Source organism: Novosphingobium sp. RL4 (genome assembly GCF_035658495.1).
Lineage (GTDB): Bacteria > Pseudomonadota > Alphaproteobacteria > Sphingomonadales > Sphingomonadaceae > Novosphingobium.
Genome location: NZ_CP141945.1, coordinates 765172 through 995857, shown reverse-complemented (window position 1 = coordinate 995857; position 230686 = coordinate 765172). Strand labels below are relative to the sequence as shown.

The window sequence follows — 230686 nt, the reverse complement described above, 5'->3', positions numbered from 1 at the left end:
CGCGGCGAACACGCGCTTCCAGCGCCGGGCCGCTTCCGGCTCGCCCAGCGTCCGGGCCAGGGTCAGCAGGGGCACGTCCATGGCCCACATGATCTGTGCGGTGGAGGCGGCCGTGCTGCCGCAACCGGGCGGACGGCGATCGCAGACGGCGACTTTCCGGCCGCTTGCGCTCAGGCGTTCGGCCAGGATCGCACCCATTATGCCGCCGCCCAGGATCGCAATGTCCACTTCGGCGGAAGGGAATTCCGAGGTCTTGGGGCAGTGCCATTCGCTTTCCCGCCAGGGCACGCTGCCGGTGCGCAAGTCGCGGGATTCCGTGAGAACCATCGATTGCTCGTTCATCGCCATTGCCGTCCTTCGCCTTTGCCGAACCAGACTGGAACGTGCGAGGCGGGCGTTCGGGGGCAGCGCGATCTTCATCTCTTTCGGCGCTCGCCCGAATGGCCACGGGAACCACGACAGGCCCTCGCGGCTTCCTTCTTCCTGCGAGGAAGGAACAGGCCATGGCCGCACGCGCATACTGGCAGGGACAGATCAGGCTGGCGCTCGTCTCGATCCCGATCGAGGTCTATCCGGCCACGAAGTCCGGCGCCGCGATCTCCTTTCACCAGATCCACGAACCCACCGGAAAGCGCATCCGCTACGAAAAGGTGGCCGCCGGCGTGGGCCCGGTGGACCGTGATGAGATCATCAAGGGCTACGAGGTGTCCAAGGGCAACTACGTCCTCCTCGATGAGGAGGAGATCGAGGCGGTGAAGATCGAAAGCCGCAAGACCCTGGAGCTTGTCCAGTTCGTGGATGCCGACGAGATCGACGTGCTCTATTACGAGAAGCCCTACTTCGTGGTGCCGGCCGACGATCTCGCCGAGGAAGCCTATATCGTGCTCCGCGAGGCGCTGCGGAAAAGCCGCAAGGTCGGGCTAGGCCAGTTGGCGGTGCGGGGGCGCGAGCAACTCGTGTCGATCAAGCCCTGCGGACGGGGCCTCGTCATGGAAGTTCTGCGCTATGCAGACGAGGTGAACAAGGCGCAGGGCTATTTCCGCGAGATCGGCGACGACAGCCCCGATGCCGACCTGCTCGACCTGGCGACCACGCTGATCGACAAGAAGACCGCGCCTTTCCGCCCGGCCGAGTTTCATGACCGCTACATCGACGCGCTTCACCGCCTGATCGACAAGAAGGTCAAGTCCAAGAGCAACAAGCGGGTGCTGGAGGACGTCGAGGAACCCGCCGGGAACCGCAAGGGCAACGTGATCGACCTGATGGCGGCGCTCAGGAAATCGGTAGGCGAAGGGGGAGCAGCGAAGAAAGCCGCGCCCGCGAAAAAGGCGCCTGCCAAACGCGCGGCGCCTTCCGGCAAGACCGCGGCGACACGCGGCAGCAAGCGGGCCTGAGCCATGGCGCGAGGCGTGAGGAAACCCGATCCCCTTGCCGAATACAACCGCAAGCGCGACTTCGCGAGGACGGCGGAACCGTCAGGCAAACAGGGGGTGAGCGCCGGCGGCGATCTCTTCATCGTCCAGAAACATGCCGCGCGGCGGTTGCACTGGGATTTCCGGCTCGAAGTGGACGGCGTGCTCAAGTCCTGGGCGGTGACCAGGGGGCCGAGCGCCGATCCCGAGGACAAGCGCCTTGCGGTGCGCACCGAGGACCATCCGCTCTCCTACGCCGAATTCGAGGGAAGCATTCCGCACGGCGAATACGGCGGCGGCACGGTGATGCTGTGGGACGAGGGGACATGGGCGCCGGTCGCGGGCAAGAGCGCGAAGGATATCGAGCAGGGCCATCTGCATTTCGCCCTCCACGGGGAACGGATGAAGGGCGAATGGCTGCTGGTGCGCATGAAGGGCCGCCCCGGCGAGAAGCGCGAGAACTGGCTGCTGCGCAAGGTCGCAGACGGTGAGGCGCTTTCGGGCGACAGGTTAGTGGACGAGGGGCTTACCAGCGTTCTCACCGGCCGGACCATGGCCGAGATCGAGGCCGATCGGCAGGGCACTCAGTCGCTAAGGGGCAAGAAAGGCAAGGCTTTCGCGCAGGCCATGGGCGCTGCGGCCGAGCATAATGCAAAGGCTGCGAAACCGAGGGCGCGCAAGGCGCGAACCGGCACGCCGCCGAAATTCCGCGCCTTGCAGCTCGCGACTTTGGTGGACGCGGTGCCGGACGGCAACCTGTGGATGCACGAGATCAAGTTCGACGGTTATCGTGCGCTGGTTGCGGCGGCGGGAAGCACGGTCCGCGTCTTTACCCGCAACGGCCACGACTGGACCGACAAGTTCGCGCCGCTGGCCGGGATCATCGCCGGGCTGGACCTGCCGCCCTGCCTGGTCGACGGAGAGATCATCGCGCGGGGCGCGGATGGGAATCCGAGCTTCTCCAGCCTGCAGGCCGTGCTCAAGCGCGGCCATGGCAGCCAGAAGGACAGCGATGCTCTGGAGTTCCACGCATTCGACCTGCTGGAACTTGACGGTCGCGATCTGGCCCCGCTTCCCAATATCGAGCGGAAAGAGCGGCTGGAGGCGCTCCTTTCGGAAGCGCTGCCGCCCGTTTTCGTGGCCGACCATGTGATCGGCGCGGGCGAAAAGCTATACGATGCCATGTGCCGGGCCGGGCAGGAAGGCGTGATCGCCAAGCGCATCGATGCGGCTTACGCGGGGCGGCGCACGCGAAGCTGGGTCAAGATCAAGTGCACCCGGCGGCAGGAGTTCGTGGTGATCGGCTGGAGCCGCTCCACTGCGCGCGGACGGCCGTTTTCCTCGCTTCTGCTGGGCCAGTACGAAGACGGCAGGCTGGTCTATCGCGGCAAGGTCGGCACCGGTTTCGACGCCGATGGGCTGAACGACATCGCCGCCAGACTGGCCCCTCTGGCACGCAAGACCGCGCCCGCCGAAGTGGCAGGCGCGGAGGCGCGGGGGGCGAGCTGGGTCACGCCGAAACTGGTCGCCGAAGTGGCCTTCGCGGAATTCACGGCCGAAGGCCGGGTTCGCCATGCCAGCTTCCTGGGGCTGCGCGGGGACAAGGAAGCAAGGGAAGTTGCGCCGGAAATGCCAAAACCCGCCCCACGCGCCGTGATCGACGTGAAAGTGACCAGCCGCGACCGCGTGATATTTCCCGAAAGCGGCCAGACCAAGGGCGAGCTTGCCGATTACTACGCCGAGATCGCGCCGCTCATGCTGCCCTTTGCCGCCAACCGGCCTATCAGCCTCGTGCGGTGTCCTCAGGGCCGCGCGAAGAAATGTTTCTTCCAGAAGCATGACAGTGGCTCGTTCGGCGAACATGTGCATCATGTCCCGATCCGCGAGAAGGATGGCGGCAGCGAGGACTATCTGTACCTTGGCGACGCGGACGGTCTGGTTGCCTGCGTGCAGATGGGCACGATCGAATTCCACGGCTGGGGCGCCCGCGCCGATGCGGTGGAGAAGCCTGATCGCATGGTCTTCGACCTCGACCCCGACGAAGGGCTGCCATTCGCGGAATGCCGCCGCGCCGCGCAGGACTTGCGCCGCCACCTTGCGGATATCGGCCTCGTCAGCTTTGCCATGCTTTCGGGAGGCAAGGGGGTGCATGTCATCGTGCCGCTTACGCCCGGTCACGACTGGGAAGCGCACAAGGATTTCTCGCGCCGGTTCGCCGAAGCGCTGAGCCAGGCGGAACCCGATCGCTACGTCGCCACGATGAGCAAGGCCAGACGCAAGGGCAGGATATTCATCGACTGGCTGCGCAACCAGCGCGGTAGCACAGCGGTCCTGCCTTATTCCGCCCGTGCCCGTGTGGGAGCGCTGGTAGCGGTGCCGATCGCCTGGGACGAGTTGGATGAGATGAGCGATGCGCATCCCTTCGCGATCGGCGATGGCCACCGCCTGATCGAACGGGCCGCCCAACTGCGGGGGTGGGGTTTCGCCGAACAGAGCTTACCCGACTTGTGATCTGCAGCATGTTCATAATGTTCATTTGTGAACACTGCAAAAAAATCTGTATCGTTGCTGAACATCGGCATTCCCAATCTTGAGAATTACTTAAGGAGCGAGTAACCTTCGGGACCTAGGGGCGGGCGGGTTTTTATGACATCAGAAGACCGTCGACTTGATGGGTGGAAAGCGATAGCGGCTCACTTCGGCCGCGACCGCACAACCGTTGCCCGCTGGGCGCGCGAAAGGGGGCTGCCGATCCATCAGCTCCCCGGCGGCAAGCAGAAGACGGTATTCGCCTTCGAGCGGGAACTGGTCGAATGGGCGCAGCGGAATTCCACTGCCGAACTGTTCGACATACCACTGCCGCAATCGCCGCAGGGTTCATTCGATGCGGAGCCGGACGGAGCGGTTACGGGGAAATATCGTAGCCCCGCCCTCTATGCAGGCCTTGCCGCGCTGGCGCTTGCAGGACTGTTCGCATGGGGCTTGTGGCATGACCGTTCGCAGAGCGAGGCCCTGCCCGAAGACCCCGTCGTGGCACGCGATTTCGTGGCCGCGCGCGATGCATGGGGGCACCGGACACCCAAGGATCTCGCCGCTTCGATCCGGCTCTACACGTCCGTGATCGAGCGTGACCCGAACTACGCGCCGGCCCGCGCGGGACTGGCGGAAAGCTGGCTGATCTACCGGGAATATGGCGAGGTGAACGACGCGGAGGCCTTCGGCAAGGCGCGGAGCGCGGCTCAGAAAGCGCTCGATCTCGATCCCGATCTGGCCAGCGCTCACCGTGCGCAGGGCTTCATCGAATACTGGTGGGACAACGATCCCGAAGCCGCGCTCAAATCCTTCCGCGAGGCGCTGCGGCTCGATGGAGAAGACGGGCAGACATATTTCTGGCTGGCCAACATCCTTTCGGATCTTGGCGAAGACGCGATGGCCGAACGGTATTATACCAAGGCCATGCTGCTGATGCCCGGTTCCCAGCCGATCGCGGTGGAACATGCCTGGTCGCGGTGGCAGGCCGGGAATGACCGGGAAGCGCTGGCGCTCCTGCTCGACCTCAAGCGAACCTATCCGCAGGACGCGACCATCAGCAGTTGTCTCTCCTGGGTCTATCTCGGCATGGGCGATATTCGCGGCTTCACTCGTGAACTCGGCGATTTCGCCCGGTTGCGCTCGGATCCGGGCGCGGCCGCGCTGGCGGAAAAGATGACGGGGGCGCTGAACAACGATCCTGCCCGCGCGCCCGACATCCTGATTGCGGATGCTCGCGGCGAACTTGCCGAGGGTGGGCGGCGCATCCGCCAGACACCGGCATTCTACGCCTCGGCCACCGGGCGGCGGAACGAACTGGTCTCGCTCATGAAAGAGGCGGTGGTGTTGGGGGAGCGCTGGAACTCCCGGCCCGTCACCCGGCGAATCGAATCGGCGTGGAAGAACGACCCGGAAGTGACCGGCCTGCTCGGGCAGTTGGTGTTCCCGCCGCCGAGGGTAGCGCTACCCTGATCGGGTATGAGCGAATAGCCCCTCTCCCATCGCCGCGGCGCTGATAAGAAAATGATTTTTGGCGGATTTCTGCAATTTGCAGCAATTTGCATCACCGTAGAATCACCTGCGTGGGCGTAGAATAATTCTTGTGGGCGTCGGGGGCATTGATCTGCTGGAGCAGGTCGCAGGATCGGGGGATCTGGACCAGGCCGGCGCTATATTCGGAGCGACCCAACCTAGGCCCCGCGCGGGAATGGTTTCCGCGGGGCCTATTTTTTGCGCATTCGCCAAAGAGCAGTTCGCCTTGCGCCGGAGCCGAGGGTTACGACCTAATGCGCTTCACCAATTCTCAGAGCGGCGAGCGCGGCGATCAGCAGGGTGGCGGCGGCAAAGGCCATGGTCCATATCGGCTGACCGGGGAAGAAGGCTTTCATGATCGAGCCCATGACGGTGGCCACCAGCAATTGCGGCAGCACCACGAAGACGTTGAACAGGCCCATGAACACGCCCAGCTTCGCCTGCGGCAGGCTGCTGGCGAGAATGGCGTAGGGCATCGCCAGGATCGAGGCCCAGGCGATTCCGATTGCGATTTCGCACAGCACCAGCGCATCCGGGTCGCGAATGGCCATGAAGCCCGCGAAACCGAGGGCTCCGAACATGAGGCACAGCGCGTGCGTGCGGGCCTTGCCCAGCCGCCCTGACAGCCACGGAAGCAAGGCCAGCGCCGCCACGGCCGCCACGCCGTTGTAGACGGAGAACAGCACGCCGACCCAGTTTCCGGCCTCCTGATAGGCGGGGCTGGAGGGATCTGCCGATCCGAAATGATACTGCGCGACGACCGGCGTGGTATTGATCCACATGATGAAAAGCGCCGACCAGCTGAAGAACTGCACGAAGGCGAGCCGCTTCATGATGGGCGGCATCCCGGAGAAATCGCCGACGATCCCAGCCAGCATCGAGGCGCTGCGCCCCGATCGGGCCAAGGCGATCGCGGCGATCACCGCCATCCCGTATGCCGCGAGCAGGCCGGCGAGCAGATAGACTTCCTTTTCCAGACCCCAGAACCGCACGGCCAGCGCGATGAGCACGCCTGCCGCGATCCACGGCGCCCCGCCCAGCAGGTTGCGGTCTGCCAGGCTGTCGGCCGCCGGTGCGGAAGGCGATTGCTCCGGCTCCTCTAAGGCGGCCTGCTCCTGCGGTGAATATTCGCGCGTGGTCAGGACCGTCCACAGCACAGCCGCCAGCAGGGCGAGGCCGCCCGCCAGGAAGCTGTAGCGCACGGTATCGGGTATCCCGCCCGGCACCGCGCTGTTGCTGATGCCGAAGTGGTCGAGAACGTAGGGAAACAGCGACCCCACCACCGCGCCGGCGCCGATGAAGGCGGTCTGCACCGCGTAGCCTGCGGTGTGCTGGTCCTTGCGCAGCATGTCGCCGACGAAGGCGCGGAACGGCTCCATCGAGATGTTAAGGCTGGCGTCGAGCATCCACAGCAGCATGGCTGCCATCAGCAGGCCGCCGCTTTCCGGCATCGCCAGCAGTGCGACCGCGGCCAGCACGGCGCCGCCGAGGAAATAGGGGCGCCTGCGGCCGAAGCGGCCAAGCCAGGTGCGGTCCGACATATGCCCGACGATCGGCTGTACCAGCAGCCCGGTGAGGGGCGCGGCGATCCACAGGGCGGGCAGGTCGTCGATCGAGGAACCGAGCGACTGGAAGACCCGGCTCATATTGGCGTTCTGAAGCGCGAAGCCGATCTGGATGCCGAAGAAGCCGAAGCTGATGTTCCATAGCCCGGCCCATCCCTGCCGCGGTTTTTCGAGCATTTCCGCGCCTTTCCCGGCCCCCGTCATCGGCATTCCTTCCCTTTGCCGCGCGCATCCATGGTCGCATCGGTCATGGCCCGGAGACCTTGCATGGCGGCTCGGCGACGGCAACATGCATACGAATACCTTCGAATTCCGGGCGCGACAGAACGACACCTAAGGGGCACAGAACCCCGCCTAGAGCGGGCCCAGCGTGCTGCGCCGCGCGATCAGTCTGGCGCCCAGCGTCGCTTCCGGCACGGGCCGGTCCTCGATCAGGGCGACCAGCGTTTCGACCAGGCTTTCGCCCGCGCCTTTCAGGTCCTGCATGACCGTGGTGAGCGGCGGATTGGTCATGCTGGCGGCGGGCAGGTCGTCGAAGCCCATGACCGCCACATCGCCGGGGATCGTCCGCCCGGCGGCGGCGAGCGCGCGCATCGCGCCGATGGCGATGAGGTCGCTGGCGGCGAACACGGCGTCGAATTCCACGCCGTCCTCGATCAGTGCCCGCATCGCGCTTTCGCCGAGGTCCTCGTGGCTGATCGCATCGTGCTGGAGCGCGGGGTCGCAGGCGATCCCGGCCTCCGCCATCGCGGTGCAGAGGCCGCGGTAGCGTTCGGCGAATTCGGGGTAGTGCTCGTCCGCCTGGCCGAGGAAGGCGATCCGCTTGCGGCCGAGGGCGATCAGGTGCTCTCCCGCCAGCCTGCCCGCGCCGAAATTGTCCGAGCCTACCGTTGCGCCGATATTGTCCTCGCTCACCGAGCCCCAGCGCACGAACTGGGTGCCCTGCCCGACAAGCTGCTCAAGCCGGCTTTCGTAGAGGGTGTAGTCACCGTAGCCGAGCAGGATCAGCCCGTCGGCGCGGTGGCTGTCCTGATAGCGGACGTGCCAGTCGTCCTCCATCTTCTGGAACGAGATGAGCAGGTCCATCCCGCGATTGGCGCATTGCCGGGTGATCGCGCCCAGCATGGCGAGGAAGAAGGGGTTGATCTTGGAATCGTCGGGCGTCTGCTCCTCGAAGAACAACAGCGCGATCGTGTTCGACCGCTGGGAGCGCAGCGAGGAAGCGTTCTTGTCGACCGAGTAGTTCAGCTCCCGCGCGATGGCCTCGATCCGGGCCCGCGTGGCCGCGCTCACCGCCTTGCTGCCGCGCAGCGCGCGACTGACGGTGGGTTGGGACACCCCGGCCCGATAGGCGATGTCGAAACTGGTCGGCCTGTTGCTCGGTTTGCGTCCCATCGTCCCGCTTCCCTGTCTCGCCCGCTAAAGTCCTGTTTTTCCGCCGTCTCGCCCATGTCCGCCGCGTTGCATTCGCGCAACGCGACGTGGCCTCGCGGCACTTGCGTATACGTATGCCATATTATGCATTCGCCTGTCCCGCCCTAAGCGAGAGGGAACGGAAAGAGTCGCGGTGCAAAAAATCGCCGGGCCTTCCACGGCCGACCCCGAGACATCGAAGGGGCGGACGGTCACTTGAGGAGGAGGACAGGATGTCGCTTCATAAGCAGTTTTCGCGCCGGAATTCGTCTTCGCTGGCGCTTGCGGCCGCCCTGGCCGCCGTGCCGTCTTTCGCCTTCGCGCAGGACGCCGCCCCGGTGGACGATCCCAAGCAGGATCAGGCGATCATCGTCACCGGATTTCGCGCCAGCCTTGAATCGGCGGTCAACAAGAAGAAGCGCGCCGAGCAGATCGTGGAATCGGTTTCCGCCGAGGATATCGGCAAGCTGCCCGACGCTTCCATCGCCGAGTCCATCGCCCGCCTGCCGGGCCTGACCTCGCAGCGCGTCAACGGCCGCTCCAACGCGATCTCGATCCGCGGTTTCGCGCCCGATTTCTCGACCACGCTGCTGAACGGCCGCGAGCAGACCTCCACTGGCGACAACCGCGCCGTCGAGTACGACCAGTACCCTTCCGAAGTCATCAACGCGGTCAATGTCTACAAGACGCCGATGGCCAGCCTTGTCGGGCAGGGGCTGTCGGGCACGGTGGACATGCGCACGATCCGGCCGCTCGATACCGGCAAGCGCATCGTCACCGTGGGCGCGCGCGGTGTCTATGCGGATCTCGGCAAACTGAACAAGGGCTCGGACGACAAGGGCTTCCGCGTCAACGGCATGTACGTGGACCAGTTCGCGAACGACACGCTCGGCATTGCGCTCGGCGCCAGCTACAACGACGAACCCTATCAGGTGCAGGAGTTCAACTCCTGGGGCTATGCCGATGCGGCAGACGGCAACAAGGTTATCGGCGGTTCGAAGTCGTACAACACGTCCAGCAAGCTGAAGCGGCTCGGGCTCAACGGCACGCTGCAATGGCGGCCGAGCGCGAACTTCACCTCGACGATCGACGCCTTCTATTCGAACTTCAAGGACGACCAGATCAAGCGCGGCATCGAACTGCCGCTCTACTGGTCCTCGGCCACGCTGGACCCGGGCTACACCGTGGAAGACGGCCTGATCAATTCGGGCAGCTTCTCGAACGTGAAGGGCGTGCTGCGCAACGACGTGTTCCAGCGCCATGCCAAGCTCTATTCCTTCGGCTGGAACAACGAATGGAAGGGTGATGACGGCTGGACGGCGATGTTCGACGCCAGCTATTCGAAGACCGACCGCAACGAACTGACCATCGAGAGCTATTCGGGCACCGGCCGCGCCGGAGAGGGCGCCACCGATACGATCGGCTTCACCAGCGCCGCCAGGGGCACCACTTTCACCCACGATCTCGACTATGGAGACTGGAGCCAGATCCTGCTGACCAGCCCGCAGGGCTGGGGCGGCACCCAGATCGGCACTGACGGCACCGCGATCTACGGCGGGCAGGACGGCTACTACAACAACCGCAAGATCAAGGACGAGCTCTGGCAGTTCCGCACCGAGGTGAAGAAGGAGCTGGATTCCTCCTTCCTCAGTTCGATCCAGGCGGGCATGAACTATACCAGCCACTCCAAGACGCTGGTTCCCGAGGAATATTTCCTGGGCCTTGCCGCCAATACCGACGGCACCGTCAGTGTGGAAGTGCCCGAGCAGTACCGCCTCGGCACCACCAATCTGAAGTACCTCGGGCTGGGCAACGTCATCAGCTACAACCCGCTCGACCTGATCCGGGACGGCATCTACAATCTGGTGCCCAACCCCACCGGAGACGTGGTTTCCAAGGGCTATGCGATCCGCGAAAAGCTGATGACCGGCTATCTCCAGGCCAACATCAAGTCGCAGATCGGTGCCGCCGAACTGACCGGCAACGTGGGCGTCCAGGCGATCTGGACCGACCAGAACTCCAGCGGCGGCAGCGCCGCGCCCAACCTCGATCCGGTGACGGGCGAACAGATCCTCAACCCCAACGGCTCGCCGAGCTATTTCTACGCCACCCGCCGGTCCAGCACCGACTATCTCGACGTGCTGCCCAGCCTCAATCTCTCGCTGCGTTTCCCCAGCGACTTCGTGGTCCGCTTCGCCGCAGCGCGCGAGATCATCCGCCCGCGCCTCGACGACATGCGCGCCTCGCTGGAATACGGCTATACCTTCACTGACGGCGTGGCGGTGGTGACGGGTTCGTCGGGCAACCCGGACCTGCGCCCGTGGCGCGCCAATGCGCTTGACCTCACGTTCGAGAAATACTTCGCGGCCAAGGGCTATATCGCCGCGCAGTTCTTCTGGAAGGAGCTGAAGAGCTACATCTACAACCAGGACGTGGTGATCGACAGTTCGACGCTGGCCCTGCCCGATCCGGGCAATGGCTACACGATCTCGCCGATCGCGGTCATCAACGTGCCGGTCAACGGGCAGGGCGGCAAGCTCTACGGCGTGGAAGTGGCGGGAACGCTTCCCTTCGATGCCTTCACCTCGGCGCTGTCGGGCTTCGGCGTCACCGGCTCGGTCGCCTATACGCAGTCGAAGATCCATCCGATGCCGGGAGAAGCGGCTTCCGCGCTGCCGGGCTATTCGAAGTGGGTGGCCAACGGCACCGCCTTCTTCGAGAAGTGGGGCTTCAACCTGCGCGGCTCGGTTCGCTATCGTTCGACCTTCATCGGCGAAGTCTCGGGCTTCGCGGCCAACCGCCAGCGGCGCCGCGCGCAGCCGGAAACGATCGTCGATGCGCAGATCGGCTATGACTTCCAGCCGGGGAGCGCGCTGGAAGGGCTCTCGCTCTATATCCAGGGCCAGAACCTCACCAATGCGCCCTTCGTGACGACCAATCCGGGCGATAGCCGCCAGATCATCGACTATCAGCGCTACGGCGCGCGCTATCTGGCGGGCTTCACGTATAAGTTCTGAGGCCGGTTATCGGTGCCGTGCGGGGAACCTCCTCCTCTCCGGCGGCATCGCAATGGGCGGAACCGGGAAGTTCCTCTCCCTCCCTTCCCGGTTCCGCTTCCCCCGAACGGGTTTCGGGGCGACGTTGAAGCAAAACATCGGAGAGTTCCCGAGATGCACCGCCTGCTATCTTCCCTCATTGCGCTGGCCGGATCGCTTGCCGCGCCAGTCGCGCTGGCGGGTCCGCTGGAAGACCTGCGCGCGCGAACGCCCGAGCAGGAGGTGATCTACTTCGTCCTGCCCGACCGGTTCGAGAACGGCGATCGTTCGAACGATGCGGGCGGGCTCAAGGGCGGCAAGCTGGCCACCGGCTTCGATCCCACCGACAAGGCCTTCTATCACGGCGGCGACCTCAAGGGGCTGGCCGCGCGGCTGGGCTATATCCAGAACCTCGGCGCGACGGCAATCTGGGTGGGGCCGATCTTCAGGAACAAGCCGGTGCAGGGGCCGAAGGGGGGCGAGAGCGCAGGCTATCACGGCTACTGGATCACCGACTTCACCCATGTCGATCCGCATTTCGGAACGGACGCGGATTTCAAGGCACTGGTCGATGCCGCCCATGTGCGGGGGATGAAGGTCTACATGGACATCATCGTCAACCACACGGCAGACGTGATCCAGTACCGGGAGGGGGCTGCCGAGGGCTATCCGTACCGTTCGAAGGCGGACTATCCGGCCTCAGCCTATACCCCCTTCGTTCCCAGGGGCGAGGAGCGCGTGAAAGCGCCCGCATGGCTCAACGATCCGGCTTACTACCACAATCGCGGCAATACCGACTGGAAGGGCGAAAGCGCGCAGCTTGGCGATTTCGTCGGGCTGGATGACCTTGCGACCGAGAACCCGCGCGTGCTGGAAGGCATGATCGCGATCTACGGCGACTGGATCGACAAGTACGGCATCGACGGTTTCCGCATCGATACGGCCAAGCATGTGAACCCGGAATTCTGGCGCGCGTTCGTTCCCGCCATGAAGGCGCGCGCGGCGGCGAAGGGCATCCCGAACTTCCACATCTTCGGCGAAGTGATGACGGGCGATTACGACCCGGCGCTGCTGGCCAGCTGGACGCGCAATGCCGGGCTGCCCGGCGTGCTGGACTTCGCCTTCATGCATGCGGTGCTGAAGGCGGCGGGCGGTGGCAGCAGCGAGGAACTGGCGCGCCTGCCCGATGATGACGGTCTTTACGAGGGCGGCGCCAAGGCGGCGCTGCAATTGCCAACGTTCCTCGGCAACCACGACGCCGGGCGCGCGGCGATGTTCCTCAAGGCCGCGAACCCGGCGATGAGCGCGGATGAACTGCTGAAGCGGGGTGAACTGGCCCATGCCATGCTGCTCACCCTGCGCGGCGTGCCGACGATCTATTACGGCGACGAACAGGGCTTTACAGGGGCCGGCGGCGACCAGCTTTCGCGGCAGGACATGTTCGCCAGCAAAGTGGCGATCTACAACGGCGAGGCGCTGGTCGGTTCGGCGAAGACCACGGCTACCGAAAGCTTCGATCCCGCCCATCCGCTCTACCGCCTGATCGCGCAGCTTTCCGTCTTGCGCGTGAAGACGCCGGCGCTGACCGATGGCCGTTCGGTCACCCGCGCGGCATCGGAGAAGCCCGGCCTCGTCGCCGTCTCCCGCTTCGATCCCAAGACCGGGCGCGAGGTGCTGCTGGCTTTCAATACCTCGACCGCGCCGGTCTCTGCAGCTGTTGTCGTCGATCCGGCATCGCTCTCGTTTGCAACGCTGGCGGGCACGGCCTGCGCCGCCAAAGCCAGCGCGCCCGGTTCGGTGCGCGTAGACCTGCCGCCGCTCGGCTTTGCGGTCTGCGCGGCGAAACCCTGATCCTCCCCTGCGGAAAAGACCATGACCTTACCTGCCGAATGGTGGCGCGGTGCCGCCATCTACCAGATCTATCCCCGCAGCTTCGCGGACGCCAATGGCGACGGCATCGGCGACTTGCCCGGCATCGCCGCGCGGCTCGATCATGTCGCCAGCCTCGGCGTGGAGGCGGTGTGGATTTCGCCCTTCTACGCCTCGCCCATGGCCGATTTCGGCTATGACATTGCGGATTACTGCGCCGTCGATCCGATCTTCGGCACTCTGGAAGACTTCGACGCGGTGATCGCGCGGGCCCGCGATCTGGGGCTCAAGATCATCGTCGATCAGGTCTACGCCCATACTTCGGACCGGCACGCGTGGTTCGTGGAAAGCCGCCAGAGCCGCGATAACCGCCACGCGGACTGGTACGTCTGGGCCGATCCCAAGGAGGACGGCACCCCGCCCAACAACTGGCAGTCGATCTTCGGCGGCCCCGCATGGCGCTGGGACGCGCGGCGCGGGCAGTATTACATGCACAACTTCCTGGCCGAGCAGCCGCAGCTCAATTGCCACAACCCGCAAGTGCAGGACGCGCTGCTGGGCGTGGCGAAGTTCTGGCTGGACCGGGGCGTCTCGGGCTTCCGCATCGATGCGCTCAACCATTCGATGCATGACCCGCTGCTGCGCGACAATCCGCCCGCGCCGAATGATGGCAAAGTCCGCACGCGGCCCTACGACTTCCAGATCCAGCGATACAACCAGTCGCACCCGGATATTCTGGCCTTCATCGAGCGGTTGCAGGCCCTGATCGCCTCCTATCCCGATACCTACTCGCTGGCCGAGGTCGGCGGGCTCAATGCCGGGGTGGAGATGAAGGCCTTCACGCAAGGGTCCGCGCGGCTGAACAGCGCCTATGGCTTCGACTTCCTCTATGCCGAGAGCCTGACCCCCACGCGCGTCGCGGCGGCGCAGGAATTCTGGCCGGACGAGCCCGGAATGGGTTGGCCGAGCTGGGCTTTCGAGAACCACGACGCGCCGCGCGCCGTCTCGCGCTGGTGCGCTCCTGAGCACCGGGACGCCTTCGCGCGGATGAAGGCGATGCTGCTCCTTTCGCTGCGGGGCAATCCGATCGTGTTTCAGGGCGAGGAACTCGGGCTGGAGCAGGACGAGGTGCCGTTCGAACTGCTTCAGGACCCCGAGGCCATCGCCAACTGGCCGCTCACCCTCTCGCGCGATGGCGTGCGCACGCCGCTGCCGTGGAAGGCGCAGGGCGAGCACGGCGGTTTCACCAGCGGCCGCCCGTGGCTGCCGCTTTCCGAAGCGAACCTTGCCCGCGCCGTGGACCGGCAGGAGGCCGATCCCGCCTCGCTGCTGCACCTGACGCGCTGCCTCATCCACGTGCGCCGCGACGATGCGGCGCTGCGCCGGGGCACTTGCGAGGTGCTGCTGGCGGACGAGACGCGGCTCGTGCTGCGCCGCGAGGCGGAGGGGCGCTCCGTGCTGGCAGTGTTCAACATTGGTGAGCGCGATGCGGCCTGGCCGCAGGAGGTGCCGACAACGGGCAAAGTCCTCGCTGCCGTCAATGACGCTACCCCCGGCTCGCTCCCGGCATGGAGCGCGATCTGGATTGAGCAATGACCAAAAAATTTCGTCCCCCTCGCCTTCGCGGGGATGACGAGGAACGTGGAGGGCCGGGTCGGGGACGATGCATCCCATCAATGGCCGCCGCACCAGTGCAAGTTTCAAAAGGAGATCGGGCATGAAGCCTTTCCGCCTGCTGGCAAAAGCCAGCATCCTCGCCGCTACTCTGGCACCGCTTGCCGTGCATGCGCAGGACGCGCACCCCAGCGTCACCGCCGCCTCGCCCGATGGCTCGATCGTGCTCACCGTCGGCACCGACAACGACAGCCGCCCCACATGGTCACTGTCGCGCAAGGGCAAGCTGCTGATCGCGCCGAGCAAGCTGGGCTTCGTGCTGACCGACGGCGTCAACATGGTGCGCGGCTTCGCGATTTCCGGCAGCGAAAAGGGCACGCATGACGATACGTGGCAGCAGCCCTGGGGTGAGCGCACCAATGTGCGCGATCATTATAACGAGGTGACCGTCCACTTCCGCCAGTCCGCCGCGCAGGGCAGCCGGTTGATGGACGTGCATTTTCGCCTGTTCGATAACGGCGTGGGCTTCCGCTACGAACTGCCCGAGCAGCCGGCGATGAAGACGATGAAGATCGCCGACGAAACCACCGAGTTCGACATCGTGCCCAAGGGTGAGGCATGGTGGATCCCCGGCGGCGAATGGAACCGCTACGAGCAGGTCTACCAGAAGACCGCGATCGACGCGGTTTCCACCGCGCATACGCCGATCACCATGAAGCTGGAGGACGGCACCCACCTGTCTTTCCACGAAGCGGCGCTGGTCGACTATGCGGGCTACTGGTTCAAGCGGGCGGATGGGCAGACTTTCCGCACCACGCTTTCGCCTTCGTCACGCGGAGCGCGGGTGGTGCGCGATCTGCCGTTCAACACGCCCTGGCGCACGATCCGCATCGCGGACAATGCGGCGGGCCTTGTGGAGAACGATCTGGAACTGAACCTCAACGAACCCAACAAGCTGGGCGATGTAAGCTGGGTGAAGCCGATGCGCTATATCGGCATCTGGTGGGGCATGATCCGCGGCGACTGGACATGGGCGACCGGGCCGAAGCACGGCGCCACCACCGCGCGCGCCAAGCAGTACATCGACTATGCCGCCCGCCACAATTTCGGCGGCGTGCTGATCGAAGGCTGGAACAAGGGCTGGGATGGCGACTGGTTCGGACACGGCGACTTCAGCTTCACCGAGGCGACACCGGACTTCGATATCAAGGCAGTGACTGACTATGCCCGCAAGAAGGGCGTGGTGCTGATCGGCCACCACGAGACCGGCGGAAATATCGCCATCTACGAAAAGCAGATGGACGCAGGCTTCGCGCTCTATGAGAAGCTGGGCGTCACTTCGGTGAAGACCGGCTACGTCGCCGATGGCGGCGGCATCATTGCCGACACCTGGCATTACGGCGAAAAGCCGGGCGAAACGCATATGGAATGGCATGACGGCCAGCGTCAGGTGAACCATCATCTGGATGTGGTGAAGCTGGCCGCGCAGCATCACATTTCCATCGATGCGCACGAACCGGTCAAGGACACCGGCCTGCGCCGCACTTATCCGAACTGGGTCAGCCGCGAAGGCGCGCGGGGCATGGAATACAACGCCTGGGGTGCCTTCGCCAACGGGCCGGACCATGAGCCGACGCTGGTCTATACCCGCATGCTCTCCGGCCCGATGGACTTCACGCCGGGCGTGCTGAGCCTTGAAGGCGCACACCACGATCCGCTGGCCTCCACGCTGGCCAAGCAGCTTGGGCTCTACCTTGCGATCTATTCGCCGATCCAGATGGCGGCGGACTTCGTGGAAAACCTCGACAAGCACCCGCGCGAGATGGAATTCATCAGCCACGTCCCCACCGACTGGGCCGAAAGCCACCTGATCGCCGGCGAAGTGGGCGATTACGCCGTGTTCGCGCGCAAGGACCGGAAGAGCCCGGAATGGTTCGTCGGCGGCGTGAACGACGCGACGGCGCGAAACGTCACGCTCTCGTTCGACTTCCTCGAACCCGGCAAGACCTACAAGGCGACGATCTGGAAGGACGGGGAGGGCGCCACCTACCTCACCGATGCCCGCCACAGGATCGCCTATGACACGCGCACCGTGAAGAAGGGCGACACTTACGATCTTTGGCTCGCACCGGGCGGCGGCGCGGCGATGCGGCTCGTTCCCGTGAAGTAGACCCGCAAGCCCTGTTGCAACAGGCCAGCGGCGCGGCCCCGGCGAGAAATCGCTCCGGGGCCGCACTGCGTTTGCGGGCATCTGCAGGGAGATGACGAAGGGCTGCTCGCCCGATCTTGACAATTGTGTGAAATTGTCGTTGGTAGCGCTACCAATTTGATAACCGTGGTTGGGGGAGTCATTTCTATATGCCGCTGATGCCGTCTGACTGGGCGCAGGGAACGTTCGTGGGCCGCGCGGACTTTGGGGAGGGGCCTAGCCCGATCCTGGTGCTGCGCGGCGAACTGATCGACATGTCGGGCGTGGTGCCCACGGTTTCGGCGCTGGTCGAGGCGGGCGATTTCTCGGGCGCGGGCGGGGTGCGGCTGGGCGCCTTCGATGCGGCGGCGGTGAACCTGCTCAGCCCGGTCGATCTCCAGTGCGTCAAGGCCTGCGGCGTGACTTTCGCCACTTCCGCGATCGAGCGGGTGATCGAGGAGCGCGCGCGGGGTGACTGGAGCGCGGCGGCCGCCATTCGCGAGCGGCTGGAAGCGCGTATCGGCGGGCAGATCCGCTCGGTGGTGCCCGGTTCCGACAGCGCCGCCCAGCTCAAGGCCGCGCTGATCGAGGACGGGCTGTGGTCGCAGTATCTCGAAGTCGCCATCGGGCCGGACGCGGAAGTGTTCACCAAGTCGCCGGTGCTTTCCACCATGGGCGTGGGCGCCGAGATCGGCGTGCGCTCGGATTCGAGCTGGAACAACCCCGAGCCCGAGATCGCCCTGCTGGTCGGCAGCGACGGCAAGGCCGTGGGCGCGACGCTCGGCAACGACGTGAACCTGCGCGATTTCGAGGGGCGCTCGGCGCTGCTGCTGGGCAAGGCCAAGGACAACAACGCCTCCTGCGCGCTCGGTCCGCTGGTGCGCCTGTTCGACGAGAGCTTCACCATCGACCATGTGCGCGATGCCGAAGTGCGGCTCTCGATCACCGGCGAGGACGGCTTCGTGCTGAGCGGCAAGAGCAACATGGCCGAGATCAGCCGCGATCCGCTCGACCTCGTGCGCCAGACGCTGAGCGAGCACCAGTATCCCGACGGCTTCGTGCTGTTCCTGGGCACACTGTTCGCGCCGGTGCAGGACCGCGACGAGGAAGGCCGCGGCTTCACGCACAAGGTCGGCGACGTGGTGACGATCGAGAGCGACCGGCTGGGCCAGCTCACCAACCGCGTCGTCACCTCGCGCGATGCGGCGCCGTGGAGCACCGGAATCGGGGCGTTTTACGCCAACCTGCTGTCGCGCGGACTGCTCAAGGCATGAAGATCACATCCATGACGAACCATTCGGCCATCTATCCCAGCCTCAAGGGCAAGCGGGTGCTCATCACCGGCGGCGGCACCGGCATCGGCGCGGGCCTTGTCGAGGCGTTTGCCGGGCAGGGCGCCCATGTCGGCTTCCTCGACATCAATGCCCCTGCCGGAGAGGCGCTGTCCGCGGCGCTGCCGGGCACGCATTTCCGCGCCTGCGATCTGCGCGATCTCGATGCGACGGCCGCGGTCCTGGCCGAGCTGGCCGAGGCGATCGGCGGTGTCGACGTGCTGCTCAACAATGCCGCGAGCGATGACCGGCACGGCATCGACGAAGTGACGCCGGCCTACTGGGACGAGCGCATGGCGACGAACCTGCGCCACCAGTTCTTCGCGGCGCAGGCGGTGGTGCCGGGCATGAAGGCGCAGGGCGGGGGCGTGATCCTGAACTTCGGTTCGATCAGCTGGCACCTCGGCCTGCCCGATCTCGTGCTCTACCAGACCGCCAAGGCGGCGGTGGAAGGCATGACCCGGGCCATGGCGCGCGACCTTGGCGCCGACAACATCCGCGTCAACACGATCGTGCCGGGCAATGTCGACACCCCGCGCCAGAAACAGTGGTACACCCCCGAGGGCGAGGCCGAGATCATGGCCGCACAGTGCCTCAAGGCCCGCATCCAGCCCGCCGACGTCGCCGCCCTCTGCCTCTTCCTCGCCTCAGACGACGGCGCCATGTGCACCGGGCACGACTACTTCGTCGATGCAGGTTGGAGGTAGCGGTATTCAGGAAGGATGCCGGGCTGTTCCGGCATCCTTCAGCACGTTCAGGCGCGCGGCGCTGCGTCGGAATCGCGGCGGATCAGCTTGAATTCCGCCACCACGTGCGGATGGTCGCCCGCAGCGGCGCCGCCATTGCGCGAACGGATCTCGCCGATCAGCAGACGCACCGCGCGGCGCGCCATTTCGGCGGTGGGCTGGCGGATCGTGGTCAGTTCGGGCCAGACCGAGACGGCCAGCGCGGTATCGTCGAAGCCGCAGACGGTCAGCGCGCCCGGCACGTCCAGCCCGCGCCGGTGCGCCACGGTGATCGCGGCGGCGGCCATGTCGTCGTTCGAGGCGAAGATCGCGGTCGGCGGCGCCTGCAGGTCGAGCAATTGCGCGGCAGCCTCCAGCCCCGAGCGATAGGTGAAGTAGCCCTGCGCCACCAGCGAGGGATCGAACGGCAGGCTGAGCGCGGAAAGCGCCTCGCGGTAGCCGTCGAGCCGCTCGGCGCTTGCGGTCTGGTTGGGATGGCCGGTGATGAAGCCGATCCGCCTATGCCCCAGCGCGGCGAGGTGGTGCGTCATCGTGAAGGCGGCTTCGCGGTCGTCGATGCTCACCGAGAGCGCCCATTCCGGCGCGCGGCCCGTGGCGACCGCCACTACCGGCACGTCGGCATGCCGGAGCGCCTCGAGAACCGCCGGGGAATCGCTGAGCGGCGGCGGCAGGATCACCCCGTCGATACGGGTGCGCAGCAGCTGCGCCACGGCCTTCGCCTCGGCGCCTTCCTCGTTGCAGGGCTTGACCAGAAGCTGGGCATTGGCCGTGCTGGTTTCCTCCAGCGCGCCGACGAGGAATTCGCTGAGATAGGCAAAGCTCGGGTTGGAATGGAGCAGGCCGATCCTGAGATCCTCTCCGCCCGCCAGCACGCGCGCGGCGGTGCTGGGGGCGTAGTTCAGTTCGGCGATGGCGGCCTCGACCTTGCGGCGGGTTTCCTCGCGGACGTTGGCGCCCTTGTTGATGACGCGGCTGACCGTCATCGGCGAAACCCCCGCGAGGCGGGCGACATCGTCGATCTTGGCGCTGGAGCGCTGCTTGCGCGGACCTCTGGTATTGGTGCTCATCTGGTTCCCTGGCGGAGCCCCGGCGCTCATGGAGAGCACCGGGGAATGTTCGCTAACACCACAAATCCGGGTGATAGCGCAACCATCGAACGGCGATCAGTGCGGATGGTCAGTGCGGGTGTCCGGGTGCGAGAGGGAAATCCTGCGCCTTGTACCAGGCCAGATCGTGCTCCGGCGCGGCCACGCCGGCGGGCAGGGGCAGGCCGTTGACCGACATCCAGTAAGCCAGGCTGGCATCGCGCCACCACTTGGCCTCGTTGTGCTGGATCTGCAGATAACTGGCGGTTTTCTGCCAGCGTTCGGGGTCCACCTTGTCCTTCACGCCCTGCCAGTCCGCCTGCATCTGCGCGACCGTGGCCACGCCGCGATCGTAATGGCCGACCATCGCCTGCCAGAGCGTGTGGCCGGATTTCATCTTCCAGTCCCACGGCAGGTGGTGGAACCACAGCAGTTCGCTTTCCGGCGTGGTGCGCGGATCGGCGAGAAGTTTCGCCACGGCGGGTTCGTACTGGGCCACGGCATTGCTGCCGGTTTTCGTGCGGTCGAAGCCGATGCCGTTGCGGTCGGCCTTGTGATAATAGACCGGGTTCCACTCGGGCCGGGCAAGATCGCTGATCCATGGCCCCGGACCATAGTGATGGCCCGTGCCCATGAGGTGGGCGAGGCCGAACGGCCCGGTATAGTCCACCACCGCCTCGCGCGAGGCCATCATCATCTTCACCGCCGTATCGACCACGCGCGGGTCGTTGCCGAAGGTCTGCTGCGCCCATTCGCGGGCGATGGCGTCGGCGGAAAGCGTCGGGTCCCAGGCGAGGCGGCCGAAGGCGTACCAGTTGGCCTGGTTGAACGTGGAGCCCGACCAGTCCCGGTCGCGCCCGACATTGGCAACCCCGGCAATGCCGCTGAGCTTGTGGCCGTAGAGCGAACCGTCCACCACCCTGGCCACGGTCGATCCCTTGCCCCTGGCGCGGGTGTCTGCCTCCAGCACTTCCTCGAACATCGTTCCAAGGTAGGCGAGGTGCGTGGCGAAGCCGAGGTATTCCTTGGTGATCTGGAGTTCGAGCATCATCGGCGTCTTCGGCATGGCGCCGAACAGCGGATGGAACGGTTCGCGCGGCTGGAAGTCGATGGCGCCGTTCTTGACCTGCACCAGCACGTTGTCGGCGAACTTGCCGTCCAGCGGCTTGAACTCGGTATAGGCCTGCTTGGCGCGGTCGTCCGGGTCGGTCTCGGCATAGACGAAGGCCCGCCACATCACGATGCCGCCGTGCGGCGCGACGGCGGCGGCGAGCATGTTGGCGCCTTCCGCATGGCTGCGGTGATAGTCGCGCGGGCCGGGCTGGCCTTCGCTGTTGGCCTTGACGAGGAAGCCGCCGAAATCGGGGATCGCGGCGTAGATCTCGTCGGACTTCGCCTTCCACCAGGCCGCTACCTCGGGATCGAGGGGATCGGCGCTCTTGAGATGGCCGATCTCGATCGGTGCGGAGAACCGCGCCGAAAGGTAGACCTTGATGCCCCAGGGGCGGAACACTTCGGCCAGCGCCCGGGCCTTGGCGATATAAGGCGCGGTCAGGCTCTCGGGCTTGGCGTTGACGTTGTTGAGCACGATGCCGTTGATGCCCAGCGCGGCATTGGCGCGGGCATAGTCGGTGTAGCGGGGGTCCTTGAAGTCCGGCAGGGTCCACCAGTCCCACAGCGATTGCCCGGCGTAGCCGCGCTCCACCGAACCATCGAGGTTGTCCCAGTGGTTGAGCACGCGCAGGCCGATCTTCGGGGCGGAGCGGAGATCGATTCCGGCAAGGTCGGCGCCGGTCTTCTGCGCGCGGATCAGCGCGAAGGCACCGTAGAGCACGGCGCGGTCGGTCTTGCCGGTGACGAGCAGCACCTTGCGGCCATCGAGCGTGGCGGCGCGCACCAGATAGCCTTCCTCGCCCAGCGATGCCGCGGGCAGGCGCAGCGCGGCAAGGGCTGGATCGTCGGCCTTGCCGAGCACCACGGGAAGCGGCGACGCGGCAAGGTCGCGGCGCAGTTCGCCGGCGGCGCGGTCCAGCGTTTCGGACTGGCCGATCACGCGGATTTCGGTGGTGGCGGGGGCGCTTGCAGGCGCGAGCCAGAGGTCGTAGCCATCGTTTGCAAGGGCAGGCGCGCTCGCGAAGCCAAGGGCCGTCACGCATACGCCGATCGTCAGAAGCCGCTTCTTCATCATCCTCCCCTGTGTCCCAGATCGTGGCCCGGTGGCCGAAATTTAATTAGCGCGGCGATGCCATTGACAAGCTTGTTCGTTGTCGCGCATGATAGCGCTACCACATAAAGTTCCGGGCAGGCAACACACTTTGCCGCCCGATTGGGAAATGGGCCGAAAGGGTCCGGGGATGCAGGGGAGGAAGATGATTTTTCCGGTTTGTCTGACGCTTGCGGGATCGCGCCTTTCGTCCGTAGCGGTGCGCGCATGATCGCCGCCCCCGTGAAACGCCGCGAACTGCTGCGCTGGGGCGCGGGCGCCTCGATGCTGGCCTTCCTTCCGGTTTCCGCGCGCGCCGCCGCGCCGCTCTACAAGGACCCCAAGGTTCCCGTAGACCTGCGCGTGAAGGACCTGATGGCCCGCATGACGCTGGACGAGAAGGTGGCCCAGCTCGTCACGCTTTCCACCCGCAAGCGCGAGATCATGGACGAATCGCGCGCTTTCGATCCGGTTCGCGCCAGCAAGGCCCATCCCGACGGCATCGGCCAGATCGCCCGCCCGTCCGACCGGGGCGGCGCGGCCACGGCCAACAACACCGGCACCGAAGTGACCGGGCGCTGGCGCAAGCCTGCCGATACCATCGCCTTCGTCAACGCCGCCCAGAAATGGGCGCGCGAGCAGACCCGGCTCGGCATTCCGGTGCTGTTCCATGAGGAATCGCTCCACGGCTACATGGCGCCCGAAGCGACCAGCTTCCCGCAGGCCATCGCCATGGCGGGCAGCTTCGACACCGATCTGGTGAAGCGCGTGCAGTCGGTGATCGGCCGCGAAGTGCGCGCCCACGGTTCCACCCTGGCGCTTTCGCCGGTGGTGGACATCGCCCGCGACCCGCGCTGGGGCCGGATCGAGGAAACCTTCGGCGAAGACCCCTATCTTTGCGGAGAAATGGGCGTTGCCGCCGTGCGCGGCCTGCAGGGGCCGGGCAAGGAACTGGGCGAGGGCAAGGTCTTCGCCACGCTCAAGCACATGACCGGGCACGGCCAGCCCGAGGCGGGCAACAATGTAGCCCCGGCCCCGCTCGGCAAGCGCGAGCTTTACGATTCGTTCTTCCCGCCGTTCCGCGAAGTGGTGCGCCGCACCGGCATCGCCGCCGTCATGCCGTCGTACAACGAGATCGACGGCATCCCCAGCCACGCCAATCGCTGGCTGCTGGAAGACGTGCTGCGCGGCGAATGGGGCTTCGACGGCGCCGTGGTCAGCGACTATGCGGCGATCGGCGAACTCGCCTCGTTCCACCACCTCGCCAGCGATATCGAGGGCGCGGCGCGCCTTGCCCTCCATGCGGGCGTCGATTGCGACCTGCCGGACGGCGAGGCCTATCGCACGCTGGCCGATCAGGTGCGCAAGGGTCTGGTGCCGCTTGCCGCCGTCGATGCCGCCTGCCGCCACATGCTGACGCTGAAGTTCCGCGGCGGCATGTTCGAGGCGGGGCCGGTCGATCCCAAGGCTTCCGCGAAACTCACCGCCAATGCCGAAGCCCGCGCGCTGGCGCTGGAAGCGGCGCGCAAGTCGATCTGCCTGCTCAGGAATACCGGTGTCCTGCCGCTGACGGCGGGCGCGCAGAAGCGCATCGCGGTGATCGGGCCGAACGCCAATGTCACCCGCCTTGGCGGCTATTCGTCAGAACCGCGTTCGAGCGTGAACCTTGTCGAAGGCATCAAGGCACGCGTCGCGGGCAAGGCCGAAGTCGTCTTCGCGCAGGGCGTGTTCATTACGCAGAGCGAGGATCGTTCGGCCAACGAAGTGCTGCTGGCGGACCCGGCAAAGAACCGCGCGCTGATCGCCGAGGCCGCGGAAGTGGCCAAGGGCTGCGACGTGGTGGTGCTGGCCATTGGCGATACCGAACAGACCAGCCGCGAAGGCTATGCCAGGAACCACCTCGGCGACCGCACCGAGCTTGACCTCGTGGGCGAGCAGAACGACCTGTTCCGCGCGCTCAAGGCCACCGGCAAGCCGGTGATCGTCGTCGCGCTCAACGGTCGCCCGCCTTCCTGGCCCACCGTGGCCGAGCAGGCCGATGCGATCCTCGAATGCTGGTATCTCGGGCAGGAAGGCGGCACCGCCATGGCTGAGGCATTGTTCGGAGACGTCAATCCCGGCGCCAAGCTGCCGGTCACCGTTGTCAGGGACGTGGGGCAGGTGCCCTTCTTCTACAACCACAAGCCGTCCGCCAAGCGCGGCTATCTCTTCACCGAGACCGCGCCGCTCTATCCCTTCGGTTTCGGGCTCAGCTACACCACGTTCAGCGTGGGCGCGCCCAGCCTTTCGGCACCGCGCATCGGCACGGCGGGCAATGTCACCGTCTCTGTCGACGTGACCAACACCGGCCAGCGCGCGGGCGACGAAGTGGTGCAGCTCTATGTCCACGACCAGGCCGCCAGCGTCACCCGCCCGGTCATGGAACTGCGCGGTTTCCGCCGTGTCACGCTGAAGCCCGGCGAAACGCGCCGGATCGAGTTTACCCTCGGCCCCGACGATTTCAGCCTCTGGAACGAGGCCATGCGCGAAGTCGTCGAACCGGGCCTGTTCGATATCATGGTCGGCGCCAGCAGCGCCGATCTCAAGACCACAACCCTCGAAATCGCCTGAGGATTCCCGCAATGCCCAAGATCGTCGATGCCAAAGTCATCATCACCTGTCCGGGACGCAACTTCGTCACGCTCAAGATCACCTGTGACGACGGCACCACCGGCGTCGGTGACGCCACGCTCAACGGCCGGGAGCTGTCGGTCGCCAGCTACCTGACCGACCATGTGATCCCCTGCCTGATCGGCCGCGACGCGCACCGCATCGAGGACGTCTGGCAGTACCTTTACAAGGGGGCCTACTGGCGCCGCGGCCCGGTGACGATGACCGCCATCGCCGCCGTCGACATGGCGCTGTGGGATATCAAGGGCAAGATCGCGGGCCTTCCGGTCTACCAGCTGCTCGGCGGCGCGAGCCGCGAAGGCGTGATGGTCTACGGCCACGCCAACGGTACGACGATCGAGGACACCATCGAGGTCGCGCTCGATTACAAGAAGCAGGGCTACAAGGCGATCCGCCTCCAGTGCGGCGTGCCGGGCATGGCCTCCACTTACGGCGTCTCCAAGGACAAGTACTTCTACGAGCCCGCCGACGCCGACCTGCCGACCGAAAACGTCTGGAACACCGCGAAGTACCTGCGCGTCGTGCCGGAACTGTTCAAGGCCGCGCGCGAGGCGCTGGGCTGGGACGTGCACCTGCTGCACGATATCCACCACCGCCTCACCCCGATCGAGGCGGGCCGTCTGGGCAAGGACCTGGAGCCCTATCGCCCGTTCTGGCTGGAAGACGCGACCCCTGCCGAAAACCAGGAAGCGTTCAAGCTGATCCGCCAGCACACCACTGCGCCGCTGGCCGTGGGCGAGATCTTCAACTCGATCTGGGACTGCAAGGACCTGATCCAGAACCAGTTGATCGACTATATCCGCGCCACCGTGGTTCACGCAGGCGGCATCACCCATCTGCGCCGCATCGCCGCGCTGGCCGATCTCTACCAGATCCGCACCGGCTGCCACGGCGCCACCGACCTGTCGCCGGTCTGCATGGCCGCTGCCCTGCACTTCGACCTTTCGGTGCCGAACTTCGGCGTGCAGGAATACATGCGCCACACGCCGGAAACCGACGCGGTCTTCCCCCATGCCTATACCTTCGAGAACGGCATGATGCACCCGGGCGAAGCGCCGGGGCTGGGCGTGGACATCGATGAGGAACTGGCCGCCGGCTACGAATACAGCCGCGCCTTCCTGCCGGTGAACCGCCTCGAAGACGGCACGATGTACAACTGGTGAGCGTGGTGAACGGCGTGACGCCATCCATGGAAACCGCGAACGGCCCGGGGAAACCCTCGGGCCGGATCCGCTGGATCGTCTGCGCGCTGCTCTTTGCGGCGGTGGTCCTGAGCTATGTGGACCGGCTGGTCCTGCCCACGCTCAAGCCGGAACTGCAGGCGCGCTACGGCTGGAGCGAGAGCGGCTATGCCGATCTCGCGATCTGGTTCCAGGCGGGCTACGGCATTGCCTATGTCGTGTTCGGCCGCCTGATCGACCGGCTCGGCGCCCGCGCGGGCTATGCGCTGGCGGTGACGCTCTGGACCGTGGGCCACATGGCGCATGCGCTGTTCACTTCCACCAGCGGCATGCTGATCGCCCGCATTCCGCTGGCCATCGGCGAGGCGGGGACATTCCCCGCCGCCATCGCCGCCACCAACGAATGGTTCCCCAAGCGCGAGCGCGCCTTCGCCATCGGCATCTTCAACGCCGGCTCCAACGTCGGCGCGATCCTGACGCCGCTGGTGGTGCCGGTGATCGCGCTGACGCTGGGCTGGCGCTGGGCCTTCATCCTCACCGGCCTGCTCACGGTGCTGTGGCTGGCGGCATGGCTGGGCTTCTACCGCCGCCCGCGCGACAAGAAGAACCTCAGCGCCGAGGAACTGGCCTGGATCGAGGCCGATCCGGTGGAAAAGCCCCGCCCGGTCAAGTGGCGCGCGCTGTTCGGCTATCGCCAGACCTGGGCCTATATGCTGGGCCGCTTCCTGATCGACCCGGTATGGTGGACCTTCCTGTTCTGGCTGCCGGACTTCTTCAACAAGCAGTTCGGTGTGAAGATGCTGGATTTCGGCCCGCCGCTGATCGCGGTCTATATCCTGGCCGACGTCGGCTCGGTGCTGGGCGGCTGGGCTTCCTCGCGCTTCATCGGCCGGGGCTGGAGCGTCAACCGCTCGCGCAAGACCGCCATGTTCTTCGCCGCGCTTTGCGCCGTGCCGATCGCCATGGCCCCGAACGCGCCGGGCCTGTGGACGGCGGTGGCGCTGGTGGGCCTTGCTTGCGCCGGCCATCAGGGCTTCTCGGCCAATCTCTACGCTCTGCCGGGTGACACGATGCCGCGCTGGATGACCGGATCGGTCGTCGGCCTCGGCGGCCTTTCGGGCGCCGTGGGCGGCATGCTCATGGCCAAGTTCGCCGGAGCCATCCTCGAAAGCGTGGGCAGCTACGAGCCGATCTTCGTGGTCGCCTCCTGCGCCTATCTCGTGGCGCTTGCCGTCATTCACCTGATCCTTCCCCGCTACCAGGTCGCCGATCCCGACGGCGAGAAAGCTACAGCATGACGCGTCCTCTCGTTCTCCATCCCGATCGCCTGTTCCCGGCCGACCCCGGCACCCGCGCCATCGCGCGCGCGCTTTACGAGGGCGTGAAGGCCCTGCCGATCGTCAGCCCGCACGGCCATACCGATCCGGCATGGTTCGCTTATGACGAGCCGTTCACGGACCCGGCCTCGCTGCTGATCGTGCCGGACCACTATGTGTTCCGCATGCTCTATTCGCAGGGCGTCGCGCTGGAATCGCTGGGCGTGCCCAGCGTAGACGGCAGCCCGGTGGAGCAGGACCCGCGCAAGATCTGGAGCATCTTCGCGAAGCACTACCACCTGTTCCGGGGCACGCCTTCGCGCATGTGGCTGGACTGGGTCTTTGCCGAAGTCTTCGGGCTGGACGTGCTGCTGGATGAGACGACGGCGGACCACTATTACGAAGTGATCGACGCCGCGCTGAAGACCGAGGCGTTCCGCCCCCGCGCGCTGTTCGAAAAGTTCAACATCGAACTGATCGCCACCACCGAAGGCCCGCTGGACCCGCTGGCCCATCACCGCGCGATCCGGGAAAGCGGCTGGAACGGCCGCGTCGTCACCGCCTATCGCCCCGATCCGGTGGTCGATCCCGAAACGCCGGGCTTCGCCGAAAAGGTCGCGAAGTTCGGCGAGATGGCGGGTGAGGACGTCTCGACTTACGCGGGCTATCTTGCCGCGCACCGCTTCCACCGCGCCCGCTTCCGCGAGGCGGGGGCCACCTCGACCGATCACGGCCACCCCAGCGCCCTGACCGCCGACCTTTCGCCCGAAGACTGCGAGGCGCTCTACCAGCGCGTGCTGGCAGGGGCGAGCAAGCAGGATGCCGAACTGTTCCGCGCCCAGATCCTCACCGAAATGGCGGGGATGAGCGTGGAGGACGGCATGGTCATGCAGCTTCACCCCGCCGTCCATCGCAGCCACAACAAGGCCGTGCTCGACCGTTTCGGGCGGGACAAGGGCGGCGACATTCCGATGCCGGGCGAATTCGTGGAGGCGCTCAAGCCCCTGCTCGACCGTTACGGCAACGATCCGCGCCTGACCCTGATCCTCTTCACGCTCGATGAGGACGTCTACTCGCGCGAACTGGCGCCGCTGGCCGGGCACTATCCCTCGCTGCGGCTCGGCCCGCCGTGGTGGTTCCACGATTCCCCCGAAGGCATGCGCCGTTTCCGCGAACGTGCGACCGAAACCGGCGGCTTCTACAACACCGTCGGCTTCAATGACGATACCCGCGCCTTCCTCTCGATCCCGGCCCGGCACGACGTGGCCCGGCGGATGGACTGTGCCTGGCTGGCGCAGCTGGTCGCCGAACATCGCCTGCCCGAGGACGAGGCCCACGAAGTGGCGCGCGCGCTCGCCTACGATCTCGTCAAGGCGGCGTACAAGCTGTGAGGCTGTGCGCTGAAACGCTCGGCCAGGTTCCGGCCTCCGTCGCGCGCCCTGCCTATGACCGCGCGGCGGTTTCGGCGGGGGTCGTCCACCTCGGCATCGGTGCCTTCCACCGCGCGCATCAGGCCGCCGTGTTCGAGGCGGCGCTCGCCTCGGGCGACCTGCGCTGGGGCGTGATCGGCGTTTCGCTGCGCTCGGCCTCAGTGCGGGAGCAGATGGCGCCGCAGGACGGGCTCTACACCCTGCTCGTGCGCGAGGGAGAGGTGCAGACCCCGCAGATCATGGGCGCGGTGCAGCGCGTGCTGGTCGCGCCGGAAGACCCGGAGGCGGTGGTGGCCGCGCTGGCTTCGCCCGATACGCATCTCGTCACCCTGACGGTGACCGAGAAGGGCTATTGCCTCAACCGCAAGACCGGCAAGCTCATGGCCGAAGACGCGGATATTGCCGCCGATCTCGCCGGGCTGGAGCGTCCGCGCACGGCGGCGGGCTTCCTTGTCGCGGCGCTGGCGCGGCGGCGCGCGCAGGGGCTGGCCCCGCTCTCGATCCTCTCTTGCGACAACCTGCCCCACAACGGCGCGTTGCTGAAAGGCGCCGTGCTTGCCATGGCAGAGGCGCACGATCCGGCGCTCGCCGCGTGGATTTCGGAAAGCTGCAGCTTCCCCGCCACCATGGTGGACCGCATCGTGCCCGCCACCACGGACGAGGACATTGCCGGTCTCGCCGCGCTGATCGGGGTGGAAGACCGCGCCATGGTCAAGGCCGAACCCTTCCTGCAATGGGTGATCGAGGACAGCTTCGCGGGCGAGCGGCCGGACTTTGCCGCGCTCGGCGTGCAGCTTGCCGATGCCGTCGCCCCGTGGGAGGAAGCCAAGCTGCGCCTGCTCAACGGCGCGCATTCGGCCATCGCCTATCTCGGCGGGCTTGCCGGTGACCGGTTCGTGCATGAATTCGTCGGCAGCGCGGCGGGCCTGCTCTTCGTGGAGCGGCTCTGGGACGAAGTCACGCCCACGCTCTATCCGCCGGCCGGGCTCGATGTGATCGCCTACCGCAAGGAACTGATGGCGCGCTTTGCCAACAGCGCGCTCCAGCACCGCACCCGGCAGATCGCCATGGACGGTTCGCAGAAGCTGCCGCAACGCCTGCTCGCGCCGCTGGGCGCGGTGCGGGAGCAGGGCGGTTCCTTCGCCGCCATCGCGCTGGCCATTGCGGCCTGGGTGCGCTGGCAGGCAGGCACGACCGACGCGGGCGAAAGCTTCGCCATCGACGATCCCGCCGCGCAGGCCCTTGCCGATGCCCTGCGCGATGCAGCCACCCCGCGCGCGCGCGCGGCGGCCGCGCTTGCCGTGCTCGGCCCCGTCCCCGATGAGGCTGCGCTTGACGCCGTGGCCGCGCATCTGGGCCATCTCGAAACATCCGGCGCCCGCGCCGTGCTTACCGCATTCCTCGGAGAGAACGCATGACCTTGCGCACTGCCTTCATGGCGGTCTCGGCCCTCACCGCGAGCCTTTGCCTCACCGCGCCCGCTTTCGCCGATGCCCCGCGCCTGGAGGCGAAGGGCGATACGCAGCAGCTTATCGTCAATGGCAAGCCGCTGCTGATGATCGCGGGCGAACTCAGCAATTCCGCCTCTTCCAGCGCCGCCTACATGGAACCGCACTGGAAGCGGCTGAAGGACATGAACCTCAACACCGTGCTGACGCCGGTGTCGTGGGAACTGATCGAACCTGTGGAAGGCACGTTCGACTGGTCCTCGGTCGATTTCCAGATCAAGGCGGCGCGGGCGAACAACCTCAAGCTGGTGATCCTGTGGTTCGGCGCGTGGAAGAACTCCATGTCCACCTATGTCCCGGCCTGGGTCAAGCGCGACCAGCGGCGCTTCCCGCGCGCAGAGCTTCCCAACGGACAGGGGGTGGAGATCCTCTCGACCTTCGGCGCCGAGACCCTCAAGGCGGACGAACGCGCCTATGCCGCGCTCATGGCGCATCTCAAGGCGGTGGATGCGAAGGACAACACCGTCGTCATGGTGCAGGTGGAGAACGAGATCGGCATGCTGCCGGTCGCGCGGGACTACAGCGCCGCCGCCAATGCCGCCTACCGCGAGCCCGTTCCGGCCGAGCTGGTGAACTATCTCGTCGCGCACAAGGACACGCTCGTCCCGGGCATGCGCCAGATGTGGCTCGATCGCGGCGCGCGCACCAGCGGTTCGTGGGACGACCTGTTCGGCGGCGGCGACGGTGCGGCGGAAGTCTTCGCGGCCTGGCACTACGCCCGCTTCGCCGACCGCCTCGCGGAGGCGGGCAAGGCGGCCTATCCGATCCCGATGTACGTCAATGTCGCGCTCAACCGTCCGGGCCGCATCCCCGGCGAATACCCCAGCGGCGGCCCGCTGCCGCACCTGCTCGACGTCTGGAAGGCCGGCGGCCCGCACCTCGATTTCCTGGCGCCCGACATCTATTTCCCGAACTTCGTGGACATCGTGAACCGCTACAAGCGGCCGGACAACGTGCTGTTCATTCCCGAGGCGCACAATTCCAGCAATCCGGTGGCCCCGGCGAACGCGTTCTATGCCATCGGCCAACTCGACGCGATCGGCTTCGGCCCGTTCTCGATCGATTCGGTGGACGAGAATCCGGGGCCGCTCAAGGACGCCTACGGCGTGCTCCAGCAGCTTCAGTCCTATATCCTCGACGCGCAGGGCACCGACCGCATGGCCGGTTTCAAGCCGCGCCAGCTCTATGACGAGACGCTGGTCTACGAGCCGGAAACCCGCGATATCGGCTCCTATCGCTTCACCATCGCCTATGCCGATATCCAGAAGCCGGTGGCGAACCCCGGCGCCGATGCCACGCAGCCCGGCACGACCGCGGCGATCGCCGCCGCCGGCGGGATGATCGTCCAGATCGGCCCGGAGGAGTACCTGATCGCCGGTCAGGGCATTACCGTGACGTTCAAGCCCAGGGCCGATGCCGCCGCGCTTGCCGGAATCGATTCGGCGTTCGAGGGCAAATTCGACGCCTCGGGCAAGTGGGTGCCGCTTCGCCTGCTGAACGGAGACCAGACGCATCAGGGCCGCCATATCCGCCTGGAAGCCGGAAAATGGCAGATTCAGCGCGTAAAGCTCTACACCTACAGATAAAAGATACCGCTAACATAACTGTTGACGCGCTCCGGCGCCGGGCATATGTAAGTATTAATGATAGCGCTACCAGCAGTGGCGCAACCCGCGATCCGCCACGAGGCGGACGCTTGTTACATGGGAGGGGATATCCAATGCGATCCAACCTGATTTCCGTTCGTGCCGTTCTTCTGAGTGCTGCCGCGCTCCAGGGCTTCGTCGTTCCGTCCGCCTATGCGCAGGACACGGCCGCCGCCCCGGCGACGACCACCGCAACCGATCCGGCCGCCCCCGCGCCCGCACCGCAGGACGAGCCGACGACCGAGGACATCATCGTCACCGGCATCCGCGCCTCGCTGGCCAGCGCCACCAATGCCAAGCGGGAAGCCGTGACCTTCGGCGATTCCATCTTCGCCGAGGACATCGGCAAGCTGCCCGCCACCAACCTTGCCGAAACGCTGAACCGCATGCCCGGCGTGCGCCTCAACCGCGATATAAACGGCGAAGGCACGCAGGTTGCCATTCGCGGTCTCGGCCCGAGCTTCACCCGCGTCCTGCTGAACGGTTCGCAGCTCCAGGTGGCGTCGGACGGCGGCACCAACGGCGGCAGCGCCAACCGTGAAGTCGACCTCGACTTCTTCCCCTCGGAACTCTTCACCCGCCTCGACCTTGCCAAGAGCCCGACGCCCTCGACCCTCGAAGGCGGCATCGCCGGCACCGTCAACCTGCGCAACGCCCGTCCCTTCGACAAGGAAGGCACCCACATCACCGCCGTGGCGCAGGGCCAGTACACCGACAGCAACGGCAAGATCAGCCCGCGCGGCGCGCTCGTCGCCAGCCACACCACGGATACCTTCGGCATCCTCGTCGGCGTGGCCGGCGTGAAGACCAAGACCCGGGTCGACGGTTTCGAGACCGTGGGCTGGGGCGACGGCAACCTGCCCTGCGGTACGGACTGCACCGATGCCGGCAACAACAACTGGAACTGGGCCTCGGTCGTCCCGGCCAATGCCGGTCACGGCCTCGTCGCCGGCCAGCCGGTCGATGTCGTCGAGACTTCGGGCCTCACCGCCAGCCAGCTCAGCACCGCGCTGCTACCGCGCCTCGGCCGCAACAGCCTGACCACCGGCAACCGCTCGCGCATCTCGGCGCTGGCCTCGCTCGAATGGCGCCCCAGCGACGAGCTGCACTTCGCGCTCGACGGCATCTGGGCCAGGTCCAAGCGTGACTACACCAAGGTCAACATGAACTGGCAGGTCCGCAACTCGGGCCCGGGCACCGGCGCGCAGGCGACCGGCGGCATGATCCCGATCGACCTTACGGTGGACGAAAACAACGTCGTCACCAGCGGCACTTTCGCGAACTCGTCGTTCTTCCTCGAAGCCAGCCTGTTCAAGCAGACCACCAAGTTCTGGAACATCAACCCGAGCGTGACCTGGCAGCCTTCCGACACCGTGAAGGTGGAGGCGAGCGCCAACTGGTCGAAGAGCTCGTTCTTCCGCGAACAGCCGACCTTCGCCTTCCAGACCGCGCCGAATTCGGGCGTGGACGTCTACTATGACAACACCGGCGCCTCGAACCGCCCGCTCATCACCACCAATGTCGATCTCAACGACCCGAACCTCGGCTGGCAGTGGTATCGCCAGAACATCCAGCTCGTGCGTCGCAGCACCGACACCAAGGGCGCGCACCTCGACACCACGATCGGCGACGATCAGTTCAGCGTGAAGTTCGGCGGCGCCTATGACCGCGCCGAGCGTTCGATCCGCGCTTACGACAACAGCAGCGCCTACCAGCTTTCGGTCTGCGGCACGGGCTGCACCGGCGCCACCGGCTCGGTTCCCACCTCGTCGATCGCGCAGTACCTGAAGCAGTTCCCGGTCAGCAACTTCGGCCACCTCGCCAGCGGCAGCGTAGGCTACAACGCCTTCGTCGTGCCGGACTTCGACGCCCTGAAGGCCGCCACCAACTATGCCAGCTACCGCGACAGCGCGCCCGAAGCACGCGGCGCGGTGACCGGCGGCGCGACCGGCGACATGGACGAGGAAGTGTTCGGCGCCTACTTCGAGCTGAACGGCGTGACCCAGCTGTTCGGCCGCGACCTGCACGCCAATGCGGGCATGCGCTATGCCCACACCCGCCAGGTCGTCGTCGGGCCGAGCCAGGTCGGCACCACCATCGTCGATATCACGGCGAAGTCGAACTACGACAACTTCCTGCCCTCGATCAACCTGACCTACGACCTGATGGACAACGTCAAGCTGCGCGCGTCCGCCTCGCGCACCATGACCCGTCCGGACGCGGGCCAGATCCTGCCGGGCATCACCTTCTCCGACCCTTCGGCGCTGGTGGCGACCGCGGGCAACCCGGACCTGACGCCCTACACCTCGGACAACTACGATCTCGGCGGTGAAATCTACACCGGCGGCATCGGTTATGTCGGTCTTTCGGCCTTCATGAAGAACATCAAGGGCTTCACCGAGACGCAGGTGACGAGCGCCACCTTCGGTTCGCTCAACATTCCGTTCGACAGCCTGCTGTCCACCCAGCAGGATGCGCTGCGCAACCGCGCCGCCGCCTCGGGCGTGGCGATCAACAACCTGCCGATCACCGTGAACCGTCCGGTCAACCTGTCGGACCTGCGGATCAAGGGCATCGAGGCGACCTGGGTGCAGCCGCTGGACTTCCTCTTCCAGGGCCTGGGCTTCTCGGCCAACGGCACCTACCTCGACCAGTCCTCCTCCTCGGGCCTCGTCGCCACCGGCGTTTCGAAGTATTCGTACAACCTCCAGGGCTTCTACGAGAACCACGGCCTGTCGGTCAGCCTGAACTACGTCTGGAACGACAAGTCGATCGCCGTGAACGGCCCGCAGAACAACATCCAGGGCGCAGCGCTGCGTTCGGATGCGCGCGGCCAGCTCGACCTTTCGGCCGGCTATCAGCTGCCCTTCCTGAACGATGCCATGCGCCTGACGCTCGACGTGCTGAACATCACCAACGAGCCGATCCGCACGACCTTCGAATACACGAACGCGGCCTATTCGGTCTACTATCCGGGCCGTCAGGTCCTGGTGGGTATCCGCGCCAACTTCTGATTGTTCTTGCAGGGAACTCCTCCTCCCTGAAAACTGCGAGCCGGCGTCCCCAATCCCTGGGCGCCGGCTCATTTCTTTTGAGGGTCACGCGATGTTGACGACGTACCGCCGCCTTGTCCTGACTGCCGCGCTGCTCGGAGCGGGGATCGCCTCGCCCGCCGTGGCGGCGCCGTGCCCATGGGTCGCCGCGTGGGGTTCCTCGCAGATGGAGCCGGGCGCCGACAATGCGCTGCCGGCAGAAGCCCTGCGCAACGTGACGCTGCGCCAGACCGTGCGCCCCTCTATCGGCGGCAGCGCGGTACGGGTGCGCTTCTCCAACGCCTTCGGCGACCGGCCGCTGACGATCGAGGCGGCAACGCTGGCCCGCGCGGTGCAATCCGGCAAGGCAGCCGTCAATGCGCGCACGGTCACCGCGCTGCGCTTTTCCGGCAAGCCCCGCGTGGTGATCCCGCCGGGGGCGGACTGGCTATCCGATCCGGTGGACATGCCGGTCAGCGCGTTCGAGGATCTTGCCGTCTCGATCCACCTGGCAGAGGTGCCCGGACGGCAGACCTCGCATCCGGGTTCGCGCACGACATCCTATTGGCTGGCGGGCGATCACGTTGCCGAAACGGACCTGCCCTCGGCCCATCCCGTCGATCACTGGTTCATGCTGTCCGGCCTTGAGGCGCGCGCCTGCAAGGCCGGGGCGGTGGTGGCGCTGGGCGATTCCATCACGGACGGGCGCGGTACCACGACCAACGGCAACGACCGCTGGACCGACGTGCTGGCGCGCCGTCTTCGCGGCGGGAAGGCGGTCATCAACCAGGGTATCGGCGGCAACCGTGTGCTGCTGGACGGGCTGGGGCCCAATGCCATGGCCCGGCTCGACCGCGACGTGCTGGCGCTGCCCGGGGTCACGCATCTGATCCTGCTGGAAGGCATCAACGACCTTGGCAACCTCACCCGGCTCAAGCCGGTGAGCGCCGAAGAACATGCCGCCATGGTCGAGCAGGTTACCGGCGCCTATGCCCAGATCGTCGCCCGCGCTCGCGCGCACGGCATCAAGGTCTACGGGGCGACGCTGCTTCCCGACATGGGGACCGAGTTCTACCATCCCGATGCCGCCAACGAAGCGGACCGGCAGGCGCTCAATGCGTGGATACGCGCGCCCGGAAACTTCGATGGCGTGATCGATTTCGACAAGGTCATGCGTGACCCTGCGCGGCCGGACCGGCTCAATCCCGCTTACGATGTGGGCGATGCGCTTCACCCGAACCCTGCGGGCTACAAGGCCATGGGCGATGCTATTGCGCTGGAACTGCTGCGTTAAGGGAGGCGGGGCAGACCTCGTCGCCCGGACGTTCGAGCGGCGCAGCCCTCAGCAAGGCGGGCGTCGGGCCGGGTATGGCCGGATCGGTGGCGGCATAGAAACCGTCGCGCTGCGCGTGCTCGAGCGTGACGAACCGGAAGCCCATGTCCCGGTAGAGCGACAGCAGCCGCGGCATCATCCGCGCATCGAAGGCGCCGACGTGAAGCAGCAGGACATAAGGCACGTCGCGTCCGAACCGGCTTTTTGAGGCAGCCCGCGCCGCTTGCGCATCGCGGCGGGCGGCGGCGAGATAGCGGGTTTCGAGATCGGCGACCGCTGCTGCGTTCCCCTGCGCGATGCAGCGGGCGTAAGGCGCGTTCCACGCCCAGTCGTCAAAGGAAAGGCTGACCCCGGCGATGCGATAGTGCCGCTGCGCCAGTGCCTGGCGCACGGCGTCTCGCTCGGCCGGGTCCTGGCCTTCGGCGAGATATGGATAGCGCAGCCAGCGCTTCATGCCGAGCGGCGCCAGAACGGCTTCGTTGCGGTCGATCTCGGCCACGAACTGCGCCGCGCCGACCTTGTCGAGATTGCTGTGAGCGTAGCCGTGATTGCCGAAAGGCAGGCCCGCCGCGCGCCAGCGGGCCAGTACGGCATCAAGCTCGCCCGGCGCGCCCTTGCCCGCATTCACGAAGCCGAATGCAGGCGCGCGGGCCTGCTTCAGCGCCGCCACGATCGCATCGACGACCGAGACCGGCGTTTCGCCCGAAGGGTAGGGCGTATGCAGCGGCAGGTCGTCGAACGTCAGCGCGATCTGCGGCGGCGGCGGTGCCGGTGCCGCCTGTGCGGAAAGGGGGACGGCGGCCAGCAACGCCGCCACCAGCAGGCGCGCAGGCTTCACGGCCGTCCCCACCGAACCCGGCCTTAGCGAACGAACGGATCGATCGTCCTGATCGTGCCGTCTTCGTTGTAGTGCAGTTCGGTCACCTTCACGTTGCGCAGGCGCGTCTGGCCGGAAAGCTGGCTGTCGGCGTAGAACAGCCACCACTTGCCGTCCTTCTCGACGATCGAGTGGTGCGTGGTCCAGCCTTCCACCGGCTCCAGGATGCGGCCCTTGTAAGTGAAGGGACCGTAAGGGGAATCGCCGATGCCATAGGCAAGGTAATGGGTGTCGCCGGTCGAGTAGCTGAAGTAGTACTTGCCCTTGTACTTGTGCATCCACGCGGCTTCGAAGAAGCGCCGGTCATGGTCGCCGCCGAGCAGGAGCTTGCCCTTCTCGTCCACGATCTTCACTTCGCGCGGGGCTTCGGCGAACTCCAGCATATCGCCGCTCATGCGCGCCACGCGCGGGAGCAGGGCGGGCTTGTCGTCCGCCTGGAGATCGGTCTTCGAGCCATCGGGATCGTACTTGCCGCCCTGGTTGCGCTGAAGCTGCCCGCCCCAGATGCCGCCGAAGTACATGTAGCTCTGGCCGTCCGTGTCCGTGAAGACCGCGGGGTCGATCGAATAGCTGCCCTTGATCGGCAGGGGCTGCGGCTTGAACGGGCCCATCGGGTCCGTGGAAGTGGCCACGCCGATGCGGAAGGCGCCCTGCTTGTCCTTGGCCGGGAAGTAGAGGTAGTAAGTGCCATTCTTGAAGGCGGCATCGGGCGCCCACATCTGCTTGTCGGCCCAGGGTACCTGCTTCACGTCCAGCGCGACGGGGCCGATGGTGACCTTGCCGCCCACGTTGTCCATCGACAGCACGTGATAGTCGCGCATTTCGAAATGGCTGCCAAGGTCGTCCTCGGGCGTGGGGCCGTCGATGTCATGGCTGGGATAGATGTAGAACTTGTCGTTCCACACGTGGGCCGAGGGGTCGGCTGTGTAGATTTCGCTGACGAGCGGCTGCGAAAGGTACTTCTTGCCCGAAGCGGCGTCCGCTTCGGTGGCGTCGGCGGAAGCCGTGGCTTCGGGGGCGCCGCCGGTGCCGTTGCAGGCTGCCATCAGGCCGCAGAAAGCGGTTGCCGCAAGGGCTGCGTAAATTCGCCTCGACACATCAATCTCCCGGTCGGTATGAACCTTATCCGGGAAAGATAGCGCTAACAATCGGTGGGCACAACTGCCATTCTGCGGGTCGGTGCAGACCGCAGGATCAGCGCCTTTCGTCGCTCCAGCCGAGGCCGAGCGCCTTCTGCACCGCGATATAGTCGATGGTCAGTTGCGCGCGTGCCTGCGCGGTGGAGGTTGCCGCGCTCAGTTCCTGCCGTTCGATGTCGAGCTGGTCGATCAGGCTGCTGGTTCCGGCGCGGAAGCGCTGGCGATTGAGATCGGCGGCGGTTGCCGCGCTGCGCTGGGCCATCGTGAGCTGGGCAAGCTGGCGCCGTGTCGCGCCGAAACGGGCAAGGCTGTCCTCGGCATCCTGCAAGGCTTCTAGCACGGCCTGGCGATATTGCGCCTGCGCGCCGTCGCGCTGGGCTTCCGCTTCCCGCACGGCGCTGCCGCTCTTGCCGAAGTCCAGCACGGGCCAGCTCAGCTGCGGCATCAGCAGGGCGGCGAAATTGCCGGGGTCGAACACGTCGCCCGGTTCGGTGCCGCCAAGGCCGAGGATGCCGGAGAACTTGAGGCCCGGCAGCGTCTGCGCCTTCTTGACGCCGATCTGGGCGGTGCCGGCCGCCAGCGCCCGTTCGGCGGAACGCACGTCGGGGCGGTGGGCGATCAGGGCGGCGGGATCGCCGATCGGAACCGAGGCGGGCGGCAACGGCACCGGGGCCCCGGCCGCCAGTGCGCCGTCCAGTTCGCCCGGCGCCCGGCCGGTCAGCACGGCAAGCGCGTCCTTGTAGATCGCGATCTGCGCGGTGAGCGGCACGTTCTGCGCATCGGTGGCGGAAAGCTGGTTCTGCAGCCGCTCGACCTGAAGCCTGGATGCGGTGCCGGCCGCGTAGCGCTGACGGGTGAGTTCCACGGCGCGGCGCTGGAGTTCGCTCGACCGGGCGTTGAGCCGGGCGCGTTCCTGCACATCGCGCAAGTTGACGTAGGACTGGGCGACTTGCGCGCTCAGCGAGACTTGCGCATCGGCAAGGTCGGCGTAGCGCTGGTCGAGCGTCGCGCGGGCTGCCTCGACGCCGCGGTGCTTGCCGCCGAACAGGTCGGGCTCCCACGAGACATTGGCGCCGACATTGTAGAAGTTGAGTGCGGATGAGCCCGAACTCTCGCCGTCCGCTCCGTCGGAAGACGAACTGCCGCCGATCCCGGAACCGGGCAGGGTGGCGTGGACGTACATCGCATTGGCGGCGACCGAGGGATAGAGCCCGGCGCGGCTCTGCTCCAGCTTGGCGCGGGCTTCCCGGATGCGGGCCTGCGCGGCCTCGATGCTGGGGCTGTTGCTCAGGGCATCGTCGACGAGGCCGGTCAGCGCCGGGTCGCCAAGGCTTTCCCACCAGCGGGCGAGGCCGGGGCCCGCGGCCAGCGAAGGATCGTCGGCGCGCACGAAACCGCCGCGCGCGGCGGCGGCGCTGGCGACTGCCGGGGGGCCGTCATAATCGGGGCCCATGGTGCAGGCACCGGCCAGGATCGAGAGCGAGACCGCGAGGAGCAGGGGCGCGGCGCGCATCAGTGCATGGCCCCCAGCGCGGCGTTGCGCGGCAGCGGGCGCAGGAACAGCACCAGCGGCAATACCGCGAGCGTCACGATGCTCATGGCGAAGAAGATGTCGTTGTAGGTCATGACGAGGGCTTGTCCCTGAATCTGCTGTCCCAGCATGCGGATGCCGGCTTGCGGGCTGCCGATCATCTGGCCGAGGCCGTTCACATAGTCCTGCACGGCGGGGGAATTGGCGTTGAGCGTTTCCTCGATCCGGCGGGAGTGCAGCCAGAGGCGGTTCTGCTGGAGGATCGAGATCCCGGCGAGCGCGAAGCTGCCGCCGAGGTTGCGCATGGAGTTGAACAGGCCGGAGGCATCGCCCGCGTCCTCCGGCGGGACCGACTGCACCACGGCCTGGCTGAGGAAGAGCATGCCCATGATCTGGCCGACCCCCCGCATGAGCTGGGATTCGGTAAAGTCTCCGCCGGTGGAGCCGAGCGTCAGGCTGGTCTCCATGAATGCGGAAAGGCCCATGATGCCCATGCCGAAAGCCACCGCGATGCGGATGTCCACGCGCTTCAGCAGGAAGGGCACGAAGGGCATCAGCAGGATGGAGGGAATGCCGGAGAGCAGCACGACCTTGCCCGATTGCAGCGCGTTATAGTCCGCGATGGAGGCGAGGAACTGGGGGATGGCGTAGGAAGTGCCGTAAAGCACCACGCCCAGCGCCATGCCCATGATCGCCACCGATCCGAACTGCCGGTCAAGCAGGAGTGCCAGCTTGATGACCGGGCGGCGCGCGGTGAACTGGCCGTAGAGCAGGAGGATGAAGCCGATCGCGCTGATGAAGGCCATCTTCTGGATCAGCGGCGAGGCGAACCATTCTTCCCGCGATCCTTCCTCCAGGAACACCGTCAGCCCGCCCATGCCCAGCGCCAGCCCGGCGATGCCGATCCAGTCCGCCTCTCGCAGCAGGTTCAGCCGGGAAGGCTGGTGCTTCAGGCCCACCAGCAGCAGGGTGATGAGGATGAAGGAAATCGGCACGTTGAGGAAGAAGGCGTAGTGCCAGCTCAGGTTCTCCGCGAGCCAGCCGCCGACCAGCGGGCCGATCAGCGGCCCCAGGATCGCGACGACGCCGAAGGCGGCCGTGCCGATGGACTGCTGGTGGCGCGGCAGGCGCTGGGCGATGATGGTCTGGGCGGTGGGGATCATCGCGCCGCCGGTGAAGCCCTGTCCCACCCGGCCGACGATCATCATCACCAGCGAGTTGGCGAACCCGCAGACGATGGAGAACCCGGTGAACAGCGTAACCGCGATCAGCAGGAACGTGCGCAGGCCGAGCACGCGTTCGAGCCAGGCCGAAAGCGGGATGATGATGATCTCTGCCACCAGATAGGCCGTCGCCACCCAGGCGCCTTCGGTGCCGGTGGCGCCGATCTCGCCCTGGATCGTGGGGAGGGCGGAATTGACGATCGAGATGTCGAGCGTCGCCATGAGCGCACCCAGCGTGCCTGCCGCCACTGCCAGCCAGGCGCCCAGGTCGGCGTTGGCCGGTCTGGCGGGAGCGGTGCCTTTACCGGAGGGCAGGGCGGTGCTCGCCACTTCAGCGGCCCTTCGCTTCGAGCCGCTCCTGGTCCTTCTCGATGCGGCCGAGTTCGTCCTTTGCGCTGCGGGTATCGACCGTCACCGAAACGGACAGGCCGGGCAGCAGCACCTTGCGTGCCGAGGCGGGGGCTTCGATCTCCAGCCGCACGGGAACGCGCTGGACGATCTTGGTGAAGTTGCCGGTGGCGTTTTCCGGGGGGAGGATCGAGAACTGCGCGCCGGTGCCCGGCGATACGCTGGAGACGCGGCCGACGACCTCGACCCCGCTGAGGGCATCGACCGAAATCCGGGCGGGCTGGCCCGGACGCATCAGCGCAAGCTGCGTCTCCTTGAAGTTGGCGACGACGTAGAGCTTGTCGAGCGGGACCACCGACATCAGCCGGGTGCCTGCCTGCACGTACTGGCCCACCCGCACGGTGCGGTCGCCCACGCGGCCCGCGATAGGCGAGGAGAGGTGCGTGGAGGAGAGGTCCACCCCGGCGGCTTCGAACTGGGCGCGGGCGCCCTGGCCCTGCGCCTCGGCCTGACGGATCTGTGCCTCCATTCCGGCGACGCGGCGCTTCTGCATCTCCAGCCCGGCGGCCTGCTCGCGCACCTGCTGCGCGGACTGGGCGGCGGTGAGGCGGAGCTGGGCAAGCTGTTCGCGGGTTTCCGCGCCGCTGGCGGCAAGCGGTGCATAGCGGGCGACTTCGGCGGCATCGTGCGCGGCCTTGGTCTTCGCGGCGGCAAGCTGGGCCTCGGCCTGCGCGATCGCGGCCTGCTGCTCGGCGATGGAGGCGCGGGCGTTCTCCGCTCCGGCTGCGGCCTCGGCGATCTGCGCGCGGGCCTGCGCCACCTTGGCGTCGTAGTCCCGCGGATCGATACGGACGAGCTGCTGGCCCTGCGTCACGTCCTGGTTATCGCCCACGAGCACCGCGGCGACATAGCCGCCGACCTTGGGCGCGATCGCCACAGCGTCGGCGCGGATCTGCGCGTCGTCGGTTTCCTCGAAGTACTGGCCGTACGTCTTGTGGCGCCAGTACCAGAGCCCCGCCGCCAGCAGTGCGGCGATCGCCACCCCGATCAGGATGGCCCGGGTGCGCGGATTGATCCCGCGTCGGGGGGCATCGCCCCCGGCATCGGCCGCGTTGCGGTTTTCGGTGTCCTGCGGGCCCTGTTGGGAGGTGTCTTCAGCCATCGCGGCGGGAAATAGCGCCGAGTTCGCGGTCGGTCGAGACTATTGATGCAGCCTCCTTTTTTCCCTGCCGCCGGTTTCAGCGGCGGAACATGGCCGGAAATGCGCGAAGATGACCGGCGCGATATCGTCATGGCGACTTGCCGGGGCACAGGGATCGGCGTAATCTGGAGAAAACATAAAAGACGGAGAAGGTTGTATGGAAAGGTACGACCCTGCGATACAGAGTTGTCCGTTCGGATTGCTCTGCGGCATGAGTCTTACGGCTCTTGCCCTGTTCGTGATGGCCCTGCTTCTGTTCGGTTGAAATCTGCAATCGATTGAGGTTTTATGCAGGCGGGATCTTTATCCTGTTTCTGCATATGCTTGCTGTTGGCCTTTCCGGCATCGGTTTTTCCCGGCCACTTCCCGTCTCGCGGGCTTCTTCCATGGCAGCCCGGCCGCTGATCGTGCGTTTCCAGCGTGAAAGGAAGTATCACGATGGGCAGGTTGCAGGACGAAGTGCTGGATTTCTGGTTTCGCCAACTGACACCGCAGGACTGGTTCGTCGGCGGCGAGAGACTCGATTCGGTGGTGCGCGCGCGGTTTGGAGCCTTGCACCGGGATGCGTCCGGCGGCGCGCTTGACAGATGGGCCGACGATGCGCGCGGCCGCCTTGCGCTCATTCTCGTGCTCGACCAGTTCTCCCGCCATATCCATCGCGGTACCGCGCAGGCTTTTGCAAGCGACGACAAGGCCCTGTCCCTTGCATTGGACGGAATCGCGGCGGGCATGGACGAGCGTCTCTCGCCCGGGCAGCGCCAGTTCTTCTACATGCCGCTGATGCATTCCGAGGATCCGGCGATACAGGCCCGGAGCATCGAGCGCTTCACGGCGCTGCGCGACTTTGCCGACCGCAATCTTGCCTTTGCGCGCAGCCATGCCGCCGAGATCGCGCGGTTTGGCCGGTTTCCGGGGCGCAACGCGGCACTGGGGCGGGAGCCCCACACGGATGAGGACGCTTTCCTGAGCGAGGCGGCCCTGTCGCCGCAGGAGGGTGCCGGCTGAACGGCCGGGTCAGGCTGCCGGGAAAGTCATGGTGACGCGCAGGCCCGGCGCGGCGTCGGCCAGTTCCAGACCGGCGCCAAGTCTTTCCGCTGCCGCCTTGACGATCGCCAGCCCCAGCCCGCTGCCGGTCGGTCCTTGCTCGCCGTGGAGGCGGGCGAAGCGCGACATGGCCTGTTCGCGCAGTTCGGCGGGAATGCCGGGGCCGGTATCGCTGACGATCAGCCGGACTTTGCCGAGACCCTGTTCGAGCCCGAGCGTGACCGTGCCGCCCCGCCGGTTGTAGCGGATGGCGTTGTCCACGAGGTTGGAGAGCATCTCGTAGACCAGGGCGCGGTGGCCCAGCGCCGTGAAAGGCGTGTCCTCGCCGCCGTCCAGACGAAGTTCCACTTCGGCCTCGATGGCCTGCCGGATGCGGCGGGAGATCACCCGCTGGCTCACTTCCACCAGATCCACCCGTTCCAGCGGCGGCAGGGTGCCCGCCTCGTCCGCGCGGGCAAGGGCGAGGAGCTGGGTGAGCAGGCGCTCCAGCCGGTCGCTCGCCTCGTCGATTTCCTGAAGCGCTTCGCGTGAGCCGCGCCGCGCCAGCGCAACCTGGACCTTGAGCACGGAAAGCGGCGTGCGCATCTGGTGCGATGCATCGGCGGTGAAGCGGCGCATGGCGCTGGTGGCATCGTCAAGCCGGGCGAGCAGGCGGTCGAAAGAACGCGCCAGCGGCCGAAGTTCGGCGGGCAGCGGCCCGGTCTGAAGGGGGGAAAGGTCCGGCGCGGCGCGGGTGTCGCGCGCCTCGATCACGGTGCGCAATTCGGCCAGCGGGCGCAGGCTCCAGCCGAGCGCCGGGCGAATCAGGGCCAGCGCGATCCCGACCAGCGCGCATTCGCCGAACAGCAGCGCGGTCATCAGCCGCTTGCGCAGGGCGTTGCGATTGTCCAGCGTCTCGGCCACCTGAACGACCACCGGCGCATCGATCCGGGGCAGCGCGCGCTTGATCTCGCCGATGCGGATGGGCTGGCCGCGATAGTCGGCATTGCGGAAACGGGCCTCGTCCACCGGCAGGGATGCAAGGTCGGGCGCGGGCAGGTCGGCATAGCCGGTGAGCAGGCGGTTCCCCACGGCAATGCGATAGTAGACATTGTCGCGCTCGGAATTCTCAAGCATCCCGAAGGCGGCGGGCGGCAGGTCCAGCGTGACTTCGCCGCGCTCCACCTGCACCGTTTCGGCAATGGCGCCGAGCGCGCCGCCCAGCACCCGGTCGTTGGTGCGGCGCACGACATCGGAAATCATCGCCGAACCGACAAGGCCGAGCACCAGCGCCACGATCATCAGCGGCCCCAGCATGGCGATGCCAAGGCGAAGGCGAAGCGATACCGCGCGCGGCTGGGCGGCAGGCGCTGTCACGAACGGTCGAGCATGTAGCCCACGCCGCGCACCGTGCGGATGGCCGGGCCGTCCGGCGCAAGCTTGCTGCGCAGCCGCGTGACGTTCACTTCGAGCGCATTGGAACCGACCGGATCGTCGAAGCCGAACACTTCGGCCTGCAAGGTCTCGCGGGAGACGATCTGCCCGGCGCGTGCTGCCAGTGCATCCAGCACCGCCCATTCGCGGCGGCGCAATTCGACCAGCCGCTCTCCCACTTCCACGCGCCCGGTAGAACGGTTGATCGTCATCGCCCCGATCCGCACTTCCGGCGCCGCATCGCCGCCGCGCCTGCGGCCAAGCGCGCGAACGCGGGCTTCGAGTTCCTCCACTTCGAAAGGCTTGCGCAAGTAATCGTCCGCGCCGAGATCCAGCCCGCGCACCCGGTCGTCCAGCCCGTCGCGGGCGGTGAGCATCAGCACCTGCACCTGCTCGCCCCGCGCGCGCAGCCGGGCGAGCACTTCGAATCCATCGATATCGGGCAGGCCCACGTCAAGGATGACCAGCGAGTAGGGCTCGGTCGCCGCCACCGAGAGCGCGTCCTCGCCGCTGGCGACATGGTCGATCGCATGGCCCGCCGCCCGCAGCAGCGAGACCACCCCGCGTGCGAGCTGGGCGTCATCCTCGACGATCAGGATGCGCATGGGAGCGGCCCGGCGGACAATTTTTGGTGAAAGGTGGATGACAGCTTCGGATCGTAGGGCATGTCCATCAGCTTATCCGACATGAGACCCGGAAAGCGAGAGGATACAGGAATGCGCAGCTTCATCACGGTTCTGGCACTTGCAGCGATGGTCGCGTTTCCCGCGATGACCGCGCCTGCCGAGGCCCGGCGCCCGGCCGAGCGCCCGGCCGGCTATCCGCGTTCCTACGACAGCGTCATCGCCGATGCCCAGGCCGAAGGCACCGTGCGAATCTACGCCAATGCCGACAAGGCGGAGATGGTCCCGGTCGTTGCCGCGTTCCGGCGGCTCTATCCGGGCATCCAGGTGCTTTATGCCGATCTCGGTTCGGCCGAACTCTATCGCCGCTACACCGCCGAAACGCGGGCGAAGCAATATTCGGCGGACATCGTCTGGTCCTCGGCGATGGACCAGCAGGTCAAGCTCATCAACGACGGGTACGCGCAGCAATATGCCAGCCCGGAGAAGCCGGCGCTGCCCGCTGCCGCGGTGTGGAAGAACATGGGATTCGGCGTCACCGCCGAGCCGATCGGCGTGGTCTACAACAAGAAGCTCGTGCCGGCCGCGCTCGTGCCGCAAAGCCACCAGCAGCTGGAGCAGCTTCTTCGCAAGCGCCGCACGGCCTTCATGGGCAAGATCGCCACTTTCGACCCGGCGCGTTCGAACGTCGGGTATCTCTACCTTTCGCAGGATTTCCAGATCACCCGCGATACCCGCAGCCTCGTGGAAGCGATGGCGGCGACGCGCCCGGTGCTCATGAAGCATACCGAGGAAATGCTCCAGGGCGTTGCCTCGGGCAAACTGGCGATGGCCTACAACGTGATCGGCTCTTACGCGCTCGAACGGGCGCGGCGCGATCCGAACATCGGCGTGGTCTTCCCGCGCGACTATACCATCGTCACCTCGCGCATCGCCTTCATCTCGCGCGAGGCGCGCCATCCGGCCGCCGCGCGGCTGTTCCTCGATTTCCTTCTTTCCCGCGCCGGTCAGGCCCAGCTTGCCCGGCACAGCCTCTGGCCCGTGCGTACGGACGTTCCCGCTTCGCACCGCCTTCCTGCCGGTCAGGCCCGCCCCGTGCGCGTTGGCCCGCAGCTTCTCGTCAACCTCGATCGCCTGACCCGTGAGCGCTTCCTGCGCGACTGGAACGCGATCCTCGCCTCCGGACAAAAGACCAGATGAAAGTCATTGCAGCGGGCACAGCCCTCGCCGCCCTGATCGCGGCGACCCCGGCGCTGGCCCAGGAACCCAGCAGGGAAGATCTTGCCGAACTCGTGCGGGCGCAGGCCGCCGAAATCGCCTCCCTGCGCCAACGCGTGGAGAAGCTGGAAGCCGGTTCGCCGGTTCAGGGTTCGGGTGCCCCGGTAGCGGCCGCCCCGGTCGTGGCCGCAGCACCGCAATCGCCTGTCGCCGCTCCAGAAGCCGCGCCCCAAGTGGCGGTGACGCAGCCTTATGCGCCGCAGCTCCTTCCTCCCGGCCCGGCCGAACGCGATATCGAGCGCGTGCGCGCCGCCGCCGTCTCGGCCTCGGGCGTGAGCACCGAATGGGGCGCGGGCCTGCCGGTATTCCACTCGGCAGACGGCATGTTCAGCTTCAAGCCGCGCGGGCGCATCATCACCGATGTCAGCACATCCACCGGCTCGAAATATGCGGGGCGCAACCTCACTACCACGGGCATGCGCGCGCTGCGCATGGGTCTTGAAGGTACCGTGGGCACGCACTTCTTCTATCAGTTCGAGACCGATTTTTCGGAAAACGAAGTGGACGTCGTCACCGCCTTCATGGGCTGGCGCAACCGCATCGCGCCGGGCATGGACTATGACGTGCGCGTCGGCCACTTGTTCAACGACCGCAGCTTCGAAGGCTCGACCGGCTCGGATTCGACGCCGTTCACCGAACGCTCGGTGGTTGCCACCGCGATCATCCCGCAGCGCGCCTTCTACGGCCTCGGCATCATGCCGCGCCTGTTCTGGAAGACCGGCCACGCCTCGCTGACCGTCACCGGAGACCGTATCGACGGCGACCAGAGCACTTCCGACAACCGCACCGTGCTCGCCCGCGCGCACTGGAACCCGGTGAAGTCCGACCGCCAGGTGCTGCACCTCGGGATCTGGGGCTTCGACGAGATGCTCCACCCCGGCAAGAACACCCTGACGCGCAACACCGTGATCGGCGGGCGTTTCAACGGCGGCCTGCGGCTTTCCACCGGCACGCTGACCGGCGGCACCGGCACCACCGGCTACGGCGTGGAACTGGGCGGCTATTCCGGCCCGCTGTGGGTCATGGGCGAGGCGGGCGAGCGCCATGCCCGGCTCGACAACGGCCGCCCCGATTTCGTGACCCGCGCGTGGAGCGTCTCGGGCGGCTGGTTCCTGACCGGAGACCTGCCTCCCTATAATCCGCGCCTCGGCAGCTTCGGCCAGCCCAAGGTGCTGCGCCCGGTCTTCGAAGGCGGCCCCGGCGCGATCGAGCTGACGGCCCGCTACGAGAACCTCGAGTTCGACGATATCGTCACCCCTGCACAGGGCTGGGCGGCGACGCTGGGCGTGAACTGGTATCTCAACAGCTTCACCCGTTTCCAGGTCAACGCCATCCACTGGAACACGCAGAATACCGCCGGTGCCTATACCGGGAAAGACGATGGACAGACTTTGACCGCCCGCGTCGGCGTCACGTTCTGATCCGTCCCATCCATCCATGACAGACATTCGGGGACAATCATGAGTCTCGCCCTTATCGGCTTCCTGATGGTGGCCACTTTCATGACGCTCATCATGACCAAGCGGATGACCCCGCTGGTCGCGCTGGTCGTCGTGCCCACGCTGTTCGCTCTGCTCGCCGGTTTCCATGCCGGGCTTGGCGACATGATGATCGAGGGCCTGACCAAGCTGGCGCCCACCGGCGTCATGCTGCTCTTCGCGATCCTGTTCTTCAGCACGATGACCGACACCGGGCTGTTCGATCCGCTGGTGGGCCGCCTGATCCGGCTGGTCCACGGCGATCCGATGCTGATCCTGATCGGTTCGGTGGTGCTCTGCGCGCTCGTCAGCCTCGATGGCGACGGATCGACGACTTACATCATCACGATGGCCGCCATGCTGCCGCTCTACAAGCGCTACGACATGAACCGGCTCTATCTCGTCTGCCTGCTGATGGTGACGAGCGGGGTGATGAACCTCACCCCCTGGGGCGGGCCGACCGCCCGCGCCGCCAGCGCGCTCAAGCTCGATCCTTCGACGCTGTTCGTGCCGCTGATTCCGGGCATGATCGCGGGCCTTGCTTTCCTGGTGGTGCTGGCGATCCACTTCGGCCGCAAGGAACGCCGCCGCATCGGCCGCGTCGAAGCCGCGACGCCCAAGGAGCTGGCCGACTTCGCCGTCTCGCAGTGGCCCGAAGCGCGCCGTCCCAAGATGATCTGGTTCAACGCCGCGCTGGTCGCCGCGCTGCTGGTGCTGCTGGTCTGGGGCGTGCTGCCCTTGCCGATCCTGATGATGCTGGCATTCGCGATCTCGATGATCGCCAACTACCCGCATGTTAAGGAGCAGAAGGAGCGCATCGCCGCCCATGCGGGCAATGTGCTGGCCGTGGTCTCGCTGATCTTCGCGGCGGGCATCTTCACCGGTATCCTGTCGGGCACCGGCATGGTCGAGGCGATGAGCCGCGAGGTGGTGAACTTCATCCCGCCGTTCCTCGGCCCCTACATGGCGCCGATCACCGCGCTCATCAGCCTGCCGGGCACGTTCTTCATCTCCAACGATGCCTTCTACTTCGGGATGCTGCCGATCCTTGCCGAGGCAGGCGCGCATTACGGCGTGGAGCCGATGGCCATCGCCCGTGCCTCGTTGATGGGCCAGCCGGTTCACCTGCTCAGCCCCTTGGTACCCTCGACCTACCTGCTGGTGAGCCTTGCGGGCGTGGACCTTGCCGATCACCAGCGCTTCACGCTGGTCCCGGCGGCGCTGTGCTGCCTGGTGATGACCTTGGTGGGGATGATGGTGCTGGCCTTCCCGTTCGTGGGGTAATTCGGTGTTGCGCCAGCTCCCGCTCCGGATTGCCGCGCCCCTGCGGGGCTCGCAATGACGAAGGCAGCGATGATCCTGCGCTTCCTTGCCGCGCTTGCCCTTGGCGCGGCGGGGGGCGCTGTGTTCTGGTCGATCGGCGCGCCGCTGCCCTGGGTGCTGGGCGCGATGACCGCCTGCGCGGCGGGGAGCATCGCCGGTCTGCCCATCGCCGCCTCCTCCGCCACCCGCCGCCCGATGTCGGCGGTGATCGGCGTCGTGCTCGGCAGCGCCTTCCATCCCGGCCTCATGAAACAGGCGTCCGAATGGATCGTGCCCATCGCGCTGCTGCCGCTGTTCCTTGCCAGCGCGGCGTTTCTCTGCGTGATCTACTTTCGCCGTGTCGCCCGCTTCGACCCGCCGACCGCCTACTTCGCCGGAATGCCCGGCGGCATTGCCGAAATGGTGCTGATGGGCTCCGAGCGCGGCGCGGACGAGCGGATGATCGGCCTGATCCACGGCGCGCGCATTTTCCTCGTCGTGTTCATCCTGCCTTTCCTGATCCGCGCGTTCGAGGCGGACGTCCACGCCCCGCCGCTTGCCGCGCCGCTGGTTACCGAGGCGACCGGCTGGCCGCTGCTGCTCTGGGGGCTCGGCTGCGTGATCGCCGGCAGCGTGATCGGCCGCGCCTTGCGCCTGCCCGCGTGGCACCTGATGGGGCCGCTCTTCGTCAGCGCGCTGGTTCATCTGACCGGCCTTTCCGATTTCCATATTCCGGCATGGGCCATCGCCGCCGCCCAGGTGGGGCTTGGCGCCACCATCGGCTGCCGCTTTGTCGGGCTCGACTTGCGAACGCTCGCGCGGACGCTGCTGCTGGCGGCGGGATCGACGGCGATCCTGCTGGTGATAACCTTCGTCTGGGCCTTTGCGATCGGCTGGGCTACGGGGCTCAATCCGGCGCTCGTCGCGCTGTCCTATTCGCCCGGCGGGGTGGCGGAAATGAGCATGGTCGCGTTGAGCCTCTCGCTGGAGGCGGGCTTCGTGATCGTGCACCACCTTGTGCGGGTGGTGCTGGTCATTGTCGGCGCGCCGCTGTCCTTCCGCATCATGGGAGCCACCAATGACCGCGCCTGACGTTGGCGAACAGACACCGGGCGAACAGACCATCGCCATCCTCTATCAGGCGCTCGAACCGCCGGTGATCGGCGGCGCGCGCAAGGAGGCCAAGCCCGGCGGCTATTCCGACAGCGGCGCGGATATCGGCGTGGCTCTGCTAGCGGCCGGCTGCACGCTGGCGACGCCGGTGGCCGATCCCGATCCCGCGCGGGTCTTCGATTGGGTCTGGCCCGATACCGAGGCGGGCATCGCCGCTGCTTTGGATGCGGGCGCGACATTGCTCTGGGCCAATACCGTGGTCTTCGCAGGGCATCCCGTCGAGGACGCAAGCCGCAAGGCCTGGATCGTCGGCCCCGATCCCAAGGCGATGCAGGCGATAGACGACAAGGCGGCCACCAATGCGCGGCTGCTGGCGGCCGGCCTGCCGGTCGCCCGTTCGTGGCTGATCGATGGCGACGGCGATCTGGACGCCCAGCTTGCCCCTTTCGCTGACCGGGTGCCGATCGTGGTGAAGCCTCTGCGGGGGCGCGGCAGCCAGGGCGTGGGCGTGGCCCGCACCCGCGCGCAATTGGCCGCGCAGGTCCGCGATCTGGCGCAAAGCCGCCGGTTCGGCGCGTCGATCATGCTGGAGCAGTTCCTGCCGGGTCAGGAGATCACCATCACCGTGATGCCTGCCGCCTGCCGTTCGGGCGAGACCGCGCCTTTCGCCCTGCCGCCGGTGCGGCGCTTCGACCAGTTCGACGATGTCGCCCCCTATAACGGCGATGTTCCGGTCAGCCGCAACAGTGCGGCGTTGACCCTGGGGGAATGCGCGGATCCTGCCATCGCCGCGGCTATCGCCGCCTGCGAACAGGCCGCCGCGCTTCTCGAAATCCGCGCGACCATGCGGATCGACTGCCGCGCCGACGGCGATGGCACTTATTTCCTTTTCGACGTCAACGCCAAGCCCAACCTCACCGGCTCCGGCCGGCCGGGCCGCGAGGACGAAGACAGCCTCTCCACAATGGCTGCCGCCGCTTGCGGCTGGAGCTATCCGGACTTCCTCCTCGCCGCCGCGCGCGGCGCCTGGAGGAATACCCAAGACCAACAGGGATAACACCACATGACCGACTTGTGGCAGCACATCGTTGCCGATTTCTCCAACCTCGGCTCGCCCGCCGCGCTGGCCGCCTTCGGGCAGGTCGTGCTGATCGACGTGATGCTGGCGGCAGACAATGCGATCGTCGTCGGCGCGCTGGCGGCCGGACTTCCCGCCGCGATGCGCCGCAAGGTCATCCTGATCGGCGTGCTGGCCGCGCTGGTCCTGCGCATCGGCTTCGCGCTCGTGGTGACGCAGCTCATGCAGGTTGTCGGCCTCGTCTTCGCGGGCGGGTTGCTGCTGGTGTGGGTGGCATGGAAGATGTGGCGCGAACTGCGCGAGGATGTCGGCGGCGAGGATGATCCCGTCGCCAAGGCCGCGCCGCGCAGCTTTGCCGCCGCCGCCTGGGCGGTGGCCGTAGCCGACATCAGCATGAGCCTCGACAACGTGCTGGCCGTGGCCGGCGCCGCGCGCGACCATCCCGGCATTCTGGCGATCGGCCTGATCCTCTCGGTCGCGCTGATGGGTCTTGCCGCGAACCTGCTGGCCCGCGTGATCGAACGCTATCGCTGGATCGCCTATGTCGGCCTGCTCGTGATCCTCTATGTCGCGGGCAAGATGATCTGGGAGGGCCTCGTAGACCCCTCGCGCGGTCTGCTCGTGCTGTTCTGACACGGCACGCCGGGCGCCTGCCATCGGCGCCCGGCGTTTCGCTTCGATCCGGGGCATTTTCAACTCCGGGTTGAAAGATATTACCCAAATCAAGGGATTATCCCGATGGGGGAGCGGCGGCATAGCCACGGCCAAGATCGGCCGGGGCCATTCCCGCCGCGCCCATCCATTGGAGCTCCCATGAAGACCGTCTCGTTCACCGCCCTTCTGCTGGCCGCTGCCGCGCCCGCGCTCGCCGTGGCGCCCTCTCTCGTCACGGCGCAGGCATCGGCTGCGCCCGAAGCCGTCCAGGCCGGAACCTACAAGGTCGAAAGCAACCACACCCTTGCCCAGTTCGCGGTGAACCACTTCGGTTTCAACGATTTCTTCGGCACGATCCCCGGCGCCACCGGTTCGCTCTCGCTCGATCCCAAGGCGCTCGCGGCCACCACGCTCGACGTGTCTCTGCCGGTCGCCCGCATCGCGACCACCAATGACACGCTCGACGAGGAACTGCGCAGCGCCGACTGGTTCGACGCGGCGACGTATCCGACGATCCGGTTCGTGTCCCGCAAGGTCGAGCAGACCGGCCCGCGCACCGCGCGCATTTCCGGCACTGTCACCCTGCATGGCGTCACGAAGCCCATGGTCCTCGACGCGACGTTCGGCGGCGCCGGCGTGAACCCGATGAACAAGGCCTACACGATCGGCTTCAGCGCGACCGGCACGCTCAAGCGCTCGGAATTCGGCGTCTCGAAGTATGTGCCCGCTGTCAGCGACGACGTGCAGGTCCGCATCACCGCCGCTTTCGAAAAGACCAGTTGAGTTCGCGCTCCCGCGCGCAAGCTGACGGGCGGAGCTGACCGAACAGCTTCGCCGATCGGGGAGGCGGCCGGACAGCAAGGTTGCGTGAAGCGGCCTTGCCTGCCAAAGGCCTCGGCCGTCCCCCGATCAAGGAATCAGCACCATGTCCGATGGCATGACCGCCGCGCGTACTGTCGGCATCGACTTCGGCACGACCAATTCGGTCATGGCCCTTTCCGATGGAGAAGGCGGTGCCGGACTGGTCGATTTCGCCGCGCCCGACGGCACCGGCTCGGTGTTCCGCTCGGCGCTGTGCTTCTGGCAGGACGACGATGTGCGGGGCGGCCTGGCGCATGAGGCGGGGCCATGGGCCATCGCCGAATTCCTGGATTTTCCGCAAGGCAGCAGGTTCCTGCAATCGTTCAAGTCGGTTGCCGCCAATCCCGGCTTCGACAGCGCCAACCTGTTCGAGAAGCGCCTGCGCTTCGAGGAACTGGGCCGCGTGTTCCTGGAACATCTCATCGCGCATGGCGGCGAGGCGGCAAGGAACCTGCCCGGCCGGGTCATCGTCGGCCGTCCGGTGCGCTATGTCGGCGCACGGCCCGACGCGGCGCTGGCGCGGACACGCTATGACGCGATGTTCTCGATGCTCGGCAGCGAGATCCACTATGTCTACGAACCGCTGGGCGCGGCCTACAGCTTTGCCTCGCGCCTGTCCGATCCGGCCACGCTGCTGGTGGCGGACTTCGGCGGCGGCACCAGCGACTTCTCGATCGTGCGGGTGGAGGCGCCGGGAACGGCCAAGCGCTGCACGCCGCTCGGGTCGGCGGGTGTCGGCATCGCCGGGGACAGGTTCGACTACCGCATCATGGACCGTCTCGTGCTGCCGATGCTGGGCAAGGGCGGCACCTATCGCTCGTTCGACAAGGTGCTGCAGATTCCGGACGGACACTTCGTCGATTTCGGCGACTGGTCCCGCCTTGCGCTGATGCGCAACCGGCGCACGCTGGAGGAACTGGCGCGGCTCAAGCGCAGCGCCACCGATGGCGCGGCCATCGGGCGCATGATCGCGGTGGTGGAGAACGAACTGGGCTATCCGCTCTACGATGCGGTGGGCAAGCTGAAGCGCAGCCTGTCGGGCGACGATCGCGCGCACTTCCATTTCGAAAGCCCGGAACTCTCGATCGAGGCCGACGTGACCCGTGCGGAGTTCGAGGAGTGGATCGCCCCAGACCTCCAGCGCATCGCCGAGACCGTCGATCTTGCGCTCCAGCGGGCGGGCATGGCGGCCGACCAGATCGACCACGTGTTCCTGACGGGCGGCTCCTCGCTGATCCCGGCGGTGCGCCGCATGTTCGAGGCCCGCTTCGGCGAAAGCCGCATCGACAGCGGCGAGGAACTCACCTCGATCGCGCACGGGCTCGCGCTGATCGGGAGTGAACCCGATCTGCGCGAGTGGACCGTTCAGGACGATACTGCCGACTGATCAGAAGGCCGTTCTCACGCCGAACACGAAGTTCCGCCCGCGCAGCGGCGAGGCGTCCTTCACGAAGGAGGCGTGGTTGAGCGCGAACGAATTCGTCAGGTTGGTGCCGCGCGCGAAGAGTTCGGCCCAGCGGTCGGTGCCGAGGTCGAGCTTGTAGGACAGCGTCAGGTTGAGCATGTCGTAGCCCGGTGTCGCGGTTTCGAAGTCGGCGATGCGGTCCTGCTTGAAGGTGCGGTAATATTCCGCCTCCGCCGTGAACGGGCCGGTTGCCGCATCGACGCGCGTGCCGAGGCGGCCGGGCGGGATACGGGGAAGGTTCCCCAGATCGTCCTTCAGCTTGGCGCGGACGTAATCGCCGAAGAGCGAGACGCCCAGTTCCGGCATGATCTGGTGGCGCAACTCGCCGTCCACGCCGGTGAAGGTCGCATCCGCCGCCACGTAGTGGATCAGGCGAAACTCCTCGTACTGGTCCAGCGTCTGGCCATAGATGTAGTTGTCCACGCGCTGGTGATAGGCCCCGAGTGTGAAGGTGGTGGCGCCGCTGGTCTTGCGGAACGTCAGGTTGATCGACTTGCCGGTTTCCAGACGGTTTTCGGTCGATGCCATGCCGTTGAAGGTACGGCCCGTCACCATGCCGATCTCGTAAGTGTTCGAGGCGAAGTGCGGGCCGAAGGCGTAGAGCTCCTGCACGTTGGGCGCGCGCTGCGACCGGGCGAGCGAGAGCGCCAGCGAGTAGCCATCCGCCACCTTCCACAGCGCCGAGGCCGAGACCGAGAAGGGATCGTGCGCGCTGGAGGGCATGAACGCGGCCAGCGAGGTTTGCGGGCGGATGCGCTGCCATTCCTGGCGCACGGCGGCCTCGATGCGGACCGGGCCGAAGTCGCGGCTTTCGTGCAGGAACAGGGCGGTATTGCTGATGTCGAACGGCGTGTAACGGGTCACGTCGTCCTCGACCACGGCGTGGATGCCGCTGAAAGTGCTGTCGGAGTGCTGGACGCCGAAGACTCCGCGGAAGCCCGCCACGGCCTTGTGCGTCAGTTCGAAGCGGACGTCGAAGGCCTTGTTGAGATAAGCGGTGGCGATCTCGTCGTGCTCGATCTCGTCATGGCGGTAGTTGGTGTGCGCCATGCGGAAGCGGACCCGTTCGAAGCCGGGCAGGGGGTCGCGATATTCGCCGCGAATGTCGAACCGCTCGCTGCGCATCTTCACGAAGATGCTTTCCTCCTCGTGCTCATGGTCGTGGTCATCCTCGCCATGATCGTGGTCGTCGTCGTGATCGTCGTGAGACCCGCAGTGAAGGCTGGCGCCGTGCGTGTGGCAGTCCTCGTATTCGTGGCTGTGGCCGGGGAGCCCGTACTTGCCGGTCACGCGGGTATAGGCGACGCCGAGATAACCGTCCGGGCCGACCCACGATCCACCGGCGGTGAAGGTGGAGCTTTCGTTCCACGATCCGGCAACGCGGCGCTCGCCGAAGGCGCCGGGCACGCGGTAGTCGTCCGCCTCGCGGTGCGCGCCCTCAAGCCGCAGCGCCAGAGCGCCCGAACCTACGGTGACGCCGCCCACGACCGAGCGCTCGTCATCCCCGGTGCCGAGCCGGGCCTCGCCCGCGCCGGAAATGCCGCTAGCCGGGATGGCGGTGGGGATCTTGGTGTCGAGCAGGTTCACCGCGCCGCCGATCGCGCCGCCGCCGTAAAGCAGGGCGGCCGGGCCGCGCAGGACTTCGATGCCGCGCAGTAGCAGCGGCTCGCCGGTGATGGCATGGTCTGCCGAAATGCCCGAGGCATCCTGCACATTGGCGCTGTCTGACAGGACCTGCACGCGCGGCGAGGTCTGGCCACGGATCACCGGCCGGCTGGCACCGCCGCCGAAGTTGTCGAAATGGATGCCGGGCTGGCCGGCGAGGGTCTCTCCCAGGGTGCCCTGCCGGCGATGAGCGAGTTCGTCACCGACCAGCGTGATGACCGGCGTGGCGGTTTCGTCCGCGGTCTCTTCCAGCGGCGCGGAGGTGACGAGAATTTCGCGCGATTCCGGCGCGGGAGCCTCGGCGAAAGCGGCGGCCGGGATCAGCGCGATGAGGGATACGGCGGATCGGTGCAGGATACGGACGGACAAGGAAACAACCCCCTGGGATCGGAAAGGAGGCTTCCTCTAATGTGATGTGATAACATTACTCAACAGGGCGATTGTCCTGTTATCAATATGTTACAATCGGGAAATATCCGCTGCCTGCTCAGCCGGCCTTGCCGGGGGCGTCGTCATCCTTCGCGGTGGCCAGTTCGGTGCCGTCTGCCGCGCTGGACCCGTAGATGAAGCCGTAAGTCGGATTTTCGCGCGAACCCAGCGAATGGCTCGGCCCGTACCAGACGCGCACGTTGCTCCAGTCGCCCGCTTCGGACACGTCTTCGGCAAGGGCGCTGCGTTCGATCAGGCCGGGGCCGGACCAGTTGGCGTGGTCGAGCATGACGTGGCGGGCATCCACCACTTCGCGGATCGTCGCGACATGGCCGTAAGGCATGGCCGAGGTGGACTTGAAGACGAGGACCGATCCCGCTTTGGGCAGATGACCGCGCTTGTAGGTGCCTTCGGCCTGGCCCCACCATGTCGCCGCGTTGCCGTGAATGCCGATCCCCGACTGCGCGCGGGCATAGGGCACGCATTGCAGATGCTGCGCGAACGCCGGCGCGGCGAACATCTGGGCAGCGAGGGAAAGGATGGCGGCGGCGACCACGGGAACCATTTTCATGGAGAGACGTTATATCGTCTCAGAACTTTCGAGGTAGCCCCGTCCCGGCGAGATGATCGCACGGGACACACCGTTCGTCGCGCCTGCGGGAACCGGACGGTGAAGGCGGCCTAGCGCGCTTCCATCGAGTCGATAACCAGCACCAGACGGGATTCTCCCGATTCTGCGATGGGCGGTGAGCGATGCAGGATGGATGGTTCCGGTTGAAGCAGACGGCCTTTGAACATTGCCACCGTCCCGGCCGATAGTTCGCGGATCATCTCGGGCTGCCAGTCCGAACCGGGGGCCTGCGTCCACTGCGTGCCGCGCCCGAGATAAGTCGTGATCGTGCGGACCGTTACGAAATCGGCGTGGAACCGCCGGCAGGCGTCGGTCTCGATCACTTCCAGCCGCAACCGGATCCGCTCCGCAGCCAGTACCTCGGCATGGCAGCGTGCGAGCATGGCGATGTCGCGGCGCAGCACCCGACAGTGCGGATAGCCGGCATCATCCAGGGCCTGCGCAATGCCCGCGGCAAGATCGGGGATGGTGCATTCGAAGGTCAGGTCGTCAAGCTCGGCAAGTTTCAGGGCTGCCAGTTCCTGTTCCAGCGCCGCATCGAGATGCCGTTCCCACAGCGTAACGTCGGTACCCGGCCGGGCTATCCGCGCGAGTGCCCCGTGCGGACGGATTTCAGGAGGACAGAGATCATTTTCCACGGGAGAGGCCTTTTCATTTGCGAAGGAGGCCCCATCTAGCACAAGCAATGTAATGTTGTAACATACCTTAATTGAGCAGGAGCCGGGTTGATGAGCGAGCAGTGTGGAGTCCGGCAGGTCCGGAGACAGAGGCTGCTTGCCGATTTCGTGGAATCCACCGCGATCTCGGCCTCGGCGCTCTGCATGGTCCACTGCCTTGCGCTGCCGCTGCTGCTCTTCCTCCTGCCCGGCCTGCTCGGCTCATTCTTCCAGTCGGAGGCGTTTCATGTGGTCGTGCTCGGCCTGGTCGCACCTGCGGCGCTGGCGGCGTTCCTGATGGGCTATCGGCGGCACGGCGCGATCGGGCCGGGCATTGTCGGCGGGGCTGGCATCGTCTGCCTCGTTCTTGCGGTATGGCCCGCCGGCCTGCCGCTGGGCGAGACGGGCCTGACCGTGGCCGGCAGCGCGATGCTGGTGCTCGGCCACGGCTGGAACTGGCAGAAGCGGCTGCCTTGCAACGAGTGCGAGTCAGCCGGCCCTTCGCGCTAGAAGCGCTTCTTCTCCGTGACGTCGATCTGGACGACGCGGCCGTCATGGATGGTCAGCGAGACATTGCCGTAGCGCAGGTTCTTCAGAGCATCGCGCACGCTGGCGATGCTCTCTTCAAGCTGCTTGTCCGAGGGGGAGCCGGGCGCGGGGCTGGTCATGCGAGGTTTCCTTCAGCCGAATAGGTTCGCGAACGGCGCGCCTCGATCAGGACGGTGCTCCCGATTTCCGGCGGAGTGGTGTTCGCCGCGACATCGATTTCGATCATGGTGTCGCCGCCGCCGAGGCGGCCTTCCACGCGCCATGCACTGCCCTTGCGGAAGACGTTGTCGACATGAACCGCCTCGCCGCCGGTGGGCACGATCGCGAGGTCGTGCGGGCGGACATGCCGGCCGTCCGGGAAACGGTTGGTCTCGCCCACGAAGTGCGAGACGAAGGCGGTCGCGGGCTCCATGTAGACTTGTTCGGGCGTGCCGATCTGGTCGATCCGGCCATGGTCCATCACCACCACGCGATCGGCAAGTTCAAGCGCTTCTTCCTGGTCGTGCGTCACGAAGATCGAGGTCAGGCCCATCTGCTTGTGCAGGTCGCGCAGCCAGCGGCGCAGGTCCTTGCGGACCTTGGCGTCGAGCGCGCCGAACGGCTCGTCGAGCAGCAGCAGGCTGGGCTCGATGGCCAGTGCGCGGGCGAGCGCCACGCGCTGGCGCTGTCCGCCCGAAAGCTGGCCGGGATAGCGCCCGCCGAGGTCTTCGAGCTGGACCACGCGCAGCAGTTCCTGCGCCCGTGCCTTGATTTCGGCCTTGGATGGGCGCCGCTTCGCCTTGCGCACGCTGAGGCCGAAAGCGATGTTGTCGGCCACGGTCATGTGGCGGAACAGGGCGTATTGCTGGAAGACGAAGCCGACGTTGCGCTTGCCCACCGGGATTTCGGACACGTCCTCACCGTTGAAGTAGACGTGGCCCTCGTCCTGGAATTCGAGGCCGGCGATGATGCGCAGCAGCGTCGTCTTGCCCGAGCCGGAGGGGCCGAGCAGGGCGATGAATTCGCCGGGCTGGATTTCGAGGTCGATGCCGTGAAGCGCGGGATAATTGCCGAAGCGCTTGGTGATGTTCTGGACGCGGATCAATGCCTTGCTCCCGAGTGAAGGTCGAAGCGCCATTCGAGCACGGTCTTGAGGACCAGCGTGACGAGCGCGAGCGCAGCCAGCAGCGAGGCCACGGCGAAGGCTCCGACGAAGTCGTATTCGTTGTAGAGTATCTCGACATGCAGCGGCATGGTGTTGGTCTCGCCCCGGATGTGCCCCGAGACGACCGAGACGGCGCCGAATTCGCCCATGGCGCGCGCGTTGCACAGCAGTACGCCGTAGAGCAGGCCCCAGCGGATGTTCGGCAGGGTGACGTGCCAGAAGGTCTGCCAGCCATTGGCGCCCAGCGAAAGCGCGGCTTCCTCGTCATCCTTGCCCTGTTCCATCATCAGCGGGATCAGTTCGCGGGCGACGAAGGGGAAAGTGATGAAGACGGTGGCTAGGATGATGCCGGGCACCGCGAAGATGATCTTCAGGCCGTGGGCGGAAAGCCATGGTCCCAGCAGGCCCTGCGCTCCGAACAAAAGCACGAAGATCAGGCCCGAAACCACCGGGGAGACGGAAAACGGCAGGTCGATCAGGGTGAGCAGCAGATTCTTGCCGGGGAAGCTGAACTTGGTGATGGCCCAGCTTGCGGCGAGGCCGAAGACCATGTTGAGCGGCACGCTGATCGCGGCGATGATCAGCGTGAGCTTGATCGCGGACAGCGCGTCGGGGTTGGACACGGCGTCCAGGAAGGGCGCGATCCCCTGCTTCAGGGCTTCGCTGAAAACCGCGACCAGCGGCAGCATCAGGAAGAACGCCAGAAAGGCGAGCGCGATGAGGATCAGCAGTACTTGCGCGGTCCTGCTTTCGGTTCCGGGGGTGATCCGGCGCGTTTTCCGGGTCATGCGCCAAGCCTCCTGCGGCGGATGGACTGGAGGGCGTTGAGCGTAAACAGCACCGCGAAGGACACCAGCATCATGACCATCGCGATGGCGGTGGCGCCGTCGTAATTGTATTGTTCGAGCTGGGTGACGATCAGCAGCGGCGCGATCTCCGTGCGGCCGGGCATGTTGCCCGAGATGAAGATCACCGAGCCGTATTCGCCCACGCCGCGTGCGAAGGACAGCGCGAAGCCGGTGAACAGCGCGGGCAGGATCGCCGGGAAGATGACCCGTGCGAACGTCTGCGCACGGTTGGCGCCAAGCGTTGCGGCGGCTTCCTCCACGTCCTTGCCGAGATCGGCAAGGACCGGTTCGACCGAGCGCACCACGAAGGGCAGGCCGATGAAGACCAGCGCCACGGTGATGCCGATCGGCGTGAAGGCAACCTTGATTCCAAGGGGATCGAGATATTGCCCGACCCAGCCGCTCGGCGCGTAAAGCGCGGTGAGGGCGATGCCGGCAACGGCGGTGGGAAGCGCGAAGGGCAGGTCAACCAGCGCGGAAATCACGCGCTTTCCGGGAAATTCGTAGCGCACGAGAACCCAGGCGACGAGCAGGCCGAACACCGCGTTGACCAGCGCGGCGGCGATGGCGGTGCCGAAGCTCAGGCGATAGGCGGTGAGGGCGCGTTCGGAAAAGCCCACGTCCACAAAAGCCTGCCAGCCCATGCCGGCAGACTTGAGGAACAGGGTGGACAGCGGGATCAGCACGATCAGGGACAGCCAGGCCAGGCTGAACCCGAAGGTCAGCCCGAAGCCCGGCAGAACGGAGGGCGCACGCCATCGGGGCTTGCGCGTCGTCATGGATGGCATCTGCAGTGGCCTGCTCGATTCTGGCGCCGGAAAGCGCGGTTTACTTCTTGGAGTAGATGCGGTCGAACACGCCGCCGTCAGCGAAGAAGGTCTTCTGCGCCTTGCCCCAGCCGCCGAAATCCTCGTCGATGGTGGTGAGGTTCAGCTTGGGGAACTGGTTGGCGAACTGTTCGGCGATCTTGGGATCGCTGGGCCTGTAGAAATTGCGCGCGATCGCGACTTGCGCCTCCGGTGTGTAGAGATATTCGAGATAGGCCTTGGAAACTTCCTCGGTGCCATGCTTCTTCGCGTTCGCCGCGATCACGGCGACCGGCGGTTCCGCGAGGATCGAGATGGAAGGCACCACGATCTCGAACTTTCCGGCGCCCAGCTTCTTCTCGGCCAGCAGGGCTTCGTTCTCCCAGGCGAGCAGCACGTCGCCGATGCCGCGTTCGACGAAAGTGGTCGTCGCGCCGCGCGCGCCGCTGTCGAGCACGGGAACCTGCGCGAAGAGGCGCTTCACGTAAGTTTCGGCGGCAGCGTCCGATCCGCCGGCCTTGCGGCCATAGGCCCAGGCAGCGAGGAAGTTCCAGCGGGCGCCGCCGCTGGTCTTCGGGTTGGGGGTGATGACCTGCACGCCGGGCTTCACCAGGTCGTTCCAGTCATGAATGCCCTTGGGATTGCCCTTGCGCACGAGGAAGACGATGGTCGAGGTGTAAGGCGAACTGTTGTCCGGGAGTGCCTTTTGCCAGTCGGCCGGGAGCAGCTTGGCCTTCTCGGCGATCACGTCGATATCGTAGGCCAGCGCCAGCGTGGCGACATCGGCTTCGAGGCCGTCGATGATCGCGCGGCTCTGCTTGCCCGATCCGCCATGGCTCATGCGGAAGGTCACGTCCTGTCCGGTCTTCTTCTTCCAGTAAGCCGCGAAGGCCGGGTTCACGGCCTGGTAGAGTTCGCGGGTCGGATCGTAGGAGACATTGGTGATCTCGACCGAATTGCCCGATTTCCCGCCCGAGCAGCCGGCAAGGGAGGCGGCCAGCACCGTCACCGCGGCGACGGTAACAAACAGGCGGCGATTGAGGGTTCCGGCATTCATCTATGGTGTCTCCCGTCAGGTGGCCTACGCCTAAACTCAATCGAATTGGTTGACATTAAATATGTAGTTGCAGGGTGGCAAGCATACCTTTTGGCCAAGCCTGCCTGCTCCACCGGACATACCGGCCAAGCGGCCCATTCGCGCCGGACCCCGCGCTTGATGCGGCGTGCCAGGAATTTCAATGACATATGATTCATCGCCGGCACAGGGTCCACTCCCTCAAAGGGAGCAGCAACCTATTGTCACGCAAACAGGCGGCCGACTCAAGCGGCTCTGCGATCCGGGGCACTGCGCCGGGCCGGCGGCGCACGGAACCGGACGGGAAAGCGGTACCGTGCGCGCGTGAGGGGCAGCCTAGGCGGCTGTTACCGGCGCGTTGGAAAGGGCGGCAAGGATCGGGGCGCTGTCGGTACGGTCCAGCCAGTCGGGGCTGGCTTCGAAGAACAGGACTCTGGCGTCCTGTCCCAGGACCAGTACGGCGGGCTGGTCGATCTCGTAGCTCAGCGTTCCCAGAGTGGCGCCGATCCAGCTCTCGCCCGGGGCGACTTCGGGCTGCTCCTCGGGGAAGAAGGTCACGCCAAGCCTGCGGCCGAGTGCGTAGCCGGGGTCGCTGGCGACGGTGAAGCCCAGGCCGTGGCGTTCGATCACCGCCCGGTCCACGGGAATCTGGGCGCTGACCGCGACAAGCGGAATGCCCCGCGCGCGAAGTTCGGGCCAGAGCGTCTCGTTGTAATAGGGCAGGGCGATGTTGCAGGCCGGGCACCCGCCGAAGCGGAAGAACACCAGCACGGCGGGACCATTGGCCAGCAGCGAGTCGCGGGTCAGTTCGTGCCCGTCCTGATCTATCAGGGTGAAAGGTGTGATTTCGTCGCCCGTCCTGGGCAGTTTCGCGGGATCGTGGCGCTCCGAAAGCAGGCTGCGCTGCAAGGCGTTGCGGGCCAGTTGCTCGGCGCTCCACGTCCGGTCCCGTTCCGCCTGAAGCTCGGCGAATCGCTCCTTGAGGCTCTTGCTCATCCTGTTTCCTCCTGATGGGTGTCCATCGGGAAGCTAGGGCGCGGGGCGGGGCAGGAATAACGAGAAGCGCCCCGCCGTTATTGAAAGTTTCCAATAAGCGCCCGTGGCTTCAGAGTGCCGCCACGACCTCGCGCGCCAGTTTGGCGAGCTGGCTGGTCGGCCCGTCAAGCCCGGGCGCGGTCTGGAGGATGCACGAGACGTTGGGCAGTTCGGGCAGGTCCGAATCCTCCAGCGGAGCCTCGCGCAGGAACAGGTGCGTTCGGCAGGTCACGCCCAATCCGGCATCGACGGCAGCGCGCAGCGCGGTGAGATTGGGTGTCTCGACCGAGATCCGGTAAGGCCGCCCGGCATCTTCCAGCGCCCGGATCGCCGCTTCGCGAAAGCGGCACGGCGGTTCGAGCACGGCGAGCTGCACGGTTTCCTGCAACGCCAGTTCGGGCTTTCCGTACCAGGCCATCGGCGCGCTGGCGATCGCGCTGGGATCGTTGTTGGCCGCGAAGCCGAGCACGATGTCCAGCTGCCGGCGTTCGAGCTGGCCGAGCAGTTCGGCAGTGCCCGCGACGCGCGAATAAAGCTGTGCTTCGGGGTGGAGCTCCGCGAAACGGGCCAGCAGGCCGGACAGCAGCATTTCGGCGAAGTCCTGCACCATGCCGATGCGTGCCGGCCCGGTAAAGTGCCCGGCAGTGACGGCGGCTACGGCCTCGTCATGGAGATTCAGCACCTTGCGCGCGTAATCCAGCATCAGGTCGCCGGACTGGGTGAGCGTCAGCCTGCGGCCCTCGCGGTGGAAGAGGGGCTGCTGGAGCAGTTCCTCCAGGCGCTTGATCTGGAGGCTCAGGGCGGACTGGCTCACGAAGACCCGCTCGGAGGCATGAAGCATGGAGCCGGTATCAACGATCGCCACGAAACTGCGCAGGAGGTTGGTGGGAAGATTGACGGGCATGTTCGAATCACTCTCGAATGGGTGGGCTGCTGCGGCGGGGTAACCTGCTTCATATTCTCAACCAAATTAGTAGAGTTTGTGACGCTGATTGCAAACCTTGTCTGCTCCATCAGTGCGGCCGGCGGGGCGTTCGCCCCGAATCCGGCACGGCCCGGCGATGCAAACTCCAGCTTTTCCCGGCGTTATGAGCGGTGCTGATAGGCCGGCACACAAAACTCAATTGAATTGGTTGAGAATGCCGTGTCTCTTCCCGGCCTGCTCCATGGAAGAGAAAGACAATGGCCATTTCCGGCAGGATTCCATTTTCGCTGAAACGCTCGCTGTCAGGCGCACGCTGGCTTTCGCCGGTGCTGTTCCTGCTGGCCTGGGAGGCGGGATCGCGTTCCGGCCTCATTCCCGAGCGCACGCTGGCGGCGCCCTCGAAAGTGCTCTCCACCTTGCTTGGCATGGCGGTTTCGGGTGAACTTGCGGCAAATCTCTGGGTCTCGTTCCTGCGCATCGCCATCGGCCTTGCCATCGGCGTGACCATCGGCGTGGTGCTGGCGCTGGTCGCCGGGCTTTCGCGGCAGGGCGAAGTGGCGGTCGATCCGCTCATGCAGATCAAGCGCACGATCCCGACGCTGGCGCTGACTCCGCTGTTCATCGTGTGGTTCGGCATCGGCGAAACGCCGAAAATCGCGCTGATCGCCTTCGCCTCGATCTTTCCTGTCTACCTCAACCTCTACAGCGGCATTCGCGGGGTAGACCTGCGCCTGCTGGAAGGCGCGCGCAGCTTCGGGCTCAGCCGCCCCGAACTGGTCTGGCATGTCATCCTGCCCGGAGCCTTGCCTTCGCTGCTGGTGGGGCTGCGCTATTCGCTGTCGGTCGCGATCCTCGTGCTGGTCGTGGCGGAGCAGATCAACGCCTCGGCCGGGCTCGGCTATCTCATCAACAATGCCCGCGACTTCATGAGGACCGACATCATCGTCGTGTGCCTGATGATCTATGCGGTGCTGGGCCTCGCCGCCGATGCGCTGGTGCGGGCGGTGGAGAGCCGGGCACTCGTCTGGCGCCCGAGCATCGTTTCGCAATGACCCCCGCCTACCGATCCCCCACGCAACTTGCACCGGAGAACCGTGCCATGGATGCTCGACCGAACGGCTATTCCCGCGTCGCGCCGCCGCAATTCCCCGCCCCGCCGGTTGGTCCTGCGCCGGTTGTCCGCCTGCGCGATTTCACGCGCCGCTTCGGCGACAACACGATCATCTCCGGCCTCGACCTCGACATCGCGCCGGGCGAGTTCGTGACGCTGCTGGGCCGGTCGGGTTCGGGAAAGACCACGCTGCTGCGCACGCTTGCCGGGCTCGACCCGACGCCGGGCCAGGACGTGATCGTCCCGGATTCCCGCGCCGTCGTGTTCCAGGATGCCCGTCTGCTGCCGTGGAAGAAGGTCTGGCGCAATGTCGCGCTGGGGCTCCGGCAGGGCGACGTGCGGCAGCAAGCAGAGGACGCGCTGCGCGAAGTCGGTCTCGGGCACCGGCTGGACGCATGGCCGCTGACGCTATCCGGCGGCGAGGCGCAGCGGGTGGCGCTGGCCCGCGCGCTGGTGCGCGAACCGAGCCTGCTGTTGCTGGACGAACCCTTCGCCGCGCTCGACGCCCTGACGCGCCTGCGGATGCACGAACTCGTGCTCTCGCTCTGGACCCGGCACCGGCCGGCGGTGATGATGGTCACCCATGACGTGGACGAGGCGATCGCGCTGGCCGATCGCATCGTCCTGCTGGATCGGGGGCGCATCGCCGCGCAGGAGCGCATCGAGGCGCCGCGCGGCGAACGCGGGCAGGTCGCGCGGGGGCTGCGCAGCCGCCTGCTGAGCGCGCTGGGCGGACAGGTATCGGAAGGTCCTTTACCCGCCGAGATCATCGCGCTCCACGCCGGAGGCCTCGCATGAACGCGCCGGTTTCCCTCGTCGTTCCGGGGCAGGATATCAGGCCGCTACGCCGTTTCGTGACCGGGCTTGCCGCGATCATCGACAGCGGGGCCGGGCAGGCGGCGATCCTGGAACATGGCGGCGCCCTGTTGGGCCGTCTCGTCTCGCAAGGCGGCTGGCTGCCCGAGGAATTCGCGCGGCCGCATCCCGAGCGTTACCAGCAATACCTGCTCCATTGCGACAGTGCGGAGCGCTTCAGCGTGGTCTCCTTCGTATGGGGGCCGGGACAGGCGACGCCGATCCACGACCACCGCGTCTGGGGGCTCGTGGGCGTGCTGCGCGGCGCGGAGAACGTGCAGAACTTCCGCCGCCGGCCGGACGGCTCGCTCGTCCAGCAGGGTGAGACCGGCCAGCTTCGCGAAGGCGAGGTGGAGGCGATCGATCCGCAGGTGGGCGATATCCACCGCGTCGCCAATGCCTTCGCGGACCGCATTTCGATCTCGATCCATGTTTACGGCGCCAACATTGGCGCAGTCGAACGCGCGACCTACCGCGACAGCGGCGAGGAGCGCCCCTTCATCTCGGGCTATGCGAACGAGGTCCTGCCCAACCTCTGGAATGGAGTGATCCGGGCATGAGCGTGTACCCCGCCGAAGTTCGAAGTGCCCTGCTGGCCCGCCGTGAAATCGCGCTGATAGACGTGCGGCAGGAAGCGCTTTTCGCGCTCGGCCATCCGCTGTTCGCGGCGCAGATCCCGCTTCAGCGCATCGCACTGGAAGCGCCCTGGCGCATCCCGCGCAAGGATACGCAGATCGTGGTCTACGATGACGGCGAGGGGCTGGCCGAACCGGCGCTGCACCAGTTCCGCGCGCTTGGCTTTACGCATGTCGATGTGCTGGAAGGCGGCCTCGCGGGGTGGCGGGCCGCAGGGTACGAGCTGTTCGAGGACGTGAACAGCTACTCCAAGGCTTTCGGCGAACTGGTCGAGCATCGCCGCCACACGCCCTCGCTGCCGGCGCCCGATGTGCTGGCGCTGATCGAGGAAAAGGCGGATATCGCCATTCTCGACGCCCGCCGTTTCGACGAATATGCCACGATGAGCATCCCCGGCGGGCGTAGCGTTCCGGGAGCCGAACTCGTGCTGCGCGCGCCCGTCGCCGCGCCCGATCCCGATACGACGATCATCGTAAACTGCGCCGGCCGCACCCGCAGCATCATCGGCACCCAGTCGCTCATCAACGCGGGGCTGCCGAACAGGATTTTCGCGCTGCGCAACGGCACGATCGGCTGGACGCTCGCCGGGCAGAAGCTGGAGACAGGGCGTCAGGAAAGCGTCGACAAGGGCGCCGATGGCGAAATCGACGTGGCCCGCGAGCGCGCCCGCGATGTCGCCTATCGCGCCGGAGTGCGCCGGATCGACAGCGCGGATCTCAGGGCCTTGCTCGCCGAGAACGACCGCACGCTCTACCGCTTCGACGTGCGTCAGCCCGCCGATTTCGCGGCCGGGCACCCGGCGGGCTTCCGCAATGCGCCGGGCGGCCAGCTCGTGCAGGAAACCGATCATTTCGCACCGGTGCGCGGTGCCCGCATCGTATTGGCCGACGACCTCGGCTCCCGCGCGGACATGACCGCCTCCTGGCTCGCCCAGCTCGGGTGGGACGTGTCGGTCCTGGCGGATGCCTTCGACGGGCCGCTGGAGACGGGCGAGGACGGCGCTCCCGCGCCGCGCGGACCGCATGGCCGGTACAAGCGTCCTTACGAGGGCACCGACAATCGCGAGGCCGCCATGCAGGCCTACCTCGACTGGGAATATGGCCTCGTCGCCCAGTTGGAGCGCGACGGCACGCACGGCTTCTTCGTCATCTGATCCAGCGCCCTTCAGGGAGAATTGCATCATGACCGTCAAGTTCATCGGCTATATCGGCTTCAACGACACCTCCGAAATCCACGCCGGATCGCGTTCTCGCGTGCTTGACCGCGACTATGTGGATGCCGCTGCCCGCGCGCAGGAAGCGGGCGGGTTCGACCGGGTGCTGATCCCGTTCGGCTCCAGTTCGCCGGAAAGCCAGATCGTTGCCGCCCATGCCGCCGCGATCACCACGCGCCTCGGTTTCCTCGTCGCGCACCGCCCCGGTTTCACGCAGCCGACGCTGGCGGCGCGCCAGCTTGCGACGCTGGACCAGCTTTCGGGCGGCCGCGTCGCCGTGCACATCATCACCGGCGGCGCCGATGACGAGATGGCGCGCGACGGCGACGTTCACACCCTCAAGGCCGAACGCTACTTGCGCAGCGACGAGTATCTCGGCGTGCTCAAGCGCGAATGGGCGGAAACCGCGCCCTTCGATCATTCCGGGCGTTTCTACGAAGTGCGCGGCGGCTTCAGCGCCGTGAAGCCGGACAACCTGCCGGTGTTCTTCGGCGGCTCCTCGCCCGAGGCGATCGAGGTGGCGGGCCGCCATGCCGATGTCTACGCGCTCTGGGGCGAGACGCTGGAGCAAGTGGGTGAGGCTGTTCGCACCGTCCGCCACGCGGCCGCCCGGCATGGCCGCAGTCCCGGTTTCTCGCTCTCGCTGCGGCCGGTCATTGCCGATACCGAGGAAGCGGCGTGGAAGAAGGCTGACGAGATCACCGAAAAGGTCCGCGCCAACCGCGAGGCGGCAGGTCTTCCCACCAGCGGCCATCGTCCGCCCAATGCCGGATCGCTGCGCCTGCTGGAAACGGCGCAGACCCAGCGCCGCGATACCCGCCTGTGGACCGGCGTGGCCGCGCTTACCGGGGCGGCGGGCAACAGCACCGGCCTTGTCGGCACGCCCGAACAGGTCGCCGATGCGCTGCTCGAATATTACGACATCGGCATCGATCACTTCCTGATCCGGGGATTCGAACCGCTGGCCGACGCCATCGATTATGGCCGCGACCTGATCCCGCTGGTCCGCGCCAAAGTCGCCGCCCGCGAAGGCACGGACAAAGTGGCGCTGGCAAGCTGAAGCGGCGGCCCGCGCATTGGAAAAACTCACGTTCCTATCAGCCATCCGCGTTGGTTCACGGCCCCCGCACCCCATAGCCTGAACCCACGCAGAAGGAGGAATGACATGAGCAAACGCCAACTAAAACTCGGTTTCATCCTGCACGGCGTCGGCCCCGGCTGGGACGACTGGCGCCACCCGGACGCCCAGGTCGATGCCAGCACCAGCCTTTCGTTCTACACCCGGCAGGCGCAGGTCGCCGAGCGCGGCAAGTTCGATTACCTGTTCGTGGCCGACAGCGTTTCGATCAATGCGCGCTCCTCGCCGCACTATCTCAACCGCTTCGAGCCGCTGACGATCCTCTCCGCCGTCGCCGCCGTGACCGAGCATATCGGCCTCGTCGGCACGGCGACGGTCAGCTATACCGAAGCCTACAACCTTGCCCGCCAGTTCGCCTCGCTCGATCATATCAGCGGCGGCCGGGCCGGGTGGAACGTCGTTACCTCGTGGCTGGAAGGCAGCGCCGCCAACTTTGGCCGGGACAAGCACCTCGACCATGACGTGCGCTACCGGCTGGCCGAGGAATACCTCGATGTCGTGAAAGGGCTCTGGGATAGCTGGGAGGACGGCGCCCTTGTCCGCGACAAGGCCAGCGGGCAGTTCCTCGATCCCGGCAAGCTGCACGAACTGGGCCACAAGGGCGAATTCCTGTCGGTCAAGGGCCCGCTCAACATCTCGCGTTCGCCGCAGGGGCAGCCGGTGATCTTCCAGGCGGGGTCCTCGGAAGACGGCCGCAACTTCGCCGCGCGCCATGCCGAGGCGATCTTCACCCATCAGGAAGACCTTGCCGAGGGGCAGGCCTTCTATGCCGACGTCAAGGCGCGGGCGCGCGGTTTCGGGCGCGATCCCGACCAGCTTCTGGTGCTTCCCGGCGGGCGCCCGATCGTGGGTTCGACCGAGGAGGAAGCCGAGCGTCTTCACCGCGAACTGGCCGATCTCGTCAGTCTGGAGAACGCATTGCGGGCGCTTGGCCGTTCGTTCAACGATCACAATTTCAGCCTCTACGATCCCGATGGCCCGTTCCCGCAGCACGTCGCCGAAGAGGGGCGCCGCAGCAACCAGAGCGCGTCCGAGAAGGTACTGAAAGAGGCAGAGCGCGGGTTGACCCTTGGCGAGATCGCCCTGCGCGTGGCCACGCCGCGCAGCCACTTCACAGGTACGCCCGAACAGGTCGCCGACCGCTTCCAGCTCTGGCTGGAGCAGCGCGGATCGGATGGTTTCAACCTGTTCGAATCCCTGCCCGGGCAGCTTGAGGTCTTTGTCGACCATGTCGTGCCGATCCTTCAGGCGCGCGGGATCTACAAGCAGGACTACCCCGGCAACACCCTTCGCGAAACGCTGGGGGTGGACGTTCCCGTCAATCGCAACACCGCCGCGCGGCTGCGCCGTACGGCGGCCTGACAGACAGCACGGAAAGGAGAAAACCCATGGCCAGTACCGCTTCCACTTTCGACGTTTCGAACGCCGGCCTTGTGATCCGCCCGGTCCAGCCGACCATCGGGGCCGAAGTCGAGGGCGTGGACCTTTCGAAGCCCCTCACCAACGAGCAGCGCGGCGCGATCCGCGCCGCGCTGCTCAAGTGGAAGGTGCTGTTCTTTCGCGACCAGTCGATCGACGACGCCCAGCAGGCGGCCTTCGCCGCGAACTTCGGGCCGCTCTATACCCATCCCACCACGCGCCACGATGCGGCCAACAAGGAAGTCCACGCCATCGCTGCGCGGGAGGACCGGGAATATGAAAGGAAGCTCGGCTACAAGCTGCGTCCGGGCGAGGCCTATCACACCGACACGAGCTGGCGGCTCGTTCCCACCTGGGGTGCGGTGCTGCGCGATGTGAACCTGCCCGAAGTGGGCGGGGACACGATCTGGGTCGATGCCCATCTCGCCTATGAAACGCTGCCGGCGGAGATCAAGGCGCGCCTCGAAGGCAGGCATGTCACGCACAACTTCGTGCCCGCGCTGGAGCTTTCGGGGCACGATTACCCCATCGTCGCACACAGGATCGTGCGGACCCACCGCGAGACCGGGCAGAAGATCCTCTGGGTCAACTTCTCGCAGCAGCCGCAGATCCTCGGGCTGGAACTGTCCGAAAGCCGCGAACTGCTGGACGAGGTGCTGCTCCAGTACAAGCGGCCCGACCTCCAGGCGCGTTTCTCGTGGCGGCCGGGGACGGTGGCGTTCTGGGACAACCGCGCCACGGTACACTTCGCGGTGCGCAACTACGGCGATTTCCCACGCGAACTGCACCGCATCCTCATCGCTGACGAACCGCTCTGGACGGACCTCTGATCGATGCTGGACAGACGCAACCTGCTTGCAGGACTTGCCACGACCTTCGCCCTGGCCGCTTGCGGCCGGGGCGCGGGCGCAAATGCCGGGGTGCTGCGCGTCGGTAGCCAGAAGGGCGGCACCAAGTCGCTGATGCTGGCTTCCGGTGCGCTCGACGGCGCGTCCTACAAGGTCGAGTGGTCGGAATTTCCGGCGGCGCAGAACCTGCTCGAAGCGCTGGGCAGCAGCGCCGTCGATCTCGGGCTGGTGGGAGATGCGCCGTTCCAGTTCGCCTATCAGGCGGGCAGCCCGATCAAGGCCGTTGGCGCCCAGCGCACGCAGGCCCGGCTGGACGGCGCGCTTTCCATCCTCGTGCCCGCGGGATCGCCGGTGCGCGACGGCAAGGACCTGCAGGGCAAGCGTATTGCCACCACGCGCGGCAGCGTGGGCCACTATCTCGTGCTCCGTTCGATGATCGCTTCCGGGCTCCGGCCCGAGGACGTGAAGATCGTGTTCCTTTCGCCCAGCGATTCCCGCGCGGCGCTGCAGAGCGGCGCGGTGGACGCCTGGTCCACCTGGATGCCCTATATCGCCGCGGCGCAGGCCGAGGGGGACAGGATCGTCGTGGATGGCCGGGATTTCGTGCAGGGTTATGGCTTCGAAGTGGCGCCGGAAAGCGCCATCGCCGCAAAGCGCGAACAATTGTCCGATTTCCTCCGGCGGGAAGCCAGGGCGCTCGAGTGGGCCAGCGGCCATGTCGATGACTATGGCGCCGTGCTGGCAAAGGAAACCGGACTGCCGCCCGAGATTGCCCGCGCCACGGCAGAGAAGAATATCCGCCTGCGCGTGCCGATTGATAATAAGGTCATATCCGATCAGCAGGTCGTCCTCGATACATTTCGCAGGTTTGGCGAAGTACGGTCGTCGCGTCCGCTCGGCGGCGCATTCCTGTTGAATGCCTGAATCAAGAAAAACTTGGGTTCAGATAAGGCAATTCAATTTCAACTAATTTAGTTGAGATGGCACGAAGCTCTCGTGTTTCTGACTTCGGGGGCTGATGTGAACAAGTTCTTTGTATCGAGTTTTCTTGCCGGTGTTTCTTTCCTCGCCATTTCTCCCGCGCGGGCCGAAGAGGCGGCGGATGCCGCCGCCGAAGTCGCCGCTGCGGAGGCGGACGGTTCCGCCATCGTCGTCACCGGTGCGCGCGGGCGCATCCAGCGCTCGGTGGCGGACAGCCCGGTGCCGATCGACGTCATCGGTCCGCAGGAACTGAAGAACACCGGCCGCACCGGCCTCAAGGAAATCCTCGGCAATATCATCCCCTCGCTGAGCATGCCCGCGCTGGGCGGCGGCGGCACCTCGGCCAGCGTCCGGCCGATCTCGATCCGCGGCCTTTCGGGTGACTACGTGCTGGTCCTCGTCAACGGCAAGCGCCGCCACACGACCTCGCTCATCAACAACCTCTCGCGCATTTCCGGCGGCTCCACCCCGGTGGATATCGACCTGATCCCGACCAGCGGCGTCGGCCGGATCGAGGTCCTGCGCGATGGGGCGGCGGCGCAGTACGGATCGGACGCGATCTCGGGCGTCATCAACATCATCCTCGACAATACGGCGCGCGGCGGCGAACTGTCGGTGACGGGCGGCCAGCTCTACGAAAAGGGCGGCGCGCTGGCGCAAGTTTCAGGGTCTTACGGCGTGGGCCTCGGCGACGGCGGCTTCGCACGGTTCGCGGTGGAGGCGAAGTATCACGACCGCGCCGATTCCTCGGCGGAGCCGGTGCCCTATGTCTATCCCCTGGTGGACGGCCAGCCCGACCCGCGCGAGGCAGATGCAAACCACCTGATCGCCGGCGGTTACGGCCGCTCCAACCGCGACAAGATCGTCAACACCAGCTACAACGCCGAACTGCCGCTGGGTGACGACACCACGCTCTATTCGTTCTCCACGCTCAGCTACCGGAACATCAAGGACGCGCGCGGTGCGTACTTCGCTTCCGCGACAGGCTACGGCGGGCTGGCCAACAGCTCCGGCGCCTCGGTACTGCCGCAGCTCTATCCGGCGGGCTTCCAGGCCTATCGCCGCATCTGGGAATGGGATTTCCAGGCCGCGCTCGGCCTTCGCAGCGAATTCGCGGGCTGGTCGCTCGATGTTTCCAGCAGCTTCGGGCGGGACAACGTCAAGCTCGGCGCGGAAAACACGCTCAACCCCTCGCTCGGCCCGGACAGCAAGAGCAGCTTCTTCATGGGGCGCCAGAAGCAGGACCTCTGGGTCAACAACCTCGATATCAGCCGCGATCTGGATCTTGGGCTGGCAAGGCCGGTCAGCCTGTCGCTGGGGGTGGAGCATCGCTGGGAGCGGTTCCGCAACATTGCCGGCGAACCGGATTCCTACCGTGACGGCGGCTATGTGATCCCGCTGGACGATACCCCGTTCGGCCAGCTCTATGGTGGCCGTTCGCCTTCGCCGGGCCTGGTGTCCTTCACCGGCACCTCGCCCGCCGACGCATCGAGCATCAGCCGCAACAACGTGGCCGCCTATGTCGACGTTTCCGCCGATCTCACGCCGGGCTGGTTCCTCGGCCTCGCGGGGCGGTTCGAGCATTATTCCGACAGCGCGGGCAACACCTTCAGCGCCAAGGCCTCGACCCGCGTGGAACTGGCGAAGGGGCTGGCCCTGCGCGGCGGCGTCAATACCGGCTTCCGCGCACCCTCGCTGGCGCAGACCGCGTTCTCGACCACGCAGAACACCGTCACCGTGATAGGCGACGAGCGCGTCTCCACGGTCTCCAAGTTCCTGCCGGTCAACAGCGCGGCGGCCATCGCGCTGGGCGCGAAGCCGCTGAAGCCGGAGAAGTCTCTCAACTTCACGGCGGGCGTCACTTATGAAACCGGTCCGTTCCGGCTGACCGTGGATGCCTACCAGATCCGCATCGACGACCGCATCGTGAAGACCGAATTCCTGGGGACCGCATCGAACGGCGGGGCGGCGATCAAGGATATCCTCGTCGCCAACGGGATCGACGACGTGGACAGCGCCCAGTTCTTCACCAACGCCATCGACACCCGCACGCGCGGCGTGGACGTGGTGGGAGAATATACGCTGGATACCGCGTCAGTGGGCACCTTCCGCCTCAATGCGGCCTATAGCTACAACCGTACGAAGATCCTTCACGTCATCGACAATCCCGATGAACTCAGCACCCTCAACGTCACCCTGTTCGGCCGTCAGGCCCAGCGCGACCTCGTGGCGGCGCTGCCGCGCAGCAAGGTGGTGCTGTCCAGCAACTGGTCGCTCGACAAGCTGCGCGCGCTGGTGCGGGTGACGCGCTATGGCCAATATACCGAATCCAGCAATGTCGCCGCTTCCGACCGCACGTTCGGCGCGAAATGGGTGACCGATGCCGAGATCGGCTACCAGCTTACGGACAACTTCGACATCGCCGTGGGCGCCAACAACCTCTTCGACCTCTACCCCGACAGGAACGGCGCGGTCGCGGCCGATGGTTCGGGGCTCTACGGCAATTTCGCGCCGTTCGGCCTCAGCGGCGGCTTCTATTATGCACGGCTGGGCGTGAAGTTCTGAAGATCGGCGCCGGGGTCAGGCGGCGGGCATCGACCGGATGCGGCCGTGCATGGTGCCCCGGTCGCCCCCGCGCAGCATTCTCGCCGCCGTCACCACGCCTTCGGCCGACCATGTGCGCCGGGTGATCTCAAGGCAGGGGACATGCGGCGCGATCGCCATCAGCCGCTGTTCCTCGGGCGTGGGCAGGACCGCGCGGACTTCCTCGCTGCCTTCGCGGTAAGGACGCATCAGCATCAGGCGCGAGAACAGCGTCTGGCTTCCCAGGTCCACGGCCATGCAGGCCGGCAGGGCTTCGGGGGCGATCAGGCGATCTTCAAGTTCCAGCGGGACGTCATCCTCGAAATGGAGGATCACGGCGTGGAACAGCATGTCCCCCTCGCCGCGTTCGAACGCGCGGGCCTGCTCGGCGCCGGCCGGCGCAAGCTCCCGCTTCAGCACTTGCGCGCGGTGGCGGGCGCCGCGCACCGCGATTTCCTCGATGATGTCGAGATGGGCGTACTCCGCGACATAGGGTCGCGGCGGGGCAACGAAAGTGCCGGAGCCCGCGTGCCGTACGAGAAAGCCGCGCGCGGTGAGATCGCGCAGGGCGTGATGCACGGTCATCCGGCTGGCGCCGAACATTTCCATGAACCCGCTTTCCGAAGGGATGCGATCCCCGGCGCTCCATTCGCCCGAAGTGATGCGGGCGATGATGTGGCGGTCGATGCTCTCGCGCAGGCCGGGGGCGGCGGGTCTGGTCGTCATGCCCCGCGCCTTAGCACAGGCGCGGCTGCCTAGACAGCAGGCCATTATCTGTATATACAGATTGGGCCATGGAGACGCTGATGCCTGCCGACACCCTTCGATCCCGCGATATTCTCGCCGATTGCGAGACGCCTTGCCTGATCCTCGACGAAACGAGGATGCAGCAGAACATCGACCGCCTTCGGCGCCATCTGGCTCCGCTTGGCGTGATGCTGCGTCCGCACATGAAGACCGCCAAGTCCATCGACGTTGCCCGGCGCCAGCTTGACGGCGGCTGCGGTCCGGCCACGGTTTCCACCCTGAAGGAAGCGTCGGAACTGTTCGCGGCGGGGGTTGGCGATATCCTCTACGCGGTGGGGATCGCGCCGCAGCGGCTGGAGAGGGTGCAGGCCCTGCGCGCGGCGGGGTGCGACCTGACCGTCGTCCTCGATTCCGTGGAACAGGCGCGCGCGGTGGTCGCCGCTGGCGCCGACGCGCCGATCCCCGTCCTGCTCGAGATCGACTGCGACGGGCACCGCTCCGGCCTGGTCCCGGATGACGAACGCATCGCGGCGATCGGGCGCATCCTGGTGGACGGGGGCGCGGTGCTGCGCGGCGTGATGACCCATGCAGGCGAAAGCTACGGTGCCAGCGGCGGACCGGCGCTGGAGGCTTTCGCGGAACGGGAACGTGCCGCCGCGGTCGAAGCGGCGGAGAATCTCAGGCATGCGGGCCTGCCGTGTCCCGTGGTCAGCGTCGGCTCGACACCGACGGCACATTTCGCGCGCGACCTTGCTGGCGTTACCGAAGTACGGGCCGGGGTCTATGTCTTCTTCGATCTGGTGATGGCAGGGATCGGCGTCTGCTCGGTGCAGGACATCGCGCTTTCGGTGCTCACCACCGTAATCGGACATCAGCGGGACAAGGGCTGGATCATCGTGGACGCCGGATGGATGGCGCTTTCACGCGATCGCGGCACGCTGGGGCAGGCCGTGGATCAGGGCTACGGGCTGGTCTGCGATGCCGAAGGCACGCCGCTGGCGGACCTGATCGTCATTCAGGCCAACCAGGAACACGGGATCATCGCCCCGAGGCCGGGCAGCGGCGGTGTCCTGCCGGAATGTCCCGTGGGCACGCGGCTGCGCATATTGCCCAATCACGCTTGCTCCACGGCGGCCCAGTTCGACGCCTATACCGTCATCCCGTGCGGCGCTGCCGGTCTTCGGACCTGGCCGCGTTTTCGCGGCTGGTAACGAGGTCTGCATGAAGTTCATCTCCGAAGAACAATCCGCCGCGCTGGTCACGCCCGAAATGGCGCGGGCGGCGGCGCGGGAGGCTCTGGTCCTTGCGGCGAGCCCGCAAGGCATCGTTTTCCCCGCCGTGCTGGCGCATGGCACCGTGCCTGCCGACAGGTTTTCGATAAAGGCGGGGGTTGCGGGGGATCTGGCAGGGCTCAAGGTCGGTTCGTTCTGGCCGGGCAACGCCGCGCGCGGGCTGCCGCGCCATAATTCGGCGATCCTGCTGATCGACCAGAGCCTTGGCCGTGTCGAATGGGTGATCGAGGCGGGGCAGGTCAATGCCTGGCGGACCGCCGCCGTGAACGCCGTTGCCGCCGAAGCGCTGGCACGAGAGGATGCCGGGGTGCTCGCCCTGTTCGGGGCCGGGCATCAGGCACTGCATGAATGCCTTGCGCTTGCGGGCGTGCGGCCGATCCGCAAGATCCTCGTGGTCGCGCGCGACGATGCCAAGGGGGCCGCATTTGCCGCCCGGCTTGGCGAACACGGGCTTCGGGCCGAGCTTTCCGGCGCGCGCGAGGCCTGCGAAGCGGCCGATATCGTGGTCACCGCCACGCCGGCGCGTGCGCCGCTGTTCGATGCCGAATGGATCGGGCCGGGCACGCATGTCGTCAGCATGGGGTCCGATGCGGCGGGCAAGCAGGAACTGCCGCCGTCCCTGTTCGCGCGGGCGCGCCTGTTCTGCGACCTGCCCGCGCAGGCCGTGACCATCGGCGAGTTCCAGCATTACCGCGGCGACCGGGCGCGCATCGCGGCAATCGGGGATGTCCTTTCGGGCCGCGCTCCGGGGCGCCGGTCGGCGGAAGAGATAACCGTCTTCGACAGTTCCGGCATCTCGCTGCAGGACCTTGTCATCGCGCGGCACCTCGTGGCTGCTTTCGAAAACCGGAACCCGGGGGACCAGCATGCCTGAACGCGCCATCTCCATCGCAGACGTCATCGACGCGGCAGACCGGATTCGCGGCGCGGCGGTGCGCACGCCGCTGCTGGAATTCGCGCCGCTGAACGAACGCCTCGGCCACCGCGCGCTGGTGAAGTTCGAAGGTGCGCAGCACACCGGTTCCTTCAAGTTTCGCGGAGCCTACAACCGGCTGTCCCGTATCGCTGCCGAGCGCAGGGCCGCAGGGGTCGTCGCGTGGTCTTCCGGCAACCATGCCCAGGGCGTGGCGGCGGCGGCGCGCCTGCTTGGCATCCCGGCAACGATCGTCATGCCCGCCGATGCCCCGGCCATCAAGGTCGCCAACACGCGGGCGCTGGGCGCGCAGATCGTTCCCAATGACCGCTACACCCAGTCGCGGGAAGAGATCGCCACGGCTCTGGCGAATGCGCGGGGCGCGGTTCTCGTGCCGTCGTTCGACGATCCCTTCGTGATCGCCGGGCAGGGAACCGCCGGGCTGGAGATCCTTGAACAGGCGGGGGAAGCGGGGGCCGAGATCGGCCGGGTGCTCGTCTGCTGCGGCGGGGGCGGGCTGGTCGCCGGGATCGCCACGGCAATCAAGGCCTCGGCTCCGCAGGTCGAAATCTACAGCGTGGAGCCCGAGGGGTTCGACGATACGGCCCGATCGCTGGCCAGTGGCCACCGCGAATCCGTTCCTTCGGGCGCCCGCTCGATCTGCGATGCATTGCTGGCGCCGAGCCCGGGCGAAATGACCTTCCCGATCAACCGCGCGCTGCTTTCCGGCGGCCTTGCGGTGAGCGACGGGGAAGTGCGCGAGGCGATGCGCTTCGCGTTCGAGAAGATGAAGCTCGTCGTCGAACCGGGCGGCGCCGTGGCAATGGCTGCGGCCCTTTCAGGCCGCGCGCCGCCCGCGCCGGGCGCCACGGTCATCGTCCTGTCCGGCTCTAACGTCGATCCCGGGCTCTTCCGCTCGATTCTGGAAGACGCTTGAATCCGCGACGCCTAGTTCATCCGGAAGGCGATGTTCTGCGCGGCGCCCGCGCAGGCCGTGTCGCCGCCGGGGCGGTAGCTGCTTTCGTAGACGAAGTCCTTGGCCATGGCCGATGCCGCATCGGAAAAGACGAACGGAGGGTAGGAGATCAGCGCCCGCTGCTGGCGGGTGCGACCGGCGGAATCGACATCGAACTCCACGCGGGTCCAGCCTTCGAAGCCCATGCGCGCGGCTTCCATCGGATAGTCGGTGGAGCTTACGCCGGTCCTGCGAATGGCGGGCGCGGCGCCGATGAAGGCGCATTGCTCGGTGCTGAGGCCGGTCTGCTGGAAGATCTGCTGGGCCTGCGAGAAGTCCCTGTTCTGCGCGGCCCATGATGCGCTTTGCAGGAGCGCGTTGATCTTGAGCGGATGGTCGCGAGGCAGGGCGGGATCGGCGATCACCGCTTCGCGCAGGGTGGGCGCGTCCACGGGGGCGCTCAGGCGGTAGCCGGGCGAAGCGATCTGCAGCCGCACGGTGTCGGTCGCCAGGGCATCGCCGGTTGCCGTCACCACCGGAAGCAGTTCCCTTAGCGCGGCGCGCGTTGCCGCCGGTTTATCGGAATTGCGCTGCGCGGCGATGGCGAAGCGCAGCCAGTTCGAAGTCTCCACCGGCATGTTCCGCCTGAGTGCAAGGCCGAGGCCTTCCTGCAGGTAGGTGTTGGCCGAAGCCGTGTCCGTCACCGGATTGAGGCCCAGCATGCCCAGCAGCGCGACGGTCAACTGGTCCGTCCCTTCCTTGCGGGACTGATCGAGCAGCGCGCTGGCCCGGGCGGCGACCGCGCCGTCGGTTCCGCCCTGGATCCTGCCGGCCAGCAGTGGCGAAGCCCACTGCATGAAGCGCGAGGTCAGCGGTTCGTTGATCTGGGGGCGGGCTCCGGCGACCGTGCAGCGCATCTCGACCCGCATGGCGTAGCGCAGGAACGGCTTGATTTCCTGCACCTTCGCGGGCGCCCAGGACCAGCGGGACGCTGCGCGCGCGAACGCCAGCGCAATTTCGCGGCCCCCGGTGGAATAGATCGGCTGAACCCCGAAGGCCGAACCGTCGTCGGCGATGCTGAATTCGACCACGGCGTAGTCTGCCGGGGTCAGGCCGCTGGTGGAGCCGCAAAGGGGGACATCCATGTTCTCGGCACGGGAGAATGGCGCCTGATCCATGCGCCCGGCGCCGGTATAGACAAGATAGTTCCGGGCATCGTCCCGCTTGTTCAGCAGCATGGCGGCGATCGCGAGGTCCGAGCGGGTGGCGACATCGCTGAGCGAAACCTTGAGCGACAGCCCACCCTGAAGCTTCAGCGCGTCCTTGAGCAAGGCGTAGCCTTCCGCCTTTTCCCCGCGATTGAGCAGTATCCGGGCCTTGAGCGTCAGCAGTTGCGCGTGGAAATCCTTGCTGATCGAAGGCGTTGCGTCAGCGATCCGGCTCGCCTCGTCGATATAGGCGAGCGGTTCGGGGCCGGGATCGAAAATGGAAACCTGTGACAGCGCCAGCAACGGCCTGAAGCGCCCCTGCGGCCCGCCCGCCGCCAGCGCCAGACGGAATTCGTCCCCCGCGCGGGCGTAGTCGAACCGGTCGCGGGCGGCGGTGCCCAGCCCCATGTGGGCGTTCACGACATCGCCGACAAAGGCTTCCCCTGCGGCGACCATTGCCGGCAGTCCCGAACGGATCGCGGCTTCGCCCTCGTCGGTCCGGTGCAGTTTCACCAGGCAGTTGCCCTTGCGCACGCCGATCGCGCCGCGCACGACCGGGGACTTCATGGCGGCGGGATTGTGTTCCAGCGCTTCGAATGCGGTAATCGCGTCGCTGCATTTGCCATCCTGTGCCGCGTCGCTGGCGGCATCGAACTGCTGCTGGAGCGTGGCGGGCGCCGAAGCGGGAGCCGCTGCGGCGGGAGCCGCGGCCTGCGCTGTTGCCAAAAGCAGGGATTGGCCAATAATACCGAACATAGGGAGCCTCGGAGAAGTGTTCAGGTGCGTAGTGGGCTATCCAATATGGCTTCGCAAGTTAAGCGATTGATATCAATTGTCGTATTTCCATCAGTATTGTCCCTTATAGGCACGCCCGCGCCCGCCCTTGCGGCAGGGCTGGTACCCGCGGCCTCGCTTGTTGCGGCGCCGGGCGAACCGCCTCGCGATAGCGTGCTGATGTTCGTCGCTTCGTGGTGCGCCCCCTGCCTTGCCGAGCTTGCCCGGTTCGAGGCGCTGGAGGCTGCGGCGCGCCCCCGGCGCCTGCTGATCGTCGCGCTGGACGAGGGCGCGCGCAGCACGGAAATGACGCGCCGCTTCGATGGTCGCCAGAAACTGGCGATCTCGCCGCGAGAGGGTTGGGAACTCCTGCGCCGCGCTTCCGCCGGGCGGGCGGCCGGGTTGCCCTATGCCGTGATGACGGACGAGACGGGCAGGCCCTGCGCCCTGCGCGACCGCGGCCTGAGTGAGGCGGAACTGCGCACGATGGCGGCGACCTGCAAGGGATAGGTCGGCATCAGGTTCGGCGGGGGGAGGCGGCCATGCCCTTCAATTCTGCTGGAGTGCCTCGAAATAGGCATCGAGCTTGAGGCGGGTATCCTTGCTCAGGTGAATATAGATTCGCCGCCCGTCGGCCGGGTCCTTCGAACGCGTGAGCAGGCCCTTTTCGGTCATCCGGTCGATCCAGCGCGTTGCCGTGGTCGCAGGAGCCGATGCCGCGATGCACAGGCTCGAGATCGAGACCGGTTCGCCTTCGTAATGGGCGGCGTAAAGGTCCAGCATGATGTCCCAGCACGGGTCCGAGAAGAATTCGGCGCCGAAGCAGTTCTCGCGCGCGCGGCGTTGCCTTATGCGGTCCCGGGCAAGCGCGGCGCGGGCCTCTTCCGGCGGAGAAAGGGGCGGGGTTGAGGCTGGCGGCAGGGCGGTTTCCGACGAATGCCGTAGTTGGCGCCGTGCACGCCATTGCTCTATCGCGATGTTTTCCAGCATCGCGATGAGATTTTCCACTCGCCCCACCAGCGTGTCGAGCTGCGCTTCTTCCGGTGCGACTGGTAAGTGGCCGCGCGCATGTTCGCTCATGCGTGTCCCCTTTGCCTGATTTCCCGCAGGACCAGCGCCGGAGCGCGCGCGATGGTTCCCGCCCTCGTCGCAATCGAGGCTCGCCCTGCCGAATTTGCCCGCCCTGCCTAACCCGTTCAAAAGGCGACATCTATGCGGATCGTGTCGCTGTAGTCCCCGGCGGCAGGCGTGATCTGGCCGGGCAGAACGGCCGCCCTGTAGGTATAGCTCTGGGTCGTGACGGAATCGTAGATGCCCTGGTTGGTGTCGGCAGTGGCACTGCTGCGCCGGGTGCTGTCCACCGATCCCCAGCGCTCGGTGGAGGAGGCCGACTTGTATATCTCGTAGCGCAGGTAGTTGCTGGAATTGTCGATCTTGCGCATCCGGCGGACGGTGCCGTCGGCATTGTTGCCGTCGTTGAGGCCCACCGTATAGCTCGCTCCCGCGCTGCACCGGATCAGGATGGTCCGGGTGATGGGGTTGAAGCTGCCGACCAGCGGCGCCGAGCCGAAGCTGGCGGCCGGAGCGGTGATGATGCAATCGTTCAGGACGGTGAGTTCCACGTTGACGCGAACCGTGCTGCCCGCTCCCCAGTTGAGCGCGACACCGAGCCCCGGACGGACGAAGCCCGGACTGGACGAGTAGCTGAGGCATACGGCGGCCCCGAGCGAGCATACCGAGTAGAACCAGCGCAAGTCGAGGAAGCCGGTGTAGCGTCCTGCCCGGAGGCCGGAGGTCGCGGTCGTGCGGAAATAGAGGGGGATGGAGTTGTTCGTGCCCGCAAAAAGGCTGACGATGCTGAGCGAGGACAGGTTCTGGAAGCTGCCGATAGCAAGGGCGGCTCCGTTCGCGCTCAGTGAAGCGGTGAAGGGGATGGTCTGTCCGCTCGGACCGGTGAGCCGGAAGGTCGAGGCATCCACCTGAAGGCCGACATAATGCGTGGTCAGCGCCGCGAGGAGAATGTCGCACTGCAGCCCGGCCGATCCGCTCCCCGCCTGCGCGGTATTGGCGACGGTGTAGGAACTCAGGCTGCCGAGGTTGGTGCTCGTTGCCGAAAGCGTGCAGGCTCCGGCGGTGCCCGGCATCATCGACCAGGCGGCCAGCGTGGCGGCGATGCCGCAAGGCAGGCGCTTCAGGAACGGCATGTCAGCGTTCCCGCATCGATGATCTCTTCGGCTTCGGCAGGCACGGAAAACGCTGCATGGCAGCGTGTGCCGTCAGGCAGGATCGCTTCCAGGACGGTCTCGGGGGAGGCGTCGTCGATGAACAGCATTCCGTCCCAGCCGACATAGGTCCTGTCCTTGCGGTTGACCGTAATCGGGGTTCCGGCGGGCAGCGGCTCGCCCCGCGTGTCAGCGATCGTCGCGCGGACGGCGATCGCCCTCTCGATCGGAAAACGGATGACGTGGCCGCTGCCGGCGGCGATGGCCACGCGGCGGCTCACGGTATCGGCCTTCACGTTGGGCGACAGCGACAGGGTGTCGATGTCGTAATGCGCGGGGTAATAGGCACTGGCCGAGGGGACCAGCAGCTTGCCGCCGGAACCGGTCCTGCCGATGAGCTGGTTTTCGTAGCGCACCGGGATGCCCGCCTCGCCATCTGTACTGACGACCGCGAAGGCATCGGACACCCGGTTCGCCGCGAAGAGCGAGCCGTCCATGAAGACCAGCGAGCCGCTGGCGCCGAACCATCCGGTCACCTCGTCCCGTCCATAGGCGCCCGCACGAAGCTGGACGGGCTGGGCCCGCCAGAGCACGTCGCCCCTGAGGTAGGGTCTTCCGCCGCCCTCGCTGAAGGCGCTGGCGCTCCAGCCCAGGCCGCCGTCGGACGGCACGGCGCGCGAATAGTCCGCCCGCAATCCGCTGCGCCCGGCATTGTCCCGCGAGACGCCGGTGCCGAGGTTGCCGCCACCCAGCGGGATGGTGAGCGTAATCGCGCCCGACCATCCGCGTTCCGCGAAATCGCGGGAGATCGAGGCATTGATCCGGCTTTCTCCCACCAGCGGCAGCGCCCAGCTCAGGTTCGCCAGCCGGGCATCGGCGGTGCCGGATCGCTGGAGGTCGAAGTAGCCGATGCCCAAGGTGCTGGCGCTGCCGATGGCGATGCTGGCGGTGGCGGCGGTCGATCGCTCCCGGTTGCCCGCGCAGCTTTCGGCAGGAGGTTCGGAAAGACATTCCGGACGGTTCTGCCGGCCGTTCCTGTCCAGCACTCCGAGATCGGCGTAGTGGCGGTCCTGTCGGCTGTGGCGCAGGCCGAGGGAGAAGGTCCTGGCCTGATACTCGTAGCCGAGAGTCAGTTGCCCACCCTGGCGCCCCTTGTGAAAGCTGCGGGCATAGGCGGTGCTGACGATGCCGAGATTGCCCAGCCGGAAAACGGCGCCGGCCCCCAGCAGGCGCATAGTTCCCGTGGCTTCCGCGCGTGCCTCAAGCGTGAGGCCGGAGGTCATCCCCCGGCGCAGGGAGGCGCTTGCGGCAAGCCGGCCATAATCGAAGTTCGCGGTGCCGTAGTTGCGGCGAAAGGCCCCTGCCGCCACGGAATAGTCGGCAAGGCCGGGGCGCAGCAGGATGCTGCTGACATAGAACGGCAGCGCCGTTGCCACGCTGCGCCCATGCATGTCGGTAACGATGAGATTGGCCTCGCCGTAGCCGCTGATCGGCGGCAGCGTGTCGAGCGCGAAAGGACCGGGGCGAACCTGGCTCCCCGCGATCCGCTGGCCGTTGACGACCAGTTCCACCGTGGAAGGCAGCGCCGCGCCCCCGGCAAATTCGGGCAGCGGATAGGTGACGATATCCGGCCGCACCGAGAAATCGCGCGAGACCTGCGCGCCGCCCAGCCGGATCGCGGGCGCCCAGGGCAGGGTCCGGGTGATGATGTCGCCGGCTTCCACGGTCGTCATGCTGCGCTCGTCCGACCAGCGCCATGTCGTATCGAAGCGGACGTAGGCCCGCCCTGCATTCGAGCGCAGCGCGCCGGTGGTGGAAAACAGGCCGAAGGGGCCGAACAGCCGGGCTTCGTGCCAGAGCGAAGCCTGAAACGCCGCCCTTTCGCCGCCGCTGACGTAGAGGTCGTAATTGAGCAGTGCGCCGGTATCCTGCTGCGCCGGGGCGAATGCCTCCGCGCTGCTGCCCAGATGCTGGGCGGGGAGGCGCTCAGGGGAGACGGTGAGGTGCAACTGCTGGCGCGGGGCGTCGTAATCGGCGCTCACGCCTTCCAGACTGTCGATAAACAGGCTGTCCTCGGCCGTGTCCACCAGCAGGCCCGCTTGCCGCAGATCCTGCGCGCGAAGCTGGAACCGTCCGCCCTGCCGGGTCACCGGGGCGATCACGCCGCTTGCCAGTCCATTGACGACGAGTTCCAGTTCGAGCCGCTGCTCGGCGTCCGGGTCGGTGTGCCGGGGCGGTGGTGGCAGCTCGGTAAAGACATCATACCGGGCATCGGCCGCTTGCGCGGGCGCTGCTTGCAGGACGGTCGCCGCCAGCGCGGCCAGCCACGGGAGGCGCGCCGGAGAATGGGTGGCGGCGATCATGCGCCGTCATTCCGGCAGCCGCTCGATACGGGCCTGCGCCCGTCCGTTGACGGCGGCAACGAGATCGCCCGATCCGTCCACCCCCGATGGCAATGGCCAGCGCATCATGGCGCCGGGCAGGACATAGCCGAACAGGCCTTCACCCAGCACCGACGCTGACCGCCCGCCCGTGAAGGCGACGTCGCTCAGCCTGGCATGGCCGGAGCCGCTGTTGCGGATTTCAAGGAAACGGCCGTCCCGGTCCGTGCCCGTGCGCCAGGCGATGGCGGCTGCGGGCGGCGTCGGCCTTTTCGCGCCGCCTTCCTGCTTCGCCTCGGAAAACAGTGGAAGCGAGTAGCGCATGCGAAAGGTCACGGATGCGCCGGCGGTGCCCGGGCCTTCCTTCACCGGGACTTCATCGACGATGATGCGATAGGGCTGCTCTCCCGACGGCGGCGGGGCGACAAGCCGCGTGATCCGCACCAGTTGCCGGGCCCCCGGCTCGATGGTCACGATCGGCGGCGAGCCTATGACCTCGCGCGTCTCGGCATAGAGGTTCTGGTTTTCGCGCTGCGTCCAGGCATAGATGCGGACCTGCAGCGTAATCGGCGACTTGCCTGGATTTTCGAGCCAGAGCGCGGTGGCCCGGGCCTGCCCCTCTATGACCGGGTTGACCGGCCAGATCAGGATCGAGCTGGGTGACTGCGCGGCGGCGGGCAGGCCATGCACCGCAAGGAACGCGGCTTGCGCAAGCAGGAGGAGCCTCGCCAGTCTGCCGGGGGGAATCATGCTCTTCATCGGCTTATCCTCGGCTGGGAGCTGTCACCAGCTCAGGGTGACGATCAGGCTATCGGTGTAAGTGCCGGGCGGCAGGGTTCCCGAAAGCGTCAGCGATCCGTAGATCGGCAGGCGCACGTCCTCGCTGTTAGTGCCGGTTACGGGAACGGCGGGGGCTCCGCCGATGGCGATGGGCTGGGTGCAGCCTGCGTCCCTGCACAAGGCATAGGAAATCCGCGCCGATGCATCGGTCCCCCTCTGGAGGTTGCGCATGCCGGATGCCGCGTGGTTGCCGCCGTTTACCGTCATCGTCAGATTGACGCCGGGCGTGCAGCGCAGGCGGATCGCCTGGGTCGCCGTAGAGGTTGCCGTGCGGGTCGCCCTGGAGAACGTCGAATCCACGCCGAAGTCCAGCCTGCCGACGAGCCCCGCGTTTCCGCTGCTCCCCAGCCCGTCCACAAGACAGCCTGCCGTGATGTTCGCGGTGACGGCGAACTGCGCGGTCGTATCTGCTCTTGCGGCGGCGGGAAGCATGGCTGCCGCGACGCACGGGGCGACAAGGATCGCGAGCGCCGGCGCCGGGAGCGCCTTCGCGTCAATTCCAGTTCTCATGAGCCTGGTCCGGGCGGCGTGCCGCTAGAGTTCGAGGACCACGGTGACGACGTCCGAATATGTGCCCGTGGTCAGGCCCGCCTCGCCGAAAGCGCGGCCATAGACGTTGACGGTCTGCTGCGTGCCGTCGGCGGGCAGGGTGATGTCGCCGTCTACGGGAATGATGACCGAACGGTTGGTGTCGGAATAGAGGTTGTAGGTGACGAACTGGCCCGCTGCGGTCTGATTGGCCATGGCATGGACGCCCACCCCGGCGCCCGATCCATCGTTTTGCCCGGCATTGAACGACAAGGTGGGCGCGATCCCGTTGCTGCACTGGACCGTGAAAGCCGCGCCGCCGTTGAGGACCTGGGCATCGGCCTGCGTGAACAGCGTGTTTTGCGTGCCGAAGTCGAGCGTGCCGAAAGCGACGTTGGCGGTGCCGTCGTCATAGTTCTGTCCGTTGACGATACATCCTGCCTCCAGGGTGATCGTCGCGTCGATCGTGCCGGTAATGTCGGCCCGGGCAGGGTTCGTAGCAAGGACTATCGCCGATAGTCCGGCCGCGGAAAGAGCAATCTTTCTGAGCACGTTCGCACCTCTCTTGCTATGCGCTGCAGAATACTTTCGCAAAGTATCGCTTGAATCCGGGTAACCGAACCTTGCGGAGCATTCTTTCAGTGGCGACCTTCAGGGCTGCTTTTTTGCTTGTTAGTTAACTTGTTGAAATGAATACTTGAAAAAATGTTGTATCAAGCATTATCATCCGATTCAGTTTCAACTTTCCCCAAATTGGAGTGATTTGCCGGCCGGCACCCGTTCCGATCGGATCGTGCCGACGGGTTTCGCCTGTCAATCAGCGGGATATGCCCCGCTTGGAGCCCCTTTTTGCGGCCCGTTTCAAAGGGCTGGGAAGAACCGATGCGGCTCCAAGTCCGCGCAGGCATGGCATCGGGAGCGGCTCTGTCCGGGGCAAATTTGTCTTTTTGTATCGCGGGGCCGTTGGGCGCCGGGTCATATCGTGATATGTTCGCGCCATGTTTCTGGCCGCAATCTCGCTTTCGGCAGCGATCCCTTCCGTCACCTCCTCTTTTATCACCGCGCGTTCGGACCGGCCGATCGCGGACGTGGCGGCATGTGTGGAGACGGAGTTCGACGATCTGGGCGTGAGCGAAAATCTCGCGATCGAGACCGGGCGCAAAGTGGATTTCCGACTGGCCGCGAACGACGCGAGCCGTCCCGCCGTGGTGATGTCGTTCGAGGCGCGTCACGATGGCACGCTGATCCTCTACGGCTTTGGCGACTGGCGGGATGCGGTGGAGCCGATGTGGAAGAACCTGGCGCGGGAGTGTTTTCCCGAGATCCAGGGCGCGGTGGTCAAGGCCGTTCCCTGACCCGGCCGCCAGGCTTGCGGGCGCTTCCGCGCGGCATGTAACGCCGCATCAGCGCGCGCGCCGGTAAAGCCCCTTTCCTTCGAAGATATCGGGCGCAAGGTCTTGTCCGACGATGCGCAGCTGCATGGATTCGAAAGGGGCCTGTTCCAACTGGCCGCCATCGATCGAGAAGCTCAGTACCGTGTCGCTGGCCGGTTCGATGCGGAAGCTGGCATCCCGCCCCGGCGCATAGGGTGCCGACAGGCCGACCGCCACGACCGGGCTGTCCGGCCTGCCGGGCCGGATCGCCAGCCCGCCGGACCCCGTCTCGATCTGCTCTTCCTGTCCATCGGCATGGCGCAGGGTGACGCGCACATGGTTCGCGGTCTGCTCCCGGACCGGATCGAGCACGCGAACCGCGATTCCGCCTGTCCACTGTTCACGCGGGATGTCGGCGGCATCGGGTGTTTCCGGTGCGATGCATGGGGCCGGAAGCTCCGGCTCGGCAAGGTCCGGGTCCGGCAGATAGGCTTCCCCGGCGGCGGATTGCGCCGCCGCGCGCGCATCGAACCATGCGGCGAAGGCCTTGCCGACTGCTTCGTTCGCTTTGGGCGAGGGGGCGTCCAGTGCCCGGCGGGCCAGCATTGCGGCGCGGTCGCGCGTGAGCAGGGCGGTCTGGAGGGTCTCGGCGGCCTTCCGGCGGAGGCTTTCCCTGGAAACCGGGACGGTCGCGGCCTCGTCGATGGTGGGAACCGGCGTCACCGCGATATCGGCCCATCCGGCCAGGAACGGGCAGCGCGCCGCGACGGCGTCCGCGGCTTCTTCGGCCTGTTGGCGAAGCAGGGCCTGTTCGGCCTGCAAATCCCAGGGCTCGGCTCCGAGCGGAGCATAGAGCGGCTTCGCATCGTCAGGGCCTTCCGGTTTCAGGATCACCGATGCCCCCTCGCGTGACCAGCGGCCCTTGGCGAACTGGTCAAGCGCGCCGTAGCTGATGTACCATTCGAAGGTTCCGTCTTCGCGCAGGAGAAGTTCCGAACCCGTCTCCATGACGCCGGAAAGGTAGTAATGGCCTGCCACGGAGGCTTCGCTGGCGGCAGCGTGGGCAGGTCCGGGCGGGGCTGCAAGCGATGGGGAGCCTGCCAGTGCCGATGCGGCCAACAGGACGATGGCAGGCAAACGGGGCACGGCGACCGGGAATGTCACGAAAATCCTCCTCCGAACCGCCGTCCGCTCTTCTGAGCGTTCTGCCTTGAGCGGCAAGCGATCAAACTACCGCCTGCGGCCATGAAGTCAAAACCGGCCCGTGCCCGCATGGCACGAAGCTTCAGGGCAAGGTCTTGAATTTTCCCGGAATCAGGAGAACTCCGCCCAGGGTTTAGGAGAACTCATAGGACGGCTTCCATAACTCTATTGAATTGGTTGAGAATGGACGTGATTACCCCCGGTGTCTCCTTGAGGCACTCGCATAGGGGGTTTTGTTGCCGTTCGTTCGTTCTTTCCGCCGTCGCCGTTCCGGACGCCTGCATGCCTTGTGCGGTGCGGCCTCGGCCCTTGCGATAACCTTCGCCTCGCCCGCGTTCGCCGCTGACGCCGAGGCCGATGCATCCGCTTCCGCCGCCGGGGAAGTGAGCGAAATCACCGTCACCGCGCGCTATCGCAACGAAAGCGCACAGAAGGTGCCGATCGGCATCAGCGCCATTTCCGGCGAGCAGCTTTCGGCGCAGGGCGCCACCACGCTGAAGCAGGTGCTGCAGCAGCTACCCAGCCTCAATATCCAGGGCTTCAGCGGCCGTAACCAGACGATCACCGTGCGCGGTATCGGCACGAATGCGGGCGGCACCAACGACGGACTGGAGCAGGGCGTCGGCATCTACGTGGATGGTGTCTACCGCCCGCGCACCGGCTCGGTCATCACCGACCTCATGGACGTGGAGAGCATCCAGCTCCTGCGCGGGCCGCAGGGCACACTGTTCGGCAAGAACACGGTGGCCGGCGCGCTCGACGTCAAGACGCGCGAACCCGCGTTCGATCAGGAAGCGCGCGGCGAACTGACTTACGGCAATCACGAGCAGTTTCGCGGCTATGTCTCGCTGAACTCGACGATCGGCGACGATATCGCCTTCCGCGTCAGCTACCTGCGATCCAGCCGCGAGGGCCTGATCTACAATACGACCTATCGCCAGCACTGGGACGACCAGGACAATCACGCGGCCAAGTTCGACCTGCTCTACAGGCCGGCCGATAACTTCAAGCTGCGCTTCATTGCCGATTACAGCGTGCAGAAGGGCGACATGGGCTTCCAGATCGTCTCCGGGGTGCTGCCGACGACGCTGGCCAACGGCACCGAGGTGCGCGGCTTCTACCGCAGGGCGGCGGACGTGGGCTATACGCCGATCGCCGTCGATCCCTTTGCCCGCAAAACCGATATCGACTCCTCGCAATATGATGAGATGCCGAGCTGGGGGCTCCAGACGCGTGCGGACTGGGACGTCGGGCCGGTCTCGCTGACCTCGATCACGGCCTATCGCAACTGGAAATGGATTCCGAATTATGACGGCGACCAGATCGGCGCCAATGTCATTACCTACAGCGTGGTCGATACCGACCAGCAGCAGTTCAGCCAGGAATTCCGCGTCGCCTCCAATGGCGAAAAGACCATCGACTACACCGCAGGCCTCTATTTCTTCTGGCAGGAAGCGGACGACAAAGTGGTCCAGACTTACGGCCGCGACGCATCGGCCTGGCTGCTTACCGGCAATACGCCTTCGGCCTCGGTTTCGGCGATCCCCTCGGCGGCGCTGGAAGGGCTGACGGCCTTTGCCCATGTCGTTCCCGCCACTTACAGCTATGCGGCCTACGGGCAGGCGACCTGGAATATCTCGCCGGTGTTCCGCCTGACCGGTGGCCTGCGCTACACTTACGAGCACAAGACCGGGCTCTACGATGCCGACTTGCGCGGCGATTTCGCGCCGATCGACAGTTTCGACCCGGCGCTTCAGGCGACGATCGCCGCCACGCGCGCCAGCCTCGCGCCGACTTCGTCCTACAAGGCTTCGAACAATACCGACAACCTGTCCGGCACCCTGATCGCCGCTTACGACCTCGACAGCGACCTGCACGGCTATGCCTCCTACTCGCGCGGCTTCAAGTCGCCGGGCATCAACCTCGTGCGGCAGTCGCTGGGCGTCGACATCTTCGTGAAACCGGAGAAAGTGGACAATTACGAGCTGGGCCTGAAAAGCCGACTGCTGGGCGGCAAGGCGGAACTGAACCTTTCCCTGTTCTGGGCGGATATCGCCAACTACCAGGCGAACTACGTCAACAACGCAGTGACCCCGGCGGTCGGCTATATCACCAATGTCGGCACCGTGCGTTCGCGCGGCGTGGAACTGGATGCCCGCCTCAGCCCGTTCGAGGGCCTCTCGCTGGGTCTCGCCGGAACCTACAACGATGCGGAATACCGCTCGTACAAGAATGCCCCGGCGCAGTACCTCAACAGCTACCTCGGCGTGATCGACCTTTCCGGCCGCCGTGCATCGGGCGCCCCGCGTCTCGCAGCGACCGGCAACGGCGAATATACCTTCGATGCCGGGAACGCGAAGGTCTACCTGGGCGGCGACGTCAGCTACCGTTCGGGCTATTACGCTGCGGTCAATCTGGACCCCTATTCATGGGTGCCGCGCTCGACCCTCGTGGGCCTTCACGCCGGGGTGCGCAGCCCGGACGAGCGCTGGGACGTCTCGGTCTGGGTCCGCAACCTCTTCGACGAGGACTACTACAACACCAAGACCGTCTACGGCCAGTTCGGCGTCGTTCTCGCCGCGCTGGGCGATCCGCGCCTCTTCGGCGTGACCCTCAAGGGCCGCATCTGATGCGCGCCCCCCCCATCATCGCAAAGGAGCAGAGATCATGACCAGGCGCACCCTCAAGCTCGGCCTCGTTCCCACCGGCGTTGGCGGGCCGGGCCAGCACAACCGCTGGCTCGACCCGGAAATCCCGGCGGATGCCAGCGTCAACATCGGCTGGTACATCGACGCCGTGCGCAAGGCGGAAGGCGCGAAGTTCGACTTCGTCTTCATCGTCGACAGCCAGTTCATCACCCCGGATTCGCCGCCGCATTACCTGAACCGGCTCGAACCGCTGACCCTGCTTTCCGCGCTCGCGGTGGCGACCAGCCACATAGGCCTCGTCGCCACGGCGACCACATCGTTCAACGCGCCGTTCAACCTTGCGCGCCGTTTCGCCTCGCTCGACCTCATCAGCGGCGGGCGCGCAGGCTGGAATGTCGTGACCAGCGGCGATGCCGGGGCGGCGGGCAATTTCGGGCTCGACGAGCATTACGACTACGAGACCCGCTACGGCCGGGCGCACGAATATCTCGATGTCGTGCACGGCCTCTGGCGCTCCTACGAGGACGATGCGCTGGTGCGCGACCGCGAGAGCGGCGTGTTCCTCGACAAGGACAAGCTCCATGCGCTGAACCACAAGGGCCGGCATTTCTCGGTGGCGGGGCCGCTCAACATCCAGCGCTCGCCGCAGGGTGAGCCGGTGATCTTCCAGGCGGGCGATTCCGACCAGGGCCGCGACCTCGGCGCGCAGACCGCCGATGCGATCTTCACCCATGCCGCCACGATCGAGGACGGCAAGTCCTTCTACGCCGACATCGCCCGCCGCGCCGAAGCGGCCGGGCGCAATCCGGATGAGGTCATCATCCTGCCCGGCGTCAGCGTGTTCGTCGGCGATACCGACGAGGACGCACGCGGCATCGAACAGGCGCACAAGCTGGCCGACCACAGCTTCGATCAGGCCCTGAACGAGTTCGGCCGCTCGTTCGGCTGGCACGATTTCCGCCAGTACGACCTCGACGCGCCGTTCCCGGTGCAGGCGCTTGAACATGCCCGCCGCAGCTTCTTCACGCAGGCAAAGAAGCTTACCGACCTTGCCGTGGAGCGCGGGCTGACCTTGCGCGAGACCGTGGAGCTGGTGCGGGCAGGGCATCGCAGCCCCTTCGTCGGCAGCGCCCGCACCGTGGCGGACACGATAATCCGCTGGTTCGAGGAACGCGCGCTCGACGGGCTCAACGTGATGCTCGGCCATCCCGACCAGTTCGATCGTTTCGTAAGCGAAGTCGTGCCGCTGCTTCAGGAGGCGGGAGTGTTTCGCAGCGACTACGAAGGCACCACCTTGCGCGATCACCTCGGCCTGCCGAAGCCCGCCAATGTGCGTGCATCTGCGCAGGCCCCGCGCGAACCGGCGCTCACCGCATGAGGCAGGAGGCGGGGAGATACTTGCGGCGGCTGTTCACCGTGCTGGCGGCGGGGCTGCTCGTTGCCGGGTGCGGCGGTTCGGGCAAGCAGGAGGCCGGGCACAGCAAGCTGCGCTGGGCCTTCATGCTGCCCACCTCGTGGGACCCGGTGACCAGCCGCACCGGCGCGGATATCAATACGATCAGCCTGGCCTATGCCTCGCTCACCCGTCTCGACAAGCAGGGCGAGGCCCAGCCGGGCCTCGCGCAGAAGTGGCGCTTTTCCGATGATGGCAAGGCGCTGACCTTCGATCTGCGCAAGGGGCTGACGTTCTCGGACGATACCGTGCTGGATGCGGCGGCGGTCAAGGCCTTCTACGACCGGGCGCTGTCCCAGAAGGATTCCTTCATCAAGCGCGATCTTGGCGGTGTGGAAAGCGTTTCCGCCGATGGACCGCTGGCGGTGACCTTCCACTTGCGCGAGCCCGACTACCAGCTTCCCACTATTCTCGCCGGCCGCGTCGGCGCGATTGCCAGTCCGACCGCTGCAGCGAAGGACAAGGCGAAACTGGCGCTCTGGCCGGTCGGCGCGGGGCCGTTCCGCATCACCGAATTCGTGCCGGAATCGCACGCCTACTTCGAGAAGAACCCCGGCTACTGGGACGCCGCGAACATCCATATCGACCGCTTCGAACTGACCAATGCACCGGACCCGGCCACGGTGATCGCCGCGCTGCTTTCCGGTTCCATCGACGTGGCCGGACGCATTCCCCCGCGCCGCGTGGAAGAGGCGAAGGGCAGGGGGCTGACCGTCGCCATTGCGCCCTCGCTCAATGTCCGCGACGTTTCGATCAACCGCAACCGGCCGCCGTTCGATAATCCCAGGGTGGTGGAAGCGCTGCGCTATGCCTTCGACCGCGACGAGTTCATCAGGACCGTTACAGCCGGGCTCGCGACGGTCTCGCACCAGCCGTTCCCCGCCGGGAACGCCGCCTTCGATGCCAGTGTCGAAAAGCTCTGGGGCTACGATCCGGGCAAGGCTCGCGCGCTGCTGCGCGAGGCGGGATATCCGCCGGGCAAGCTCGCTATCGAGATCGCCGTCAACCCGGTAATGAACGACGGCCTGCCCGAACTCGTGCAGGCGCAGCTTGCCCGCGTGGGTGTGAAATCGACGCTGCGCATCGTTCCGCCCGGCTCCTCCACCTGGCAGAGCGAGGTCTATATCGCCAAGCGCCCGGCCCTCGCGCTGGATGGCACCATCGGCCGGGAATCCCCGGTGCAGAACCTGCTGGCGACTTATGGCCCTGAAGGCATCATGAACCTCAGCGGGCCTTATGCGGCGCCCGCGTTCCTCCAGGCGCTGGATGCGGTGCGGCGCACGCCGACAAGCGATCCGGCCTATGCCGCGCGCCTCCACGCTGCGGTCCGCGCCGGGGTGGAGCAGTCGCCCAGCAACTACCTCTACAGCGAGCCGTGGATCGTCGGCGCGCGGGCGGGGGTGAAGAACCTCAACATCCTGCCCTCGCAGATCCGCTGGGAAGGCGTGACCGTGCAATGACCGCGCGCACAGTCCCAGCCGTTCCCGGCCACGCATGGGCCGTGCGCCTGCGCCATGGCCGCGCCTTGCTCGGCTTCACCGGCTCGACCCTGCTGATCGCGGTGCCGGTGTTCTTTCTGGCGACGCTCATCACTTTCCTGCTCGGCGTGGCGAGCGGGCTGGACCCCGCCGCCGGGCTGGCCGGAGACAGTCCCACGCCCGAAATGATCGCGCAGATCCGCGCGCAGTTCGGCCTGGATAGGCCGGTCCCCGTCCAGTACCTCGACTGGATGGGCGGGGTGCTTCACGGCGATCTTGGCACTTCGTGGTTCAACGGGGTTCCCGTTACCGAACTGATCCTCCAGCGCCTGCCGGTCAGCCTCTCGATCGCGGGCGGGGCGCTGCTGATCGGCGTGGGGTTGGGGACGGCGCTGGGGATCGCCTCGGCGGCGCGGCAAGGCGGCTGGCTCGACCGTATGGTGACGGTCTTCGCCTCGACCGCCGCCTCGCTGCCGCCGTTCGTTGTCGCCATTGCGATGATCCTGCTGTTCAGCCTCTGGCTCGAACTGCTGCCCTCGGCCGGTTACATCCCGCCTTCGGAGGATGTGGCAGGCTGGCTGCGCTCGATCGCGATCCCGGCCATGGCGCTGAGCGTCGATGTCGTGGCCGAGCTCGCGCGCCAGCTTCGCACCGGCCTCGTCGCCGCACTCTCGGACAATTACGTGACCGGGGCCGTCGTTCGCGGGCTTTCGCCCCGGCGCATCCTGTTCGTCCATGTCCTGCGCAACGGCGCCGGCCCGGCTCTCTCCATACTGGCGCTGCGCGTGCCCATGCTGATCGGCGGTGCGGTGGTGAGCGAGGCGATCTTCAATATGCCCGGCATGGGCCGCCTCGCCGCCGATTCCGCGCTGCGCGGCGATGTGCCGGTGGTGCAGGGAACGCTCGTCGTTTCCATCGTGCTGGTTCTCGCCAGCAACCTTCTGATCAACGTGCTGCTGGGCGTCCTCCAGCCCGCCTCGCGCCGTAGGAGCTGACAGGATGACACTTGTGCGAAATGCCGCAGTGCCCTTGGCTTTCCTTGCGCTGATCGTCGTTCTCGCGGCGCTTGGCCCCGTCATCGCCCCGCACGATCCGCTCGCGCAGGACGGCAGAGCGATCCTGCAAGGCCCCGGCCCGGCTTACTGGCTCGGCACCGATGCGTTGGGGCGCGACGTGTTCAGCCGGCTGCTGGCGGGCTCCACGGTTTCGATACTGGCCGCCGTGCTTTCGGTGGGTGTGGGTCTTCTGCTCGGCGTGGTGCCGGGGGTGCTGTCCGTCTTCCTGGGAAGGCGGGCGGAATGGATCAGCCTGAGGCTGGTGGATGCGCTCATCATGTTGCCGTTCCTGGTCTTCGCGATCGCGATGACGGCCATGCTCGGCAACGGCCTTGTCCAGGCCATGTTCGCGGTGGGCGTGCTGATCGCGCCTGCTTTCTACCGGGTGAGCCGCGCCGCCGCGCTATCGGTCGCCAACAGCGACTATATCGAGGCGGCACGGCTGGGCGGCGCTTCGACGGCATGGATCATCCGCCGCCACGTCATCGCTAAAGTCCTGCCGGTGGTGGCGGTCACGACCGCTTCGATGACGGGCGCCTGCCTTTCCATCGTCGCTTCGCTGACCTTTCTCGGCATCGGCGTGGTCCCGCCCGACCCGACCTGGGGCGGCGAGCTCGCCAGCGACCTGACCACGCTTTACGACCGGCCCTTCGGCCCCTTCGCGCCGGGCCTGTTGATCGTGGCGACAGTGTGGTCGCTCAACGCGCTCGCGGACGCGATGCGTCGCAGCGATCCCCGCATTCCGGAGATACGGCCATGATCCAGCAGAACAACGTCGTCACTTTCGGACCGCGCGCACCCGTTGCGCCTGCCGCGCCGCTGTTGTCGGTACGCGGCCTGACCATCGCCGGGGCCGATGGCCGGATGATCGTGCGGGGCGTGGATTTCGAGATTCCGCGCGGCGGCACGCTTGGCATCGTCGGGGAATCCGGCAGCGGCAAGTCGCTCACCTGCCGGGCCGTCCTTGGCGTGCTGCCTCCCGGAACCGCCGTGACCTCCGGCACTATTCGCTACCGGGACACCGACCTCTCGCGGTTGAGCGGCCGCGACTGGAAACCCCTTCGCGGGACCGAGCTGAGCGCGGTGTTCCAGGATGCGGGTTCCTACCTCAACCCGTCGATCCCGGTGGGCCGCCAGATCGTGGAGGCTATGCGTGCGGTCCTTCCGCTTTCACGCCGGGAAGCGAAAGAGCGGGCGCTGGCCCTGCTCGCCCGTGTGGGGTTCGCGGAGCCGGAGACGGTATTCCGCCAGTATCCCTTCGAACTGTCGGGCGGCATGGTGCAGCGTGTGCTGATCGCCATCGCGGTCTGCGCCGGGCCGCGCCTGCTGATCGCCGACGAGGCGACCACCGCCCTCGACGTTACGGTGCAGGCCGAAGTCCTGCGCCTGATCGAAGACTTGCGCCGTGAACAGGACCTCACCCTCGTCATGGTTTCCCACGATCTCGCCGTGGTGGCGCAGACCTGCGATCAGGTGATCGTCATGCGCGAGGGCGAGATCGTCGAGGCGGGCGCCACGCGGGAGGTGCTGGACCGGCCGCGCCATGCCTATACCCGCAGCCTGATCGAAACGCATCATGCCACCTCGCTGGAAGCCGGGCAGAACGCGCCACCGCCGCAAGCGGCCGCGCCGCTCCTGCGGATCAGCGGGCTTCGGGCAGGCTATGGGCAAGGCACGGTGCTGGACGGGATCGATCTCGAACTGGCGCGCGGCGAAATCCTCGGGCTGATCGGGGAAACCGGCTCCGGCAAGACCACGCTCCTGCGGTCGATCCTTGGCCTCGTTCGCCCTGCCGAAGGTTCGATTGTGCTCGGCGGCGAACCGCTGGAGCGGCTGGCGGGGCGTGAACTGATGGCGTTTCGCCGCAGCAACCGGCTGCAATATGCCTTCCAGGATCCCCTGCGCAGCCTCGATCCCGATATCACCATCGCCGGTTCGGTGGGCGAAGGGCTGGACATTCGCGGCGGCATCGACCGCATCGAGCGGTCGCGATTGGTGAATGCCGCGCTGGAGGCCGCCGGACTCGATCCCGCACTGGGCTGCCGCCTGCCGCGCCACCTTTCAGGCGGTCAGCGCCAGCGCGCGGTGATCGCGCGGGCGCTCGTGCTCGATCCGCAAGTGATCCTGCTCGATGAACCGGTCAGCGCGCTCGATGCCGTGAACCGCATCCACGTCCTGCAACTGCTCGAACGGCTCGCACGGGAGCGCGGCATTGCGCAGATATTCATCTCGCACGACCTCGGCTCGGTGGCTGGCATCGCGCACCGGGTGGCCGTGCTCCACCGCGGCAGGATCGTGGAGACCGGACCGACCGGGCAGGTGCTCTCGCATCCGTCGCATCCCTATACCCGCGCCCTGATCGCCGCTGCGCCGAAGCTTGCGGAACCCGGCACCGGCGGCGCGCTGCGCCTATCTCCCAACAGCTTGTGAAAGGCATGACGATGGCACGCGATAAGCTCAAGTTCGGAGCCGTCCTGATCGGGGTCGGCGATGCATCCGGCAAGGAACTGTGGCGCGATCCGGCGGTCCCGCTCGATGCCAGTGTGGATATAGACTGGTACATCCGGCAGGCGCGGGAGGCGGAAGACGCCCGGTTCGACTTCGTGTTCATCGTCGACAGCCAGTACATCACACCGGATTTCCCCAACCATCATCTCAACCGGCTGGAGCCGCTGACCCTGCTGTCGGCGGTCGCCACGGCGACGCAGCGGATCGGTCTGGTGGCGACCATCAGCACCACCTACAGCGAGCCCTTCGATATCGCCCGGCGGCTCGCCTCGCTCGACCTCATCAGCAAGGGGCGGGCCGGGTGGAACATCGTGACCAGCCAGGACCCCGGCACGGCAGGCAATTTCAGCCGCACCGGGCATGGCGACTACGAAACCCGCTATCGCCGCGCGTCCGAAGCGGTGGAGGTGGTGCAGGGCTTATGGCAATCCTACGAAGAAGGCGCCTTCGCGCAGGACAAGACGGCCGCGCGGTTCCTCGATCCGGCGCGGCAGCACCGGCTAGACCATCGCGGCGAGTTCTTCAGCGTTTCCGGCCCGCTCAACATCCAGCGCTCGCGCCAGGGGCAGCCGCCGCTGGTTCAGGCGGGAACATCGCCGCAGGGCCGCGAACTGAGTGCGCAAGTCGCCGATATCGTGTTCAGCTTCGCGCGCAATCAGGCAGAGGCGCTGGAGCTTGCCACGGACGTGCGGGCTCGTGCCCGGCGATATGGCAGGGCCCCGGAAAGCCTGCTGTTCATCCCCGCGCTCAGCGTGACGATCGCCGATACAGACGAAGCGGCACGGCGGAAATTCGAGGCGCGCCAGACGGCAGGAGACCTGCGCGCGCAGCTGGCGTCGCTTTCAAGGCAGTTCGCCGGTCATGACTTTTCCGGCTATGATCTGGACGCACCGTTCCCGGAAATCGCTTCGGGCGGCGAGGCTGCCGGAATTCGGCGCTTCCACGAAGACCTCGAAGCCGCGCGCCGGGAGGGGCGCACCCTGCGGCAGGTGCTGGCGGACGTGGGATCGGCATGGCTGCGGCTGGCGGGATCGCCGGTCACGATCGCCGACGAGATCGAGCGCTGGCATGCCAGCGGCGCGGCGGACGGTTTCAATGTCTTCGTCCAGCATCCCGACGACTGGGCGCGCTTCCGCGCCGAAGTGGTGCCGATCCTCGCCGCGCGCGGGCTTTTCAGGGACGACTATTCGGCGGATACGCTGCGCGGCAATCTCGGACTGGAAATCGCCCCAAGCCGCCATTCCGCCGAGCACCGCACCCTTGAGAAGGGCGCGGCGGTGGATTTTGCGACCCAGGTCATAAACTCATAAACGGTACCATCGAGGTTTGAGGCAAAATGGCTCAGCGCCAGGAGGGAAGGCGACGGAATATGTCGATATTTCAAGACTTCCCGACGCAGCGATGGGCCATTTTGGTCAAATCCCGAAGGGACGCCCAAATGGCTTCCATCTCGGACCGACGCTACCTTGGACGGGCAACCAGCCCGCCCGGCGGCAGCTTCGGCCCGAGCTGTTCGCCATTTGGGCGCCTCGATGGTGCCGTTTATGAGTTTATGACCTAGTTCAGATCTCGTATTCGAGCTGCATGGCGAACGGTGCCGAGGAAACGGGCTGGGTCTGGCGAGGCTGGCGGCGGGTCATCTCGCCGTGAAGCTTCCTGATCATGTTGCTGCCGGTCCGGGTATGGAAGCCCGGAATGAACCCGTGAATGATCGTGCCGAGCCCGGCGAGGATCATGAGCAGGCCGAAGCGGCCGGCCACATAGAAATGCTCGCCGTAAGTCTCGTTTACCGCTTCGGGATGGTCGACGAATAGTTTTCTGAGCATTTCAGGCTCCTGTCGAACTGGAGGGAACCCGCGCCCTCAGGCGGTCGGCGGGTAGGGATGATGGCCGAAGACCCAATGGGTGCGCGCATCGGACGGCGCTTCGACGAGAAGCACTTGTGCCCGGTGCCCGTTCATCCCGGCCTGGTGCGCGGCATCGACAGCCCGGTTGAGGGCATCGCGCTGGTTGGCGAAAGCTTCGAGGATCAGCCCGTGCAGGCTGACGGCCCATTCCATGCCCTTGCGGACGACGTGAAAATCGCTGTGCATGATGGTCGTTCTCCCTTCTACTGATGTGTTCAGGCGATGTGTTCAAGACAGGCGATAGCTCGCTTCGTGTATTGTCAACTTTAATGGTAGAGAAGGCCGAGTCAATGGCCTTGAGCGGACGGATCGCCGGGGCGCGCACGGTTCGTCGGCTTCCCGCCACCGGTCGGCGAAGGCGCTGGACGGTGGCTCTAACGCCGCCCGGACCGTTTGGGGCGCAAGGCGTCGCGCATGGCGAAACTGGAGCTGATACGGGTTACACCCGGCATCCGGGACAGGATTTCGCCGTGGATCGTCTCATAGGCGGCCACGCTGTCCGTACGGACGCGAAGCCAGTAGTCGACATCGCCCGTCATCAGGAAGCATTCGCGAATTTCCGGACACTGGCGCACTGCGTGCTCGAACTTCGAAAGGTATTCCTCGGTCTGGCGGTCCAGCGTGACCTGCACGAGGACATCGACCCCGCGCTCGTCTTCCTCTCCGCTCCCGGTGATGACCGTGTAGCCCCGGATCACGCCGCGTTCTTCCAGGATCCGGATGCGGCGATGGCAGGCTGAGGCCGAGAGGCCGACCTCCGTGGCGATTTCCGAGTTGGGGCGGCGGGCATTGAGCCGCAGCAGGCGGATGATGGTGCGGTCGATGGAATCGAGTGGTTCTGACATCGTTCTGAATCTGCCGAATGATCGTGCGAAATTATCGCAATCTTCGCAAGGTTGACGCAAGATTGGGAGCCTATTTCGTATAACCGTCGATAATCTGCGAGGAAAGGAGGGCTGCATGACGACATTGGCTACGGCAGGTGCCGTGCTCCGGATCGATCTCGGTGCATTGGTGGAGAACTACGCTATAGTCGGGCGGCAGGTCGCGCCTGCGCGGGTGGCGGCGGTGGTCAAGGCAGATGCCTATGGCATCGGCGCGGCACGGGCGGTGGATGCATTGGCCGATGCCGGGTGCAGGACGTTCTTCGTCGCCGTGCTCGACGAGGCGGCAGCGCTCATGCCCTTGCTGCCGCCGGAAGCGGAATTGTTCGTCCTCAACGGTCTTCAGCCCGGCGCGGAGGCGGAATGCGCCGCGATCGGGGCGATCCCCGTGCTCAATTCGCTCGATCAGATCGACCGCTGGTCCAGCCTCGCCCGGGCGCGAGGCCAGTGGCTGCGCGGGGCCTTGCAGGTCGATACCGGCATGTCGCGGATGGGAATGTCGCCGCAGGAGGTCGCCCTTCTCCTTGGCGAGCCGGACCGTCTGCGCGGTGTGAAGCCGGCCATGCTGATGAGCCACTTCGCCTGCGCCGACGAACCGGACCATCCCTTCAACGGCGAGCAGGCCGCGTGTTTCTCGCGCATCGCGAGCGGTTTTCCCGGCCTTCCCCGCGCGCTCGACAATAGCGGCGGGGCTTTCCTTGCGCAGGACCACCTCGACATCGTGCGTGCCGGGATCGCCCTTTACGGCGGCGCCCCGCATGGCGGCGCGAACCCGATGCGCGCGGTAGTGTCGCTGGAGGCGCGGATCGCCCAGCTTCGCACGGTTCCGGTGGGAACGGGGATCGGCTACGGCCTTACGCATCGCGCCCTGCGGGAAACGCGGATCGCGACGATACCGGTCGGCTATGCCGACGGATTGCCGCGCACGCTGGGCAACCGCGGAAGCGCTTTCGTTGCGGGCATTCGGGTGCCGATGGTGGGCCGGGTGTCGATGGACAGCATTACTCTGGACGTCACCGACGTGCCGGAGCGCCACCTTCGCCCCGGCGCGCCGGTCGAGATCCTCGGCCCGAACCAGACGATCGACGATCTGGCCCGCGATGCCGGCACGATTTCCTACGAGATTCTAACCCAGCTCAGCCGCCGCTACGCAAGAGACTATGTCCCGGCGGCCGGTCTGGCACTGCGGAGCGTCGCACGATGAAAGTTGCGGTACTGGGAAGCGGCGTGATCGGCGTCACCTCTGCATGGTATCTGGCGCGGGCTGGGCACGAGGTCGTCGTCATCGACCGGCAGCCCGGCCCCGCTCTGGAAACCAGCTTCGCGAATGCCGGGGAGATTTCGCCGGGCTATGCCTCGCCCTGGGCCGCCCCCGGCATTCCGGCAAAGGCCCTGCGATGGCTGTTCATGGAACATGCGCCGCTCGTCCTGCGGCCACGCCCGGACATGGCGATGCTCCGCTGGCTGGCGGCGATGCTGGGCAATTGCAACGCGCGGTCCTACGCCGTGAACAAGAGCCGCATGGTCCGCCTCGCGGAATTCAGCCGCGACCAGCTGATCGAACTGCGCCGGGAAACCGGCATCCGCTACGACGAACGCAGCCAGGGGACGTTGCAGCTGTTTCGCGAGCAGAAGCAGATGGACGGGATCGCCAAGGATATCGCGGTCCTGGAGGCGGACGGGGTTCCCTTCGAAGTGCTCGACCGGGCAGGATGCCTGGCGGCGGAACCGGGGCTGGCGGCAAGCGAGGCCCGGCTGGTGGGCGGCTTGCGGTTGCCGAACGACGAGACCGGGGACTGCTTCAAGTTCACCAATGCGCTGGCAGGAATGGCGCGCGACGCGGGCGTACGGTTTGTCCACGATACCGCGATCACCGGCCTGTCCCGATCCGGCGGACGGATAGACCATGTCGTGACGGCGGCGGGAAAGCTGGTTGCCGATGCCTATCTCGTGGCGCTGGGCAGCTATTCGCCCCAACTCCTGGCGCCTCTGGGCATTCGGCTGCCCGTCTATCCGGTGAAGGGCTATTCGATCACCGTGCCGGTGTCCGATCCCGCGCTCGCGCCGGTATCGACCCTGCTCGATGAAAGCTACAAGGTGGCGATCACCCGGCTGGGCGATCGCATCCGCGTGGGCGGAATGGCGGAAATCTCGGGCTTCTCCAGGGATCTGCCGCAAGCGCGGCGCACCACGCTGGAGTATTCGCTGGGGTCGCTGTTCCCCGGCGCGGGCGATGTGTCCAAGGCTTCGTTCTGGAGCGGCCTGCGCCCTATGACGCCCGACAGTACGCCGGTGATCGGGCCTACCGGCATATCCAACCTCTTCCTCAATACCGGCCACGGCACGCTCGGCTGGACGATGGCCTGCGGTTCCGCCCATGTGATCGCCGACATCATCGGCGGCCGGGCGCCCGCCATCGAGGCTGCCGACCTCGCCATCTCCCGCTATTGAACCCGAGTTTCCATCCAGAATCGCCAGGAGTTGATTGCATGACCATTACCCGCATCGAACAGGGCCCGCGCATGAGCGAGGCTGTCATTCACGGCGATACGATCTATCTCGCGGGGCAGGTCGGCGAGCCCGGCGATGACGTGACCGCCCAGACCCGCACCGCGCTTGCCGAGATCGAAGCTCTGCTGAAGCAGGCCGGCAGCAGCAAGAACCACTTGCTCTCGGCAACCATCTGGCTGGCCGACATCGCCGATTTCGAGAAAATGAACGCGGTTTGGGACGACTGGATCGCCGATGCACCGGCTCCTGCCCGCGCCACCGGCGAATCCCGTCTGGCCTCGCCCGACTACAAGGTCGAGATCATCGTCATCGCCGCACGCGCCTGAGGGAACTGGCTGTCAGCCGCCGTGGGGGTCGAGTTGCCCGGCGAGGGCAACCACCCCCACGATCCCGAGCCCGCAGGCCGTTTCCAGCATCAGCGAAAGGCGCAGCCGCCGGGCTGCGCCCGGCGTGCGGCGTTCAAGCGCGGGCACCAGCCGCCAGCGGTTATCGGCGGCGAGTGCGAGCATGGCGAGGAACAGCGCGAATTTCAGCGCGATCAATCGCGGCCACCAGCCTGAAGGCAGCCCGCCCGCACCGCCGATAAGCCATGCATTGGCCAGTCCGGTCAGGAACAGCATCGCGACGATCACGGTGCCGGTCCGCGCGAAAGCGGACAGTGCGGCGATAACGGCGGTGTCCTTTCGCCGGCCTCGGCCCATCGGCGCGGTAAGGAAAGCGAATAGCGCGCCCAGCCACAGCGCGGCGGCGCCCAGATGCAGCACGTCGCTGGCCCGGAGCAGCACGCCCCAGGGCGCTTCGCCCGCGCCGGCATGACCTGCCCATGCGGCGCTGGCAAGCGCGGCAAGGGCTAGCGGTGCAAGCAGCAGCGGCGCGGGGCGCAGCGCCAGCAGCACGAGGAAGGCGGTCAGGGCGGCGGCGCGCAAGGTCAGCAGTAGCCCGAGCGGCGTTGCCTGAAGCACGGCGGTAAAAGTGGCGGTATCGAGATCGCCGATCGCGAGGCCCGCCATGGCCGCGACATTGGCAAGCGCCCACCACAGCGAGGTGATGAGCGCGCCCGCCGCGAGCAGCATCAGCGCAGCTCGTTCGCCTCCGCCGAAGCGGGCGCGGCGCTGGATCAGGGCGTGAAAAGGCAGCCCTGCCGCCGCGAGCAGCAGCACATAGCTGGCAAGGCGCGCGGCAACGAGGCTGCCCGTTTCCATGGGATCAGCGGACCGTGAAGCCGTAGCTGCCTTCGATGCGGTGCTGGTCGGCGGCGACCGCGTGCCAGGTCAGTTCGTAGGTTCCGGTGGGAAGCGGGCGGGGCAGGGCTATGGTCATCGTCTTGCCCTTGGCCCTGGCGGCAATCCCCTTGATCGGCATCGGTTTGTGATCGGCCATGCCCGGCATCCCGGTCATCACCAGGTCGATGCCGGAGAGCGGCGCGACGAGGTCTTCGGAGAAGGTCAGGGTGATCGAGGTGGGCTTCGCCACCGCCGAATTGGCGGCGGGCGTGGCGCTCAGCAGCTTGGGATGCGCCAGCGCAAGGGAAGGAAAGGCGGCCAGCATGACGGCGGCAGCGGCGGCAAGTGCAGTGAGACGCATGGGTTAGCTCCGGTTCCATGCCCGGGGGACGATGCCTTCCGGGCTTGCAGGACATCATACGCGCCGCCCGGCCTCATCCCTTGCCGCGGCCCACGGCAATTTCGCGGGCGCGCGGCGCGGCGGTTCAATCCCCGAACAGGTTCTGGATCGGGAAGTGATGCTTGATGAACGGCGATTTGATGACGATGTAGCTGAAGTACTTTTCGATGCCGTAATCGTTTTCGAGCATTTCCTCGATGAGCGACTGGTAATGCGTGACGCCGCGCGCGACGAATTTCAGGAGGTAGTCGTACCCGCCGCTGACCAGGTGGCATTCGACGATTTCGTCGATCTTGGCGATCCGGGTTTCAAAGCGGGAAAAGTCCCCGCGCCGGTGCTCGCCCAGCGTCACTTCGGTGAAGACGGTGAGGAATTCGCCCAGCTTGTTGAGATTGATGTGCGCGCCGTAACCGGTGATGTAACCGGCCGTTTCCAACCGCTTGACCCGGGTGAGGCAAGGGCTGGGAGACAGGCCGACAGCATCGGAAAGCTCGACATTGGTGATACGCCCCGCTTCCTGAAGCTTGGCGAGGATCTTGAGGTCGATCCGGTCAAGTTTGGGGCCTATCGCCATGTCGTCTTTTTCCTTGTCAGCAACCCGTCGCGGCACGGATGTCGGGCATCTCCAGCAGCGCGTCGAGAGCACCTTCCACGCGATCGAATATCATGTCCATCTCGCTCGACGTGCAGCTCAGGGCGGGCGCGAAACCTATCACCGCATTTCCGAAGCAGCGCACGATCACGCCCTTTTCCCAGGTAAGCGCGGAGAGCCGCCCGCCGATGTCCAGCGCAGTGTCGAACCCGGCCTTGGAGCCCTTGTCGCTGACCAGTTCGATGGCGCCTAGCAGGCCGCGTCCGCGCGTATCGCCCACCAGCGGATGTTCGCGCATGCGTTCGAGATGCTGTGCGAAACGAATGCCCGTGCGTTCGCCGTTCTCGAGCAGTCCCCCCTCCTGGTACAGCCGCAGCACCTCCAGCGCGATCGCGGCGCTTACCGGATGGCCGGAGTAAGTGAAGCCGTGCCCGATCGGCAGGCTTTCGGGCGCGGCGTCGGCGATGGTTTCATAGATGTGATCGGCCATGAGCACGGCGCCCATCGGCGCGTAGCCCGAGGTGAGGCCCTTGGCGAGGGTCATGAAATCGGGCGAGACGTCTTCCGCCTCGCAGGCGAACATCGGGCCGGTGCGCCCGAAGCCGGTGATGACCTCGTCCACCAGCATCAGGATGCCCAGTTCGTCGCAAGCCTGCCGCAGGGCCTTGAGCCAGCCCCTGGGCGGCACGATGACGCCGCCCGAACCCTGGATCGGCTCGCAGCAGAATGCCGCCACGTTGTCCGCCCCGAGTTCGGTGACCTTTGCCTTGAGCGCGGCCACGCTGGAGGCGATCACCGCCGCGTCGTCATGGCCCTCCGGGTGGCGGTAGGGATAGGGCGATGCGATGTGGTGCTGCCAGCGGCGGGGCAGATCGAACCCGCGATGGAAGTTGGCCAGCGCGGTCAGCCCCGCACCGTTCGAACTGGAGCCGTGGTAGCCCCATTCGAGGGCGATGAAATGCTTCTTCTGCGGTTTGCCGATGGCATTGAAGTAGTGGACGATATAGCGGATCGCGCTGTCCACCGCGTCCGAACCGCCCAGCGTGAAGTAGACGTGGCCAAGTCCTTCCGGGGCGAGCCGGGTCAGTTCGTGGGCCAGGCGGATCGCCGGCTCGTTGCCGAAGTGGAAGTAGCCGGTGGCATAAGGCAGCCGCCGCATCTGTTCGGCGGCGACCTCGACGATGCTCTCCCGCCCGTAGCCCACATTGACGCACCACAGACCGGCGAACGCGTCTAGCACCCGCCGCCCGTCGACATCGGTAAGCCACATGCCCTCACCCGATTGCAGGATGCGGGCGCCGTGGCGTTCATGGCCCCGGAACGATGTGACCGGATGGATCAGGTGCCGGCGGTCCAGTTCCAGCAATCCCTGGTTATGACTGCGGGTGATAGGGGAAGTCTGAAGGTCTGTCATGGGAGACAGATTATGCCGTCGGTTCGGCCGGTTGCGCCGAAACGGGAGCGATCCGGCAGCAGGATCGCCAATTTGGGCGGGGGGCGCGGCATATTATGCCGCACCCGTTCCTAGAGGGATTCGGCGATCGCCTTGCCGCAGGAAAGCGTATCGGCGCTGCCGCCCAGATCGCCCGTCCTTCCGCTGGGCGAGACGAGCACGGCCTCGATCGCGGTCATGACCGCCGCTGCCGCTTCGGCTTCGCCGAGATGTTCGAGCATCATCGCGGCGGACCAGATCTGGCCGACCGGATTGGCGATCCCCTTGCCGGCGATATCGGGCGCTGAGCCGTGGACCGGCTCGAAGAGAGAGGGGTGCGTGCCCTCGGGATTGATATTGCCCGAAGGGGCAACGCCGATGGTTCCGGTGCAGGCGGGGCCGAGATCGCTCAGGATATCCCCGAAGAGATTGGAGGCGACGACCACGTCGAAGCGCTGCGGATTGAGCACGAACTGCGCGGTCAGGATGTCGATGTGATACTTGTCATGCGTGACATCCGCGAATTCGCGGGCGATCGCTTCCACCCGGCCGTCCCAGAACGGCATGGTGATGGCGATCCCGTTGGATTTGGTGGCGCTGGTCAGGTGCCGGCGTTCACGGCGGCTGGCGAGGTCGAAGGCATAGCGCAGCACGCGGTCAACGCCGAAGCGGGTCATCACGGTTTCCTGGATCACCACCTCGCGGTCGGTGCCCGCGAACATGTGCCCGCCGACCGAACTGTACTCCCCCTCGGTATTTTCGCGCACGACCCAGAAATCGATGTCGCCCGGCTTGCGGCCGGCGAGCGGGCAGGGAACGCCGGGCATGAGCCGGACAGGACGCAAATTGACGTACTGGTCGTATTCGCGGCGGAACTGGAGCAGCGATCCCCAGAGCGAGACATGGTCGGGAACGGTGTCGGGCCAGCCTACCGCGCCGAAGAACAGCGCGTCGACCCGGCCGATGCGCGCCTTCCAGTCCGCGGGCATCATCTCTCCGTGGCGAAGATAGTAATCGCAGGACGCGAAGTCGTGCCACTGGAGATCGAGTTCGAAACCGAAGCGGCTTGCCGCGGCTTCGAGCACGCGCACGCCTTCCGGCATGACCTCCTTGCCGATGCCGTCACCGGGGATGACGGCAATCGAGTATTTCCGGGCGGCGTTCACGGGCTGGACCTTTCTCAAACGTGTCGGAACAACGAAAAAAGGCGGCGATGGCCGCCGGGAGGGTCAGAAATCGAGGCCGCCGATGTGGAAGGCCTTGGTCTCCAGATATTCCTCGATCCCGGCCTGTCCGCCTTCGCGGCCGAGCCCGGACTGCTTGATGCCGCCGAACGGCGCCATTTCCATGGCAATGCTGCCGGTGTTGAGCCCGATCATGCCGGCTTCAAGCCGTTCCGCGACGCGAAACGCGCGGGCAAGATCGCGTGTGAAGAAATAGCTGGCCAGTCCGTAAGGCGTGTCGTTGGCAAGGTTCATCGCCTCGTCCTCGGAAGCGAAACGGAACAGCGGGGCGATCGGGCCGAACGTTTCCTCGCAGGCCAGCTTCATGCCGGGTTCCGCCCCGGTCACGACCACCGGCCGCACGAAATTGCCGCCCTCCCGGCCCGATCCCCGCGCCGAGATCCGCCCGCCTCGCGCCAGCGCATCGGCGAGGTGACTTTCGACCTTCTCGGCCGCTGCGGCATTGATGAGCGGACCGGTGGTGGAGGCGCCATCGAAGCCCGGTCCGCAGTGCAGCGCCGATACGGCGGCTTCCAGGCGGCGCGCGAACGCGTCGTGGACGGCATCGTGGACGAGGATGCGGTTCGCGCAGACGCAGGTCTGGCCGGAATTGCGGAACTTGCTGACCATGGTTGCCCGCACGGCGAGGTCGAGGTCGGCATCCTCGAACACCACCAGCGGGGCGTTGCCGCCCAGTTCGAAGCTCAGCCGCTTCAGCGTGCCCGCGCACTGCCGCATCAGCATGGCACCGACGCGGGTGGAGCCGGTGAAGGACAGCTTGCGGACCGCCGGGCTGGAACAGATCGCGTCGCCAATGGCGTCGGGGCGGCCGGTGACGACATTGATGACGCCTGCCGGAATGCCCGCCCGCAGTGCAAGGTCGGCAAGGGCGAGCGCGGTGAAGGGGGTGAGATCGGAAGGCTTGATGACCACCGGGCATCCGGCAGCCAGGGCAGGCGCGCATTTGCGCGTTATCATCGCCGCCGGAAAGTTCCACGGCGTGATCGCGGCGCTGACGCCGACAGGCTCCGCGAAGACGAGGACGCGGCGGTCGGCCTCCGGGCTGGCGACATTGCGTCCTCCCACCCGGCGTCCCTCTTCGGCGAACCACTTGATGAAGCTGGCGGCATAGGCGATTTCGCCGCGCGCCTCGGCCAGCGGCTTGCCCTGCTCGGCTGTCATGATGCGCGCAAGGTCTTCGGTGCGCGCAAGGACAAGCGCGTGCCAGCTTTCGAGCAGGCGGGCGCGTTCATGCGCGGTCCTTGCGCGCCAGCCCGGCCAGGCGGCGCCGGCGGCGGCAATGGCGGCTTCGGTTTCGCTTGTGCCGCAGTCCGGCACCGAGCCGATCGTGCGGCCGGTGGCGGGATCCTCGACGCTGACCGCCGCCGATCCGCAAGGCAACCACTCGCCGCCGATCAGCGCGGCTTCGCGAAACAGCGTGGGGTCGTCAAGCCGGGGGAGCCCGGTGGCATCCAGCGTGGCCATCAACCGAGCGCCTGCGAAACGAGCCCGAAAAGGCGGCATCGTTCGTCGAAGACCGGCGCGGTGCCGCGCACCATGGTGTGGACTTCGCCCACCTTGGGCAGGCCGATCTCTTCGAGCCATTCGGAGAAGCCGCTGTCGGCGGGCACGTCCAGCCGGCAGAACGAGCCCGCGTAAGCGCCGATCCAGTGGCTGGCGAGGGCCTTCGCGCCGGCAAGGTCGGGGGCGACGATCGGGCCGACCGACCAGCCGCGTCCGAACCGGCGCATGTTGGCGAAGCCCACCGGAACGTGGTCCTGCGCCAGCACCACGGCGCTGCCGCTGCGGCCAAGGCTTTCGAACAGCTTCCCGCGGCCCATGCCGGTGGCGCGGTCGTAAAGATGCGCAAGGTCGGAATCGGCGCCGCCCAGCGGCCGCACGCGTTCGCCGGGGCGCAGCTGCGCCAGCGGCACCATGCGTGCCGTGCCCTGATGTTGATGAATGCGGCCCAGGGGTTCGAATCCGAACTTGCGATAGAGCGGCGCACCTGCCTCGGTGGCGTTGAGCAGGACCGTGCAGCCGGCAAGGCGGCCCAGCATGGCCTCCATCATCCGGCGACCCAGTCCCCGGCCCTGAAATTCGTTGGCGACGATCACCATCCCCAGGGTGGCGAACGTCGGGGCATAGCGCCAGGCCATCGTGGTGCCGACGATCCGGCCTTCGCTTTCGGCTACCAGCCCTTCGCCAAGAGCGAGGTAGATTTCCCAGTCCTCGTGCCGATGCGGCCATTCCTGTTCGTAGGAAAGTTCGACGGTGCCGTTGACGTCGTCGGGGGTCATTTCGCGGATCAGAATCGTTTCTTCTACAGTCGCCATTGCTCGTTCCCTCTGGTTTTCGGGGGCCGTGGCCGGCCTTCTGATCTTGCCTCGCGCCGCGATTAGGCGCGGGCCCGTGGCATCGGGTGCCGCTGTTGCGCGCTCAACGGCAGATTATTCCGCCGCCAGCACTTCGGCGGGGTGGTGGCACAGCCATGCCTGTTCGCCCTGCCTGCGCAGCGGAGGCGGCTCGCAGTTGCAGCGGCCCCGGATGGTCACGCCGCAGCGCGGTTCGAACCGGCAGATCGCGAGATCGGACGGGAAACCCGCTCCTCTTGCTCGCATGGCGCCGGCGTCCAGCCAGCCCGGCTCCATGCGCGGGACAGAGCTGAGCAGGAGGTCGGTATAGGGGTGGTGCGGCCCGCGCGCGAAAGCGCTTCCGGAGGCCGTTTCCACGGCGCGGCCGCCATAGAGCACCAGGATGCGGTCGCAGAACGCACGCACGGTAGAGATGTCGTGGCTGATGAACATGACCGCGATGCCGAGTTCCCGGCGCAGCCCGTCGATCAGTTCGAGGATCGCCTGACCGACGATGGTATCGAGCGCCGATGTCACTTCGTCGCAGATCAGCAGGTCGGGCTCCGCCGCCAGTGCCCGCGCGAGGTTGACGCGCTGCTTCTGCCCGCCCGACAGCGCCCTGACATTGCGGGTGGCGGTCTCGGCCGGGAGCTGGATCAGGTCGAGAAGTTCGGCGACCCGCCTGTCCGCGGCCCGGCCGTGAATGCCGTGGTGAAGCGCCAGCGGCCTGGCAAGGATCGCGCCGACCGTCTTGGCGGGATTGAGCGCGGTCTCGGCGTGCTGGAACACAAGCTGCACCCGGCGGAAGTGTTCGCGGCTGCGTTCGCCAAGACCCGCGGGCAATGGCGTGTCGTCGATCCGCACGGTGCCGCTTGCCCGGGGTACGAGACCGGCGACCACTTTCGCCAGTGTCGATTTTCCCGAGCCGGATTCGCCGATCACGCCCACGGTTTCGCCGCGTCGGCATTCGAGCGAGATGTCCTCCAGGATCGGCACTTCCGGCCGCCCGTTCCGAACCCGGCCATATCCGGCGGCGAGGCCCTCGACCCGCAGCAGCGGCCTGCCTTGCGCGGGGGAGGGCCGGGAAGGTTGGCCGCCTGCCGATGCGTTTGCGGGCGGACAGTGGCCGTGGTCGGCGGCGGCGAGCAAGGCGCGGGTATAGGGATCGCCCGGGGTCCCGAACACGGCGGCAAGACTGCCGGCCTCCTTCGTGCGGCCATGTTGCAGGACGAGCACGTCGTCGGCCATCTGGGCAACGACGGGCAGGTCGTGGCAGACATAGATCGCGGTCGCGCCGCTCTGGGCGATGGCGGCCTTGAAGGCCTTGAGCACCTCGACTTGCGTGGTGACATCGAGCGCGGTGGTCGGTTCGTCGAAGATCAGGAGTTCGGGGCCGGTGATGAGCGCCATCGCCGCCATCAGGCGCTGCAGCTGTCCGCCCGAAAGCTGGTGCGGATAGCGCTGCCCGATGGTTTCGGGATCGGGCAGCGAAAGGCTGGCGAAAATCCGCTGCGCCCGCAGGATCGCTTCTGCGCGAGGAGCAAGGCGGTGGACCAGCAGCGGCTCGATCACCTGGGCCATGATCGTGCGCGAGGGATTGAACGCGGCGGCGGCGCTTTGCGCGACATAGGCCACGCGGCGCCCCCGCACGGCGCGCAGGGCCCTGTCGTCCATCAGGTCGATCCGGTCGCCCGCAAGGCTGACGATTCCTCCCGCGATCCGCGCGCCCGGCCGCGCGAAGCCCGCCAGTGCCAGCGCGATGGTGGACTTGCCCGAACCGGATTCCCCAATCAGCGCAAGTGTGCGGCCGGGCGCCACCGAGAAGCTCACATCATTGACGATGGCGTGCTCGTTGCCCGGCGGCCCGGCGACGATCCGCAGTCCCTCGACCACGACATGGCCGCGTGCGCCCTGGGTCCGGGCAGGGGGCGCGGGGTGGGCCGGGATCATGCCGGTTTCCCCTTGCCGCCGCGACTGGACTTGAGCGCGTCGATCAGCAGATTTGCGCCTACCGTCAGGGTAGCGATGGCGATGGCGGGCGCGATGATCGCGGGCGCGCCTTCGGTGATGCCCGAGATGTTCTCGCGCACGAGCGAGCCGAGATCGGCATGGGGCGGCTGCACGCCGAGCCCGAGGAAGCTCAGACCCGACAGCAGCAGGACAATGAAGACGAACCGCAGGCCGAGGTCCGCAAGCAGGGGGTGGATCATGTTCGGCAGGATCTCCCGCAGGGCGATGTGAACCGGCGATTCTCCCTGCGCGCGGGCGAAAGTGACATAGTCCATCGCCGCGAGGTCCAGTGCGATGGCACGGGCGATGCGGAAGTTGCCGGGGACGTAGGTGATCGCGGCGATGAGCAGCAGGAGCCCCAGCGAGGAACCGAACGCAGCCACCATGACAAGGGCAAAGACCTTGGACGGGATCGAGATCAGCGTGTCCATCGTGCGAGAGATCGCTTCGTCCACCCAGCCGCGCCGGACGGCAGCGAACAGGGCCAGCGCAGTGCCGGTCGCGCTGGCGACAAGCGCCGCGCCAAGCCCGAGGAACACGGTATAGCGCGCGCCCCACAGCAGGCGGCTGAGCACGTCCCTGCCGAGGTAATCGCTGCCCAGCCAGAACCTTGCGGACATCGGCCCGAACACATCGTAATCGACAAAGCCGCCCACCGAATAGGGCGCGATCAGTGGTCCGGCCAGGGCGACGACAAGCCAGAAGCACACCAGGAACAGGCCGATCCTGCCCGACAGGGGCAGCGCACGGGCAAGGGACGGCAAGCGGGAGGGGAACGGGGTCTTCATCAGGCGCGCTGCCTCGGATTGCTGAGAATGGCGACGAGATCGGCAACGAGGACCAGCAGCAGATAGGCGCCGCAGAAGATCATCGCGCAGCTTTGCAGCAGCGGCATGTCGCGGCTGGTCACGGCATTGACCATCAGGCTGGCGAGACCGGGGAAATTGAAGATGGTCTCGACGATGATCGCGCCGCCCAGCAGGTAGGACAGCGAAAGGGCCGCGGCGTTGGCGATCGGCCCGATGGCGTTGGGCATGACGTGCCACAGCACGATGCGGCGGAACGGCACGCCCTTGAGCTGCGCCATCTCGACATAGCCCGCATCGAGCTGGTCGATCATTGCGGCGCGCGTCATCCGGGCCATTTGCGCGACGACGACGAAAGTGAGCGTCATCACCGGGAGCGCGCAGGAGCGGATGGTGTCCATCGTGTCGGCGTCGTCGGAAACCAGCGCGATCGAGGGAAGCCACAGCAGTTTGACGGAGAACACCAGCACGCCCAGCGTCGCCACGAGAAACTCCGGCACCGCCACCATCGACAGGGTGGCGATGCTCAGCGCCCTGTCCAGCCTCCCGCCGCGATCGACGGCGGCGGCGATTCCGATGGCAAGGGCAAGGGGCACGGCAATGATCGCGGTGAAGCCCGCCAGCATGAGCGAGTTCGGCAGGCGCTCGGCTATGATGTCGCGCACGGGCATGTTCGCGACGAGCGATTGGCCGGGATCGGCCTTCAGCATTCCGCCAAGCCATTCCGCATAGCGGGTGGGCGCGGGCCGATCGAGGCCCATCTCGTGGCGGAGCGCAGCGACCTGCTCGGGCGTGGCGCTCTGGCCGAGGGTTTCCTGCGCGGCGTCGCCCGGCAGCAGCCCGCTGATGGTGAACACCACGATCGACACGAGCAGAAGCGTGAGCAGCGCGGAAGCCGTCCGGCGCGCAACAAGGCGCAGCAGGATGCTGGGCGCGTCCGCCGTTGCGAAGCCGGAGGCGGATTGGGCCGTCATCAGCTTTCCAGCCAGATGTGCTGGGAGAACTGGTAGCCCATGAAGCCGCCGATGGGGATCGGCTTCAGGCCGCGGATGCGCTTGTCGTAACCGTCGATCAGGCTGATAAATACCGGGATCGCGGTGCCGCCCCGGTCGTGCACGATCTGCTGCATCTCGCCGTAGAGTTCCTTGCGCAAGGCCTGGTCGGGCTGGGACCGGGCTTCCTTCAGGAGGCGGTCGAAGCGCTCGTTCCGCCATCCGCTCTCGTTCCAGTCCGCGCTGGACTTGTAGAACAGGCTGAACAGCAGGTCGGGCGTGGGCCGCGGGTTCACGTTCCCGAAGGTGAGCGGGTGGCGCATCCAGTGCGTGGACCAGTAGCCGTCGGCCGGTACGCGGTTCACCGCCAGTTCCAGTCCGGCTCGTGCGCCGTATTCCTGGAGGATCGAGGCCATGTCCACCGAACCCTCTGCGGCGGGCGAGCAGTAGATCGGGATGCGCACGCCAGTCAGTCCGGCCCGGGCGATGTGCCAGCGGGCGCGGTCGAGATCGAGCACGGTCTGCGGCACGTTCGGGTTGTAGTACGGGTGGAAGGGGGGGATCGGCTGGTCGTTGGCGATCGTGGCATGGCCGCGAAACAGCGCCCGCTTGACGAGCGGCCGGTCCACGAGATGCTTCACGGCCTGAACGAAGTGCGGGTTGCCCGTTGGCATCCCGTCGGCGCGCATGATGAGGTCGGTGTAGAGCCCGGAGGGTGTCGCCATGACCGCATGGCTGCCGCTCTGCTCGATACGGCGAATGGAGCGCGGATTCACCGCGTTGATCATCTGGCAGTCCCCGGCAAGCAGCGCGTTCACGCGGCTGACCTCGTCGGGAATGGCGATCAGTTCGATGCGGTCGAGATAGGGGCGCCCCGGCACCCGGAAGTTGCGGTTCCGTTCGACCACGGTTCGCACGCCGGGCTGGAAATGGGTGATCCGGAACGGGCCGGTGCCGTTCCCGCGCGGGTGCTTCTCGCCCTTGCGGACGATGGCGAACTGCGGCTGCGACAGGATTGCGGGCAAATCGGCATTGGCATCCGTCAGTTCCAGCGTGACTTCGTGGCGGTCGCTCGCCCGTACCGAGGCGAACTGCGCGGCGATGCTGGCGAGTTTCGATCCCACGGCGGCTTCCTTGTGGCGCAGCAGCGACCAGACGACATCGGCGGCCGTGAAGTCGCCGCCGTCGTGGAAGGTCACGCCCCGGCGCAGCCGGATCGTCCAGATGCGGCGGTCGGCGCTTTCGAGGCTCTCCGCCAGCATGGGGACGGGATTGAGCGCGGCATCGGGGCAGGTCAGGCCTTCATAGACCATGCCGAGCCGGACATAGTCGGTGGCGAGCGCGGCCTTCGCCGGATCGAGCGTGTCCGAGGTGGAGCTGGACTGGGTGGCGATGCGGATGCTGCCGCCGCGCCGGGGCACGGCCAGCACGTCCTGCGTCCGGCCCAGGGCCAGCAGCCCGGCACCGGCCAGACCGCCAGCGATCGCGGCGCGCCTCGACAGGGGGCTGGCGCTCAACGCCATGCTCCCGGCGCGCCGCTGCATGGTCCCGCTTCCTGGCGGACCGGCATTTCGACGCGACTGGAGCAGAAATGGGCCATGGGCGTGTTCGTCTCTCTCTCGTGCTGCGGAGGGAAGAGGGCAGAGAGCCGACTTCACCTCCTAGAGCATCACGCATCGATCGACAGGTGCCTTCGTTTGTGCGCCGCCAATTGGACGGATCGGGAACTTTCCGTCCCATCTCACGGCACAGTCTGCCGCCGCTTGTCCGCCCGGCTGCCGCCTGTCTCTATCGGCTAGATGCGCGGGTGCCTGCCCGTGCGCGCCGTTGCGCCGGAAATGCGCGCGATCGGACGCCGCGCCGCGAAGACAGGGGATTGGAAGGCGCGGCACTTTGTTCCATGGGTTGCCGGAAATTTATCACAAAATCCTCCGCGCGAGGGAAAAACGGAGTCTGCATGGGTCTCTACTCCTGTCCAATGCTCCAAAAGGAGCTTCAGGATCATGGCTACCATTGCTCGCAGTGAGCCCTTGCGCTCGCCGGCACCCATAGCGAAGCCCGCCAGCAGGCGGCTGACCAGCATCGATGCCCTGCGCGGGCTGGTCATGGTCATCATGCTGCTCGACCATGTGCGCGAGACATGGTTCCTGCACATGCAGGTGTCCGATCCCATGGATGCGCGAGCGGTGATGCCGGCGCTGTTCCTCACCCGCTACCTGAGCACCATCTGCGCGCCGGTCTTCGTGGGGCTGACCGGGCTTTCCGCCTTTCTCTACGGACGCACGCACAGCGCGGCGCAAGTCTCGCGGTTCCTGGTCGAGCGGGGGCTGTTCCTCATGTTGCTGGAGCTGACGTTCGTCAATTTCGCGTGGACCGGGGTCTATCCCCCGCAGACGATCTGGTTCCAGGTGATCTGGGCGATCGGGGTGGCCATGATCGCGCTGGCGGCGATGCTGCACCTGCCGCGCAAGGCGATCTTCGCCATCGGGTTCGTCATCGTCTGCGGGCACAATCTGCTGGACGGGCTCCATGCCGCGCCGGGCAGCGCGCTTTTCGCCCCCTGGGCCATGCTTCATGAGCGTCAGGCCTGGGAATTCGCCGGGATCACTTTCAAGACCACATATCCGGTGCTGCCGTGGATCGGCCTGATCGCGCTGGGCTATTGCATGGGGCCGTGGTTCGCGAACGAGGTTCCCGCAGGGTTGCGGCGCCGGCGGCTTGTGCTGACGGGCTCCGCGATGCTGGCGGCCTTCTTCGTGATGCGGGGCCTGAACATATATGGCGACGCCCCCCGGTTCGTGGTTGAGGGCGATGCCCTGCGAACCGCGATGAGCTTCATGGCGCTGACCAAGTATCCGCCCTCGCTGTTCTACCTCCTGTTCAATTGCGGGCTGGGACTGGTGCTGCTGGCCGGGTTCGAGAAGATCGACGGCGGCCGCCTGTCGCAGTGGCTCTCGGTCATGGGCGGGGCGCCGATGTTCTTCTATCTGCTGCACCTCTACGTGCTGAAAGCGCTCTATGTGATCGCTTTCGCCATCTGGGGGGCGACCCAGGGCAAGTACTTCGGCGTCGACAGTCTTGCGTGGGTATGGGTCTGGTATGTCGGGCTGATCGTGCCGCTCTACTTCCCCACGCGCTGGTTTTCGAACCTCAAGAAGCGCCGCCGGGACATCTGGTGGCTGAAGTACCTGTGAGCGCGGGCAGGCTGGTGCGGCTGGCCGAAACAGGCCGCCGTAAGGTGTCGCTTTTCGTCGACGGCGATCAGATCGAGGCGCTGGAGGGGGACACCCTCATGGTGGCGGTGCTGGCGTCCTGCCCGGTGCTGCGAACCTCGGAGTTCTCGGCAAGTCGCCGTGCGGGTTTCTGCCTGATGGGCGCCTGTCAGGACTGCTGGATGTGGACCGAGGACGGCGGACGGATCAGGCCGTGCTCCACCCCGGTGGAGGAAGGTATCAGGGTGCGCACGTCGCCAGTCGGGGAAGAACAATGGCCCAACCTCGCGTAATCGTCATCGGGGCCGGCCCCGCCGGTGTCCGCGCCGCACAGACCTTGCTGGCCGCCGGGGTGCGGCCCACCGTGATCGACGAAGGCAGCATGGCCGGCGGTCAGATCTACCGCCGCCAGCCTCCCGGCTTCACCCGCAGCTACGAGACGCTCTACGGGCCGGAGGCGGACAAGGCGCGCGCGGTCCACCGCGATTTCGATGCGCTGGCAGGCCGGGTGGATTATAGGCCCGAAACGCTGGCATGGGCGCTGCGCGAGAATACGCTTCACGTGATGCACGGCGGCGTGGCCGAGGCGCTGGAGTTCGATGCGCTGATCCTTGCGACCGGGGCCACCGACCGCCTCATCCCGATGCGCGGCTGGACCCTGCCGGGCTGTTTCAGCCTCGGCGGCGCCCAGATCGCGCTCAAGGCGCAGGGCTGCGCGATCGGTGCGCGGCCGGTGTTCATGGGAACCGGTCCGCTGCTTTACCTCGTGGCGTATCAGTACATGAAAGCCGGTGCGAAACCCGTGGCCGTGCTCGATACCTCTCCCGCTGCCGCCCAGCGCGCTGCCTTCCCCAGGCTGCTTGCCAGACCGGCCCTCGCGCTGCGCGGCGCGGCGATGCGCCTGCGCCTGCAACTGGCCGGGGTCCGCATCGAGAACGGGGTGGAGCCCGTGGCGATCGAGGGCGACGAGGGCGTGGCGGGCGTGCGCTACCGCAAGGTGCGGGGAGGCGAAGAGGCGCTGTCATGCGACGCGGTGGGCCTGGGCTACCATTTGCGCAGCGAAACCCAGCTTGCCGACCTTGCCGAGTGCGAATTCGTCTTCGACGAGACCATCGCCCAGTGGAAGCCCTGGACCGATGCCGATGGTCGCAGTTCGCGACCGGACGTCGTGATCGCGGGGGACGGCGCGCGTGTTCTCGGCGCGGATGCCGCGGAGGCGGCCGGGCGGCTGGCGGCGCTTGCCGTCCTGGCCGATTGCGGATTGCAGGATACGGCGGCGGAACGGGCGCGCCTTCGCAAGGTGCTGGGCCGCATGGAACGGTTCCGGCAGGGACTGGCGCAGGCGTTCCCTTGGCCGGCGCATCTGGCGCGCGCGGTGGAGGACGATGTCGTGGTCTGTCGCTGCGAGGAGATCACGGCGGGCACCCTGCGCGCGGTTTCGCAGGAGAAAGGCGCGCCGGAGCTCAATCGGGCCAAGGCGCTGTCGCGCGTCGGCATGGGGCGCTGCCAGGGGCGCTACTGCGGCCACGCCGCCGCCGAGATCCTTGCCGGTTCGCGGGGCTGCCCGCTCAAGGATGTCGGAAGGCTGCGCGGGCAGGCGCCGGTCAAGCCGCTGTCGCTGGCCACGGTGGGCGCGCAGGCGCAGCCAGACTGATCCGCCGCGAACGGAATCCCGCAAGGGTCGCAAGCGAAAGGGCCGGATCGTTCGAACGATCCGGCCCTTTTATCGTGGTCCCTTGGCGGTGCGGCGATCAGGGACGCAGGATCGCGAAGAGCTTGCGCGTCGGGCCGATCCCCCGCCACGATGCGACCTGCCCTTGCGGAACCACGATGAAATCCCCCGGCCCCACGAGCGTCTCGTTGCCCTCGGCATCGCCAAAGGCGACTTCGCCTTCCAGGAGATACATCGCTTCCCAATGCCCGTAGGTCATCGGCAGGCGATGGTAGGGCGACGAACTCCAGGTGCCGCAATAGAACCCGCCATCGGCGCTGCGAAAGTCCACATGCTGGGCGCAGAGCGGCAATTGCTCTCCTGCCAGCAATCGCGGATCGGGCGTGGCGGAGGGTTCGTGCGGGGCATCCGGCGCGATCCGGACAAGGCGCGCGCCCTGGGGCCCCGGCCGGTCGGCCGAGATCGTGACCGCGCGGACGGGCTCATCCGCGCGCCAGTGAAAATCGCTGCCCATCGGCAGGATCGCGGCCTCGCCCGGCCCCAGCCGGATGGTGGCAGTGTCGGCGGTGAGGGACAGGGCGCCCTCCAGCACCAGCACGATCTCGCTGCCGGTGGCGGAGGCGATGCCGTGGCCCGGTTCGAGCAGGAGCGCCGCGATGCCGAGGCCGCCTCCGGGGACCGGCGCGGGCACGCGGGCCGTGGCCCAGTTCCCGCCGTCGCCGCTGCCGGGTGCAGGGGCGGCTGCGGCTGCGGCGGCGAAAGCGCGCAGGTTAACGAACGGCGCCGGGGGCGCCGTTTCCGTCACGGGTGCCGCATTCACAGGCCGAGCAGGCCTGGCAGCCCGGAGATGTCGGGAATCTCGTTGACCTCGTAATAGGCATTGAGCGGTTCGTGGCCGCGATTGACGAACGCCTTCATCTTCACGCCCATGTCATAGGCGGTCAGCAGGTCGTAGCGGAAGCTGGATGAGCAGTGCAGCACGTCCTCGGGATTGCAGCCGAGACTGTCGAACATGAACTCGAAAGCCTGCATGCGCGGCTTGTAGGCCTGCGCTTCCTCGGCGGTGTAGACCGCGTGGAACGGCGCCTGAAGCGCTTTCACCGCGTGGGGGATGAGATCGACCATCGAGTTCGAGAGGATCACCAGCGGAAATTCCTCGGCGACGCGCTTGAGCGGCTCCACCACATCCGGGTGCGGGCCCCAGTTCGGGATATCGCCGTAGATGTATTCAAGGTCGCTGTCGCGGTACTCGATGCCGAGCTTGCCGCAGGAGCGCCTCAGCGCGCTTTCGATCACGTCGCGATAGGGTTTCCACGCGCCCAGCACTTCGTCGAGGCGGTAGGCGGAGAATTCCCGCACGAAGGCCTCCATGCGGTCGGCCTCGGGGAGGCGGTCGGCGTAGGCGCGGCGCGCGGCCGGCGCCATCTCGAAGTAGATCAGCGTGCCGTAGCAGTCGAAGGTGATGTATTTCGGGCGCAGAGCCATCTTCGCATTCCTTGTTGCGGGTCGGACAGGTCCATGATGTGTGCGGCAGGCGGGGCGGGCGATGGCACCGGCTTTGGCGCGGATCGCCGGCCCTGAAACCGTATCTTCTCTTTCGCGCGGTATATCCTGCCGCCTCGAGATCAGGCCGGACGATAGCCTGCGAAGCGGGTGATCGAATAGGGCGCCAGCGGGGTGTCGGTGGCGCCGGTGGCGATGAGCTGCGCCATCACGTCACCCACGCCCGGCCCCACTTGGAACCCTGCGCCGCAGAAACCGAAGGCATAGAATAGTCCCGCGGTCGTACCGCTTGGGCCCATCACCGGCACGTCATCGGCAAAGTAGCTTTCGACGCCGCTCCAGACGCGGATGATGTTGACCCGCGCGAATGCGGGCATCATCCGCCTGATCTGTTCCATCTGGCCGATGACGTTGCCGGGGATCACTTTCGCGCGCTTGCTGTAGATGGAGGCCGGGCCGCGCGTGGAACCGCCGATGACGATATTGCCCCGTTCGACCTGGCGGAAATAGACCGTCTCGTAAGTCGTGCCGACCGCCATCGAGATGCTGGGTTCGATCCGGTAGGGCAGCGGTTCCGTCACCGCCATGCCGGGCCCGGCCACCTCGATCGGCACGGGCTCTGCGAACATGGTCGAGAGGCGTCCGCCCCAGGCCCCGGCGGTGACCAGCAGGACCGGCGCGCGAAACTCCCCCTTGCCTTCGATCTCGACGATGAAGTCCCCGCCGTTTCGCGTCACCCCCGTCACCTCGGCGTTTTCCATCAGGTCCACGCCCTCACGCACGGCGGCGCGCCCGAATGCCGGGGCGGTGAGGCGGGGATTGGCATGGCCGCCTTCGCGGTCCCATACCCCGGCGGTGATCTCCGGCCCGAGATAAGGGAAACGGTCTCGCAGCATGTTGGTGGACAGCACCTCGAGATCGAGCCCGCAATCGCGTGCGTCGCGCGCGTAAGTCTCGATCTTGTCCACGAATTCCGGCGTATAGGCGGCGCGCAGATGGCCGCGCTTCACATATTCGCAGTCCTCGCCGATCAGTTCGGGCAGGCGCTGCCAGATCGCGTGAGCGCGCAGGGAGAGCGGGAGCTGATGCAGCCAGCGGCCCTGGCGGCGGACATTGCCGAAATTGGTGCCGCTGGCCGCCTGGCCGACGAGATCGCGCTCGATCAGCCGGACCGAAAGCCCCCGGCGTGCCAGGAAGAACGCGCTCGACGCACCCATGATGCCGCCGCCGACCACGATGACGTCGCTGTGCCGGGCTTCGGGTTTCTTCATCGCGGTGTCTCCGGGCATCCGGTTGTGCGGGGTAGGGCAGGCATCCTAGGAACGCCAGTCGAGGAAGCGGTACCAGGCCCCCACAAAAGGCAGGAACCACGGCGGCCCGATGTGCCCGGGGATGGGCTTGAAGGCCTTGCCGTCCAGCGGGTTGGCATCGGCTTCGCCGGCGATGAGGCGGGCCATGCGGTCGCCGATGAAGCCGGAGAACTGCGCGCCGTGTCCGCTGAGACCGACCGCGTAATGCAGCCCATCGTGGACGCCCGCGCGCGGCAGGCGATCGGGAGTCATGTCCAGCACGCCGCCCCAGGTATAGTCGATCCCGATTTCGGCCAGCGCAGGAAAGATCTTGGCCAGCGCGCGGCGCAGGATCGCGCCGCTTTTCGCGTCGCTGGCGGGGTCCGACAAGGCGAAGCGGGCGCGGCCGCCGAAGATCAGGCGGTTGTCGGCGGTGAGCCGGAAGTAGTTGCCGATGTTCTTGCTCGTTACGCAGTTCCGCCGTCCGGTCATGGTTGCGGCGACCTGCGTTTCGGAGAGCGGCTCTGTGGCGACGATGAAGCTTCCCATCGGGATCGTGCGGCGCCGGATCCAGCGGAACGGGCCTTGCAGCGAGGGGCCGGTGGCAAGGAACACGGCATCGGCGGTGACATTGCCTTTCGGGGTCGTCACCCGGTGGCGGCCGCCGGCAAGGCGTTCGATCCCGGTTGCCGGGGCATTCTCGAAGATCGCGGCGCCGTGGCGCGCGGCTGCTTCCGCGAGACCGACGCCGAAGCGGCCCATGTGCATCTGCGCGCCGCGCGGCATGACGATCCCGGCGTGAAACGCATCGGAGCGCACCTCGCCTTGAAGCGCCGCCCGGTCGAGGAAGACCAGGTCAGGCTCGACATGGCGGGCGAGAAATTCGCCCGCCCGCTTGAGACCATCGACATGGCTGGGCTTGGCCGCCAGCTTGATCTTGCCGTTGCGCACGAAATCGCAGTCGATCGCTTCGCCGCGCACGGTCTCTTCGACGAAATCCACCGCGCTGTCGTAAAGGCCGTAGAGCCGCTTTGCCTCTTCCAGCCCGAGGCTGGCGGCCAGCCCGGCAAGGTCGCTCGCCGTGCCGTTGTTGCAATGCCCGCCATTGCGGCCCGAAGCCGCCGCCGCGACTTCGCCGGCTTCGACCAGCACGGTGTCGATCCCGCGCATGGCCAGGGTGCGCGCCGCCGAAAGCCCCGTAAAGCCGCCGCCCACCACGACGACCGAGGCCCGCGCCGGAACCCGACCTTCCCGCGCAGAGGAGAAAGGTGTCCGGGTGTCAGTCCAGTATGGCTTGATCTGCATGTCTCGCATTTGCTCCGGACGTGGCCCTGATGTTTGCGGGGCCGGTCAGGCGGCGAAGTCGATGAGGGCGGTCTTGATCTGCTGTGCCGCCTCGAAGGCTTGCTTGCCAAGGTCCCTGCCATATCCCGAGGATTTGAATCCCCCGGTCGGCAGCACGAAGTCGCCGCTGCGGCCGTAGCGGTTGATCCAGACGGTGCCGGCCTCGATGGCGCGCATGGCACGCATGGCGCGGCCGATGTCTCGGGTGTGGACGCCTGCGGCAAGGCCGTATTCCGGATGGTCGGCCAGCGCCATGGCTTCGGCTTCCCCGGCAAAGGTCTGCACGGTCAGCACCGGGCCGAAGATTTCCGACCTGACCGCCTCGCTCGACATGTCGACATGCGTGAGGATGGTGGGAGCGTAGAACGCACCCTTGCCGCAGGCCTCGATCCGCTGCCCGCCCACGAGAACCTCGGCGCCCGCCGCGCGCGACCGTTCGACGATGCCTTCGATCCGTGTGCACTGAAGGTCGCTGATGATCGGGGGAAACGTGGTCGCCCCGTCCCAGGTGGCGCCGGGGCGCTCTTGCGCGAAATAGCCCGCGATCCGCTCCACCAGCTCTCCGGCGATGCTTTCGTGGGCGATGAGCCGCGATCCGGCGACGCAGACCTGCCCGGCGTTGCCGGTAATCGATTTGGCGATGGACAGCGCCGCGCGTTCGATGTCGGCATCGTCATGGACGATCTGCGGGCTCTTTCCGCCCAGTTCGAGGGTGGCGGGCTTGATCCCGGTTTCGGCGCAGGCCGCCATGACCCGCGCGCCGGTGGCGGTCGATCCGGTGAAGCTGACCTTGCGGACCCGCGCGTGGCGGACGAGATCGTCGCCCACGGCATTCCCGGTTCCCTGCACGACATTGAACAGCCCGGCCGGAAGCCCCGCCTCGATCGCCAGCTCTGCGAGGCGCAGCGCGCTGTAGGGGGTCATTTCCGAGGGCTTGACCACCACCGCATTGCCCGCCGCCAGGGCCGGGCCTACTTTCCATGCAGTGGTCACCATCGGGAAATTCCACGGGATGACGAGTCCGATCACGCCATAGGGCTGGCGCAGCACCATGCCCAGGTTGTCCGACCGGGTGGCCGCCACTTCGCCGCCCTGCTTGTCCGCCAGTTCCGCGAAGAAGCGCAGGCATTCGGCGGCATTGGTCACGTCCCATGCGGTGCTGTCGGCGATGGGGCGGGTGGAGCAGAACGATTCCAGCCGGGCGATCTGCCGGGCATCGCGCTCGATCAGGTCGGCCCAGCGGCGCATCACCCGGATGCGGTCCCGCGGGGGGCAGGTTGCCCATCCGCTTTCCGCGAAGGCCCGGTGCGCATCCTCGCAGGCTTCGTCCACCTGTTCCCAGGAGGCCGAATCGAGATCGCAGTGGATAGTGCCGTCGGAGGGGCGGTTGAGTGGCACCGCCTGTCCCAGCCCCCGCACCCGGCGGCCGCCGATGAAGTTCGATTGTCCCGTGATTTCAACAAGGGATGGGTCGAAACCGGTATCGCTCATGACGCACTCATCTCCGCTGCAAGGCGGCAGGATCGCCTGCCTGGTCCTTCACGGCCGAAGCTAAGGGCCCTCGGTGGCAGGATGTTCCGAATTTGCAGGCGGCCCGGCCGAAGCTGCCGCCTGCCGGGGCATCGTCGGAAGCTCTGTCTTGGCGCGCGGTTCTAGTATCGAGGGGGAAAACCGGATCTACAGGACATGGAGCAGCAGATGGACGCGCACCAGGAACTCGAAACGATCGCAGCCCTGCTGCCCGATGTCACCGCGATCCGGCGCGATATCCACGCCCATCCCGAACTCGCTTACGAGGAGCACCGGACGGCCGGGATCGTCGAGCAGGTCTTGCGCGGCCTCGGCTTCGAGGTTGCGACGGGGATCGGGGGAACCGGTGTCGTCGGTACGTTGCGGCGCGGCACGTCGCGCCGGTCGGTCGGGCTGAGGGCGGACATGGACGCGCTCGGCTTTCAGGAGGAGACCGGGTTGCCCCATCGCAGCACGGTGGACGGCAAGTTCCACGGATGCGGGCATGACGGGCATACGGCGATGCTGCTGGGCGCGGCGCGCCATATTGCCGCGTCGGTCGAGTTCGACGGCGTGGTCCATTTCATCTTCCAGCCGGCAGAGGAAGGGCTGGGCGGCGCGAAGGCGATGATCGACGACGGCCTGTTCGAGCGCTTCGCCTGCGACGAGGTCTATGCCGTCCACAACTGGCCGGACCTTCCCGCCGGGCATTTCCAGACCCGTAGCGGACCGATCATGGCGGCAGCGGACCGTTTCGAGATCGTCATCACCGGCAAGGGCGGCCATGCGGCATTGCCGCACCAGACGCCCGATGCGATCCTGGCGGCGGCCGATCTGGTCCTTCAGCTCAACACGATCGTCGCGCGGCGCGTGCCGGCGAGCGAGACGGCGGTGCTTTCGGTGACGATGGTGCAGGCGGGCAGCGCGCACAACGTGATCCCGGCGGGAGTGCGGGTGATCGGCACGGTGCGCAGTTTCGAACCGGCGGTGCAGGACCGGATCGAGGTATCGCTGCGCGCCATGGTTGCCGGAACCGCACGTAGTCACGAGGTCGATGTCGCGGTGGTGTATGACCGGTATTACCCGGCCACCGTCAACGCTCCGTCCTGCGCGGATCGCGCGCTGGCGGCGGCAGCCCTGATCCCGGGTGTGAACAGTTCGCCAGCGCCCGTGCCGGCGTTCACTTCGGAAGATTTCTCGTTCATGCTCGAAGCGAAGCCGGGTGCCTATTGCTGGCTCGGGCAGGGGGCCGGTGAAGGTTCCCCGGCGCTGCATAATCCGCATTACGATTTCAACGACGCTGTCAGCGGAACCGGGATCGCCTGGTTCGCCAACATCGTCCGCCTTTCGCTTGGCGCGCCTCTGGAAGAAGGCGGCGCCAAGGAGATGGGGGCTCAGTAGCCGCGTTTCCGGTCGACCTCGCCGGGCAAGGCTTGCCCGGCGAGGTCGCGGCGCAAGTTTTCGATCAAGGCATGTACTGCCGTTTCGATCCGCGTCACGCCGGCCACGTGCGGGGTCACGAGAATGCGGGGATCGGTCCGGAAAGGGTGGTCCTGGGGCAGGGGTTCCACTTGCGACACGTCGAGCATGGCCGAGGCGATCCGTCCCTCGTCCAGCGCGGCCAGCAGGTCATCTTCCACGAGATGTCCGCCGCGCGCGGCGTTGACGAGGCGGGCGCCGTGCGGAAGCCGGTCGAACAGATCGCGCGAGAGGATGCCGCGCGTCTCGTCCGTCAGCGGCAGAAGGCAGACGAGGATGTCGGTCCCGCCCAGGAAGGCATCGAGTTCCCCGGCGCCGGAGAAGCACTCGGCGCCTTCGATCCGGCGCGGGCTGCGGTTCCAGCCGCGCAGGCGGAAGCCCAGCGGCGCCAGCATGGTGAGGGCCGCGCGCCCCAGTTCGCCCAGCCCCATCACGCCCACGCTGCGCTCCTCACACAGGAGCGTAGGCAATTGGGTCCAGCCGCCCCGGCGCTGCGCCTCGATGTAGAACGGCAGGTCGCGGTGCAGGGCGAGGACCGAGGCCGCCACGTACTGGGCCATGGTCGTGGTGATGCCGGGTTCGATCATGCGCACGATGCGGACGTGTTCCGGCACGAGCGACAGGTCGAGCTGGTCGATCCCGGCGCCGATGCTGAACAGCACTTCCAGCCGCGGCAGGGCGGCGATCAGCTGCGGGCTCAGGGTCCAGGCCACCAGATAGCGGATGTCCCGGGCATCGCCGATTTCCGGCCAGCAGCGGAATTCAACCTCGGGCAGGGCATGGCGGAATTCGGCCTGCCAGGCACTGGCGCGCTCGCTCGGGCCGACATGAAGGATGGCGATCATGGCATTTCCCGGGTCATAAACTCTTGGATGGCACCCTGCTCCCTCGTGGATTTTTCCGGAATGGCTCGTGCTCGTATCGGAAAATATTGAAATATATACATATTGCCGCGCCTTCCCTCGTTGCGCCGAGCCATTTTGCCGCGAACCTAGTTTGCTCGCCGCCGGATTGCCAAGCCGGCAAGCGATCTGCCGCGCTGTGGAAGGGGGAAGGAGATCGAGGCCGCTCCTGCTTTTTCGGGAGCGGCCTCGGGCGATGCAAGGCGGGCGTCAGAAGGAGAAGTCGGCGCGCAGCGTGATGGTGCGGGGCGTGCCGGGCGTTATCCAGTAACGGTGGTAGGAGGCGGCGTACCAGGTCTTGTCGAAGAGATTGGTGACGTCGAGGCTGAACTTGATCTGCTCGCTCGGCTTGTAGCTGGCCATGGCGCGGACCAGGGTGTAGCCGGGCAGCCAGAAATCGTAGCCGGTCTCGCCCAGTCGCTTGCTGGCCGCGCTGATGCCGCCGCCCAGCGTGAACACGCCGGCATTCCCGGCATCGAATTCCTTCGTCACCAGCAGGTTGCCGGCATGCTTGGGGATGTTGATGAGCGGATCGCCGGGATTGATGGTCAGGCCGAATGCGGGGTCGAGCGCGGATTCGGTCCAGACGGCGTCGGTATAGGCGTATGTGGCGTAGAGCTTGAACCCGCCCGGCAGGTTGGCGTTGATATCTGCCTCGATGCCCCGGCTGCGGGCCTTGCCGCCCGCGAGGCTGAACCCGGCATTGAGCGGGTCGGCGGTCAGCACGCCGTTCTTCTTCATGTGGTACGCCGCGAGCGAGGCGGTGATCGCGTTGTCGGGCGAAACGTAGCGCAGCCCCGCTTCGTAGGACTTGCTGGTTTCCGGTGCAAAGGCGCTTCCCGCCGCGTCCACGCCGCTGTTGGGGCGGAAGCCGGTGCCGTAGCTGGCATAGAGGCTGAAGGTGTCGGTCAGTTCGTAGAGCAGGCCGACGGAGGGGCTGAAGCGGGTGCGGGTGGAATGGATGCCGGTGTCGATCTTCTGGTTGAAGTGATCGAAGCGCCCGCCGCCCCGGATCTTGAACCGGTCGGTGATGTCGATCTGGTCCTGGAAATAGATACCCCAGGCACGCTGCGTCTCGAAAGTGTCCTGGACCACCGAGGATGTCGCCGGCAACTGGCCGTAGACCGGGTTGTAGATGTCGATCGCATTGTTGGCCGCCGTGATCGGCGATCCGGCGGTGTAGGCGGCGGGACGGAACCGCATCGAGAGCGTATCGATCTCGAACTTGTCCCAGTCGGCGCCGATCAGCACGTGGTGCGTGAAGGGCCCGGTGCGCAGCTTGCCCGAAATCTCGGCGCGGGCCGCCATGTAGGTGGTGTCATAGTCGCGGTAGCGGCGCTGGCGGGCGAGATAGTTTCCGGTCTCCTCCAGGGTCTGGCGGCTGCCTGACAGTTCGGCATCGCTGGAGTAGCCGTCGAAAGTGGTCTCGCGGTAGTTGAAGCCGGCCAGCACCACCCAGTCCCCGCCAAGGTCCTGCTGGGCCTGCGCCTGATGACCGAAGACGGTGATGTGATTGGGGCCGTCACCGGGCTCGCCGAAGAAGCGCGAGCGCGGAACCACGCCCAGTTCGCCGTCGACCGCGATCGTGCCGCGATCGAAGAACACGTACTGGTCGACGACCTCCATCTCGTAAGTCAGCGTGGTGTTCGCGCCGGGCCGGAACAGCACGGAGGGCGTGAGCACCTTCTTGCGTGACCAGATGTAGTCGCGGAAGCTGTCGGCCTCCTGCGCGGCGCCGTTGACGCGCAGGGCCAGGCTGTCGGTCAGCTTGAGGTTGTAGTCACCCTCGATCCGGTAGGTGTCGTAGCTGCCGCCGGAAACGGCGAAGCTGCCGAAGCTGTCGTCCGTGGTGGCCTTCTTGGTGATGATGTTCACCGTGCCGCCCGGTTCGCCGCGCCCGAAGACCGCGCCGTTGGGGCCTTTCAGGATGTCGATCCGTTCGATGTTCGATGCATCGCGCGGGCCGCCATAGCCGCGTCCGCCGTTGAACCCGTTGACCAGGAAGCCGCTCGGGAAGTTCTCGTCGCCTGCGAAGCCGCGTATGGCGAAGGCGTCCCACAGGCCGCCGAAGTTGTTCTGGCGGGCAATGCCGCTGGCGAGATCGAGCGCGCTGTCCAGCCGGGTGATGTTGAGATCGGCCAGCATCTTGCCGTCGATCTGCTGGATGCTTTGCGGCACCTCCTTGAGCGGCACGTCGCCGCGATACTGTTCACGCTTGCCGTTGACGACGATGTCGCTCGCCGATGCATTCTCGGGTGCCGCCGCCTCCTCGGCGCAGGCAGGAAAGGCGATCATCGCGCAGCCCGTGGCGAGGGCGATGTTCAATGCGGACTTCCATCGTGTCATGTCGTGACCCCTCATAAGGTGCGTTGTCTGTCCTGCCTGCTTTTTTCGCTCGCCCTATTCCTGTGCCGGGCCTGCATCTGTCCGGTCTTGCGTGGTCGGCGGCTCTGTTCTGCAAGTCCGAGCTTATGGATCGATACGCGTATCTTTGATCGAAACGGGCGGGGCCGGCGGCCGAATATGACGAAAAATGACACCTGGCCGCGCTTTATGCCGCTCGTGGAAAGCGGCCCGGAATCGGCTCGATTCCGGCAGATTCTGCCGCTTCAGGCGCACGGTTCTCCGGGAAAGAAAGAACCCGTGGCAGCGCCGGGGCGGCCACGGGTTCGAGAAGGGGCGCAGCGCCCCGCGTGCGGAGCCGCAGGGCGCTGCGCCTAGTCGTGCGCGGGCTTGAACAGGTCCTTGTAGAAGCCGGTCGTGCGCACGGTGATGGTAACGGGGGTGTCTCCCTTGTTGCGCCAGTACCAGCCATGCGTGCCCTCGAACGGGGCGGTGAACTCTCCCCGTGCGCTTTCGAGCGAACGCTCGGCCCAGTAGCTCGTGAATTCGCCGTCCGGGGCATCGGGGTGTTCGCCGTGCATGTCCACTTTCACCGGTCCGCCGGCAGCGCGCCATTCGAAGACGAACCCGTCGCCCGCCTTCATGTGGGCCTTGATCTCCTGACCGCTGTGCGGGGCAAGGTGGATCGTCATCTCGTCGCTGCGCAAGGCGCCGGTGCGCTCAATGGCAGATCGGGTGGGGATCGGCAGCGCGCCGGCAGCGATGGCACCCGCAGGAGCGGATGCAGCGGCCGTTTCCGCTTCCGGGCTTCCCTGCGCCATGCCCGCGATGCCAAGCGCCTTGCCGATGCCGGTCGGATCGATCCCGGCTTCGGCGGGAAGCACGAAGGCCACGAGAATGACGGCAGCGGCGGCTGCCGCGCCGAGCGTGGCCCTGGCCAGCGCCCGCGGCGATGCGTGGATGGAGGCGGGCAGCGTGGATTTGGGGGTCATCGTCTGGGCCGTCATGTCAGGCTCCCTTGGTGAAATAGCCGGTGAGCTGGAAACCCACGAGCACGAAGCCCGCACACATCAGCGCGGCGTTGGCGGCGATGGCGCTGCGCTGGAAGCTGGGCGTCATCCGCCACAGGTTCATAGCGAGCAGGATCAGCGAAAGCGCCATGAGCTGGCCCATCTCGACGCCGAGGTTGAAGGCGATGAGGTTGGGGATCAGCCCGTCGCCGGACATGGTCAGTTCCTGCAATTTGGTGGCCAGTCCGAACCCGTGGAAGAACCCGAAGATCAGCACAGCCGCCTTGGGGTTGGGCGAGATGCCGAAGACCGTGCGAAACCCGTCGAGGTTGTCGAAAGCCTTGTAGGCCACGGACAGCCCGATGATGGCGTCGACGATATAGGGATTGGCGCGAAGGTCGAAGATGACGCCGATCAGCAGGGTGGAACTGTGCCCGAGCGCGAAGAGCGTGACGTAGGCGCCCACGTCCTTCATCCGGTAAAGGAAGAAGATCACGCCGCACAGGAACAGCAGGTGGTCGTAGCCCGTCACCATGTGCTTGGCGCCGAGGTACATGTACGGGATGATGTTCACCCCGGAAGTGCCCTCGATGAAGGCGGCGTCGTTTTCGGCGACGCCGTGCGCCCGGGCGATGGAACTGACCAGTGCCAGCAGCAAAGCCGCGATCGCGGCGGCGGCGAAGGTCAGGCGCCGCCTGTCCGTGAAGGAACGGCGGCCGAGCCGGGGAATGGCTGCCGGGTGCATGTCAGTTCGTCGTGAACGAGGCGAAGGTCTTGGCCTGGTCGCGCTTGTTGACGAGCGAGACGACGACCTTCGAACCCTTCGGCGCGGCGAGGCCCGGCGCGGAGAACCTGTTGCCCCCTGCGGCGACGAGCGGGGTCTGGGTCTTCTTGCCGGCGGCGGTAACCGTGACCTTCGCGTCGAAGCCGCTTGCCGGAACGGGTTCGTCTTCCTCGCTGACGTAGAAGCTCACGCCCTTGGGCGTCTTCACCATTTCGACCAGGATCTCGCCCGACATGGCGACGATGCCGCCGTGCTGCGGTTTCATGCTGCCATGCGCGAACGCGGTGGCGGGGACCGAGGCAAGAAGGACGGCAGCGAGAGCGGCGACGATAGGCTGGGTGTTCATCGGGAATGGCTCCTGTCGGAAAACGGGGGGATGCAGGGAGGCTCGGTTAGGCGCCTATTCGGGGAGATGCGGCAGCACGAAGGACAGCGAGGCGCGGTGCTCGACCTGCTGGTACTTCACGGGATTGTCGGTCGGGCTGACGAAGATCGCCATCAGCACGTTGATGCCCTGGTTGCGCAACCTGATCGTGGCATAGCCCTCGCCGTCGGTCTTCACGGGCACTTCGTCGGGATCGTTGACGTAGTCCGTCATGACCTGCGCACCGGCCACCGGCTTGCCTTCGAAGTAGACGCGGACCTTCATCGGCTGCCCCATCTTCTGGGGGATGTCGGTTCCGACCGGCACGAGCTGGAGGGTCTGCCCGGCCAGCAAGGGAACCTGCCGGGTGGGCATGCGGGTCAGATGCACCGCGTATTTCCAGTTGTGTTCGCTGAGCGTGGCGCCGGGCACTTCGTCGCGGCCCTTGTTGTGGAATTCGCCGGCCGCATCCTTGGTCCAGATGCCGTAGTCCATCACCGCCGCCACCGCCGCCACCGGTTCGTCGCTGTCGACCACGGGAATGGCGCCGGCGTCGCGCAGCCTGACGTTCACGTCCAGCCAGTCTTCGTCATAGCCCTTCACGAGCGTGAGCTTGCTTTCCCGGGCGACCGCGTCGAGGTCGTCCGCGCCGACGCCGTAGACCAGGGCAAGCTGGCGCGCGCGCTGCGCGAACCAGATCCCGTGGGCCTGCGCGGGAAGGACCGCCGCGACGCTGGCCGCAAGGGCAAGGGCGATGCCCGATGTCTGGATAAGGCGCTTGCACGTCATCATGGCTTGTTTCTCCTTGAACCCGTTGAGCGCAGGCTGCCCCTTTCGCCCGGTCGATTTTGCTTTTGTGAGGCGCGTGCGCGGCACAAACTTGCGAATTCGTGGAAACTCTGGCCGAGCCGCCGCTTTGCGCGATGGGGCGAATGACCCCTTTACCGCTGGGGAAGCACGATTTTTCGTGGAAAACCGGCAGTCCGCGCGCGCGCGCGCGGGCTGCCGGTCCCGTTTCAGGAGACCTGGCGCCGCCGCGCGGCAAGCGCCGTGATCGCCGGAAGCACCAGCAGGGTCAGCACCGTGCAGGTGACGAGCCCGCCGATCACCACCGTGGCGAGCGGCCGCTGGACTTCCGCGCCGGTGCCGGTCGCCAGTGCCATCGGCACGAAGCCGAGGCTGGCCACCAGTGCGGTCATCAGCACCGGCCGAACGCGTTCCATGGCGCCGCCGACGATCGCCTCCTCGATCGGCTGGCCCTCGTCGCGCCGTTTGCGGATCGCGCTCATCATGACGAGCCCGTTGAGCACCGCCACGCCGGACAGCGCGATGAAGCCGACCGCCGCCGTGATCGAGAACGGTATGCCGCGCAGGAGCAGGGCGAAGACGCCGCCCGCCAGCGCCATCGGCACGGCGCTGAACACGATGGCCGCCGACCCGAACGTGCCGAGCGCCATGTAGAGCAGAGCGTAGATCGCGATGAAGCAGATCGGCACCACTATCAGCAGGCGCAGGCGCGCGGACTGAAGGCTCTCGAAGGTGCCGCCCCAGTCGGTGTACATCCCGGCAGGCAGGCTGAGCGCGTCGACCTTCTCCCGCGCTTCGGACACGAATCCGCCAAGGTCACGCCCGCGCACGTTGACCTGCACCACGACCATGCGCTTGCCGTTTTCGCGGCTGATCTGGTTCAGGCCCTGGGTATAGCTGAACCGCGCGACTTCGCGGAGCGGGATGGACCGGGCGATCTGTCCGCCGTCCGCCGGGAGCATGACGGGGATCGCGCCGAGCGTCTCGAGGTCGTCGCGCTGGGCGTCGGGCAGGCGCACGACCACTGCGAAGCGGCGATCCCCTTCGAACAATAGCCCCGCCTCGCGCCCGCCAAGCGCGGCGGCGACCGTGTTGGCCACTTCTTCCACCGACAGTCCGTGGCGCGCGGCGGCCTGCCGGTCGATCCTGACGTCGAAGGTGGGCGCGCCGGAAGTCTGTTCGGCGCTGACGTCGCCCGCGCCGGGTATCCGGCGCAGCACGGCGGCGATCCTGCCTGCCTGCCTGCTCATCTGCTCAAGATCGTCGCCATAGAGCTTCACCGCGACATCGGCGCGGACCCCGGCGATCAGTTCGTTGAAGCGCATCTGGATCGGCTGCTGGATTTCCGCCCGGTTTCCGATCAGCGGCTTCATCTTCTCCTCGATGCGCCGCAGGATATCCGCCTTGCTGCGGACTTCTGGCGGCCATTCGCTTTCAGGTTTGGGAATGACGTAAGTGTCCGAAGCGTTCGGCGGCATCGGGTCGGTGCCGAGGTCGGCATTGCCGTTCTTGGAGAATACCAGCGCCACTTCCGGCAGGGTCTTGAGCGTGTTCTCCAGATGGAGCTGCATCCGGGTGGACTGGTCGATCGAGGCGGACGGTACGCGGAAGTTGGTGACGGTGATGTCCTTCTCGTCGAGCTGCGGCATGAATTCCTCGCCGAGCATCCCGAATGCGAGGACGGCGGCCGCGAACACGCCCGCGCCGCCCAGAACGAAGGGCAGCGGCCGCGCCACCGCCTTCGCCAGCACCGGCGCGTATCTTTCCTTGAACCAGCGGATCGGCCTGACCTCGGTCTCGCTGACCTTGCCGGTGATCACCAGCGCGACCATGGCCGGGACGAAAGTGAGCGAGAGCACGAAAGCGCTGGCCAGTGCGATCATCAGCGTGATCGCCATGGGGGAGAAGGTCTTGCCCTCCACGCCCTGGAACGTCAGCAGGGGGACGAAAACCAGGAAGATGATGAGCTGGCCGTAGACCGTGGGCCGGATCATCTCGCGCGCGGCCAGCGTGGTTTCCTCCATGCGCTCAGGCCGGGTTAGCAGGCGGCCCTCGTGTTCCTGCCGTTCCGCAAGACGGCGCAGCGCGTTCTCGACGATGATGACCGCGCCGTCCACGATCAGCCCGAAGTCCAGCGCGCCAAGGCTCATGAGATTGCCCGAGACGCCCAGTCCGTTCATCCCCGATGCCGTCATCAGCATGGTGATCGGAATGACCGCCGCCGTGATCAGCGCCGCGCGGATGTTGCCCAGCAGCAGGAACAGCACGACGATGACCAGCAACGCGCCCTCGATCAGGTTCTTCTCGACCGTGGCGATCGTGGCGTCCACCAGCTTCGAACGGTTGTAGACCGGCTCCGCGAACACGTCGGGCGGCAGGGCCCGGTTGATCTGCACCAGCTTGTCCGCCGCGCTGGTGGCGACGACGCGGCTGTTCTCTCCCACCAGCATGAGCACGGTCGATATCACCGCCTCGGAGCCCATCCGGCTGCCGGAACCGGTGCGCACGGCCCCGCCGATCACGACTTGCCCGAGATCCCGGACGCGCACGGGTACGCCCGCCCGCGTGGCGACCACCGCGTCCTCGATCTCCTCGACCGATTTCAGCCGAGCATCGGCACGGACCAGGAAGCTCTCCCCGCCGCGCCGGACGTAGTTCGAGCCGGCCGAGAGGTTGGCCCGTTCAAGTGCGTCGGCCAGTTCGGTGATGGCGATGCCGTAGGAAGCCAGCGCGGCGAGATTGGGCTCGACGAGGTACTGCTTCACGTAGCCGCCGTTGGAATCGACACCGGCCACGCCGGGCACGTTGCGCATCTGGGGGCGGATGATCCAGTCCTGCACGGTGCGCAGGTAGGCGGCTTTCGCCAGTTCGGTGGTGAGCCGTTCGCCTTCGGGCGTGAGGTAGCTGCCGTCGGACTGCCAGCCGGCCTTGCCGTCAATGGTGGCGATGCCCTTGCCGTCGGGGTGGCGGAAGGCGACGGAGTAGAAGAAGATCTCGCCCAGCCCGGTGCTCAGCGGCGAGAGCGTAGGCTGCACGCCGGGCGGCAGGCTTTCCCGGGCCTGCGCCAGGCGCTCGGTCACTTGCTGGCGGGCGAAGTAGATGTCGGTATCGTCCGTGAAGACGGCGGTGACCTGGCTGAACCCGTTGCGCGATATTGAGCGCGTCATGTTCAGTCCGGGAATGCCGGAAAGCGCGGTCTCCACCGGGAAAGTCACCTGCTTTTCCATGTCCACGGGGCCGAGCGTGGGATTGAAGGTGCTGATCTGGACCTGCCGGTTGGTGACGTCGGGCACGGCGTCGATCGGCAGCTTCGCAAGCTGCCAGAGACCGAACCCGGCGACGAGCAGGGTCAGGAAGGCGACGAACCACCGTGCCCTGACCGAGAGTTCGAGGGTGCGGGCAATCATTCGCCTTCCTCCCCCTTTTCCAGCTCGGCCTTGAGCAGGAAGGCATTGCGCGTGGCGATCGGCGTTCCGGCTTTCAGGCCCGAGGCGATCGCCGCCAGTCCGCCGCTGCGGCCGCCGACCTGGACGGTCTGCGCCCGGAATCCCCGCTGCGTGCGCAGGAACACGACGGTCCGCTCGCCGATGGTCTGGACCGCGTCCTGCGGCACCATGACGCCGCCGCGCGCGGCGCCGACGCTGGCGAGGATACGGCACTGCACGAGTTGCCCCGGCACCAGCGCGGCGGTTCCCGGCAGGTCGATCACGATTGTGACGGCGCGGCTGCCTGGATCGACGACATTCGTCGCCGAACGCACGCGGCCTTGCAGCGCCGGACCCTCGCCCGCGGAAAGCTCAACGCGGTCGCCCGCGCGGATGCGGCCGGCATCGGCGGCCGGAACGCTCGCGGTCACTTGCAACCGGGCGGGATCGGCAACGCGGAACAATGCCGTTTCAGCCGCCACGAACTGCCCGAGGCTGGCCGAAGCCTGCGTCACCCGGCCCGTCACCGGGCTGACCACGAGCACCGAGCGGCCATCGCGGGAAATGCGTGCCGTGCCCGCCGCCGCGCTGGCGCGCCGGGCGTCGGCTTGCGCCACCGCGAGGTTGGCCTGAGCGGTTTCATAATCGGCGCGGGGGCTCACCCCCTGGCCAAGCAGCGTGCGTTCGCGGGCAAGCTGGCGGCCGGCGAGCGTGACGCGGGCAGCGGCCGCTGCCTGATCGGCGGCGATCGCGGAGGCATCGCGGCTCTCCACCAGCGCCAGCGTTTCGCCCGCGCGCACGGGATCGCCGATGCGCTTGAAGAGGTGTGTCACCGTGCCCGGCGCCCGCGCCGTCAGCACGGCTTCGGCATCGGGCGCGGCCTCGACGGTGGCCGCTGCGAGAATGGCGGCGTCCAGTTCTCCCACCGCTGCGGCGGCGACTTCGATCTGGGACAGCCTGATCCCTTCGGGCGATATTTCCACCACCCCTGCCGCGGCCGGTCCGGCGCCGTCTGCCGGTTCTGTCGATGCGCTTTCGGGCGAGGCGTTCCCCGGCGCTTCCTGCGTCAGGCGGGCGGCGCCGAAGCCTAGCGTCGCGGCCGCCACCAGCGCCGCAGCGGCGCCTGCGTAGAGACGATTCTTTTCGTTCATTGGACCGGTTCTCCGGTAATCGTGAGGCCCTTGAGGCGGGCAAGGCGGGCGCGGGCGTCGAGGCGGGCGGCTGCGGCGTCGAGGATGACGCCGCGCGCCACGCCAAGGCCGTGCCGGGCTGCGAGCAGTTCGATGAGGGGCGACTTGCCGGCTTCGTAGGCGAGGCGGGCCATGCGGTAGGTCTCTTCCGCAGTCTTCAGCGTCCGCTCGGCAGAAGCGGCCCGCGCGTCGGCGGCTTCGTTCAGGGCCATGGCCGCGGCAATTTCGGCCTTGATGTCGAGCAAAGCGGCGGAATCCCGCGCCTGCGCACCGCGCAGCTCCGCCTCGGCGGCATCGATATTGCCGCGATTGCGATCGAACAGCGGGATCGGCACGCTGAGGCCGGCCAGCAGGGCATTCGCCTTGTCCGCCTCCAGACGCCGCACGCCTACGGACAGGGTGACGTCGGGAGTGGCCTGTCGCCGTGCGGCGACAAGCCGGCGCTCGGCAGCCTCGCGCTCCGCCTTCGCGGCAAGATAGGGCGCGGTCTGAAGCGGATCGACCGGACCGTAGCCGCTCCTGGCCTCGAAGCGGGCAAGGAGCGGCTCTGCCAGCGCGGTGAACGAGACCTCCTGCCCCGACAGGGCCGAAAGCCGCGCATAGGCGCCCACGCGCTCGGCCTTCGCGGTGTCCAGCAGGGCGGCCATGGCATTGACCTCGGATTCGGCCTGAAGGCTCCGCAGACGGGCTTCCTTGCCCGCGTCCACCAGCGCCTGCGCGGCGTGCAGGTCCGACTGGGCTTCCTCCAGTTCGTCCTCGGCCAGTTCGATGCGGCGATCGGCGATTTCGGCGCCGGCATAGGCCAGCGCCAACTGGTAGGCATAAGTGATCCGCCCGTCGCGCGTGCGCGCCGTGGCCGCGTCCAGCCCGGCTTTTCCGGCGGCGATGCGCGCGGACCGCTTGCCGCCGATCTCGATGGCCTGATTGAGCTGGAGCGTGTTTTCCGCCCGGTCGAAGCCGGTGTAGGGCTGCCGTCCCGCGACGTTCTCGGTCATCACGCTGATGGTGGGATTGGGGCGCGCACCCGCCTGCCGGGCAAGGCCCTGCGCTCGCTCTACTTCGGCATCCAGTTCGATCTGGCGCGGGGCGTCACGGGTATCGCGGAAAAGCTGGGCGAACGGCGGGGCGGTTTGCGCAAGCGCGCTGGCATAGACCAGCCCGCTGCCCATGGCCGCAAGTCCCGACAGCACGCGGACGCGCCGTCGGCCGATGAAATCGGTCATTTCTGGGGTTCCTCTGAAGTCTGATGGTCACAGTACGCCGCGCGGGCGTGCCGGATTCAGCTTCGAGGGGGGCGCAGCAGGGCCTGGGGCGCTATGCCGGAAAGTGCGAAATCGCGGCCGACGAACCATGCCGCCGCCACGGCGAGAAGCGGAATCGCCAGTTCGATGTCCGGCACCAGGTCCGCAAGGCCGTGGATCATCGAATGGGTGATGTTGTGAAGGTCGTTTGCCGGGGAAGCCGGATCGCCGTCCATCCCCTTGGCTGAGGGACTGTCGTGCCGGTGCCCGTCTTCATGCCCGAAAAGCGCCGCGTCGGCCCCGAAATCGTCGTGATCGACAAGGGCGGAATGCCAGTTCGTTACCGTCAGCATGTTGGCCATCGCGAACAGCGCCAGCAGGGCGCCGAGAACGAGCAGCAAGCTCGTCGGTTTGGAACCCCGGCCATGAAGCACCCGCGCGGACATGTCCTTGCGCATAGCCCGGAACGGCGGAGGCGACAATCGCACGTTGTCCGATATCCTTGCGAAGCGAAAAGGGGGCGAGCCTTCAGCCTAGCCGGCTACAGTCATGCAATCTGCCGAATCTGCGCGCCCGGACGGCAGGAAACGCCGCCTGAGGGCGCGATCCGGCCGACCGGAGCCACGCCCGCTTGGGAGCATCCATCGCGGCGTCAGGAAAGGGCGATGGCGAAGGCGATGACATGAGCCAGGATCGCAAGGGCGCCGGCATAGAAGACGGGAGCGATCGGGCGGATATCGGTGTCGGTCATGGGCGTTCTCCAGTATCGGGCCGGAGGTTCCGGCGCCGTCGAAACCGGGAGATGGCAGGGGGCGACCGGCCGGCAACCGCTTTTACGTTACGGATCGGCACGAGCGGCGAACCGCCCGGAAATCGGCGATTTATCCGGTTCGCGAACCGTGGATCGGATCGGGATTTCACCGTAAACCGGACTTATGAGCGGGAAGCGAGCGGATCGGCGCCCTGTCAAAACCCGCGCTTCGGCGTTATTCCGCGGGCCATGCCCGATCCGCTTCCCAAGTCCGCGCTGCCCGCAAGTGTCGATATGAATACGCGCGTGCTGCTGCTGGGCAGTTTGCCGGGGGAGCGGTCTTTGCAGGCGGGCGAATATTACGCGCACCCGACCAATGCGTTCTGGTGGCTGATGGGTGAAGTGCTTGCCGAGCCCGGCTTGCGCGCCCGGCCTTATCCCGAGCGGCTGGACCTGTTGAAGGCGCATGGCATCGGGCTGTGGGATGTGATCGCAACCGCGCGGCGGCAGGGGAGTCTCGATACCGCGATACGCGATGCCACGGAGCGCGATCTTGCCGGGTTTGCTGGCCGCTTGCCGCATCTGCGGATGATCGGCTTCAACGGCGGCACCGCGGCCAGACGCGGGAGACGGCAATTGGCCCATCTCGATGCCGGCTGGGCGCTGGTGGATCTGCCTTCGTCCAGCGCCGCCTATGCGGCCCTGTCCCGCGCTGCAAAGCTCGACGTGTGGCGCGGAATCGCAGGCTATCTGGGGTAGCCGCCCCGTGCCTGCCCTGGCGAAGCCAGGAGGATCCGGGGCGGCTTTTCAGGCAGGCTTTTTAGAAGTCCATCCAGTCATCGGCGGTGGCGAGCGCTTTCAGCGGCTTTCGCGAGGCCATCGTCTGGATCGGCGCGCTGGCCGGGATGTTGGCCGAGCTGCTGACAGGCACGGGGCGGAGCGCCGGGCGCAGGCCCTGCGGTTCGTTGCCGATGCGGAACATCGCGGCGCGGTCCGACAGCGAGGTGACCTCGCTGTTGAGGTTGCGCGCCGCCGCGGAGGTCTCCTCGACCATCGCGGCGTTCTGCTGGGTGGCCTGGTCCATCGTGCCGATCGTGGCGCTGATCTGGGTGATCGTCGAGGACTGGGCCTGGTTGTCGCTGGCGATGTTGCTCAGCAGCGAGTGCACTTCGGTGACATCGCCCGAGATGTTCTGCAGGGCACCGTCCACGCGCTGGACCGCTTCCACGGCGGTGCCGATGTCGGTCTGGGTCGCGGTGAGCTGTTCGCGGGCGCGCTTGGCTTCCTCTTCCGAGCGCATGGCGAGCGCCGAGACGAGATCGGCCACGACCGCGAAACCGCGACCGGCATCGCCTGCGCGGCCCGCTTCTACAGCGGCGTTCATGGCAAGGACGCGGGTCTGGAAGGCGATCTTGTCGAGCCCCTCGATCACCGAATCGATGCCCTTGGCGCTTTCGCTGACGCGGCCCATGGCCTGCACCGCCTCGTCGGCGATGTCGCGGCCGGAACCGACCACGGTCATCGCCCCGTCGGCGCGCTGCACGGTGCGTCCGGCGGCGGCGGCGGTGGCGCGCAGGCGCTCGTCCATCTGGGTGATCGCGGCCGAAGTCTCTTCGAGGCTGGCGGCGTTGCTCTCGGTGCGGCGGGCGAGATCTTCGGATGCCTGGGCGATCTCGCTCGAGCCGGTGCGGATGGCGACGGCGCTTTCGGCGACGGCGCCGATGAGGTCGCGCAGGGCACCGAGGGCGGAGTTGAAGTTGCTCTTGAGTTCGCCGTAAGCGGGGGGGAACTCGGCGGAGATGGTCTGGGTGAGGTCGCCCTCGCTGATCGCCTGGAGGCTGCCGCGCAGGGTGGAGGTGACGACTTCCTGTTCGCGGGCGGCCTTGGCGTCGATCTCGGCGCGGGCCTCGGCGGCGGCGCGGAACTGCTCGACGGCGCCGGCGATCTCGCCGATCTCGTCATGGCGCTCGCGATAGGGAACATCGGCGCGCCCGCCTTCCGCCAGCGTCGTGGTGACATCCGCGATACGGCTCATCGGCGCGGCGACGGAGGCGTTCAGCACGAGCCAGATCAGCACGATGCCCGCGATGCCGACAAGCGCCAGTCCGCCTGACAGCCAGATGGCGAAATCTGCGGTCTCTGCGCCTTGCGCGGCCTGTTCCCGCGAACGCTCGCGGGACTCGTCCAGCAGCTTCTCGGTCAGGTCGATGATCTCGTGGGACGCGGTGCGGGATTCGGTCTTGAGCACGGTCATGGCGGCGGGAAGGTCGCCGGCCGCGCGCACCGCGAAGAGATGGTCGTTGGCCTTGTTGAGAGCCTCGACATTGGCGCTGAGGGCCGTGGCATCCTGCGTAAAGCTCTCGTCGGCGACCTGCTTGTACTCGTCCACAGCCTTGGCCAGTGCGGCCTTGGTCTTGTCGAGCCGCTCGCGGATATCGGCTTCTTCCTGCGGCGTGTTGACCGCGGCGTAGTAAGTATAGACGATGATCCGCATTTCCTTGACGTTGCTGATGACGTCAGCGAGCGCGGACATGCCGGCAATGCCGTGATCGACGTGGTTCTGCGCGATCGCATCGAGCTTGCGCGTCGAAACGAGTCCGTTGATGCCTACGGCGCCGAACAGCACCACGAGTAACCCGAAGGCGGCGAGCAGCTTTCTCGGAAGCCGCCAGTCGTTGAGAAATTCAAGCATGTAGAATCCATTTTGCGGGGAGCGGATGGAGCCGCGCTGGGCGTGCCTTGATCGTATTATAGGCGGCCGGTGCGCTTCCCGGCGCTCGCAGACGGCCATGCGCGGGCTTCCGCGCGGCGAATCGGCAGGAGCCGAAGATCGCCGCGGGCGGCCGGGCAGGGCATCGACGCGAGGCCATTGGCGGGCGCCTTGAAAACAATCGTTCCATTGATGGGCTGCGATGCGGCGCGACTTGTTGGCGCGCATCCGATAAAGTCACGAAAATCAGCCGTTCGATCTCTATTTTTGAGACGGTTTTATGACAGCCTGTCCCGTGAGTATTCGATACAAGCGTAACAAGGTTGACATACAGACGTTCTAGCCGACGCCCCGACATCATTGCTGGGGTTCGATCCATGTCCTTTCGCTTTTCACGTTCTTTCCGTTCCGCCGTACTGACCGGCAGTGCGCTTGGCGCCATGCTGGCGGCAGGTTCCGCGCAGGCAGCCGAAGCTGCCGTCGCTGCCGAAAGCGCGGCGGCGGAGGCCGGACCCGGGCTTTCCGACATCGTCGTCACCGCGCAGAAGCGTGAGACCAGCCTCCAGACCACGCCGATCTCGATCGCGGTGATGAACACGGAAGACTTGCGCAACCGCCACGTCGTTTCGCTGGAATCGCTGATGGACGGTTCGATCCCGAGCCTGCGCGTCGCGCCGATGTTCAGCCGTTCCTCGGCGCTCACGGTCGGCATGCGCGGTATCGGCACGATGGGCGACGCGAACCAGCCGAGCCGCGACCAGGGCGTGGGCGTCTATATCGACGGTGTGTTCCTTGGCCGCGCGCAGGGGCTGGGATCGGCGCTCTACGATGTCGAGCGGATCGAAGTGCTCAAGGGGCCGCAGGGCTCGCTGTTCGGGCGCAATACGGAAGGCGGCGCGATCAGCATCGTGACCAGGAAGCCGAGCGGCGAATGGGGCCTGCGCGCCACCGCCGGGATCGGCAATTACGGCGCCCGCGAGGCCAGCGCCCATCTGGACCTGCCCGCCGTGGCCAATATCTCGGTCAAGCTCGACGCGCTGATCACCAGGCGTGACGGCACGGTCGACAATCCGCTGGCCGGCGCGCACGATTTCAATGCCTACAACAAGCGCGGTCTCCACGCCGCGGCACTGTGGCAGCCGAGCAGCAGCTTCAGTGCGCTCTACAGCTTCGACATTTCTCAGGACCGGACGACGCCTTATTACGTCCAGCTCCTTTCGGGCGGTTCCTATGCCCGCGCGCCGCTGATCCAGCTTCAGCCGGATCGCGCGTCAGAGGCGAACATCGGCGTGCCGCAGGCCTGGAGCACGGGCAAGACCCATGGCCACATGGTGACGCTCGACTGGAACCTTTCCGAGGCCATCGAGGTCAAGTCGATCAGTTCCTATCGCGAGCTGACCCAGACCCAGCTCGACAACGGCATGACCAACATCACGGTCTTCGCGCCCAACGCCAATTTCAGCCGCTACAGCCTCGCGAATGTCTGGCAGCGCCAGTACAGCCAGGAAGTGCAGGTCATCGGCACGCTGCCCGAAGTCGATTTCGTGGCGGGCGGCTTCTACTATCACGAGTACGTCCGGGACGACGCCTGGACGCCGAACACCAACAAGTGGAACGCCGACGGCACCGGTTATACCGTTCTGCCCGATCCCGTGGCGTCGAGCGCGTTCCCGGACCGCGCCAGCCGTGCAGATACCGACAGCATCGGCGTGTTCGGGCAGGCGACCTGGAGCCCGCATTTCCTGAACGACAAGGCGCACCTGATGCTGGGCGGGCGCTATACGCATGACAAGAAGTCGGGCTCGCTCGACAAGGTCAACGGCGTTGCCACCGCCTACCTGCTCGACGAGAGCTGGGACCGGTTCGATCCGACCATCAACCTCGCCTACGATCTTGCCGACGACATCCACGTCTATGGAAAGTGGAGCACCGGCTACAAGGCGGGAGGCGCCAATTCGCGCTCTCTGACCTATCGCGCGTTCAAGCCGGAAAGCGTTTCCAGTTTCGAAGTGGGCGCCAAGACCGAATTCCTCGATCGCCACGTTCGGCTTAACCTTGCGGCGTGGACGGCGGCCTACAAGGATGTGCAGATCGACTTCTACGCCCCGGTCGCCAGCAGCAACCGCACGACCACCGAGACCACCAATGCCGAAGGGCAAGGCCGTTCGAAGGGTGTGGAGGCGGAACTGACCGTCATGCCGATGACGGGGCTGACGCTCTCGGGCAGCTATACTTATACCGACATGCGTTTGCCGGAAGCGCCGAACCCCTTCGTTACCGGGAATCCGCTGATGGCGGTCTATCCGGTGTTCACCCCGAAACATGCGGCGAGCGGCGCGTTCGATTATCAAACCGAACTGGGCGACGCGACGCTGCGCTTCCACCTCGATGCGAACTATTCGTCGAAGCAGTATGCGCAGGTCAACGATCCCACCCGCAGCCAGAGCGCCTTCCTTGTCAACGGCCGGGTGGCGCTGAGCGAGATCGAGATGCCGGGCATCGGCGCGAAGATGGAACTGTCGGTCTGGTCGCGCAACCTGTTCAACAAGGCCTATACCTACCTGCGCAGCTACAGCTCGGCGATCGGCCAGTACGGCATCTACAACGAGCCGCGCACTTACGGCATTTCGAGCACCGTGCAGTTCTGATCGGGCGGGAAGGGAAATGGACATGAAAATCCGCCGGATCGCCGTTTTCGGCGCATCGATGCTCGCGCTTTGCACGCCGGCGCTGGTCGCCTGGCGCGCGGAGGCGCAGGCTCCCACCGCCTCGGCCGGTTCGCAGGCTCCCGGACACCAGCGGTTGCTGCCGCTGGAAGGCGGGCGCAATTTCCGCGACCTCGGCGGCTATCGTACTGCCGACGGCCGCACGGTGAAGTGGGGCATGCTGTTCCGCTCCGGCTCGATGGCAGGGCTGACCGCAAGCGATCTCGCCTCGCTTGACGCGCGGGGGCTGCGCGTGGTCTGCGATTTTCGCGACCATGCCGAGCGCGCGGCCGAGCCCGCGCCCTGGGGCGCCGATGCCGCCTCCGGGCCGACCGTGTTCGCTGACGATTACGACGGCATGGCCATTGGCCTGATGCCGAAGGACATGGCCCGAATGACGCCGGAATCGGCCCGCGCGATGATGACCGCGAGCTATCCGACGATGCTTCGCACTTTCGCGCCCCAGTACAAGCGCATGTTCGCGCAGCTTCTGGCGGGCCATGCCCCGCTGGCGTTCAACTGTTCGGCAGGCAAGGACCGCACGGGCGTTGCCGCCGCGCTGCTGCTCACCGCGCTGGGCGTCCCGCGCGAGACGGTGATCGAGGACTACCTGCTCACCAATCGCTATCTCCCGGCCGCGCTTGCCGCCTCGGCCGGAAAGGGCGGCGCGCTGGACGGCCAGCCCTGGTCGCGCCTGCCGCCCGAAGTGCTGGGCGCCTTCATGAAGGCCGACCGTGCCTATATCGAGGCGGCGTTCGGCGCGCTCGATGCCCATCGCGGCGGGGCCGAGGGTTATCTTGCCGACGAGATGGGGCTTGGCCCGGCGCAGATCGAAAGGCTGCGCGCGCTCTACCTGGACCGAGCCTGAGCCCGAGGCGGGTATTGGAGCCTGCGCCGGAGGCGGTGCCCGAAGATTGTCTTTCGGGACTCGCGATCTATGAGGGGCTCATGTCCCGGCGCAGGTTGAAAGTCTTCTTCGATGGCGGTTGCCGCCCCAATCCCGGCCCGATCGAGGTGGCCGTGGTGATGCGCGGCACCGCGCACCTGTTCACCGATCTCGGGCAGGGCGGCAATGAGGATGCCGAATGGCTCGCGCTGATCCGCGCGCTGGAACTGGCGCAGGCTTCGGGTGAGGCGGAGATAGAGCTGATCGGGGATTCGCGGGAAGTGGTGCGGCGGGCCGATGCGGTTCTCAGGACCGGGCAGGCCGATGGTGCACATGCCGCCGCATTCCGGGCGCTGGTGGCCAAGGGCGCGCCGGCCAGGGTCCGCTGGATCAGGCGCGGGCAAAATCTCGCCGGGATCGCGCTTGCCGCGCGGCATCCGCGATAGGGCGCTCCGGCAGGCGCAATTCGGAGGGCATTGCACAGGTTGTCTCCTGTCCCTAGGCGGCGTTCGCGCGTCTTACCCGGTGCTGACGACTTGCCGCCGGTAAGGAGGGGCGCTGGTAAGGAGACCGCCGTGCGGGTGCAGGCACGCAATGACATCGGAGAATTCGACCGGCGCTGGCGGCGTGTCCTGATGTCGTTCTTTTCGCGCCGTATCGGGGATCGCGCGGAAGCCGAGGACCTCACGCAGGAGGTTTTCGAGCGGATGCTGCGGCACGATTCCGGCGTCGACCACCCCGACGCCTTCGTGTTCCAGATCGCCGTGAACCTGCTGGCCGACCGGCACCGACGCTACCGCGTGCGCGAGCGTTATCGCCATTTCGTGGAAGCGGAGGAGCGCCGCGACGTCGAGTTTGTCGATCCCCATGCGATCGCGAGCGGACGGCAGGGGGTGGAGCAACTGGTCCGCGCGCTGGAGGCGCTGCCGGAGCGCACACGGACGATGTTCGTGCTCTACAAGTTCGAGCAGCTCAGCCAGGACACCATCGCCGAGCGCTACGGCATCTCGAAAAGCGCGGTCAAGCAGCAGATCGCCAAGGCCATGGCCTTGCTCGCCTCCCGGATGGGAGACGTAAAATGAAGGATTCCGTCATCACCGATACCGTCGATCCGCGCGCCGAAGAGGCCGCGTCCTGGTATCTTTCCCTCACTGACGGCTCGATGAGCGAGGCCGACCAGGCGCAGTTCGACGATTGGCTGGCGGTGCCGGACAATGCCGATGCCTTCGCCGACATGGCGCGGATGTCGCGCGCGCTGGACGGTCTGGGCGAAGAGCCCGACATCATCAGCCTGCGCACTGCCGCGCTTTGCGACTACGAGGACCGCACCGACAGCGGGCGGCGGCGCGGCGAAGTGCGCAAGTCGCTGTTCGCGGTCGCGCTGGCGGCCTCGCTGCTGCTGGCCTTCCTCGGCGTCCTGTCGGTGTGGGGCGATCATTCGCAGCGCTATGCCACCAGCATCGGGGAGCGGCGCACGGTCCTGCTCGACGACGGATCGCAGCTTGCCCTCGACGGCGATTCCACCGTGGACGTGGATCTGGGGCATTACCGGCGTTCGCTCGTGCTGGTGCGGGGGCGCGCGCGGTTCAACGTTGCCAAGGACCCGCTGCGGCCCTTCACCGTGACGGCGGGCAACCGCATCGTCGTGGCCACCGGCACGTCGTTCTCCGTCGAACTGCTGGGCAGGGACGTTCACGTCCAGCTCTTCGAGGGGCACGTGGCCGTCGTCAATCGCACCGCGGGGCGCGGCATGGCGCCAAGCGAGCAGTTCCGGCCGCGCCGCCTTGCGTCCGAACCGCAGCTCACGCCCGGCAACGAGATGGTTGCACTGGCGCAGGGTGTCGAGGCTCCGCGCGTTGCGCCGTTCCAGATCGGCGCGGGGCAGGCGTGGCAGGACGGCGAACTGGTCTTCGAGAACACGACGCTGGCCAGCGCGGTGGAACGCGTGAACCGCTATTCGCGCCAGCCGATCGCGCTGGCCGATGCGCAGACCGGGGCGATCGTCGTCAACGGGGTGTTCCGGGCGGGCGATGCGCGCGCGTTCCTTGACGGCGTCACCGCGCTCTATCCGATCGAGGTCAGCGCCGAGGGCGACGGCTGGAAGATCGAGCGGCGCTGAAAAGGCAGGATCGGGGAAGGAAAAAGCGGCGCCTGACGCCCGGGACTGAAAAAAGTTTCCGGGACGGCGCTGTCCCTCCGGCGGCACCGCGCGTCTCACCCTGCGGCAACAATCAATCAAACAGGGGTCGCAAAACATGGGGAAATTTCTTGCTGCATCCCGCTGGGGTGCGGGCAGCGCCGTTGCAGCGGTATTGATGGCGCAGGCGGTTCCGGCCTTTGCCGAGGAACAGCGCTTCGATCTCGACATTCCGTCGCAGAGCCTGGGCAGCGCCCTGCGCAGCTTCGCTTCGGCGGCGCGGCAGCAGGTCATCTTTGACGGCGCTTCGGTGGCGAACCGCACGGTGCCTGCACTCAAGGGCAGCTTCACCGCCCGCGCCGCGCTGGGCCAGCTGCTGCGCGGCACCGGGCTGACGGCGGAGCAGGGCGCGTCGGGCGTCTTCGTGGTCCGCCGTGCTCCAGTGTCTCCAGTACCGGCTTCGCAGGCGCAGCCGGCGGCCGATACCGGAGGCGACGAACCTGAAATGACCGAACTGGTCGTGACCGGCTCGCGCATCCGGCGCACCGAGTTCGATTCCCCGATCCCCGTGGTGGCGCTCCAGAAGGAGGACATCTCCGAGCACGGCTACCGCGACCTTGCCGAAGCCCTGCAGGACATTCCCGGCGTGGATCAGGGCCTCAACCTTTCGGCAGGCCAGACCTCGACGCAGACCAACGGCCTTTCGACCGTCAGCCTGCGCGGCCTCGGCCAGAACCGCACGCTTACGCTGATCGACGGTCATCGCACCGTGTCCAACGTCGGCAATTCGAACGCGGTGAGCCTCAGCACGATCCCGACCTTTCTGGTGGACCGGATCGATGTCAGCACGGGCGGTGCTTCGGCCGTCTACGGGTCCGACGCGATCGCCGGTGTCGTCAACATCATGACCGACAACAACCTGATCGGGATCAAGGGAAGGGCAGCGGGCACCGCCACGAACGACGGCGGCGGCGACGGCACGGAATACTCGCTCGCCGCAGGCGGCAAGTTCCTTGACGACCGGCTTTATCTGATGGCCACCGGGACTTACGAGAAGCAGTACGCCCTCAGCGCGAGGGATCGCGACTGGGCGCTGGAATCGGTCAGCTACGATGCCACCAGCAACACGGTCTCCTCGCCCGCGCTCAGCAGCTACACGCCGGGCGGACGCTTCCTCAGCAGCCGCGGCGCCTATTATTATGACGAGAACGGCCTTCAGTCGGGCTTCGTGACGGCCGAGAACGGCTACGATTCCCGCACCAACGGCACGCTCATCGTCCCGCGCGAGAGCATCAGCGCGGCCGGCAAGATCGGCTACGAATTCAGCGACAGCCTGAAGTTCAAGGCGACGGTGCTCTATTCGCGGATCACCACCAATTCGCTTCGCGAACCCTATTACCTGTCCAACTCGTCCAGCTACGGCGTCAACGACGAGTTCACGCTGGGCCGTCTGTCCCGCACCAATCCGTTCGTGCCGGACGTGATCGCCGCCGCCTCGACCAGTTCCGGGATCGATTTCCGCCGCCGCCTTACCGAGGTGGGCCAGATGGCGATCGACAACAAGCGCGAGACCTGGCGGACCTGGGCCGGGTTCGAGGGCACCGTCTTCGGCAACTGGAACTGGGACGTGACTTACGGCTTCGGCCGCTTCGAACAGAACCAGACCCGGACCAACGGCGTCAATTACCAGCACGTCCAGTACGCCCTCAACGCGACCCGGCTGAGCGACGGTTCGATCGTCTGCGCCGACGAGGCCGCACGGGCGGACGGCTGCGTGCCGCTCAACATGTTCGGCATCGGCTCGATCAGCGATGCCGCCGCCGACTATATTCGCGGCAATGTCTGGTATCAGTCGATCAACAGCCAGCACACGCTCAGCGGCAACCTCACGGGCACGCTGTTCGAACTGCCCGCCGGTCCGGTCCAGATCGCCACCGGCTTCGAGCTGCGCCGCGACCATACCGAGACCCATACCGACGAACTGACCGCGAGCGGCTACAGCAACTTCGCCTATATCCCTGAATATGCGGGAACGGTGAAGGTCGGCGAAGCCTATGCCGAGGCGAATGTGCCGCTGCTGCGCGACATTCCGCTGATCTATCGCCTCAGCCTCGACGGGGCGGTGCGCGTGGCGCGCTACAACCTCTCCGGGGTCGGCACCACGCTGAGCTACCGGGCAGGCGCGCAGTGGGAACCGGTTCGCGGCATGAACCTGCGCTCCACGTTCAGCCGCGCCCAGCGCGCGCCGGACACGACGGAGCTCTATTCGCCGCCGCGTGACGATTACGACACCGTGGTCGATATCTGCAGCGGCGTTACCGCCGCCACCGCAGGAACGGTTGCCGACAACTGCCGCAGCAACGCCGGGATTGCCGCAGCCATCGCGGCGGACGGCGTGTTCAGGCAGGACAGCACCAGCGTGAACGCCCCCAATGCGGGCAATGCCGATCTCAAGGAAGAGACCGCCTATACCTTCACCGCCGGCGTGGTGGTGAACCCCGGCTTCCTTCCCGGTTTCCAGGCCAGCGTGGACTATTACGACATCCGGGTGAAGGATGCGATTTCGGCGCTGTCGAACACCAACCAGATGCTCGAATGCTATTCGGATGCGGAAGGCTACGGCAACCGCTTCTGCGATGCGATTACCCGCGATGCCGAGGGCCAGATCACCCGCCTGGTGAACCAGCAGGAGAACCTCGACGAACTGCGCGCCCGCGGCATCGATGTGGCGGTGGCGTACCAGTTCCGCCCGGAAGTCATCCCCGGCAACATCCAGTTCTCGCTCAACTACAACCACCGGCTGGAACTGGGCACCAAGTACCAGGGCATCGCCAGCCAGTCCTCGGAAAACTGGCTGGGCGAAGTCGGCACCTCGAAGGACAGCGCCAAGGCCAGCCTCGCCTGGAACTCCAAGCGCTTCATGCTGAAGTGGACCACGGTCTACATCGGCAAGGCCGTGGACAGCAACGAGGCGGCGGCCAGCTTCGCGGCGGCAGGGATCACCGATCCGCTGTTCCTCAACGTGCCGGCCTACTGGCGCCATGACCTGAGCTTCCGCATCACGCCGCCGCTGGCCAACCCGAACCTGCGGATCTTCGGCTCGGTCCGCAACGTGTTCAACAAGTACGGACCGTTCCTTCCGGACGGCACCGAAAGCGGCAGCCAGTACAACTACAACTCGGTCTATGGCGTGACCGGCCGTTCCTTCACGCTCGGAGCCCAGTTCCAGTTCTGAGCCCGGCGCGGGGGAGGGGCGGTTTCTCTCCCCCCGTACATTTTCAAAGTCCATCCCCCTCCCGGCGGTGCCTGCGTGCCGCCGGGCCTTTTTGACGCGAGATGCCCATGGTCGCCGCTTCCCGAATGTTCCGTTCTCTGCTCCTGGCCGCTGCGCTGGCGCCTGCCCTGCCCGCCGTTCCGGCCTTCGCCGGAGAGGATGCCGCCGTGCGCGCGCGCGCCACGATGGGGGCGGTGGACCTGCTGAGTATCGCGCGGGCAGGCAGTTCGCTTCCCGCGAACGACGGTTCCTCGATCCTCTACCGGGTGTCGCAGGCGGACTGGAAGAAGAACCACGCGGTGACGGAGCTGTGGAGCGTCGATACCGCGTCGGGCAAGCCGCGCCGGATGCTGGCGGACGGCGGAACCGATGCCGCCTGGTCGCCCGATGGGCGCACGATCGCGTTTGTGGACCGCCGGGACGAGGACAAGGCGAGCCAGATCTACCTGCTTCCCGCTGATGGCGGCGAAGCGCGCAAGCTGACCACGCTGCGCACCGCCCCTGCCGATCTGGTCTGGTCGGGCGACGGCAAGTCGATCTATTTCCTGGCGAACCTTCCCGACGGCAAGGAACTGGCGGCGCGCAAGAAGGAGCGCGACGACATGGTCGCCTTCGAATCCCCCGGCGCCCGCCGCGCATTGTGGAAGGCCGATCTCGCCACCGGCAAGGCCGAGAAGATCGTCTCCGGAGACTTCGAGGTGCGCGGCTTCGATATTTCCGCCGATGGCGGCGTCCTGCTCTACCGGCGCGCCACTTCGCGGCTGCTCGACGATCAGGCCGCCTCGGAACTGTGGGTCCGCGTGAACGGCGATAAGGGTAACGGCGCGGATCGCCGGTTGACCGACAACGATTACCAGGAAATGGGCGCGCGCCTTGCGCCCGACGGACGCTCCGCGCTGTTCCGCGCCAATGCGCGCGACGGGCATTACGGTACGTTCAACGCCAATCTTTTCGTGGTGGACCTCGCCACCGGGAAAATCCGCGAACTCGCCGACGGTCCGCCCTGGGCGATCGAGGAGGCGCTGTGGTCCGCCGACAGCCGCTCGATCTACTTCACCGCGCAGGAAGGCGTGCGCACCGGGCTCTACGCGGTGCCGGCCGCCGGTGGCCGCTGGCGCAAGGTGGCGGGCGGGGACAGCGTGATCTCCTCCATCGCGCTTTCCCGCGACGGGCGGATGCTGACTTATACCGAACGCAGCGCGCTCCAGCCCGAGGAAGTGCTGCGGCTGGACCCGCGCAGCCCGCGCCCGCTTCGCGTCACGCACCTCAACGACGGCATCGCCGAGCGCTACCGCCTGCCGCGGCAGGAAGCGATCCACTGGACCGCGCCGGACGGACAGGCACTGGAAGGACTGGTGACCTACCCGCTCGACTATGTGCCCGGCCATGCCTATCCCACGATCGTGCAGAGCCACGGCGGTCCGCGCTCTGCGGACCAGTTCAACGTCTTCGCCTATGGCCGTTTCCTGCCGCTGCTGGCGGCGCGCGGGGTGCTCGTGCTCAGCGTCAACTATCGCGGCGGCACCGGCTACGGCGACACGTTCCTCCAGGGCATGAATGCGGGTTACTTCCGCCATGCCGACAAGGACGTGCTGTCCGGCGTCGACGAACTCGTGCGGCGCGGCATGGCCGATCCCGACCGGCTCGGCATGATGGGCTGGAGCGCGGGCGGCCACATGACCGCCCGGCTGGAGACGGTCACCGACCGTTTCAAGGCGGCGGTAGTCGGCGCGGGCGCGGTGGACTGGCCCTCGATGTATCTCGGCTCGGACTCGCGCTGGCAGCGCAAGGAGTGGTTCGTGACGCCGCCTTACGGCACAACCGCCCGGCGCGATCTCTATCAGGACTATTCGCCGCTCGCCGCCGTCGACAAGGTGACGACGCCCACGCTGATCCTGGCCGGTGCGCAGGACGAACGCGTGCCCTCGGCGCAATCGGTGATGTATTACCGCGCGCTCTCGGCGCTCGGGGTGGATACCGCGCTCTACCTTGCCCCGCGTGAGCCGCACAACTTCCGCGAACTGCGCCACCGCCTGTTCCAGATCAACGTGCAGATGGACTGGTTCTCCGCCCGCGTGTTCGGCGGGACTTACGAGGCGGAAAAGGCCCCGGCTTCCGGCAAGGGCGAAGATGCGGCCGAAACGGATGCCGCATTCACGGGCGCGCCGGCCGAGTGATCGGCTTCAGGCGGCGCGCCGGTCGAACGCCTGGCGCGCCGCTTCGACTTCGTCGAAATTATCCACGGTCCAGCGGTACAGCGTCTTGAACGGCGCGTGGAGCGAGCGGCCGAGCCCGGTGATCTCGTACTCCACACCCACCGGCGATGTCGGGATCACCCGGCGCGAAAGCAGGCCGTTGCGCTCCAGCTTGCGCAGGCACTGGGTGAGCGCTTTCTGCGTCACGCCTTCAAGATGGCGCTTGATGGAATTGAAACGCATCGGGCCCGGGTCCAGCACGGTGAGGACCATCATCGACCACTTGTCGGCGATCTGGTCGAACAGCAGGCGGCTCGGGCAGTTGATGTCGAAGTGCTGGCATTCGGGCAAGCGGTATCCTCCAGTATACCTAGGCTATCAAAGGTGCCTCATTGACGCTAGGTTTCCAGATTATACCTAATGGCCACCTGCTTCAACGGAGACTTTTCGAGCATGTCGGCATCCGCCACCGAAACCCTGTTCCGCCCGATCACCATCGGTTCGCTCTCGCTGCCCAACCGCATCGTCATGGCACCGATGACGCGCGGCTTCGCGCCCGAGGGTATTCCCGGCGCTCCGCAGGCGGCCTATTACCAGCGCCGTGCCGAGGGCGGCGTCGGTCTGATCCTCTCGGAAGGGACGGTCGTCGATCGGCCCGCGTCGCGCAACATGGCGGGCATTCCGCTGTTCCACGGCGATGAGGCGCTGGCCGGCTGGGAACAGGTTATCGGCGCCGTCCACGCCGCCGGCGGCAAGATGGGCCCGCAGATCTGGCACACCGGATCGACCGTCGGCCCGGACGGCTGGGACCCCGGCGTGCCGGTGGAAAGCCCCTCCGGCCTGCTCGCCCCCGGCCAGCCGCGCGGAGAGGCGATGAGCGAGGAAGCCATAGCCGACACCGTTGCCGCCTTCGCCCGCGCCGCCGCCGATGCCAAGCGCCTCGGCTTCGATACCGTCGAGATTCACGGCGCGCACGGCTATCTGATCGACCAGTTCTTCTGGGCCGGCACCAACGAGCGGACGGACCGCTACGGCGGCGCGACCATTCGCGAACGTTCGCGGTTCGCGGGCGAAGTGGTTTCGGCGGTCCGCGAGGCGGTTGGCCCCGGCTATCCGATCATCCTGCGCCTCAGCCAGTGGAAGCAGCAGGACTACCGCGCCCGCTTGGCCGAAACGCCCGAGGCGATGGCGGATTGGCTGCAGCCCCTGGTCGATGCCGGTGTCGATGTCCTGCACTGCTCGCAGCGCCGTTTCTGGGAGCCCGAATTCGCCGAAATCGACGGGGAAAAGGGCCTCAATTTCGCGGGCTGGGCCAAGAAGCTGACCGGTGCGACCACGATCAGCGTCGGTTCGGTGGGGCTCTCGGGCGAGTTCCTGGCGGCCTTCGGCGGCGAAAGCTCGCAATCGACAGGCCTCGGCGATCTGGTCGAGCGTATGGAGCGCGACGAATTCGACCTGATCGCGGTGGGCCGCGCGCTCATCAGCGATCCCGACTGGGTAGCCAAGGTGCGTGACGGCGAAGGCGAAAAGCTCAAGGGCTTCGACGCCGCCGCGCTCGGCGAACTGGTCTGATCGGTTCCTTGCCGCGGAGCATGACCTTCATGCTCCGCGGCAAGGAAATTCCCCCTCTCCGCTCAGGCCCCGCATCCCTCCGTGCCTGCTGCTGGCCGTCTTGTAAGCCAGCCGTAAGGTAAGCCGAACTAGGCTGCGCGAACGTGCAGACCGGGCCGGTTCCGGCCGGCTGCGTGTTATCGGATCAGCGCATGCAAGTGGGGGATGGTGTCCAAGATGATCTCGGCCGTCGGTCATTCCGGGGAAGATTTCGGCACGCTAGGTGACGAGGGGCGTGAGCGGCACGCCCATGGCGCAAGCCTGCTTGCGGGCGGGTTGTTCGCGGCGAAGGCCCTTTCGGCTCGGGGCCCAGCGCGCGGGCTGCGGCTGCTGGCGCTGGCGCTGTTGGGCGGCGTGGCCAGTTGCGGCCCGGCGAAGATCGTCGAGGCACCGCCGCCGCCGCCGCCGGTCGTGGTGATCCCGCCCCGGCCGATGCCTCCGGTGGGCGCCGCGCCCAACATGGTGATCCCCGCGCTGGCGGCGGACGGCCTGCGCCATACCGTCAACACCGGGGTTTCGCCCGCGCAGGCCGTGTGGAACCTGCGCTCCGCCTACAATGTCGCGGCGCTCAACTGCATGGGCGCGCAATATGCGCCGATCCTGCCGGGCTATGCCGATTTCCAGAAACGCCATGCCAAGGCGCTGGCGGCTGCGAACAAGACGCTGGACAAGGAGTACCGCACCCGCTTCGGCGCCAAGGGCGTGCGCGAACGCGAGGCGTACCAGACCCAGGTCTACAACTTCTTCGCCCTGCCCCCGGTGGTGCCTGCGCTCTGCAATGCGGCGCTGGCGCTGACGGTCGATCTCGAAAACGTGCCGGCGGGCCAGCTCGATGCCTTCGCGCCTTCCGGCCTTGCGAAAGCGGAAGCGCCGTTCACGGAATTCTACAACAGCTACGAGCAGTACCGTGCCGACCTGGCGGCGTGGGAAGCCCGTTTCGGCGCGGCCAGCGCCGCTGCGGTCGAGGCGACCCCGCTGGCGGCGGCGAGATAGCGGCGCGCACGACGCCGATCTCTCCCGGTGCATTTCTCCTTTCCGCGTACTATAGGGTATGCGGATAATGCACGCCCAAAGGGCGGCACGACAGGAGAAGTGGGCAATGACGCGTCTGACGCGAAGTGAAAGCCAGGCGTTGACGCGCCTGCGGCTGTTGAAATCCGCGCGCGACCTGTTCCGGCGCGATGGCTATGCGGTAACTTCGGTGGACCGGATCGCCGAAGCCGCCGGCTACAGCAAGGGCGCGGTCTATTCCAACTTCGAGGGCAAGGAGGCGATCTTCCTCGCCGTGCTTGAAACCGAGTCTGAGGAGAACCTCGGCAAGCTGCTGAAGCGCCTCGATCGCGCCGAAACGCTGGACGCGGTGGTCGATGTGCTGGCCGAATGGGCGGATGAACGCTCGAAAAGCGGCGGATGGTCGCTCACCGTGCTGGAACATGCGCGAGTCGCGCCGATGGGTTCGGCCTCGCTCCGGCGGCAGGAGGAGATCGTGCGCGCACAGTGGCGCAGGCTCGGCGCCTATCTGCTCGGACGTTTCCCGGGGGTCGCCTCCGATGGCGAAGTGCTGGGCGCGCTGCTGTTCGAGATCGCTTATGCCCCCGCGCTCACTTTCGTTACCGCGCCTGGCGCCGGGGCGCTCGTCCGCTTTGCCCTGCCGCCGCTGCTGGCCCGCGAAAGGCAGGGCGAGTTGGCGATCGCCGGATGATAATTTCGGGTCGGGGTTGAATTTCAAAGACCGGGCGGTATCCTGAATCCCATCGGTGTCCGGTTCGCGGATGCCGCGGAGATTACCTCATGAACGATCGCAACAGGCGCTTCGGCGCCCTGTGTCCGCGCGCCTCCGGCAGGCCGCCGTCGCCCCGCGAACCGGCGCGCCAGAACCGCCGCTGAGCCTGCAAAGCCGGCGTGCGCGAACCGCCGCCGGTCTTTCCGTCCGCTCCGACAACCAGAATGCCCATCCGGTCGTTATCCAGGTTTCGGCCCGTGATGACGCGCACCTCCCGTATTGATCCATCCGGCAAGGAACCATCATGTCGATCTCGAATTCGCCCGGTCCGCTCGACCAGCCCGTCACCCTCCACGTCTGGAAGGAGAAGTACCGGCACGCCGACGAGCAGAGCCCCTCGGACACGTTCCGGCGCGTGGTGGCGGGCGTCTATGCGAAGGACGACGGCGCGCACGCGGCTCAGGCGCTTGCGGCGCTGGAGGCGCGGGACTGGGTGCCCGGCGGGCGCATCTTCGCGGGTGCGGGCACCGGCAAGCGGGTGACGTGGATCAACTGCTTCGTCAGCCCCACGATCCAGGATTCGATGGATACCGAGCCGGACCTGCCCGGCGCCGGGATCATGGACGCGCTCAAGGTCGCGGCCTTCACCCAGCAGCAGGGCGGCGGCATCGGCATGGATTTCGGCACCATCCGGCCCGACGGGGCCGTGGTGGGGCGGACCAATTCGGTCTCTTCGGGCGTGATCCCGTTCATGGTGATGTGGGACGGCATGTGCGTCACCATCCGCTCCAGCGGATCGCGGCGCGGGGCGATGATGGCGATGCTGCCCATCTGGCACCCTGACGTGATCGCCTTCACCGAGGCGAAAACCCGCAAGGACGTGCTCAGGAACTTCAACGTCTCGGTCGCGGTGACGGACGATTTCATGGCCGCACTGGACGCCGATGCCGACTGGGACCTGGGCTTTCACGTGCCGCGCGCCGATGGCGCCCATGTTGCGGTGACCGAGCGCGACGGCCGGCCCTGGTACGTCTACCGGCGGATCAGGGCGGCGGACCTGTTCGACCTCATCACCCGCACGACTTACGAATATGCCGAACCGGGCGTGGTCTTCATCGACCGGGTGAACCGGCTGAACAACCTCTCCTATTGCGAGACGATCTCGGCCACGAACCCTTGCGGGGAACAGCCGCTGCCCCCCAATGGCGACTGCGATCTGGGCCATGTGAACCTTGCGAACATGGTGCTCGAACCTTTCGGCGATGCGGCGCGGGTCGACTGGGAGCGGCTGAAGGAGACCGTGCGGATCGGCGTGCGGTTCCTCGACAACGTGCTGGAAACCTCGCCTTTCCCGACCGAGGAACAGCGCCTCGAAGCGCAGGACAAGCGCCGTGTCGGCCTTGGCTTCACGGGGCTGGGCAACCTGCTCCAGCAGTTGCGCCTGCCCTATGGCCGCGATGCGGTGCCGATGGTGGAGGAGATTTGCGCGTTCATGGCGGCCGAGGCCTATCGCGCCTCGATCGAACTGGCGCGCGAGCGTGGCAGCTTCCCTGCCTATGACGCGGAGGCGTTCGGCCGCGCGCCGATGCTGGACCGTCTGCCGCAGGACATCCGCAAGGCCATCGCGAAGCACGGCATCCGCAACGGCGTGCTGCTGACGATCGCGCCCACGGGCACGACCAGCATCTTCTACGGCAATGTCAGTTCCGGCATCGAGCCCAGCTTCTCCTGGCGCTACAACCGCGCCGTCGTGGTTGAGCAGACCGCGACCGAGCAGAAGACCGAGAGCTTCGCGGTCGAAGACTATGGCTGGTATCTCTACAGCCGCCTGCCGGAATTCGATCCGGCAGCGCCGCTGCCGCCCTATATGGTGACCGCGCTGGAGCTTTCGGTGGAGGATCACATCGCGGTTGCGGCGGCGGCGCAGAAGTGGATCGACGCGGCGATTTCCAAGACCATCAACTGCCCAGCCGACATGTCCTACGATGCGTTCAGGGCGGTCTACCTCACCGCCTGGGAAAGCGGGATGAAGGGCTGCACCACTTATCGGCCTAGCGGGGTGCGCGGTTCGGTCCTGTCGGAACCTGTGGCGCAATCGTCGGCGGAACCGAAGCAGGAAGCCGGGCAGCCCGAACCAGCGAAGCCCGCCTTTCCGGGCGACACGCCCGTGCCCGCCCGCCCGCAAGTGCTGCCCGGCAAGACCATCAAGATCAAATGGCCGGTGGACGGCGAGAACTACTACCTGACGATCAACGACTATGTTGCCGAAGATGGTCGGCGCATTCCCTTCGAGATCTTCATCAACACCAGTTCGGCGGAGAACTTCGAGACGATGGCCGCGCTGACCCGCACGCTTTCCGCCGTGTGCCGCCGGGGTGACGCGCGCTTCATCTTCGAGGAACTGGAACGGGTTCACTCGGCCAAGGGCGGGGCTTTCGTGGCGCTCGATCACGATACCAAGGGCAGCTACGCGCCCAGCCTGATCGCCCTCATCGGCCGCATCCTGCGCGAACATGCGCAGGGGCAGGAGGAGGGCGCCCCCGCTTTGGCCCCCGCTTTGGCCCCCGCTTCGGGGGCGGGCGAGGGGGAGGAGTGCCCCAACTGCAGGCAGCCGGCCGCGCACATGCAGGAGGGCTGCCTCACCTGCACCCAGTGCGGCTTCAGCAAGTGCGGCTGAACGGATGCGCCCATGGCAGCGGAGATTGACGCGGGTCATTTCGCGCCTCTCGTCCGCCTGCCATGGGAAGCTATCAATCGCTTTCGAATGGCTCGGAAATTCGCATGACGAGATATGACGTGATCGTGGTCGGCGGCGGGCCGGCGGGGCTTGCCTTTGCCCGCTCGCTCGCCGGGACCGGGCTGAAGCTGGCGCTGGTCGAACGGCAGCCGCGCAGGGCGCTTGCCGAACCGGGATGCGACGGGCGCGAGATCGCCCTCACGCACCGTTCGGAGGCCTCGCTCAAGGCGCTGGGGGCATGGCAGGCGATCGATCCGGCCGAAATCTCGCCCTTGCGCGAAGCCCGCGTGCTGAACGCAGGCTCTCCCTTCGCGCTGGCCTTCGATACCGGCGGCACGGGGGAGGACCGGCTCGGCCAGCTCGTGCCCAATCACCTGATCCGCCGCGCGCTGTTCGCGGTCACTCACGCGCAGCCGGGGGTGGACCTGCTGGCCGGCGCGGCGGTGTCTTCGGCGCGGGCCACGCGGGAGGGGGCCGTGGTTGAACTCGCGGATGGCCGCAGGCTGGAGGCGCGCCTGCTGGTCGCGGCGGATTCGCGGTTCTCGGCGGTGCGCGAACAGCTCGGCATCGCGGCGGAAGTGAACCGCACCGGACGCGCGATGATGGTCTGCCGTGTTGCCCATGAACGCGACCATGAAGGGATTGCCACAGAGTGGTTCGACTATGGCCAGACCATCGCCATGCTGCCGCTTCGCGGGCGGATGTCCTCGGCGGTGCTGACGCTGGATGCTGCCGGGATCGAGGCGCTCGCCGCGCTGGACGCCGAGGCGCTGGGGGCCGAGATCACCCGGCGCTTCCAGTCGCGGCTGGGGCGGATGACAGTGGTGCCCCAGCCGGGAATGGCGGGCCCCGGAGTCTATCCGCTGGCGACGACTTATGCGCGCCATTTCGCGGCGGAGCGTGCCGCGCTGATAGGCGATGCCGCCGTGGGCATGCATCCGGTGACGGCGCATGGCTTCAACCTGGGGCTGGCCGGGGCGCTGCGGCTGGGCGGGCTGGTGGCCGATGCGGCGCGCCATGGCCGCGACATCGGCTCGCCCTGGCTGCTGCGCCGCTACGAGGCGGCGCACCGTTTCGCCAGCCGCCCGATCTATGCCGGGACGAACGCCATCGTCGGGCTCTATACGGCGGAGCATCCCGCGGCGAAGGCGGCGCGCCATGTGGCCTTGCGGGCGGCGCAGCGGCTGCCGCGCCTGCGCCATGGGGTCAGCCGGATGCTGATGCAGCCCTGACGCCTTCGGACATACTTGCGAGGACCGCCCCCGGACCGCCGTGTCGGCGGCCGGGGGCGTCCGGTTTGCCTCAGGGACGCTGGGCGGCCGTGGCGTCGCGGGTGGCGCGGAATTCGCTGTCCTGCGACCAGTTCGGCCAGACATGGCCGTTCGCAAGGCGATTGCCGAGGTTGTAGAGCAGCGTCATGTCGCCGACCCAGCTGCTGGTGTTCCAGCTGGCGTCGTACTCGTCGGCGGGCTGGTGATAGCGATCGCGCGTGTAGATGTCGGCCAGTTCCTTGCCGCGCGCCGCGCCGCCGTTCACCAGTTCGTTGCCCGCATCGTAGGAAATGGCGGGAACGCCGCGCTTGGCCATCGGGAAGTGGTCCGACCGGTAGAAGCTGCCCGCTTCCGGCCGCGAGTCCGGGGTGTAGTGCCGGCCCAGCTTGCCGCCTTCCTCGGTCAGCATGGTCAGCAGATCGAGCTTGGCCGCGCCGGAGATGCTGAAGTCCGTGGTCTTTTCGATTGCGAAGGGGCCGTCCATGTTGATGACCCCGGCGGTGGTGGCCAGCGGGCGCAGCGGGTTGTCGGCATAGAATTCCGAGCCGAGCAGGCCCTTTTCCTCGGCCGTCACGGCCAGGAACAGGACCGAACGCTGCGGCGGCGGGCCACCGGCATAGCTGCGGGCGAGTTCGAGCAGGGCGGCGGTGCCGGAGGCGTTGTCGAGCGCGCCGTTGTAGATGCGGTCGCCCTTCGCATCGGGCAGGCCGACGCCGAGGTGATCCCAGTGGGCCGAATAGATCACCGTCTCGTCCGGGTACTTCGAACCACGCACGAGACCCGCCACGTTGTAGGACGTGATGATGTCCGACTTGACCGCATAGTCGGCGCTCATCGTCGCCTTGAGCGGGATCGGCTGGAAGTCCTTCTTGCGGGCGGCGGCCTTGGCCGCTTCGAAATCGATGCCCGAAGCCTTGAGGAGCTGCGCGGCGAGATCCTTCTGGATCCAGCCTTCCATCTGCGTGTGCGCGGCCCTGGGATCGGCGCGCACGATGTCGAACATGGTGTTGGTGTTGGAGTTCTTCACGGTGGCCCAGCCGTAGGAGGCAGGCGCGCTTTCATGGACGACCAGCACGCCCGCGGCGCCCTGGCGGGCGGCTTCCTCGTACTTGTAGGTCCAGCGGCCGTAATAGGTCATCAGCTTGCCGCCGAAATCGCCTTCGCCGCCCTCGAAATCGGGATCGTTGACGAGCACGACCATGATCTTGCCCTTGAGATCGACGCCCTTGAAATCGTCCCAGCCGCGTTCGGGGGCCTTCACCCCGTAGCCGACGAAGACCAGCGGCAGGTCCTTGAAGGCGACCGAGGACTGGCCGGTTTCGGCGGCGCGCACGGCGATCTGTTCACCTTGCGAAAGCGGGGTGGCGGCGCTGCCGATGGTCATCGCAAGGCTGGGCGTGCCGACGATGTTCGACATGCGCAGCGGCACGCTCTGGAACCAGGAACCCTTGTCTCCGGCAGGCTGGAGCCCGGCGGCCTTCATCTGCGCGGCGATGTAGTCGATGGTCTTCTTCTCGCCGGGGGTGGCCGGGCCGCGTCCCTCGAAATCGTCGCTGGAAAGCGTCTTGATGTCGTTCGAGATGCGGGCGACGTCGAACTTCGGCGCCGGCGCGGCCAGGGCGGCGGTGGATGCCGAAAGCAGCGCGCCAAGCGCCAGCGTGCGCAGCGACTTGCGCGGGAAACGGAAGGTGAGGGAGGTCATCGAAGCTCCTTGGCCGGTCGGCCGGACAGAGGTCTGGATCGGATCGATCCGCTGCCGCCCAAAATGCCGATCCGGCGGGCAATGTCGATAGGGCGGATGACTGTTTTTCGACAGTTTGCGTGTTCGGCGGCAGCGCAATCGATTTCGCGGGAGAACCATGGCGCAAGCGGAAATCGCGCCTTGCAGCGCTAGCGTAATATCGTATACGATCGTATTTTCTGCTTTGCGCTCCCATCGCATACGAGGTTTTCCGCCAGATGTCGTCTCTTGCCCGCGCTCCGCGTTTCATCGGAATTGCCGCGGTTTGCGCCGCGATCCTGTCGTCCGCCGGCGCCTTGGCGGCGCCCGGACGCGCCGATATCGACCGCTCCATCGCCCTGCGCGAGAACTGGCAGTACCTCACCCGCGACGTGGCCTGGCCCGCGCACTGGACGCCGGACGGCGCGGCCTTCTCCTATCGCAAAACGGTGGAGGGCGGCTTCGCCTTCGAAACCGTGGACGCCCGCACGCTTGCGCGCAGCCCCGCCTTCGACCAGCAGCGCCTTGCCGCCGCATTGACGGCGGCGCTGGGCCGCCCGGTGCAGGCGCTGCGCCTGCCGTTTGCCGATTTCGACTATGCCGGAGACCGCCAGACCATCCAGTTCTGGCTCGACGAGGACGGCTGGCGCTGCACGCTGGCGGACTATGTCTGCGAAAAGCAGGAAGACCCGCGCCGTCCGCGCGGCTTTGGCGTCGTGCGCGATCTTTCCATTCCGGCGGACAATCACCCGCGTCTTTCACCCGACGGCAAGTGGGAAGCCACGGTGGAGGACGACAACCTCGTGCTGCGCGGCGCGGGCACCACACAGGCCGTCCGCCTGAGCACGGACGGATCGGCGGGCAATTTCTACGATCCCGAAACCATCGCCTGGTCGCCCGACAGCCGCCACCTGATGATCTACCGCGTTCGCCCCGGCTACGCGCGCCATGTCCTTCGGGTCGAGGCGGCGCCGGAGGGCAAGGGGCAGCCGGGCCTGCGGACCCAGCTCTATCCCAAGCCCGGCGATGCCGTGGACCAGGAGCAGCCGGTGCTGTTCGACGTTGCCGAAAGGCGCCAGACCGTGGTGGGCCCGGCGCTGTTCCCCAACGCCTACGAACTGTCCGGCCCGCGCTGGCGGGCAGACGGCAGGAGCGTGGAATTCGATTATGTGCGGCGCGGCTTCGGGCAGGCGCGGATCGTCTCGGTCGATGCCGCCAGCGGCGCGGCCCATGCCGCCGTCACCGAGGACGCGAAGACCTTCGTCTATGCCGATCGCCGCTATTCCCACGATGTGAAGGGGCTGGGCAACGAGATCGTCTGGGCTTCCGAGCGCGATGGCTGGAACCATCTCTACCTGATCGACGGGCGCACCGGCAAAGTGAAGAACCGCATCACCACCGGCCAGTGGGTGGTGCGCGAGGTCGTCAGGGTCGATGACGAAAAGCGCCGGATCTGGTTCGTCGCCAGCGGCATGAATGCGGGCGAAGACCCCTATTTCCGCCATTACTACAGCATCGATTTTGACGGCCGGAACCTGACGCCGCTCAGCCCCGAGCGTGCGGACCACACCGTCAGCTTCTCGCCCGACATGCAGTACTTCGTCGATACCTATTCGCGCGTGGACCTGCCCAATGTCAGCGAACTTCACCGCACGGCGGACGGCGCGCTGGTGCAGACGATCGCCAAGGGCGACATCAGCCGCCTGACCGCTGCCGGGTTCCGCGCGCCGGAAGTCTTCACCGCCAAGGGGCGTGACGGCAAAACCGACATCTGGGGCCTCGTCGTGCGCCCGCGCGACTATGATCCGGCGAAGAAGTACCCGGTGATCGAGAACATCTACGCCGGGCCGCACGACAGCTTCGTGCCCAAGAGCTTCTGGCCCTTCGGCTATCATTCGGGCGGCGACAAGGTGATCGGGATGCAGGCGCTGGCCGATCTCGGCTTCATCGTCGTCCAGATCGACGGCATGGGCACGGCCAACCGGTCCAAGGCGTTCCAGGACGTGGCGTGGAAGAACCTCCAGGATTCCGGCTTCCCCGACCGCATCCTCTGGCACAAGGCGCTGGCCGCGAAGGACCCCGCCTACGACATCGGCCGCGTCGGCATCTACGGTGCCTCGGCGGGCGGGCAGAGCACGCTCAACGCGCTGCTGTTCCATGGCGATTTCTACAAGGCGGGCGTCGCCATGGCGGGGTGCTACGACAACCGCATGGACAAGATCAGCTGGAACGAACAATGGCTCGGCTGGCCGGTGGACAAGAGCTATGCCGATGCCTCCGGCGTGGACAATGCCGCGCGGCTGCAGGGCAAGCTGTTCATGATCGTGGGCGAGCAGGACAGCAATGTCGATCCCGCCTCGACCATGCAGGTCGCCGATGCGCTCATCAAGGCGGACAAGGACTTCGACCTGCTGGTGGTGCCCGGCGGGGAGCACAGCGTGGGCCGTTCCACAGGCCCGATCGACTATGTGACGCGGCGCTTGTCCGAGTTCTTCGTGCGCAGCCTGCAGGACTGACGGCCGCGGGGCCTGCACCGGCCCCGCTACTGGCGCTGGTAGATCCGTTCCTCTCGCGCGAAATCGCGGAAGGCTTCGGCATGCGCAGAGAAGCGCAGGCTTTCCTTCGCGCCGAGGCCGAGGAAGCCCTTGCGGATCAGCGAATCCCGGAACAGGCCCACCGCCCGGTCCTGAAGCGCGCGGTCGAAGTAGATCATGACGTTGCGGCAGGACACGAGGTGCATCTCGGAGAACACCGCGTCGGTCACGAGGCTGTGGTCGTGGAAGACCACGCGTTCGCGCAGCGCGGGATCGAAGGCGGCGCCGTCCCGGCCTTGCGTGTAGTAGTCCGTCAGCGGCGCGGCGGCGCCCGAGAGCCGGTGGTTCTCGGCAAAGGCGGCCATCCGGTCCAGGGGGTAGACGCCGCGTGCGGCGGCGGCCAGCGCATCGGGGTTGATGTCGGTCGCGTAGAACTGGGTGCGTTCCTCCAGCCCTTCCTCGCGAAACAGGATGGCGAGCGAATGGAGTTCCTCGCCCGTGCTGCATCCCGCCACCCAGACTTTCAGCGAGGGATAGGTCCGCAAGTGCGGCACCACTTTTTCGCGCAGGGCGCGGAAGTAGCCGGGATCGCGGAACAGCTCGCTGACCTGCACGGTGAGGAAGGCCAGCAGGCGCGGGACCATGGCGGGATCGTGCAGCACGCGGTCCTGCATCGCCGAGAAGGTTTCCAGCCCCATCAGTTCGCGCGCCTGCCGCAGCCGCCGCTTGACCGAGGCCTGCGCATAGTTGCGAAAGTCGTAGTGGTAGCGCCGGTGCAGCGCCTCCAGCAGGAGGTGGATCTCGATATCCTCGACGGCTTGCTCGTCCATGGCGCGATCCGTGTCCACCGGGCTCAGCGCGGCATCCAGACGCGGACCAGCGAGAGCAGTTTGTCCACGTCCAGCGGCTTGGCCATGTAGTCGTTCGCACCGGCGGCGATGCAGCGTTCCTGGTCGTCCGGCATGGCCTTGGCGGTGAGGGTGATGATCGGCAGCTTCGCCCAGCGCCCGTCCTTGCGGATTTCGCGGGTGGCGGTGAGGCCGTCCATCACCGGCATCATCACGTCCATCAGCACCAGATCGATCCGGCGGGCGGCGTCGTCCCCGGCGCGGGCCAGCGCATCGATGGCTTCCTGTCCGTTGCGGGCGATCTCGATCACCGCCCCCTGCGGTTCGAGGATATGCGTCAGCGAGTAGATGTTGCGCACGTCGTCCTCGACCACGAGGATGCGGCGGCCTTCGAGGATCGCGTCGCGGTTGCGCGCCTGCCGGATCATCGACTGCTGCTCCTCGGGCAGTTCGGTCACGACCTGGTGCAGGAACAGGGATACCTCGTCGAGCAGGCGCTCGGGCGAGCGGGCGCCCTTGATGATGATCGAGTCCGAATAGCGGCGCAGGCGCTGCTCGTCGTCCGCCGAAAGATCGTGGCCGGTATAGACGATCACCGGCGGGAAGGCATAGGTCCCCTCCCGGGACAGCGTTTCCAGCAGCGTGAAGCCGCTGGCATCGGGCAGGGCAAGGTCCAGCACCATGCAGTCGAAAGTCTGGTCCCGCAGCAGTTCGAGGCATTCGGCGCCGGTGGCAGCGCCCACGGTCTCGACATCGCCGGAGGCCAGCAGGCGGCCCATCGCCTCGCGCTGGACCGGATCGTCCTCGACGATGAGGATGCGGCGCGTGGCCGAGGCCAGCCGGGCGGCGAGCGCTTCGAGCACGCCGGCCAGTTCCTCGCGCTTCACCGGTTTGACGAGATAGCCGACCGCGCCAAGCGTGAGCGCGGTCTGGGTATGATCGCTGCCGGACACGACGTGGACCGGGATGTGCCGCGTCTCCACATCGCGCTTCAGGTGGTCTAGCAGGGCGAGGCCGGACTGGTCGGGCAGGCCGATGTCCAGCACGACCGCGCTGGGCCTGAAGGTTCGCGCCAGCTTCAGCGCTTCGGCGGCGGTGCCGCTGACGAGGCACTGGAAGCCCATTTCGCGCGACAGGTCCCGCACGATCCCGGCGAAGGCGGCGTCGTCTTCCACCACCAGCAGGATGCGCTGGTTGCTCACCAGCCGGTCGCGGTCGTCCTCTATCTGCTGGACCGGGCTGGCCGGGGCGGGCTGACTGCCGCCATGCGGGGCCAGCGGAAGCAGGCGGGCGGGAAGATCGGAATGCCCGCCCATCTGAACCTGCGCCTGAACGCGGGCCTGAACTGGGGCCTGAACCTGCGGTCCGGCCAGCGCCGCGTCGTAGGCGAGCGGCAGCGACAGGGCGAAGCGGCTGCCCCGGCCGGGCGTGGAGGACAGCGAGATGCCGCCGCCCAGCAGGCGGGCCAGTTCGCGGGAGATGGAAAGGCCGAGCCCGGTGCCGCCGTACTTGCGGTTCACCGTGCCGTCCGCCTGGCGGAACGCCTCGAAGATCGCCTGCTGCTGGCTTTCGGGAATGCCGATGCCGCTGTCTGTCACCGAAAGCAGGATGCGCGCCTTGCCGTCCGCTCCGGCGGCTTCCGGCTCGATGGCGAGCCTAACGCTGCCGCTTTCGGTGAACTTGAAGGCGTTGGACAGCAGGTTCTTGAGGATCTGCTCCAGCCGCTGGCGGTCGGTATCGAGCGTGGCCGGGCAGCCGGGCGCGACGTGGATCTCGAAATCGAGCCCGCGATCGGCGGCGACCGGCTGGAACACCTGCCGCATGTCGCTGGCCAGACGCTCGACCAGCACGGTTTCCGGCCTGACCTCGAGATGCCCGGCCTCGATCTTGGACAAGTCGAGGATGTCGTTGATGAGCGCCAGCAGGTCGTTGCCGGAGGACTGGATGGTGCGCGCGTACTGGACCTGTTCGTCGGAAAGGTTGGCGCGCGGATTGTCGCCCAGCAGCTTGGAGAGGATCAGCAGCGAATTGAGCGGCGTGCGCAGTTCGTGGCTCATGTTCGCGAGGAAGTCCGACTTGTAGCGGCTGGTCTGCTCCAGTTCGCGGGCCTTGGCCTCGACCGCGGCGTTGGAACGGGCGAGATCGTCGCGCTGGACCTCCAGGAGCTGCGCCTGTTCCTCAAGCTGCGAATTGGTCTGTTCCAGCTCTGCCTGCTGCAGTTCCAGCCGCCCTTGCGATTCCTTGAGATTGCGGCCCTGTTCTTCCAGTTCCTCGTTGGAGGAGCGCAGTTCCTCGCTCTGGACCTGCAGTTCCTCGGCATGGTGCTGAAGGTCGGCACGGTAGCGGGCAGAGCGCAGGGCGATCCCCACCGACGCGGAAATCTCCGCCAGGAAGGCCATGATCTCGGGGCCGACGGGATGCAGGAAGCCCAGTTCGATCACGCCGTGGACGACATTTTCGGCTATGGCGGGGGCGATGACGAGATGGCGGGGCTTGTCGCTGCCGAATGTCGAGCCGATGGTCAGGTAGCCGTCCGGAATGTCCGACAGCAGCACGGGTTCGCCGTCCGCCGCGACCTGGCCGAGCAGCCCTTCGCGGTGGGAGAAACGCTCGACGATCCCGGCGCCTGCGGGAACACCGTAAGCGGCGACGCGGCGGTAATGGCCGCGTTCCCCCGCGAAGACGGCGCCGGCCTGGGCGCCCGCGAACCGGGTAAGGAAGGCCAGGATGCTCTCGCCCAGCTGCTCGGCCGGCTGGTCCCCGATCACGGCGCCGGCAAGGCCGACCTGCCCGGATTGCAGCCACGCACGCTGCTCGGCCGCTGCCGCCGCCTTGCGGATCAGGAAGCCTACGGTCAGCGTCAGCGCGATGCCGAGGCAGCAGGACAGCACGCCGCTGATCCATGCGGACCGGTAGGCCTGCTCCATTTCGGCGAGCCGGGTCTGGCGCAGCCGCGCCTCTTCCCGCTGCATGTCGGCAAGCTGCGCGCGAACCGCGTCCATTTCCAGCTTGCCGCGATCGGTGGCGACGATGGCGAGCGCGCCCACCATGTTCCCGGCCTTGCGCGCCGCGATGGTCTCCTTCAGCTCGGAAAGCTTGGCGTCGATATGGCGGCGCAGGGGCGCGATGCGGGCCTGCTGCTCGTCGTTGTCCTCAGTCAGCGAGGCGATCTTCGCGACCCGCGCATCCACGTCCGCCAGCGCTGCATTGTAAGGGTCGAGATACTTGTCGCTACCGGTGAGCAGATAGCCGCGCTGGCCGGTTTCCGCATCCTGAAGCGAGGACAGCAGTTCGTCCAGCGCCACGATCACCGAATGGGAATGGACGATCCGCCGCGCATCGTCGCGCAGCACCGTCACGTTGAAATAGGCGAAAGTTCCGCTGACTACGAAGAACAGGATGGCGACGGCGAGGCCGAAGGTCGTGCCGGGATCGAGCCGGAAGCGAGCCTTCAGGCCGGAGGTCGTAATCGTCGATGGCATGCGTGCGCCCTGTTGTATCGGCCCGTGGAATCCGGCCTTCGGAACATCCGGTGTGCTCGATTGCGGCGGATGCGAACGGATAGCAAGAGCATCTTGTTCACGTTCGCATCCGCCGCTGCGGGAACATCGCGCGCGGCCGGGAGTTGACGTTGGCGTCAAGCAATTCTCGCTTGCGAAGAGGGTGGTGGACTTGAATTTTCCAGGGGGCGCCGGCGAACTTTCCGGTCTTGTCAGGAACCACGATTGGGCCGCTACGCCGCTTGGTCCGCTGGAGGCGTGGCCGGCGGGGCTGAAGGCCGTGGTCGATCTGGTTCTCTCGGCGAAAGTGCCGATGGCGCTGCTCATGGGGGAGCGCGGGACGATGATCTACAACGATCCCTACATCCCCATTGCCGCCGGGCGCCATCCGATGTCGCTGGGCTCCAGCGTGCTGGAAAGCTGGCCGGAAGTGGCGGACTTCAACCGCGGGATCATTGCCGATGTGCTCATGGGCGGATCGCGCACCTTCGCCGACCAGGAATTCCTGTTCGAACGCAGCGGATGCCCCGAACCGGCCTTCCTCGATATCGATTATTCCCCGGTCCGCGACGATGCTGGCGCCCCGGTGGGGGTGCTTGCGGTGCTGCACGAATGCACCGAGGCGCATCACGCGCGCAGGAAACTGCGGCGCACGGCAGAGAAGCTCGCCTTCCTCGACGCGCTCGGCCAGGCGACCATCAACTGCCGGGACGCCGACGAAGTGCTGGCCGTCACCACCCGGATGACCGGGGAGCATCTCGGCCTGTCGAACTGCGCCTATGCCGACATGGACGAGGACCAGGACGGCTTCACCATCCGGGGAGACTGGCACGCGCCGGGCGTACCCTCGATCCTGGGGCACTACAGTCTCGCCGATTTCGGCAGCCTTGCGGTGCGCGAACTGCGGGCCAACCGCCCGCTTATCGTCAATGACAATGCCCGCGAACTGCCCAGTCACGAGGCCCGCACCTTCCAGGACATCGGCATTGCCGCCACGATCTGCATGCCGCTGGTCAAGTCCGGCCGCCTCACCGCGCTCATGGCGATCCACGACAAGGCGCCGCGCGTCTGGAGCGACTACGACCTGGAGATCATCGCCGAAGTGACCGAGCGGTCATGGGTCCATGTCGAACGCGTCTCGGTGGAGGCGGACCTGCGCCTGAGCGCGGATGCCTTGCGCGAACTGAACGAGACGCTCGAACGCCGGGTGGAGGACCGCACCCGCAAGCTGCTGGAAGTGGAAGCGGCGCTGCGGCAGGCGCAGAAGATGGAGGCGGTGGGCCAGCTTACCGGCGGGCTGGCGCACGATTTCAACAACCTGCTGACCGGGCTGGGAGGCAGCCTCGAAATGCTGTGGCTGCGCGTCCGGCAGGGGCGACATGACGATCTGGAGCGCTATTTCGACGCCGCCGAAGGCGCAGTGAAGCGCGCGGCGTCGCTGACGCACAGGCTGCTGGCGTTTTCGCGGCAGCAGACGCTGGACCCGCAGCCGACCGGGGTGGACCGTCTCGTCGCCGACCTGGAGGAACTGGTGCGCCGCACGATGGGACCGGCGATCCGGGTCGAGGTGCGCGGCTCCACGGGGTGGCCGGTGCTGATCGATCGCAACCAGCTTGAGAATGCGCTGCTCAACCTCTGCATCAACGCGCGCGATGCCATGCCGGACGGCGGCACGCTGACGATCGCCACGCAGGGCCGGACCATTGAGGGACACGATGCCCGCCGGCTCGGCCTGGCGCCGGGCGATTACGTGGTTCTCGATGTTTCCGATACCGGCACCGGCATGTCCGCCGAAGTCGCTTCGCGGGCATTCGATCCTTTCTTCACCACCAAACCCTTCGGGCAGGGCACCGGCCTTGGCCTCTCGATGATCTACGGCTTCGTGCGCCAGTCCGGCGGGCAGGTGGTCATCGACAGCGAGCCCGGGAAAGGCACCAGGATGTCGATCGTTCTCCCCCGTCACGGCGTTGCGGCGGCGCCCGAGGTTTCCCCGGCAGAGGACGGCGCGCCCGACGCCGCCGGCGAAGGGCAGGTCATCCTCGTGGTGGACGACGAGCCGATGATCCGCATGCTCGTGGTCGAAGTGCTGGAGGAGGCCGGTTTCGTCGTGCTCGAAGCGGGTGACGGCCGCTCGGCGCTGGGCATACTGGAGGCCGCGCCGCGCATAGACCTGGTGGTCACCGATGTCGGCTTGCCGCACGGCATGACCGGGCGCGAGGTGGTGGATATGGCGCGGGTGCAGCGGCCCGATCTCAAGGTGCTGTTCATCACCGGCTATGCCGAGAACGTCGTCGCCTCCAACGGCCAGCTCGAAAGCCTTTCGGCGATCATGACCAAGCCGTTCGAGATCGCCGCGCTGGTGGGCAAGGTCCACGAACTCCTCGCGCCCACCGCTGCCGACGCGCGCCCGGCGGGCGGATAGGCACTGGGTGAGGCGGCGGCAGGTTCAGCCGGAATCGGAACCGGTGCCGTGCAGCATGAAGTCGAGCATCGCCGCGTCGATCTCGTCATCGCCTGCCAGACCGGCGGGGAACAGCATGTCGCGGAACAGGACGTTGCCCAGCACCGCCGCGAAGGACACCCGCACCATCAGCCGCGGATCGACGACCGGCTGCGTTCCGCCATCCTGCGCGCCGTCATCCTGCGACTTCGCGCCTTCTCCCGCCTCGTTCCGGCGGCGCACGCGATGTGCGCGCGTGGCCGCGCCGCGTTCGAAGTAGGCGTTGAGGCTGTCGATCGCCCGCGCGCTTGCGCCCTGATCCTCGCCATATGTCCCGGCCGTCAGCGCCGCCATCAGCAGCGGGGCATGATCCTTGAGAAAACGCCCCAGCTCCGAAACGTAGAGCCGCGCATTCTCCCGCCGCGCGGCTTCGCCGGGCCCGCCTGCGTCGGGGCTGGAATCCGTGATCGAATGCTCGGCATTGAAGCGCTCCAGATGGCGGTCCAGCGGGGCGAACACGGCTTCCTGGAACAGCGCGGCCTTCGAGGGGAACGTGCGGAACAGCTGCGCCTCGGTGCTTTCGGCGCGCCGGGCGATCGCCGCCGTCGTCGCCCCGGCATAGCCGCAGCGGCGGAACTCCTCTTCCGCCGCTTCGAGCAGGCGGCGGGTCACTTCCTGCGAACTGCGCCGCTTGCGGCGCGCGGGTTTCGTCGCTTCGTCCACTTCCGCTCCATCGATGGCCGCGATATCCCGGCGCCGGCCCGTTTAGGGGACGGCGCGGGTTTGTCCAAACGGCCTGTAGCGCCGGTATGCTCTCAATTCCTCGGCACCGAGGCGAAAAACGCCAGCCCCGCTTCGCCCGGATAGAGATATTCGAGATAATGCCCCAGTTCCGGCACGTCCACGAAGCAGGCCTGGAGCAGCGGGTTGCGGCTTTCGTAAGGCATGGCCCAGCCATTGCCCTGCGCGCCCTGCTGCACGCCCTGCCACTGGGCCTCGTCATGGATCAGGAAGCCGAGGTGGTGGTGCCAGAGGCGGGGGCCTTCGCCCGGCGGCTGGCGGCTCATGTAGATTTCGGAGCCGGGGCCGGAAGCCTCGATCAGTTCGTACATCACCGTCCCGTGCCAGGCGAGTTCGGCCCTGATCCAGCCCCCTGCCGCAAGCTGCCCTTCCAGCACGCAAAACTCCCGGATGCCGAGGCGGCGCGAGAACAGGTCCCGCGCGGCGGCGATGTCGTTGGTGGCATAGGCCATCTGGAAATGCTCGGCGAGGAGCAGCCCCGACCCGGGGGCAAGCGTTCCGGCAGGCCGCGCAAGCGAGAGCGTCATCGTGAACTCCGTGAAGGGCATTCGTGATAGTATCCGCTATCTACGTCGGACAAGTTCGCACTGACGACCCATCGCCCCGGCGTTGGCGGAGGCGTTGCCGCCCCGAATGTCTTGCGAGGCGGTCCTGCACGAATATAAATAGCAATCACTATCTAAATATGCCGGTCGCGAAACCGGCGGAGAGGCCAGCGTCATGGAGATCGAGCCGAGCATCCTTGCCTATCTGACCGGGCTGGAAAGCGCGGTCGCCAATCTCCAGGACACCTGGCGGCCCGACGATCCCGCCTATCGCGCCGACGTCTATCGCCAGACGATGACCAGCCTCTCCTACGCCTATTTCGCCTATTTCCACGCCACGCCGGAACACCCGGACTGGGCTCCGCTGTGGAACCCGGTCTACACGCTCCAGCCCAACCCGGACGACATCTACGTGCAGTCGCCGATCCGGGGCGACCTGACCTACCGCGTCTCGGGCAATCGCGGGACCTGCCGGATCCTCTCTTTCACCAGCCAGAAGGTGCAGTCCGGCTCGGTGGACGTGATGCCGCGCCCCAACGGGCACAACGAGGTGGACGACATCGACCTCGGCCTTGCGCCGGGCGAGGATTTCTCGGTGATCTTCAGCGCCGAACGTCCCGCCGGATATGAAGGCAAGTGGGCGCGGATCGATCCGGAGGCGGGGTATCTCTACTTGCGGTTCCGCAGCTACGACTGGCTGAACGAGATCGACCCGCACCTCTCCATCGAATGTCTCGACCCGGTTCCGCCCAAACCGCGCCTCTCGCCGGAGGAGATCCTGCACCGCATCGGCGAAATGGCGAAGTTTCCCGGCCGCAAGACCCGTCTCTACTATCCCATGCAGAACGGGGTGAAGGAGCGCGTGGGCTTCAACGTGTTCGAGCCGGTGCGCATGGCCGGGGCGCTGGCCAAGCAGGTCTACTGGCCCGCCTGCTTCCGGTTCGACCCGGACGAGGCGCTGGTGATCGAGACGGAGGTTCCCGCGCACGCGCCGTACTGGAACATCCAGCTCAACGATCCCTGCTTCAACGCGCTGGAATATGTCTACCGCATATCCAGTTCCAACGGCCACTACGCCCGCCTTTCCAGCGACGGCCGCTACCGCGCGGTGATCGCGCTGGAGGACCCCGGCGTGCCGAACTGGCTCGATCCGGCAGGCTATACCGAGGGCGGCATCTATGGCCGCTGGTACGACTGCGACAGCGCGCCGGTGCCGACGATCAGGCGGGTCAAGCTGGCAGAGCTGCGCGATCACCTGCCCGCCGATACGCCCGTGGTCACGCCGCAGGAACGGGCCGAGGAACTGCGGCAGCGCGTAAGAGCCTGCCAGCGGCGCCGGCGCTGGTGAACGATAAATCCAACAGGGAGAGTTTAGGCCATGGATCTCGGTTACGATCCGCCAGACCGGTTCCGCACCGCCGTCGACCGCGCGCACGAGATCGTCGCGGGGGAGCTGGGGCATGACGATTTCGGCCCGGACGATTATCTCCCCGGCCTTGGCGTGCTGCTGCATTCGATGGACTACGATCCGCAGTTCACCGAAACGGGGCGGCGCGCGGCCTGGGGGCAGGTGCTGGGCGTGCTGCGCAGCCGGGCGGGCGCGATCCGGGCGATGAAGGACAATCCCGGGTTCGATGCCGTGCCCGTGCTGGCGCCGGTGGTCATCACCGGGGTGCCGCGCACGGGGACCACGGCGCTGCACCGCCTGATGGCGGTGGACCCGCGCTTCCAGGGGCTGCAGACCTGGCTGCTCGACGCGCCGATGCCGCGACCTCCGGTGGATCGCTGGCAGGACTATCCCGAATATCGCAAGACCATGGCGGTGATCGAGGCGCGCTATGCCGCCGCCCCGCAGCGCCGCGCCGCGCACCATGTGGCGGCCGAGGAAGTTCACGAATGCTGCATGTTGCTGCGCCAGTCGTTCGTCTCCAACTTGTGGACCTGCGGCTGGTCCGCGGCGAGCTATGACGCCTGGTGGCAGTGCCAGCGCGAGGATGCGGCCTATGCGCACTATCGCCGCTGCGTGCAGCTGATCGGCATGAACGATCCGGGCCGCCGCTGGCTGCTCAAGAACCCCGGCCATATCGACAACCTCGACCTGCTCTTCGCGGTGTTTCCCGATGCCAGGGTGATCCAGACGCACCGCGATCCGGCAAAGGCGGTGCCTTCGCTGGTTTCGCTGCTGATGGGTATGCACCCGGTGCTCGAACAGGGCCGCGCGGACCAACGCGGGCCGATCATGCTCGCGCGGGAGGTGGCGAAGTGGGCCGCCGCGCTGCGCAAGGCGGATGCTGTGAAGGCGCGCCGTCCGGGGCAGGTGCTCGACATCGCGCATCTCGATTTCCACAATCGGCCGATGGCGGTGATGGAGCGGATCTACGGTTTCATCGGCATGGACATTCCCGATGAAACCCGCGCCGCCTTCGCCCGCCGTATCGCGCAGAAGCCCGAATTGCAGCACGGCGCCCATCGCTACGACATCGCCGACTACGGCATGACCGAGCAGCAGGCGCGCGCGCCTTTCGGCGACTATGTGACGCGTTACGACCTGCTGGAGAAGGCGGCATGAAGGCGGCGGTCTATCCGGGCGGCGGGCAGCCCGTGGTCATCGAGGACGTGCCCGAGCCGCGCCCTGCGCCGGGCGAGGTCTTGATCCGCGTCCACCGCTGCGGCATCTGCGGCACCGACCTGTCGATGACCAGGGGCGGCGCGTGGGACTATGGCCCGAACGCGCGCTTCGGCCACGAATATGCGGGCGAGATCGTCGAGCTGGGCCGCGATGTCGATGGCTGGCGGGTGGGAGACCGGATCGCGGTGCTGCCCTCGGTCGCCTGCGGATCGTGCGAGACCTGCCAGGCTCATGGCAACAATGTGCTGTGCCGGTCGGGCGAGGGCAATGCGATGATGGGCTTCGCGCAGTTCGCCAGCGTGCCCGCCGCCGTGGCGACGCGGTTGCCCGCCACCCTGTCGATGACGGACGGCGCCCTGATCGAGCCGCTGGCGATCAGCCTCTACGGCGCGCGGTTCGCGAATATCGAGCCGGGCGACACGGTGCTGGTGCTGGGTGGCGGCACGGTGGCGCTTTACGCGATCTACTGGGCGCGGCGGCTGGGGGCGGGGCGCATCGTTGCCATGTCGCGTTCGGCGCGGCGCCGGGAGCTTTCGCTGGCGATGGGAGCGGACGCCTTCGGGGCCTATGGCGCGGACGAGGTGGGCGAAGTCGTCGAGGCGCTGGGCGGATCGCCGCGCGTGATCTTCGAATGCGTGGGCGCGGAAGGAATGCTGGGCCGCGCGATCCGTCATGCAGGGCCGTTCGGGCGGGTGGTCTCGCTGGGGTTCTGCACCGCGCCCGATCCGGTGATTCCCGCTATCGCCGCGTACAAGTGCGTCTCGCTGCGGTTCGCGGTGGGCTATTCGATGAAGGAGTTCCTCTACATCGCCGACCGGATGGACAAGGGCCACGTCGATCCCGCCACGATCGTGACGCGCGATGTCGCGCTGGCCGATCTCCCGGCGATGCTGGAGGCGCTGCGCGGGCCGAATGACGAAACCAAGGTCCACGTCCGCTGCAACGACGTCTTTTGAGGGGAAACGACATGGAGAAACCGACCGCGATCGTGGTGGGCACCGGCTTCGGCTGCCGGGTCCATGTTCCGGCTTTGCGCGCCGCCGGGTTCGCGGTGGCCGCGCTTGTCGGCACCCGGCCCGACCGGCTGGAGCGCAAGGCGGCGGAGGCGGGCGTCCCGGCCTTCTTCACCGATCTCGGCGCCGCCATCGAGCGGACCGGCGCGCACCTCGTCACGATCGGCGCGCCGCCCGCCAGCCATGCGCCGCTGGCCTTCGCGGCCATGGCGCGCGGCTGCCACGTGCTTTGCGAGAAGCCCTTCGCGATGGACGCGGCAGAGGGCGCGGCGCTGCTCGATGCGGCGGAGCGGGCGGGCATCGTCCACATGATCGCGCACGAGTTCCGCTGGTTGCCCGAACGCGCGCTGCTGGGCCGCGCCATTGCCGAGGGGCTGATCGGCACCCCGCGCTTCCTGGCGATGGACCAGTTCATCCCCTTCTGCGCCGATCCCGGCGCGCGCCTGCCCGGATGGTGGTTCGACACGGCATCGGGCGGCGGCTGGCTGGGCGCGGGCGGTTCGCACCTGATAGACCAGGTGAGGACATGGCTGGGCGAGTTCGAGAGCGTGTCGGCCCGCCTGCTGACCGTATCGGACCGCGAGAACGGCGCCGACGACAGCTATTCGCTGCGCTTCCGTCTGGCGAGCGGGGCCGAGGGATCGATGCAGCAGAGCGCCGGGGCCTGGGGCGCGCCCGCCAGCCTGCTGCGCTGCGCGGGCACGCGGGGAACCGTGTGGATCGAAAGCGGCAAGGTCCTGCTGGCGGACCGCACGGGCACGCGCGAGCTGCCGGTTCCGGACGATCTCGTGCTGCCCGCAGCGCCCGGCTTCGAGCTGGCACCCTTCATCCGGCTCTGCGAGGCCCTGCGCGCCAGGATCGAGGGTGCGGGGGGTGAGGGGCCGGTGGCGATCCCGACATTCCGCGACGGGCTGGCGGCGATGCGGGTCATGGATGCCGTCCGCGCCTCATCCGCGGCAGGCGGCGCGCTGCGGCCAGTGGAGCCTGCTTCCGGCCTGGAGCCTGCTTCCGGCCCGGGCGGCGGCGCAGCATAAATGTCATGAAACCGACGTAAGGCTTTCGTCTCCCCATTCGAGGCGAAACGATGAACGCGACCCTTGCGCCCAGGCCGATCGACACGGCCGGAACCCGGCCCGACCTTGAAAAGGGCCTTGGCGCCGCCGGCCGGATCGGGTTCGGCGCGGCAATCGTGGCCGCGCTCGTCTATGTGGCCTTCAGCGTCTATTCCGATGCCGCCGCCGTGGGCGTGGAGCCCACCACCTACCTGCCGTTCATCCTGCTGTTCATCGCCCTGCTGATCGCGCTCGGCTTCGAATTCGTGAACGGTTTCCACGATACCGCCAATGCCGTGGCCACGGTGATCTACACCAATGCCATGCCCGCGAACGTCGCGGTGGTCTGGTCGGGCTTCTTCAACTTCCTCGGCGTGCTGGTTTCCACCGGCGCCGTGGCGTTCGGCATCGTTTCGCTGCTGCCGGTCGAACTGATCCTGCAAGTGGGATCGAGCGCGGGCTTCGCGATGGTCTTCGCACTGCTGCTGGCGGCGATCCTGTGGAACCTCGCCACCTGGTGGCTGGGCATTCCCTCGTCCAGTTCGCACACGCTGATCGGCTCGATCATCGGCGTGGGCGTGGCCAATGCGCTGATGCACGGCAAGAGCGGCACCGCGGGCGTGGACTGGGGCAAGGCGGCCGAGATCGGCCAGGCCCTGCTGTTCTCGCCGCTGATCGGCTTCGGCCTTGCCGCGCTGCTGTTCGCCGCGATGAAAGTGCTGGTCCGCAAGAAGGAACTCTACGAGGAGCCGAAGGACGGCCTGCCGCCGCCGTGGTGGATCAGGGCGCTGCTGATCTTCACCTGCACCGGCGTCAGCTTCGCGCATGGTTCGAACGACGGGCAGAAGGGCATGGGGCTCATCATGCTGATCCTGATCGGCACGGTGCCCACCGCCTATGCGCTGAACCGCGCCGTGCCCGAACGCTACACGGCGGAATTCCACGCCGGCTCGCTGGCCGCCGGAGCCGCGCTGGACGAGGCTTCGCCCCCTCCCGGCGTCCCGCTCGATCCCGCGCAGGCGCGCAGCCGGGTCACGGCCTATATCGCCGACAAGACATTGGCCCCCGCCACGCTTCCCGCGCTTTCGGTGCTGGTGCACGACGTGGACCGGCAGGTGACCGACTATGGCTCGCTGGCGAAAGTGCCGGCGGCGGCGGTGAGCAATATCCGCAACGACATGTACCTCGCCTCGGAAGCGATCAAGCTGCTGGGCAAGCAGAAGCCCGCCGCGCTTTCCGGGCAGGCGCAGGAAAGCCTGGCGACCTACAAGGCCTCGCTCGATGCGGGCACGCGCTTCATTCCCACCTGGGTCAAGGTGGCGGTGGCCATCGCGCTGGGGCTGGGCACGATGGTCGGCTGGAAGCGCATCGTCGTCACCGTGGGGGAGAAGATCGGCAAGACCCACCTGACTTACGCGCAGGGCGCCGCCGCCGAACTGGTGGCGATGGGCACGATCTTCGGGGCGGACCATCTCGGCCTGCCGGTCTCCACAACCCATGTCCTCTCGTCCGGCGTGGCGGGGACGATGGCGGCGAACCGTTCGGGCCTCCAGATGAGCACGGTGCGCAACCTGCTCATGGCCTGGGTGCTGACGCTGCCGGTCTCCATCGTGATGGCGGGCGGGCTCTACATGCTGTTCTCGCAGGTTCTCTGACGGGTTCCGGCCGCGCGCTGCCGCCATGAGCCATGACCTGCCCCGTCTTCTTGCCGCCACACAGGGCGCCGGCGCGCCGCTGGCGGATGGCGGCATGGGGCCGGGCCTGATCTGGGGCATGGACCTGACGGACGAAGGCGCCTTCCCCGTTGCCGATTGCGAACGCCCGCCGGAAGGCCGCTTCCGCTGGCTTCATCTCAATCTTGCGCACCAGCGCACGCGAAGCTGGATAGAGCGGTTCGAAGCGGTTCCCCCGGCCGTGCGCGAACTGCTGCTCTCGCCAGACACTCACCAGCGCGCGCTGGTCGACGGCGGCACGGTGGCCTGCGTGCTTCACGATTTCGAACGGGATTTCGACGTGGCCGATACGGCGCGCGTGGGCGGGCTGCGCATGGCGCTGGCGCCGGGGCTGATGCTGACGGCGCGGCTTCATCCGATCCGTTCGGCCGATATCGTGCGGACCCGGCTCTCGCGCTGCGGCGCCGGATTCGGGGCGGCGCAGGCGCTGGAACTGCTGGCGGGCGCGATCAGCGAGAACATCGCCGATATCGCCCGCTCGCTCAGCGCCGACGTGCAGCATGTGGAGGACATGTTCCTCGACGCGCGCGATCCGCCCAAGGCGCGCGACCTGATCGGCGTGCGGCGGCGGCTGGCGCAGATACAGCGCCTGCTCACGGGAATGCGCGGGGTGTTCCAGCGGCTGGAGAAGGACGAGGAACTGCCCGAGGCGCTGCTGCCCGGCGTGGAGAAGATCGCCCAGCGCATCCAGTCGCTCGACGGGGACGTGCAGGGCGTGCAGTCGCAGTTGCGGCTGCTGCGCGAGGAACTGGACATCCAGGAGGCGCAGCGGACCAACCAGAACCTCTACATCCTCTCGATCGTGACCGCGCTGATGCTGCCGGCCACGCTCGTGACGGGGATCTTCGGGATGAACACCGGCGGGTTGCCCTTCGCGCAGGGGCCTTACGGCACGATCCACGCCACCCTGTTCGCGGGCGGCGCGGCCATCGCGACTTATCTGCTGCTGCGCTGGATGGGCTTCATGCGGCGCTAGCGCGGAGCGCCTCGATGTCGCCGGTCTGCATCGGTCCGCGAATGCCGAGGCGCTGGGCGACGATGGTGGGCACCAGCGCCTGTCCCGCCACGTTGACGGCGGTGCGGCCCATGTCGAGGATCGGGTCGATCGCCAGCAGCAGCCCGACGCCCTCGAGCGGGAGCTTGAGCGTGGAGAGCGTCAGCGTCAGCATGACCACCGCGCCGGTCAGCCCCGCCGTGGCCGCAGAGCCGATCACCGAGACGAACACGATCAGCGCATAGTCCGAAAGCTGGAGCGGCACGCCGTAGAACTGCGCCACGAAGATCGCCGAGATCGCCGGATAGATTGCCGCGCAGCCGTCCATCTTGGTGGTCGAGCCGAGCGGCACCGCGAAGGCGGCGTAGGAGCGCGGCACGCCGAGGCGCTCGGTCACTTCCTCGGTCACCGGCATGGTGCCGACGGACGAGCGCGAGAGGAAGCCGATCTGGATCGCCGGCCAGGCCACCGAGAAGAAGCGCAGCGGGTTGATCCCGTGCAGCAGCAGCAGCAGCGGGTAGACCGCCAGCATGACCACCGCGAGCCCGATATAGACCGCGCCGGCAAAGGCGCCGAGCGCGGAAAGCGCGTCCCAGCCGTAGCTGACCACGGCATTGGCGATCAGCGCCGCCGAGCCGAGCGGGGTCAGCGCGATCAGCCAGCGCAGCAGCTGGCGCAGCACGAGGTTGGCCGAAGTCATGAAGGCCAGGAACGGCTCCGCCTTCGCGCCGATTTTCACGGCGGCCGCGCCCACGGCAACGGCGGCGATGATGATCTGCAGCACGTTGAAGGAGACGGCGGTAGTGGCCGCGCCGTCTTCCAGCGTGGTGGCGGCGGTAATGCCGAGGTAGTTGGCCGGAACCAGCCCCTTGAGGAAATCGAGCCAGCCGCCGACCGATGCGGGCGCATGGGCCGCGCCCGCATCGACATGGGCGTGAAGACCGGGCTGGATGGTCAGCCCCAGCGCGATGCCGATGAGCACGGCGATCAGCGCGGTGATCGCGAACCACAGCAGGGTCTGCCCCACCAGCTTCACCGCGTTGTCGAGCCCGCGCAGCGCGGCGACCGAGGCGATGATCGCGGTGAACACCAGCGGCGGAACCAGCGTGCGCAGGAGCTGGATGAAGATCTGCGCCACGGTGTGGAACGTCTCGCTCGCGCCCGAGGCCAGGGCGCTGTCAGGCCCGAGCTGGCGGACCAGCAGGCCCGCGGCAAGGCCCACGACCATGCCCAGCAGCACCTGCACGCCGAAGCCGGGCCACCTTGAACCGGACGATGGGACACCGGGGTGGCGCGAGGCGCTGGTTTCGGGGGTCTTCGCCATGCAGAATTGCCTTCAGGTCGTGAGAATTCGTTCCTTTCCAGCGGAAAAGGCCCCCGCGCGGGCGAGGGCCTCCCATTTCGTGACTTCTTGCACGCCGCGCAAGAGTGTTCGGATGTCAGAACCGATAGTTCGACATGACCCCGAAATAGTTGCCCTTCCTGGCCCCAGCCTCCTCGAAGGCGGAGCCGGGGGCGAAGTAGGTTTCGTAAAGGCGGAAGCTCAGACGCCGGGTGGCCTGCCACGACATTTCGAGGTTGAGCGCCGTGCCGACATAGCGGGTGCCGTCGTAAGGTGCGAACGAAGAGCCCGCCGGGCCGATGTAGACGCCGTCGGCCTTGCTCTGGCGCCAGAGGAAGTCCGGCCCGGCCATGACGGTCACGTTGTCCAGCGGCTTCAGGGTCAGCGAGGGGTATAGGTCCATGAGGTTGGAGAAGTTGAAGAACGCCGCCTCGCTGAACAGCGGCAGGCGGGGGGCGGCGGCCACGAAAGTGCCGGCCTTGCCGTCGGTCAGGTCATGGTCGCCGCTGAAGGCATTGGCGCGCAGGCCCAGGCGGGGCTTCATCGGCAGGCCGGGCCAGGTATAGCCGGCTTCGAACAGCACGCCCCAGGCGCGGATGTCCTGATCCGCAAACGTGCCGCGCTGGAGCGTCCCCTCAAGGTCGAAATCGAAGCGGGCGTTGCGTTTCCACAGGCGCGCGCCCCAGTTGGTGCGGTGGTCCGCGCCCGCGCCTTCGCGCAGCGTCGCGTTGTCGCGCGTCATCTCGTACCAGTAGACGTCGGTGCCGAAGCCCGCCACGCGGTTGGGCGCGCTGACGTAGATCCCGTGGAACGCCTTGGAGGAATCCGCCCCGTCATCGAGGGTGCCCGGCTTGATTTCGACCGGGCGGGTGGCGAAGGCGTCGACCGAGATCTTGCCCGGCAGGATATAGGTCGCGCGCACGCCCTGATAGGTGAAGCGCATGTTGAGCCCTTCGCGCACGCCCGCCAGCTTGCCGTTGCCCAGCGGCATCTCGAAGCGGCCGGGGCGCAGCGTGATCTTGCCGGCATCGCCCAGCGGCACGGTCACGTCGACGAAGGCCTGGTAGACGTCCAGCTTGTCGCGGTTGGGGCCGGTGGCGAAGCTTTCGCCATATTCGCGGTTGTCGCCCAGTTCGAGATAGGCGCGCAGGTTCGGGCCGAGGTGGAGGTCTCCGATCAGCCGCAACCGGCTCTGTACCGGGTTGTTGCTGTCGTTCGCCCTGAGGCCCAGCGCGGAATGGTGCCAGTCGGTATAGTAGACCCGCGCCTCCCCGCCGAGCGAGAGGTAGACGTCGTCATTGTCGCCCAGCGGGATGTGGCGGATCCTGTCCATGATCGGGGCGTCGGCGGCGGGGCGCTTCGACCAGTCCTCGGTCCAGCGGATCGCCTGCGGCACGCCGGGAGGGCCCTTGCGGCCGCCGGGGACCGCTTCGGCAGGCGCGCCTTGCGACTTTGCCGGCCGGATGCCGGGCGGCGCGGCGGAGGATTGCGGGCCGCCGGCGGCGTCCTTCGTGTCGTTGTCGGGCGCGACGGACTGCGCCGAGGCGGGCGTGACATGCACCAGAGAAAGCGCTGCGGTGGCGGCGAGCAGACCGGCGCGACCCGGAAGATTGCAAAACATTTTCAGACTCATCCTCATGCGGGGGGGCGAGGTCGCGGCGGGAATTTCCGCCGCGCCTCCCGTTTTCGGCCCGGTTTTTCCGTTCAGCCTGTTTTTGGGGGGCGCGGCCCGAAGTGCCGCACCCCTGGTGCGATCAGGCGATCGCGTTTTCGCGGTAGCGCACCATGGCCAGCGCGATGCCGCCGACCAGCGTGCCGCAGGCCATCACGAAGGCCACCAGCGCCAGCGACGAACCGCCCGCAAACAGCAGCCCGGCGGTGATCGGGCCCAGCGCCGCGCCGGCGCGGCCGACGCCGATCACCAGGCCGGTGCCGCCCGCCCGCAGCGAGGCGGGGAAGGACTGGGCGATCACCGCGTAGAGACCCGCCGTTGCGGCATTGGTGAAGAAGCCGCCGATGCAGGCCATGATCGAAAGGCTGGCCAGCGTGGTGAAGCCCTGGCCGAACATCGTCACGGCCGCCGCGCCGCAGATCATCGCGCCGATCACCAGCGGGCGCACGCCGATCTTCTGGGTCAGCAGGCTGAGCACGATCGAGCCGCTGGCGCCGCCGACATTGGCCCAGACCAGCACGCCGCCGGCGGAGGCGGGCGGGAAGCCCATGTCGACCACGATCTTGGGAATCCACTTCACCAGGAAGTAGAAGGTCATCATGTGCGCGAAATAGGCGACGATCAGCAGCACGGTGACGCTGGCGATGCCGGGGGCGAAGAATTCGCCGAAGCTGAAGCGGCGGGGCTCCTCGTCACGCGGGGGCAGTTCCGACAGCGCCGCGCGGCCCTGGCGCACCATCGTGCGGTTGATCTTCTCCAGCGCGCCGGCCGGGCGCTTGTGCAGCAGGAAGGCGATGGTTTCGGGCACCAGCCAGAGCACCAGCGGGATGAAGGCGGCGGTGATGATCGCGCCGAATTCGAAGACCGACTGCCAGCGCCCGGTGGTGCCGAGCAGGAAGGCCGCGATGGAGCCGCCGACGATGGCGCCCATCGGATAACCGCCGGCCATGATCGCCACCGAGAGGTTGCGGCGGCTTGCGTTCGAACATTCCGCGACGATGGCGTTGGTGGCCGCGAGCATTCCGCCGATGCCGAGCCCGGTGAACAGGCGGAAGGCGGAAAGCACGGTGAGGTTCTGCGCGGTGGAGGCCAGGAACATGCCGCTTGCCATGACCACGAGGCAGGCCAGGATGGTGGGACGGCGGCCGATGCGATCGGCCATGGCGCCCAGGATCAGCGCGCCGATGCCCATGCCGATCAGTTCCATCGACAGCACCAGGCCCAGCGCGGCCCGGTCTATGCCCCATTCCTTCGAGATGCCCGGCGCGGCGAAGCTGATCGACAGCACGTCGAAACCGTCCAGCGCATTGAGCGCGGTGGCCACGGCAATGGCGATGATCTGCCGGCGATGCATGGGCTCGCGGGCGATAAGTGCCCGCGGATCAGTGTTACTCATATCCTCTCGACCTGCTTTCCGTATTCGAAGTTCGGTGGTGTCGGTTGTGCCGGGGCTCTGTCGGCCGGCTTGTCGCCGGCTCGGTTGTTGGCGGGCTGGGCCGCGGGGTCTGGAACGGCACCCGCTTCGCACGGGCGCCGATCCGCGGCGGGCAGGAAGACGGCGCGGGAACGAAAGGCTTGTCGAAGGAGGGGCCGGGCTCGCGGTCGGGCGACCGGGGCGGGGGTATCCTCTCCAAAGGCATCGTCTCCGCGCAGTCCGGCCTTCGTTGATACGACTTGACCGCTGCGGATTGCCTATTTTTCCCGCAGCGCTTAACCGGAGTCCATGGTGGAATCTGAAAATCGGATGGACTTTTCGCCAAACTTATTGCCGAACGGTAACGAACGTGACGATCCCGGCGGTGCTGCGGTCCCGCGCTACATCCTGTATGGCGATGCCAGCGAACGGCCGGACTGGTTCGTCAATATCGAACCGCTGGACAAGCGCTGCCGTGAACGGGGCTGGCTGATAAAGCCGCATACGCACCCGCGCATGACCCAGGTCGTGTTCTGCGCGGCGGGCAGCGGCACCATGACGATCGAAGGCGATACCGCGCCTTTCGCACCGGGCTGCGTCATGGTCGTGCCGCCGCACCGGATCCACGGATTCCACTACGCCGAAGCCGCGAACGGCTGGGTGATCACGATCGAGACGCACTATCTCGACGACCTTCTCGTCCGTGCGCCGGAACTGCGGCGCGTGCTGAAGGAGCCGGGCGTCTTCGCGCTGTCGCAGGACGGCCTTGCCGAAGTTTCGCCGACGATGGAGCGCATGGCCAACGAACTCCAGAGCGCGCGCAAGGGCGGGGCGATCGGCGCGGAAATACAGCTCATGTCGGTACTGCTGCTGTTCCTGCGGCTATGGCCGTCGGACGACCGCGCCGCGCCCGTGCTCGGCAGCCGCGCCGATCTGGTCCGGCGCTTCCGCGAACTGGTGGAGCGCAGCTACCGCGCCCAGCCGCTCCTGCCCGATCTTGCCGGCGAACTCGGCGTCAGCGTTTCGCAGCTCAGGCTGGCGTGCAAGACGGTGGCGGGCATCTCCCCCATCGAGATCGTCCACGACCGCCTGCTGTCGGAAGCCAAGCGCTGCCTCAGCTACACCCCGATGAGCGTGACCGAGATTGCCGACTGGCTGGGCTTCAGCGACGTCGGTTATTTTTCGCGTTTCTTCACCAAACTGGCCTCGGTTCCGCCCACGGCGTTTCGCCGGCAGCACGGTGCCGCTTTCTGAGCCTTCGGTACCGTTCTGTACCCTCCAGGTGTCGTTCAGTCGTGGCCGAACGGCGCGCCCGCGGCCTATTCAGCCAATTTCTGGATCGATCTCTGCCGCATTCAAGATGGACTTGAAGCGGCCGCGACCCTAGCGCTTCAATCTAGCCGGGAAACGATTGCATAGCCGGCGGGAGAGGGGTCGCGTGAAGGAAATGCAGAGCATCGGCGTGCCCGGCGCAGGGGCGCCGGAAAAGGGCGAAAAGCCGACCTGGGTACGCCAGCGGATCATCGCGCTGATCTTCCTCATAACGACCATAAACTACGCGGATCGCTCGACTTTTTCGATAGCGGGCAGCGAGGCGTCGCGGGAGCTGGGGCTCGATGCGGTGCAGACCGGATTCATCCTTTCCGCCTTCGCCTGGGCTTATGTCGCGGCGCAGATTCCGGCGGGGCTGCTGCTCGACCGCTTCGGCACGCGGCGGGTCTACACGATCGCCATCGCCTCCTGGTCGCTGCTGACGATGCTCCAGGGCTTTGCGGGGCTTTTCGCACTCCACGTCTTCGCGATGCTCTTTGTCATGCGGCTGCTGGTGGGGGCGGCGGAAGCGCCGTCTTTCCCCGGAAATGCGCGGCTCGTGATCGCCTGGTTCCCCGGTAGCGAGCGCGGAACGGCCTCGGCGATCTTCAATTCCGCGCAGTATTTCTCGCTGGTCGCCTTTGCCCCGCTGATGGGCTGGCTGGTCCATTCCTTTGGCTGGCGCAGCGTATTCTGGGTGATGGGCGCGATCGGCCTTGCCGGTGCGGCCACCTTCTGGCGCTACATCCGCAGTCCGATGCGGCATCCGGCGGTGAACCGCGCCGAACTCGACCTTATCGAGCAGGGCGGCGGCCTCATCCACATGGACGAAGGCGGCCGTGCTTCCCGCGCGCCGAGCCTTTCGGACATGCGCCGCCTGCTGGCCAACCGCATGCTCGCGGGTATCTATCTCGGCCAGTACTGCATCAACGTGCTGACCTACTTCTTCGTGACATGGTTCCCGATCTACCTCGTGCGAGAGCGGGGCATGAACATCATGGAAGCCGGTTTCGCCGCGGCACTTCCGGCGCTCTGCGGCTTCGTCGGCGGACTGATCGGCGGCTATGTGTCGGACATGCTGCTGAAGCGGACCGGGTCGCTCGATATCGCGCGCAAGGTGCCCCTCACCGTGGGGATGGTCCTGGCGACCGCGATCATCGCCTGTGCCTTCGTGGAGGCGCAGTGGCTGGTCATCTCGTTGATGGCGCTGGCTTTCTTTGGAAAGGGCGTGGCATCGCTGGGTTGGGCGGTGATGTCCGACGTGGCCCCGCGCGAACAGTCGGGCGTGGCCAATGGACTGTTCAACATGTTCGGAAACATGGCCGGGATCGTGACCCCGATCGTGATCGGCTACATCGTTGCCACGACGGGCTCGTTCGACTGGGCCCTCGGGTTCGTCGGCCTGCACTGCCTGCTGACGATTGTCGCCTTCCTGGTCATCGCAGGACCGATCCGCCGGGTTACACTGGCGGATTGAGGGCGCTTCAGAGCAGCGTCTCGAAGCAGAGCTGGCGCATCACGTCGAGCGCCGGGTTCTCGTTCTCGCGGTGCCAGGCGAGCAGCAGTTCCGCAGGCGCCTCCGGCGTCGTGCGGATCGTGCGCAAGTGCACATCGGTCATGTGCAGGCTCTTGGCGGCTTCCGGCACGATGGCGGCGGCCAGGCCCGAGCGGACGAGGCCCAGCATCGAGTGAATCTGGGTGACATGCTGCACGTAGCTGGGCGTGACGGCGGCATCGGCGAACAGCTTCACCAGCATTTCGTGGAAATAGCCGGCGCCCTGGCGGCTGTACATGATGAGCGGCTTGTCGTCGAAGTCCGACAGGTCCAGCACGGCCTTGGCCTGGCGGGGATCGCCGGAGGGCAGCGCGGCCATCATCGGTTCGCGGTGGATCAGCACATGATCGAAGTCGGTGCGGTCGATCGGCGGGCGCACGAAGGCGAGGTCGATCAGGCCGGTGAGCAGGGCGTCGAGCTGTTCCGACGTCACCATTTCGCGCAGTTCGAGTTCGATGTTGGGCAGCTTGGCCAGCGCCTGCGCGACGATGCGCGGCAGCAGGTCATATCCTGAAGCGGCCGTGAAGCCGATCACCACGCGTCCGGCGTCGCCCTTGGCGATGCGCCGGGCGGCAAGCGCCGCGCCTTCGGCAAGGCGCAGGATACGGCGGGATTCGATGAGGAAGGCGCTGCCGGCAGGCGTGAGTTGCACCTGCCGGCTCGTCCTTTCGAGCAGGGTGACGCCGAGTATCCGCTCAAGCAGCTGGATCTGGCGGCTGAGCGGCGACTGGGTCATGTTCAGTCGCCGCGCGGCGCGGCCGAAATGAAGCTCTTCGGCCGCGGCAACGAAGCAGCGCAGTTGGCTGAGATCGAACATCGCCAACCGAGTAGGCCATCCCTTCGGCGCTGTCACCCTGTCAGGCCCTGGTGGTCCCGGCCTTATGCCCTGACGAGCGAGACGTCGGAAACGCGGGCGATCAGCGCGGCCAGTTCCTCGTGCTCGGCGGCGGTCAGGTCTGCCAGCGGGGTGCGGACCGGGCCCGCATCCCGGCCCACCGCGCGCATCCCGGCCTTGACGATCGAGACCGCGTAGCCGCGTCCGCGATTGCGCAGGGCGATATAGGGCAGGACGAAGGCGTTGAGCTGTTCGACGACGAAGGCCTGGTCGCCCGCGCGCACTGCTGCATAGAAGCGCAGCGCCCACTCTGGCAGGAAGTTGAAGATCGCCGAGGAATACGTCGTAACGCCCATGGCGAGATAGGGCGTGGCGAAGGTTTCGGCCGTGGGCAGGCCGCCGATGTAGGTCAGGCGGTCGCCCATGCGGGCCTGGATGCGCGCCATCAGCTCGATGTCGCCGACGCCGTCCTTGAAGCCGACAAGATTGGCGTTGCGTTCGCAAAGGCGCGCCAGCGTCTCGTCGTTCACGATGCCGTTGTCGCGGTTGTAGACGATCACGGCGAGACCGGTCGCACGGCAGACCGCTTCGATATGGGCGGCAAGGCCGTCCTGGTTCGAACCGATGAGATAGGGCGGCAGCAGCAGCAGGCCGTCGGCGCCGGCCTTCTCGGCCTTGCGGGCGATGTCGGTGGCGATCGCGGTGCCATATCCGCAGCCCGAGATCACCGGGATGCGACCTGCGGTTTCGGCCACGGCGGCGGCAACGACGGTGGCGACTTCATCGGGCGTGAGCGAGAAGAATTCGCCGGTGCCGCCCGCGGCGAACAGGCCGGCAAGGTCGTGTTCCAGCATCCAGCCGCAATGGTCGCGGTAGTCCGCTTCCACGAACCGGCCCTCGGCGTCGAAATGGGTGACGGGAAACGAAAGCAGGCCCGTTCCCAGCTTCGATCCGACTTCCACGGGGCTAAACATTATGAACTGACCTCTCCAAACAGATGCACCCTTCGTGCTTGCCGGGCGTTATTGCAGCGGTCGGAGTGGGTCCAACCCAATTAGGCAATCGATCAATGCCCTGCTTAGCTGGATCGACCCAGCGTAGTTCGGAAAATGACCCGAATTCCGCCAAATTTCGCATATTCTGCTATAAGGTCACGACACCGGTTACCGCCCGTCAGTGCCGAGTTTGCATGGATTGAGCCAGAATTGGCATTGGTATTTGCCCGACAAATCCCGCAATGAGCCGTCCTCCGCCGGGGATGGCGGTCGCAAATCAGGAACGGGCCGGACAACCGGCCGCCGCAGCGGGGGAGTGACGAATGGACCGCAGGAACTTCATTCTGGCAGCAGGCGCCGGTGCATCGCTGACGCTGGCCGGTGGGGCTCAGGCAGCCACGCGCCGCTCCGGTAATCGCGCAGCAGGCGCTTCGGGTCGCAAACCTTATCTCATGAAGCTCGGCTGCCAGAGCATGCCGTCGAGCGAGGCGCATTTCGCCGATTTCGCGCGCTTCGGCGTCACCAACATATGCGCCCGCGCCGCCGTTGCGGATGGGCGGCTCTACCCCACCGTGGACGAGCTTTCGCGCCTTCGCGAGATGGCCGAGCGCCACGGCCTCAGCCTCGACATGCTGGAGCCCGACCTGCTGGGCTCCACGCATATCGACCGCGAGAAGCACCCCGCGATCATGCTGGGCGACGGCGCGGCGCGCGACCGCGACATCGAGGCCTTCGCCACGACCCTGCGCAATTGCGCGGCGGCGGGTATTCCTGCGGTGAAGTACAACATGAGCCTGCTGGGCGTCCTGCGCACGGGCCCGGCCGAAGGGCGCGGCGGGTCGCACTATTTCGCCTGGGACCTTTCGAAAGCGAAGCCGGCCACGCCGCTCACCCGTGCAGGCGTGGTCGATGCCGACCTGTTCTGGGAACGCATCACCTATTTCCTCGACCGCATCGTGCCGGTCGCCAACGAGACGAAAGTGCGGATCGCCTGCCATCCGCAGGACCCGGGCACCCCGCCCGGCGGCTATCAGGGCATTACCAATGTGCTCGGCACCGTCGAGGGGCTTCAGCGGCTCGTCCAGATCAACGAGAGCCCATACCACGGGCTCAACTTCTGCCAGGGTTCGATCTGCGAGAACCTGACGGACCCGGCCAACCAGATCTTCGACGTGATCCGCTGGTTCGGCAGCCGGAAGAAGATCTTCAACGTCCATTTCCGCAACATCCAGGGCCACCGCGACCGCTTCAACGAGAGCTTCCCGGACGAGGGCGACATCGACATGGTTCGCGCGCTCCAGACCTATGCGGAAGTCGGCTACGACGGCATGATAATGCCCGACCACGTTCCCGGCATGGACGATCCGCAAGTGGTGGACGGCAAGCCGGTCTGGACGCCGCGGGCCGAGAATTTCGCCTTTTGCTACGGCTACATTCGCGGGCTTCTGCAATCGGCGCAGCGGCTTACCTGATTTCGCAAGATCGACGCCCGGCGGGCGAAACAATCAAGATCCTTTGGAGGGGAGTTTTCACAAATGATGCAGCGGTTTACCGTCCTTGGCGGAGTGTCGGCGCTTGCCCTGTTCACGCATACGGCAGCCCTGGCGCAGGACGCGTCGGCTTCCACCGATGAACAGCCTGCGATTTCGACCGAGGACATCGTCGTCACCGGCAGCCGTATTCCCCTGAGCGGCTTCAACCGCCCGACGCCGGTCACGGTAACGAGCGCGGAGCAGCTCAATGCGGCCGTTCCGACCACGCTGGGCGATGCGCTGAAGCAGCTTCCGGCGTTGTCGTCCTCGGCGGGGCCGCGCGGTGCGCAGACCTCCAGCGGGCAGGGCGGCGCCTACCTCAACTTGCGCAACCTCGGTACGACCCGCACGCTCACGCTGTTCGACGGCCGGCGCTTCATTCCCAGCGACGGCAGCGGCCAGGTGGACACCAACATGTTCCCGCAGGCTCTGGTGGAGCGCGTGGAAGTGGTAACCGGCGGCGCTTCGGCGGCCTATGGTTCTGACGCCGTGGGCGGCGTGGTGAACTTCATCATCAACAAGAAGTTCACCGGCCTCACCGGCAGCATCCAGGGCGGCGTCACCACTTACGGCGACAATGACGAGCAGAAGGTCGAACTGGCCTACGGCACCCGCTTCGCCGACGACCGCGCGCATTTCCTCATCAGCGGCGAATATTACCGCAACGCGGGCGTGGACGATCGCCTGGAACGCCCGTTCTCGCGCAAGAGCTGCCAGCCGATCTCGTTGCCGGCGGGTTCGGCCACCCGGCGCGACTTCGCCTGCGACGTTCGCGTGGCCAATGCCAATTTCGGCGGGCTCATCACCTCGGGGCCGCTCAAGGGCACGACCTTCGACGCGAACGGCAATCCGGTCGCGTTCAACTACGGCAGCAGCCTGACCGGTTCCACCATGATCGGCGGCGACGGCCCGCGCCCGCAGTTCGCACCCCTGATCGCAGGGCTGGAGAAGAAGGTCGTCTATTCGCGTCTCGCCTATGACGTGAGCGACAGCTTCACCGTCTTTGCGGAAGGCAACTACGGCAAGACCAAGAACGATTATCAGGTCGGTTCCTACTCCAACCAGCTTGGCACCACCGCGCTGACGCTGAGGCGCGAGAACGCCTATCTTCCGGCCGAACTGGCCGCGATGATGGACGACGCGGGCGTGACCACGCTCACCATGGGCCGCTACGATGGCGACCTGCCGCGCACCCGCGTCAAGGTGGCGAACGAGACCCTGCGCGGGGTGCTCGGTGCGGAAGGCAGCGTGCTGGGCGGCCTCAAGTGGAACGTCTATGCGGAGGCGGCGCGCAATACCCGCAACCTTGCGCTGCATCACGATCTCATCCAGGCGAATTACGTCAATGCCGCCGATGCCGTGGTCGATCCGTCCAGCGGCAGCATCGTCTGCCGTTCGACACTGGCCAATCCCGGCAACGGCTGCGTTCCCGTCAATGTCTTCGGCACCAATGCCGTGTCCGACGCGGCGCTGAACTACGTGACCGGCACCAATACCGCGGATCAGAAGTTCCACGAATTCGTCACCGCGGCCTCCATCGCGGGTTCGCCCTTCGCGCTCTGGGCCGGTGACGTGGGCTTCGCGGCCGGCGTCGAATATCGCCGCCAGAGCTTCAACCAGGTCGTCGATCCGCTCTCGGAAGCCTATAACCCGATCACCAATGCCGAGGGCGCCTACCGTGTCGGCAATGCCAAGGCGCAGAGCGGCAAGTACAACGTCAAGGAAGCCTTCCTCGAACTCGACCTGCCGTTGCTCAAGGACCTGCCGCTGATCCAGTCGCTGGACTTCAACGGCGCGGTCCGCCGCACCGACTACAGCACCAGCGGCGCGGTGACGACGTGGAAGGCCGGCCTGACCTGGGAACTCTACGACGATCTGCGCCTGCGCGCCACGCGTTCGCGCGATATCCGGGCGCCCAGCCTCTACGAACTGTTCCAGCGCGGCACCACCAGCTATCAGCCGCAGGTCTACGATCCGTTCACCAACACGACCGCCACCAATGTGCGCTCGGTCGTGCGGGGCAACCCGGATGTTCGCCCGGAAGTGGCCAATACGCTCACGTTCGGCGGCGTCTATTCGCCGTCGTTCCTGCCGGGCTTCAACCTCTCGGTGGACTATTACGACATCAAGATCCGTGACGCGATCGCCTCGCTTTCGTATCAGCAGGAGATCGACGATTGCTATAACGGCAGCGCTTCGGCCTGCGCGCTCATCAGCCGCGATGCGAACGGCGTGTTGACGCAGATCGATATCGTGACCCAGAACCTCGCCTCGTTCGATACGCGCGGCATCGATTTCGAAGCCAGCTACCGTTCGAACCTGCCCTGGCTCTCGGGCGACGCCGTGCTCTCGACCCGCCTTCTGGGCAACTACATCGACAAGTACGAGCAGAGCTCGCCGGGCGTGGCCGCGATCGACCGTGCCGGCCAGATCGGCACCGCGCCGCATTGGCGCCTGACGGGGCAGGCCGACCTGCACCTGGGCCCGGTCTCATTCTTCAACCAGGCCCGCTTCATCGGCGGGGGTGCCTATGACAAGGGAACGGCGGCCGAGGACCTGCCGCAGCGCCACTTTGCCGGGCAAGTGCTGTTCGATACCCGCATCGGCTACAAGCTGCCGGTCGGCGGCGACTGGGAGGCCTATCTCAGCGTCACCAACGTCTTCAACAAGCTGATTAATCCCTATGTGTCGAACGGACCCTCGGGTATTTCCGATTTCGATGCGATCGGACGTACGTTCCGTGTCGGCGTGCGGTTCACGCTCTGACGGTCGAATGAAGGGGACGGGATGATGAATGCGACGCTTTTCCGAGGCGTGCTGGTTGGCGCGCTGGCCGGGCTCTTGTTCGGTTTCGACACGGCGGTCATCGCCGGCACCACGGAAGGCATCCGCACCGCCTTCGGCCTCGACGCCACCGGCGTCGGGGTCACCGTCTCCAGCGCGCTCTGGGGCACGCTGGCGGGCGCTCTGCTGGCGGGCATCCCGGGAGACCGTTACGGCGCGCGTTCCTCGCTGACGGTGATCGCGCTGCTCTACCTTGTGTCGGGCATCGGCTGCCTCCTGGCGATGAACTGGCCGATGCTCCTTGTCATGCGCGTGCTGGCAGGCTTCGCGGTGGGGGCATCTTCGGTGCTGGCGCCGGTCTACATTGCCGAGATCGCACCCGCGGAACGGCGCGGCATGATGGTGGGGGCGTTCCAGCTCAATGTCGTGCTGGGCATTCTCGTCGCTTATCTGAGCAACTACTTCGTATCCAGCCTCCAGCTTGGCGCACTGGACTGGCACGTCAAGTTCGGCGTCACCGCGGTTCCGGCGGTGGTGCTGCTGGTGATGATGCGCACCATTCCCGACAGCCCGCGCTGGCTCTTCGCCAAGGGCCGGGAGGCAGAAGCCGCCGCCGTGCTCGGCAAGCTGGGCAATGCCGACGTTTCTGGCGAGATGGCCTCCTGGCGCCGTGCCGAAAGCCAGACGCACGCCCCGCGCCTCAGCTGGGTGCGTCACCACCGGCCGATCCTCCTGGCCATTGCGATAGCCGCGTTCAACCAGCTCTCCGGTATCAACGCGATCCTCTACTACCTCAACGACATCTTCGCCGCCGCCGGTTTTACGGGGGTTTCGGCAGACCGCCAGGCCATCGTCATCGGTGCCTGCAACCTGGTGTTCACCGCACTTGCCTTGACCGTGATCGACCGGATCGGCCGCAAGACGCTGCTGCTGATCGGTTCCGTCGGCCTGACGGCAGCGCTGGCGGGTGTTGCCCTGATCTTCGGCAGCGGCACGCATCAGGGCTGGCTGCTTTATCTCCTCATCGGCTTCATCGCCTTCTTCGCCTTCTCGCAAGGCGCGGTGATCTGGGTCTATATCAGCGAGATATTCCCCACCGACGTGCGGGCACGCGGGCAGAGCCTCGGTTCCTCGGTCCACTGGTTCATGGACGCGATCATCGCGTTCGGCTTCCCGCTCGCCGCCGCCCATGCCCGCGCCCTGCCGTTCTGGCTGTTCGCGGTGATGATGGCGCTTCAGTTCGTGGTCGTGCTGGCCTTCTTCCCCGAGACCAAGCGCCGCTCGCTCGAAGCCATCGGCGAGGCCATGTAAGGGATGATCCGGCTTGCAGCGGCAATTCTCCTGACAGGCGCGGCGTTCCTTGCGAATGCCGCGCCTGTCATGGCGGACCGGAAGGAAACGGCGGCGCTCGATCCTGGGGCGCGCAATCCGCTCCTGCCCGGCTACTTCGCCGACCCGTCGATCGTGGAGCACGAGGGCGAGTGGTTCGTCTTCGCCACCGAAGACCCCTGGGGCGGGGACAGGCTGGGCCTCTGGCGCTCCCGCAATTTCCGCGACTGGACCTTCTCCGAGCCGAACTGGCCTACGAAACAGGCCGCCACCAGCCCCACCTCCAACAAGAGCAAGGTCTGGGCTCCCTCGGTGGTGCGCGGGCGCGACGGGCGGTTCTGGATGTATGTCTCGGTCGGCAGCGAGGTCTGGGTGGGCGTGGCCGATCATCCGGCCGGGCCATGGCGCGACGCCAATGGCGGCCGCCCGCTTATCCCCGGCAACTACCGCCCCGGCTATCACATGATCGATGCCGAGGCCTTCATCGACGATGACGGCACCGCCTATCTCTACTGGGGCTCCGGCCTCAACTGGGTGAACGGTCGCTGCTTCGTGGTGCGCCTCAAGCCCGACATGGTGACTTTCGACGGCGAGCCGCAGGACGTGACCCCGGCGCACTATTTCGAAGGTCCGTTCCTGTTCAAGCGTGGCGGGCGTTATTTCCTGACCTACAGCTGGGGCAACACCACGAAGGACACCTATCAGGTGCGTTACGCCGTGGGCTCTTCGCCGCTGGGGCCGTTCACCGAGCCCGAGGACGCCCCGATCCTCGCCACGGACGCGGCGCGGGACGTTATCAGCCCCGGGCATCATGCGGTGTTCTCGGCGGCCGGGCGGGATTACATTCTCTATCACCGGCAGGCGCTGCCGTTCCCCGCAGCGGACGGCAAAGTGCGCAGGCAGGTCGCGGTGGACCGGCTGCTGGTCGAGGGGGACCGGCTGCGCGCGGTCCGTCCCACGCACAGCGGGCCTGACATTCCGGGAACTGCCGCGCATCGGCGCACTGGGCAAACCATGCGGTTCAGTGCTTCCGGCATGCTGGACGCGGCCCATGCCGCGGCCCTCGCGGGAGACGACAACTACGCCACCGGCTGGGTCTCTCCGGCGGAAGACGGCGCATGGCTGCAGGCCGACGCCGGACGCAGGCGCCGGATCGGCGCAAGCGAACTGCGCCCTGCCGATCCGGTCACGCCGTTCTCCTTCCGCCTCCTCGCCTCGGACGACGGCAGGCAATGGCGGACCGTTCACGAGGGGCACGACCGGTCCGGTTCGCCCGTGGTCCTGCCCTCGCCGGGTTCTGCCCGATACTTGCGGATCGTCTTCGACGGTCCCGCCGCCATCCTTGAATGGAGTTTCCCCCGATGATGCCGCCGAGACACTTCCTGCTGGCAACCGCCGGCCTCGCGATCGGCATCGCCACGTCGGCATCGGCGGCCTCCCCGGTGCCCAGGCCGATCCAGCCCCAGATCTCCGATGAGCGGCCAGACTGGGAGAATCCGGCCGTCTTTGCCCGGAACAAGCTGCCCGCCCGCGCCACCGGTTTCCCTTTCGAGGACCGCGAGCGCGCCATTGCCGGCGACCGTACACACTCCCGGCGTTTCCTATCGCTCGACGGAACGTGGAAGTTCGATTTCACGCCCGGCGCCGATGCCGCGCCGGAACACTTCTTCCGTCCGGACTACGATGTCTCGGGCTGGAAGCCGATCCAGGTTCCGGCCGACTGGCAGACGCAGGGTTTCGACCGCCCTCTCTACAACAACGTCCAGTATCCGTTCCCGCCCAACCGCCCGCTGATTCCGCACGATGCCAATCCGGTCGGCTCCTATCGCCGCGATTTCGACGTTCCGGCCGATTGGAAGGGTAGCGACGTGATCCTGCATATCGGTGCGGCGGGTTCGGCCTACCGCGTCTGGGTGAACGGGCAGGAAGTGGGCTACAGCGAGGATTCCAAGCTCCCTTCCGAATTCGATCTGACGCGCCTGGTGAAACCGGGGCGCAATTCGGTGTCGATCCGGGTCTGGCGCTGGTCGGACGGCAGCTATCTGGAAGACCAGGACTTCTGGCGTGTTTCCGGGATCGAGCGTTCGGTCTATCTCATCGCCGCGCCGCGCGCGCGGGTGGACGATGTCTTCGCCCGGGCCGGGCTTGCCAATGGCTACCGCGACGGGACGCTCGATCTTGCGCTCAAGACTTCATCCGCCGCGCGCGGGCTTACCGTGCGGGCCACGGTGCTGGACGGCGACAAGGCGCTGCTTGCCCGCAGCGTGAAAGTCTCGAGTGAAAACGTCACGCTGGACGGCGTGATCCCCGGCGTGCGTCCCTGGACGGCGGAAACGCCCGACCTTTACACCCTGCTTGTGGAACTGGTGGACCGCAAGGGACGCACCCTGCAGGCCACCGCCCGGCGGATCGGCTTCCGTAACGTGGCCATGAAGAACGGCCTCGTCACCGTCAACGGACGCCCGATCACCATTCGCGGCGTCAACCGGCATGAGCATGACCCGGAGCACTTCCATGTGATCTCGGAGGAATCCATGCGCCGCGACATCGAACTGATGAAGCGCAACAACGTCAATGCGCTGCGCACCTCGCACTATCCCAACGATGAGCGGCTCTACGATCTGGCCGACGAATATGGCCTCTACGTCATGGACGAGGCGAATATCGAGAGCCACGAATACCTCTCGGCCGCCAATCGCGCCAAGGACGACAAGACCTATCTGCTCGGTTACGACCCGGCCTGGGAAGCCGCGCATGTCAGCCGCGTCACCAACATGGTGGAGCGCGACAAGAACCATGCCTCGGTGATCTTCTGGTCGCTCGGCAACGAGACGGGCGTGGGCCCCACGTTCGAGAAGGCGGCGGCCGCCGCCCGCGCGCTCGATCCCACGCGCCTGATTTCGTTCCTCGGCCATTCGCAGATCAGCGACCACCGCCCGAACGCCTATGCCGACATCTACGCACCGATGTACGATGGCATCGACAAGATGGTGGACTATGCCGCGCACCGCGAGCAGTTCCCGCAGCCGATGATCCAGTGCGAATATGCCCATATGCAGGGCAATTCCGGCGGCAATTTCAAGGAGATCTGGGACACGATCCATGCCCATGAGGACCGCTTGCAGGGCGGCTTCATCTGGGACTGGGTGGACCAGTCGATCTACCGCTACGCTGCCGATGGCCGCCGCTACTGGGGAGACGGAAGTTCGTTCGGCCCCAATCCGCGCGGCGAGATCGAGTTCGGCGATGGGCTCAACCAGTCGGACCGCACGCCGAACCCGCAGCTTTTCGAAGTGCAGAAGGTCTATTCGCCGATCCAGTTCGCTGTGCTGGATGCCGGGGCAGGGCGGATCGAGGTGCTCAACCGCCACGATTTCCGCGATCTTTCGGGCTTCGACTTCGATTGGGAGCTCGACGAGGACGGCGTGGCCATTGCCCGCGGCGCGCTTGCTGCGCTTGCCACGCCGGCACGCAGCAAGGAAGCCTTCTCGGTGCCGCTCCCCGCTTTCGCGCGCAAACCGGGTTCGGAATACATGCTGACCTTGCGCGCCACCGCGAAGGATGGGGCGGTGCCGCTGGTCAAGGCCGGTCAAGTGGTCGGCTGGGAGCAGTTCTCGCTCGGTTCGAGTCCGCCGCAGGACGTGGCGCGACCGGTCAAGGTTGCACTGGTGCAGGATGCGGGCAGCTTCCGCCTCTCCGCCGGCGGCGCGACGCTGACGGTGGACCGCAAAACCGGTCTCGTTTCCGGCTATGCCGTGAAGGGCAGGGCCCTGCTGACGGGCGGCGCACCCAGCTTCACCCGGGCGCTGACGGACAACGACATCGGCACGCGGCCCAAGGGCGCAGACGCGCGCTGGGAAGCGATCGAGGCGGCGCGCAAGGTCGCCGCGATCAGCGCCGTAAAGACCGCCTCCGGCGCGGAAGTGACCGTGCGCTATGCCTTCGCGGATGGCGGGAGCAAGGCCGATGCCGTCCGTTTCGAGACGCATTACCGCATGGCAGGGGACGGCAGCGTCGAGGTGGAAGGCGCATTCACGCCGCTGGCGAAAGACCTGCCCGATCCGCTGCGCATCGGCTTCGCCTTTACCACCGTCGGCGGGTTCAAGACGGTGGAATGGTATGGCCGGGGGCCGCACGAAAGCTATGCCGATCGGAAGACCAGCGCGATGATCGCGCTCTGGCGCGGGGCGATTGCCGATCAGAACCATGATTACCAGCGCCCGCAGGAAACCGGCACGAAAACCGATGTGCGCTGGATGCTGCTCTCCCCCGAGCAGGGACCGGCCCTGCGCATCGCCGGGGATCGGCCGCTGACGATGAACGCGCTGGCCTTCCCCTATTCGGACCTAGCGCGCCGGGAACCGGGCACGCGCAGGAGCACTGACATCGTTCCGCAGGAAAACGGTTCGTTGATGGTCGATGCGATCCAGTCCGGCGTGGGCGGAGATACGACCTGGAACGCGGTGGGTCGCCCACTGCCGCAATATCGCGTACCCGTGGAGCCGCGCCGCTTCTCGTTCCGTCTCCAGCCACTTGCGGATGGCGCCGGCGAGAGCGAAAGCGCCAGGCCCGCGCAAGCGACCATTGTTCAGTGACTGGAGACCCGAGAATGCTTTTCGCCGCCATCGAGGCCGGAGGAACCAAATTCGTCTGCGGTATCGGCAGCAGCAAGGGATCGCTGCGCACCGAAGTGATCCCGACCACCGATCCCGCTGAAACGCTGTCTCGCGTGGAAGCCTTCCTTGACGCAGCGATTGCCGAATTCGGGCCGATCGCGGCGATCGGCATCGGTTCGTTCGGCCCGCTCGATCTCGATCCGGCTTCGCCGGGACACGGCCGCATACTCGCCACGCCCAAGCCGGGCTGGGAAGGCACGGACATGCCGGCCCGCCTGCGCGCCCGTTTCGGAGTGCCGGTCGGCATCGATACCGATGTCAATGCGGCTGCCTTCGCCGAAATGCGCCTGCACGGGGTGGACAACCTGGCCTATGTCACGGTGGGAACCGGAATCGGCGCTGGGATCGTGGTGCAGGGGCGCACGATGCGCGGCCTGGGGCATCCGGAGTGCGGCCATATCGCGGTAGCGCGACATCCCGCTCATGCCGATTTCGCCGGAATCTGCCCCTATCATGGCGACTGTCTGGAAGGCATGGCCAGCGGCCCGGCATTGCAGGCGGCCTGGGGTGCTTCCGCCAGCCATCTGCCGGAAGACCACCCCGCCTGGGATGCGCAGGCCGATTATCTCGGCCAGCTTTGCGTCACGCTGATTCTCACCGTTGCCCCGCAGCGGATCGTGCTCGGCGGCGGAGTGATGAACCGGCCTTTCCTGCTCGAACGCGTTCGCGCCGCCACCTTGCGGCGTTTGAACGGGTACTGCGTCCAGTGGGACGCGGCGAAGGCGAACGAGGCGCTCCTCCCGCCTCGTTCGCCGGAGGCCCCCGGACTTGTCGGCTCCTACCTGATCGCCGAAGCGGCTTCGGAGCAGTAGCCCGGCGGCGACTTAGGGCGCCGACCGGTTTCTGATCTTCGGCTTGCGATGCAGCCCGGTCTGCGGGCAAGCCTGAGGCTGGTCCTTGCCGACGATCCGGCAGATGAAGGCGCCCTTCCGCCGCCCGGCGGTGTCAATCCGGTTGCGGGCATCGGCGGGCCATCCCGGGCCAACCGCAATGCGCACCCGGCCGTCAGGATCGACCACGGCATTGCGGTCATGAACGCCGGGTCGCTGGAGGTGCTCGTACCAATAGCTGTAGACGTGAAGCGACCAGTAGCCCCTGAGGCCCGGCGGCATCGTCACTTCCAGCCATTCATGTTCCGCAAGGTCGAAGCCGCCCAGGAAATAGCGGGTATCGCCGTCCCCCTGGACCGTCTCGGCCAGTTCGCGCGGCGCGGTGTCCAGCCGGTTTTGCAGTTCCAGCGCAGCGGCTGTCCATTGCAGGTATTCGGCAAGGTTCGCGCGCAGCATCCCCGCCGCGCGGACGAGGGCCTCGTCACCATTTCCGGGAGCAAGGGCGGGCGCCGGGGCGGGATTGTCGCTGGCGAGCTCGAGGGCGGCGGGCAGGGACGTGTCGCGGTGGAGGATACGGCACATCACGATGCGCGCCTCTGGCGGTATCGCCAGCCCGTGCGGACCCGCGGCATCGGGTGCAAGGTCGATCGCAAACGTGCCGTCCGGGCAGGTCGCAGGGTCGAACGCGGCATGACCGACGAGAAGCGGCGCACCGTTGCGGCCCAGTGCAAACAGGCTCACGGAGACGCGTTCCGAGCCATTCAGTATGCCGGAAAGGCGGTAGCGCCCTGCAGGATCGATCGCCGCATGATACAGCAGGTAATCGGGGTTGGGGCCGCCGTGGACGGGAAGGGCGCGTGTCAGGCCGCCTGCGCGGAAGTGATGGCCCAGCAGCCCGCCGCCCAGTGCGGCGGCCACCATCCGGTTGACGTAGGCCTGCCCTTCGGCGGCGGTGTCCGGGTCGGGTGCGGTGGCGGCAACGAGGCCCCGGGCATCGCCGATGGCGGCGTTCAGCGTTTCCCAGCCAGCGCTCATGCGGTCGCTCCGGCGCGGGCAGTGCCTTCGGCTTCGGAGGGGATGGCGAAGCGGCCGATGTAGTCGGCGAACTCTGCGCGCAGGTCATCCGCGTCGAGCCCGTATTGCTCCAGCGAATAGTCGTTGCGGCCGCGCGCATGCCTCGGGTTGGCCTCATGCCAGTCCGCCACGGCGCGCGATACGCTTTCCGGCGTGTCGATGCCGATACCCGCATGGATGCGTCGCAGTTCTCCCACGGGACTTGCGACGAGCGCGTAATAGTCCACGTGGACAACCCGGCCGCCCTGTGGCCCCCTGTCGAATTCCAGGATGCGGTCGACATGCCGGCGGATGAAGGCGCGCATATCCCTGCCCACTTCGTGCCTGTCTACCGGACTGGCGGCGCGGGACGAGCGCAGGTTCCACGTCATCTTGGCGATCGAGGCCACGACCTGGGCCGGATCGCGATGGGTCATGACCATGCGCGCGTCGGGATGGACGGCGAGGATCGCATCCATGGCAAGGACGTGGTTGGGGTACTTGAGCGCCCAGGGCTTTCGCGGACCGCGCCACTGCAGGCACTGGAGCTGCCGCTTGTGGATGCGGTAACTGGCTTCCAGGTCGAGCCCCTGCGTCAGCCATTCGAAATAGGCGGGTACGCGGTAGAGGTTGTGCAATCCCGCCGCGCCCCAGCTCTGTTCGAGGAAGGCGTGGCATTCGTCGGACCCATCCTCGTCATAGAGGTGCAGCGCCTCGAAGCCTTCGAAATGGCCGCGGCGCTTCTGCATTTCCGTCCAGGCCGCGCGGCGCGGTGCGATCGAGGCGGGGTCGAAGCCCGGCGGCGGCGAGGGCAGGGTCGATTCCCAGGTGCGGATCAGGCGGAAGCGGGGGTCCCGGTCGAACAGGTACTGGAAATAGGTTGTGCCAGAGCGCGGCAGGCCCATCAGGAAGACCGGAGCCTCGATCCGCTCCTCGCCGATTTCCGGCTGGTCGCGCAGCCATTTGAGGCTTTCGAGGCGGTTCACCGCATCCATCGTCAACATGGCGCGCGTTCCCGCTTCGCCTTCGGCCGACATCGGAAAGCTTTCCCGCAGAGAAGCCAGCAGGTGTTCGAGATTCTGGCGGGCGCCGGGATCGGTATCGGCAATGCCGACCTTCGCCTCTGCCTCGCCGATGATCGTCGCCGCGTCGAGCATCCCTGTTCTCCCCCGTTTTGCAGCCGGCTTTCTGTTCTTTGCCCAGCCGTTTCCCGAACATGACGCAAAGCGCCGTGGCCGTCGATTGGCGTGCCGGCGGCATCGCCGGCGGGGTAGCGGGATCGGCAGGGCGATGAAGGCCGGGTAAACCCGGATGGCCGTGCGGCTTGGCGCGCCGCGCCTGCTGGTCTATGGGCCCGCCCCGGCGTTCGCGGTGAGCGTACCACCTGGGAATCGTAATGGCAGCAGCAAAAGACCTCATGCAACTCGGCACTCTCGTGGCGGCGCGCCATGGCTGGCCGGAAGCGAAGGCGTTCAAGGCCTACGAACTGGGCGATGCCGATCGGATGAAGCTTGCGGGCACGGCGGTCGAACTCCTGAAGGTCTTCCCCAAGACGCCTGGCGGCAATGCCGCTTATCTTACCGCTGCCTTCGCGGTGCAGCTCGATCGCCATCTGGCCGCGCCGGTCCATGTCGTTGCGGGAACCCTCGCGGTGGATGGCAAGCCCGTCTACGGGGATCGCCTGCCGTTTGACGGACCCGCCGTTTTCGGCGACGATGAGCCACAGTGGAACGGACACTTGTGGGTGATGGTCGGACCCTACATCGCCGATATCGCGATCTTCCGAGCAGCCAACTCCAGCGATTGCCCGCCCGAACTCGCCCGCCATGTCCATTCGGTGTTCGGACAGGACAAGGGGCTTTACGTGGATCACTGGCGCCGTTCGCGGCAGGTCGGCCTGAGCTACGAACCGCAATATGTGCTGAGCCGCGACGAGGTGACGCAGCTCATGGGCGGGGCTTATCGCCTGCTGCAGGGTTCCTGACGGCAAGGCGGGGCACGTTTCCTGCCCCGCCCGACTTTGACGGTTCCGGCGATTACTGCGGCGCAGTCACGCCGTGGCGGCCGAGAAACGCGAAGATCGTTTCCCAGACGTGCTTGCTGATCTTCGGCCCCTTCACCGCATGGGTATAGCCGGGATAGAGCATCATCTCGAACGGCACCGCTTCGGCCTGCAGCCGGGAGATGAGCACGGTGCTGTTTTCGAACACCACGTTGTCGTCCGACATGCCGTGGATCAGCAGCAGCGGATCGCTGATCTTCGCCGCGTTCTCGATCGCGTCGGAGGCCTTGTAGGCTTCCGGCACAAGACGCGGGTCGCCCATGTACCGTTCGGTGTAATGGGTGTCGTAAAGCTCCCACTTCGTGACCGGGGCGCCGGAGATGCCTGCCGCGTAAAGGCCGTGATCGGCCTGAAGCATCTTCAACGTCATGTAGCCGCCGTAGGACCAGCCATAGGTCGCGATCTTCTTCGGGTCGACGAAGTCCAGGGACTTGAGATACGCCGCTCCCGAACGCTGGTCAGCCACTTCCACGGTGCCCATCTTGTGGCGAATCTGGCTTTCGAACGCCACGCCGCGATTGGGGCTGCCGCGATTGTCGATGCGGAAATAGATGTAGCCCTTGTCGACGATGGCCTGCGGAAGGGCGCCCAGCCACTGGCGCGCAACCTGCTGGCTATGCGGGCCGCCGTAGTGTTCGAAGAACACCGGGTAGCGCTTGCCGGGCTCCATCTTGGGCGTGATCATCAGCCAGTGCAGGTCGCTGCCGTCCTCGGCCTTGATTGTGCCGAAGGTGGGCGTGCGGTGCGCGGCAAGATAGGGCGCATAGGGATGCGCGCCGTCCAGCCGGTTTTCCTCCACCCAGGCGAGCCGCTTGCCATCGGCGTCGGCCACATAGCTTTGCGAAGGCTGGGTGGGCGAGGAGCGGGTGACGACCAGCGTGCGTCCGTCCTTGTTGGCAACGGCGGCGTTGAACCAGCCTTTCTCCGTCAGCCGCATCGGCGCGCCCGGCTTGGCAAGGTCGATGGCGTAGAGCTGCGGGGCCAGCACGTCGTCCTTCGTGCCGGTGAAGAGGATGCGCCCGCGGTCTTCATCGACCGATACGAGCCGGGTCACGGCCCAGTGTCCGGAGGTCAACTGGCGCCATTTGCCGCCGGCGAAGTGGTAGAGGTGGCCGTAACCGTCCCGCTCCGACCACCAGACGAGGCTGCCGTCCTTGAGGAAGCGGTAATTGCTCGACAGGTTGATCCAGCTTTCCGGTGCCGCCGTTTCGGTGAAGAGCACGCGGCTCTTGCCGGTATCGGGATCGACCGCGAGCATGTCGATCCGGCTCTGCGCGCGGTCCTGCCGCTGGACATAAAGCGTCTTGCCGTCACGCGCCCAGTTGACGCGGGCAACGTAGATGTCGGTTTCCTTGCCGAGATCGACCTGCACCTTGCCGCTGCCGTCGGGCTTCATCACGAAGAGCGAGACGAGCACGTTGGGTGTTCCGGCCGCCGGGTAGCGCTGCTCGTACGTGCGGGTGCCCTCGGCGCCGATCGCGGCGCGGGTTACGATCTTGACCGGCGCTTCGTCGTAGCGTTCCACGGCGATACGGCTGTCGTCGGGCGACCACCAGTAACCCGCCATGCGGTCCATCTCTTCCTGGGCGACGAATTCCGCCTCGCCCCAGTGGACGGTCTTTGCGCCTTCTTCCGGCGTGACGGGCTTCTGCGCGCCCTGTTCGAGCGAACCGACCCAGAGCCGCTGGTCCCGCACGAAGGAAAGGTACTTGCCGCCGGGGCTGAGCGCGGAATTCAGTTCGTCTTCGGGGGAATCGGTGAGGCGCCGCACCGAACCGTCCAGCCCGGCAAGATAGAGATCGCCGTCCAGCGGGACGATGATCGAGCGGCCGTCATCACTCCAGCCATAGGCGACGATGCCCTTGAGGTCTCCCACGCGCTTGCGTTCGCGCTGCATCTTCTCCGCTTCGGAAAGCGCGCGGTTGGAGCCGAGCTTGAGCGAATCCACCAGCATCCGCCATTCGCCGCTTTCGCGGTCGTAGCCCCAAAGGTCGTAGCGCTGGCGGTCCTCGGTGCGGTTGCGCAGCAGGGTGAGATATCGTCCGTCGGGCGAGATCTTCACCTCGCGCGGCTGCGGGCCGTCAAGCGAGGGGCTGGCGAAGACGCGCTCGAAATCGAGTTGCGGAGCGGCCGGAGCCGGGGGCTGCCCTGAAGATTTTTGGGTCACGGAAGCGGCCTCGGCGGGGATGGAAGCGACGGGGACTGTGGCACACAGGGCGGCGATCAGCATGGAGATTCTGGACATCGCCACTGTGCCTAATCGCTCCGCGCGGGACAGACCAGACGGGCGGCACAGATTTCGACAGTGCCGCCGTGCCAGCGCTGCGAGCCGGACGCCGCTTTTCGGGTTCAGGGAATCACGCCCCTGGCGGCGAGGTCCACATGTTCCTTGCCGACAGCCGCAGGCGGCACCTTGCCCCCATCGCGCACGGCCTTGACCTCGGCTGGCGTGAACGGTTTCACCGGCTTGCCGCCCTTGCCCAGCGACACGAGGTGGTTGAGCACGTCTGCCACATCCTGGTCCTTCATCATGCTCATCGCCGGCATCATTCCGCCGATCTTCCGGCCGTCCACGGTGATCGGGCCGGTCACGCCGAACAGCACGGCCTTGACGAGATAGGCACGGCCCGCCGGCGATCCGGCGATCTGCGCGGCGCGGCCGTTGAGGCGCGGAAACTGGCCTGGAGCGCCGGCCCCATCGGCCTTGTGGCACATCGCGCAGCGTGCGCCGTAGACCTGCGGCCCTGCCGACAGTGCGGGCGCGGCGAGGACAAGCGCCGGAACGAGCGACGCGGCGAGCATTCTTTTCATGGAGCGGATCATTCCCGTCATGGTGGGAGAGATTTCAATACTTGACGATTATCCAGTATTCGTCAAGCGGCCAAATCGATGGCCGATATGGAAAAAACCTGAGTGCCTATCGGTCGTCGCTGCCTTCGTGTATGCGTCATTTACCCCATGCGGGCGTTCATGGCGCAAGGCCTCGGCAACGCCCCGTCTCATCAGCGTGGGGCCGGCCGATGCGGTGTCCTTGCAACTGCGTCGTTCGTGCTGCCGCCAGTGCCCTGGCTGCGGCCTCGATTGTGATTCAAGAGGTAGTCCGTGGCCCAGATCGACAGTGATTCCGTCTCCCGTCCCGGCGTCTATGCACGCGGCACCGAGACGGTAGACGCGATTCTCAAGGCGGCGCTCAGCGTCCTGATCGAAGAGGGGGCAACGGCTTTCACGATCCGCCGCGTCGCCGCCGCCTGCGGATTGCGGGTGGGCAACGTCAGCTATCATTTCCCGCGCAAGGAAATGCTGGTTCAGGTCCTGCTGGACGACATCATGGCGCATTACGATGCCAAGCTGGAAGTGAACGTCCGTCAGGCCGAAATCCCGGACGAAGATCGTCTGCGACTGGTCATCACCATGTGTCTAGACGACATTTCGACCAAGCGCACCACGCGCCTGTTCACCGAGCTCTGGGCCCTGGCCAATCACAATGACTTCATCGCCGAGCGGATCCACGCATTCTATGGCAAGGTCCACGACGTTCTGAGCGAGCATATCCGTCCGCTCAATCCGAACCTGAGCGAGGATGAGGTTCGCACCCTGGCGCTGTTCATAAGCGCTTCGATGGAAGGCACCACGCCGTTCCTCGGCTTCGACAAGCCGTGGAAGGCCCGGATGCCCGCAATCACCGCGATCTCGCTCGAATGGTTCGTGCACCTTGTCAAAAATGTGAAACCCGGTGAAATTGCCAGCCTGACAAGCGCCCTGACGTGATCGACTCGGACGCGATCGGGAAGCGCGGGGCGGAAAGGTAACCTGAGGGGCCAAGGCACGGACAATCGTGCCATGGTACAGGGGGTTATCATGGGTTCGCACAGCTTTCGTGATCGTCTCGTCCTGCCTGCCGTCGCCGTTGCGTCGCTGGCTCTGCTTCAGCCGGGTATCGACCCGGTCTTTCTCACCCTGTTGACCGCGGCCCATCATGTGCCGCCGCAATCGCATGGCTGGATCGTCGGCGCGACGCAGGGCGGCATGGCGCTCGGCTCGGTAACGGCATGGGTGTTCGGGCGCGATATGCCGGGCCGCCTCTTCGTGCTCGCCGCGCTTGGGGCATTCGTTGCGGGTCTGGCTACCGTAAACGTCGGCGCGGCCATGCCGCTCATGGCGATCCGCGCGGGCTACGGCATGGCAATGGGCCTCCTTTACACGCATGCCATGGCAAGTGCCGCGCAGAACCGTCCCTCAGGCGCCTATGGCGCGGTGTTCCTGGTGCAGCTTGTCATTTCCACCGTCGTGGCGGTGCTTCTCCCAATAGTGTCTGACATGCTCGGGCCGAGGATGGCGCTGATGACACTTTGCCTCGCGCCGCTCGCGGTGCTTGCGGCGTTTCTGCTGTTCCCGGCGGCACTGGGCGGGGCGGCGGTACCCGGCTCTTCCCCGGCCAGATGCCCTGCCGCACCGGCGGGTGAGGAGCGTCAACCCGTTGGAATGCAGGGCTGGCTCTACGCGGCGTCGGCGCTCGCATTCATTTGCGCGACGATGATGGTCTGGTCCTTTGCCGGCGCATTGGCGATCGAGTGGCGGATCAGCGAGGACGTGGTGGGGCGGGCCGTGGCAATGGGCTCCATCGCGGGCGCGGCGACGGCACTCGCCGTCATGCGCGAGAAGCCGGTAGTTCCGCCCGTTGTCAGCGGCCTTGTGGCGGGGGCGATGCTGCTGGCGCCGATCGCCGGCGCTCGCGGCGGAGACATGGCCTTCGTGCTGGCGATCGTGCTGTTCAATCTCGGCTCCACCGCAATCATCGTGCGTACGTCCGGCCTCGCTTCGGGGGCGAGCGAGGACCGGCTGTTCCGCCGCTTCGTTACCTGCACGCACAGCCTCGGCATGATCGCGGGTCCGGTCCTGGGAGGCATCGCCACATGGCTTATGGGCGCGCTCGGATTGCCGGTCATGGCGGCCCTCGCCATTGTCGCCGGTTGCCTCGCGCTGGGGATCGCGGGGTTCCGGGCGAGGCCTTCGCGCGATGATGCGGTACAGCATGACGAGCCGCAGAATGACCTCGCACTCGCTGTCTCGTTCGGCTGACGGGCGGGGTAAATGACGTATTCCCGCAGCCCCGGCGCCGATCCTAACAGGGGTGCCGGATGATTTTGCAACTGCACAAAATTGACGCTTGACCAAAATTTGAAGGTCGTCCAGTTTTCTTCCGACAGATAAGGGGAATCGGGCATTTCCCCAAACAACAGGGGGCTGACGAGAGATGAGCGCGTCGCGTATCCATGGCGGCCGGGCTGGTCCCAGCGATAGAAATTCCGTGCGGCCCATGACGCCGCATGTCACGCAGGAAAGCTTATCCCGCCGCGCATCGGCGGCGTGGCGCGGTCTCGGCGCGCGGCGCATTCCGTTTGCGGTGATGTTGCTCGCGGGGGCCTGCACCGTGCCGATGATGGTCGGCGCCCAGGTCGGCGGCGAGGTCGAGGCGGACAAGGATCCGGCGGACTGGGTGGAACGCGAGGCGGGCATTCCCGTCACCGACCAGCTCACCATGGAGAAGTGCGGCACCTGCCACACGCCGGACGCCAAGGGCAATCTCTCGCGCATTTCCTGGATCCGCGCGACGCCAGAGGGCTGGTCTCAGGCCATCAAGCGCATGGTCAAGCTCAACGGCCTGTCGATCGAGCCTGAAGAGGCGCGGCAGGTGGTGAAGTATCTCTCCACCCAGCACGGCCTCGCGCCCGAGGAAGCCCGCTCGGTCATGTACCTCGCCGAACGCCGCATCCTTGACGAGACGAACATCCCCAACGAGGCGGTGCGGCAGGCCTGTGCAAGCTGCCATGCCTTTGCGCAGCCGATGTCCTCCCGCCGCAGCAAGCGCGAATGGGCGCTGCTGCAGAACATGCACATGTCGCTCTATCCAACCGCGCAGATGGCTTACGAGCGGCCCGACCCGGCCCATGCCGGGGACGATGATGGCGAAGACGGCAAGAAGCCCGAAAAAGTCGCGAAGATCGCGCTGGAATATCTCGCCAAGGCGGCGCCGCTGCATACGCCGGAATGGGCGGCCTGGCAGCCGCGTATCCGCACCCCGATGCTGGGCGGCAAATGGGCGGTCAGCGCCTCTCTGCGCGGGCAGGGCCGCTTCGTGGGCGAAATGACGATCCAGCCCAAGCCCGGCTCGAACGAGTTCACCACCGTCACGACCCTGCGCTCGCTCGATACCGGGAAGACCTTCACCCGCAAGGGTTCGGCGCTGGCCTATACCGGCTTTTCGTGGCGCGGTACCTCCACCGGCGGTTCCGCCGCTCTGGCGCGGCCGGACGACATGACCGGCACCCTGCGCGAGACGATGTGGTTCTCTCCCGACCAGACTTTCGCCGAAGGGCGCTGGTACTGGGGCGAATATCACGAGTTCGGGCTCGACGTGAAACTGACCCGCGCCCTGGGCGCACCGGTGCTTGCCGCTGCGGCTCCAGAGGCACTCAAGACGGGTACAAAGGGGGCAGAAGTGCACCTGTACGGTGCCGACCTGCCTTCGGGCCTCACCCCGGGTGAAGTCGATTTCGGTGCCGGCGTGACGGTGCGCAAGGTCGCCTCGGCAAGCCCGAACGAACTGGTGGTGACAGTGGATGCCGATGCCGATGCGATGCCGGGGCTGCGCGACGTTTCGCTGCGCGGCGCGGTGCTCCAGAAGGCGCTGCCGGTCTACAGGACGATCGATTACCTGAAGGTCACGCCGGAAACCTCGCTCTCCCATCTTGGCGGCATCAAGTACGGCAAGGGCTACGAGCAGTTCGCGGCGCAAGGCTGGTCTTCCGGTGCCGACGGCAAGCCGGGCACGGCGGACGACTTCGTGGTCCGCACCGTCGATGCCGACTGGAAGCTCGATGAGTTCCGCACCGTCACTTACGACGACGATGTCAGCTACGTCGGCAAGATCGACAATGCCGGGTTCTTCACCCCCGGCGAGGAAGGGCCCAATCCGGCCCGCCGCTTCATGCGCAACAATTACGGCGAAGTCTGGGTGGTCGCCACCGCCCGGTCCGAAAAGGACAAGTTCGGCAAGCCGCTCGCCGCGCGCGCCTATCTCGTCACCACCGTCCCCGCGTACAAGCGCTGGGACCAGCCGGAGGTCTCGCAATGAACACGATGACATCGCTGAAGGCCGGACGCTACAGCATCGGCGAACTGCACGAGTTCGAGGCCGAAGGGCAGGGCTTCGCCTATCTCGTCGGCGCGGGCGCGATCTTCGCGCTGGACGAAGGCGCGCGGGCGGTGATCGCCCGGTTGCGCCGCGAGGAACTGCCGCACGCAGAGCTGGTTTCCGCGCTGACCGCGCATGGCCATTCGGCGGCCGATGCGGAGGATCTGATCCGCGAACTGCTCTATGTGCGCGGGATCGTCTCCGACCGGATCGCTCCCGCTGAAGCGCCGGTGCCCACCAGCCCGCCGGCCGATTTTCCGCTTCAGGCGCTGGTGCTCAACGTTACCAACCAGTGCAACCTCGCCTGCACCTACTGCTACGAATTCGGCGCGGACAAGATCGCCACGCCTGCGGGCAAGCCGAAGTTCATGACGCTGGATACGGCCAGGTCGTCGGTCGATTTCCTGCTGGCGGAATCCGGCAGTCGCAAGGCCGTGCACATCACCTTCTTCGGCGGCGAGACGCTGATGAACTTCAAGCTGCTGCGCGACGTGGTGCTCTACGCCAACGAGCGCGCCGCGGCGCAGGGCAGGGCGATCACCTATAGCCTGACCACCAATGCCACCCTGCTGACGGATGAGATCATCCAGTTCCTGTCGGACCAGCAGGTCGGCGTCACCGTTTCAATGGACGGTCCGCCCGAATTGCAGGATCGCCACCGCGTCTACAAGAACGGCAAGGGCAGCTACGCGGTGATGGAGCCGCGCCTGCGCAAGCTGATCGCCACGCACAAGACCCGCGCGATCACCGCGCGCGTGACGCTGACCGAAGGTGTCACCGACGTGATCCGCATCTTCCGCCACCTGAAGGACGATATCGGCTTCCACGAGGTCGGCTTCGCGCCGGTCACCAATTCCGGCGATCAGGCCTACGGTCTTGACGACGGCGGCATGGGCACGGTGCTGGCGGGCTTCCACGCCCTGGCGGACGAATGGCTGGAACATGCCCTGCGCGGGCAGATGCACGGCTTTTCGAATGTCTCGGAAACGATCGGCGAACTGATCCAGGGCGTCAACAAGTCGCACCCCTGCGGTGCCGGGATCGGCCTGCTGGGCGTCAGCCCTTCGGGCGACCTGTCTCCCTGCCACCGCTTCACCGATGCCGATACCCACACGCTGGGCCACATTTCCAGCGGCATCGACAGCGAGAAGCGCGAGGACTTCCTGTCGCGCGGACATGTCGGCGCGAAGTACGAATGCCAGAGTTGCTGGGCGCGTCCGCTCTGTGCGGGTGGCTGCCATCACGAGGCTTTCGTGCGCTACGGCGATACCGGCCACGCCAACCTGCACTATTGCGACTGGATCCGCGAATGGACCGATCGCTGCCTGAAGATCTACGGCGCGGTCGCCGCGCGAAACCCTGAATTCCTGGAACTTTTCGCGGCACGAAAGGCCCTGTCATGAAGCACTTGAAGCCGATCAACCGCAAGGCGCAGCGGATCGACGACATGGTGGCCCCGGCACTCGAAGCCTCCACCGAGGAAGACGTGGTGGCTCTTCAGCAGGCGCCGCGCCCGCACGTGCCGATGGGCTGCACGCTGTCGTTCTCGCCCGGCTGGGAAGTCGATGCCGGAGGCGGCACGGCGGGCCTGTGCCAGCCTGTGGAGCGCGACATCTACGATTGCTATGTCACCTGCTTCTGGCCGGTGCAGGTGCCCGATCACGTCAACTATTCGCCGGACTGGGCCAGCAACTGCGCCGTGGCGACCAAGGACTGGCGCAATCTCGACCTGGTGTTCCCATGAACTGCGCGCCTCCCCCTCACCCGGCCCGTCGCTCATATTCTGGGAACGCCCGCATGAAGACCCTTCGCCTCGGCCTTGCCGGGCTTGCCTCGGCTCTCGCATTCGCCGCAATACCTTCGCAGGCCGGCACCATCGTGCTGGGCGGCTATCCCGACCAGATCCAGTTCGTTGACGATGCCAGCGGCAAGGTCGTCCAGAAGGTCACGCTGGAAACCGGGCTGCCGGACAACATCCAGCTTTCGGCGGATCGTTCGAAGATCTACGTCACCACGCTGACGACATCGGGGATCGAGGTTCTGGATGCCGCCTCGCGCAAGGTGGTGAACAAGTTCAGCCTCAACACGCCGACCACGCGCTATCGTTTCACCGGCGGCGTGGCCGATCCCACGGGGCGCTGGTTCTACACGGTGGCCCAGCACTACGACAAGGAGATCGATCTCTACCGCGTCAGCAAGCCGCAATACGTGGTGATCGACCTCAAGACCCAGAAGATCGCCCGCGCCGTCGATATCGACAAGGAAGACGAAGGGCCGGGCTATCGCACGCGCCTTGCCATCGCGCCTGACGGCAAGACGCTCTATGTCTTCGACAAGAAGATCCGGGTGATCGACACCGCCACGCTCAAGGTGGCGGACCGCATCGACCTCGCCAAGCCGGAAGATCCTGGCATGCGCGATGTCAGCATGGGCGGCACGCTGGAAACGCTGCACGATCCCAATGCCTATGTCTCGGTGTTCAACGCCGCCGATCCCTACATCCACAACAAGGTCTTCGGCATCGCCCGCTTCGACCTGACCTCGCGCGAGTTCAAGTTCACGCCGATCGGTCCGGCGCCGGATTCGATGTCGGGCCTGCAGGTCACGCCGGATGGCAAGCAGGGCTATACCGTGGCCGAAACCGGCAAGCTGGGGGCCAAGCGCTGCGAGTTCTGGCACTTCGACCTCACCACCAACACCGCACTGGAAAAGTCGGAGTTTCCCTGCCGTTCGCGCTATTACTTCGGCATGTCGCGCGATGGGAAGAAGCTCTACATCTATGGCGCGGGCTTCGAGATTTCGGTCTTCGACGCGGCGACGCTCAAGCATGAACAGGACTGGGCGCTTGGCAACGACATCACCATGGCGGGCATCCTCACCACACCGTGATGAGCCGGGCCGCAGCATGACGGCCGCGATCCGGGGGCGCGGGATCGCGGCGCGCTGCACGGCGCGCCTGCTCGGCGCGCAAGGGCTGGACTGGACGCTGGACGATGCGCCGCGTCCTTCCGGCCCGGCGGTGATGCTGAGCGATCCGGCGCTGTCCCTGATGCGCGACTGTCTTGGCGATCCTGAACTGCTGGCCGGCAAGCGCCGCGTGCAGCGCCGCGTAGTGGCATGGGGCGGGCAGGAGCCCGCCACGCTCGATCACGGCGCGATCGTGCTGGACGAAGGTGATCTGGATCAGTGTCTTGAGATATATAATATAAATAAATCAAATGGATGCAGTGATTTTTCCATTCACGCGGCCATGCCGTTTCCCTCGGGAAACATGCGCCGGTTCGGTTCGCGGCCATCCGGCGCGGCGCAAGTGCGGTTGCTGCGCGAGGAAGACGGCGATGCCTGCCGGGTGGAATCGCTCGATACCGGGTGGCTGTTCCTGATCCCGGTCAGCGACACGACCGGCTGGCTGCTTGCCATCGGCGGATCGCCCGACGAACTGCTGCCGCAAAGCCGCCATCTGGGTGCGCGGGTCGAACTGTCGCGGCTGTCCGGCGCCAGCTTCGAAACCGCGCCCGGCATGCTGGAATGCCTTGCCGCCCCGGGCTGGCTCGCTTGCGGTACGGCGGCCATCGCCTTCGACCCGATCTGCGGAGATGGCACCGCGCAGGCCGTGCGCGAGGCCGTTCTTGCCGCCGCCGTGGTGCAGGCCCTGGCCGAGGGCGAGAATGCACAGGCGCTTGCCACGCATTATCACTCCATGCTGCTGGCCGCGATGCGGCGCCACCTCAAGCTCTGCGCGCAGTTTTACGCCACGGGCGGGAAGGGGGCCTGGTGGCAGGCCCAGCTCGCCGCGTTGGCGGAAGGCTTCGAATGGTGCACCGCCGCGCTCTCCCGCCTGCCGGAGCCGCGCTACGAATTGCGGGGCCTCCGCCTCGTCCCCCGGGAGACCGTGACCTGAACGCCCCCATTCCAACAGAGCCGCCCAAGATCGCGGACTGGAGCACCTACCGCCGCTTGCGCCCCTTCCTGGCGCCATACTGGCGGCCCTTGCTCACCGTGCTGGTCATCAGTCTCGTGGCGACGGCGATGAACCTTGCGCAGCCCTATCTTTCCAAGCTGATGATCGACCAGGCCCTGCTCAAGAGCGACATGCGCGCGCTGCTGACCATCGCGGCGGTCATGGTGGCGGTTTCGATGGCGGGTTTCGCGCTCAATATCCTTGCCAGCTACCGCTATGTCGGCACTTCGGCGGCGATGCTGTTCGATATCCGCGCCGCGCTGCTGCGCCATCTGCAGACGCTGTCGCCGCGCTTCTACGGATCGTTCCGGCTGGGCGACCTGATGTCGCGCCTCAACAGCGATGTCAGCGATATCCAGCGCGTCACCGCCGACACCATGCTTTCGGTGCTGAGCAATGCGCTGATGCTGGCGGGCAGCGTGGCTATCATGCTGTGGCTGGACTGGAAGCTGTTCCTGGTCAGCGTGGTACTGATCCCGGCCTGCGTCCTGACCTTCCGCCACTATCAGCGCCGCCTCAACGATCTCACCCGCGACATGCGCGAGCGCGGAGCGGATCTGGGCAGCCTGCTGGTGGACACGGTAATGGGCATGCGCGTGATCGCCTCGCTCGGCGCCGGCGAGCATGAGGTCGGCCGCTTCGCCACGCGCAACAACGCCTTCGTGCGCGCCATGCTGCGGATGCAGGTCGCCTCGTTCATGACCGGCGCGGTGCCCGGCACGCTGCTGACGGTGACGACATCGGCCGTCATCATCTACGGCGGCGCGCGGATCATCGACGGCACGATGACGATCGGCACGCTGGTGGCCTTCATGACGTACCAGATGCGCCTCTTCGCGCCGATCCAGGTGATGATGGGGCTGGTTTCCGGCCTCAGTTCGGCGCGCGTCTCGCTGGCGCGCATCTTCGAGCTGTTCGACACGCCGCCCGAAGTGACCGAGCGCGCCGACCCGCTGCCGCTGGCACGCGTGCGGGAGGGCATCCGCTTCGAGAACGTCTCCTTCGCCCATGCCGGCCGCCCGGTGCTGGCGGGCGTGGACGTGACTTTCCCGCGCGGCGCCTTCTGCGCGATCCTCGGGCCGAGCGGTGTCGGCAAGTCGACCATGGCGGACCTCATGGTGCGCTATCTCGATCCCGATTCCGGCCGCGTCACCGTGGACGGGCACGACATGCGCGATCTGGCGCTGGCCGACTTGCGGCGCGAGGTGATCCTGGTCGACCAGTCTCCCACCATGTTCAACGACACCATCGCCGCCAATGTCGCTTTCGCGCGGCCGCAGGCGAGCGCGGGCGAGATTGCGGAAGCGGTGCGACTGGCCGGTCTCGACGCGCTTGTCGCGCGGCTGCCGCTGGGCCTCGAAACCCGCACCGGGGAGCGCGGCCTTGCCCTTTCGGCGGGAGAGCGCCAGCGCGTGGCCATCGCCCGCGCCTTGCTGCGCAAGCCCGACGTGCTGATCCTCGACGAGCCGACTTCGGCGCTGGACAGCGAGACCGAGCGGCAGGTCGCGGCGCTGCTGCGGGAGGCTTTGCCCGAAGCGACGATCATCGCCATCACGCACAAGCCGCTGCTCGCCGAAATGGCGGACGTGGTGGTGACGATCGCGGAGGGCCGGGTGAGCACGCACCAGCGCGAGGCGGCATGACCGCACCCGATCCCGACCGGGCGATGCCGCCGCTGTTTCCTGGCCGTACCGGCAGGGGCGTGCGCATCGCGGTGATCGACAGCGGGGTCCATCCGGGGCACGATCATATCGACGCCGCCCGTATCGCGCCGGGCGTGGCCGTGCTTGCCGACGGCAGCCTCGACACCGGCCCGGACGCCGTGCTTGACCGTCTCGGCCACGGCACCGCCGTCACGGCCGCGATCCTCGAAAAGGCGCCCGAGGCCATGTGCCTGCCGGTACGCGTCTTTCGCGAGGGCTTGAAAACCAGCGCCGCAGCGCTCGTCGCCGCGATTCGCTGGTCGGCTGCGCAGCGGGTCGATCTCATCAACCTCAGCCTCGGCTCGACCAATCCCGTGCATGAGCCGGTGTTCGCCGCCGCCGTGGCCGAGGCCCGCGCTGCGGGAGCATCGGTGATCGCCGCGCGCGAAGCCGGCGGCGTGCCGTGCCTGCCGGGAATGCTTCAGGGCGTGATCGGCGTGGAACTGGACTGGGACTGCCCGCGCGCACGGCTTGGTCTGGCGCGGCGCGGGGATGGCCCGGTGCTGCTCGCCTCGGGCTACCCCCGGGCGATCCCCGGAGTGCCGCATCGGCGCAACCTTTACGGCATCAGCTTCGCCGTTGCCCAGGTCACCGGCTTTGCCGCGCTGGCCTGTGAGGAAGGCGGGGCCGAAATGCTGTTCGAACTGGCGCAGGCCACATAGAGCGGTCTGGCGCATCGCCGCATCTTCCCCTGACCCGCGTTCTTCCCAAAAAAAAGGCCCGCCACGGATGAACCGTGGCGGGCGACAAGGTGGGTTGGTGAGAGACCGTCAGAACCGCTGGCCGAACTTCAGCCCGAAGAACCTCGGCTTGATCGGGTAGGTTCGCGACGAGTCCGAGCAGTAGGCGATCGAGCAGAAGGTGTTCTTGCTCAGTGCCCCACGCTTGTCGAAGGCGTTCTGGATGAAGGCTTCCACCGACCAGTTGTCCTTCTTGAAGCCTGCCGAGAAATCGAAGCTCTCGAACCCCTTGGTGTTGCCGAGCAGGCTGTTGTTGTACGTGTCGAGGTCCGAGGTGCTGGAGGTCTGGTAGAAGGCTGCGGCCTGCACGAACGCGTCGAAATCCGAGACCATGAAGCTGTAGCGCGCGGTGGCGTTGGTCTTGAACTTGGGCTGGCGCGGCAGGCGGGTGCCCTTGGCGGCGGCCTGCTGGCCGACATCGGGGCAGGAGGCGAGCTGGTAATAGTCGGAGGTGGGAGAATCGCGGGTGATCTTGCAGAAATTCTCCGCCAGCGCGGCATCGTTGTAAGCGCCGGCGGCGCTCAGCATGAGATCGCCGATCTTCCATTCGGCGTCCATTTCCACGCCGTAGACCCGGGCATCGCCGGCATTGAGGCGAAGGCCCGCGCCCTGGAAGCCGAACGGCACGACCAGGTACTGCACGCCCTTCCACTGTTCGTAGTAGACCGCGCCGTTGAGGCGGAAGTTGTTGCCCCAGGTGGTCTTGAAGCCCATTTCCCAGTTGGTCAGGGTATCGGCCTTGTAGGGCTGGGTCGGGGCGATGCGGTTGCCGCCGCCGGGGCGGAAGCCGGTGGAGTAGGTCGCGTAGAGCATCTTGTCCGGCGTTGCCTGCCAGGCGAGGCTGAGCTTGTGAGTCTCGCCTTTTTCCGAATATTTGATGTCGGTGTTGATGCAGGTCAGCCGCTCGTCGGGCAGCGGCACGTCGCAGCCCTGTTCGCCGGTAAGCGTATTGTAGGCGCGGCTGGACCGGGCGCTGGCTTCGACGCCGCCGAAGCCGTAGTTGCTGTTCTTGGTGTCGAAGTAGCGGATGCCGCCCGTCACCTTGAGATTGGGCACGATCTCGTAAGTGCCTTCGGCGAAGAGGGCGAAGTCCTTGTACACCGTGTTGGTTTCCACGAGGTAGAAGGCATCGCGCTTCACCGCGTGGCTGGACCCGGCGTTGATCGGCAAGGTCGAGAGATAGCCCAGATCCCTGATGTAGTAATCGCTGTCGGTCTTCTGCTTCTGGTACTGGTAGAAGGCGCCGGCAGTCAGGGTGAAGGGCCAGGACTTCGGCACGGAAAGCCGCAGTTCCTGCGTGAACTTGCTCTGGCGCTGATTGCCGAAATAGGCCTGCGCCGGGTTCTGGAAGTTTCCGTCGGCATCCTTGAACTGAAGGTAGGATTCGTAGCCCGGCCCGAAGTTGTCGTAAGTGACCGAGTAGTAGGTGTAGTCGTTGGCGTTCTTGATCCGGCGCTTGAAGTAGCCGGTCGACGATACGAGGTCGAAGTCGCCCAGATGGCCCTGGATGGTCAGCGCGGCCTGGTACCACTTGTCCTTGTTGTAGGTTTCCGAATAATCGTGGACCTTGAGGTCGCCGACGTCGGGATCGTAGTTGAACGAGCCCTTGGCGTTGAGGTTCTGGTACGTGATCGACGGCATGATCAGCCAGTCGTCACCCAGATCCACCGAAACGGTGGCGCGGCCGCCCCAGTCGGTTACGGGGTTGTAGTTCTTCTTGACCAGATCGTCGTTGGTCAGGAGGTAATTGGTGTCGGGATCGTCGTCGCCCAGCTTGAAATTGTAGGAGCCGGGCGTGTTGTCGATGTAGCCGCCATCGTGGCGGTAGTAGCCCATCAGGCGGATCGCGATGTTTTCGGACACCGGCAGGTTCATGAAACCTTCGAGCTGCGCGCCCGGATCGCCTGCGCCGTACTTGTTGATCTGCGCATCGTAACCGGCCTCGAACTCGCCGAGCTTGGGTTTCTGGGTGATGATGCGCAGGGTGCCGGCCAGCGAACTGGCGCCGAACAGCGTGCCTTGCGGACCGGAAAGCGCCTCGATGCGCTCGATATCGTAGATGTGCAGGTCCGGCATGCGGCCTGCGGTGGTCAGCGGGATTTCATCGAGATAGACGCCCACTGTCGGCAGTGCCCCACCCGAGACCGAAATGCCGCGGAAGAACGGTTCGCTGCGGCCGGGGCCCAATGTCGCGAAGCTGACGGAAGGCAGGATATTGGCATAGTCGGCGAAGTTGGCGACCTGCCGCTGGTCGAGCTTTTCGGGCGCGAGCGCCTGCATGCTGATCGGTACGCGCTGGACGCTTTCCGAGGTGCGCGTGGCGGTGACGACGATATCGGTGAGGCCCGACGACGGCGCCGTGGTTTGTTCCGAGGCTTGAGGCGCGCCGGCCTCTTGCGCCATGGCCGTGGCCGGACGCGCGAAGGGTGTGAGTATCGTCGTCGCCAGCAGGCATAGTTCACCGGCGCGACGATGCCGCGTAGTCAAGTGCATGTCATGGACCCCCAAATTGTCGTTTCGTGCCCTCTCCCGGCCCGAAAGCTCCCGCCTTGCCGGCGGGTCGCCGTGCACCGCCTTCGCGCCCTTTGGGTCTGGCGAAGGCAACCTCCTCCTGTCCCGGAAGCAACGCCTTCCGGGTTCGCCGACAAGACTTCGCCGACGCCGAATTACCAGAGATAAAAGGGAATGCTTCGCAATCGCAGCATTCCGAACACCCGTCCTAAATTGGATAGTGACAGTCATTTTTCTGCTGTCAAGGCGCTAAAATGTGATCTTATCTTTCAGGTTCCTGCGCGAACTTTCCAGTTTGCGCGTTGCGGGACTCGACGAGCCTGAACATATGTCCTAGATCTGTTTCGCAGTTGCACATAGGAGTTTCATGGCTCACTCCCCCGTCGCTCCCGCCCAAGTACCGGCCACCGGAACGCTTGAAACGGCCTTGTTCCATGCGGCGGCATTGCTGGCCGAAAGGCCCGACATCGCGCATGCCCAGGCGCTGGAAATCCTGCGCGCGCTGCCCGGTCATCCGCAGGCGCGGCTGGTGGAGGCGCGGGCCTTGCGGCGGATGGGGAAGGGGCGCGCGGCAAGGGCGATTCTCGGCGATCTTGCGGCGACCCAGCCGCGCGCGGCGCTGGTGTTCCTGGAACTGGGGCAGGTATGCCGCGAACTTGGCGAACCGGTTCAGGCCGAAGCCGCGTTCCGCCGTGCCGGTGACCTGCGTCCCGATCTCTGCGCGGCATGGAGCGGACTGGCGGCGGCGCTTCGCGATCAGGGAACCGGGCGGACGCGCGAGGCGGAGGCCGGCCAGGCGGACCTTGCCGCGGTCAGGGCGGCAACGCGCGACCCCGATCTGGTCAAGGCCGCGCTGGCGCTGGGCGAAGGGCATTTCGAAGCGGCGCAGAAGCTGTTGCACGATTTCCTGCGCCGCGATCCCGAAAACGCCGCCGCGATTCGCATGATGGGCGAACTGGCATGGCGGATCGGGCGGCTGGATGATGCGGTAGCCTTGCTGGAGCGGGCCATATCGCTGGCCCCGGGTTTCGAGGCTGCGCGCGACCTTCTGGCCCGCGTGTTAGGCCAGGCGAACCGCCTTCCCGAAGCGCTTGCCCAGGCTGACGAACTGATCGCGCGCAATCCCCTCAGCCCTGCCCATGCCATGCTCAAGGCCTCGTTCCTCGTGCGGACGGGGGAGCAGCATGGGGCCAAGGCGATCTACGAAGCGCTGCTCGAACGGCGCGAAGACCAGCCGCGGATCTGGATGAACCTCGGCCATGTCTGCAAGACGATCGGCCGGCGCGACGATGCCATTGCCGCCTATCGCCGCGCGGGCCGGCTGGCGCCGTCGCTGGGCGAGGCGTGGTGGAGCCTGGCCAACCTCAAGACCGTGCGCCTCGGCGCCGAAGACCTGGCAGCGATGCGCGCGGCGCTGGCCGGTCTCGAAGGCGAACAGGCGCAGGGCGAGGATGCGGTGCACCTGCACTTCGCGCTCGGCAAGGCGCTGGAGGATGCGGGCGCCGATGCCGAGGCTTTCGGCCACTACGAGACGGGCAACCGCCTGCGCGCCGCGCGCGAGCCGTTCGGCGCTGCGGAGGCGCATCGCCATGCCCGCGATCATGCGGCGACCTTCACCGCGCCGTTTCTGGCGGGGCGCGGCGAAGGCGGCTGCCTTGCTGCCGATCCGATCTTCGTGGTGGGCCTGCCGCGCGCCGGATCGACCCTGGTGGAGCAGATTCTCGCCAGTCATTCGATGGTCGAGGGGACGATGGAGCTCCCCGATCTGATGATGATCGCCGCGCGCCTCGAATCGCGGATCGAGGAAGGCGAATTCGCCGACTACGGCGCGCTGATGGCCTCGCTCTCCCCGGCCGACCGTACGCGGTTGGGAGAAGAGTATATCGAGCGCACCCGCGCGCACCGGCAGAGCGGCAAGCCGCACTTCATCGACAAGATGCCCAACAACTGGCAGCACCTTGGCCTGATCCGCCTGATTCTGCCGAATGCGCGGATCGTGGATGCGCGGCGCCATCCGCTGGGCTGCTGCTTCTCCGGCTGGAAGCAGCATTTCGCGCGCGGGCAGGACTTCACGTACGATCTCGCCGGGATCGGCGCTTATTACCGAGACTACACGGCGCAGATGGCGGCATTCGAACAGGCGGCGCCGGGGGCGGTGCACCGCGTGATCTATGAGCGCATGGTGGCCGATACGCCGGGCGAGGTGGCGCGGCTGCTCGGCCATCTCGGCTTGCCGTTCGAGGACGCCTGCCTTGCCTTCTGGCAGACCGAGCGAGCGGTCCGCACCGCGAGTTCGGAACAGGTTCGCCAGCCGATCTTCACCGATGCGGTGGAGCACTGGAAGCGCTTCGAACCGTGGCTGGGCGATCTCGTTTCCGCGCTGGGGCCGGTCCTGGCGGCTTATCCCGATGCGCCTGACGAGTGGCGGGACCGGCTGGCCTGAAGAAAACCGGCCCGCGCAGGTTGGCCTAACCTGCGCGGGCCGCCATTACTGCGAAATCACCCGCACCGCGAAAGCCGCGGCAGCGGCGCGGGTTTCCACGCCCAGTTTCTCGAAGACCTGTTCGAGGTGCTTGTTCACCGTGCGCGGGCTGATCGCCAGGATTTCGCTGATGACGCGGTTGGGCTTGCCGTAGCTGATCCACAGCAGCACTTCGGCCTCGCGCTGGGTGAGGCGGAAGTGTTCCTGCAAACAGGTGATATCGGCCTGCGGGTCGATCAGGTTGACGCGCACCAGCAGTTCGCCGGGGCGCGAGCGGCCGACCACCACCGCTTCGAGCGAGCGTCCGCCTTCGAGGTCGAGCTTGGTGGTGGTGCCCGGCGCCGCACCGTCCTGGAACAGGCGCATGAACGGGGGCAGCAGCAGCGGCGGCAGTTCCCCGCCATGGCGCGACCAGTCGGGCGCGAAAGTCTGGAGCAGCTTTTCGGCCGTGGGGGTGCACCAGCCCATCCGGCCTTCGGCCTGCACCGCGATGAGGCTGCGCCCGGTGGCGTCGAGCGCGAAATGGCTGCCGTGCGCGATGCGCGCATTGGCCATGTGGACGCGCACCCGCGCCAGCAGCTCGTCCACGACGATGGGCTTGCGCAAGTAATCGACCCCGCCTGAATCGAGCGCGTGGACGACGTGCTCGCTTTCGGTGAGCCCAGTCATGAAGATCACCGGCACATGCGCGCGCGCCGGCAGCGCCTTGATCGCGCGGGTGGTCTCGAAGCCGTCCAGTCCGGGCATCACCGCGTCCATCAGCACCAGGTCGGGCACGACATGGTCGAGCAGTTGCAGCGCCGCCTCGCCGCTCGTCGCCACCAGCACCGATATCCCGGAGGATTCCAGCGTGTCGGTCAGGAAACGGAGCGATTCCTGCGTGTCGTCAACGACGAGCACGGTGTCGGTATGGGCGGTCATGGCTTGCGGGTCATCATGTGTGGGCTCTGGCGGTCTTGAGGAGCATCTGTATGTCGAAGCGGTCGAGGTGATCCACCAGTTGCGCGACGAGCGGGGCGGCTTCGGGAACTTCGCGTTCCAGCGTGCGGATGGCGGCTTCGATCCCGCGAACATGGCCGATCAGCGCCTTCTGTTCGATCTCGGCCAGGAGCGGCGCGGCGGCGGCGGGCAGCGGCGCAATGCCCGGATCGATGGCGGGCGGGCGCATGGCTTCGGGCTTCTCGCCGATCCAGCGGATCGAGAGCTGTTCCGCCACGACATCCAGCATGGCGTCGAGTTCGACCGGCTTCTTGAGGAACATGTCGTGGCTGGCCAGTCCATCGCCGCCGCGGCTGAATTCGTGGGCATTGGCCGAGACCATCACGATCTTCACGTCTTTGCCGAGCGTTTCGCGCAGGCGTGCGCAGATGTCCCAGCCGGATTCGCCGGGCATCGAGATGTCGAGCAGGACGATGTCGGGCCGCTCGGCCAGCGCGAGGGCATGGCCCCGTGTGCCGTTCGATGCATCGAGCACGGTGAAGTCCAGCGGTTCCAGCAGGCTGCGGACCATGCCGATCTGGGCGGGATCGTCGTCTATCACCAGCACCTTGCGGCGTTCGCCCTCGTAGCCGGCGACCCGGTCCACTTCCTCGACATCCTGCTTTGGCCCGGCGACCTGACCCAGCATCAGCCGGACGGTGAAGCGCGTTCCCTGCCCCGGCTCGCTCACCACCGCAAGGTCGCCTCCGAGGATGCGAACCAGCGCCTGCGTGATCGCAAGGCCAAGGCCCACCCCCTTCTGGCGCTGGGCATCGGGATTGCCGCCGCGCTCGAACGGTTCGAAGACCTTGGCGAGGTCTTCGGGCGAGATGCCGATGCCGGTGTCGACCACCTCGAACGTCGCCATTTCGCTGCGGTACTGGACGCGGAACGTAACCGAGCCTGCCGGCGTGAACTTGATCGCGTTGGACAGCAGGTTGATGAGGATCTGGCGCAGGCGTTTCTGGTCGGTCCGCACGAAGCCGGGCAGGCGTTCGGGGCGCTCGAAATGGAAGGCGATCCCCTTGGCCTGCGCCTGCGGGCGGAACATGTTGGCGATCTGGTCCACGAAGGAGGGGAAGCGCACCGTCTCGCTGGAAATGCGCAGCACGCCGCTTTCGACCTGCGATATGTCCAGCAGGCCCTCGACGAGGTTGGTGAGGTGTTCTGAGCTGCGGCGGATCACCTTGGCCGCTTCCACCGGGGTCACGTCATGCCCGCGCTCCAGGAGCTGCGAGTAGCCGTAGATGGAGTTGAGCGGCGAGCGGATTTCGTGGCTGACGCTGACGAGGTAGCGGCTTTTTGCCGAATTCGCGGCCTCGGCCGCTTCCTTGGCGGCCTGGAGCTCCTTTTCGGTGCGGTTGTGCGCCTCGATCTCGTTCATCAGCAGGGTCACGTGGTGTTCGCTTTCCTGCATCGCCGAGCGGCGCGAGTGGTGGACCAGCACGATGATCCACGCGATCACCCCGCCGCACAGCGAAAGCAGCAGGAACAGGCCGATCAGCACCGAGGAGAAACGGGCGGCGGCATTGGGCGAGGTCAGCTCGATCTGCCAGGAAAGCGTGCCGACGATCACCCCGATCACCGAGACGATCGCCGCCATCACGAATACGAAGTGCCCCACCGGCGTATGCACGAAGCGGGCCGCGCGGCGCGGGACCAGCCGCTCCAGCCAGCGGGCAAGCTGCTGTGTCGCGCGGCTGTCGCGCTTGCAGCGGTCGTGGCAGCGGGCTTCGAGGGTGCAGCAAAGCGAACAGATCGGCGCCGCATACATGGGGCAGTGCGCCATGTCGTTGAGCTCGAAGCGGTTCTCGCAGATCACGCAAGTGGCGTCGGTCTGGCCGGGCGACCAGCGGGTGCGGCGGGCGATGTAGTAGCGGCCTTGCGTGGCAAGCGCGATCACCGGTGCGGCGGTGAAAGCCACGGCCAGCCCGATCACCGGCGCGAACGCCTGTGCCAGCGGGCCGAGCAGGTCGAAATGCGCGCATGTCGCCACCGCGATCGACAGGGCCATGGCGCCGAGGCCCACCGGGTTCAGGTCGTTCAGGTGGGCGCGCTTGAACTCGATCCCGCGCGGCGAGAGGCGCAGCGGCTTGGAGATCATGAGATCCGCCGCCAGCGCGCCGATCCACGCGGCGGCTACCGTGGCGTAAAGGATCAGGATCTGCTCGATCACGGTGAAGATGCCGATTTCCATCAGCAGCAGCGCCAGCAGCACGTTGAACACCATCCAGACGATGCGGCCGGGGTGGCTGTGCGTGAGGCGCGAGAAGAAGTTGGACCACGCGATCGAGCCGGCATAGGCATTGGTCACGTTGATCTTGAGCTGGCACACCACCACGAACAGGCCCGTCAGCACCAGCGAGAGCGCGGGCCAGCCGGTCATCTGCGTGAAGATCGCATGGAACATCGCAGTGGGGCTGGACGGATCGTCCGCCACGAGGTGGCGGCTGGTGACGAACCAGGCGAGGTAGGAGCCCAGCAGCAGCTTGGTGCCGCCGAACAGGGTCCAGCCGGGCCCGCCGATCAGCATCGCGGTCCACCAGCGGGTGCGGCCGATCTTCGCTTCCGGCGGAAGGAAGCGCAAGTAGTCCGCCTGTTCGCCGATCTGCGGCAGCAGCGAAAGCAGGGTGGAAAGCGCCAGGCCGAAGTGAAGCAGGGTTACGCTGCCGTCCGCCAGCCCGAACCTGCCGGAATAGTGCGACCATTCGGCCAGCGCCGCAGGACCGGACCAGACGATGTAGACGATCGGCGCGACTTGCAGGACGATCCAGACGTATTGCGTCCAGGCCTGGAACCGGGTGATCGCGCTCATCCCGTAGAAGGCGATGGGGATCACCACGAGCGCGCAGATCAGGTAGGCCACGCTCATCGGCATCCCGGTCATCGCGCGCAGGGCGACCGCCATGATCGTCGCCTCCACCGAGAACAGCAGGAAGGTGAAGGAGGCATAGACCAGCGAGGTGATCGTCGAGCCGAGATAGCCGAAGCCCGCGCCGCGCGTCAGCAGGTCGATGTCCAGCCCGCGCCGGGCGGACTGGTAGGCGATGGGCAGGCCCAGCACGAACATCAGCGCCATGCCCGCCGCGATGGCGGCCACGCTGTTGGCGAAACCGTAAGTCAGCGTGATCGAGGCGCCGATCGCCTCGCAGGCGAGGAAGGCGGTGGCGCCGATGGCGGTGCCCGCCACCGTGCGCGGCGCCCAGCGCCGCGCCGCATCGGCGGTGAAGCGCAGGGCATAGTCTTCAAGCGTCTGCGTCGCGACCCACTTGTTGTAGAGCCGCTTGTCTTTCAGGACGTAGTCGGGCTGCTTCATCACCCGATTTCGGTGACGGGAGCGGGCTCGCGCGGACGCAGGCCGCCGCTGGCGACGATGAAGTCGACCACTTCGTCCAGCCCGACCATGTCCTTGAGGTTGGAGAACAGGAAGGGCCGCGTGCCGCGCATCTTTCTGGCGTCGCGGTCCATCACGCCCAGGTCGGCGCCGACCAGCGGGGCAAGGTCGATCTTGTTGATGACCAGCAGGTCCGAACGGGTGATGCCGGGGCCGCCCTTGCGCGGGATCTTGTCGCCCGCGGAAACGTCGATCACGTAGATGGTGATGTCGGCCAGTTCCGGGCTGAAGGTGGCGGCCAGATTGTCTCCGCCGCTTTCGATGAAGATTACCTCGAGGCCGGGGAATTTCCTGGCCATCTCGTCCACGGCGACGAGGTTGATGCTGGCATCCTCGCGGATGGCGGTGTGCGGGCAACCGCCGGTTTCCACGCCCATGATCCGCTCCGGGGCGAGCGCGCCGGAGCGGGTGAGGAATTCGGCATCCTCGCGGGTGTAGATGTCGTTGGTGATGGCCGCGATGTTGTAACCCTCGCGCATGGCCTTGCAGAGGCGTTCCGTCAGCGCGGTCTTGCCGGAGCCGACCGGGCCGCCGATGCCGACGCGCAGGGGACCGTGACCTGAAGCGGTTGGGGCAGTGCTCATGAGCGGAAAAGCCTTGTGTAGAGGGTTTCGTGGGCGATCGACGCCAGTTCGAGGTCCGGCGCGGCGGTGCCGAGGTCTTCCAGCGGCGTGACGAGGGCGCGGGCGGCGATCCGTTCGATCAGCGGGGCAAGCGCGGCGATGGCATGTTGCCCGTCGGTCTGGCCGAGCGGAACCAGCCGCACGCCTGCCGAAACGAGGTTGGCGGCGGTGGAATGGAGCAGGGCGTGGAGTGCGCTTTCCAGCGGTACGCCGTGCGCCGCGCAGGCCAGCGCCATGACCGCGCAGTGGGCGACGGGCCAGTCGCCGTTGCGCGCCGCGAAAGCATCCAGCGCGGGGTGTGGCCAGGCCTTGCGGGTGACGGCAAGGAACGAGGCGCCCTGCTGGCGGGCCTCCAGCGCGGTTTCGCTGCTGCCCCGGAAGGCGGCGGCGAGTTCGGAGATGTCGTCGAAGGCGGCGTCATCGCCGGCCGCTTTCCAGGCGTGCACGAAAAGGACGGCATCCACCCAGCCGCCGCCGCGCGCCAGCACCGCCTCGACATAGGCGACCACGTCCATGGCGCTGCGCACCCGGCCATCCTCCACGGCGGTTTCGAGGCCGTGGCTGTAAGTGAAGCTGCCGACCGGATAGGACGGGGAAGTCCATGCGAGCAGCCGGTGCAGCGCCCCGTCAGTGAGCATGGGAGCAGGGGCCGTCATGATCGTGGTCATGGTCATGATGGTGGCGGTGGTCGTGATGCCCATGGCCTTGCAAATGGTCGTGCCCGTGCGAATGGTCGTGCCCGTGGGCATGGCCGTGGCCGGAATAGGCGCCGCCTTCGGGCGTGAAGGCGGCTTCCAGCCTGGTCACCGTGGCGCCCAGCCCTTCGAGCATGGCGTTGATGACGTGATCGTCGCGCAGGCGGATGGCATGGGGGTGGAGTTCGGCGGGCAAGTGGCGGTTGCCGATATGCCAGGCTAGCCGGATCATCGTTGCCGCGCTGTCCGCCGTCACTTCCACCAGTGCCTCGGGCGCGGCGAGCACTTCCACCAGCCGCCCGTCCGAGAGCTGCAGCGCATCGCCGTGGCCCAGCACTTGCGCGCGCGGCAGGTCGAGCAGGAAGGCGGTACCGTTGTCTGCGGTATAGTACCAGCGGCGGCGGTGGCGCGCGTCATGGTCCAGCGTGATGCGGTCGGCGGCCTCGCCGGTCCAGTGACCGTGGGGGATGACTTCGTGGACGGTCAGCATGGGAAGGGCCCTGTGTTGTTCCGAATCTTGCTCCGGGCCGACGGCATAATCAGCTTTTCCCCGCGATGACGAGAGGGGAGGCCCATCAGAACAGGAAATAGCGCTGGGCAAACGGCAGCACTTTCGCCGGTTCGCAGGTGAGCAGTTCGCCGTCGGCACGGACCTCGTAAGTTTCGGGGTCGACCTCGATATGCGGCATCGCGTCGTTCAGCACCATGGATGCCTTGGAAATGCCGCCGCGCGTGTTGCGGACGGCTTCCAGCGGGCGCTGGAGCTGCAGGCGCTCCGCCACGCCGCCGTCGATCCCCGCCGCCGAGACGAAGTGGAGCGAGGATGCCACCCCCGCCGCGCCCAGCGCGCCGAACATCGGCCGGTAATGGACCGGCTGGGGCGTGGGAATGCTGGCATTGGCATCGCCCATCGGCGCGGCGGCGATGGCGCCGCCCTTGATGACCATGTCCGGTTTCACCGCGAAGAAGGCTGGCGACCACAGCACCAGATCGGCCAGCTTGCCGGGCGCGATCGAGCCGACGACATGGCTGATCCCGTGGGCGATGGCCGGGTTGATGGTGTACTTGGCGATGTAGCGTTTCGCGCGGAAATTGTCGGAATCGGCATCGTCCGGGCCAAGGCTGCCGCGCTGCTGCTTCATCTTGTCGGCGGTCTGCCAGCAGCGGATCACCGTTTCGCCCACGCGGCCCATCGCCTGGCTGTCGGACGACATCATCGAGAAGGCGCCCAGATCGTGAAGGATATCTTCCGCCGCGATGGTTTCCTTGCGGATGCGGCTGTCGGCGAAGGCCACGTCCTCGGCGATGCGGGGATCGAGGTGGTGGCACACCATCAGCATGTCGAGGTGCTCCTCGATGGTGTTGACGGTGTAGGGCCGGGTCGGGTTGGTGGAGGAGGGCAGCA

The 230686-nt window shown here is 66.7% G+C and carries 180 protein-coding genes (2 of these 180 running past the window's edge); 96 read left to right on the top strand and 84 right to left on the bottom strand.

The genetic code is table 11. The features are described 5' to 3' along the window. Positions 1–342 carry the beginning of an FAD-dependent oxidoreductase gene (locus tag U9J33_RS21510; RefSeq protein WP_324699142.1) on the bottom strand. It extends 894 nt beyond the left edge of the window, so the window shows 342 of its 1236 coding nt (coding positions 1–342); its start codon is at positions 340–342; its stop codon lies off the left edge, out of view. 161 nt (positions 343–503) lie between these two features. Between U9J33_RS21510 and U9J33_RS21505 the strand changes: the two genes are divergently transcribed. The 3 genes from U9J33_RS21505 (at position 504) to U9J33_RS21495 (ending at position 5414) form a co-directional block, all read left to right on the top strand. Further along, on the top strand, positions 504–1394 hold the full coding sequence (locus tag U9J33_RS21505; protein ID WP_324699141.1) for a Ku protein: 891 nt from the start codon (positions 504–506) through the stop codon (positions 1392–1394). Between the two features lie 15 nt (positions 1395–1409). Beyond that, on the top strand, positions 1410–3923 hold the full coding sequence (gene ligD, locus U9J33_RS21500; protein WP_324699140.1) for a DNA ligase D: 2514 nt from the start codon (positions 1410–1412) through the stop codon (positions 3921–3923). 135 nt (positions 3924–4058) lie between these two features. Then, on the top strand, positions 4059–5414 hold the full coding sequence (locus U9J33_RS21495) for a tetratricopeptide repeat protein (protein ID WP_324699139.1): 1356 nt from the start codon (positions 4059–4061) through the stop codon (positions 5412–5414). A gap of 311 nt (positions 5415–5725) precedes the next feature. Here U9J33_RS21495 and U9J33_RS21490 read toward each other — a convergent pair whose 3' ends face one another. Together U9J33_RS21490 and U9J33_RS21485 are read right to left on the bottom strand one after the other, a co-directional pair. After that, the gene (locus U9J33_RS21490) at positions 5726–7216 is read right to left on the bottom strand and encodes an MFS transporter (protein ID WP_324699138.1); all 1491 of its coding nucleotides are present in this window, start codon (positions 7214–7216) and stop codon (positions 5726–5728) included. 177 nt (positions 7217–7393) lie between these two features. Continuing rightward, positions 7394–8434: a LacI family DNA-binding transcriptional regulator gene (locus U9J33_RS21485; RefSeq protein WP_324699137.1), complete on the bottom strand. Its 1041-nt coding sequence runs from the start codon at positions 8432–8434 to the stop codon at positions 7394–7396. Between the two features lie 251 nt (positions 8435–8685). Between U9J33_RS21485 and U9J33_RS21480 the strand changes: the two genes are divergently transcribed. The 6 genes from U9J33_RS21480 (at position 8686) to U9J33_RS21455 (ending at position 19196) form a co-directional block, all read left to right on the top strand. Continuing rightward, positions 8686–11469, top strand: a complete 2784-nt coding sequence (locus U9J33_RS21480) for a TonB-dependent receptor (protein ID WP_185999182.1) — start codon at positions 8686–8688, stop codon at positions 11467–11469. A gap of 153 nt (positions 11470–11622) precedes the next feature. Continuing rightward, entirely contained in the window at positions 11623–13338 is a 1716-nt protein-coding gene (locus tag U9J33_RS21475; RefSeq protein ID WP_324699136.1) for an alpha-amylase family glycosyl hydrolase, read from the top strand. A gap of 21 nt (positions 13339–13359) precedes the next feature. Then, positions 13360–14952 (top strand): alpha-amylase family glycosyl hydrolase, encoded by a 1593-nt coding sequence (locus tag U9J33_RS21470; RefSeq protein ID WP_324699135.1) that lies wholly within the window; start codon positions 13360–13362, stop codon positions 14950–14952. 121 nt (positions 14953–15073) lie between these two features. Next, positions 15074–17140, top strand: coding sequence for a glycoside hydrolase family 97 protein (locus U9J33_RS21465; RefSeq protein ID WP_324699134.1), 2067 nt, complete (start codon positions 15074–15076; stop codon positions 17138–17140). Positions 17141–17328: 188 nt separating this feature from the next. Continuing rightward, positions 17329–18432, top strand: coding sequence for a fumarylacetoacetate hydrolase family protein (locus U9J33_RS21460; protein ID WP_185999823.1), 1104 nt, complete (start codon positions 17329–17331; stop codon positions 18430–18432). Further along, complete coding sequence (locus U9J33_RS21455) at positions 18429–19196, top strand: SDR family NAD(P)-dependent oxidoreductase (RefSeq protein ID WP_207906131.1); 768 nt, start codon at positions 18429–18431, stop codon at positions 19194–19196. Before U9J33_RS21460 ends, U9J33_RS21455 begins: the two co-directional genes overlap by 4 nt. Positions 19197–19243: 47 nt before the next feature. Here U9J33_RS21455 and U9J33_RS21450 read toward each other — a convergent pair whose 3' ends face one another. Next, entirely contained in the window at positions 19244–20302 is a 1059-nt protein-coding gene (locus U9J33_RS21450) for a LacI family DNA-binding transcriptional regulator (RefSeq protein WP_054436779.1), read from the bottom strand. Between the two features lie 109 nt (positions 20303–20411). Beyond that, the gene (locus U9J33_RS21445) at positions 20412–22508 is read right to left on the bottom strand and encodes an alpha-glucuronidase family glycosyl hydrolase (RefSeq protein ID WP_420719894.1); all 2097 of its coding nucleotides are present in this window, start codon (positions 22506–22508) and stop codon (positions 20412–20414) included. Positions 22509–22751: 243 nt separating this feature from the next. Between U9J33_RS21445 and U9J33_RS21440 the strand changes: the two genes are divergently transcribed. From U9J33_RS21440 to U9J33_RS21405, 8 genes are all read left to right on the top strand, one after another. Further along, the gene (locus tag U9J33_RS21440) at positions 22752–25133 is read left to right on the top strand and encodes a glycoside hydrolase family 3 N-terminal domain-containing protein (protein WP_420719893.1); all 2382 of its coding nucleotides are present in this window, start codon (positions 22752–22754) and stop codon (positions 25131–25133) included. A gap of 11 nt (positions 25134–25144) precedes the next feature. Beyond that, a complete protein-coding gene (gene manD, locus U9J33_RS21435) occupies positions 25145–26356 on the top strand; it encodes a D-mannonate dehydratase ManD (protein ID WP_324699132.1) in 1212 nt (403 codons plus the stop codon). Between the two features lie 26 nt (positions 26357–26382). Continuing rightward, positions 26383–27672 carry an MFS transporter gene (locus U9J33_RS21430; RefSeq protein ID WP_324699962.1) on the top strand — a complete coding sequence of 430 codons (1290 nt, stop codon included), beginning with the start codon at positions 26383–26385 and terminating at the stop codon, positions 27670–27672. Continuing rightward, the gene (gene uxaC, locus U9J33_RS21425; RefSeq protein ID WP_324699131.1) at positions 27669–29081 is read left to right on the top strand and encodes a glucuronate isomerase; all 1413 of its coding nucleotides are present in this window, start codon (positions 27669–27671) and stop codon (positions 29079–29081) included. The genes U9J33_RS21430 and uxaC overlap by 4 nt, the downstream gene beginning before the upstream one ends. Next, on the top strand, positions 29078–30538 hold the full coding sequence (locus U9J33_RS21420) for a mannitol dehydrogenase family protein (protein ID WP_324699130.1): 1461 nt from the start codon (positions 29078–29080) through the stop codon (positions 30536–30538). Before uxaC ends, U9J33_RS21420 begins: the two co-directional genes overlap by 4 nt. After that, a complete protein-coding gene (locus U9J33_RS21415; RefSeq protein ID WP_324699129.1) occupies positions 30535–32214 on the top strand; it encodes a DUF5597 domain-containing protein in 1680 nt (559 codons plus the stop codon). The genes U9J33_RS21420 and U9J33_RS21415 overlap by 4 nt, the downstream gene beginning before the upstream one ends. Before the next feature lie 134 nt (positions 32215–32348). Next, entirely contained in the window at positions 32349–35288 is a 2940-nt protein-coding gene (locus U9J33_RS21410) for a TonB-dependent receptor (RefSeq protein ID WP_324699128.1), read from the top strand. 91 nt (positions 35289–35379) lie between these two features. Beyond that, entirely contained in the window at positions 35380–36600 is a 1221-nt protein-coding gene (locus U9J33_RS21405) for an SGNH/GDSL hydrolase family protein (protein WP_324699127.1), read from the top strand. Here U9J33_RS21405 and U9J33_RS21400 read toward each other — a convergent pair. From U9J33_RS21400 to U9J33_RS21380, 5 genes are all read right to left on the bottom strand, one after another. Beyond that, the gene (locus tag U9J33_RS21400) at positions 36575–37477 is read right to left on the bottom strand and encodes a polysaccharide deacetylase family protein (protein ID WP_324699126.1); all 903 of its coding nucleotides are present in this window, start codon (positions 37475–37477) and stop codon (positions 36575–36577) included. The genes U9J33_RS21405 and U9J33_RS21400 overlap by 26 nt on opposite strands. A 23-nt stretch (positions 37478–37500) precedes the next feature. Further along, complete coding sequence (locus tag U9J33_RS21395) at positions 37501–38562, bottom strand: glycoside hydrolase family 43 protein (RefSeq protein WP_054436749.1); 1062 nt, start codon at positions 38560–38562, stop codon at positions 37501–37503. 148 nt (positions 38563–38710) lie between these two features. Then, positions 38711–40168, bottom strand: a complete 1458-nt coding sequence (locus tag U9J33_RS21390; RefSeq protein WP_324699124.1) for an efflux transporter outer membrane subunit — start codon at positions 40166–40168, stop codon at positions 38711–38713. Next, entirely contained in the window at positions 40168–41739 is a 1572-nt protein-coding gene (locus U9J33_RS21385; RefSeq protein ID WP_054436744.1) for an MDR family MFS transporter, read from the bottom strand. Before U9J33_RS21385 ends, U9J33_RS21390 begins: the two co-directional genes overlap by 1 nt. Position 41740: 1 nt before the next feature. After that, the gene (locus U9J33_RS21380; RefSeq protein ID WP_324699123.1) at positions 41741–42919 is read right to left on the bottom strand and encodes an HlyD family secretion protein; all 1179 of its coding nucleotides are present in this window, start codon (positions 42917–42919) and stop codon (positions 41741–41743) included. 477 nt (positions 42920–43396) lie between these two features. Here U9J33_RS21380 and U9J33_RS21375 point away from each other — a divergent pair, with 477 nt between their 5' ends. Continuing rightward, positions 43397–43963: a DUF924 family protein gene (locus tag U9J33_RS21375; RefSeq protein WP_324699122.1), complete on the top strand. Its 567-nt coding sequence runs from the start codon at positions 43397–43399 to the stop codon at positions 43961–43963. A gap of 9 nt (positions 43964–43972) precedes the next feature. Here U9J33_RS21375 and U9J33_RS21370 read toward each other — a convergent pair whose 3' ends face one another. Both U9J33_RS21370 and U9J33_RS21365 read right to left on the bottom strand, forming a co-directional pair. After that, positions 43973–45298 carry a sensor histidine kinase gene (locus tag U9J33_RS21370; RefSeq protein ID WP_186000053.1) on the bottom strand — a complete coding sequence of 442 codons (1326 nt, stop codon included), beginning with the start codon at positions 45296–45298 and terminating at the stop codon, positions 43973–43975. Positions 45299–45354: 56 nt separating this feature from the next. Beyond that, complete coding sequence (locus U9J33_RS21365; RefSeq protein ID WP_324699121.1) at positions 45355–46020, bottom strand: response regulator; 666 nt, start codon at positions 46018–46020, stop codon at positions 45355–45357. 111 nt (positions 46021–46131) lie between these two features. Between U9J33_RS21365 and U9J33_RS21360 the strand changes: the two genes are divergently transcribed. The 8 genes from U9J33_RS21360 to U9J33_RS21325 all read left to right on the top strand — a co-directional run bounded on the left by U9J33_RS21360 (position 46132) and on the right by U9J33_RS21325 (position 55189). Continuing rightward, positions 46132–47238, top strand: a complete 1107-nt coding sequence (locus U9J33_RS21360) for an ABC transporter substrate-binding protein (protein WP_324699120.1) — start codon at positions 46132–46134, stop codon at positions 47236–47238. Further along, on the top strand, positions 47235–48737 hold the full coding sequence (locus U9J33_RS21355; RefSeq protein WP_324699119.1) for an OprO/OprP family phosphate-selective porin: 1503 nt from the start codon (positions 47235–47237) through the stop codon (positions 48735–48737). The genes U9J33_RS21360 and U9J33_RS21355 overlap by 4 nt, the downstream gene beginning before the upstream one ends. A 39-nt stretch (positions 48738–48776) precedes the next feature. Next, positions 48777–50078, top strand: a complete 1302-nt coding sequence (locus U9J33_RS21350) for a CitMHS family transporter (RefSeq protein ID WP_054436736.1) — start codon at positions 48777–48779, stop codon at positions 50076–50078. Positions 50079–50132: 54 nt separating this feature from the next. Then, positions 50133–51188 carry an AbrB family transcriptional regulator gene (locus U9J33_RS21345; RefSeq protein WP_324699118.1) on the top strand — a complete coding sequence of 352 codons (1056 nt, stop codon included), beginning with the start codon at positions 50133–50135 and terminating at the stop codon, positions 51186–51188. After that, on the top strand, positions 51175–52266 hold the full coding sequence (locus tag U9J33_RS21340; RefSeq protein ID WP_324699117.1) for a biotin carboxylase: 1092 nt from the start codon (positions 51175–51177) through the stop codon (positions 52264–52266). Before U9J33_RS21345 ends, U9J33_RS21340 begins: the two co-directional genes overlap by 14 nt. A gap of 6 nt (positions 52267–52272) precedes the next feature. After that, positions 52273–52920: a YjbE family putative metal transport protein gene (locus U9J33_RS21335; RefSeq protein WP_324699116.1), complete on the top strand. Its 648-nt coding sequence runs from the start codon at positions 52273–52275 to the stop codon at positions 52918–52920. A gap of 180 nt (positions 52921–53100) precedes the next feature. Next, complete coding sequence (locus U9J33_RS21330; protein WP_054436731.1) at positions 53101–53724, top strand: YceI family protein; 624 nt, start codon at positions 53101–53103, stop codon at positions 53722–53724. 142 nt (positions 53725–53866) lie between these two features. Further along, positions 53867–55189 (top strand): Hsp70 family protein, encoded by a 1323-nt coding sequence (locus U9J33_RS21325; RefSeq protein ID WP_054436729.1) that lies wholly within the window; start codon positions 53867–53869, stop codon positions 55187–55189. Here U9J33_RS21325 and U9J33_RS21320 read toward each other — a convergent pair whose 3' ends face one another. The 3 genes from U9J33_RS21320 to U9J33_RS21310 all read right to left on the bottom strand — a co-directional run bounded on the left by U9J33_RS21320 (position 55190) and on the right by U9J33_RS21310 (position 58630). Continuing rightward, complete coding sequence (locus U9J33_RS21320; RefSeq protein ID WP_324699115.1) at positions 55190–57301, bottom strand: TonB-dependent receptor domain-containing protein; 2112 nt, start codon at positions 57299–57301, stop codon at positions 55190–55192. A 118-nt stretch (positions 57302–57419) separates the two neighbouring features. Further along, a complete protein-coding gene (locus tag U9J33_RS21315; protein WP_054436727.1) occupies positions 57420–57932 on the bottom strand; it encodes a CHAP domain-containing protein in 513 nt (170 codons plus the stop codon). Positions 57933–58042: 110 nt separating this feature from the next. Continuing rightward, positions 58043–58630 carry a DUF1826 domain-containing protein gene (locus tag U9J33_RS21310; RefSeq protein ID WP_324699114.1) on the bottom strand — a complete coding sequence of 196 codons (588 nt, stop codon included), beginning with the start codon at positions 58628–58630 and terminating at the stop codon, positions 58043–58045. A 90-nt stretch (positions 58631–58720) separates the two neighbouring features. On the opposite strand from U9J33_RS21310, the gene U9J33_RS21305 reads away from it, so the two are divergent. Next, complete coding sequence (locus U9J33_RS21305) at positions 58721–59158, top strand: MerC domain-containing protein (RefSeq protein WP_185999159.1); 438 nt, start codon at positions 58721–58723, stop codon at positions 59156–59158. Here the strand turns inward: U9J33_RS21305 and U9J33_RS21300 are convergent. From U9J33_RS21300 to U9J33_RS21270, 7 genes are all read right to left on the bottom strand, one after another. Next, positions 59155–59316, bottom strand: a complete 162-nt coding sequence (locus U9J33_RS21300) for a YezD family protein (RefSeq protein WP_082370284.1) — start codon at positions 59314–59316, stop codon at positions 59155–59157. The genes U9J33_RS21305 and U9J33_RS21300 overlap by 4 nt on opposite strands. After that, positions 59313–60281, bottom strand: coding sequence for a sulfate/molybdate ABC transporter ATP-binding protein (locus U9J33_RS21295; protein ID WP_054436723.1), 969 nt, complete (start codon positions 60279–60281; stop codon positions 59313–59315). Before U9J33_RS21295 ends, U9J33_RS21300 begins: the two co-directional genes overlap by 4 nt. Next, a complete protein-coding gene (gene cysW, locus U9J33_RS21290; protein WP_185999158.1) occupies positions 60278–61129 on the bottom strand; it encodes a sulfate ABC transporter permease subunit CysW in 852 nt (283 codons plus the stop codon). The genes U9J33_RS21295 and cysW overlap by 4 nt, the downstream gene beginning before the upstream one ends. After that, the gene (gene cysT, locus U9J33_RS21285) at positions 61126–61977 is read right to left on the bottom strand and encodes a sulfate ABC transporter permease subunit CysT (RefSeq protein ID WP_197282986.1); all 852 of its coding nucleotides are present in this window, start codon (positions 61975–61977) and stop codon (positions 61126–61128) included. The genes cysW and cysT overlap by 4 nt, the downstream gene beginning before the upstream one ends. A 40-nt stretch (positions 61978–62017) precedes the next feature. Further along, positions 62018–63052: a sulfate ABC transporter substrate-binding protein gene (locus tag U9J33_RS21280; protein WP_324699113.1), complete on the bottom strand. Its 1035-nt coding sequence runs from the start codon at positions 63050–63052 to the stop codon at positions 62018–62020. Between the two features lie 354 nt (positions 63053–63406). Then, on the bottom strand, positions 63407–64066 hold the full coding sequence (locus tag U9J33_RS21275) for a peroxiredoxin-like family protein (protein ID WP_324699112.1): 660 nt from the start codon (positions 64064–64066) through the stop codon (positions 63407–63409). Positions 64067–64175: 109 nt separating this feature from the next. After that, on the bottom strand, positions 64176–65009 hold the full coding sequence (locus U9J33_RS21270; protein ID WP_054436770.1) for a LysR substrate-binding domain-containing protein: 834 nt from the start codon (positions 65007–65009) through the stop codon (positions 64176–64178). Positions 65010–65287: 278 nt separating this feature from the next. Here U9J33_RS21270 and U9J33_RS21265 point away from each other — a divergent pair, with 278 nt between their 5' ends. The 9 genes from U9J33_RS21265 to U9J33_RS21225 all read left to right on the top strand — a co-directional run bounded on the left by U9J33_RS21265 (position 65288) and on the right by U9J33_RS21225 (position 75796). Further along, on the top strand, positions 65288–66082 hold the full coding sequence (locus U9J33_RS21265; protein WP_054436716.1) for an ABC transporter permease: 795 nt from the start codon (positions 65288–65290) through the stop codon (positions 66080–66082). A 47-nt stretch (positions 66083–66129) separates the two neighbouring features. Then, positions 66130–66939, top strand: a complete 810-nt coding sequence (locus tag U9J33_RS21260) for an ABC transporter ATP-binding protein (RefSeq protein ID WP_324699111.1) — start codon at positions 66130–66132, stop codon at positions 66937–66939. Continuing rightward, a complete protein-coding gene (locus tag U9J33_RS21255) occupies positions 66936–67556 on the top strand; it encodes a cysteine dioxygenase (RefSeq protein WP_324699110.1) in 621 nt (206 codons plus the stop codon). The genes U9J33_RS21260 and U9J33_RS21255 overlap by 4 nt, the downstream gene beginning before the upstream one ends. Beyond that, on the top strand, positions 67553–68785 hold the full coding sequence (locus tag U9J33_RS21250; RefSeq protein WP_324699109.1) for a rhodanese-like domain-containing protein: 1233 nt from the start codon (positions 67553–67555) through the stop codon (positions 68783–68785). The genes U9J33_RS21255 and U9J33_RS21250 overlap by 4 nt, the downstream gene beginning before the upstream one ends. A 28-nt stretch (positions 68786–68813) precedes the next feature. After that, the gene (locus U9J33_RS21245; protein WP_324699108.1) at positions 68814–69905 is read left to right on the top strand and encodes an LLM class flavin-dependent oxidoreductase; all 1092 of its coding nucleotides are present in this window, start codon (positions 68814–68816) and stop codon (positions 69903–69905) included. Positions 69906–70010: 105 nt separating this feature from the next. Next, positions 70011–71345, top strand: coding sequence for an LLM class flavin-dependent oxidoreductase (locus tag U9J33_RS21240; protein WP_324699107.1), 1335 nt, complete (start codon positions 70011–70013; stop codon positions 71343–71345). 26 nt (positions 71346–71371) lie between these two features. Beyond that, entirely contained in the window at positions 71372–72232 is an 861-nt protein-coding gene (locus tag U9J33_RS21235) for a TauD/TfdA dioxygenase family protein (protein ID WP_185999150.1), read from the top strand. A 3-nt stretch (positions 72233–72235) separates the two neighbouring features. Beyond that, positions 72236–73174, top strand: coding sequence for an ABC transporter substrate-binding protein (locus tag U9J33_RS21230; protein ID WP_324699106.1), 939 nt, complete (start codon positions 72236–72238; stop codon positions 73172–73174). A gap of 72 nt (positions 73175–73246) precedes the next feature. Continuing rightward, a complete protein-coding gene (locus U9J33_RS21225) occupies positions 73247–75796 on the top strand; it encodes a TonB-dependent receptor plug domain-containing protein (RefSeq protein ID WP_420719892.1) in 2550 nt (849 codons plus the stop codon). Positions 75797–75811: 15 nt separating this feature from the next. Here U9J33_RS21225 and U9J33_RS21220 read toward each other — a convergent pair whose 3' ends face one another. Then, positions 75812–76540 carry a UTRA domain-containing protein gene (locus U9J33_RS21220; RefSeq protein ID WP_324699105.1) on the bottom strand — a complete coding sequence of 243 codons (729 nt, stop codon included), beginning with the start codon at positions 76538–76540 and terminating at the stop codon, positions 75812–75814. Positions 76541–76620: 80 nt separating this feature from the next. Between U9J33_RS21220 and U9J33_RS21215 the strand changes: the two genes are divergently transcribed. The 3 genes from U9J33_RS21215 to U9J33_RS21205 are packed head-to-tail and all read left to right on the top strand — an operon-like array spanning position 76621 to position 79703. Continuing rightward, the gene (locus U9J33_RS21215; protein ID WP_324699104.1) at positions 76621–77772 is read left to right on the top strand and encodes an alanine racemase; all 1152 of its coding nucleotides are present in this window, start codon (positions 76621–76623) and stop codon (positions 77770–77772) included. A 10-nt stretch (positions 77773–77782) separates the two neighbouring features. Next, positions 77783–78727 (top strand): ornithine cyclodeaminase family protein, encoded by a 945-nt coding sequence (locus U9J33_RS21210; protein ID WP_324699103.1) that lies wholly within the window; start codon positions 77783–77785, stop codon positions 78725–78727. Next, positions 78720–79703 carry a threonine/serine dehydratase gene (locus U9J33_RS21205; protein ID WP_324699102.1) on the top strand — a complete coding sequence of 328 codons (984 nt, stop codon included), beginning with the start codon at positions 78720–78722 and terminating at the stop codon, positions 79701–79703. The genes U9J33_RS21210 and U9J33_RS21205 overlap by 8 nt, the downstream gene beginning before the upstream one ends. Positions 79704–79714: 11 nt before the next feature. On the opposite strand, the gene U9J33_RS21200 is transcribed toward U9J33_RS21205, so the two are convergent. Then, on the bottom strand, positions 79715–81655 hold the full coding sequence (locus U9J33_RS21200; RefSeq protein ID WP_324699101.1) for an energy transducer TonB: 1941 nt from the start codon (positions 81653–81655) through the stop codon (positions 79715–79717). 126 nt (positions 81656–81781) lie between these two features. Between U9J33_RS21200 and U9J33_RS21195 the strand changes: the two genes are divergently transcribed. After that, complete coding sequence (locus U9J33_RS21195; RefSeq protein WP_324699100.1) at positions 81782–82213, top strand: hypothetical protein; 432 nt, start codon at positions 81782–81784, stop codon at positions 82211–82213. Between the two features lie 39 nt (positions 82214–82252). On the opposite strand, the gene U9J33_RS21190 is transcribed toward U9J33_RS21195, so the two are convergent. The 6 genes from U9J33_RS21190 to U9J33_RS21165 all read right to left on the bottom strand — a co-directional run bounded on the left by U9J33_RS21190 (position 82253) and on the right by U9J33_RS21165 (position 88226). Continuing rightward, positions 82253–82783: a MarR family transcriptional regulator gene (locus U9J33_RS21190; protein WP_054436696.1), complete on the bottom strand. Its 531-nt coding sequence runs from the start codon at positions 82781–82783 to the stop codon at positions 82253–82255. 116 nt (positions 82784–82899) lie between these two features. After that, on the bottom strand, positions 82900–83907 hold the full coding sequence (locus U9J33_RS21185) for a spore coat U domain-containing protein (protein WP_324699099.1): 1008 nt from the start codon (positions 83905–83907) through the stop codon (positions 82900–82902). Then, positions 83895–86288, bottom strand: a complete 2394-nt coding sequence (locus U9J33_RS21180; RefSeq protein WP_324699935.1) for a fimbria/pilus outer membrane usher protein — start codon at positions 86286–86288, stop codon at positions 83895–83897. The genes U9J33_RS21185 and U9J33_RS21180 overlap by 13 nt, the downstream gene beginning before the upstream one ends. Before the next feature lie 6 nt (positions 86289–86294). Beyond that, positions 86295–87065 (bottom strand): molecular chaperone, encoded by a 771-nt coding sequence (locus tag U9J33_RS21175; RefSeq protein ID WP_185999139.1) that lies wholly within the window; start codon positions 87063–87065, stop codon positions 86295–86297. A 24-nt stretch (positions 87066–87089) separates the two neighbouring features. Then, positions 87090–87656, bottom strand: coding sequence for a spore coat U domain-containing protein (locus U9J33_RS21170; RefSeq protein WP_221937255.1), 567 nt, complete (start codon positions 87654–87656; stop codon positions 87090–87092). Between the two features lie 24 nt (positions 87657–87680). Next, positions 87681–88226, bottom strand: a complete 546-nt coding sequence (locus U9J33_RS21165; RefSeq protein ID WP_054436682.1) for a spore coat U domain-containing protein — start codon at positions 88224–88226, stop codon at positions 87681–87683. A 446-nt stretch (positions 88227–88672) separates the two neighbouring features. Here U9J33_RS21165 and U9J33_RS21160 point away from each other — a divergent pair, with 446 nt between their 5' ends. After that, on the top strand, positions 88673–89029 hold the full coding sequence (locus tag U9J33_RS21160; RefSeq protein WP_054436679.1) for a hypothetical protein: 357 nt from the start codon (positions 88673–88675) through the stop codon (positions 89027–89029). A gap of 48 nt (positions 89030–89077) precedes the next feature. Here U9J33_RS21160 and U9J33_RS21155 read toward each other — a convergent pair whose 3' ends face one another. Further along, positions 89078–90211, bottom strand: a complete 1134-nt coding sequence (locus tag U9J33_RS21155; RefSeq protein WP_324699933.1) for a hypothetical protein — start codon at positions 90209–90211, stop codon at positions 89078–89080. Positions 90212–90537: 326 nt separating this feature from the next. Between U9J33_RS21155 and U9J33_RS21150 the strand changes: the two genes are divergently transcribed. From U9J33_RS21150 to U9J33_RS21120, 7 genes are read left to right on the top strand one after another with little or no spacing between them, the layout of a single operon-like run. After that, entirely contained in the window at positions 90538–92880 is a 2343-nt protein-coding gene (locus tag U9J33_RS21150; protein ID WP_324699932.1) for a TonB-dependent receptor, read from the top strand. A gap of 37 nt (positions 92881–92917) precedes the next feature. Next, positions 92918–94276, top strand: coding sequence for an LLM class flavin-dependent oxidoreductase (locus U9J33_RS21145; RefSeq protein ID WP_324699931.1), 1359 nt, complete (start codon positions 92918–92920; stop codon positions 94274–94276). Positions 94277–94296: 20 nt separating this feature from the next. Next, a complete protein-coding gene (locus U9J33_RS21140; protein WP_324699930.1) occupies positions 94297–95811 on the top strand; it encodes an ABC transporter substrate-binding protein in 1515 nt (504 codons plus the stop codon). Beyond that, a complete protein-coding gene (locus U9J33_RS21135) occupies positions 95808–96824 on the top strand; it encodes an ABC transporter permease (protein ID WP_324699928.1) in 1017 nt (338 codons plus the stop codon). Before U9J33_RS21140 ends, U9J33_RS21135 begins: the two co-directional genes overlap by 4 nt. 4 nt (positions 96825–96828) lie before the next feature. After that, on the top strand, positions 96829–97644 hold the full coding sequence (locus tag U9J33_RS21130) for an ABC transporter permease (protein WP_324699927.1): 816 nt from the start codon (positions 96829–96831) through the stop codon (positions 97642–97644). Then, entirely contained in the window at positions 97641–99314 is a 1674-nt protein-coding gene (nikE, locus tag U9J33_RS21125; RefSeq protein WP_324699926.1) for an ABC transporter ATP-binding protein, read from the top strand. Before U9J33_RS21130 ends, nikE begins: the two co-directional genes overlap by 4 nt. 11 nt (positions 99315–99325) lie before the next feature. Then, positions 99326–100702, top strand: a complete 1377-nt coding sequence (locus U9J33_RS21120) for an NtaA/DmoA family FMN-dependent monooxygenase (protein WP_324699924.1) — start codon at positions 99326–99328, stop codon at positions 100700–100702. A gap of 252 nt (positions 100703–100954) precedes the next feature. On the opposite strand, the gene U9J33_RS21115 is transcribed toward U9J33_RS21120, so the two are convergent. The 3 genes from U9J33_RS21115 to U9J33_RS21105 all read right to left on the bottom strand — a co-directional run bounded on the left by U9J33_RS21115 (position 100955) and on the right by U9J33_RS21105 (position 102144). Next, positions 100955–101218 carry a DUF6356 family protein gene (locus tag U9J33_RS21115; protein WP_324699922.1) on the bottom strand — a complete coding sequence of 88 codons (264 nt, stop codon included), beginning with the start codon at positions 101216–101218 and terminating at the stop codon, positions 100955–100957. A gap of 36 nt (positions 101219–101254) precedes the next feature. Then, positions 101255–101485 carry a hypothetical protein gene (locus U9J33_RS21110; protein WP_054438668.1) on the bottom strand — a complete coding sequence of 77 codons (231 nt, stop codon included), beginning with the start codon at positions 101483–101485 and terminating at the stop codon, positions 101255–101257. A gap of 188 nt (positions 101486–101673) precedes the next feature. Beyond that, positions 101674–102144 (bottom strand): Lrp/AsnC family transcriptional regulator, encoded by a 471-nt coding sequence (locus U9J33_RS21105; protein ID WP_054438666.1) that lies wholly within the window; start codon positions 102142–102144, stop codon positions 101674–101676. A gap of 115 nt (positions 102145–102259) precedes the next feature. Here U9J33_RS21105 and alr point away from each other — a divergent pair, with 115 nt between their 5' ends. From alr to U9J33_RS21090, 3 genes are read left to right on the top strand one after another with little or no spacing between them, the layout of a single operon-like run. Next, complete coding sequence (gene alr / locus U9J33_RS21100; RefSeq protein WP_324699920.1) at positions 102260–103387, top strand: alanine racemase; 1128 nt, start codon at positions 102260–102262, stop codon at positions 103385–103387. Continuing rightward, a complete protein-coding gene (locus tag U9J33_RS21095) occupies positions 103384–104634 on the top strand; it encodes a D-amino acid dehydrogenase (RefSeq protein ID WP_054438661.1) in 1251 nt (416 codons plus the stop codon). Before alr ends, U9J33_RS21095 begins: the two co-directional genes overlap by 4 nt. Before the next feature lie 38 nt (positions 104635–104672). After that, on the top strand, positions 104673–105020 hold the full coding sequence (locus U9J33_RS21090; protein WP_054438660.1) for a RidA family protein: 348 nt from the start codon (positions 104673–104675) through the stop codon (positions 105018–105020). A 12-nt stretch (positions 105021–105032) separates the two neighbouring features. On the opposite strand, the gene U9J33_RS21085 is transcribed toward U9J33_RS21090, so the two are convergent. The 11 genes from U9J33_RS21085 to U9J33_RS21035 all read right to left on the bottom strand — a co-directional run bounded on the left by U9J33_RS21085 (position 105033) and on the right by U9J33_RS21035 (position 117270). Continuing rightward, positions 105033–105896: a CopD family protein gene (locus U9J33_RS21085; protein ID WP_324699918.1), complete on the bottom strand. Its 864-nt coding sequence runs from the start codon at positions 105894–105896 to the stop codon at positions 105033–105035. A 4-nt stretch (positions 105897–105900) separates the two neighbouring features. Next, a complete protein-coding gene (gene copC, locus U9J33_RS21080) occupies positions 105901–106278 on the bottom strand; it encodes a copper homeostasis periplasmic binding protein CopC (RefSeq protein ID WP_185999129.1) in 378 nt (125 codons plus the stop codon). 124 nt (positions 106279–106402) lie between these two features. Continuing rightward, a complete protein-coding gene (locus U9J33_RS21075; RefSeq protein WP_054438688.1) occupies positions 106403–106891 on the bottom strand; it encodes an Lrp/AsnC family transcriptional regulator in 489 nt (162 codons plus the stop codon). A gap of 16 nt (positions 106892–106907) precedes the next feature. Then, on the bottom strand, positions 106908–108323 hold the full coding sequence (locus U9J33_RS21070; protein WP_324699916.1) for an aminotransferase class III-fold pyridoxal phosphate-dependent enzyme: 1416 nt from the start codon (positions 108321–108323) through the stop codon (positions 106908–106910). A 110-nt stretch (positions 108324–108433) separates the two neighbouring features. Continuing rightward, positions 108434–109507, bottom strand: a complete 1074-nt coding sequence (locus U9J33_RS21065) for a tartrate dehydrogenase (protein ID WP_324699915.1) — start codon at positions 109505–109507, stop codon at positions 108434–108436. A gap of 63 nt (positions 109508–109570) precedes the next feature. Next, a complete protein-coding gene (locus U9J33_RS21060) occupies positions 109571–111049 on the bottom strand; it encodes an NAD-dependent succinate-semialdehyde dehydrogenase (RefSeq protein ID WP_324699914.1) in 1479 nt (492 codons plus the stop codon). Beyond that, positions 111049–111900, bottom strand: coding sequence for a GNAT family N-acetyltransferase (locus U9J33_RS21055; RefSeq protein ID WP_324699913.1), 852 nt, complete (start codon positions 111898–111900; stop codon positions 111049–111051). The genes U9J33_RS21060 and U9J33_RS21055 overlap by 1 nt, the downstream gene beginning before the upstream one ends. Before the next feature lie 114 nt (positions 111901–112014). Further along, entirely contained in the window at positions 112015–113868 is a 1854-nt protein-coding gene (locus tag U9J33_RS21050; RefSeq protein ID WP_324699911.1) for an ABC transporter ATP-binding protein, read from the bottom strand. After that, complete coding sequence (locus tag U9J33_RS21045; protein WP_324699910.1) at positions 113865–114716, bottom strand: ABC transporter permease; 852 nt, start codon at positions 114714–114716, stop codon at positions 113865–113867. Before U9J33_RS21045 ends, U9J33_RS21050 begins: the two co-directional genes overlap by 4 nt. Next, on the bottom strand, positions 114716–115708 hold the full coding sequence (locus U9J33_RS21040) for an ABC transporter permease (RefSeq protein WP_324699909.1): 993 nt from the start codon (positions 115706–115708) through the stop codon (positions 114716–114718). The genes U9J33_RS21045 and U9J33_RS21040 overlap by 1 nt, the downstream gene beginning before the upstream one ends. After that, entirely contained in the window at positions 115708–117270 is a 1563-nt protein-coding gene (locus U9J33_RS21035) for an ABC transporter substrate-binding protein (protein WP_324699908.1), read from the bottom strand. The genes U9J33_RS21040 and U9J33_RS21035 overlap by 1 nt, the downstream gene beginning before the upstream one ends. Before the next feature lie 459 nt (positions 117271–117729). On the opposite strand from U9J33_RS21035, the gene U9J33_RS21030 reads away from it, so the two are divergent. The 3 genes from U9J33_RS21030 to U9J33_RS21020 are packed head-to-tail and all read left to right on the top strand — an operon-like array spanning position 117730 to position 120592. Beyond that, positions 117730–118920 carry a DUF1624 domain-containing protein gene (locus tag U9J33_RS21030; protein ID WP_324699907.1) on the top strand — a complete coding sequence of 397 codons (1191 nt, stop codon included), beginning with the start codon at positions 117730–117732 and terminating at the stop codon, positions 118918–118920. After that, positions 118902–119231, top strand: coding sequence for a (2Fe-2S)-binding protein (locus U9J33_RS21025; protein ID WP_324699906.1), 330 nt, complete (start codon positions 118902–118904; stop codon positions 119229–119231). The genes U9J33_RS21030 and U9J33_RS21025 overlap by 19 nt, the downstream gene beginning before the upstream one ends. Further along, positions 119213–120592, top strand: a complete 1380-nt coding sequence (locus U9J33_RS21020; protein ID WP_324699905.1) for an FAD/NAD(P)-binding oxidoreductase — start codon at positions 119213–119215, stop codon at positions 120590–120592. Before U9J33_RS21025 ends, U9J33_RS21020 begins: the two co-directional genes overlap by 19 nt. A 97-nt stretch (positions 120593–120689) precedes the next feature. Here U9J33_RS21020 and U9J33_RS21015 read toward each other — a convergent pair whose 3' ends face one another. The 5 genes from U9J33_RS21015 to U9J33_RS20995 form a co-directional block, all read right to left on the bottom strand. Then, on the bottom strand, positions 120690–121430 hold the full coding sequence (locus U9J33_RS21015) for a cupin domain-containing protein (protein ID WP_324699903.1): 741 nt from the start codon (positions 121428–121430) through the stop codon (positions 120690–120692). Beyond that, the gene (locus U9J33_RS21010; protein ID WP_324699901.1) at positions 121427–122095 is read right to left on the bottom strand and encodes a haloacid dehalogenase type II; all 669 of its coding nucleotides are present in this window, start codon (positions 122093–122095) and stop codon (positions 121427–121429) included. Before U9J33_RS21010 ends, U9J33_RS21015 begins: the two co-directional genes overlap by 4 nt. Positions 122096–122235: 140 nt before the next feature. Then, entirely contained in the window at positions 122236–123384 is a 1149-nt protein-coding gene (locus tag U9J33_RS21005; RefSeq protein WP_324699900.1) for an FAD-dependent oxidoreductase, read from the bottom strand. A gap of 45 nt (positions 123385–123429) precedes the next feature. Beyond that, positions 123430–124707: an FAD-binding oxidoreductase gene (locus tag U9J33_RS21000; RefSeq protein WP_324699899.1), complete on the bottom strand. Its 1278-nt coding sequence runs from the start codon at positions 124705–124707 to the stop codon at positions 123430–123432. A gap of 45 nt (positions 124708–124752) precedes the next feature. After that, complete coding sequence (locus U9J33_RS20995) at positions 124753–126237, bottom strand: aldehyde dehydrogenase family protein (RefSeq protein WP_324699898.1); 1485 nt, start codon at positions 126235–126237, stop codon at positions 124753–124755. Positions 126238–126444: 207 nt separating this feature from the next. Between U9J33_RS20995 and U9J33_RS20990 the strand changes: the two genes are divergently transcribed. Then, on the top strand, positions 126445–127656 hold the full coding sequence (locus U9J33_RS20990; protein WP_324699896.1) for a M20 aminoacylase family protein: 1212 nt from the start codon (positions 126445–126447) through the stop codon (positions 127654–127656). Here U9J33_RS20990 and U9J33_RS20985 read toward each other — a convergent pair. From U9J33_RS20985 to U9J33_RS20940, 10 genes are all read right to left on the bottom strand, one after another. After that, positions 127650–128579 carry a glyoxylate/hydroxypyruvate reductase A gene (locus U9J33_RS20985; RefSeq protein ID WP_324699894.1) on the bottom strand — a complete coding sequence of 310 codons (930 nt, stop codon included), beginning with the start codon at positions 128577–128579 and terminating at the stop codon, positions 127650–127652. The two genes, U9J33_RS20990 and U9J33_RS20985, sit on opposite strands and share 7 nt — an antisense overlap. Before the next feature lie 267 nt (positions 128580–128846). Then, entirely contained in the window at positions 128847–130982 is a 2136-nt protein-coding gene (locus tag U9J33_RS20980; RefSeq protein WP_324699893.1) for a TonB-dependent receptor, read from the bottom strand. Positions 130983–131353: 371 nt separating this feature from the next. Further along, positions 131354–131986 (bottom strand): hypothetical protein, encoded by a 633-nt coding sequence (locus U9J33_RS20975; RefSeq protein WP_324699891.1) that lies wholly within the window; start codon positions 131984–131986, stop codon positions 131354–131356. 1 nt (position 131987) lies between these two features. Next, positions 131988–132734, bottom strand: a complete 747-nt coding sequence (locus U9J33_RS20970) for a HupE/UreJ family protein (RefSeq protein WP_185999111.1) — start codon at positions 132732–132734, stop codon at positions 131988–131990. A 1-nt stretch (position 132735) separates the two neighbouring features. Beyond that, complete coding sequence (locus tag U9J33_RS20965; protein ID WP_324699890.1) at positions 132736–133119, bottom strand: hypothetical protein; 384 nt, start codon at positions 133117–133119, stop codon at positions 132736–132738. Positions 133120–133173: 54 nt separating this feature from the next. Beyond that, positions 133174–133926, bottom strand: coding sequence for a DUF4198 domain-containing protein (locus tag U9J33_RS20960; RefSeq protein WP_186000046.1), 753 nt, complete (start codon positions 133924–133926; stop codon positions 133174–133176). A 227-nt stretch (positions 133927–134153) separates the two neighbouring features. Further along, positions 134154–137351: a CusA/CzcA family heavy metal efflux RND transporter gene (locus tag U9J33_RS20955; RefSeq protein WP_324699889.1), complete on the bottom strand. Its 3198-nt coding sequence runs from the start codon at positions 137349–137351 to the stop codon at positions 134154–134156. Next, positions 137348–138520, bottom strand: a complete 1173-nt coding sequence (locus U9J33_RS20950) for an efflux RND transporter periplasmic adaptor subunit (protein WP_324699887.1) — start codon at positions 138518–138520, stop codon at positions 137348–137350. The genes U9J33_RS20955 and U9J33_RS20950 overlap by 4 nt, the downstream gene beginning before the upstream one ends. Further along, entirely contained in the window at positions 138517–139782 is a 1266-nt protein-coding gene (locus U9J33_RS20945; protein WP_324699886.1) for a TolC family protein, read from the bottom strand. The genes U9J33_RS20950 and U9J33_RS20945 overlap by 4 nt, the downstream gene beginning before the upstream one ends. A 56-nt stretch (positions 139783–139838) precedes the next feature. After that, on the bottom strand, positions 139839–140246 hold the full coding sequence (locus U9J33_RS20940; protein ID WP_324699885.1) for a hypothetical protein: 408 nt from the start codon (positions 140244–140246) through the stop codon (positions 139839–139841). A gap of 356 nt (positions 140247–140602) precedes the next feature. Between U9J33_RS20940 and U9J33_RS20935 the strand changes: the two genes are divergently transcribed. Continuing rightward, positions 140603–141310: a DNA-deoxyinosine glycosylase gene (locus U9J33_RS20935; RefSeq protein WP_324699884.1), complete on the top strand. Its 708-nt coding sequence runs from the start codon at positions 140603–140605 to the stop codon at positions 141308–141310. A 61-nt stretch (positions 141311–141371) separates the two neighbouring features. Here the strand turns inward: U9J33_RS20935 and U9J33_RS20930 are convergent, their stop codons facing one another. Beyond that, positions 141372–143243 (bottom strand): methyl-accepting chemotaxis protein, encoded by a 1872-nt coding sequence (locus tag U9J33_RS20930; RefSeq protein ID WP_324699883.1) that lies wholly within the window; start codon positions 143241–143243, stop codon positions 141372–141374. A gap of 395 nt (positions 143244–143638) precedes the next feature. Here U9J33_RS20930 and U9J33_RS20925 point away from each other — a divergent pair, with 395 nt between their 5' ends. The 7 genes from U9J33_RS20925 (at position 143639) to U9J33_RS20895 (ending at position 154440) form a co-directional block, all read left to right on the top strand. After that, positions 143639–145909 carry a TonB-dependent receptor gene (locus U9J33_RS20925; RefSeq protein ID WP_324699882.1) on the top strand — a complete coding sequence of 757 codons (2271 nt, stop codon included), beginning with the start codon at positions 143639–143641 and terminating at the stop codon, positions 145907–145909. Positions 145910–145925: 16 nt separating this feature from the next. Beyond that, positions 145926–146834, top strand: a complete 909-nt coding sequence (locus U9J33_RS20920) for a tyrosine-protein phosphatase (RefSeq protein WP_324699881.1) — start codon at positions 145926–145928, stop codon at positions 146832–146834. Positions 146835–146914: 80 nt separating this feature from the next. Continuing rightward, a complete protein-coding gene (locus U9J33_RS20915; protein WP_185999103.1) occupies positions 146915–147298 on the top strand; it encodes a ribonuclease HI in 384 nt (127 codons plus the stop codon). 129 nt (positions 147299–147427) lie between these two features. After that, the gene (locus tag U9J33_RS20910; RefSeq protein WP_292636631.1) at positions 147428–147934 is read left to right on the top strand and encodes an RNA polymerase sigma factor; all 507 of its coding nucleotides are present in this window, start codon (positions 147428–147430) and stop codon (positions 147932–147934) included. Then, a complete protein-coding gene (locus U9J33_RS20905) occupies positions 147931–148971 on the top strand; it encodes a FecR family protein (RefSeq protein ID WP_185999102.1) in 1041 nt (346 codons plus the stop codon). The genes U9J33_RS20910 and U9J33_RS20905 overlap by 4 nt, the downstream gene beginning before the upstream one ends. Positions 148972–149107: 136 nt before the next feature. Continuing rightward, positions 149108–152224 (top strand): TonB-dependent receptor, encoded by a 3117-nt coding sequence (locus U9J33_RS20900; RefSeq protein ID WP_324699880.1) that lies wholly within the window; start codon positions 149108–149110, stop codon positions 152222–152224. Between the two features lie 125 nt (positions 152225–152349). Beyond that, positions 152350–154440: a S9 family peptidase gene (locus U9J33_RS20895; protein ID WP_324699879.1), complete on the top strand. Its 2091-nt coding sequence runs from the start codon at positions 152350–152352 to the stop codon at positions 154438–154440. Positions 154441–154446: 6 nt separating this feature from the next. On the opposite strand, the gene U9J33_RS20890 is transcribed toward U9J33_RS20895, so the two are convergent. Further along, complete coding sequence (locus tag U9J33_RS20890) at positions 154447–154809, bottom strand: winged helix-turn-helix transcriptional regulator (RefSeq protein WP_132469677.1); 363 nt, start codon at positions 154807–154809, stop codon at positions 154447–154449. 102 nt (positions 154810–154911) lie between these two features. On the opposite strand from U9J33_RS20890, the gene U9J33_RS20885 reads away from it, so the two are divergent. The 3 genes from U9J33_RS20885 (at position 154912) to U9J33_RS20875 (ending at position 157771) form a co-directional block, all read left to right on the top strand. Beyond that, a complete protein-coding gene (locus U9J33_RS20885) occupies positions 154912–156030 on the top strand; it encodes an NADH:flavin oxidoreductase (RefSeq protein ID WP_132469676.1) in 1119 nt (372 codons plus the stop codon). 216 nt (positions 156031–156246) lie between these two features. Continuing rightward, positions 156247–157062, top strand: a complete 816-nt coding sequence (locus tag U9J33_RS20880) for a hypothetical protein (RefSeq protein WP_132469675.1) — start codon at positions 156247–156249, stop codon at positions 157060–157062. A 106-nt stretch (positions 157063–157168) separates the two neighbouring features. After that, a complete protein-coding gene (locus U9J33_RS20875) occupies positions 157169–157771 on the top strand; it encodes a TetR/AcrR family transcriptional regulator (RefSeq protein WP_054438638.1) in 603 nt (200 codons plus the stop codon). 82 nt (positions 157772–157853) lie between these two features. Here U9J33_RS20875 and U9J33_RS20870 read toward each other — a convergent pair whose 3' ends face one another. Continuing rightward, a complete protein-coding gene (locus U9J33_RS20870; protein WP_054438636.1) occupies positions 157854–158063 on the bottom strand; it encodes a hypothetical protein in 210 nt (69 codons plus the stop codon). 33 nt (positions 158064–158096) lie between these two features. On the opposite strand from U9J33_RS20870, the gene U9J33_RS20865 reads away from it, so the two are divergent. Both U9J33_RS20865 and ubiM read left to right on the top strand, forming a co-directional pair. Then, entirely contained in the window at positions 158097–160469 is a 2373-nt protein-coding gene (locus tag U9J33_RS20865) for an adenosylcobalamin-dependent ribonucleoside-diphosphate reductase (protein ID WP_324699878.1), read from the top strand. Between the two features lie 104 nt (positions 160470–160573). Next, positions 160574–161761, top strand: a complete 1188-nt coding sequence (ubiM, locus tag U9J33_RS20860; protein WP_324699877.1) for a 5-demethoxyubiquinol-8 5-hydroxylase UbiM — start codon at positions 160574–160576, stop codon at positions 161759–161761. A 70-nt stretch (positions 161762–161831) separates the two neighbouring features. On the opposite strand, the gene U9J33_RS20855 is transcribed toward ubiM, so the two are convergent. Continuing rightward, entirely contained in the window at positions 161832–163466 is a 1635-nt protein-coding gene (locus tag U9J33_RS20855; protein ID WP_420719922.1) for a M28 family metallopeptidase, read from the bottom strand. Positions 163467–163759: 293 nt separating this feature from the next. Between U9J33_RS20855 and U9J33_RS20850 the strand changes: the two genes are divergently transcribed. Then, positions 163760–166036, top strand: a complete 2277-nt coding sequence (locus tag U9J33_RS20850; RefSeq protein WP_324699874.1) for a DPP IV N-terminal domain-containing protein — start codon at positions 163760–163762, stop codon at positions 166034–166036. Positions 166037–166062: 26 nt separating this feature from the next. Here the strand turns inward: U9J33_RS20850 and U9J33_RS20845 are convergent, their stop codons facing one another. After that, positions 166063–166884 carry a CheR family methyltransferase gene (locus U9J33_RS20845; protein WP_185999096.1) on the bottom strand — a complete coding sequence of 274 codons (822 nt, stop codon included), beginning with the start codon at positions 166882–166884 and terminating at the stop codon, positions 166063–166065. Positions 166885–166907: 23 nt separating this feature from the next. Then, positions 166908–170384 carry a response regulator gene (locus U9J33_RS20840; protein ID WP_324699872.1) on the bottom strand — a complete coding sequence of 1159 codons (3477 nt, stop codon included), beginning with the start codon at positions 170382–170384 and terminating at the stop codon, positions 166908–166910. A gap of 190 nt (positions 170385–170574) precedes the next feature. Between U9J33_RS20840 and U9J33_RS20835 the strand changes: the two genes are divergently transcribed. Further along, a complete protein-coding gene (locus U9J33_RS20835; protein ID WP_324699870.1) occupies positions 170575–172824 on the top strand; it encodes an ATP-binding protein in 2250 nt (749 codons plus the stop codon). A 24-nt stretch (positions 172825–172848) separates the two neighbouring features. Here U9J33_RS20835 and U9J33_RS20830 read toward each other — a convergent pair whose 3' ends face one another. Continuing rightward, complete coding sequence (locus tag U9J33_RS20830) at positions 172849–173565, bottom strand: TetR/AcrR family transcriptional regulator (RefSeq protein WP_185999093.1); 717 nt, start codon at positions 173563–173565, stop codon at positions 172849–172851. 92 nt (positions 173566–173657) lie between these two features. Further along, entirely contained in the window at positions 173658–174170 is a 513-nt protein-coding gene (locus U9J33_RS20825) for a hypothetical protein (RefSeq protein ID WP_185999092.1), read from the bottom strand. 193 nt (positions 174171–174363) lie between these two features. Between U9J33_RS20825 and U9J33_RS20820 the strand changes: the two genes are divergently transcribed. The 6 genes from U9J33_RS20820 to U9J33_RS20795 are packed head-to-tail and all read left to right on the top strand — an operon-like array spanning position 174364 to position 181591. Further along, on the top strand, positions 174364–175536 hold the full coding sequence (locus tag U9J33_RS20820; RefSeq protein WP_054438624.1) for a hypothetical protein: 1173 nt from the start codon (positions 174364–174366) through the stop codon (positions 175534–175536). Between the two features lie 30 nt (positions 175537–175566). Further along, entirely contained in the window at positions 175567–176757 is a 1191-nt protein-coding gene (locus tag U9J33_RS20815) for a sulfotransferase (RefSeq protein ID WP_324699869.1), read from the top strand. Next, positions 176754–177773, top strand: a complete 1020-nt coding sequence (locus tag U9J33_RS20810; protein ID WP_185999090.1) for an alcohol dehydrogenase catalytic domain-containing protein — start codon at positions 176754–176756, stop codon at positions 177771–177773. Before U9J33_RS20815 ends, U9J33_RS20810 begins: the two co-directional genes overlap by 4 nt. A gap of 11 nt (positions 177774–177784) precedes the next feature. After that, positions 177785–178864 carry a Gfo/Idh/MocA family protein gene (locus U9J33_RS20805; protein ID WP_185999089.1) on the top strand — a complete coding sequence of 360 codons (1080 nt, stop codon included), beginning with the start codon at positions 177785–177787 and terminating at the stop codon, positions 178862–178864. Positions 178865–178914: 50 nt separating this feature from the next. After that, on the top strand, positions 178915–180537 hold the full coding sequence (locus U9J33_RS20800; RefSeq protein WP_132469668.1) for an inorganic phosphate transporter: 1623 nt from the start codon (positions 178915–178917) through the stop codon (positions 180535–180537). Between the two features lie 25 nt (positions 180538–180562). After that, positions 180563–181591 carry a transporter gene (locus tag U9J33_RS20795; protein ID WP_231635954.1) on the top strand — a complete coding sequence of 343 codons (1029 nt, stop codon included), beginning with the start codon at positions 180563–180565 and terminating at the stop codon, positions 181589–181591. On the opposite strand, the gene U9J33_RS20790 is transcribed toward U9J33_RS20795, so the two are convergent. From U9J33_RS20790 to U9J33_RS20780, 3 genes are all read right to left on the bottom strand, one after another. Next, positions 181578–182933: a dicarboxylate/amino acid:cation symporter gene (locus U9J33_RS20790; protein WP_185999088.1), complete on the bottom strand. Its 1356-nt coding sequence runs from the start codon at positions 182931–182933 to the stop codon at positions 181578–181580. The genes U9J33_RS20795 and U9J33_RS20790 overlap by 14 nt on opposite strands. 115 nt (positions 182934–183048) lie before the next feature. Beyond that, entirely contained in the window at positions 183049–184572 is a 1524-nt protein-coding gene (locus tag U9J33_RS20785; RefSeq protein ID WP_185999087.1) for an alginate export family protein, read from the bottom strand. A 133-nt stretch (positions 184573–184705) separates the two neighbouring features. After that, positions 184706–186019: an MFS transporter gene (locus U9J33_RS20780; RefSeq protein ID WP_185999086.1), complete on the bottom strand. Its 1314-nt coding sequence runs from the start codon at positions 186017–186019 to the stop codon at positions 184706–184708. Between the two features lie 44 nt (positions 186020–186063). On the opposite strand from U9J33_RS20780, the gene U9J33_RS20775 reads away from it, so the two are divergent. The 3 genes from U9J33_RS20775 (at position 186064) to U9J33_RS20765 (ending at position 188825) form a co-directional block, all read left to right on the top strand. After that, the gene (locus tag U9J33_RS20775) at positions 186064–186291 is read left to right on the top strand and encodes a hypothetical protein (protein WP_324699866.1); all 228 of its coding nucleotides are present in this window, start codon (positions 186064–186066) and stop codon (positions 186289–186291) included. A gap of 55 nt (positions 186292–186346) precedes the next feature. Beyond that, a complete protein-coding gene (locus tag U9J33_RS20770; RefSeq protein WP_292636626.1) occupies positions 186347–187291 on the top strand; it encodes a helix-turn-helix domain-containing protein in 945 nt (314 codons plus the stop codon). Between the two features lie 193 nt (positions 187292–187484). After that, positions 187485–188825: an MFS transporter gene (locus tag U9J33_RS20765; RefSeq protein WP_054438680.1), complete on the top strand. Its 1341-nt coding sequence runs from the start codon at positions 187485–187487 to the stop codon at positions 188823–188825. Positions 188826–188832: 7 nt separating this feature from the next. Here the strand turns inward: U9J33_RS20765 and U9J33_RS20760 are convergent, their stop codons facing one another. Both U9J33_RS20760 and kdgD read right to left on the bottom strand, forming a co-directional pair. Beyond that, positions 188833–189720 (bottom strand): LysR family transcriptional regulator, encoded by an 888-nt coding sequence (locus U9J33_RS20760; RefSeq protein ID WP_054438617.1) that lies wholly within the window; start codon positions 189718–189720, stop codon positions 188833–188835. 62 nt (positions 189721–189782) lie between these two features. Then, entirely contained in the window at positions 189783–190712 is a 930-nt protein-coding gene (gene kdgD, locus U9J33_RS20755; protein ID WP_185999084.1) for a 5-dehydro-4-deoxyglucarate dehydratase, read from the bottom strand. A gap of 344 nt (positions 190713–191056) precedes the next feature. Here kdgD and U9J33_RS20750 point away from each other — a divergent pair, with 344 nt between their 5' ends. The 6 genes from U9J33_RS20750 to U9J33_RS20725 all read left to right on the top strand — a co-directional run bounded on the left by U9J33_RS20750 (position 191057) and on the right by U9J33_RS20725 (position 201866). Beyond that, complete coding sequence (locus tag U9J33_RS20750; RefSeq protein ID WP_324699864.1) at positions 191057–192205, top strand: mannonate dehydratase; 1149 nt, start codon at positions 191057–191059, stop codon at positions 192203–192205. Positions 192206–192268: 63 nt separating this feature from the next. After that, positions 192269–195031 carry a TonB-dependent receptor plug domain-containing protein gene (locus U9J33_RS20745; RefSeq protein ID WP_324699862.1) on the top strand — a complete coding sequence of 921 codons (2763 nt, stop codon included), beginning with the start codon at positions 192269–192271 and terminating at the stop codon, positions 195029–195031. 21 nt (positions 195032–195052) lie between these two features. Continuing rightward, positions 195053–196360, top strand: coding sequence for a sugar porter family MFS transporter (locus U9J33_RS20740; protein WP_324699861.1), 1308 nt, complete (start codon positions 195053–195055; stop codon positions 196358–196360). A 3-nt stretch (positions 196361–196363) separates the two neighbouring features. After that, positions 196364–197743 (top strand): family 43 glycosylhydrolase, encoded by a 1380-nt coding sequence (locus U9J33_RS20735; protein WP_324699860.1) that lies wholly within the window; start codon positions 196364–196366, stop codon positions 197741–197743. Next, entirely contained in the window at positions 197725–200973 is a 3249-nt protein-coding gene (locus tag U9J33_RS20730; RefSeq protein ID WP_324699859.1) for a glycoside hydrolase family 2 TIM barrel-domain containing protein, read from the top strand. The genes U9J33_RS20735 and U9J33_RS20730 overlap by 19 nt, the downstream gene beginning before the upstream one ends. A 14-nt stretch (positions 200974–200987) precedes the next feature. Then, complete coding sequence (locus tag U9J33_RS20725; RefSeq protein ID WP_054438608.1) at positions 200988–201866, top strand: ROK family protein; 879 nt, start codon at positions 200988–200990, stop codon at positions 201864–201866. A 12-nt stretch (positions 201867–201878) separates the two neighbouring features. Here the strand turns inward: U9J33_RS20725 and U9J33_RS20720 are convergent, their stop codons facing one another. Further along, positions 201879–202919: a DUF1254 domain-containing protein gene (locus tag U9J33_RS20720; RefSeq protein ID WP_324699858.1), complete on the bottom strand. Its 1041-nt coding sequence runs from the start codon at positions 202917–202919 to the stop codon at positions 201879–201881. Continuing rightward, positions 202916–204094, bottom strand: coding sequence for a sulfotransferase (locus tag U9J33_RS20715; protein ID WP_324699856.1), 1179 nt, complete (start codon positions 204092–204094; stop codon positions 202916–202918). Before U9J33_RS20715 ends, U9J33_RS20720 begins: the two co-directional genes overlap by 4 nt. Positions 204095–204333: 239 nt before the next feature. Here U9J33_RS20715 and U9J33_RS20710 point away from each other — a divergent pair, with 239 nt between their 5' ends. Then, positions 204334–204921: a hypothetical protein gene (locus U9J33_RS20710; RefSeq protein ID WP_185999080.1), complete on the top strand. Its 588-nt coding sequence runs from the start codon at positions 204334–204336 to the stop codon at positions 204919–204921. Positions 204922–204973: 52 nt separating this feature from the next. On the opposite strand, the gene U9J33_RS20705 is transcribed toward U9J33_RS20710, so the two are convergent. Both U9J33_RS20705 and U9J33_RS20700 read right to left on the bottom strand, forming a co-directional pair. Further along, positions 204974–207244, bottom strand: a complete 2271-nt coding sequence (locus tag U9J33_RS20705; RefSeq protein WP_324699854.1) for a DPP IV N-terminal domain-containing protein — start codon at positions 207242–207244, stop codon at positions 204974–204976. Between the two features lie 104 nt (positions 207245–207348). Next, positions 207349–207810, bottom strand: coding sequence for a cytochrome c (locus U9J33_RS20700; RefSeq protein WP_324699852.1), 462 nt, complete (start codon positions 207808–207810; stop codon positions 207349–207351). A 291-nt stretch (positions 207811–208101) separates the two neighbouring features. Between U9J33_RS20700 and U9J33_RS20695 the strand changes: the two genes are divergently transcribed. The 9 genes from U9J33_RS20695 (at position 208102) to U9J33_RS20655 (ending at position 218520) form a co-directional block, all read left to right on the top strand. Continuing rightward, positions 208102–208767: a TetR/AcrR family transcriptional regulator gene (locus U9J33_RS20695; RefSeq protein ID WP_324699850.1), complete on the top strand. Its 666-nt coding sequence runs from the start codon at positions 208102–208104 to the stop codon at positions 208765–208767. 90 nt (positions 208768–208857) lie between these two features. Continuing rightward, positions 208858–210078, top strand: coding sequence for an MFS transporter (locus U9J33_RS20690; protein WP_324699849.1), 1221 nt, complete (start codon positions 208858–208860; stop codon positions 210076–210078). A gap of 238 nt (positions 210079–210316) precedes the next feature. After that, the gene (gene peaA, locus U9J33_RS20685) at positions 210317–212134 is read left to right on the top strand and encodes a quinohemoprotein amine dehydrogenase subunit alpha (RefSeq protein WP_324699848.1); all 1818 of its coding nucleotides are present in this window, start codon (positions 210317–210319) and stop codon (positions 212132–212134) included. Continuing rightward, positions 212131–213597: a quinohemoprotein amine dehydrogenase maturation protein gene (peaB, locus tag U9J33_RS20680; protein WP_324699847.1), complete on the top strand. Its 1467-nt coding sequence runs from the start codon at positions 212131–212133 to the stop codon at positions 213595–213597. Before peaA ends, peaB begins: the two co-directional genes overlap by 4 nt. After that, positions 213594–213938 carry a quinohemoprotein amine dehydrogenase subunit gamma gene (gene qhpC / locus U9J33_RS20675; RefSeq protein WP_054438587.1) on the top strand — a complete coding sequence of 115 codons (345 nt, stop codon included), beginning with the start codon at positions 213594–213596 and terminating at the stop codon, positions 213936–213938. Before peaB ends, qhpC begins: the two co-directional genes overlap by 4 nt. 53 nt (positions 213939–213991) lie before the next feature. After that, the gene (locus U9J33_RS20670) at positions 213992–215083 is read left to right on the top strand and encodes a YncE family protein (protein WP_132469660.1); all 1092 of its coding nucleotides are present in this window, start codon (positions 213992–213994) and stop codon (positions 215081–215083) included. Positions 215084–215099: 16 nt separating this feature from the next. Continuing rightward, entirely contained in the window at positions 215100–216095 is a 996-nt protein-coding gene (locus tag U9J33_RS20665; protein ID WP_324699846.1) for a hypothetical protein, read from the top strand. Then, positions 216008–217798 (top strand): ABC transporter ATP-binding protein, encoded by a 1791-nt coding sequence (locus U9J33_RS20660; protein ID WP_420719918.1) that lies wholly within the window; start codon positions 216008–216010, stop codon positions 217796–217798. Before U9J33_RS20665 ends, U9J33_RS20660 begins: the two co-directional genes overlap by 88 nt. Next, the gene (locus U9J33_RS20655) at positions 217795–218520 is read left to right on the top strand and encodes a S8 family serine peptidase (protein WP_292636622.1); all 726 of its coding nucleotides are present in this window, start codon (positions 217795–217797) and stop codon (positions 218518–218520) included. The genes U9J33_RS20660 and U9J33_RS20655 overlap by 4 nt, the downstream gene beginning before the upstream one ends. A gap of 108 nt (positions 218521–218628) precedes the next feature. On the opposite strand, the gene U9J33_RS20650 is transcribed toward U9J33_RS20655, so the two are convergent. After that, on the bottom strand, positions 218629–221091 hold the full coding sequence (locus U9J33_RS20650) for a TonB-dependent receptor (protein ID WP_324699843.1): 2463 nt from the start codon (positions 221089–221091) through the stop codon (positions 218629–218631). A 385-nt stretch (positions 221092–221476) separates the two neighbouring features. Here U9J33_RS20650 and U9J33_RS20645 point away from each other — a divergent pair, with 385 nt between their 5' ends. Further along, positions 221477–223552: a tetratricopeptide repeat-containing sulfotransferase family protein gene (locus U9J33_RS20645; RefSeq protein WP_324699842.1), complete on the top strand. Its 2076-nt coding sequence runs from the start codon at positions 221477–221479 to the stop codon at positions 223550–223552. A gap of 45 nt (positions 223553–223597) precedes the next feature. On the opposite strand, the gene U9J33_RS20640 is transcribed toward U9J33_RS20645, so the two are convergent. The 6 genes from U9J33_RS20640 to ureC all read right to left on the bottom strand — a co-directional run. After that, a complete protein-coding gene (locus U9J33_RS20640) occupies positions 223598–224512 on the bottom strand; it encodes a DNA-binding response regulator (protein WP_324699841.1) in 915 nt (304 codons plus the stop codon). A gap of 13 nt (positions 224513–224525) precedes the next feature. Next, on the bottom strand, positions 224526–227885 hold the full coding sequence (locus U9J33_RS20635; RefSeq protein ID WP_324699840.1) for an ATP-binding protein: 3360 nt from the start codon (positions 227883–227885) through the stop codon (positions 224526–224528). Then, a complete protein-coding gene (gene ureG / locus U9J33_RS20630) occupies positions 227885–228547 on the bottom strand; it encodes an urease accessory protein UreG (RefSeq protein ID WP_054438575.1) in 663 nt (220 codons plus the stop codon). The genes U9J33_RS20635 and ureG overlap by 1 nt, the downstream gene beginning before the upstream one ends. Next, positions 228544–229224 carry an urease accessory protein UreF gene (locus tag U9J33_RS20625; RefSeq protein WP_324699956.1) on the bottom strand — a complete coding sequence of 227 codons (681 nt, stop codon included), beginning with the start codon at positions 229222–229224 and terminating at the stop codon, positions 228544–228546. Before U9J33_RS20625 ends, ureG begins: the two co-directional genes overlap by 4 nt. Further along, positions 229214–229771 carry an urease accessory protein UreE gene (gene ureE, locus U9J33_RS20620; RefSeq protein WP_324699839.1) on the bottom strand — a complete coding sequence of 186 codons (558 nt, stop codon included), beginning with the start codon at positions 229769–229771 and terminating at the stop codon, positions 229214–229216. Before ureE ends, U9J33_RS20625 begins: the two co-directional genes overlap by 11 nt. A gap of 85 nt (positions 229772–229856) precedes the next feature. Next, positions 229857–230686, bottom strand: the end of a protein-coding gene (gene ureC, locus U9J33_RS20615) for an urease subunit alpha (protein ID WP_324699838.1). It continues 883 nt past the right edge of the window; 830 of the gene's 1713 nt are visible here — the last part of the coding sequence; its start codon lies beyond the right edge, outside the window; the stop codon is at positions 229857–229859.

What these genes read in the sequence shown, in the direction of transcription:
- U9J33_RS21505 (WP_324699141.1), top strand. Translation starts at nt 504, where the DNA reads ATGGCCGCACGCGCATACTGGCAGGGACAGATCAGGCTGGCGCTCGTC.
- U9J33_RS21495 (WP_324699139.1), top strand. Translation starts at nt 4,059, where the DNA reads ATGACATCAGAAGACCGTCGACTTGATGGGTGGAAAGCGATAGCGGCT.
- U9J33_RS21490 (WP_324699138.1), bottom strand. Translation starts at nt 7,216, where the DNA reads ATGCTCGAAAAACCGCGGCAGGGATGGGCCGGGCTATGGAACATCAGC.
- U9J33_RS21485 (WP_324699137.1), bottom strand. Translation starts at nt 8,434, where the DNA reads ATGGGACGCAAACCGAGCAACAGGCCGACCAGTTTCGACATCGCCTAT.
- U9J33_RS21480 (WP_185999182.1), top strand. Translation starts at nt 8,686, where the DNA reads ATGTCGCTTCATAAGCAGTTTTCGCGCCGGAATTCGTCTTCGCTGGCG.
- U9J33_RS21475 (WP_324699136.1), top strand. Translation starts at nt 11,623, where the DNA reads ATGCACCGCCTGCTATCTTCCCTCATTGCGCTGGCCGGATCGCTTGCC.
- U9J33_RS21470 (WP_324699135.1), top strand. Translation starts at nt 13,360, where the DNA reads ATGACCTTACCTGCCGAATGGTGGCGCGGTGCCGCCATCTACCAGATC.
- U9J33_RS21465 (WP_324699134.1), top strand. Translation starts at nt 15,074, where the DNA reads ATGAAGCCTTTCCGCCTGCTGGCAAAAGCCAGCATCCTCGCCGCTACT.
- U9J33_RS21460 (WP_185999823.1), top strand. Translation starts at nt 17,329, where the DNA reads ATGCCGCTGATGCCGTCTGACTGGGCGCAGGGAACGTTCGTGGGCCGC.
- U9J33_RS21455 (WP_207906131.1), top strand. Translation starts at nt 18,429, where the DNA reads ATGAAGATCACATCCATGACGAACCATTCGGCCATCTATCCCAGCCTC.
- U9J33_RS21450 (WP_054436779.1), bottom strand. Translation starts at nt 20,302, where the DNA reads ATGAGCACCAATACCAGAGGTCCGCGCAAGCAGCGCTCCAGCGCCAAG.
- U9J33_RS21445 (WP_420719894.1), bottom strand. Translation starts at nt 22,508, where the DNA reads ATGATGAAGAAGCGGCTTCTGACGATCGGCGTATGCGTGACGGCCCTT.
- U9J33_RS21440 (WP_420719893.1), top strand. Translation starts at nt 22,752, where the DNA reads ATGATCGCCGCCCCCGTGAAACGCCGCGAACTGCTGCGCTGGGGCGCG.
- manD (WP_324699132.1), top strand. Translation starts at nt 25,145, where the DNA reads ATGCCCAAGATCGTCGATGCCAAAGTCATCATCACCTGTCCGGGACGC.
- U9J33_RS21430 (WP_324699962.1), top strand. Translation starts at nt 26,383, where the DNA reads ATGGAAACCGCGAACGGCCCGGGGAAACCCTCGGGCCGGATCCGCTGG.
- uxaC (WP_324699131.1), top strand. Translation starts at nt 27,669, where the DNA reads ATGACGCGTCCTCTCGTTCTCCATCCCGATCGCCTGTTCCCGGCCGAC.
- U9J33_RS21415 (WP_324699129.1), top strand. Translation starts at nt 30,535, where the DNA reads ATGACCTTGCGCACTGCCTTCATGGCGGTCTCGGCCCTCACCGCGAGC.
- U9J33_RS21410 (WP_324699128.1), top strand. Translation starts at nt 32,349, where the DNA reads ATGCGATCCAACCTGATTTCCGTTCGTGCCGTTCTTCTGAGTGCTGCC.
- U9J33_RS21405 (WP_324699127.1), top strand. Translation starts at nt 35,380, where the DNA reads ATGTTGACGACGTACCGCCGCCTTGTCCTGACTGCCGCGCTGCTCGGA.
- U9J33_RS21395 (WP_054436749.1), bottom strand. Translation starts at nt 38,562, where the DNA reads ATGGCAGCCTGCAACGGCACCGGCGGCGCCCCCGAAGCCACGGCTTCC.
- U9J33_RS21390 (WP_324699124.1), bottom strand. Translation starts at nt 40,168, where the DNA reads ATGCGCGCCGCGCCCCTGCTCCTCGCGGTCTCGCTCTCGATCCTGGCC.
- U9J33_RS21380 (WP_324699123.1), bottom strand. Translation starts at nt 42,919, where the DNA reads ATGGCTGAAGACACCTCCCAACAGGGCCCGCAGGACACCGAAAACCGC.
- U9J33_RS21375 (WP_324699122.1), top strand. Translation starts at nt 43,397, where the DNA reads ATGGGCAGGTTGCAGGACGAAGTGCTGGATTTCTGGTTTCGCCAACTG.
- U9J33_RS21370 (WP_186000053.1), bottom strand. Translation starts at nt 45,298, where the DNA reads ATGCTGGGGCCGCTGATGATCGTGGCGCTGGTGCTCGGCCTTGTCGGT.
- U9J33_RS21365 (WP_324699121.1), bottom strand. Translation starts at nt 46,020, where the DNA reads ATGCGCATCCTGATCGTCGAGGATGACGCCCAGCTCGCACGCGGGGTG.
- U9J33_RS21360 (WP_324699120.1), top strand. Translation starts at nt 46,132, where the DNA reads ATGCGCAGCTTCATCACGGTTCTGGCACTTGCAGCGATGGTCGCGTTT.
- U9J33_RS21355 (WP_324699119.1), top strand. Translation starts at nt 47,235, where the DNA reads ATGAAAGTCATTGCAGCGGGCACAGCCCTCGCCGCCCTGATCGCGGCG.
- U9J33_RS21350 (WP_054436736.1), top strand. Translation starts at nt 48,777, where the DNA reads ATGAGTCTCGCCCTTATCGGCTTCCTGATGGTGGCCACTTTCATGACG.
- U9J33_RS21345 (WP_324699118.1), top strand. Translation starts at nt 50,133, where the DNA reads ATGACGAAGGCAGCGATGATCCTGCGCTTCCTTGCCGCGCTTGCCCTT.
- U9J33_RS21340 (WP_324699117.1), top strand. Translation starts at nt 51,175, where the DNA reads ATGACCGCGCCTGACGTTGGCGAACAGACACCGGGCGAACAGACCATC.
- U9J33_RS21335 (WP_324699116.1), top strand. Translation starts at nt 52,273, where the DNA reads ATGACCGACTTGTGGCAGCACATCGTTGCCGATTTCTCCAACCTCGGC.
- U9J33_RS21330 (WP_054436731.1), top strand. Translation starts at nt 53,101, where the DNA reads ATGAAGACCGTCTCGTTCACCGCCCTTCTGCTGGCCGCTGCCGCGCCC.
- U9J33_RS21325 (WP_054436729.1), top strand. Translation starts at nt 53,867, where the DNA reads ATGTCCGATGGCATGACCGCCGCGCGTACTGTCGGCATCGACTTCGGC.
- U9J33_RS21315 (WP_054436727.1), bottom strand. Translation starts at nt 57,932, where the DNA reads ATGAAAATGGTTCCCGTGGTCGCCGCCGCCATCCTTTCCCTCGCTGCC.
- U9J33_RS21305 (WP_185999159.1), top strand. Translation starts at nt 58,721, where the DNA reads ATGAGCGAGCAGTGTGGAGTCCGGCAGGTCCGGAGACAGAGGCTGCTT.
- U9J33_RS21300 (WP_082370284.1), bottom strand. Translation starts at nt 59,316, where the DNA reads ATGACCAGCCCCGCGCCCGGCTCCCCCTCGGACAAGCAGCTTGAAGAG.
- cysW (WP_185999158.1), bottom strand. Translation starts at nt 61,129, where the DNA reads ATGACCCGGAAAACGCGCCGGATCACCCCCGGAACCGAAAGCAGGACC.
- cysT (WP_197282986.1), bottom strand. Translation starts at nt 61,977, where the DNA reads ATGCCATCCATGACGACGCGCAAGCCCCGATGGCGTGCGCCCTCCGTT.
- U9J33_RS21280 (WP_324699113.1), bottom strand. Translation starts at nt 63,052, where the DNA reads ATGAATGCCGGAACCCTCAATCGCCGCCTGTTTGTTACCGTCGCCGCG.
- U9J33_RS21275 (WP_324699112.1), bottom strand. Translation starts at nt 64,066, where the DNA reads ATGAGCAAGAGCCTCAAGGAGCGATTCGCCGAGCTTCAGGCGGAACGG.
- U9J33_RS21270 (WP_054436770.1), bottom strand. Translation starts at nt 65,009, where the DNA reads ATGCCCGTCAATCTTCCCACCAACCTCCTGCGCAGTTTCGTGGCGATC.
- U9J33_RS21265 (WP_054436716.1), top strand. Translation starts at nt 65,288, where the DNA reads ATGGCCATTTCCGGCAGGATTCCATTTTCGCTGAAACGCTCGCTGTCA.
- U9J33_RS21260 (WP_324699111.1), top strand. Translation starts at nt 66,130, where the DNA reads ATGGATGCTCGACCGAACGGCTATTCCCGCGTCGCGCCGCCGCAATTC.
- U9J33_RS21255 (WP_324699110.1), top strand. Translation starts at nt 66,936, where the DNA reads ATGAACGCGCCGGTTTCCCTCGTCGTTCCGGGGCAGGATATCAGGCCG.
- U9J33_RS21250 (WP_324699109.1), top strand. Translation starts at nt 67,553, where the DNA reads ATGAGCGTGTACCCCGCCGAAGTTCGAAGTGCCCTGCTGGCCCGCCGT.
- U9J33_RS21245 (WP_324699108.1), top strand. Translation starts at nt 68,814, where the DNA reads ATGACCGTCAAGTTCATCGGCTATATCGGCTTCAACGACACCTCCGAA.
- U9J33_RS21240 (WP_324699107.1), top strand. Translation starts at nt 70,011, where the DNA reads ATGAGCAAACGCCAACTAAAACTCGGTTTCATCCTGCACGGCGTCGGC.
- U9J33_RS21235 (WP_185999150.1), top strand. Translation starts at nt 71,372, where the DNA reads ATGGCCAGTACCGCTTCCACTTTCGACGTTTCGAACGCCGGCCTTGTG.
- U9J33_RS21230 (WP_324699106.1), top strand. Translation starts at nt 72,236, where the DNA reads ATGCTGGACAGACGCAACCTGCTTGCAGGACTTGCCACGACCTTCGCC.
- U9J33_RS21220 (WP_324699105.1), bottom strand. Translation starts at nt 76,540, where the DNA reads ATGACGACCAGACCCGCCGCCCCCGGCCTGCGCGAGAGCATCGACCGC.
- U9J33_RS21215 (WP_324699104.1), top strand. Translation starts at nt 76,621, where the DNA reads ATGCCTGCCGACACCCTTCGATCCCGCGATATTCTCGCCGATTGCGAG.
- U9J33_RS21210 (WP_324699103.1), top strand. Translation starts at nt 77,783, where the DNA reads ATGAAGTTCATCTCCGAAGAACAATCCGCCGCGCTGGTCACGCCCGAA.
- U9J33_RS21205 (WP_324699102.1), top strand. Translation starts at nt 78,720, where the DNA reads ATGCCTGAACGCGCCATCTCCATCGCAGACGTCATCGACGCGGCAGAC.
- U9J33_RS21190 (WP_054436696.1), bottom strand. Translation starts at nt 82,783, where the DNA reads ATGAGCGAACATGCGCGCGGCCACTTACCAGTCGCACCGGAAGAAGCG.
- U9J33_RS21185 (WP_324699099.1), bottom strand. Translation starts at nt 83,907, where the DNA reads ATGCCGTTCCTGAAGCGCCTGCCTTGCGGCATCGCCGCCACGCTGGCC.
- U9J33_RS21180 (WP_324699935.1), bottom strand. Translation starts at nt 86,288, where the DNA reads ATGATCGCCGCCACCCATTCTCCGGCGCGCCTCCCGTGGCTGGCCGCG.
- U9J33_RS21175 (WP_185999139.1), bottom strand. Translation starts at nt 87,065, where the DNA reads ATGAAGAGCATGATTCCCCCCGGCAGACTGGCGAGGCTCCTCCTGCTT.
- U9J33_RS21170 (WP_221937255.1), bottom strand. Translation starts at nt 87,656, where the DNA reads ATGAGAACTGGAATTGACGCGAAGGCGCTCCCGGCGCCGGCGCTCGCG.
- U9J33_RS21160 (WP_054436679.1), top strand. Translation starts at nt 88,673, where the DNA reads ATGTTTCTGGCCGCAATCTCGCTTTCGGCAGCGATCCCTTCCGTCACC.
- U9J33_RS21145 (WP_324699931.1), top strand. Translation starts at nt 92,918, where the DNA reads ATGACCAGGCGCACCCTCAAGCTCGGCCTCGTTCCCACCGGCGTTGGC.
- U9J33_RS21135 (WP_324699928.1), top strand. Translation starts at nt 95,808, where the DNA reads ATGACCGCGCGCACAGTCCCAGCCGTTCCCGGCCACGCATGGGCCGTG.
- U9J33_RS21130 (WP_324699927.1), top strand. Translation starts at nt 96,829, where the DNA reads ATGACACTTGTGCGAAATGCCGCAGTGCCCTTGGCTTTCCTTGCGCTG.
- nikE (WP_324699926.1), top strand. Translation starts at nt 97,641, where the DNA reads ATGATCCAGCAGAACAACGTCGTCACTTTCGGACCGCGCGCACCCGTT.
- U9J33_RS21120 (WP_324699924.1), top strand. Translation starts at nt 99,326, where the DNA reads ATGGCACGCGATAAGCTCAAGTTCGGAGCCGTCCTGATCGGGGTCGGC.
- U9J33_RS21115 (WP_324699922.1), bottom strand. Translation starts at nt 101,218, where the DNA reads ATGCTCAGAAAACTATTCGTCGACCATCCCGAAGCGGTAAACGAGACT.
- U9J33_RS21110 (WP_054438668.1), bottom strand. Translation starts at nt 101,485, where the DNA reads ATGCACAGCGATTTTCACGTCGTCCGCAAGGGCATGGAATGGGCCGTC.
- U9J33_RS21105 (WP_054438666.1), bottom strand. Translation starts at nt 102,144, where the DNA reads ATGTCAGAACCACTCGATTCCATCGACCGCACCATCATCCGCCTGCTG.
- alr (WP_324699920.1), top strand. Translation starts at nt 102,260, where the DNA reads ATGACGACATTGGCTACGGCAGGTGCCGTGCTCCGGATCGATCTCGGT.
- U9J33_RS21095 (WP_054438661.1), top strand. Translation starts at nt 103,384, where the DNA reads ATGAAAGTTGCGGTACTGGGAAGCGGCGTGATCGGCGTCACCTCTGCA.
- U9J33_RS21090 (WP_054438660.1), top strand. Translation starts at nt 104,673, where the DNA reads ATGACCATTACCCGCATCGAACAGGGCCCGCGCATGAGCGAGGCTGTC.
- U9J33_RS21085 (WP_324699918.1), bottom strand. Translation starts at nt 105,896, where the DNA reads ATGGAAACGGGCAGCCTCGTTGCCGCGCGCCTTGCCAGCTATGTGCTG.
- copC (WP_185999129.1), bottom strand. Translation starts at nt 106,278, where the DNA reads ATGCGTCTCACTGCACTTGCCGCCGCTGCCGCCGTCATGCTGGCCGCC.
- U9J33_RS21075 (WP_054438688.1), bottom strand. Translation starts at nt 106,891, where the DNA reads ATGGCGATAGGCCCCAAACTTGACCGGATCGACCTCAAGATCCTCGCC.
- U9J33_RS21070 (WP_324699916.1), bottom strand. Translation starts at nt 108,323, where the DNA reads ATGACAGACCTTCAGACTTCCCCTATCACCCGCAGTCATAACCAGGGA.
- U9J33_RS21060 (WP_324699914.1), bottom strand. Translation starts at nt 111,049, where the DNA reads ATGGCCACGCTGGATGCCACCGGGCTCCCCCGGCTTGACGACCCCACG.
- U9J33_RS21055 (WP_324699913.1), bottom strand. Translation starts at nt 111,900, where the DNA reads ATGGCGACTGTAGAAGAAACGATTCTGATCCGCGAAATGACCCCCGAC.
- U9J33_RS21050 (WP_324699911.1), bottom strand. Translation starts at nt 113,868, where the DNA reads ATGATCCCGGCCCACCCCGCGCCCCCTGCCCGGACCCAGGGCGCACGC.
- U9J33_RS21045 (WP_324699910.1), bottom strand. Translation starts at nt 114,716, where the DNA reads ATGAAGACCCCGTTCCCCTCCCGCTTGCCGTCCCTTGCCCGTGCGCTG.
- U9J33_RS21040 (WP_324699909.1), bottom strand. Translation starts at nt 115,708, where the DNA reads ATGACGGCCCAATCCGCCTCCGGCTTCGCAACGGCGGACGCGCCCAGC.
- U9J33_RS21035 (WP_324699908.1), bottom strand. Translation starts at nt 117,270, where the DNA reads ATGCAGCGGCGCGCCGGGAGCATGGCGTTGAGCGCCAGCCCCCTGTCG.
- U9J33_RS21030 (WP_324699907.1), top strand. Translation starts at nt 117,730, where the DNA reads ATGGCTACCATTGCTCGCAGTGAGCCCTTGCGCTCGCCGGCACCCATA.
- U9J33_RS21020 (WP_324699905.1), top strand. Translation starts at nt 119,213, where the DNA reads ATGGCCCAACCTCGCGTAATCGTCATCGGGGCCGGCCCCGCCGGTGTC.
- U9J33_RS21010 (WP_324699901.1), bottom strand. Translation starts at nt 122,095, where the DNA reads ATGGCTCTGCGCCCGAAATACATCACCTTCGACTGCTACGGCACGCTG.
- U9J33_RS21005 (WP_324699900.1), bottom strand. Translation starts at nt 123,384, where the DNA reads ATGAAGAAACCCGAAGCCCGGCACAGCGACGTCATCGTGGTCGGCGGC.
- U9J33_RS21000 (WP_324699899.1), bottom strand. Translation starts at nt 124,707, where the DNA reads ATGCAGATCAAGCCATACTGGACTGACACCCGGACACCTTTCTCCTCT.
- U9J33_RS20995 (WP_324699898.1), bottom strand. Translation starts at nt 126,237, where the DNA reads ATGAGCGATACCGGTTTCGACCCATCCCTTGTTGAAATCACGGGACAA.
- U9J33_RS20990 (WP_324699896.1), top strand. Translation starts at nt 126,445, where the DNA reads ATGGACGCGCACCAGGAACTCGAAACGATCGCAGCCCTGCTGCCCGAT.
- U9J33_RS20985 (WP_324699894.1), bottom strand. Translation starts at nt 128,579, where the DNA reads ATGATCGCCATCCTTCATGTCGGCCCGAGCGAGCGCGCCAGTGCCTGG.
- U9J33_RS20980 (WP_324699893.1), bottom strand. Translation starts at nt 130,982, where the DNA reads ATGACACGATGGAAGTCCGCATTGAACATCGCCCTCGCCACGGGCTGC.
- U9J33_RS20975 (WP_324699891.1), bottom strand. Translation starts at nt 131,986, where the DNA reads ATGACGGCCCAGACGATGACCCCCAAATCCACGCTGCCCGCCTCCATC.
- U9J33_RS20970 (WP_185999111.1), bottom strand. Translation starts at nt 132,734, where the DNA reads ATGCACCCGGCAGCCATTCCCCGGCTCGGCCGCCGTTCCTTCACGGAC.
- U9J33_RS20965 (WP_324699890.1), bottom strand. Translation starts at nt 133,119, where the DNA reads ATGAACACCCAGCCTATCGTCGCCGCTCTCGCTGCCGTCCTTCTTGCC.
- U9J33_RS20960 (WP_186000046.1), bottom strand. Translation starts at nt 133,926, where the DNA reads ATGACGTGCAAGCGCCTTATCCAGACATCGGGCATCGCCCTTGCCCTT.
- U9J33_RS20955 (WP_324699889.1), bottom strand. Translation starts at nt 137,351, where the DNA reads ATGATTGCCCGCACCCTCGAACTCTCGGTCAGGGCACGGTGGTTCGTC.
- U9J33_RS20950 (WP_324699887.1), bottom strand. Translation starts at nt 138,520, where the DNA reads ATGAACGAAAAGAATCGTCTCTACGCAGGCGCCGCTGCGGCGCTGGTG.
- U9J33_RS20945 (WP_324699886.1), bottom strand. Translation starts at nt 139,782, where the DNA reads ATGACCGATTTCATCGGCCGACGGCGCGTCCGCGTGCTGTCGGGACTT.
- U9J33_RS20940 (WP_324699885.1), bottom strand. Translation starts at nt 140,246, where the DNA reads ATGTCCGCGCGGGTGCTTCATGGCCGGGGTTCCAAACCGACGAGCTTG.
- U9J33_RS20935 (WP_324699884.1), top strand. Translation starts at nt 140,603, where the DNA reads ATGGCAGGGGGCGACCGGCCGGCAACCGCTTTTACGTTACGGATCGGC.
- U9J33_RS20930 (WP_324699883.1), bottom strand. Translation starts at nt 143,243, where the DNA reads ATGCTTGAATTTCTCAACGACTGGCGGCTTCCGAGAAAGCTGCTCGCC.
- U9J33_RS20925 (WP_324699882.1), top strand. Translation starts at nt 143,639, where the DNA reads ATGTCCTTTCGCTTTTCACGTTCTTTCCGTTCCGCCGTACTGACCGGC.
- U9J33_RS20920 (WP_324699881.1), top strand. Translation starts at nt 145,926, where the DNA reads ATGGACATGAAAATCCGCCGGATCGCCGTTTTCGGCGCATCGATGCTC.
- U9J33_RS20915 (WP_185999103.1), top strand. Translation starts at nt 146,915, where the DNA reads ATGTCCCGGCGCAGGTTGAAAGTCTTCTTCGATGGCGGTTGCCGCCCC.
- U9J33_RS20905 (WP_185999102.1), top strand. Translation starts at nt 147,931, where the DNA reads ATGAAGGATTCCGTCATCACCGATACCGTCGATCCGCGCGCCGAAGAG.
- U9J33_RS20900 (WP_324699880.1), top strand. Translation starts at nt 149,108, where the DNA reads ATGGGGAAATTTCTTGCTGCATCCCGCTGGGGTGCGGGCAGCGCCGTT.
- U9J33_RS20895 (WP_324699879.1), top strand. Translation starts at nt 152,350, where the DNA reads ATGTTCCGTTCTCTGCTCCTGGCCGCTGCGCTGGCGCCTGCCCTGCCC.
- U9J33_RS20885 (WP_132469676.1), top strand. Translation starts at nt 154,912, where the DNA reads ATGTCGGCATCCGCCACCGAAACCCTGTTCCGCCCGATCACCATCGGT.
- U9J33_RS20880 (WP_132469675.1), top strand. Translation starts at nt 156,247, where the DNA reads ATGATCTCGGCCGTCGGTCATTCCGGGGAAGATTTCGGCACGCTAGGT.
- U9J33_RS20875 (WP_054438638.1), top strand. Translation starts at nt 157,169, where the DNA reads ATGACGCGTCTGACGCGAAGTGAAAGCCAGGCGTTGACGCGCCTGCGG.
- U9J33_RS20865 (WP_324699878.1), top strand. Translation starts at nt 158,097, where the DNA reads ATGTCGATCTCGAATTCGCCCGGTCCGCTCGACCAGCCCGTCACCCTC.
- ubiM (WP_324699877.1), top strand. Translation starts at nt 160,574, where the DNA reads ATGACGAGATATGACGTGATCGTGGTCGGCGGCGGGCCGGCGGGGCTT.
- U9J33_RS20850 (WP_324699874.1), top strand. Translation starts at nt 163,760, where the DNA reads ATGTCGTCTCTTGCCCGCGCTCCGCGTTTCATCGGAATTGCCGCGGTT.
- U9J33_RS20845 (WP_185999096.1), bottom strand. Translation starts at nt 166,884, where the DNA reads ATGGACGAGCAAGCCGTCGAGGATATCGAGATCCACCTCCTGCTGGAG.
- U9J33_RS20840 (WP_324699872.1), bottom strand. Translation starts at nt 170,384, where the DNA reads ATGCCATCGACGATTACGACCTCCGGCCTGAAGGCTCGCTTCCGGCTC.
- U9J33_RS20825 (WP_185999092.1), bottom strand. Translation starts at nt 174,170, where the DNA reads ATGACGCTCTCGCTTGCGCGGCCTGCCGGAACGCTTGCCCCCGGGTCG.
- U9J33_RS20820 (WP_054438624.1), top strand. Translation starts at nt 174,364, where the DNA reads ATGGAGATCGAGCCGAGCATCCTTGCCTATCTGACCGGGCTGGAAAGC.
- U9J33_RS20815 (WP_324699869.1), top strand. Translation starts at nt 175,567, where the DNA reads ATGGATCTCGGTTACGATCCGCCAGACCGGTTCCGCACCGCCGTCGAC.
- U9J33_RS20810 (WP_185999090.1), top strand. Translation starts at nt 176,754, where the DNA reads ATGAAGGCGGCGGTCTATCCGGGCGGCGGGCAGCCCGTGGTCATCGAG.
- U9J33_RS20805 (WP_185999089.1), top strand. Translation starts at nt 177,785, where the DNA reads ATGGAGAAACCGACCGCGATCGTGGTGGGCACCGGCTTCGGCTGCCGG.
- U9J33_RS20800 (WP_132469668.1), top strand. Translation starts at nt 178,915, where the DNA reads ATGAACGCGACCCTTGCGCCCAGGCCGATCGACACGGCCGGAACCCGG.
- U9J33_RS20795 (WP_231635954.1), top strand. Translation starts at nt 180,563, where the DNA reads ATGAGCCATGACCTGCCCCGTCTTCTTGCCGCCACACAGGGCGCCGGC.
- U9J33_RS20790 (WP_185999088.1), bottom strand. Translation starts at nt 182,933, where the DNA reads ATGGCGAAGACCCCCGAAACCAGCGCCTCGCGCCACCCCGGTGTCCCA.
- U9J33_RS20785 (WP_185999087.1), bottom strand. Translation starts at nt 184,572, where the DNA reads ATGTTTTGCAATCTTCCGGGTCGCGCCGGTCTGCTCGCCGCCACCGCA.
- U9J33_RS20780 (WP_185999086.1), bottom strand. Translation starts at nt 186,019, where the DNA reads ATGAGTAACACTGATCCGCGGGCACTTATCGCCCGCGAGCCCATGCAT.
- U9J33_RS20770 (WP_292636626.1), top strand. Translation starts at nt 186,347, where the DNA reads ATGGTGGAATCTGAAAATCGGATGGACTTTTCGCCAAACTTATTGCCG.
- U9J33_RS20765 (WP_054438680.1), top strand. Translation starts at nt 187,485, where the DNA reads ATGCAGAGCATCGGCGTGCCCGGCGCAGGGGCGCCGGAAAAGGGCGAA.
- U9J33_RS20760 (WP_054438617.1), bottom strand. Translation starts at nt 189,720, where the DNA reads ATGTTCGATCTCAGCCAACTGCGCTGCTTCGTTGCCGCGGCCGAAGAG.
- kdgD (WP_185999084.1), bottom strand. Translation starts at nt 190,712, where the DNA reads ATGTTTAGCCCCGTGGAAGTCGGATCGAAGCTGGGAACGGGCCTGCTT.
- U9J33_RS20750 (WP_324699864.1), top strand. Translation starts at nt 191,057, where the DNA reads ATGGACCGCAGGAACTTCATTCTGGCAGCAGGCGCCGGTGCATCGCTG.
- U9J33_RS20745 (WP_324699862.1), top strand. Translation starts at nt 192,269, where the DNA reads ATGATGCAGCGGTTTACCGTCCTTGGCGGAGTGTCGGCGCTTGCCCTG.
- U9J33_RS20740 (WP_324699861.1), top strand. Translation starts at nt 195,053, where the DNA reads ATGATGAATGCGACGCTTTTCCGAGGCGTGCTGGTTGGCGCGCTGGCC.
- U9J33_RS20735 (WP_324699860.1), top strand. Translation starts at nt 196,364, where the DNA reads ATGATCCGGCTTGCAGCGGCAATTCTCCTGACAGGCGCGGCGTTCCTT.
- U9J33_RS20730 (WP_324699859.1), top strand. Translation starts at nt 197,725, where the DNA reads ATGGAGTTTCCCCCGATGATGCCGCCGAGACACTTCCTGCTGGCAACC.
- U9J33_RS20725 (WP_054438608.1), top strand. Translation starts at nt 200,988, where the DNA reads ATGCTTTTCGCCGCCATCGAGGCCGGAGGAACCAAATTCGTCTGCGGT.
- U9J33_RS20720 (WP_324699858.1), bottom strand. Translation starts at nt 202,919, where the DNA reads ATGAGCGCTGGCTGGGAAACGCTGAACGCCGCCATCGGCGATGCCCGG.
- U9J33_RS20715 (WP_324699856.1), bottom strand. Translation starts at nt 204,094, where the DNA reads ATGCTCGACGCGGCGACGATCATCGGCGAGGCAGAGGCGAAGGTCGGC.
- U9J33_RS20710 (WP_185999080.1), top strand. Translation starts at nt 204,334, where the DNA reads ATGGCAGCAGCAAAAGACCTCATGCAACTCGGCACTCTCGTGGCGGCG.
- U9J33_RS20705 (WP_324699854.1), bottom strand. Translation starts at nt 207,244, where the DNA reads ATGTCCAGAATCTCCATGCTGATCGCCGCCCTGTGTGCCACAGTCCCC.
- U9J33_RS20700 (WP_324699852.1), bottom strand. Translation starts at nt 207,810, where the DNA reads ATGAAAAGAATGCTCGCCGCGTCGCTCGTTCCGGCGCTTGTCCTCGCC.
- U9J33_RS20690 (WP_324699849.1), top strand. Translation starts at nt 208,858, where the DNA reads ATGGGTTCGCACAGCTTTCGTGATCGTCTCGTCCTGCCTGCCGTCGCC.
- peaA (WP_324699848.1), top strand. Translation starts at nt 210,317, where the DNA reads ATGACGCCGCATGTCACGCAGGAAAGCTTATCCCGCCGCGCATCGGCG.
- peaB (WP_324699847.1), top strand. Translation starts at nt 212,131, where the DNA reads ATGAACACGATGACATCGCTGAAGGCCGGACGCTACAGCATCGGCGAA.
- qhpC (WP_054438587.1), top strand. Translation starts at nt 213,594, where the DNA reads ATGAAGCACTTGAAGCCGATCAACCGCAAGGCGCAGCGGATCGACGAC.
- U9J33_RS20670 (WP_132469660.1), top strand. Translation starts at nt 213,992, where the DNA reads ATGAAGACCCTTCGCCTCGGCCTTGCCGGGCTTGCCTCGGCTCTCGCA.
- U9J33_RS20665 (WP_324699846.1), top strand. Translation starts at nt 215,100, where the DNA reads ATGACGGCCGCGATCCGGGGGCGCGGGATCGCGGCGCGCTGCACGGCG.
- U9J33_RS20660 (WP_420719918.1), top strand. Translation starts at nt 216,008, where the DNA reads ATGGTGCACCGCCGCGCTCTCCCGCCTGCCGGAGCCGCGCTACGAATT.
- U9J33_RS20655 (WP_292636622.1), top strand. Translation starts at nt 217,795, where the DNA reads ATGACCGCACCCGATCCCGACCGGGCGATGCCGCCGCTGTTTCCTGGC.
- U9J33_RS20650 (WP_324699843.1), bottom strand. Translation starts at nt 221,091, where the DNA reads ATGCACTTGACTACGCGGCATCGTCGCGCCGGTGAACTATGCCTGCTG.
- U9J33_RS20645 (WP_324699842.1), top strand. Translation starts at nt 221,477, where the DNA reads ATGGCTCACTCCCCCGTCGCTCCCGCCCAAGTACCGGCCACCGGAACG.
- U9J33_RS20640 (WP_324699841.1), bottom strand. Translation starts at nt 224,512, where the DNA reads ATGACCGCCCATACCGACACCGTGCTCGTCGTTGACGACACGCAGGAA.
- U9J33_RS20635 (WP_324699840.1), bottom strand. Translation starts at nt 227,885, where the DNA reads ATGAAGCAGCCCGACTACGTCCTGAAAGACAAGCGGCTCTACAACAAG.
- ureG (WP_054438575.1), bottom strand. Translation starts at nt 228,547, where the DNA reads ATGAGCACTGCCCCAACCGCTTCAGGTCACGGTCCCCTGCGCGTCGGC.
- U9J33_RS20625 (WP_324699956.1), bottom strand. Translation starts at nt 229,224, where the DNA reads ATGCTCACTGACGGGGCGCTGCACCGGCTGCTCGCATGGACTTCCCCG.
- ureE (WP_324699839.1), bottom strand. Translation starts at nt 229,771, where the DNA reads ATGCTGACCGTCCACGAAGTCATCCCCCACGGTCACTGGACCGGCGAG.